Origin of the sequence: Leminorella grimontii (assembly GCF_039789245.1) — a bacterium.
In the GTDB taxonomy this organism is placed as follows: Bacteria; Pseudomonadota; Gammaproteobacteria; order Enterobacterales; family Enterobacteriaceae; genus Leminorella; species Leminorella grimontii.
In genome coordinates, this window is the sequence record NZ_CP146357.1 from 167,234 (window position 1) to 396,958 (window position 229,725).

General features: G+C 54.7%; 217 protein-coding genes, 1 tRNA gene and 1 pseudogene (2 of these 219 only partly in view). 123 read left to right on the plus strand and 96 right to left on the minus strand.

The window, feature by feature from the left end; translation table 11 throughout:
- Positions 1-2,641, plus strand: partial view of an autotransporter outer membrane beta-barrel domain-containing protein gene (locus V8L73_RS00850; protein ID WP_347253903.1) — the 3' portion only. The gene continues 1,148 nt to the left of window position 1, outside the view; 2,641 of the gene's 3,789 nt are visible here — the last part of the coding sequence; its start codon lies off the left edge, out of view; it ends in the stop codon at positions 2,639-2,641.
- Between the two features lie 106 nt (positions 2,642-2,747).
- Positions 2,748-3,017, plus strand: coding sequence for a helix-hairpin-helix domain-containing protein (locus V8L73_RS00855; protein WP_347253904.1), 270 nt, complete (start codon positions 2,748-2,750; stop codon positions 3,015-3,017).
- A gap of 13 nt (positions 3,018-3,030) precedes the next feature.
- Here V8L73_RS00855 and dinD read toward each other — a convergent pair.
- From dinD to V8L73_RS00875, 4 genes and pseudogenes are all read right to left on the minus strand, one after another.
- Positions 3,031-3,201 (minus strand): annotated as a pseudogene (gene dinD / locus V8L73_RS00860) (DNA damage-inducible protein D); the annotation flags it as partial.
- Positions 3,202-3,343: 142 nt separating this feature from the next.
- On the minus strand, positions 3,344-3,760 hold the full coding sequence (locus V8L73_RS00865; RefSeq protein WP_347253905.1) for a hypothetical protein: 417 nt from the start codon (positions 3,758-3,760) through the stop codon (positions 3,344-3,346).
- Between the two features lie 235 nt (positions 3,761-3,995).
- On the minus strand, positions 3,996-5,123 hold the full coding sequence (locus tag V8L73_RS00870) for an MFS transporter (RefSeq protein ID WP_347254841.1): 1,128 nt from the start codon (positions 5,121-5,123) through the stop codon (positions 3,996-3,998).
- Positions 5,124-5,301: 178 nt separating this feature from the next.
- Positions 5,302-6,438: an alpha/beta hydrolase gene (locus V8L73_RS00875; RefSeq protein WP_347253906.1), complete on the minus strand. Its 1,137-nt coding sequence runs from the start codon at positions 6,436-6,438 to the stop codon at positions 5,302-5,304.
- A gap of 171 nt (positions 6,439-6,609) precedes the next feature.
- Between V8L73_RS00875 and V8L73_RS00880 the strand changes: the two genes are divergently transcribed.
- From V8L73_RS00880 to V8L73_RS00895, 4 genes are all read left to right on the plus strand, one after another.
- Positions 6,610-7,494 carry a LysR family transcriptional regulator gene (locus V8L73_RS00880; protein WP_347253907.1) on the plus strand — a complete coding sequence of 295 codons (885 nt, stop codon included), beginning with the start codon at positions 6,610-6,612 and terminating at the stop codon, positions 7,492-7,494.
- A 9-nt stretch (positions 7,495-7,503) separates the two neighbouring features.
- Positions 7,504-8,064 (plus strand): nucleotidyltransferase family protein, encoded by a 561-nt coding sequence (locus V8L73_RS00885; RefSeq protein ID WP_347254842.1) that lies wholly within the window; start codon positions 7,504-7,506, stop codon positions 8,062-8,064.
- 234 nt (positions 8,065-8,298) lie between these two features.
- Positions 8,299-8,412 carry an ash family protein gene (locus V8L73_RS00890; RefSeq protein WP_347253908.1) on the plus strand — a complete coding sequence of 38 codons (114 nt, stop codon included), beginning with the start codon at positions 8,299-8,301 and terminating at the stop codon, positions 8,410-8,412.
- 24 nt (positions 8,413-8,436) lie between these two features.
- Positions 8,437-8,748 (plus strand): SymE family type I addiction module toxin, encoded by a 312-nt coding sequence (locus tag V8L73_RS00895; RefSeq protein WP_347253909.1) that lies wholly within the window; start codon positions 8,437-8,439, stop codon positions 8,746-8,748.
- Between the two features lie 176 nt (positions 8,749-8,924).
- On the opposite strand, the gene V8L73_RS00900 is transcribed toward V8L73_RS00895, so the two are convergent.
- Positions 8,925-9,317: a type II toxin-antitoxin system death-on-curing family toxin gene (locus V8L73_RS00900; protein ID WP_347253910.1), complete on the minus strand. Its 393-nt coding sequence runs from the start codon at positions 9,315-9,317 to the stop codon at positions 8,925-8,927.
- On the minus strand, positions 9,314-9,535 hold the full coding sequence (locus V8L73_RS00905; protein WP_347253911.1) for a type II toxin-antitoxin system Phd/YefM family antitoxin: 222 nt from the start codon (positions 9,533-9,535) through the stop codon (positions 9,314-9,316). Before V8L73_RS00905 ends, V8L73_RS00900 begins: the two co-directional genes overlap by 4 nt.
- A 231-nt stretch (positions 9,536-9,766) precedes the next feature.
- Here V8L73_RS00905 and V8L73_RS00910 point away from each other — a divergent pair, with 231 nt between their 5' ends.
- The 3 genes from V8L73_RS00910 to V8L73_RS00920 all read left to right on the plus strand — a co-directional run bounded on the left by V8L73_RS00910 (position 9,767) and on the right by V8L73_RS00920 (position 12,778).
- Positions 9,767-10,378, plus strand: a complete 612-nt coding sequence (locus tag V8L73_RS00910; protein ID WP_347253912.1) for a hypothetical protein — start codon at positions 9,767-9,769, stop codon at positions 10,376-10,378.
- A 6-nt stretch (positions 10,379-10,384) separates the two neighbouring features.
- A complete protein-coding gene (locus V8L73_RS00915; RefSeq protein ID WP_347253913.1) occupies positions 10,385-11,512 on the plus strand; it encodes an XRE family transcriptional regulator in 1,128 nt (375 codons plus the stop codon).
- Positions 11,513-11,581: 69 nt separating this feature from the next.
- Positions 11,582-12,778 (plus strand): hypothetical protein, encoded by a 1,197-nt coding sequence (locus V8L73_RS00920; protein WP_347253914.1) that lies wholly within the window; start codon positions 11,582-11,584, stop codon positions 12,776-12,778.
- A 43-nt stretch (positions 12,779-12,821) separates the two neighbouring features.
- On the opposite strand, the gene V8L73_RS00925 is transcribed toward V8L73_RS00920, so the two are convergent.
- Together V8L73_RS00925 and V8L73_RS00930 are read right to left on the minus strand one after the other, a co-directional pair.
- Complete coding sequence (locus V8L73_RS00925; protein ID WP_347253915.1) at positions 12,822-14,216, minus strand: hypothetical protein; 1,395 nt, start codon at positions 14,214-14,216, stop codon at positions 12,822-12,824.
- Between the two features lie 386 nt (positions 14,217-14,602).
- Positions 14,603-14,788 carry an AlpA family transcriptional regulator gene (locus V8L73_RS00930; protein WP_347253916.1) on the minus strand — a complete coding sequence of 62 codons (186 nt, stop codon included), beginning with the start codon at positions 14,786-14,788 and terminating at the stop codon, positions 14,603-14,605.
- Between the two features lie 240 nt (positions 14,789-15,028).
- Here V8L73_RS00930 and V8L73_RS00935 point away from each other — a divergent pair, with 240 nt between their 5' ends.
- Entirely contained in the window at positions 15,029-15,553 is a 525-nt protein-coding gene (locus V8L73_RS00935) for a hypothetical protein (RefSeq protein WP_347253917.1), read from the plus strand.
- A 42-nt stretch (positions 15,554-15,595) separates the two neighbouring features.
- On the opposite strand, the gene radC (V8L73_RS00940) is transcribed toward V8L73_RS00935, so the two are convergent.
- From radC (V8L73_RS00940) to V8L73_RS00950, 3 genes are all read right to left on the minus strand, one after another.
- A complete protein-coding gene (gene radC / locus V8L73_RS00940; protein WP_347253918.1) occupies positions 15,596-16,084 on the minus strand; it encodes a RadC family protein in 489 nt (162 codons plus the stop codon).
- A 12-nt stretch (positions 16,085-16,096) separates the two neighbouring features.
- The gene (locus V8L73_RS00945; protein ID WP_347253919.1) at positions 16,097-16,573 is read right to left on the minus strand and encodes a hypothetical protein; all 477 of its coding nucleotides are present in this window, start codon (positions 16,571-16,573) and stop codon (positions 16,097-16,099) included.
- 189 nt (positions 16,574-16,762) lie between these two features.
- Entirely contained in the window at positions 16,763-17,134 is a 372-nt protein-coding gene (locus V8L73_RS00950; RefSeq protein WP_347253920.1) for a helix-turn-helix transcriptional regulator, read from the minus strand.
- 375 nt (positions 17,135-17,509) lie between these two features.
- Between V8L73_RS00950 and V8L73_RS00955 the strand changes: the two genes are divergently transcribed.
- The 4 genes from V8L73_RS00955 to V8L73_RS00970 all read left to right on the plus strand — a co-directional run bounded on the left by V8L73_RS00955 (position 17,510) and on the right by V8L73_RS00970 (position 19,275).
- The gene (locus V8L73_RS00955) at positions 17,510-18,037 is read left to right on the plus strand and encodes a hypothetical protein (RefSeq protein ID WP_017375167.1); all 528 of its coding nucleotides are present in this window, start codon (positions 17,510-17,512) and stop codon (positions 18,035-18,037) included.
- 263 nt (positions 18,038-18,300) lie between these two features.
- Positions 18,301-18,510: a hypothetical protein gene (locus tag V8L73_RS00960; RefSeq protein ID WP_347253921.1), complete on the plus strand. Its 210-nt coding sequence runs from the start codon at positions 18,301-18,303 to the stop codon at positions 18,508-18,510.
- Between the two features lie 9 nt (positions 18,511-18,519).
- On the plus strand, positions 18,520-18,888 hold the full coding sequence (locus V8L73_RS00965) for a hypothetical protein (protein WP_347253922.1): 369 nt from the start codon (positions 18,520-18,522) through the stop codon (positions 18,886-18,888).
- Positions 18,889-18,897: 9 nt separating this feature from the next.
- Entirely contained in the window at positions 18,898-19,275 is a 378-nt protein-coding gene (locus tag V8L73_RS00970) for a hypothetical protein (RefSeq protein ID WP_347253923.1), read from the plus strand.
- 87 nt (positions 19,276-19,362) lie between these two features.
- Here the strand turns inward: V8L73_RS00970 and V8L73_RS00975 are convergent, their stop codons facing one another.
- From V8L73_RS00975 to V8L73_RS00985, 3 genes are all read right to left on the minus strand, one after another.
- Complete coding sequence (locus V8L73_RS00975; RefSeq protein WP_347253924.1) at positions 19,363-19,890, minus strand: hypothetical protein; 528 nt, start codon at positions 19,888-19,890, stop codon at positions 19,363-19,365.
- A 48-nt stretch (positions 19,891-19,938) separates the two neighbouring features.
- Positions 19,939-21,198, minus strand: a complete 1,260-nt coding sequence (locus tag V8L73_RS00980; protein ID WP_347253925.1) for a tyrosine-type recombinase/integrase — start codon at positions 21,196-21,198, stop codon at positions 19,939-19,941.
- Positions 21,199-21,394: 196 nt separating this feature from the next.
- Positions 21,395-22,258, minus strand: coding sequence for a YicC/YloC family endoribonuclease (locus tag V8L73_RS00985; RefSeq protein ID WP_027273668.1), 864 nt, complete (start codon positions 22,256-22,258; stop codon positions 21,395-21,397).
- Between the two features lie 219 nt (positions 22,259-22,477).
- Here V8L73_RS00985 and rph point away from each other — a divergent pair, with 219 nt between their 5' ends.
- Both rph and pyrE read left to right on the plus strand, forming a co-directional pair.
- On the plus strand, positions 22,478-23,197 hold the full coding sequence (gene rph / locus V8L73_RS00990) for a ribonuclease PH (RefSeq protein WP_261831806.1): 720 nt from the start codon (positions 22,478-22,480) through the stop codon (positions 23,195-23,197).
- 78 nt (positions 23,198-23,275) lie between these two features.
- Positions 23,276-23,917: an orotate phosphoribosyltransferase gene (gene pyrE, locus V8L73_RS00995; RefSeq protein WP_347253926.1), complete on the plus strand. Its 642-nt coding sequence runs from the start codon at positions 23,276-23,278 to the stop codon at positions 23,915-23,917.
- 91 nt (positions 23,918-24,008) lie between these two features.
- Here the strand turns inward: pyrE and V8L73_RS01000 are convergent, their stop codons facing one another.
- The 4 genes from V8L73_RS01000 to V8L73_RS01015 form a co-directional block, all read right to left on the minus strand.
- A complete protein-coding gene (locus V8L73_RS01000; RefSeq protein ID WP_027273665.1) occupies positions 24,009-24,212 on the minus strand; it encodes a glycogen synthase in 204 nt (67 codons plus the stop codon).
- Between the two features lie 195 nt (positions 24,213-24,407).
- Positions 24,408-25,418 (minus strand): class II fructose-bisphosphatase, encoded by a 1,011-nt coding sequence (glpX, locus tag V8L73_RS01005; RefSeq protein ID WP_347253927.1) that lies wholly within the window; start codon positions 25,416-25,418, stop codon positions 24,408-24,410.
- Between the two features lie 180 nt (positions 25,419-25,598).
- Positions 25,599-27,107 carry a glycerol kinase GlpK gene (glpK, locus tag V8L73_RS01010; protein ID WP_347253928.1) on the minus strand — a complete coding sequence of 503 codons (1,509 nt, stop codon included), beginning with the start codon at positions 27,105-27,107 and terminating at the stop codon, positions 25,599-25,601.
- Between the two features lie 79 nt (positions 27,108-27,186).
- Entirely contained in the window at positions 27,187-27,999 is an 813-nt protein-coding gene (locus V8L73_RS01015) for an MIP/aquaporin family protein (RefSeq protein WP_347253929.1), read from the minus strand.
- Positions 28,000-28,468: 469 nt separating this feature from the next.
- Here V8L73_RS01015 and zapB point away from each other — a divergent pair, with 469 nt between their 5' ends.
- Positions 28,469-28,711: a cell division protein ZapB gene (zapB, locus tag V8L73_RS01020; RefSeq protein ID WP_027273661.1), complete on the plus strand. Its 243-nt coding sequence runs from the start codon at positions 28,469-28,471 to the stop codon at positions 28,709-28,711.
- An 86-nt stretch (positions 28,712-28,797) separates the two neighbouring features.
- On the opposite strand, the gene rraA is transcribed toward zapB, so the two are convergent.
- The 7 genes from rraA to priA all read right to left on the minus strand — a co-directional run bounded on the left by rraA (position 28,798) and on the right by priA (position 36,883).
- Positions 28,798-29,283: a ribonuclease E activity regulator RraA gene (rraA, locus tag V8L73_RS01025; protein WP_027273660.1), complete on the minus strand. Its 486-nt coding sequence runs from the start codon at positions 29,281-29,283 to the stop codon at positions 28,798-28,800.
- A gap of 120 nt (positions 29,284-29,403) precedes the next feature.
- Entirely contained in the window at positions 29,404-30,321 is a 918-nt protein-coding gene (locus V8L73_RS01030; RefSeq protein WP_027273659.1) for a 1,4-dihydroxy-2-naphthoate polyprenyltransferase, read from the minus strand.
- Between the two features lie 228 nt (positions 30,322-30,549).
- Positions 30,550-31,881: an HslU--HslV peptidase ATPase subunit gene (gene hslU / locus V8L73_RS01035; RefSeq protein WP_027273658.1), complete on the minus strand. Its 1,332-nt coding sequence runs from the start codon at positions 31,879-31,881 to the stop codon at positions 30,550-30,552.
- A gap of 11 nt (positions 31,882-31,892) precedes the next feature.
- A complete protein-coding gene (gene hslV / locus V8L73_RS01040; protein ID WP_027273657.1) occupies positions 31,893-32,423 on the minus strand; it encodes an ATP-dependent protease subunit HslV in 531 nt (176 codons plus the stop codon).
- A 196-nt stretch (positions 32,424-32,619) separates the two neighbouring features.
- Entirely contained in the window at positions 32,620-33,393 is a 774-nt protein-coding gene (locus V8L73_RS01045; RefSeq protein ID WP_347253930.1) for an SPOR domain-containing protein, read from the minus strand.
- 121 nt (positions 33,394-33,514) lie between these two features.
- Complete coding sequence (gene cytR / locus V8L73_RS01050; protein ID WP_422655605.1) at positions 33,515-34,531, minus strand: DNA-binding transcriptional regulator CytR; 1,017 nt, start codon at positions 34,529-34,531, stop codon at positions 33,515-33,517.
- 156 nt (positions 34,532-34,687) lie between these two features.
- On the minus strand, positions 34,688-36,883 hold the full coding sequence (gene priA, locus V8L73_RS01055; protein WP_347254844.1) for a primosomal protein N': 2,196 nt from the start codon (positions 36,881-36,883) through the stop codon (positions 34,688-34,690).
- A 222-nt stretch (positions 36,884-37,105) separates the two neighbouring features.
- Between priA and rpmE the strand changes: the two genes are divergently transcribed.
- Entirely contained in the window at positions 37,106-37,321 is a 216-nt protein-coding gene (gene rpmE / locus V8L73_RS01060; protein WP_027273653.1) for a 50S ribosomal protein L31, read from the plus strand.
- Positions 37,322-37,475: 154 nt separating this feature from the next.
- Here rpmE and metJ read toward each other — a convergent pair whose 3' ends face one another.
- Positions 37,476-37,793 carry a met regulon transcriptional regulator MetJ gene (gene metJ, locus V8L73_RS01065; RefSeq protein WP_027273652.1) on the minus strand — a complete coding sequence of 106 codons (318 nt, stop codon included), beginning with the start codon at positions 37,791-37,793 and terminating at the stop codon, positions 37,476-37,478.
- Positions 37,794-38,014: 221 nt separating this feature from the next.
- On the opposite strand from metJ, the gene metB reads away from it, so the two are divergent.
- The 4 genes from metB (at position 38,015) to V8L73_RS01085 (ending at position 43,669) form a co-directional block, all read left to right on the plus strand.
- Positions 38,015-39,163 carry a cystathionine gamma-synthase gene (metB, locus tag V8L73_RS01070; RefSeq protein WP_261831798.1) on the plus strand — a complete coding sequence of 383 codons (1,149 nt, stop codon included), beginning with the start codon at positions 38,015-38,017 and terminating at the stop codon, positions 39,161-39,163.
- Positions 39,164-39,179: 16 nt separating this feature from the next.
- Positions 39,180-41,615 carry a bifunctional aspartate kinase/homoserine dehydrogenase II gene (locus V8L73_RS01075; protein WP_027273650.1) on the plus strand — a complete coding sequence of 812 codons (2,436 nt, stop codon included), beginning with the start codon at positions 39,180-39,182 and terminating at the stop codon, positions 41,613-41,615.
- 189 nt (positions 41,616-41,804) lie between these two features.
- Positions 41,805-42,692, plus strand: coding sequence for a methylenetetrahydrofolate reductase (gene metF / locus V8L73_RS01080; protein WP_027273649.1), 888 nt, complete (start codon positions 41,805-41,807; stop codon positions 42,690-42,692).
- A 170-nt stretch (positions 42,693-42,862) separates the two neighbouring features.
- Positions 42,863-43,669, plus strand: coding sequence for a DUF1444 family protein (locus tag V8L73_RS01085; protein ID WP_161624108.1), 807 nt, complete (start codon positions 42,863-42,865; stop codon positions 43,667-43,669).
- A 101-nt stretch (positions 43,670-43,770) separates the two neighbouring features.
- Here the strand turns inward: V8L73_RS01085 and V8L73_RS01090 are convergent, their stop codons facing one another.
- Positions 43,771-44,286, minus strand: coding sequence for a metal-dependent hydrolase (locus V8L73_RS01090; RefSeq protein WP_027273647.1), 516 nt, complete (start codon positions 44,284-44,286; stop codon positions 43,771-43,773).
- 99 nt (positions 44,287-44,385) lie between these two features.
- On the opposite strand from V8L73_RS01090, the gene V8L73_RS01095 reads away from it, so the two are divergent.
- On the plus strand, positions 44,386-45,420 hold the full coding sequence (locus V8L73_RS01095; RefSeq protein WP_347253931.1) for a hypothetical protein: 1,035 nt from the start codon (positions 44,386-44,388) through the stop codon (positions 45,418-45,420).
- A gap of 43 nt (positions 45,421-45,463) precedes the next feature.
- Here V8L73_RS01095 and ppc read toward each other — a convergent pair whose 3' ends face one another.
- Both ppc and argE read right to left on the minus strand, forming a co-directional pair.
- On the minus strand, positions 45,464-48,100 hold the full coding sequence (gene ppc / locus V8L73_RS01100) for a phosphoenolpyruvate carboxylase (RefSeq protein WP_347253932.1): 2,637 nt from the start codon (positions 48,098-48,100) through the stop codon (positions 45,464-45,466).
- 234 nt (positions 48,101-48,334) lie between these two features.
- Entirely contained in the window at positions 48,335-49,489 is a 1,155-nt protein-coding gene (argE, locus tag V8L73_RS01105) for an acetylornithine deacetylase (RefSeq protein ID WP_347253933.1), read from the minus strand.
- 187 nt (positions 49,490-49,676) lie between these two features.
- Here argE and argC point away from each other — a divergent pair, with 187 nt between their 5' ends.
- The 3 genes from argC to argH all read left to right on the plus strand — a co-directional run bounded on the left by argC (position 49,677) and on the right by argH (position 53,094).
- Entirely contained in the window at positions 49,677-50,681 is a 1,005-nt protein-coding gene (argC, locus tag V8L73_RS01110; RefSeq protein ID WP_027273643.1) for an N-acetyl-gamma-glutamyl-phosphate reductase, read from the plus strand.
- A 10-nt stretch (positions 50,682-50,691) separates the two neighbouring features.
- Positions 50,692-51,465: an acetylglutamate kinase gene (argB, locus tag V8L73_RS01115; RefSeq protein WP_261831794.1), complete on the plus strand. Its 774-nt coding sequence runs from the start codon at positions 50,692-50,694 to the stop codon at positions 51,463-51,465.
- Between the two features lie 252 nt (positions 51,466-51,717).
- Complete coding sequence (argH, locus tag V8L73_RS01120) at positions 51,718-53,094, plus strand: argininosuccinate lyase (RefSeq protein WP_347253934.1); 1,377 nt, start codon at positions 51,718-51,720, stop codon at positions 53,092-53,094.
- Between the two features lie 65 nt (positions 53,095-53,159).
- Here the strand turns inward: argH and V8L73_RS01125 are convergent, their stop codons facing one another.
- The 3 genes from V8L73_RS01125 to V8L73_RS01135 form a co-directional block, all read right to left on the minus strand.
- Positions 53,160-53,741: an Ail/Lom family outer membrane beta-barrel protein gene (locus tag V8L73_RS01125; protein WP_347253935.1), complete on the minus strand. Its 582-nt coding sequence runs from the start codon at positions 53,739-53,741 to the stop codon at positions 53,160-53,162.
- A 175-nt stretch (positions 53,742-53,916) separates the two neighbouring features.
- Entirely contained in the window at positions 53,917-54,327 is a 411-nt protein-coding gene (locus V8L73_RS01130; RefSeq protein ID WP_347253936.1) for a hypothetical protein, read from the minus strand.
- Positions 54,328-54,406: 79 nt separating this feature from the next.
- Positions 54,407-54,925 carry a hypothetical protein gene (locus V8L73_RS01135; protein ID WP_347253937.1) on the minus strand — a complete coding sequence of 173 codons (519 nt, stop codon included), beginning with the start codon at positions 54,923-54,925 and terminating at the stop codon, positions 54,407-54,409.
- Positions 54,926-55,125: 200 nt separating this feature from the next.
- On the opposite strand from V8L73_RS01135, the gene V8L73_RS01140 reads away from it, so the two are divergent.
- The 3 genes from V8L73_RS01140 (at position 55,126) to V8L73_RS01150 (ending at position 56,960) form a co-directional block, all read left to right on the plus strand.
- Positions 55,126-55,488, plus strand: coding sequence for a copper-binding protein (locus V8L73_RS01140; protein WP_036023386.1), 363 nt, complete (start codon positions 55,126-55,128; stop codon positions 55,486-55,488).
- Between the two features lie 115 nt (positions 55,489-55,603).
- Entirely contained in the window at positions 55,604-56,437 is an 834-nt protein-coding gene (locus V8L73_RS01145; protein ID WP_347253938.1) for an MBL fold metallo-hydrolase, read from the plus strand.
- Between the two features lie 31 nt (positions 56,438-56,468).
- Positions 56,469-56,960, plus strand: coding sequence for a GNAT family N-acetyltransferase (locus V8L73_RS01150; protein ID WP_422655606.1), 492 nt, complete (start codon positions 56,469-56,471; stop codon positions 56,958-56,960).
- Positions 56,961-56,982: 22 nt separating this feature from the next.
- Here V8L73_RS01150 and V8L73_RS01155 read toward each other — a convergent pair whose 3' ends face one another.
- Positions 56,983-57,324, minus strand: coding sequence for a GlpM family protein (locus V8L73_RS01155; RefSeq protein WP_027273634.1), 342 nt, complete (start codon positions 57,322-57,324; stop codon positions 56,983-56,985).
- A gap of 116 nt (positions 57,325-57,440) precedes the next feature.
- Between V8L73_RS01155 and V8L73_RS01160 the strand changes: the two genes are divergently transcribed.
- On the plus strand, positions 57,441-57,572 hold the full coding sequence (locus V8L73_RS01160) for a hypothetical protein (RefSeq protein ID WP_255309099.1): 132 nt from the start codon (positions 57,441-57,443) through the stop codon (positions 57,570-57,572).
- 70 nt (positions 57,573-57,642) lie between these two features.
- On the opposite strand, the gene V8L73_RS01165 is transcribed toward V8L73_RS01160, so the two are convergent.
- Positions 57,643-58,962 (minus strand): hypothetical protein, encoded by a 1,320-nt coding sequence (locus V8L73_RS01165; RefSeq protein WP_347253940.1) that lies wholly within the window; start codon positions 58,960-58,962, stop codon positions 57,643-57,645.
- Between the two features lie 46 nt (positions 58,963-59,008).
- Positions 59,009-59,257, minus strand: a complete 249-nt coding sequence (locus tag V8L73_RS01170) for a DUF2766 family protein (RefSeq protein ID WP_027273632.1) — start codon at positions 59,255-59,257, stop codon at positions 59,009-59,011.
- Between the two features lie 864 nt (positions 59,258-60,121).
- On the opposite strand from V8L73_RS01170, the gene dcuB reads away from it, so the two are divergent.
- From dcuB to V8L73_RS01195, 5 genes are all read left to right on the plus strand, one after another.
- Positions 60,122-61,462: an anaerobic C4-dicarboxylate transporter DcuB gene (gene dcuB, locus V8L73_RS01175; protein ID WP_027273631.1), complete on the plus strand. Its 1,341-nt coding sequence runs from the start codon at positions 60,122-60,124 to the stop codon at positions 61,460-61,462.
- 313 nt (positions 61,463-61,775) lie between these two features.
- Positions 61,776-63,395, plus strand: coding sequence for a fumarate hydratase (locus V8L73_RS01180; RefSeq protein WP_347253941.1), 1,620 nt, complete (start codon positions 61,776-61,778; stop codon positions 63,393-63,395).
- A 300-nt stretch (positions 63,396-63,695) separates the two neighbouring features.
- Positions 63,696-64,409, plus strand: a complete 714-nt coding sequence (locus V8L73_RS01185) for a gluconate 2-dehydrogenase subunit 3 family protein (protein ID WP_347253942.1) — start codon at positions 63,696-63,698, stop codon at positions 64,407-64,409.
- Positions 64,410-64,415: 6 nt separating this feature from the next.
- Entirely contained in the window at positions 64,416-66,191 is a 1,776-nt protein-coding gene (locus tag V8L73_RS01190) for a GMC family oxidoreductase (protein ID WP_027273628.1), read from the plus strand.
- A gap of 13 nt (positions 66,192-66,204) precedes the next feature.
- Entirely contained in the window at positions 66,205-67,521 is a 1,317-nt protein-coding gene (locus V8L73_RS01195) for a cytochrome c (RefSeq protein ID WP_347254845.1), read from the plus strand.
- 76 nt (positions 67,522-67,597) lie between these two features.
- On the opposite strand, the gene slmA is transcribed toward V8L73_RS01195, so the two are convergent.
- The 3 genes from slmA to coaBC all read right to left on the minus strand — a co-directional run bounded on the left by slmA (position 67,598) and on the right by coaBC (position 69,940).
- A complete protein-coding gene (gene slmA, locus V8L73_RS01200; RefSeq protein WP_027273627.1) occupies positions 67,598-68,191 on the minus strand; it encodes a nucleoid occlusion factor SlmA in 594 nt (197 codons plus the stop codon).
- 95 nt (positions 68,192-68,286) lie between these two features.
- Positions 68,287-68,745: a dUTP diphosphatase gene (gene dut, locus V8L73_RS01205; protein ID WP_027273626.1), complete on the minus strand. Its 459-nt coding sequence runs from the start codon at positions 68,743-68,745 to the stop codon at positions 68,287-68,289.
- Entirely contained in the window at positions 68,729-69,940 is a 1,212-nt protein-coding gene (gene coaBC / locus V8L73_RS01210; protein WP_027273625.1) for a bifunctional phosphopantothenoylcysteine decarboxylase/phosphopantothenate--cysteine ligase CoaBC, read from the minus strand. The genes dut and coaBC overlap by 17 nt, the downstream gene beginning before the upstream one ends.
- 403 nt (positions 69,941-70,343) lie before the next feature.
- Between coaBC and radC (V8L73_RS01215) the strand changes: the two genes are divergently transcribed.
- The 4 genes from radC (V8L73_RS01215) to mutM all read left to right on the plus strand — a co-directional run bounded on the left by radC (V8L73_RS01215) (position 70,344) and on the right by mutM (position 72,680).
- Positions 70,344-71,027 (plus strand): RadC family protein, encoded by a 684-nt coding sequence (gene radC / locus V8L73_RS01215; protein WP_261831785.1) that lies wholly within the window; start codon positions 70,344-70,346, stop codon positions 71,025-71,027.
- Between the two features lie 236 nt (positions 71,028-71,263).
- Positions 71,264-71,500 carry a 50S ribosomal protein L28 gene (gene rpmB, locus V8L73_RS01220; protein ID WP_027273623.1) on the plus strand — a complete coding sequence of 79 codons (237 nt, stop codon included), beginning with the start codon at positions 71,264-71,266 and terminating at the stop codon, positions 71,498-71,500.
- 11 nt (positions 71,501-71,511) lie between these two features.
- Positions 71,512-71,679 carry a 50S ribosomal protein L33 gene (gene rpmG / locus V8L73_RS01225; RefSeq protein ID WP_027273622.1) on the plus strand — a complete coding sequence of 56 codons (168 nt, stop codon included), beginning with the start codon at positions 71,512-71,514 and terminating at the stop codon, positions 71,677-71,679.
- A 191-nt stretch (positions 71,680-71,870) separates the two neighbouring features.
- Complete coding sequence (gene mutM / locus V8L73_RS01230; protein WP_347253943.1) at positions 71,871-72,680, plus strand: bifunctional DNA-formamidopyrimidine glycosylase/DNA-(apurinic or apyrimidinic site) lyase; 810 nt, start codon at positions 71,871-71,873, stop codon at positions 72,678-72,680.
- A 4-nt stretch (positions 72,681-72,684) separates the two neighbouring features.
- Here the strand turns inward: mutM and coaD are convergent, their stop codons facing one another.
- The 8 genes from coaD to gpmM all read right to left on the minus strand — a co-directional run bounded on the left by coaD (position 72,685) and on the right by gpmM (position 81,809).
- On the minus strand, positions 72,685-73,182 hold the full coding sequence (gene coaD / locus V8L73_RS01235) for a pantetheine-phosphate adenylyltransferase (protein WP_261831783.1): 498 nt from the start codon (positions 73,180-73,182) through the stop codon (positions 72,685-72,687).
- Positions 73,183-73,267: 85 nt separating this feature from the next.
- Entirely contained in the window at positions 73,268-74,545 is a 1,278-nt protein-coding gene (gene waaA, locus V8L73_RS01240) for a lipid IV(A) 3-deoxy-D-manno-octulosonic acid transferase (RefSeq protein ID WP_422655607.1), read from the minus strand.
- A 116-nt stretch (positions 74,546-74,661) separates the two neighbouring features.
- Positions 74,662-75,651: a lipopolysaccharide heptosyltransferase RfaC gene (gene rfaC / locus V8L73_RS01245; RefSeq protein ID WP_347253944.1), complete on the minus strand. Its 990-nt coding sequence runs from the start codon at positions 75,649-75,651 to the stop codon at positions 74,662-74,664.
- Complete coding sequence (rfaF, locus tag V8L73_RS01250) at positions 75,652-76,710, minus strand: ADP-heptose--LPS heptosyltransferase RfaF (RefSeq protein WP_261831781.1); 1,059 nt, start codon at positions 76,708-76,710, stop codon at positions 75,652-75,654. It abuts the gene before it with no gap.
- 118 nt (positions 76,711-76,828) lie between these two features.
- Complete coding sequence (gene rfaD, locus V8L73_RS01255; protein WP_027273616.1) at positions 76,829-77,761, minus strand: ADP-glyceromanno-heptose 6-epimerase; 933 nt, start codon at positions 77,759-77,761, stop codon at positions 76,829-76,831.
- Positions 77,762-77,970: 209 nt separating this feature from the next.
- Positions 77,971-78,882, minus strand: a complete 912-nt coding sequence (locus V8L73_RS01260) for a divergent polysaccharide deacetylase family protein (RefSeq protein ID WP_347254847.1) — start codon at positions 78,880-78,882, stop codon at positions 77,971-77,973.
- Between the two features lie 44 nt (positions 78,883-78,926).
- Positions 78,927-80,255 (minus strand): murein hydrolase activator EnvC, encoded by a 1,329-nt coding sequence (gene envC, locus V8L73_RS01265; protein ID WP_036023368.1) that lies wholly within the window; start codon positions 80,253-80,255, stop codon positions 78,927-78,929.
- 9 nt (positions 80,256-80,264) lie between these two features.
- Positions 80,265-81,809: a 2,3-bisphosphoglycerate-independent phosphoglycerate mutase gene (gene gpmM, locus V8L73_RS01270; RefSeq protein ID WP_027273614.1), complete on the minus strand. Its 1,545-nt coding sequence runs from the start codon at positions 81,807-81,809 to the stop codon at positions 80,265-80,267.
- Between the two features lie 314 nt (positions 81,810-82,123).
- Between gpmM and V8L73_RS01275 the strand changes: the two genes are divergently transcribed.
- From V8L73_RS01275 to cysE, 4 genes are all read left to right on the plus strand, one after another.
- Positions 82,124-82,555 (plus strand): rhodanese-like domain-containing protein, encoded by a 432-nt coding sequence (locus tag V8L73_RS01275; protein ID WP_027273613.1) that lies wholly within the window; start codon positions 82,124-82,126, stop codon positions 82,553-82,555.
- 113 nt (positions 82,556-82,668) lie between these two features.
- Positions 82,669-83,136, plus strand: coding sequence for a protein-export chaperone SecB (gene secB, locus V8L73_RS01280; RefSeq protein WP_261831779.1), 468 nt, complete (start codon positions 82,669-82,671; stop codon positions 83,134-83,136).
- 25 nt (positions 83,137-83,161) lie between these two features.
- Complete coding sequence (gene gpsA / locus V8L73_RS01285; RefSeq protein WP_347254848.1) at positions 83,162-84,160, plus strand: NAD(P)H-dependent glycerol-3-phosphate dehydrogenase; 999 nt, start codon at positions 83,162-83,164, stop codon at positions 84,158-84,160.
- A gap of 82 nt (positions 84,161-84,242) precedes the next feature.
- Positions 84,243-85,061 (plus strand): serine O-acetyltransferase, encoded by an 819-nt coding sequence (cysE, locus tag V8L73_RS01290; RefSeq protein WP_347253945.1) that lies wholly within the window; start codon positions 84,243-84,245, stop codon positions 85,059-85,061.
- 57 nt (positions 85,062-85,118) lie between these two features.
- On the opposite strand, the gene trmL is transcribed toward cysE, so the two are convergent.
- The 3 genes from trmL to cpxR all read right to left on the minus strand — a co-directional run bounded on the left by trmL (position 85,119) and on the right by cpxR (position 87,734).
- The gene (gene trmL, locus V8L73_RS01295) at positions 85,119-85,592 is read right to left on the minus strand and encodes a tRNA (uridine(34)/cytosine(34)/5-carboxymethylaminomethyluridine(34)-2'-O)-methyltransferase TrmL (RefSeq protein WP_261831778.1); all 474 of its coding nucleotides are present in this window, start codon (positions 85,590-85,592) and stop codon (positions 85,119-85,121) included.
- Between the two features lie 67 nt (positions 85,593-85,659).
- The gene (gene cpxA, locus V8L73_RS01300; protein WP_036023481.1) at positions 85,660-87,036 is read right to left on the minus strand and encodes an envelope stress sensor histidine kinase CpxA; all 1,377 of its coding nucleotides are present in this window, start codon (positions 87,034-87,036) and stop codon (positions 85,660-85,662) included.
- On the minus strand, positions 87,036-87,734 hold the full coding sequence (gene cpxR / locus V8L73_RS01305) for an envelope stress response regulator transcription factor CpxR (protein WP_027273607.1): 699 nt from the start codon (positions 87,732-87,734) through the stop codon (positions 87,036-87,038). Before cpxR ends, cpxA begins: the two co-directional genes overlap by 1 nt.
- Positions 87,735-87,880: 146 nt before the next feature.
- On the opposite strand from cpxR, the gene cpxP reads away from it, so the two are divergent.
- The 3 genes from cpxP (at position 87,881) to pfkA (ending at position 90,739) form a co-directional block, all read left to right on the plus strand.
- Positions 87,881-88,408: a cell-envelope stress modulator CpxP gene (gene cpxP / locus V8L73_RS01310; protein ID WP_347253946.1), complete on the plus strand. Its 528-nt coding sequence runs from the start codon at positions 87,881-87,883 to the stop codon at positions 88,406-88,408.
- A gap of 158 nt (positions 88,409-88,566) precedes the next feature.
- Complete coding sequence (fieF, locus tag V8L73_RS01315) at positions 88,567-89,469, plus strand: CDF family cation-efflux transporter FieF (RefSeq protein WP_027273605.1); 903 nt, start codon at positions 88,567-88,569, stop codon at positions 89,467-89,469.
- Between the two features lie 307 nt (positions 89,470-89,776).
- Entirely contained in the window at positions 89,777-90,739 is a 963-nt protein-coding gene (gene pfkA, locus V8L73_RS01320) for a 6-phosphofructokinase (RefSeq protein WP_261831777.1), read from the plus strand.
- A gap of 69 nt (positions 90,740-90,808) precedes the next feature.
- Here pfkA and tpiA read toward each other — a convergent pair whose 3' ends face one another.
- The 3 genes from tpiA to fpr form a co-directional block, all read right to left on the minus strand.
- Entirely contained in the window at positions 90,809-91,579 is a 771-nt protein-coding gene (gene tpiA, locus V8L73_RS01325; protein WP_027273603.1) for a triose-phosphate isomerase, read from the minus strand.
- A 159-nt stretch (positions 91,580-91,738) separates the two neighbouring features.
- Positions 91,739-92,389 carry a DUF1454 family protein gene (locus tag V8L73_RS01330; protein ID WP_347253947.1) on the minus strand — a complete coding sequence of 217 codons (651 nt, stop codon included), beginning with the start codon at positions 92,387-92,389 and terminating at the stop codon, positions 91,739-91,741.
- A gap of 31 nt (positions 92,390-92,420) precedes the next feature.
- On the minus strand, positions 92,421-93,167 hold the full coding sequence (gene fpr / locus V8L73_RS01335) for a ferredoxin--NADP(+) reductase (protein WP_347253948.1): 747 nt from the start codon (positions 93,165-93,167) through the stop codon (positions 92,421-92,423).
- Positions 93,168-93,400: 233 nt separating this feature from the next.
- On the opposite strand from fpr, the gene V8L73_RS01340 reads away from it, so the two are divergent.
- Positions 93,401-93,477 (plus strand) — tRNA-Pro (locus tag V8L73_RS01340).
- A gap of 84 nt (positions 93,478-93,561) precedes the next feature.
- Here V8L73_RS01340 and bcsG read toward each other — a convergent pair.
- Positions 93,562-95,232 carry a cellulose biosynthesis protein BcsG gene (gene bcsG / locus V8L73_RS01345; RefSeq protein ID WP_051155583.1) on the minus strand — a complete coding sequence of 557 codons (1,671 nt, stop codon included), beginning with the start codon at positions 95,230-95,232 and terminating at the stop codon, positions 93,562-93,564.
- A gap of 487 nt (positions 95,233-95,719) precedes the next feature.
- Between bcsG and bcsR the strand changes: the two genes are divergently transcribed.
- The 9 genes from bcsR to V8L73_RS01390 all read left to right on the plus strand — a co-directional run bounded on the left by bcsR (position 95,720) and on the right by V8L73_RS01390 (position 111,751).
- Entirely contained in the window at positions 95,720-95,947 is a 228-nt protein-coding gene (gene bcsR / locus V8L73_RS01350; RefSeq protein WP_261831773.1) for a cellulose biosynthesis protein BcsR, read from the plus strand.
- Positions 95,944-96,684, plus strand: a complete 741-nt coding sequence (bcsQ, locus tag V8L73_RS01355) for a cellulose biosynthesis protein BcsQ (RefSeq protein WP_347253949.1) — start codon at positions 95,944-95,946, stop codon at positions 96,682-96,684. Before bcsR ends, bcsQ begins: the two co-directional genes overlap by 4 nt.
- A gap of 11 nt (positions 96,685-96,695) precedes the next feature.
- Positions 96,696-99,308 (plus strand): UDP-forming cellulose synthase catalytic subunit, encoded by a 2,613-nt coding sequence (bcsA, locus tag V8L73_RS01360; protein ID WP_422655632.1) that lies wholly within the window; start codon positions 96,696-96,698, stop codon positions 99,306-99,308.
- A complete protein-coding gene (bcsB, locus tag V8L73_RS01365) occupies positions 99,305-101,650 on the plus strand; it encodes a cellulose biosynthesis cyclic di-GMP-binding regulatory protein BcsB (RefSeq protein WP_347253951.1) in 2,346 nt (781 codons plus the stop codon). Before bcsA ends, bcsB begins: the two co-directional genes overlap by 4 nt.
- Positions 101,651-101,654: 4 nt before the next feature.
- Positions 101,655-102,764: a cellulose synthase complex periplasmic endoglucanase BcsZ gene (gene bcsZ, locus V8L73_RS01370; protein ID WP_347253952.1), complete on the plus strand. Its 1,110-nt coding sequence runs from the start codon at positions 101,655-101,657 to the stop codon at positions 102,762-102,764.
- On the plus strand, positions 102,746-106,297 hold the full coding sequence (gene bcsC / locus V8L73_RS01375; protein ID WP_347253954.1) for a cellulose synthase complex outer membrane protein BcsC: 3,552 nt from the start codon (positions 102,746-102,748) through the stop codon (positions 106,295-106,297). The genes bcsZ and bcsC overlap by 19 nt, the downstream gene beginning before the upstream one ends.
- Positions 106,298-106,345: 48 nt before the next feature.
- Positions 106,346-108,355 carry an EAL domain-containing protein gene (locus V8L73_RS01380; RefSeq protein ID WP_027273595.1) on the plus strand — a complete coding sequence of 670 codons (2,010 nt, stop codon included), beginning with the start codon at positions 106,346-106,348 and terminating at the stop codon, positions 108,353-108,355.
- Positions 108,356-108,568: 213 nt separating this feature from the next.
- Positions 108,569-109,846 (plus strand): dicarboxylate/amino acid:cation symporter, encoded by a 1,278-nt coding sequence (locus V8L73_RS01385; protein ID WP_027273594.1) that lies wholly within the window; start codon positions 108,569-108,571, stop codon positions 109,844-109,846.
- Between the two features lie 456 nt (positions 109,847-110,302).
- Complete coding sequence (locus V8L73_RS01390; protein ID WP_347253955.1) at positions 110,303-111,751, plus strand: pitrilysin family protein; 1,449 nt, start codon at positions 110,303-110,305, stop codon at positions 111,749-111,751.
- A gap of 1 nt (position 111,752) precedes the next feature.
- Here V8L73_RS01390 and V8L73_RS01395 read toward each other — a convergent pair whose 3' ends face one another.
- The 3 genes from V8L73_RS01395 to yhjD all read right to left on the minus strand — a co-directional run bounded on the left by V8L73_RS01395 (position 111,753) and on the right by yhjD (position 114,542).
- Positions 111,753-112,475 carry a hypothetical protein gene (locus V8L73_RS01395; protein WP_347253956.1) on the minus strand — a complete coding sequence of 241 codons (723 nt, stop codon included), beginning with the start codon at positions 112,473-112,475 and terminating at the stop codon, positions 111,753-111,755.
- Between the two features lie 122 nt (positions 112,476-112,597).
- A complete protein-coding gene (locus V8L73_RS01400; protein WP_347253957.1) occupies positions 112,598-113,533 on the minus strand; it encodes a sugar kinase in 936 nt (311 codons plus the stop codon).
- A 103-nt stretch (positions 113,534-113,636) separates the two neighbouring features.
- Positions 113,637-114,542 carry an inner membrane protein YhjD gene (gene yhjD / locus V8L73_RS01405; RefSeq protein ID WP_051155579.1) on the minus strand — a complete coding sequence of 302 codons (906 nt, stop codon included), beginning with the start codon at positions 114,540-114,542 and terminating at the stop codon, positions 113,637-113,639.
- A 330-nt stretch (positions 114,543-114,872) separates the two neighbouring features.
- Here yhjD and V8L73_RS01410 point away from each other — a divergent pair, with 330 nt between their 5' ends.
- Positions 114,873-115,484, plus strand: coding sequence for a cysteine peptidase family C39 domain-containing protein (locus V8L73_RS01410; RefSeq protein ID WP_347253958.1), 612 nt, complete (start codon positions 114,873-114,875; stop codon positions 115,482-115,484).
- Positions 115,485-115,545: 61 nt separating this feature from the next.
- Here the strand turns inward: V8L73_RS01410 and gorA are convergent, their stop codons facing one another.
- From gorA to V8L73_RS01425, 3 genes are all read right to left on the minus strand, one after another.
- Positions 115,546-116,898 carry a glutathione-disulfide reductase gene (gorA, locus tag V8L73_RS01415; RefSeq protein WP_027273590.1) on the minus strand — a complete coding sequence of 451 codons (1,353 nt, stop codon included), beginning with the start codon at positions 116,896-116,898 and terminating at the stop codon, positions 115,546-115,548.
- 89 nt (positions 116,899-116,987) lie between these two features.
- Positions 116,988-117,749, minus strand: a complete 762-nt coding sequence (locus tag V8L73_RS01420) for a hypothetical protein (protein ID WP_347253959.1) — start codon at positions 117,747-117,749, stop codon at positions 116,988-116,990.
- A 24-nt stretch (positions 117,750-117,773) separates the two neighbouring features.
- Positions 117,774-118,616, minus strand: a complete 843-nt coding sequence (locus V8L73_RS01425; protein ID WP_347253960.1) for a 23S rRNA (adenine(2030)-N(6))-methyltransferase RlmJ — start codon at positions 118,614-118,616, stop codon at positions 117,774-117,776.
- A gap of 191 nt (positions 118,617-118,807) precedes the next feature.
- Here V8L73_RS01425 and V8L73_RS01430 point away from each other — a divergent pair, with 191 nt between their 5' ends.
- Positions 118,808-119,143: a hypothetical protein gene (locus V8L73_RS01430; RefSeq protein ID WP_347253961.1), complete on the plus strand. Its 336-nt coding sequence runs from the start codon at positions 118,808-118,810 to the stop codon at positions 119,141-119,143.
- Here V8L73_RS01430 and V8L73_RS01435 read toward each other — a convergent pair whose 3' ends face one another.
- Complete coding sequence (locus V8L73_RS01435) at positions 119,144-120,061, minus strand: LysR family transcriptional regulator (RefSeq protein ID WP_027273587.1); 918 nt, start codon at positions 120,059-120,061, stop codon at positions 119,144-119,146.
- Positions 120,062-120,193: 132 nt separating this feature from the next.
- On the opposite strand from V8L73_RS01435, the gene V8L73_RS01440 reads away from it, so the two are divergent.
- The 9 genes from V8L73_RS01440 to rsmJ all read left to right on the plus strand — a co-directional run bounded on the left by V8L73_RS01440 (position 120,194) and on the right by rsmJ (position 128,985).
- On the plus strand, positions 120,194-121,543 hold the full coding sequence (locus tag V8L73_RS01440; RefSeq protein ID WP_027273586.1) for an MFS transporter: 1,350 nt from the start codon (positions 120,194-120,196) through the stop codon (positions 121,541-121,543).
- Positions 121,544-121,607: 64 nt separating this feature from the next.
- Complete coding sequence (gtdA, locus tag V8L73_RS01445; protein WP_347253962.1) at positions 121,608-122,651, plus strand: gentisate 1,2-dioxygenase; 1,044 nt, start codon at positions 121,608-121,610, stop codon at positions 122,649-122,651.
- Between the two features lie 47 nt (positions 122,652-122,698).
- Positions 122,699-123,400 carry a fumarylacetoacetate hydrolase family protein gene (locus tag V8L73_RS01450; protein WP_027273584.1) on the plus strand — a complete coding sequence of 234 codons (702 nt, stop codon included), beginning with the start codon at positions 122,699-122,701 and terminating at the stop codon, positions 123,398-123,400.
- Positions 123,401-123,433: 33 nt separating this feature from the next.
- On the plus strand, positions 123,434-124,078 hold the full coding sequence (gene maiA / locus V8L73_RS01455) for a maleylacetoacetate isomerase (RefSeq protein ID WP_347253963.1): 645 nt from the start codon (positions 123,434-123,436) through the stop codon (positions 124,076-124,078).
- Between the two features lie 72 nt (positions 124,079-124,150).
- Positions 124,151-125,344, plus strand: coding sequence for a 3-hydroxybenzoate 6-monooxygenase (locus V8L73_RS01460; protein ID WP_347253964.1), 1,194 nt, complete (start codon positions 124,151-124,153; stop codon positions 125,342-125,344).
- Positions 125,345-125,501: 157 nt separating this feature from the next.
- Positions 125,502-125,750 carry a type II toxin-antitoxin system CcdA family antitoxin gene (locus V8L73_RS01465; protein ID WP_347253965.1) on the plus strand — a complete coding sequence of 83 codons (249 nt, stop codon included), beginning with the start codon at positions 125,502-125,504 and terminating at the stop codon, positions 125,748-125,750.
- The gene (locus tag V8L73_RS01470) at positions 125,750-126,067 is read left to right on the plus strand and encodes a CcdB family protein (RefSeq protein WP_347253966.1); all 318 of its coding nucleotides are present in this window, start codon (positions 125,750-125,752) and stop codon (positions 126,065-126,067) included. The genes V8L73_RS01465 and V8L73_RS01470 overlap by 1 nt, the downstream gene beginning before the upstream one ends.
- A gap of 126 nt (positions 126,068-126,193) precedes the next feature.
- Complete coding sequence (gene prlC / locus V8L73_RS01475) at positions 126,194-128,236, plus strand: oligopeptidase A (RefSeq protein ID WP_261831758.1); 2,043 nt, start codon at positions 126,194-126,196, stop codon at positions 128,234-128,236.
- A 2-nt stretch (positions 128,237-128,238) separates the two neighbouring features.
- The gene (gene rsmJ, locus V8L73_RS01480; protein WP_347253967.1) at positions 128,239-128,985 is read left to right on the plus strand and encodes a 16S rRNA (guanine(1516)-N(2))-methyltransferase RsmJ; all 747 of its coding nucleotides are present in this window, start codon (positions 128,239-128,241) and stop codon (positions 128,983-128,985) included.
- Positions 128,986-129,055: 70 nt separating this feature from the next.
- Here the strand turns inward: rsmJ and gdhA are convergent, their stop codons facing one another.
- From gdhA to pitA, 3 genes are all read right to left on the minus strand, one after another.
- Positions 129,056-130,399 carry an NADP-specific glutamate dehydrogenase gene (gene gdhA / locus V8L73_RS01485; RefSeq protein ID WP_027273578.1) on the minus strand — a complete coding sequence of 448 codons (1,344 nt, stop codon included), beginning with the start codon at positions 130,397-130,399 and terminating at the stop codon, positions 129,056-129,058.
- Between the two features lie 492 nt (positions 130,400-130,891).
- On the minus strand, positions 130,892-131,323 hold the full coding sequence (gene uspA, locus V8L73_RS01490) for a universal stress protein UspA (RefSeq protein WP_027273577.1): 432 nt from the start codon (positions 131,321-131,323) through the stop codon (positions 130,892-130,894).
- 277 nt (positions 131,324-131,600) lie between these two features.
- On the minus strand, positions 131,601-133,097 hold the full coding sequence (pitA, locus tag V8L73_RS01495) for an inorganic phosphate transporter PitA (RefSeq protein ID WP_347253968.1): 1,497 nt from the start codon (positions 133,095-133,097) through the stop codon (positions 131,601-131,603).
- Positions 133,098-133,299: 202 nt separating this feature from the next.
- Between pitA and V8L73_RS01500 the strand changes: the two genes are divergently transcribed.
- Positions 133,300-134,577, plus strand: a complete 1,278-nt coding sequence (locus V8L73_RS01500; protein ID WP_347253969.1) for an NAD(P)/FAD-dependent oxidoreductase — start codon at positions 133,300-133,302, stop codon at positions 134,575-134,577.
- Between the two features lie 14 nt (positions 134,578-134,591).
- Here the strand turns inward: V8L73_RS01500 and V8L73_RS01505 are convergent, their stop codons facing one another.
- Positions 134,592-134,858, minus strand: a complete 267-nt coding sequence (locus V8L73_RS01505; protein WP_347253970.1) for a DksA/TraR family C4-type zinc finger protein — start codon at positions 134,856-134,858, stop codon at positions 134,592-134,594.
- 415 nt (positions 134,859-135,273) lie between these two features.
- On the opposite strand from V8L73_RS01505, the gene V8L73_RS01510 reads away from it, so the two are divergent.
- The 11 genes from V8L73_RS01510 to hemB all read left to right on the plus strand — a co-directional run bounded on the left by V8L73_RS01510 (position 135,274) and on the right by hemB (position 146,399).
- Positions 135,274-137,019 carry a sensor histidine kinase gene (locus V8L73_RS01510; protein WP_051155576.1) on the plus strand — a complete coding sequence of 582 codons (1,746 nt, stop codon included), beginning with the start codon at positions 135,274-135,276 and terminating at the stop codon, positions 137,017-137,019.
- Positions 137,020-137,125: 106 nt separating this feature from the next.
- On the plus strand, positions 137,126-137,659 hold the full coding sequence (locus tag V8L73_RS01515) for a DedA family protein (protein ID WP_261831753.1): 534 nt from the start codon (positions 137,126-137,128) through the stop codon (positions 137,657-137,659).
- Between the two features lie 120 nt (positions 137,660-137,779).
- Positions 137,780-139,288 carry a DNA recombination protein RmuC gene (gene rmuC, locus V8L73_RS01520; protein WP_027273572.1) on the plus strand — a complete coding sequence of 503 codons (1,509 nt, stop codon included), beginning with the start codon at positions 137,780-137,782 and terminating at the stop codon, positions 139,286-139,288.
- A gap of 120 nt (positions 139,289-139,408) precedes the next feature.
- The gene (gene ubiE / locus V8L73_RS01525; RefSeq protein ID WP_027273571.1) at positions 139,409-140,164 is read left to right on the plus strand and encodes a bifunctional demethylmenaquinone methyltransferase/2-methoxy-6-polyprenyl-1,4-benzoquinol methylase UbiE; all 756 of its coding nucleotides are present in this window, start codon (positions 139,409-139,411) and stop codon (positions 140,162-140,164) included.
- A 305-nt stretch (positions 140,165-140,469) separates the two neighbouring features.
- On the plus strand, positions 140,470-141,075 hold the full coding sequence (gene ubiJ / locus V8L73_RS01530; protein WP_027273570.1) for a ubiquinone biosynthesis protein UbiJ: 606 nt from the start codon (positions 140,470-140,472) through the stop codon (positions 141,073-141,075).
- Complete coding sequence (gene ubiB, locus V8L73_RS01535; protein ID WP_027273569.1) at positions 141,075-142,706, plus strand: ubiquinone biosynthesis regulatory protein kinase UbiB; 1,632 nt, start codon at positions 141,075-141,077, stop codon at positions 142,704-142,706. The genes ubiJ and ubiB overlap by 1 nt, the downstream gene beginning before the upstream one ends.
- Positions 142,707-142,794: 88 nt before the next feature.
- The gene (gene tatA / locus V8L73_RS01540) at positions 142,795-143,064 is read left to right on the plus strand and encodes a Sec-independent protein translocase subunit TatA (protein WP_027273568.1); all 270 of its coding nucleotides are present in this window, start codon (positions 142,795-142,797) and stop codon (positions 143,062-143,064) included.
- Positions 143,065-143,067: 3 nt separating this feature from the next.
- Positions 143,068-143,619 (plus strand): Sec-independent protein translocase protein TatB, encoded by a 552-nt coding sequence (gene tatB / locus V8L73_RS01545; protein ID WP_027273567.1) that lies wholly within the window; start codon positions 143,068-143,070, stop codon positions 143,617-143,619.
- Positions 143,620-143,622: 3 nt separating this feature from the next.
- Positions 143,623-144,420, plus strand: a complete 798-nt coding sequence (tatC, locus tag V8L73_RS01550; RefSeq protein WP_027273566.1) for a Sec-independent protein translocase subunit TatC — start codon at positions 143,623-143,625, stop codon at positions 144,418-144,420.
- An 82-nt stretch (positions 144,421-144,502) separates the two neighbouring features.
- Positions 144,503-145,294, plus strand: a complete 792-nt coding sequence (gene tatD / locus V8L73_RS01555; RefSeq protein WP_347253971.1) for a 3'-5' ssDNA/RNA exonuclease TatD — start codon at positions 144,503-144,505, stop codon at positions 145,292-145,294.
- 82 nt (positions 145,295-145,376) lie between these two features.
- Positions 145,377-146,399, plus strand: a complete 1,023-nt coding sequence (gene hemB / locus V8L73_RS01560; protein WP_027273564.1) for a porphobilinogen synthase — start codon at positions 145,377-145,379, stop codon at positions 146,397-146,399.
- A gap of 84 nt (positions 146,400-146,483) precedes the next feature.
- Here the strand turns inward: hemB and rfaH are convergent, their stop codons facing one another.
- Positions 146,484-146,975, minus strand: coding sequence for a transcription/translation regulatory transformer protein RfaH (rfaH, locus tag V8L73_RS01565; protein ID WP_027273563.1), 492 nt, complete (start codon positions 146,973-146,975; stop codon positions 146,484-146,486).
- Positions 146,976-147,425: 450 nt separating this feature from the next.
- Here rfaH and pepE point away from each other — a divergent pair, with 450 nt between their 5' ends.
- The 4 genes from pepE to V8L73_RS01585 all read left to right on the plus strand — a co-directional run bounded on the left by pepE (position 147,426) and on the right by V8L73_RS01585 (position 151,589).
- A complete protein-coding gene (gene pepE, locus V8L73_RS01570) occupies positions 147,426-148,151 on the plus strand; it encodes a dipeptidase PepE (RefSeq protein ID WP_027273562.1) in 726 nt (241 codons plus the stop codon).
- Positions 148,152-148,399: 248 nt separating this feature from the next.
- Positions 148,400-149,887, plus strand: a complete 1,488-nt coding sequence (gene ubiD / locus V8L73_RS01575) for a 4-hydroxy-3-polyprenylbenzoate decarboxylase (protein ID WP_347253972.1) — start codon at positions 148,400-148,402, stop codon at positions 149,885-149,887.
- A gap of 62 nt (positions 149,888-149,949) precedes the next feature.
- Positions 149,950-150,651, plus strand: a complete 702-nt coding sequence (fre, locus tag V8L73_RS01580) for an NAD(P)H-flavin reductase (RefSeq protein ID WP_261831747.1) — start codon at positions 149,950-149,952, stop codon at positions 150,649-150,651.
- A gap of 149 nt (positions 150,652-150,800) precedes the next feature.
- Entirely contained in the window at positions 150,801-151,589 is a 789-nt protein-coding gene (locus V8L73_RS01585) for a tyrosine-protein phosphatase (RefSeq protein ID WP_347253973.1), read from the plus strand.
- A 53-nt stretch (positions 151,590-151,642) separates the two neighbouring features.
- Here V8L73_RS01585 and asd read toward each other — a convergent pair whose 3' ends face one another.
- From asd to V8L73_RS01600, 3 genes are all read right to left on the minus strand, one after another.
- On the minus strand, positions 151,643-152,746 hold the full coding sequence (gene asd, locus V8L73_RS01590; protein WP_347253974.1) for an aspartate-semialdehyde dehydrogenase: 1,104 nt from the start codon (positions 152,744-152,746) through the stop codon (positions 151,643-151,645).
- Between the two features lie 208 nt (positions 152,747-152,954).
- Positions 152,955-153,581, minus strand: a complete 627-nt coding sequence (gene rhtB, locus V8L73_RS01595; protein WP_027273557.1) for a homoserine/homoserine lactone efflux protein — start codon at positions 153,579-153,581, stop codon at positions 152,955-152,957.
- A gap of 148 nt (positions 153,582-153,729) precedes the next feature.
- Positions 153,730-154,593, minus strand: coding sequence for a glycerophosphodiester phosphodiesterase family protein (locus tag V8L73_RS01600; RefSeq protein ID WP_347253975.1), 864 nt, complete (start codon positions 154,591-154,593; stop codon positions 153,730-153,732).
- A 249-nt stretch (positions 154,594-154,842) separates the two neighbouring features.
- Between V8L73_RS01600 and pldB the strand changes: the two genes are divergently transcribed.
- Both pldB and yigL read left to right on the plus strand, forming a co-directional pair.
- The gene (gene pldB, locus V8L73_RS01605) at positions 154,843-155,844 is read left to right on the plus strand and encodes a lysophospholipase L2 (RefSeq protein ID WP_347253976.1); all 1,002 of its coding nucleotides are present in this window, start codon (positions 154,843-154,845) and stop codon (positions 155,842-155,844) included.
- Positions 155,845-155,890: 46 nt separating this feature from the next.
- A complete protein-coding gene (yigL, locus tag V8L73_RS01610) occupies positions 155,891-156,688 on the plus strand; it encodes a sugar/pyridoxal phosphate phosphatase YigL (protein ID WP_027273555.1) in 798 nt (265 codons plus the stop codon).
- A 53-nt stretch (positions 156,689-156,741) separates the two neighbouring features.
- Here yigL and glpQ read toward each other — a convergent pair whose 3' ends face one another.
- Together glpQ and glpT are read right to left on the minus strand one after the other, a co-directional pair.
- Positions 156,742-157,830, minus strand: a complete 1,089-nt coding sequence (gene glpQ, locus V8L73_RS01615; RefSeq protein ID WP_347253977.1) for a glycerophosphodiester phosphodiesterase — start codon at positions 157,828-157,830, stop codon at positions 156,742-156,744.
- A 257-nt stretch (positions 157,831-158,087) separates the two neighbouring features.
- Positions 158,088-159,446 (minus strand): glycerol-3-phosphate transporter, encoded by a 1,359-nt coding sequence (glpT, locus tag V8L73_RS01620; protein ID WP_027273553.1) that lies wholly within the window; start codon positions 159,444-159,446, stop codon positions 158,088-158,090.
- 378 nt (positions 159,447-159,824) lie between these two features.
- Here glpT and glpA point away from each other — a divergent pair, with 378 nt between their 5' ends.
- Genes glpA through glpC form a run of 3 tightly spaced genes read left to right on the plus strand, consistent with a single transcriptional unit; the run spans position 159,825 to position 163,916 of the window.
- Positions 159,825-161,465: an anaerobic glycerol-3-phosphate dehydrogenase subunit A gene (gene glpA, locus V8L73_RS01625; protein ID WP_261831742.1), complete on the plus strand. Its 1,641-nt coding sequence runs from the start codon at positions 159,825-159,827 to the stop codon at positions 161,463-161,465.
- Complete coding sequence (gene glpB / locus V8L73_RS01630; protein WP_027273551.1) at positions 161,455-162,717, plus strand: glycerol-3-phosphate dehydrogenase subunit GlpB; 1,263 nt, start codon at positions 161,455-161,457, stop codon at positions 162,715-162,717. Before glpA ends, glpB begins: the two co-directional genes overlap by 11 nt.
- Positions 162,714-163,916 (plus strand): anaerobic glycerol-3-phosphate dehydrogenase subunit GlpC, encoded by a 1,203-nt coding sequence (glpC, locus tag V8L73_RS01635; RefSeq protein ID WP_027273550.1) that lies wholly within the window; start codon positions 162,714-162,716, stop codon positions 163,914-163,916. The genes glpB and glpC overlap by 4 nt, the downstream gene beginning before the upstream one ends.
- 130 nt (positions 163,917-164,046) lie before the next feature.
- On the opposite strand, the gene V8L73_RS01640 is transcribed toward glpC, so the two are convergent.
- From V8L73_RS01640 to V8L73_RS01650, 3 genes are all read right to left on the minus strand, one after another.
- Complete coding sequence (locus V8L73_RS01640) at positions 164,047-164,625, minus strand: DcrB-related protein (protein WP_261831740.1); 579 nt, start codon at positions 164,623-164,625, stop codon at positions 164,047-164,049.
- A gap of 129 nt (positions 164,626-164,754) precedes the next feature.
- Entirely contained in the window at positions 164,755-165,426 is a 672-nt protein-coding gene (locus tag V8L73_RS01645) for a 7-cyano-7-deazaguanine/7-aminomethyl-7-deazaguanine transporter (RefSeq protein WP_027273548.1), read from the minus strand.
- A gap of 156 nt (positions 165,427-165,582) precedes the next feature.
- Positions 165,583-166,476 carry a pirin family protein gene (locus V8L73_RS01650; RefSeq protein ID WP_347253978.1) on the minus strand — a complete coding sequence of 298 codons (894 nt, stop codon included), beginning with the start codon at positions 166,474-166,476 and terminating at the stop codon, positions 165,583-165,585.
- Positions 166,477-166,615: 139 nt separating this feature from the next.
- Between V8L73_RS01650 and tusA the strand changes: the two genes are divergently transcribed.
- Positions 166,616-166,864, plus strand: a complete 249-nt coding sequence (tusA, locus tag V8L73_RS01655; protein WP_027273546.1) for a sulfurtransferase TusA — start codon at positions 166,616-166,618, stop codon at positions 166,862-166,864.
- Positions 166,865-166,881: 17 nt separating this feature from the next.
- Here tusA and V8L73_RS01660 read toward each other — a convergent pair whose 3' ends face one another.
- Entirely contained in the window at positions 166,882-167,508 is a 627-nt protein-coding gene (locus V8L73_RS01660) for a lysoplasmalogenase (RefSeq protein WP_027273545.1), read from the minus strand.
- 162 nt (positions 167,509-167,670) lie between these two features.
- Between V8L73_RS01660 and V8L73_RS01665 the strand changes: the two genes are divergently transcribed.
- Entirely contained in the window at positions 167,671-167,991 is a 321-nt protein-coding gene (locus V8L73_RS01665) for a DUF1820 family protein (RefSeq protein ID WP_027273544.1), read from the plus strand.
- Positions 167,992-168,005: 14 nt separating this feature from the next.
- Here V8L73_RS01665 and V8L73_RS01670 read toward each other — a convergent pair whose 3' ends face one another.
- Together V8L73_RS01670 and rsmD are read right to left on the minus strand one after the other, a co-directional pair.
- Positions 168,006-168,275, minus strand: a complete 270-nt coding sequence (locus V8L73_RS01670; RefSeq protein ID WP_347254849.1) for a DUF1145 family protein — start codon at positions 168,273-168,275, stop codon at positions 168,006-168,008.
- Between the two features lie 28 nt (positions 168,276-168,303).
- A complete protein-coding gene (gene rsmD / locus V8L73_RS01675; protein ID WP_261831739.1) occupies positions 168,304-168,891 on the minus strand; it encodes a 16S rRNA (guanine(966)-N(2))-methyltransferase in 588 nt (195 codons plus the stop codon).
- Between the two features lie 254 nt (positions 168,892-169,145).
- Between rsmD and ftsY the strand changes: the two genes are divergently transcribed.
- The 7 genes from ftsY to V8L73_RS01710 all read left to right on the plus strand — a co-directional run bounded on the left by ftsY (position 169,146) and on the right by V8L73_RS01710 (position 175,613).
- Complete coding sequence (ftsY, locus tag V8L73_RS01680; RefSeq protein ID WP_347253979.1) at positions 169,146-170,591, plus strand: signal recognition particle-docking protein FtsY; 1,446 nt, start codon at positions 169,146-169,148, stop codon at positions 170,589-170,591.
- Between the two features lie 6 nt (positions 170,592-170,597).
- Positions 170,598-171,263, plus strand: coding sequence for a cell division ATP-binding protein FtsE (ftsE, locus tag V8L73_RS01685; protein WP_027273540.1), 666 nt, complete (start codon positions 170,598-170,600; stop codon positions 171,261-171,263).
- Positions 171,256-172,236, plus strand: a complete 981-nt coding sequence (gene ftsX, locus V8L73_RS01690; protein ID WP_027273539.1) for a permease-like cell division protein FtsX — start codon at positions 171,256-171,258, stop codon at positions 172,234-172,236. The genes ftsE and ftsX overlap by 8 nt, the downstream gene beginning before the upstream one ends.
- A 228-nt stretch (positions 172,237-172,464) precedes the next feature.
- Entirely contained in the window at positions 172,465-173,322 is an 858-nt protein-coding gene (gene rpoH, locus V8L73_RS01695; RefSeq protein WP_261831737.1) for an RNA polymerase sigma factor RpoH, read from the plus strand.
- A 131-nt stretch (positions 173,323-173,453) separates the two neighbouring features.
- Positions 173,454-173,777: a thiosulfate sulfurtransferase GlpE gene (glpE, locus tag V8L73_RS01700; RefSeq protein ID WP_347253980.1), complete on the plus strand. Its 324-nt coding sequence runs from the start codon at positions 173,454-173,456 to the stop codon at positions 173,775-173,777.
- A 142-nt stretch (positions 173,778-173,919) separates the two neighbouring features.
- The gene (gene glpG / locus V8L73_RS01705; RefSeq protein WP_027273536.1) at positions 173,920-174,759 is read left to right on the plus strand and encodes a rhomboid family intramembrane serine protease GlpG; all 840 of its coding nucleotides are present in this window, start codon (positions 173,920-173,922) and stop codon (positions 174,757-174,759) included.
- A gap of 92 nt (positions 174,760-174,851) precedes the next feature.
- Positions 174,852-175,613, plus strand: coding sequence for a DeoR/GlpR family transcriptional regulator (locus V8L73_RS01710; RefSeq protein ID WP_027273535.1), 762 nt, complete (start codon positions 174,852-174,854; stop codon positions 175,611-175,613).
- Between the two features lie 82 nt (positions 175,614-175,695).
- On the opposite strand, the gene V8L73_RS01715 is transcribed toward V8L73_RS01710, so the two are convergent.
- Entirely contained in the window at positions 175,696-176,262 is a 567-nt protein-coding gene (locus tag V8L73_RS01715; RefSeq protein ID WP_051155575.1) for a glycine zipper 2TM domain-containing protein, read from the minus strand.
- Positions 176,263-176,479: 217 nt separating this feature from the next.
- Between V8L73_RS01715 and glpD the strand changes: the two genes are divergently transcribed.
- Entirely contained in the window at positions 176,480-177,985 is a 1,506-nt protein-coding gene (gene glpD, locus V8L73_RS01720) for a glycerol-3-phosphate dehydrogenase (RefSeq protein ID WP_347253981.1), read from the plus strand.
- Between the two features lie 245 nt (positions 177,986-178,230).
- On the plus strand, positions 178,231-178,761 hold the full coding sequence (locus V8L73_RS01725; protein ID WP_027273533.1) for a MarR family winged helix-turn-helix transcriptional regulator: 531 nt from the start codon (positions 178,231-178,233) through the stop codon (positions 178,759-178,761).
- Between the two features lie 64 nt (positions 178,762-178,825).
- Here V8L73_RS01725 and V8L73_RS01730 read toward each other — a convergent pair whose 3' ends face one another.
- Positions 178,826-179,749, minus strand: coding sequence for a DMT family transporter (locus tag V8L73_RS01730; RefSeq protein WP_347253982.1), 924 nt, complete (start codon positions 179,747-179,749; stop codon positions 178,826-178,828).
- A 257-nt stretch (positions 179,750-180,006) separates the two neighbouring features.
- Between V8L73_RS01730 and dcuC the strand changes: the two genes are divergently transcribed.
- From dcuC to V8L73_RS01745, 3 genes are all read left to right on the plus strand, one after another.
- Positions 180,007-181,347: a C4-dicarboxylate transporter DcuC gene (dcuC, locus tag V8L73_RS01735; protein WP_347253983.1), complete on the plus strand. Its 1,341-nt coding sequence runs from the start codon at positions 180,007-180,009 to the stop codon at positions 181,345-181,347.
- A gap of 28 nt (positions 181,348-181,375) precedes the next feature.
- Positions 181,376-182,650: an amidohydrolase gene (locus V8L73_RS01740; protein WP_347253984.1), complete on the plus strand. Its 1,275-nt coding sequence runs from the start codon at positions 181,376-181,378 to the stop codon at positions 182,648-182,650.
- A gap of 81 nt (positions 182,651-182,731) precedes the next feature.
- Positions 182,732-183,784, plus strand: a complete 1,053-nt coding sequence (locus V8L73_RS01745) for an asparaginase (RefSeq protein WP_347253985.1) — start codon at positions 182,732-182,734, stop codon at positions 183,782-183,784.
- 319 nt (positions 183,785-184,103) lie between these two features.
- Here V8L73_RS01745 and nfuA read toward each other — a convergent pair whose 3' ends face one another.
- Positions 184,104-184,682 carry a Fe-S biogenesis protein NfuA gene (gene nfuA / locus V8L73_RS01750; protein ID WP_027273528.1) on the minus strand — a complete coding sequence of 193 codons (579 nt, stop codon included), beginning with the start codon at positions 184,680-184,682 and terminating at the stop codon, positions 184,104-184,106.
- 42 nt (positions 184,683-184,724) lie between these two features.
- Positions 184,725-185,423 (minus strand): DNA utilization protein GntX, encoded by a 699-nt coding sequence (gene gntX, locus V8L73_RS01755; protein WP_347253986.1) that lies wholly within the window; start codon positions 185,421-185,423, stop codon positions 184,725-184,727.
- 48 nt (positions 185,424-185,471) lie between these two features.
- On the opposite strand from gntX, the gene bioH reads away from it, so the two are divergent.
- Positions 185,472-186,254: a pimeloyl-ACP methyl ester esterase BioH gene (gene bioH / locus V8L73_RS01760; RefSeq protein ID WP_347253987.1), complete on the plus strand. Its 783-nt coding sequence runs from the start codon at positions 185,472-185,474 to the stop codon at positions 186,252-186,254.
- Here bioH and V8L73_RS01765 read toward each other — a convergent pair.
- The 4 genes from V8L73_RS01765 to V8L73_RS01780 form a co-directional block, all read right to left on the minus strand.
- The gene (locus V8L73_RS01765) at positions 186,251-186,499 is read right to left on the minus strand and encodes a FeoC-like transcriptional regulator (RefSeq protein WP_027273525.1); all 249 of its coding nucleotides are present in this window, start codon (positions 186,497-186,499) and stop codon (positions 186,251-186,253) included. The genes bioH and V8L73_RS01765 overlap by 4 nt on opposite strands.
- Positions 186,499-188,814 carry a Fe(2+) transporter permease subunit FeoB gene (gene feoB, locus V8L73_RS01770; protein ID WP_347253988.1) on the minus strand — a complete coding sequence of 772 codons (2,316 nt, stop codon included), beginning with the start codon at positions 188,812-188,814 and terminating at the stop codon, positions 186,499-186,501. Before feoB ends, V8L73_RS01765 begins: the two co-directional genes overlap by 1 nt.
- 61 nt (positions 188,815-188,875) lie before the next feature.
- Complete coding sequence (feoA, locus tag V8L73_RS01775; RefSeq protein WP_027273523.1) at positions 188,876-189,103, minus strand: ferrous iron transporter A; 228 nt, start codon at positions 189,101-189,103, stop codon at positions 188,876-188,878.
- A gap of 590 nt (positions 189,104-189,693) precedes the next feature.
- A complete protein-coding gene (locus V8L73_RS01780; protein ID WP_347253989.1) occupies positions 189,694-192,015 on the minus strand; it encodes a Tex family protein in 2,322 nt (773 codons plus the stop codon).
- A 193-nt stretch (positions 192,016-192,208) separates the two neighbouring features.
- Here V8L73_RS01780 and greB point away from each other — a divergent pair, with 193 nt between their 5' ends.
- The 3 genes from greB (at position 192,209) to envZ (ending at position 194,883) form a co-directional block, all read left to right on the plus strand.
- Positions 192,209-192,706, plus strand: coding sequence for a transcription elongation factor GreB (gene greB / locus V8L73_RS01785; RefSeq protein WP_027273521.1), 498 nt, complete (start codon positions 192,209-192,211; stop codon positions 192,704-192,706).
- A 129-nt stretch (positions 192,707-192,835) separates the two neighbouring features.
- Entirely contained in the window at positions 192,836-193,555 is a 720-nt protein-coding gene (gene ompR, locus V8L73_RS01790; protein ID WP_027273520.1) for a two-component system response regulator OmpR, read from the plus strand.
- Positions 193,552-194,883: a two-component system sensor histidine kinase EnvZ gene (gene envZ / locus V8L73_RS01795; protein ID WP_027273519.1), complete on the plus strand. Its 1,332-nt coding sequence runs from the start codon at positions 193,552-193,554 to the stop codon at positions 194,881-194,883. Before ompR ends, envZ begins: the two co-directional genes overlap by 4 nt.
- A 78-nt stretch (positions 194,884-194,961) precedes the next feature.
- On the opposite strand, the gene pckA is transcribed toward envZ, so the two are convergent.
- The 4 genes from pckA to V8L73_RS01815 all read right to left on the minus strand — a co-directional run bounded on the left by pckA (position 194,962) and on the right by V8L73_RS01815 (position 200,552).
- Positions 194,962-196,587 (minus strand): phosphoenolpyruvate carboxykinase (ATP), encoded by a 1,626-nt coding sequence (pckA, locus tag V8L73_RS01800; RefSeq protein ID WP_422655608.1) that lies wholly within the window; start codon positions 196,585-196,587, stop codon positions 194,962-194,964.
- Positions 196,588-196,860: 273 nt separating this feature from the next.
- Positions 196,861-197,745, minus strand: a complete 885-nt coding sequence (hslO, locus tag V8L73_RS01805) for an Hsp33 family molecular chaperone HslO (protein WP_347253990.1) — start codon at positions 197,743-197,745, stop codon at positions 196,861-196,863.
- Positions 197,746-197,848: 103 nt separating this feature from the next.
- Positions 197,849-198,259, minus strand: coding sequence for a ribosome-associated heat shock protein Hsp15 (gene hslR / locus V8L73_RS01810; protein ID WP_347253991.1), 411 nt, complete (start codon positions 198,257-198,259; stop codon positions 197,849-197,851).
- A 118-nt stretch (positions 198,260-198,377) separates the two neighbouring features.
- Positions 198,378-200,552, minus strand: a complete 2,175-nt coding sequence (locus V8L73_RS01815; RefSeq protein WP_051155574.1) for an IgaA/UmoB family intracellular growth attenuator — start codon at positions 200,550-200,552, stop codon at positions 198,378-198,380.
- A 323-nt stretch (positions 200,553-200,875) separates the two neighbouring features.
- Here V8L73_RS01815 and nudE point away from each other — a divergent pair, with 323 nt between their 5' ends.
- Positions 200,876-201,439: an ADP compounds hydrolase NudE gene (gene nudE, locus V8L73_RS01820; protein WP_027273515.1), complete on the plus strand. Its 564-nt coding sequence runs from the start codon at positions 200,876-200,878 to the stop codon at positions 201,437-201,439.
- A 75-nt stretch (positions 201,440-201,514) separates the two neighbouring features.
- Here nudE and V8L73_RS01825 read toward each other — a convergent pair whose 3' ends face one another.
- Positions 201,515-204,127 (minus strand): PBP1A family penicillin-binding protein, encoded by a 2,613-nt coding sequence (locus V8L73_RS01825; RefSeq protein WP_347253992.1) that lies wholly within the window; start codon positions 204,125-204,127, stop codon positions 201,515-201,517.
- Between the two features lie 136 nt (positions 204,128-204,263).
- On the opposite strand from V8L73_RS01825, the gene pilM reads away from it, so the two are divergent.
- The 12 genes from pilM to trpS all read left to right on the plus strand — a co-directional run bounded on the left by pilM (position 204,264) and on the right by trpS (position 214,189).
- On the plus strand, positions 204,264-205,133 hold the full coding sequence (gene pilM / locus V8L73_RS01830; RefSeq protein WP_347253993.1) for a pilus assembly protein PilM: 870 nt from the start codon (positions 204,264-204,266) through the stop codon (positions 205,131-205,133).
- Positions 205,133-205,681 (plus strand): PilN domain-containing protein, encoded by a 549-nt coding sequence (locus V8L73_RS01835; RefSeq protein WP_261831723.1) that lies wholly within the window; start codon positions 205,133-205,135, stop codon positions 205,679-205,681. The genes pilM and V8L73_RS01835 overlap by 1 nt, the downstream gene beginning before the upstream one ends.
- Entirely contained in the window at positions 205,678-206,235 is a 558-nt protein-coding gene (locus V8L73_RS01840) for a hypothetical protein (RefSeq protein ID WP_347253994.1), read from the plus strand. Before V8L73_RS01835 ends, V8L73_RS01840 begins: the two co-directional genes overlap by 4 nt.
- Positions 206,232-206,600, plus strand: a complete 369-nt coding sequence (locus V8L73_RS01845; RefSeq protein WP_347253995.1) for a hypothetical protein — start codon at positions 206,232-206,234, stop codon at positions 206,598-206,600. The genes V8L73_RS01840 and V8L73_RS01845 overlap by 4 nt, the downstream gene beginning before the upstream one ends.
- Positions 206,600-207,889 carry a secretin N-terminal domain-containing protein gene (locus tag V8L73_RS01850; RefSeq protein WP_347253996.1) on the plus strand — a complete coding sequence of 430 codons (1,290 nt, stop codon included), beginning with the start codon at positions 206,600-206,602 and terminating at the stop codon, positions 207,887-207,889. The genes V8L73_RS01845 and V8L73_RS01850 overlap by 1 nt, the downstream gene beginning before the upstream one ends.
- A gap of 292 nt (positions 207,890-208,181) precedes the next feature.
- A complete protein-coding gene (gene aroK / locus V8L73_RS01855) occupies positions 208,182-208,700 on the plus strand; it encodes a shikimate kinase AroK (protein WP_027273510.1) in 519 nt (172 codons plus the stop codon).
- Positions 208,701-208,755: 55 nt separating this feature from the next.
- The gene (gene aroB / locus V8L73_RS01860) at positions 208,756-209,847 is read left to right on the plus strand and encodes a 3-dehydroquinate synthase (RefSeq protein ID WP_027273509.1); all 1,092 of its coding nucleotides are present in this window, start codon (positions 208,756-208,758) and stop codon (positions 209,845-209,847) included.
- Between the two features lie 72 nt (positions 209,848-209,919).
- Positions 209,920-210,891 (plus strand): SPOR domain-containing protein, encoded by a 972-nt coding sequence (locus tag V8L73_RS01865; protein ID WP_036023327.1) that lies wholly within the window; start codon positions 209,920-209,922, stop codon positions 210,889-210,891.
- Between the two features lie 75 nt (positions 210,892-210,966).
- Positions 210,967-211,785, plus strand: coding sequence for an adenine-specific DNA-methyltransferase (dam, locus tag V8L73_RS01870; RefSeq protein ID WP_027273507.1), 819 nt, complete (start codon positions 210,967-210,969; stop codon positions 211,783-211,785).
- Between the two features lie 26 nt (positions 211,786-211,811).
- Positions 211,812-212,486 carry a ribulose-phosphate 3-epimerase gene (gene rpe, locus V8L73_RS01875; RefSeq protein WP_027273506.1) on the plus strand — a complete coding sequence of 225 codons (675 nt, stop codon included), beginning with the start codon at positions 211,812-211,814 and terminating at the stop codon, positions 212,484-212,486.
- Entirely contained in the window at positions 212,483-213,175 is a 693-nt protein-coding gene (locus tag V8L73_RS01880) for a phosphoglycolate phosphatase (protein WP_027273505.1), read from the plus strand. The genes rpe and V8L73_RS01880 overlap by 4 nt, the downstream gene beginning before the upstream one ends.
- Before the next feature lie 9 nt (positions 213,176-213,184).
- Positions 213,185-214,189 carry a tryptophan--tRNA ligase gene (trpS, locus tag V8L73_RS01885; protein ID WP_027273504.1) on the plus strand — a complete coding sequence of 335 codons (1,005 nt, stop codon included), beginning with the start codon at positions 213,185-213,187 and terminating at the stop codon, positions 214,187-214,189.
- Between the two features lie 77 nt (positions 214,190-214,266).
- Here trpS and V8L73_RS01890 read toward each other — a convergent pair whose 3' ends face one another.
- Positions 214,267-214,875: a dual specificity protein phosphatase family protein gene (locus tag V8L73_RS01890; RefSeq protein ID WP_347253997.1), complete on the minus strand. Its 609-nt coding sequence runs from the start codon at positions 214,873-214,875 to the stop codon at positions 214,267-214,269.
- 146 nt (positions 214,876-215,021) lie between these two features.
- Here V8L73_RS01890 and codB point away from each other — a divergent pair, with 146 nt between their 5' ends.
- From codB to V8L73_RS01905, 3 genes are all read left to right on the plus strand, one after another.
- On the plus strand, positions 215,022-216,272 hold the full coding sequence (codB, locus tag V8L73_RS01895; protein WP_347253998.1) for a cytosine permease: 1,251 nt from the start codon (positions 215,022-215,024) through the stop codon (positions 216,270-216,272).
- A complete protein-coding gene (locus V8L73_RS01900; RefSeq protein WP_027273501.1) occupies positions 216,262-217,542 on the plus strand; it encodes a cytosine deaminase in 1,281 nt (426 codons plus the stop codon). Before codB ends, V8L73_RS01900 begins: the two co-directional genes overlap by 11 nt.
- 153 nt (positions 217,543-217,695) lie before the next feature.
- The gene (locus tag V8L73_RS01905; protein ID WP_261831716.1) at positions 217,696-218,268 is read left to right on the plus strand and encodes a peptidylprolyl isomerase; all 573 of its coding nucleotides are present in this window, start codon (positions 217,696-217,698) and stop codon (positions 218,266-218,268) included.
- Between the two features lie 316 nt (positions 218,269-218,584).
- Here the strand turns inward: V8L73_RS01905 and V8L73_RS01910 are convergent, their stop codons facing one another.
- Complete coding sequence (locus V8L73_RS01910; protein WP_261831715.1) at positions 218,585-221,320, minus strand: FAD-binding and (Fe-S)-binding domain-containing protein; 2,736 nt, start codon at positions 221,318-221,320, stop codon at positions 218,585-218,587.
- 476 nt (positions 221,321-221,796) lie between these two features.
- Here V8L73_RS01910 and V8L73_RS01915 point away from each other — a divergent pair, with 476 nt between their 5' ends.
- Entirely contained in the window at positions 221,797-223,317 is a 1,521-nt protein-coding gene (locus V8L73_RS01915; protein ID WP_373876160.1) for a helicase HerA-like C-terminal domain-containing protein, read from the plus strand.
- 69 nt (positions 223,318-223,386) lie between these two features.
- On the opposite strand, the gene V8L73_RS01920 is transcribed toward V8L73_RS01915, so the two are convergent.
- From V8L73_RS01920 to manD, 5 genes are all read right to left on the minus strand, one after another.
- A complete protein-coding gene (locus V8L73_RS01920; RefSeq protein ID WP_027273497.1) occupies positions 223,387-224,076 on the minus strand; it encodes a GntR family transcriptional regulator in 690 nt (229 codons plus the stop codon).
- A gap of 440 nt (positions 224,077-224,516) precedes the next feature.
- Entirely contained in the window at positions 224,517-225,998 is a 1,482-nt protein-coding gene (locus V8L73_RS01925) for a fructuronate reductase (protein WP_347253999.1), read from the minus strand.
- Positions 225,999-226,018: 20 nt separating this feature from the next.
- Positions 226,019-227,401 (minus strand): MFS transporter, encoded by a 1,383-nt coding sequence (locus V8L73_RS01930; protein WP_261831713.1) that lies wholly within the window; start codon positions 227,399-227,401, stop codon positions 226,019-226,021.
- A 172-nt stretch (positions 227,402-227,573) separates the two neighbouring features.
- Positions 227,574-228,587: a Zn-dependent oxidoreductase gene (locus V8L73_RS01935; protein ID WP_261831712.1), complete on the minus strand. Its 1,014-nt coding sequence runs from the start codon at positions 228,585-228,587 to the stop codon at positions 227,574-227,576.
- Positions 228,588-228,604: 17 nt separating this feature from the next.
- Positions 228,605-229,725 carry the 3' portion of a D-mannonate dehydratase ManD gene (manD, locus tag V8L73_RS01940; protein WP_027273493.1) on the minus strand. 94 nt of this gene lie beyond the right edge of the window, so 1,121 of the gene's 1,215 nt are visible here — the last part of the coding sequence; the start codon falls outside the window, past its right edge; it ends in the stop codon at positions 228,605-228,607.

Consider the following 229,725-nt stretch of genomic DNA (forward strand, 5'->3'; position numbering starts at 1 on the left):
TGGCTCTGTCACCGGCGGAGTTGGCGGCTTTGCGGGCGGCGAGACGACAAGCCCTGACGGCGCGGATGGTGGCGCAGGAATATTTGGCAACAACCTGACAATCAATAATCTGGCCAGCGGTACGATTACCGGCGGAGCGGGATATTACAGCGGCAGTAGAGATAATACCAATAGTAGCGACGGCGGCAACGGCGCCGCCGGAATATCCGGTGATAGCCTGACGATTAACAACAGTGGTTCTATCGTTGGCGGTAAGGGCGATGTTGGTTCAAACGGAGGTGCTTATGGCAACGGCGGCGCGGGCATATCCGGCAGTAATCTGACGATCGTCAACAATAGCGCTATCACCGGGGGAACTCGCGGCGGGAACAGCGGTGAAAAAGCCACCGCCATCAGCCTTACCGGCGGCAGCAGCTCGCTGACGCTGAATACCGGCTCAAACATCACCGGCGATATTACGCTGGCCGACGGCACGAGCGAAAGCGCGACGACGCTGCGCATCGTCGGAAACGATGAAGGAAATAGAGCCATCAACGGCGGCCTGTCGGTTGGTCAATGGGCTGGCGTGACCCTTACCGAGCAGCCGATTGAATTTTCAGGAAGCGCGACGTTTGCCGAAGGGGCGTCGTTAACGCTCGGCGGCGGCGTTAGCCTTAAGGCGGAGTCCGTTTCCGTCGGGGCTGACGCTTCTCTTAATGCAAATATCCTTCACTGGGATCAGCATGACATTCTGCTGGTTGAAACGACGAACGGCATTACGGGAACGTTCTCTTATAATAACGCCCTCGTGGCGGGCATGAGCCAGCCCGACTTTGCCTACATCAACACTGGCTCCCAGACCATTAAATATTCCCTGTACTGGAACGGCCAGGATTCCGACGCCCACGGGACGTTCACGCTGGATGAGGGAAGCAGCTTCAACCTCGGCGTTGCGCTGGCGGATAACGCTGTCCATACTAACCCATCCTGGGACGGCAAAAGCCTGACCAAGGCCGGGAAGGGCACCCTGATACTGTCAGCGGAAAATACCTATACGGGCTCAACCCACATCAATGAAGGCATGCTGAAGACCACGACGTCGAACGCATTCGCCCATACCTCCGGCGTGACGATCGGCGAAGCAGGGACGCTGAACCTCAACGGAAACGGCCAGACCGTCAACGCGTTGGATAACCGCGGCACCCTGCTGATTGATGACTACGGCGTTCCACCTTCTTCCCCGCTTAGCGTTACGCTTGTTGGCGACGTGACCAACGGCGGCAGCATTATTCTCAACAACAGCGCGACCAGCGCCGGAAATACGCTGACTATCAACGGTGACTACGTCGGTGACGGCGGCAGCCTTTCACTGGGTACCGTTCTCGGCGGCGACAGCAGCCTGACGGACAGGCTGGTGGTCACCGGTAATGCCTCCGGCACGACCTATGTGGAGGTCAGCAACGAGAACGGCTCAGGCGCTCTGCTGCATGAAGGGATTAAAATCGTTGAGACCGGCGGATCTACGGAGGATGCCTTCGTGCAGCGCGGCCGCATCGTGGCGGGCAGCTATGAATACCGCGTACAGCAGGGAACGGCTCTTGGTGAAGATATGAATAGTTGGTATTTGACCAGCATGACCGACAGGGTAGGCTCTAGCGATCCCTCTCATTCTGTCCATACCTATCGTCCTGAAGGCGGAAGCTATGCCAGCAACCTGGCGGCGGCCAATACGCTGTTTAATACTCGACTGCACGACCGTCAGGGCGGCTCCTGGTATACCGACCCCGTCACCGGGGAGCGCCATATGACCAGCATGTGGCTGCGAACGTCAGGCGGGCACAGCCAGGGGCGGATGTCAGACGGCCAGAATAAGTCTTCGGCCAACCGCGTTGTGGTGCAGCTTGGCGGCGATCTGGCCAAGGGGAGCGTGAACGGTACGGACCGCTATCATCTGGGGGCGATGGCGGGCTATGGCCGGCAGGACAGCAACACCCATAACCGCCTGTCGGGCTACCGTTCTCAGGGCGATATGAGCGGCTACAGCGCCGGCCTGTACGGAACCTGGTATCAGAATGCGACGGAGAAAACCGGCCTGTACGTTGACTCCTGGATGCTCTATAACTGGTTTGACAATACGGTTAAGGGCGATGAAATTGCCAGTGAAAGCTACAAAAGCAAGGGGCTGACGGCGTCTATAGAGTCGGGCTACGCCTTCCATATTGGTTCATTCGCGACGGAGGGCGACATGGCGAATAACGTCTATATTCGCCCGCAGGCGCAGGTTACCTGGATGGGCGTGAGGGCTGACGACCATACGGAGAGAAACGGCACGCGGGTTCAGGGGCAGGGCAACGATAACGTTCAGACCCGTCTGGGCATGCGCCTTTACGTCAATGGCAAAAGCGCGTTGGATAAAAACACCGCACGTGAGTTTGAGCCCTTCATTGAGGCGAACTGGATATATAATTCAAAGCAGTACGGCGTTAGGATGAAAGATACCAGTACCCACATTCAGGGAAGCCGAAACGTCGGCGAAGTGAAAGTGGGCGTCGAAGGGCGCTTGACTCAGGGCCTTAGCGTGTGGGGCAACGTGGCCCAACAGGCGGGCAACAAGGGCTTTCGCGATACGGGCGGCATGCTGGGGATCAAATACCAGTTCTAGCCATCGTTTCGTGTAACGGGCTTTTCAGAAAGTTTCGGCGGCGGTTGCGGCTTTATGCGGCAACCCCGCCGAAGCTATTGATGAAAGCGTATAAGGAGTAAATGCGATGTCTCACGATCTCACGGCGCTGCCGTCCATCGGCAAGAGAATGGCGAAAATGCTTGAGGAGATCGGCATTGAAACGCCGAGCGATCTTATCGGCCAAAACCCTCTCGACCTGTATGAACGCTCCTGTCAGCGGGCAGGCATGCGAGTCGACCCCTGCGTGCTGTATACCTATCGCTGCGCGGTTTATGCCGCCGAGACGGGGGAGCGAGAAGGGGAGTTGACGAAGTGGTGGAATTGGAAGGATAGGGCGCATGGGAATGAGAAGTGAGGTTGGCGGGGCTTGAGGTCAAGGGGACCATTTTGGTGGCTTCAACGAAATGGTCCGAATAGGCTAATCCACGGATTTCGCAAGCCTGTATCGCCTTTGATAGGACTCTTAAGAAGTTTCTCCAATCTTTATAGTCTAACAGCGGCGCCAGATCTCTGGCCGACCAATATTCAAAGCCGTCTGTCTTAGTTGTTTATGTATAAGCGTTCAGGAATGCACGATAAATAATATTTACGGTTTGTATCACCACATTCTTTTAGTTCTGCGAGATGCCTTCAGATAAATTCCCTCGTCGCCCTTGTGGTGTTAATTCAGGAGCAGGCCTTTCATAAATCATTAGTTATCCGTTTCCTCAAGGCGGTGAAATCCGACTTCGCTTCGTTGATTGACAGCGCAGGATTAACCCTTCGATACTCGCGGATGAAGGCGATTTGGTCGTTTTCGAAGACGGCCTGTGAAAGCGCTTTTGTTGTTATTTTGGGGTGTGGAAGTTGAAGATAAATGACGTCGGGTTTCCATGCTCCCCAATCGAGCCCGCGGTTAAAATCCCCCCATTTCTCGGCATCTTGATCGCATTGAAATCCGGAAATAGGATTTACTGAAAGAAATCGGCATGTCGAACATTTTCGTGGAACGGTCACCTTCGATTGAATAAAGGCATCTTCATAAACCACCGGGTTGCTTGGCCCGTTGATGCCGCAAGGCCCATGGTCCAGATGTAGATAATCCCCCACCGTTTCCATATGGCGAGTACATCCACCTTCGAATAGATTGGAGCAACTTACGCATTTTGCAGGGACTGCGCCACGCATACCCAAATGCTCAAATGGAGCAGGAGGCTCAATCGGTCCATTGATATCACATTCAGGGAAGTATTTTTTGTACATTATCGATAGTAGACAGGTTGGGGAAATGGAGCCTGGTTAGGTATTACATCATAGTGAAAATAGGTGATGAATTATAGTTTGTAAGGTTGAGTTAACATGCTTTGCCGTTTTGACGGCTGGTGACAAAAGCCATCCCAACCGCGGCAAGCAGCAGTATGCCGCTTAAGCCAAACGCGCTTTGCCACCCCAGGCGGTCGAATGCCCAACCTCCAGCGGTTGAACCCAGCGCGATCGACAGCTGAATGACGGCGACCATCAGGCCGCCACCCGCCTCGGCATCATTGGGCAGGGTCCGCGCTATCCACGTCCACCAGCCGGTTGGCGCAGCCGTCGCCAGCATCCCCCATAAGCTTAACAGTACGGCAACGGGCCAGACGTGGTGCCCGACCAGAAGCAGCGTTGCGGCAATCGCCGCCATCAGCAACGGGAGGGTGATTAAGGTCTGATAAAACTGGGCGTTGAGGAGAGTCGAAACGCTCAGGGTGCCGATAAAACCCGCGACGCCGATAGCGAGCAGAATCAGGGACAGGCCTGAGGCGCTGATGTGGGTTACCGTTTCCAGAAACGGCCGCACGTAGGTAAATAAGGCAAACTGGCCCATAAAGAAAAGTCCGCAGGCCAGCAGGCCGATGGCGACGATGGGACGGCTGAACAGACGAAGCACGGCACCGCGCGGCCGACTCGCTTTGGCGCTTTCCATCGCCGGCAGGCTGACGCACTGCCAGATGAATGCGGCTATCGCCAGCGGCACGAGGCAGAAAAAAGCGCCGCGCCAGCCGACGGTAGCTCCCAGATAGCTACCAAGCGGCGCCGCTACGACGGTCGCCAGCGCGTTACCGCCGTTGAAAATCGCCAGCGCGCGGGGAACCTGGTGCGCGGGGACCAGCCTGATGGCGGTGGCCGCCGACATCGACCAGAATCCACCGATAACGATGCCAATCAGGGCTCTTCCCGTCATATAAACTGCATAGCTGTGGGCCAGGGCAACAATCATTCCCGACACCGCCATCAGAACCGTCAGCCCCAGCAGAAGGTGTTTACGATTCAGACTTCCGGCAAGGTTAGAGATAGTCAGGCTGGTCAGCACTGCCAGGGCGCCGGAAATCGCAATGCCTTGGCCTGCCAGCCCCTCGGTGATGTTTAGCTCTCCGGCGATCGGCGTCAGCAGGCTGACCGGCAGAAATTCGGAAGCGATGAGGACAAAAACGCACAGCGTCATGGCAAAGACGCCGCCCCAGTGGGCGTGCGGTGTATCATGACTAAGTGTAGACATTATCTCTATTTTCCCGGCCAGGTTCAGACGCGGCTGCTATTTATGGAATAGCGACAAAAACGTGGGTAAGAAAGAAGTGCGGGCAATGAAAAGCCGCCCGCGAAGATCGGGCGGCTTCCGGCCGTTATCTCAGGTTGGTTTTGAAAAACTGTTCAAATCTGGCAAACGGGATTTTACCGGCCGCATTGTCATAGAGATCGACATGGTTCGCGCCGGGGACAATCACCAGCTCTTTCTCTTTGCTGCCGATAGCCTTAAAGGCGTCTTCGGCAAAATAGCGTGAGTGGGCATTTTCACCGGTTACGATCAGCGTCGGGATGGCGACTTCATTGGCATAGCTCAGCAGCGGCATATTCATAAACGACAGCGGCATGGTCGCGTTCCACGCGTCGGTTGAGTTGACGGAGCGGGCGTGGAAACCGCGCGGCATGCGGTAATAATCAAAGAACTCTTTCAATACCGGGTTCGGGTTGGCAGGCAGGGTTTCCGGCAGGATACGATCGCCCGCGCTGGCGTTGCCTTTCTTATCGACATAAATGTCATGTCCGCCCGGTGCGAAGGTACCGCTTTCCGCATCTTTCCAGCGCTGCGCATTCAGATATTGCAGTACGGCGCGGCGATCGGCGGTGGTATAACGGTCTTTACCGTCGCCAACGCCATGGCCCATCGCGCGGCTCATATCGTACATGACGCTGGTGGCCACTGCTTTGACGCGAGTATCCATCGCGGCGTTGTTCAGCGCCATGCCGCCCCAGCCGCAGATGCCGATCAGGCCGATTCGGTTGCGATCCACTTCGTTTTGCAATCCTAAGAAATCCACCGCCGCGCTGAAATCCTCAGTGTTGATATCTGGAGAGGCAACGTTACGCGGATGGCCACCGCTTTCCCCCGTGTACGAAGGATCTAAGGCGAGGGTGACAAAGCCCCGCTCTGCCAGGGTCTGGGCATACAGCCCGCTGGACTGCTCTTTTACCGCGCCGAAGGGGCCGCTTACTGCAATCGCCGCCAGCTTGCGCTCGCCGCGATCTTTAGGGATGTAGAGATCGCCGATCAGGGTGATCCCGTAGCGGTTCTGGAAGGTCACCTTGCGGTGATCGACTTTCGCGCTTTTCGCAAAGGTTTTGTCCCAGGTTTCGATCTGCGAAACGGGCGCGTTCGGATTGGTTGTATCGGCATAGCTCATGGTTGTAACTCCACTTAATGATGCGCATAGCAGCATGGCTGGCATGACGGCCGTCAGTTTTCTGGTGAACGTTTTCATCAATATTTCCCTTAAAACAGGTTCCTGATACAGGTTTCATACGGACAACGCTGCTGTGCTTTGTTGTATGCGCTGATTATAGTTAGCAGTCAGAGTGCTGATTAGAGGAGTAAAAGTGCTAAGATTAATATCATATTGTTATAAATCTCGAAGCGGCAGCGGGGGGAAATGGTGGCGAAACGAGAAAACTATAACGACCTGTACCTGTTTATGCTGGTGGTGCGGGAAGGGAGCTTTACCGCCGCCGCGCAGCGGCTTGGGCTGGCGCAATCCGGCGTCAGCCGCGCCGTACGCGAACTTGAAGAAAGGCTCGGTGTGCAGCTTCTGGTGCGCACGACCCGTAAACTTTCGCTCACCCAGGCCGGCGAGCAGCTCTATCGAACGGTAGAAGCGGGCTTTGATGCATTAGATTCGGGGCTTTCCACTCTGGCGTATTATCGCAACACGCCTTCCGGCACCGTCCGCATTAACGCCAGCCAGCACGCGATTGATAAAGTCCTTCTGCCGAAGCTGGCGGTGTTCAAGCAACGCTATCCTGATATCCGGCTGGAACTTATTAGCGAAAGTCGGTTTGTCGATATTATTGCAGAGCGGTTTGATGCCGGGGTGCGTCTTGGGCCGGAGGTCGGCGGCGGCATGGTCGCAGTGCGCATTTCGCCCGATATGGAGATGGCGGTTGTCGGCACGCCCGAGCATTTTCGCCGCTACGGTTTCCCGCAAACGCCAGCGGATCTGGTCGTCCATCCCTGTATCGCTTACCAGTTTGGCGACGGTAGCCTTTACGCCTGGGAGCTTAATGAGCAGGGTAAAAAAATTATCCACCGGCCTCAGGGGCAGTGGGCTTTTGCCGACAGCTATATGGAAGCGAAAGCCGCCCGCCTGGGACTGGGCCTGGCCTATGTCCCGCAGGAGCTGGTCGCCGACGACCTGGAGCGGGGCGCGCTTATCAGAGTCCTGCAGCGTTACAGCCAGCGGCTGGAAGGCGCTTTTCTCTATTATCCTCATCGCAACGTGTCGCCCGCGCTGCGGGCAGTGATAGATACGTTGAGGATTTGAGGGAAAATGATGAAGTATCAGGAAGCATTGCAGAAATTATTGTTAGATGACCCGATAAGGATGAAGGCGCTTTACGCCGTTCGGGCATTGAAACTCAGTGATGGATGGATCGGCGCTGGTTTTGTGCGCGATGCGGTATGGAATCGCTTACACGGATATGGGCAAAGAGCCGTCTCTGGAGATGTGGACGTTGTCTGGTTCGATTCAGAACGCCGTAATCCCGCTCACGATAGCGACTTGGAAGAGCGGCTTAGCCAACGGCCTTCTACGTTCAACTGGTCGGTGAAGAATCAAGCCAGAATGCATCAGCGTAACGGCGATAGCCCTTATCTCTCAACAGAAAATGCGCTGCGGTATTGGCCTGAGACGGCTACGGCTGTCGCAGTCAGAGTAGGTGATTCGAACCTTATTGAAATTATTGCGCCCTATGGGCTCGACGATCTGTTTGAGCTACGCCTACGGCCAACCCCACCATTTGAACGTGAAAAGTTGACGGTTTTTAAGCAGCGCGTTGCCGCAAAACGGTGGATGGAACGTTATCCCATGTTGCAGTTTATTGTTTCTACATAATCAGAATCAGCCAGTTTGGAGCTATCATTTTTCACGGGCTGGCCTGCCATCACCACATTATTCTATTTCTGTGAGACACCTTCAGATAAATCCCCTTGCCGCCTGAGGCGGTTCAAAGTATCTTTTCTCGGCGCCTGCAAAATCAGGCGCCGGGTTTAGCATCCTGACTAATCTTATCGGCGACATACGACGCGTCAGCGTCTTTTTTTATGTCGTGTGTTCGGCTACATCTCTATGGTGGGCTGGGCGGGGGCACCGAAAGGTGCGCCGGTATCCGATAAGGCCGGTAATGCTAACTCTGTCCAGTCCACCACCCGTGAAGTTAGCATTTCCAGTGGTGGTCATTAAATTACTTATCGGAGGCTGCCCACCATGGCTACAACCCCAACCCAAACTCGCTCGTCATCCACATCTCCCGCGAAAACCCAGCGCCGCTACACCGTCGGCTATGAGCCCAATCATGGCGACACCAGCACGCCCGCCCTGCACCTGAGCGGGAAGTGGCTTAGAGAGGCCGGGTTCGAGACCGGCGTTGGCGTCACCGTAAAGATTGCCGGAGACTGCATTGTGCTGATTCCTGACAATGATGAGGTGCATGAACTACGTAAGCAGATTAAGCAGGTAAAGCAGGCCTTTAAGGGGTTGAAGGAGGGGATACCGGGCTTATTGGGGAGCGAAAAGTAGGATGTTTATCGTGCCGATCGCGCTATAAGCGCATCGGCACGTTCTTATTGAATTAAAGCAAAGCGCTATTTGAATCTGAATATTGAGTGATAGCTTATTTATATTGATTTTATTGGGTTTTTATCAATCTATCTTTGGGGTAAGTACACGCTTAAGTACACGGAATGCGAGGGTGCTTAACGAGTTGGGCTGAAATTGTCTACTAGCTCCCGTAAATGTTGCGCTAGCTGGCTAACAGTTTTCTCGCCCGTAGCAGCTTCTACCGTTAAGTTCTCCAGCGTATTGTCGTTATCTCGGATCTTGATACCGTTGCGGTAGAGAAAGGTCATCGTAACAAAAAACGCTGTACGTTTATTACCGTCATTAAAGATATGACCACGAGCTATAGCTACCCAGTAAGTGGCGGCCAGCTCAAATACATCCGTAACACCTTCATAATGTGAACGGTTTTGTACCCGATAGATAAGTGCTTCGGCTCTGCCGGGGTCAGACATACCAGCGACACCGGGAAGCCGTTGTAATATACGGTCATGGAAAGCGATAACTTCCTGCGCACTAACCCAGATCATCGATTTGTCAGCGCCTCTACGGTATGACCATGACGTTGCATAATCACATCAAACTCTGCATCCAACTTAGCATTCTGATATGACTCAAATTCGGCTTTGCTGATAACTACCGCTGAGCTGCCGTCTCTGCGAGTGATTTCAACCGGTTCGCCGTGCGTTGCAGCATCCAGCACTTCTGCAATATTGGCGCGAGCTTGGGTTGAGGTATATGTACGCATGATGTGTCTCCTAAGGTGTACATTTAAATTGTACTTTTAATATTGTTTTTATTCAAATTTAATAATTTTTGATTATTAATCAGTATATTAAATTTTTTATTTACATTTCATTGTTAAGGTTACTTTCTTGATTCAGCTTGACAAATAATAAAAAATGCAGGATTATTGGCAGATATTTCACCGAACCCCTTTAAGGGCTACATAACTCTACGCATGAGGACAGCTGTTATAATGAAGCAACCTTGGGAATTAAACCCTGCTCTAACATTAGAGCGACTTAAACAACTGGCGTCTCTGATTCGAAATGTCAGGGATGATGTAATTGATTTACATAATGAAGATCTTGGCGATTCTGCTCGTTCCACGGGATTGAGGGCTTATGAGTGTTGCCGGACGAGGATAATTCGTGCTGCCACTCAACACGAAGAATGGCCTTGGCTGGGCATAGTAAAAGACGATGGTAAGTTCACTTTTTCTATTGATTCAGTACCTGTTCGTTTATATCGTGGAGGGCCTAATCGTCCGGAGGAGCGTAGGCTGATACCTTGTGTGGAAGCACTGAGTCAGATGAGCTTATTACCTGTAGAAGTAGGTAATGCTGCTTCTGTACTTTGGTTTTTTGCAGTTGAAGTTGATGATTTCCGTTATGTAGAGCGTGTAACATTTACTGGCTTTTTAGAAGGAGTGCAGGTTTCATGCTGGGAAATTCCTCTGGATGAGAGAGTTCCTGCTTTCAGCTCAATTGATGCTGAATTACCTGAGCCAGTCAAAACTCAGAAAGCACCAGTCTCTGTTAAAAGGAAAGACAAAAAGGCGGAGAATGATGATTCGAATAATGGTTAGTAAGTTATGGCTATAGCATTTTATGGCGAGCGGCTTCGGCTCGCTCGTTTGTTAAAAGGGTATACTCTACAAGAGCTCGGCGATGCAGTTTCTGTGACCCGACAAAGCATACATCAATACGAAAGTGATGTTAGAGCACCTGCAAATGATGTTCGGAATGCCTTGGCTGAATTTCTACAGGTGTCTCCTGAGTTTTTTGGTTTACCTCTCTCTGGTGATGTTAAACCTGAGCAATGCCATTTTCGTAAGAGACTGACAACTCCTGCGGGAGTGAAAGAACGGGTTCAAGCATACAGTACCATTCTTGAACAGCTCGTCGCTGAGCTGCATGAGCACTTAGATATGCCCGAAAATGGTTTTAATTTGATAGATAACAGTAAAATTGTAGAACTAACACCTCCATTGATTGAGAAGATTGCTGAGGGTGCTCGTGTTCGTTGGGGATTAACACCTGATGCCCCCATAGATAATATGGTTAATGTTGTCGAAAATCAGGGAGCCATCGTTACCTGTTTTGATGGTGTTTCTGAAAAAGTAGATGCTTTATCAGTTAATAGAAAATTTCCAATAATAATTCGTAATACAGCGAAAGAAAGTGCATGTCGAATGCGTTTTGACTTGGCTCATGAATGTGGCCACTTAATCATGCACGATGGTATTGAAACCGGATGTAAACAGACAGAGAGAGAAGCGGATGCTTTTGCGAGTGCTTTTCTGTTTCCTCGTAAATCATTTGCAAGAGAGTTTCCTGTTTGCCTGGGTGCTGGTGGTACAATTGACTGGAAGAAGGTTTATAACTTAAAAGTTCGCTGGAAAGTAAGCGCTAGAGCAATTATTTATAGGGCGCATTTTTTAGGCTTCATTAATGCTCAGCAATATAGAAGTGCTAATGTTTGGTTTAGTCAAACGAGACAAACTAAAAAAGAGAAACTTGACGACCAAATTCCTTTAGAAGAACCTCATGTGCTTGAGGAGAGCTTAATAATTTTGAAAGAACAACTGGGTATATCTTTTGAAATGTTAGCCGAGAAATTTAAAGTGAAACCTGAGTTATTATCAGATATATCAGGTATCAAATATGCTCCAGATATTAATGATGGCTATGATGATATTGTTGTTCCTTTTAAGTTTTAACATGATTTATAGTTGGTTTATGTATTAATTAAACTTTAAATATAATGGGGCAGTAAAAGGAAAATTGTAATGGTAATTCGTGGCTATGGTAAATGTAATACTTGTAATACAGGTTACATGTTGAGAGCTGGGGTTGGAGTAGAGAAGTATCAATTACACCATTTTGACTGCCGTAGTTGCGAACTGCCTATTGTTATTGCCGTTCGGGCAAAGCCTCCAGAAGCTCATTTTGAAGCTGAGGATAATATATCATTATGCGGAATTATTGAGGATGATTATATAGTTATAAATTTACATCCAAATTTTGCTTTTACTTTGAAGAGTTTGCATGATGAGAAGGCGTTTCCGTCTATAGAATATAATGAGAGAATTATCCCACATTTGAGATTGATACCAAATTCAAAGCTTCAAGATACAGCAACTCAATTTGATATACCAAATACAAAAGAATTGTGGGGATTAGTAAAGAACATTTTAACATTGGAGTCAAAAAAAGAGCAGAGGAAAATTTTACAAAAAACAATTAAAAATTACGAAAAACAAAGAAATAAATATGTTAATAACACTATAATATTAACGCCTCATGATGCTCTTTTTAATTTTCTAGACAGCCTTTTTTACCCAAGAATTAATCAACTTTTAGAACCAGCGTTAAAGCTAGTGACTGATATTAAAAAATCATTCCCAGATGAATTCTCCCGATTTGTGGTTTTTTTTAAGAATGATATAAAAAATGAACAATATATACGTTATGTTTCTATTTTTTCTGATTTCTTTAAAATTCACAGTCAACTTGGGCAATTAATGGTTCATGCACGTATAAACGAAAGTGATGTTGATGATAAAATAGTTGGTTCTAAATCTTTTGATGATGTAAAACTATATTATGGTCAAGCATATGAGACAATTACCAGTTCCTTTGTGACGTTAGCTGCATTGAACAATATAAAGAATTCACGAAAGTTTGATGAGTTTAAATCAATGTCTCTTAATAAATATATTAAGGATGTTGAGAAAGCTAAGAGAGCTAAACCCTTCGAAAATACCCCGGAGTTTTTTGTATTCTCTGATGATTTAGATAGTTCGCTTCGAAATGGTTCACATCATGCTGCTATCTGGAAAGATGGTGAGAAAGTATTCTATCGTAGCGGTGGTGCAGGGCAGGAAAGGAATATCACATACGCGAATTATTTGCATATGTGTAATAAGCTAACTATTTCACTTGCGGCGCTTTGGCTATTGGATCGATACATTGAAAATGAGTAATGGTAGGGTAGCATATACTTCCCTACCATTAGTTTATTTTTCGTTATTTTACCTCCAACCTAATAAACTCATGGTCAGGTTGAATAATCTCATCAATCGCAGCAAATCCATCATGGTCTAACATGCAAATTTTCTTGGGATTTAACCGTATAACCTCTCGTATGTAAGCTTGTTCAACGCCCGTAACCATGTGTGTTAGTAACCCTTTATTTTGTGCGAATTTACTGTAAGTTATGCTTCCACTGTTGTTTTTTCGCTTTCGCTCATACTTTTCTTGCTTCAAATTCAGCACCAATCCAATATCATTGGGGTATAGATGATACTGGCGTGGTGATGCACACTTTTGACGGTGCTGTCGTTTAATGTGGCGAACCAGCCTACCTAACGCCATACGTAGAGGTTTTGCTTTCTGTTTCCACCAAGCAAGCAACTCCTTGGCTTTCGCTTCATCGTTTCCGAGCCAATGATAGACATCTTCCCCTATACCGTTTTGTATACCAATGGTTACCTTTCCAATCCTATAGATTGTCGCAAGAACAAGCTTTTTGCACTGTTTACGTTCAAGCCCTGATTTTTCCATGATGGTTTGATACAGAACACTATCAACTCGATAGGTTATGTCATAGCGCTTAAAGAGCGTATTTAGACAAGCCAGACAGCATCCTGCGATATCGTAGTTCAACAACCCATTGCGAAAGCTAGCTTTCAAGTCGCCAGGTAAGTTTTGATACGCCTTATCGTAATATCTGCCGCCAAATGTCAGCTTATAGGTATGATCGTAGGTAACATAATCACCCTCAACTTTGGCGTTATACAGATGGTTAAGACTGCGGATCCCCATCTTGTAGTAAGATATCGGAAGCTGTTCTTTCAGTTGTTCGATAAAGCTCAGATGCATCCTGCCCCTTGGGACACCTTTTAACCACTGCTTTTCCCGCTTTTTTAGCTCATATTGGCTTTTAGGGATGAGATCAAAGTTATGCTGTGGAGCTTTTCCTATTTTCCTTAGTTGTTTCCATACGTCGAAGGTTTCACCAGTATCCACATCTACCAGCAAAAGGTGCCCTATATCGCTGCTTGGCCGTTTGAGATCAAATTGCCAGCGATCAGATTTACGTTTATTACCGTCTTTAGCTGCTTTTCCTGCATGAAACTCCAGTTCAGGTATCAGCTTAGGAAATATTTCTAAAGGAAGTACGTGCATTCTTCTTCCTTTAACTAATATATGCCAATGTCTGTCTAACGCATTAAAATCGGTACGAATAGTGCGTTTTGTAACTATTGTCCAACCATCTTCATCGCTTTCCAGCCAAATATGAACAAGGAAGCGTCTTAAACATTGCCTGCGATTAACCCTCATTTGACCATCATCTACAACCATGTTGCAGATTTCCTGAATCCGATCATAGACCCATTTCGGGATTTTCCTGTTATTCATACGTATTTCCTGCGTTATTTCACAGAGCAGCCTCGTCCCCGCATGGTCTGGGTTTGCGCTTGGAGGCGCACCCACCAGCGGCACCGGCTGCTCTTTAAAACGATTTCATCTTCATTGAGTTATCCCCTAATTCATTAAATTAATAAGTGTTTTAATGGGATGGGAGGATAGAATGGTTAAATGGGCGGAGGCCTTGCTCCCCCCATTATGTGTAGTAAATCCTCTATATTGCTGAGCAATGACCTTGTCTGATACAGGAAACCCTTTAGCAGAGCGCTTGTCAGCGGTGCTAGCACGGTTTTTACTACCTCACCACATTCAATGGGTTAGTGTGTTTTTTCCATTTTTAATAATGGAAAATGTCATAGACGCTAGATACAGGCCTACTATTTACGACTGCTAATCCACGTATTGATCTCCGACTCAAGCCAGCCAACGGCACGGCCTCCCTCTCCCGTTAACTTTCTTGACAACGGGAATCTCCCCTTAGCAATGAGACGGTAGAGTGTTGCTTTTGAGATTCCAGTAAGATGGAGGACTTCTTTGTTACGTAAAATACGATCGTTGTTCATACCTTTGCTCCTTTGAGCTGCTTCTAGAGCAACGGCATTTAAAACAATTGATTTTTAGTCATTTTCTGCATTGAATGACTGTCATTCAGAAATATTGGATAGCAATGACAGTCATTGAATGTCTTACTCTGTGATGACGGTCATAGGAAGCTAGCTATGACCGTCATACACTAGAATCCTTAATCAGGTGATGACCGTCATAGGTAACCTAATCATAAAATGACTGTTATAGGAGTAAGCATGAAGAAAGATAAAGATGGTTCAGAACAGCACACCGTGAAAAAAAATAGTCGTGACTCCCTTGTAGAAAAATTTGGGCCCGTAGCAAACTTAAATTTGCATCTTGACAGCAGGGAGAGGTTAGTCGAGATAGCTCAGTGGCTTGACCGTTTTCACTATGAAGAACTAAAACAAACTAAAGGACATGTATTCCACAAAACAATTAGTAACCTGATAAATATGGTTTATATCGATAATATTTATGAACCCAAAACTAAAGCGGCTAAAACGCTTAAAAAACTTTATGAGAGATATTTTGAGTTAAATAAAGATCCCAGCATAACTTTAATAAAATTAAAAAACACCTTATCCAAAGAATATGCAAAACCTAAAGATATTAGAAAAGGGAAAACCGCTGTTAATGGAAAAGGCTGGTCGAATGATGATCTTGAGCAACTTCAAGATTATCGTTGGATCATCCAAACCATGGAAAATCTAGATGGTATTTCGCGGGAGGAAACTCAAAGTGGGGTCAAGAAGAAATGAGTAAGAAAAATATCACCGACGTATATTAACAAAAAATCAACGTCACAACAGACCCCGCTCAGCCATCGATATAGAGCTACCACCTGCAACAATAAAGTGGTCCAGCACCCTGACCCCCACCAACTCAAGGGCATATTTCAGCTTTAACGTAATATGCTTGTCAGCCTTGCTTGGCTCAGGATCGCCGCTTGGGTGATTATGCACAAAAATGATTGCAGCGGCATTCAACGATAACGCTTGCTTGACGACTTCTCTGGGGTAGATAGCAGTTTCGTTAATCGTCCCTCGAAACAGCTCCTCAAACGCTAACACTTGGTTCTGGTTATTAAGAAACATGCCGCAAAATACCTCATACTCATAGGATGCCAGCTTTAATTTAAAATATTCACGGGTTTGATTGGGTGAGGTTAACTTGGTACGCCGTTTGAATTGTCTGGCTAGCACCGTATTGGCTATATCTAAAATATCTTGTTCAGTAACGGGCTGGTTAATTATGTAATAGCCCTTTTCTTTCGTTGATTGAAATAACATGGCTAGCCTCATCTAAAACGGTCGTTCAATAAAATAGATGGAAGTGGAGAATAGCGTGTGGCGTGTTTTTTGAGGAATTAGTGAGAAGGAGTTGTGTTGCGCTTTTATATTACCGCTACTATCGAAGAAGTAGAAATATTTATTGTCCGCACCAATAATAATTGACCAGTGCTCTTGCGTTCCAATTAATACTACTCGTTGGTAGCAATTATCCGGGCAGTTAATAAAAGCGGAGATATCATTAATAATCTTTTTAGTGCGAAGGTGTGTTTGCTTCTGATAGGGCTTGGTGATAATAACAGGATGGTGTTTGTAGTAATATCCCTGCTGAAGGACTGACTGGATAAGATAATCCATCTCATCATCATCCATTCCGCCCATTAACAGGTCGTAAATATCATAGTGATATTTATACTCCCGTAACAATGCATTAATTAGCGGTTTCCTTTTCACCCGACCATCGTATAAATAAGTCAGTACGTTAACCAAACTATATATACCACATAAACAGTCTAAGTGGCCTTGTTGGGACGCACGTAACCCTCTATTAATTCCCAATAGATAATCCCTTTGTTTGATTTTGAATATACTTTTGATTGATGGAAATAAATAAAATACATTATTGCCACTTTTGGCATTATATCAAAACCAATACTCAAATACAAATAATTCTTATTATCAATTGGTTAGCTTATTGAGAAGCACAATAAAAGCTTTTTGCTGTTCAGGGGTAAGTTTTTCCCATAAGAGATCTAACTGTGCCTTTAACTCTTCGTCTTTTAGACTCTGGTGTACCCCTTCAGACTCCAGCTCGCTATCTTCACCTTGGCTAAGAAAAAACCAGCTAATCGGCGTTTCCAGATAGGCGGCAATGTCAATCAGGTGAGTCACGTTAATCTTATTGGCTCCCCGTTCATAACGTGAGAGCTGCTGCTGAGAAACCCCAATTTTATAAGATAGTTGATCTGCCGTTAGCTTCTTTTCCTTTCGTCGCTGCTGAATGCGCTTCCCGATAAGCTTATCAGCCTCTGTTACCGCGAGTTTTGACATGGTGCCACCTACCTTAGCATTGTGCTTTACCTGGTAAGTGAAATTTTCGGCTACGTTTACACTTGTATAAACATCATTATTAGTGTAACAATAATAAAAATACTCGCTTACGGACATTTCATTCAAAAGGATGGCTTTAAAAGGAGGGAGCGCCTTTGGCTAAGTGTAAATATTGCGGTTCAACGGCAAATGCTGGTCAACCCTGTAGGAAAAGCCCAACGGCTTGTCATGTCGTTGATAACGGGAAACGAAAGTGCATCTACTGTGGTGCCGTAGCGTCAATAGGCCAACCCTGTAAGAAAAGCCCGACAAAATACCATGTCAACGGTAGTTAATACTCTGCTTTTCTGTACGATTAAACGGATTTAATACAATATGGCGACCACGATAAAAGCCGTTGTTGAAAGCTTTGAATACCTGTTCAGTTCCCTCTACCGGCAGGAGTTTGTTAAAACACTGCGCCTGAATGAGTGTAACGAACGGGAACTCTTACCACTGGTAAGGTGCTACCTCTTAGGCTGGTTTGGTGACAACCTGACACCAGAGGTACAGGCACAACTCCCCGGCGCACTCACGGGCAACGGTTACATTGATTTTGTCATTGATGATGTTGCCGTAGAGTTTGCCGTCAGGCGGCCTGATGCCCCTAAAGCGACGCTCTCCGCGTATGTAAACTCGACTGAAATGAAAAAGCTGATGAAGTATGACGGTAAGGCCTTACTGGTGCTGTTTGACTTCTCGGCTACGCCATTTACAGAACAACAGATTGAAGCTTTTCGGGACTGGCCTTCATTGGGGCAGGGAAACCATAAAAAATCCGCTTTCAACGTTGCTTACTTTTACGTAGAGAAACGACGACCGCTGACGCCGGGGAAAATTATCAAGAACATTCGGATAAATTAATTATTTTTATAACAAAGGAAGGACACTATGAGTCTGTTAACCGGTGTAATCATTGGTACTCTTGCTGTGTGTACATGGCAGGTAATTCAGCTTACTCGCCGGGTTGAGAAGCTAGAGGATGCGCAAAACAAGCCCTCAACATCACCGGAAAACAAAACACAGCCACCTCCATCATCAAATGATAATTCATCGGGGTAAGTAAGTTAAATTTCAGACATCGTAATTCACTGAATAAAGTCATTGCCAATAGTGGGGGTAAATATATGTCTGAAAACAACAGTCGAGTAACCAAAGAACTTGGAAATAAAACTGCCAAAATAGATCCGTTATATTGCATGGCGATTAACTTTATTTTAAATCAAGGGTTAAAGTCAGTTAGTGCCAAAGGGATACAACGCTATTTCAATATAGATTATGCCCATGCGATGCGTCTGTATAGGCAAGTTAAACTCAATAACACCCCCATTAAATAAGGAGTTAATATGTCAATTTTCAATAAACTAAAAGAGCATCAAAAAAACAGCGAAGAACAAGCTAACATTGGTTTCCAGACCCTACTTCAGGGAAAGTGGGGATTAGCAAAAACATTCTGGATTTATTGGTTTTTGCTCTCGATTTTTATCGGAGCTCTCTATTTTTTTGTAGAAAAATCATTCCATATTATCCTATTAGATATAGCTTCTATTTATATTGGCATTACCGCTTTTAAAGGTGTAAGAAATACGTTAACAGCAAAAAATAAAGGTTGGTGGGTAACAGCACTCATTATTATTGGATTATTGACCTTTTTAGATATGCTAGGGTTATTGTGGAATTTATTCCAGGATCAGATCATAGCTTACATAGGGTAGAGAAGCACCATGAATAAAATAACCACTTACGCACTATTAGCCTTAACAACGCTAAGCCTCCCCGTACATGGTGCGGTTAAAAAGGGTGATGCTTTGGTGTATAGGAAATCTGATGGCGAAATCGCTATATCTCAAGTACAAGGTCATCCCGATCAGGCTAAATTTGAGATCGTTACCAACGTCGATATGCATGCCTGTAACATTGAAGGCATCGCAGATGCCGTATCTGATAGTAAGGCATTTACCCAGCTCCAATGGCAAGATGCTAATCAGTGCAAAATAACACTTGAGTGGGGCAATAAAAAGGTACAGGTGACGGCTGCGGATGGGTGTAATAGTTATTGTGGGTTGAATGCTGCTAACTCTATATCCGGCGAGTACAGATAACGCCATAGCATTACCATCAACGGCCAAATATAATATTCATTTTTTAGCTGGATAGGCTATGTAGACAGCATAGCCCTTTAGCTTTATTTATTCTTTCGGAATCATTCTTAAAACATCATCACGAGATTCGCTTAAAAGACTCCCAAAAAACATACTTTGCGATGCTGCATATTTTAAAGCTGGCCCTGTGGAATTGTTTTGTTTTAACAGTCGCCGCCTTGCGATATAAGTAGGCTTTATTCTTCTATCAATATCATCCCACCACTCACGCCCATATTTTTTAGTTATTTTTTCTCTTATTTTTTTTAAATAGTCGCTTCTATCGGTTCCGTTGTAAGATGCTAGCAAGCTAGACCAAATCATTCTTTTGTGGATGGGCAATGGATTGTATTCTCTTTCGATTAACTCCTCTCGTACATCTGGATGAATAAGTAGGCTACCGTCAGATATTTTACGTTTTATCCATAGTCGTTCAGCAGATTCGTAGATATGCTTTTTATCTTCTTTTTGTAGCTCCGATGAAGGTATATACCAATGCCAGTCTTCAAGATTATCAATAAGAGATAATTGTTTTATTATGTCTTGGTATTTTTCAGTATTACCCTCACTATGCATATTTACGATCCTTATTGTTACTGAATTTACGGTTTACATGATAGCTTGTTACTTTAATTTCTTCATCGGCACCACATTATAATCCTCACCCTGTTCCAAGGCTACTAACAACGCAGTCCATTGTTCCAGAGCTGTCTTACGCTCTTTGAAGTACTCATAACGGTTATAGATACCTTCAACGCCTTTGATTCGGTGATTCAAACAGCGCTCAGCGACGACAGGATCAACGCCTAAGGCGGCCAAATGCGAGCGACCAGTGCGGCGGAAGTCATGGATGGTGAAATTTGGTATATCAGGGAGGTTACTGCGTACTTTTGCCAGCGCTACGGGTAGGGTGCTTTCCTGAATGTGAGGGATCATTTTGTGCTGCATTTTACGTGCAGGCAAGACCCACTGGCTGTTGAGAGACATTTGGCGCAGTTCTAAAAGCCATTCAACGGTTACTGCTGGTAAAGGGATATCAATAGCATCGCCATTCTTTACCCGCTCAGCAGGTAAATGCCAAATGGCATTCTCTAAATCAAACTCATCCCACCGGGCACCGCACAACTCCATCTTTCTACAGCAGAGAGCAAGTAATAGCTTCATTGTTAGTTCATTTTGACGGGAAAATCCTTTGGTAATCTGCATTGCCTGAAAGAACTTAGCCAGTTCTTCTTGGGTTAGCCATCGTTCACGAGGCTTTTCTTTACCACCAGCATCTGAAGTATCAAAAGCAGTTGTTGGATTAGTCTCTAGAATATGCCGTTTAATGCCGTAGTCAAAGATGCGCCGTGTCCAGCGAAGAACATCATTGGCAACTGTACGAGCACCACGAGCGTTGATTTTCTGGATCATTGCATCAATGTCTCGGGGACGGACGTCTTCAGCTTTAAGATGCCCAATATTAGGGGCAATATCTTTCTCAATACGGCGGCGTAGGATATCCGGATGCTTCCAACGACCTAGTATCTGGCGCTCAAAGTATTCTTGTGCTAGCTCTGATACCTTTAATGCATTCTTTTCTTCTTCTATTTTCTTTATGGCTTGGGCTTTGCGTTCTTGCTTTTCACCAGCTACATCGTGACCTAATGCCACCTGTGCTGAAAGTGATTTAGCTGTTTCACGCGCTTTGGCAAGTGAAAGCTCAGCATAAGTGCCAATCACCATTGCTCGCTGCTTACCCACAAACCGATAGCGAAAGCGCCAAAATGGGATGGCATAGTTTTTAGGAAAACATAGGTACAGTCCATTTCCATCAGAGCGGCCTTCAAAACGCTCTCCTGACTTTATCCAAGCCTTGATCTGTATATCGGTTAATTTAGGCATGTCTCACTCCAATATTACCTTTGTGTGTACATAATCTTCATGTACATATACACCATTATGTACACAAATATGTACACGGTAAATACGCGCTTCAGTGGTATTATATGAGACTTTGTGGAATTAAAAAAGCCAGTATTTACACTGGCTTATAGATTTTTGTGGGGCATTGTGAGACTTGGTGAGTTTAAGTGAAACCCTACTCGATGTTTTGAATCTGCTCCCGCATTTGCTCAATCAACACCTTCAGCTCAATCGCCGACGCCGTGATATCCGCATTGATAGACTTCGACGCCAGCGTATTCGACTCGCGGTTGAATTCCTGCATCATAAAGTCCAGCCGGCGGCCGACGGCCTCTTTCTTTTTCAGAATGGCGTAGGTTTCTTTGACGTGAGCTTCCAGCCTGTCCAGCTCTTCGGCGACGTCGACGCGCTGGGCGAGCATAATCAGCTCCTGCTCCAGTCGGTTGCTGTCCAGTTGGACCGCCGCTTCTTCCAACTTGCTCATCAGGCGCTCGCGCTGCCAGACCAGCACTTCCGGCATGCGCTCGCGCACCTTACCGACTTCGACCATCACGCCTTCAAGCCGCTGCTCAATCAGCGCCTTCAGCGCGCTGCCTTCGCGTTCGCGGCTGTCGATAAAGTCGGTCAGGGCGGTCTCTAACGATGCCATCAGTTCGGTGGCGATGGCGTCCAGATCCTGACTTTTCGCCGACATGACTCCCGGCCAGCGCAGAATGTCCAGCGGGTTGATTTCCCCTTCGTCGCTCTGCATCTTGACCCAGTTGGCGGCCTGCACTAGCTGCTGGGCGAGCTCTTTGTTGAGCATCAGCTCGGTCTGGTAGGCCGGGTCGAGGTCAAAGCGCAGGTTGCATTCGATTTTTCCGCGGGTCAGGCGCGCTCTCAGGCGCTCGCGGATCATCGGCTCGAGGCTTCGGAACTGCTCCGGCAGGCGGATATAGGTTTCCAGATAGCGTTGGTTGACGGAGCGAAGCTCCCAGGAGGCTGAGCCCCATTCGCCTTGGGTTTCGTGGCGGGCGTAGGCGGTCATGCTGCGGATCATAGTCGAGTACCCGATTGAAGAAAATAAGCTCGAGTATATCACCATTTACGGCGGGCGTTGCGATTTGCCGCGCGCGCTTTACCCATTCGCCCGTAGGCATGAGGCCTGAAAATCAGTATAATGCGCGGTCAATAACATCAGCGAACGCCAAAGCCCTTGCCAAAGGCGCACGTAAACGGCCAGCTGAACCCGTCTGACCTAACCTCCGGAGAGAATTTCATGCGTCCAGAAGGCCGAAGTGCACAGCAGGTGCGCCCAATAACCCTGACTCGTCACTATACGAAGCATGCGGAAGGCTCCGTGCTGGTAGAGTTTGGCGACACCAAAGTGCTGTGTACCGCCACCGTGGAAGAGGGCGTGCCGCGCTTTCTGAAAGGCCAGGGGCAGGGATGGGTGACGGCGGAGTACGGCATGCTGCCGCGCTCGACCCACACCCGCAACCCGCGCGAAGCGGCCAAGGGCAAGCAGGGTGGCCGCACGCTGGAGATCCAGCGCCTGATCGCCCGCTCCCTGCGCGCTGCGATAGATTTGAAGCTCCTCGGTGAATACACCGTGACGCTGGACTGCGACGTGCTTCAGGCCGACGGCGGCACGCGCACTGCTTCCATCACCGGCGCCTGCGTGGCGCTGGCCGACGCCCTCAACGCCATGGTGGCCAATAAGCGTCTGGCCAAGAATCCGATGAAGGGCCTGGTGGCTGCGGTCTCCGTTGGTATCGTTAACGGCGAAGCGGTGTGCGACCTCGAGTACGTTGAGGATTCCGCAGCAGAAACCGACATGAACGTCGTAATGACCGAAGACGGCCGTATGATCGAAGTGCAGGGCACGGCTGAAGGCGAGCCCTTCAGCCACGAAGAGCTGTTGACCCTGCTGGAGCTCGCCCGAGGCGGCATAGACACCATCATGGCAGCGCAGAAGGCAGCGCTCGAACGGCAGTGATTTTGAAAAAGGCGACGTAGTCGCCTTTTTTATGACTAATGAATGTAAGACAGAATGAAGCGTGAGGATGCATCGGCTATGAAACACTATCAGCGCCAGTTTATTGAGTTTGCGCTAAACAAGCAGGTTTTAAGGTTCGGCGAGTTTCACCTGAAGTCCGGGCGGGTCAGCCCTTACTTTTTTAACGCCGGGCTGTTTAACACCGGTCGCGACTTGGCGCTGCTGGGCCGCTTTTACGCCTCGGCGCTGGTGGATTCCGGCATCGAGTTCGACGTGCTGTTTGGCCCCGCCTATAAGGGCATCCCTATCGCCACCACTACGGCTGTCGCGCTGTCCGAGCATCACGATATCGATACTCCCTACTGCTTTAACCGCAAAGAGGCGAAAGACCACGGCGAGGGCGGCAATCTGGTGGGTAGCCCGCTGGTTGGCCGCGTGATGCTGGTTGACGACGTGATCACCGCCGGAACGGCTATCCGTGAGTCCATGACGACGATCCGCGCGCAGAATGCAACGCTGAGCGGCGTTCTGATCTGTTTGGACCGCCAGGAGCGCGGAACCGGGGAGCTGTCGGCGATTCAGGAAGTGCAGCGCGACTACCAGTGTGAAGTGATCACCATTATCACCCTGGACGATCTGGTCGAATACTTGGGCGAAAAACCGGAAATGGCGAAGGAACTGGCGGCGATCAACGCCTATCGTGCGGAGTATGGCGTTTAGCTCAGGCGTTATAAAGAGACGTTAAAAAAGCCGATGCTCGAAGCATCGGCTAATCAACGCCAGCGAGCCGTCAGGCTCTCCGCTGGCGCCGTTAGGAATCCATCCCCGTGACTCTTGCCCGCTCGGCCTGCTTTAGGTAGCTGTTGTAGCGCTTTTGGAACCACGCCTTTTGTTCCTCGTTCATATTGCCAATCACTGCCTGAACGTTTACCGGTCTCCCCTGTGCATACATTTGGGCCAGACAGCGTGCCAGAAAGTCGAAATTTTTTACCGACTGTAAGTTTTGTGTCTCCATAGCATACCCCCTTGTCACTTCGTGATTGATGACGGTCATATGCTTTTTCTAACTTTAGTATTCGCCTAAAATCGGCTAATTTATGAACAATACGTGCCTAAGATGCCTTATTTTTCGCCATTTTTTTAACTATGTCTGAAAAAACAAACGCCCTCGTTTAGAGAGGGCGCTCTTCTATGCTATTTCAGCGCGTTGCTACAGCAGAATATCGCACAGCGCCGGGTCTTTCCTGTCCAGATAGTGGATAGACTGGATGCGGCGGATGGTGCGGGACTTGCCGCGCACCATCAGGGTTTCCGTCGTCGCCATGTTGCCGGTACGCTGGATGCCGCCCAGCAGATCGCCCTTGGTGATGCCGGTAGCGGAGAAGATGATGTTGTCGTTGCGGGCCATGTCGCCGAGCTTCAGCACGTCGCCGGGAGTTAGCCCCATCTTGCGGCAGCGCGCCAGCTCTTCTTCGCCGATGCGGCGGTTTTCTTCCGTGTCGCCCTTCACCTGATGGCGAGCCAGCAGGCGGGCCTGCATGTCGCCGTCCAGCGCGCGGATCACCGCGGCGGAAATCACGCCCTCCGGCGCGCCGCCGATGCCGTACATCACGTCAACTTCGCTGTCCGGCATGCAGGTAAGAATTGAGGCCGCTACGTCGCCGTCAGGAATGGCGAATACCCGCACGCCCAGCTGCTGCATTTCGGCAATGATTGCGTCATGGCGCGGCTTGGCCAGCGTGATGACCGTAAGCTTTTCCAGCGGCTTGTTGAGCTTGATGGCGATGCGCTTAAGGTTTTCCGTCAGCGGCAGGTCCAAGTCGATGGTGTCCTTGGCGCCGGGGCCGACGACCAGCTTTTCCATATACATGTCCGGCGCGTGCAAAAATGCGCCCTTTTCGGCGACGGCCAGCACCGCCAGCGCGTTGGCCTGACCCATGGCGGTCATGCGGGTGCCTTCGATGGGGTCAACCGCGATGTCTACCGCATCGCCCTGACCGGTACCTACTTTTTCACCAATATAAAGCATCGGCGCTTCGTCAATTTCGCCCTCGCCGATGACGATTTCACCGTCGATGTTGACCTGATTCAGGACGATGCGCATCGCTTCAACGGCGGCGCCGTCGGCCTTGTTTTTGTCACCGCGCCCAAGATAGCGGTAGCCGGCCAGTGCGGCGGCTTCCGTTACGCGGGAAAATTCGATTGCCAGTTCACGTTTCATGTCAGGGGTCCGTTACGTTTTGGTTTTAAAAAGGGGGGAAGAAAAATTGGGCGAATTTTATCACAGTCCCGCAGGGATATTGGAGAATTCTCCATAACCGGCGGGAGAATTTTCCATAAAAAAGCGGGCCCGCGAAGGGGCCCGAAAACAGAGATGAAATAGTCTCTAGATTTTAAGTAATTACTCGTGCTCTTCCCAATCGCGGGCGCGAGCGACGGCCTTCTGCCAGCCCTTGTAGCGATAGTTGCGCTCGGTGGTTTCGATACCCGGCTTAAAGGTGCGCTCGATTTCCGCCTTGCTTTTCACTTCGTCCAGGTCGTTCCAGAAGCCGACGGCTAATCCGGCCAGGTAGGCGGCGCCTAGCGCGGTCACTTCGCGAACGGCGGGGCGCTCAACCGAGGTGCCGAGAATGTCGGACTGGAACTGCATCAGGAAGTTGTTGGACACCGCGCCGCCGTCGACCCTCAGGGCCTGAAGGCGAGCGCCGGAGTCGGCCTGCATGGCGTCCAGCACGTCGCGGGTTTGATAGGCTATTGATTCCAGCGTGGCGCGGATGATGTGGTTAGAGTTTACGCCGCGCGTAAGGCCCAGGATGGCGCCGCGGGCGTACGGGTCCCAGTACGGCGCGCCCAGGCCGGTAAAGGCGGGAACGACGTAAACGCCGTTGCTGTCTTTGACCTTGGTGGCGAAGTACTCGGAGTCCATCGCGTCGCTGAACAGCTTAAGCTCGTCGCGCAGCCACTGGATGGAGGCGCCGCCGATGAACACTGCGCCTTCCAGCGCATAGTTCACTTCGCCGCGCGGGCCGCAGGCGATGGTGGTCAGCAGGCCGTGATCGGACTTCACGACGTCCTTGCCGGTGTTCATCAGCAGGAAGCAGCCGGTGCCGTAGGTGTTTTTCGCCATGCCCGGCTGGACGCACAGGTGGCCGAACAGCGCGGCCTGCTGGTCGCCCGCCATCCCGGAGATAGGAATACGCGTTCCGCCCTTGCCGCCGATGTTGGTTTTGCCGTAAACCTCAGACGACGGACGAACGTCCGGCAGCATGGCGCGCGGGATGTCCAGCACTTCCAGCATCTTGTCGTCCCAGTCCAGCGTTTTGATGTTAAACAGCATGGTGCGGGAAGCGTTGGTGTAGTCGGTGACGTGGGCGCGGCCCTGCGTCATGTTCCACACAAGCCAGGTGTCTACGGTGCCAAACAGCAGTTCGCCGCGCTTGGCGCGCTCGCGGGCGCCTTCGACGTTGTCCAGGATCCACTTCACCTTGGTGCCGGAGAAGTAGGGGTCAACGACCAGGCCGGTGTTTTCGCGGATGTAGTCGGTCATGCCGTCTTTTTTGAGCTGCTCGCAGATGCTGGCGGTGCGGCGGCACTGCCAGACGATAGCGTTGTAAATCGGCTTGCCGGTTTCTTTGTCCCAAACGATGGTGGTTTCACGCTGGTTGGTGATGCCGATGGCGGCCACCATGTCGGAGCTGATGCCGGTTTGAGCCAGAACCTCAACCAGAACGGAACTCTGCGTCGCCCAAATCTCCATCGGGTCGTGCTCGACCCAGCCCGCGTGCGGATAGTGCTGGGTAAACTCCTTTTGAGCCACGCCGATCACGTTGGCGTCGTGATCTAGAATGACCGCGCGTGAACTGGTAGTGCCCTGATCGAGCGCGACAATGTATTTTGGTTCAGTCGTCATTTGGAATACTCCGTTTATTGACGTTAAAGCGGCTAAACGTTGGCCGAAATGCGTTCGGCCGAACGGAAGCGTGTTTTATCTATTCATCAATCTTGCAGGCGTCGCACGGCAGGTTGCGGCCGATAAATATGCGATAGCCCATAGCGCCAGCGCAGGCGCCGAGGATGGGTCCGACGATAGGTATGATGAAGTAGGGGATATCGCGCCCTCCGGTCAAGGCCATATTGCCCCAGCCGGCGACGTAGGCAAACAGTTTTGGTCCGAAGTCGCGAGCGGGGTTCATGGCAAACCCGGTGAGCGGCCCCATAGAGGCGCCGATGACCGCGACCAGAATGCCGATAAGCAGTGGGGCCAGCGAGCCGCGCGGTACGCCGTTGCCGTCGTCGGTCAGCGCCAGAATCAGGCACATCAGTACGGCGGTGATGACGAACTCAACGCCGAAGGCCTGGAAGACGTTAATGGCCGGGTGAGGATAAGTGGAGAAGGTTCCCGCCAGAGATAGGCTCTCCACGCTGCCGCGAACGATGTGCTGGGCCTGCTCGACTTCGTGGAACAGGCTGAAGTAGAGGGCATAGACCAGAGCAGCGCCGCAGAACGCGCCTGCGGTCTGAGCGATAATATAGGGAACGACCTTTTTCTTGTCGAAGCAGGCGAACAGCCACAGCGCAATAGTTACGGCCGGATTAAGGTGCGCGCCGGAAACGCCGGCGGTTAAGTAGACGCCAAGGGCCACGGCCAGGCCCCAAATGATGCTGATTTCCCATTGACCAAAGCTTGCTCCGGCGACTTTCAGCCCGGCGACGCAGCCGATACCGAAGAACAGAAAAAGCCCTGTTCCAAGAAATTCAGCGATGCATTGCCCTTTTAGCGTTGGGCCTGTGGTTTGACTCATAAGCATTACCCCGTGTTGGGAAAAGTAGGTAAGAAGTAGTGTTAGCCACCTAATATTTCCTGACTTGTTACTGCCATTGTTACCGTCAGGTTATAAATTAATAGCGGTGGGGAACTGATTTTATCGTTATCGCGCCATATCGAAAAATAACGAAAGTGTAATTCTGTGTATTCGGTCAAATAATTGATCTTTTTTGTTCGAAAAGTGATGGGTGCAATCCACTTTATGAATGCAAATGGATGAAGACGAGCGTCTTTTCTATTTTTTGGCGCGTGAAGCGCATTTTGTTAAGTTAAAATTTCTGAACATTCGCGCTTTCTGAGGGTCTATGGCTGGACAGCGTACGGTCAGGTTAATACAATCGGGTGAGTGAACCACTAACGGAATATGCTCGTCTATATTACCGCTAGCGACCGTTAATGATTTTCGATTTTCCGCTTTGCGGTTATGTCTATATGAGGACGAAATAATGTCATTTGAAGTGTTTGAAAAACTGGAAGCTAAAGTCCAGCAGGCGATTGATACCATCACCCTTTTGCAGATGGAAATTGAAGATCTGAAAGCGAAAAACAATACGCTGGTTCGCGATCTTGATGCGGCTGCCGGCGGCCGTGAAGCGTTGGTAAACGAAAACGCGCAGCTCAAGCAAGAACAACAGGCCTGGCAGGAGCGTCTTCGTCTCCTGTTAGGGAAAATGGATGAAGTAAACTGATTAAGGTTTGCCTTTCTTCCAAATGAAAACGCCGCGTTGTATAACGCGGCGTTTTTCTTTATTCGGTGATGCGGCAGACGCTTTCGCTATTCAATATCCAGCGGCTCTTCACAAAGAATGATGCCGGTATTGTCCGCATAGAGGTGATCGCCGGAGAAGAAGGTGACGCCACCGAAGTTGACGCGAATATCGCTTTCCCCAATGCCCTGGGAGTCCGCGCCGACGGGGATGGAAGCTAACGCCTGAATGCCGATGTCCAGCTCTTCAAGCTCGTCTACCTGACGCACTGCGCCATAGACCACCAGACCTTCCCACTCGTTTTGCACCGCCAGCCGCGCCAGTTCCGCGTCGATGAGCGCTCTGCGTACGGAACCTCCGCCGTCAATCAGCAGAATGCGACCCAGACCGTTTTCTTCCAGCAGCTCGTAAATCAGGCCGTTGTCTTCGAAGCACTTGATGGTGGTTATCTGCCCGCCGAAAGAGGGGCGCCCGCCGAAGTTGGAAAACAGCGGTTCCACAACGTTGACTTCTTCGTGGTAAATGTCACAAAGCTCGGAAGTATCATATTTCATAAATATCGTCGCCTGTTGGTGTCGTTGGTTTACCGTCGGAAATGCCAGTATAGCCCACAGCTTAAGCGGATAGCAAAGCCATCCGCCTGACTTTGGGGACATAGTGCAAAATTGGCGCGTTTAGCTGAGCACGACGCCGATGGCAAAAAGGATGTTGGTCAGCAGCGCGCCCTTAACCATTTGCTCAAGCATCGGGCGCATGGCGATTGCCGTTTGTTCGTGGAGCACGTATACCGCGTGGCGAAACAGCAGCGGGGCCGCCAGAATGAACAGCCAGCCGCTCCAGCTGCGCAGGTCAAACAGGGCGAACAGCACCAGACAAAGCAGGGCGCCTGCCAGCAACAGGAAGTGATAGCGCCGCGCCCATACGGGGCCTAAGCGCACGGCCAGCGTATTTTTGCCGTTCATGCGGTCGTTATCGATATCACGCAGGTTGTTGATGTTCAACACCGCGACCGCCAGCAGGCCGCAGGCCGTTGCGGGCAGCATGACAACCGTGTCGAACGTGCCGGCCTGAAGGTAGTAGGTGCCGGCTACGCTCAGCCAGCCAAAGAAAATCAGTACGGAAATGTCGCCAAGTCCCATATAGCCGTAAGGCTTGCGTCCGACGGTATAGGTGATGGACGCGACGATGGCCAAAAGCCCGAGCACCAAAAAGCCGATAATGTCTTCCGGCTTTTGGCAGGCAATGGCGATAAGGCCAATGCCGGAAAGCACCGTCAGGCCGATGACAAGCCACAGCGCCCGCTTCATTTGAGGCAGGGTGATAAGCCCCTTTTGCATGCCGCGGTTGGGGCCGATGCGCGCTTCGGTATCGCTGCCCTTCACGGCATCGCCGTAGTCGTTCGCCAGGTTAGATAGAATCTGCAGCAGCGCAGCGGTTAAAAGCGCCATAAGCGCAATGCCCAGGCTAAAGTGGTTCATCCAGGCGGCGAGTGCGGATCCCGTAACGATCGAGGCTAAGGCCAGCGGAAGCGTACGAGGCCGCAGGCTCTCAATCCAGGCGGTAGCTTGACTTGTTGAGTGAGTTTGGCTCATGGTTTTTAAATATAAACTTCAGTGCGTAATGAACAGCTAACCGCTAATTATACGCGTATTATAGGAAAATTAACGAGAGCTTGCTTTGATTCCGGGGCATATCCGCCAAATAATTCGTCCATAGAGGCGCAAATGGACTTAGGAGCAACGTATTTTAGTGATAAAACCGGGAAAGCGGGTAAGTTTACGGGAAGCGGGGGCTTCCCGTAAATAGCAGGGAGAGATTGGTTATAGAATAAAGCGGCTCAGGTCCTCATCGGCCACCAGTTCGTCCAGGTGATCGCCGACGTACTGCGCGTCGATAGTGATGACCGCGCCGCCGCTCTCGCTGGCGTCGTAGGAAATTTCTTCCATCAGGCGTTCCATAACCGTATGCAAGCGACGCGCGCCGATGTTTTCCGTACTTTCGTTAACCTGCCAGGCGGCTTCGGCGATGCGGCGAATGCCGTCAGGCTGGAAGTTCACCGTTACGCCCTCCGTCGCCATCAGCGCTTTGTACTGTTCGGTCAGCGACGCGCTGGGCTCGGTCAGGATGCGCTCAAAGTCTTCCGTCGTCAGCGCCTGCAGCTCAACGCGGATGGGCAGACGTCCTTGCAGTTCAGGGATCAGATCGGATGGGCTTGCCGTCTGGAACGCGCCGGAGGCGATAAACAGAATGTGGTCGGTTTTTACCATACCGTGCTTGGTCGAGACCGTACAGCCTTCCACCAGTGGCAGCAGGTCGCGCTGAACGCCTTCGCGGGAAACGTCCGGCCCGGAGACTTCGCCGCGCTTACAGATTTTATCGATCTCGTCGATAAACACGATACCGTGCTGTTCAACGGCGTCGATAGCCTGCTGTTTTAGCTCTTCGGGGTTAACCAGCTTACCGGCCTCTTCTTCGATAAGCGCCTTGAAGGCGTCCTTGATCTTCATCTTGCGCGGCTTCTGCTTCTGGCCGCCGAGGTTTTGGAACATGGACTGGAGCTGGTTGGTCATCTCTTCCATGCCCGGAGGCGCCATGATTTCAACGCCCATCGGCACTGCGGTCAGCTCGATTTCAATCTCTTTATCGTCCAGCTGGCCTTCGCGCAGCTTTTTGCGAAACGCTTGACGGGCGGTAGAGCTTTCCTGATTGCTTTCCGTCTGGCCCCAGTTGTCGCGGGCTGGCGGGATAAGCACGTCTAAAATACGCTCTTCCGCCAGCTCTTCGGCGCGGTAGCGCATCTTTTCCACCGACTGCTGGCGCACCATCTTAACGGCCGCATCGGCAAGATCGCGGATAATAGAGTCAACCTCTTTGCCGACGTAGCCCACTTCGGTGAACTTGGTCGCTTCAACCTTAATAAAAGGCGCGTTGGCGAGTTTCGCCAGACGGCGGGCGATTTCGGTTTTACCGACGCCGGTAGGCCCGATCATCAGAATGTTTTTGGGCGTCACTTCGTGGCGCAGCTCGTCGTTAAGCTGCATGCGGCGCCAGCGGTTACGCAGCGCGATGGCCACGGCGCGCTTGGCTTTGCCCTGGCCGATAATGTAGCCGTCGAGTTCGCTGACTATCTCGCGAGGAGTCATTTCAGACATGATACCGATCCTTATTCTTTAGAGCTGAGTTCTTCAATCGTTTGGAAACGGTTGGTATAGATACAGATGTCGCCGGCAATGGACAGCGATTTTTCGACGATGTCGCGCGCGCTCAGGTCAGTATTTTCCAACAGCGCTCTGGCGGCGGATTGCGCGTAGGGGCCGCCGGAACCGATGGCGATCAGGTCGTTTTCTGGCTGCACGACGTCTCCGTTGCCGGTAATGATGAGCGACGCGGTTTCATCCGCAACGGCCAGCAGCGCTTCAAGGCGACGCAGCATGCGGTCGGTCCGCCAGTCTTTCGCTAGCTCCACCGCCGCTTTGGTCAGGTGGCCCTGATGCATTTCCAGCTTGCGTTCGAAGCGTTCAAACAGCGTAAAGGCGTCCGCAGTGCCGCCGGCAAAACCGGCGATAACGCGCTCGTTGTACAGGCGACGGACTTTACGGGCATTCCCTTTCATTACGGTGTTGCCCAGTGTGACCTGACCATCACCACCTATTACCACATGACCGTTACGGCGGACGCTTACAATTGTTGTCACGTGTTTATCCTCGCTAGCTGATAGGAAAAGAGGCCTGCGTTAAATGGAGCAGGGTATTGGAAATGTAGATGGGGAAGCGAAGCGGGGATTTCAACCCTAGCGCGCGAACAATCTTTTACCCTAAGCGGGCGTAGCCACGCTGGCCCGTCGGATGTTCCTACCGGGCCATGATTAGCAATTAATTGAAATAAAAGGGCTAGTTTCCTGCTGCAACGGGAATGCAGCTGCCCATTCCGGCGCTTTTCAGCCGTTGTAAAGTTTTGTCTGCGCCGTCCCGATTAGAGTATGGACCAAGTATGACGCGATTCCACCCGCCGCTGGCGCTAATGCGGCTCTCAAAGCCCGCAAACGCGAGCTTCACCTTTACCGAATCCGCCTGCTCTGCGGTACGGAAAGAGCCACACTGGATAGTCCAGCGCTGATTTTTAGCCTGCGCGGTAGTTTGGACGGTCGGCGCCGGAGGCGTCGTTGATTTGGGCGCGTTGGACTCCGTCGCGTTTAATGCAGGCCTGCTGCCGCCGTCTCTGGACGTCGCCGGATTAGTGGCTGCCTCGGTGCGGGGTTGAGACGCAGGCGGCTTTTGCATATCGGACTGGATCTGCTCCAGCGCCTTACGCTGTTCCGCCGTGAGCTGCGGCTGCTGTGAAAGCGGCGGCTGAGCGGCTCCCGAGTTTGGCGAGTTGGTTACCTGGCGATTTTCCAGTTCTTCAATGTAGGTCCAGCGGTTGGTCGGCCTTGGCGGCAGCCCGTTGCCTTGCGTTGCGGCCGGGCCGCTCGTCTGCGGTTCCGGTACGGATTTATTTTGCGTAATGTAGTAAAGGCCGCCGGCGAAGACGACCAAAACGGCAACGGCGAGCACAATCATCAGCTTAGAAGCCGCTCCCGATGCGCTTTTTTTCTTTTTGCTTTTACTGTTTTTTTTGCCCCGCGAGCTTGAACGGCCGCGGCTGACGTAATCTCGTTGTGCCACTATGACTCTTGTCTATTGTCGAAAATGAATAAAACGGTGCCTTATAGTACGTAATATGCAAGACCTTGGCTAGATTGTGTTTAGTTACCTAACGTTACCACCTCGTTTTTACCGGGCGCGGCTATAGCGATGCCGTGCTTTCGCGAACGATAAGCTCGCTGTCGAGCAGCACAGAGTTTCTTTTCGACGGGCTTCCTCTCAGCTGTTCCAGCAGCATTAGTACCGCCTGCTGGCCTATTTGGTAGCGCGGCTGGGCAACCGTGGTTAGCGGCGGGTCGGCGTATCTTGCCAGGGCGATGTCGTCAAAGCCGATGATAGAGAGATCCTGCGGGATCTTTAACCCCTGCTTTTTAGCCTGATGGATTGCGCCGATGGCGACGATATCGCTGTGGCAAAAAATAGCGCTGGGCGGCTGGGGGAGCGCCATGAGCCGAGACAGCGCGCTGGCGCCGCTTTCAAACGAGAGAGGACCTTCCAGAATGTAGCTTCTCTCTATTGCAATGCCGCCGCGCTGGAGCGCCTGAACGTAGCCCTGTTGCCGATAGTGGCTCAAATGCAGGTGCGCCGGGCCGCAGATGCAGGCGATGCGGCTATGGCCGATGTGTTGTAAGTAGCTTACTGCGTTGAAGGCTGCGGTCAGGTTGTCTATGTGAATCGTCGGCAGCTTTAGCTCGGGCAGATATTCGTTGGCCATGACCATCGGTGGGAACTGCGAGCTCTCTTCAGCGCTCAGAGCGAACGGGAAGTTGGCGCCCAGAAGGATTGCGCCGTTGGCCTGTCGCATGATGGTGGACAGCGTTTCCCTATCGACCGGCTGGCGTCGGTTGTCCAGAAACAGCACGGTATAGCCGAATTCCGCCGCCGTTTCCTGGATCCCCTGCATTACGTCGGTTGAAAAGGGATCGGTAATGTCCTGCGCCATCACCAGTAGAACGCGGTTGCCCTTTTGGCGGGCGCTTTTAGTTTGCGAGGCGGGAACGTATCCCATCAGGGCGATGGCCTGTTCAACCTTATCGCGCGTCTGTGCTGAGACTTTGTCCGGCATCATCAGCGTTCTCGAAACGGTCGCCGTCGAGACACCGGCGTGCGCCGCCACGTCTTTCATCGTGACGCCCGCAAGCGTTTTTAACTGTTCCAAGATAGGGTACTCCCAGAGAGATTCAGCGCTATGGCTTTTATCACCTACCGTTTACTCGAATTATTTAGAGTAATTATCAATAGTTGTAAGCGATTTTTCTTCTAAAGAGTATGCACTTGCTAAGTTTTTTAGAGCAGGCTCCCAATAATATGTGGACTAACTCTCTATGGGATCGACATCCAGCGTCCATTTTACTTTGGGCGCCTGCGGCATGGACGAAATCTGGCGGCGCAGCTCGCTCAGGATCTGCTGTAGCCGCTGTCTGGATGGGTGTTGTAACAGCAACTGCCAGCGGAAGCGTCCGCCTCTTTTAGCCGCCAGCGCCGGTACCGGCCCCAGTACCCAAAGGGCGCCGTCCTCCGCCTGTACGGCGGACAGGCGTTCGCGCAGCTGCTGTAAGAACTGACTGGCCTGGCGATTATCGTGATCGTCGGCGCGGAACATGGCGTGATGGGTGAACGGCGGTAAAAACACCGTTTTTCTTTCCGTCAGCGTCTGCTGGGCAAATGCGTCATAGCCCTGATGGAGAAGCGTTTGCAGCAGCGGATGGTCAGGGTGGTGGGTTTGCAACAGCACTTCCCCCTGTTTTCCGGCGCGGCCCGCGCGGCCGGACACCTGCGTGTAAAGCTGAGCGAAGCGCTCCGCGGAACGGAAGTCGGCGCAAAACAGCGCCCCGTCGACGTCAATCAGGCCGACCATAGTGACGTCGGGAAAGTGGTGGCCTTTAGCCAACATTTGCGTGCCGATCAGAATGCGGGCTCCGCCCCGGTGAATATCGGAAAGATGCTGCTCTAGCGCCCCTTTTCTGCTGGTGGTGTCGCGATCGACGCGGGTGATGGGAACGTCGGGAAACAGCTGCGCCAGCTCGCTGTCGAGCTGCTCGGTACCCACTCCTACCGGTACCAGATGGGTGGAGCCGCACTGGGGGCACTGGTAGGGGATTGGACGCTGGCTGTCGCAGTGGTGGCAGCGCAGCTGACGCTGGTTTTGATGCAGCGTGTAATACTGCTCGCAGCGTGGACATTCGGCGATCCAGCCGCATTCATGGCAGAGCAGCGCCGGCGCGTAGCCCCGACGGTTGAGAAACAGCATGACCTGGTTGTTGGCCTTCAGGTGCTCCCGCATGCGCTTTAGCAGCGGAGCTGAAAGCCCGGCGGTCAGCGTCTGGCCCTTTAGGTCAATCAGGTGCTGTGTTGCCGGGCGGGCGCTGCCTGCGCGTAGGGTTAAGCGCAGGTGGCGATATTTTCCCGATTTGGCATTGTGCAGGCTCTCTACCGCGGGCGTGGCCGAACCAAGAACGATGGGAATATGTTCCTGGTGCGCGTGCAGCACCGCCAGATCCCGGGCGTGATAGCGCCAACCTTCCTGCTGCTTGTAGGAGCTGTCGTGCTCTTCATCGATAATGATGATGCCCAATCGTTCAAACGGCGTGAAAAGCGCCGAGCGGGTGCCGATGACGATAGCCGTTTCTCCTCGCCGCGCCCGCAGCCAGACTGCCAGCCTTTCGCTATCGTTAAGGCCGGAGTGAACGACGTCGACGGGGGCGTTGAAACGCGCGCGAAAGCGGGCGATGGTCTGGGGAGTTAGTCCGATTTCCGGCACCAGCACCAGCGCCTGGCGTCCCTGAGCGAGCACGTTTTCCAGCACGCTGAGGTAGACTTCCGTTTTCCCAGAACCGGTGATGCCTTCCAATAGCCAGACGTTAAAACCTCGGTCGTCGCTGCGAATAGCGCCGACGGCGGTGGCCTGCTCGGTATTGAGCTTAAGCCGTTCTCCCGTGACGGCGTGTGACGCCAACCAGTGCGTCGATGCCGGCGCCGTAGGCTGGAGTTCAGCCAGCCCCTTGTCTTTTAACGCTTTAAATGCGCCTTCGTTCAGGTCCAGCTCGGCGATTTGATGGCGATAGATGGGGCTTTTTCGCAAGGCCGCCAGCGCCTGCTGTTGCTTGGGCGCGCGCTTGAGTTCGGACAGGTCGACGGCCTGGCCGGCCTCCGTTGCCAGCCATCGCCAGATAGGCGGCTCTTCGGCCGGTTTTCCCTGCCGCAGCAGCACCGGCAGCGCGTGAAAAAGCACTTCGCCCAGCGGAAACTGATAGTAGGACGCCGCCCAGTTCAGAGTTTTCCAAAGCGTAGGCGTAAACAGGGATTCGTTATCAATAAGGTGATGAATCGTCTTTAGCTGCGAGAGAGGGTAGTCGCTGCCTGCGGAGTTTGCGACAATGATGCCGATAGCTTTCCTTGGCCCAAAGGGCGCGCTGACCCTGGCGCCGACGATCGCCTTTTCCCCTTCGGGAAGAAGATAGTCGAACGATCTGTCCAAAGGTACGGGGAAAACGACCTTAACAACGCGCATGCCGAGGCTGTCCTGACGATTAAAAAACGGTGAAGCGCCACAGCATAACATAAGCTGCCGCAACTGCCGAATGCCTTGCCGCTTGCGTGGTTCATCTCTAGCCTGTATAATCTGCGGCCTTTGATTCTCAATGAGGGTCAAACCACTCACCCATTATTTATCTCGTATGGTGTACGGCAAATCGGTGACCGTATAGCGATACGACTTTAGAGAGGTTTCATCATGAAACAAGGTATCCATCCAGAATACAAAGAGATTACGGCAACCTGTTCTTGCGGTAATGTCATCAAAACTCACTCAACCGTAGGTCACGACCTGAACCTGGACGTATGTGGCGAATGCCATCCGTTCTACACCGGCAAGCAGCGTGACGTTGCGACCGGCGGCCGTGTCGATCGCTTCAACAAGCGTTTCAATATGGTTGGCGGCTCTAAGTAATATTTACTTGAGCACGAAAAAAGGCGCCGCGATTCGGCGCCTTTTTCATTTTTACTGATTCTGTCTATTCGTTCTCACTTAAGCTTAAAACGGCGCCGAGCAACGTCCCGCAGCCGCTGCGTTATTTATTTTTCTGCGGCCGCGACGCTTAAGATTAATAATCCCACGTATCGGGATCGAGACCTTTCTCTCTCATCTGCACTTTCGCCACTTCCGGAATTTCATCGCTGCGCTCTTTGCGAAGATCGTTATCGTCCGGTAAAGGCTGGCCGGTAAACGCGTGCAGGAACGCTTCACAAAGCAGTTCGCTGTTAGTCGCATGCCGCAGATTGTTGATCTGGCGGCGAGTTCGTTCATCGGTCAGGATTTTCAAGACTTTCAGCGGGATGGATACCGTGATCTTCTTGACCTGTTCGCTTTTTTTACCATGTTCAGCATAGGGGCTGACATATTCGCCGTTCCACTCAGCCATGGGGCACCTTAATCATTGACCTTCTGATAGTTTGAAAGTGAGTTCACAGGGAACACACTTTACCGAGTTAATATCTATACCATGACAATTTTAGCGGATATTTTTGCTATCCTCAATCTACACGGCAAGAAGTTTAGACGTCTGGAAGTATTGACGTCTATTGTTTTCGATATTATCTTATCCGCTATTGTTTATGATTCCTTTCATAAGGGGTAGTTCAGGTGACGCGCAAACAGGCAACCATAGCGGTACGCGGCGGGCTCAACTCAGATGAACAGTACGGCTGCGTTGTTCCTCCGATCCATCTTTCCAGCACTTATAACTTCATCGATTTTAATCAACCTCGCGCTCATGACTACTCTCGCCGCGGCAATCCGACCAGAGACGTTGCTCAGGCCGCGCTGGCCGAGCTGGAGGGGGGGAGTCGGGCAGTTTTGACCGGCAGCGGCATGTCGGCGATTCACCTTATTTGCACCGCGCTGCTTAAGCCAGGCGACCTGCTTGTGGCTCCTCACGACTGCTACGGCGGCAGCTACCGGCTATTTGACAGCCAAACGCGCCGCGGCGCCTATCGGGTACTGTTTGTCGATCAGGGTAATGATGAGGCGCTGGCGCAGGCATTGGCGCAAAAGCCCAAGCTGGTGCTGGTGGAAACGCCAAGCAATCCGCTTTTGCGGGTGGTCGATATTGCGAAAATCTGCCATGCCGCCCATCAGGCCGGAGCGCTGGTCGCCGTGGACAACACGTTCTTAAGCCCGGTGTTACAGCAGCCGCTGGCGCTGGGGGCGGACATCGTGCTGCACTCCTGCACTAAATACCTTAACGGCCACTCCGACGTGGTGGCGGGCGTTGCGATCGTGAAAGACGAAGCGCTGGGAGAAGATCTGGCGTGGTGGGCGAATAATATCGGCGTGACGGCGGCGGCGTTTGACAGCTACCTGCTGCTCAGAGGCCTGCGGACGCTGGCTCCGCGTATGAAGCAACAGCAGCAGAACGCGCTGGACGTCGTGGCCTATCTGCAAACCCAGCCGCGGGTGAAAAAGCTGTATCATCCCTCTTTGCCCGGCAATGCGGGGCACGACGTCGCCCGTCGACAGCAGTCCGGTTTCGGCGCCATGCTGAGCTTTGAATTTGACGGCGACGAAGCGGCGATGCGGCGCTTTATCAGCGCGCTGAAGCTGTTTACACTGGCGGAATCGCTGGGCGGCGTTGAGAGCCTTATTTCCCACGCGGCGACGATGACGCACGCGGGCATGTCTGAACAGGCGAGAGCGGCGGCGGGAATATCAGATCGGCTGCTGCGAATTTCGGTAGGAATTGAAGACGGCGATGACCTGATTGCCGATTTGGAACAGGCGTTTAAAGCCTAAGTCAAAGGGGTAAGTAATGAGTATTTCGGGAACCGCCGGCCTTTCGGCCAGCCGCCAACTGCACAAGTTTGGCGGCAGCAGCCTGGCTGACTGTAAGTGCTATCAGCGCGTTGCGGGCATTATGGCGGAGTACAGCCGCGAAGGGGACATGATGGTGGTATCCGCGGCGGGGAACACCACTAACCAGTTGATTAAGTGGTTACAGCTTAGTCAGCATGACAAGATTTCCGCTCATCAGGTACAGCAGGATCTTCGCCGCTATCAGAGCGGACTGATAAGCGGGCTGCTGCCGGAAGCTGAAGCCGCGGAGCTGACGACGCGGCTGATTGCCGACCTCGAGCGGCTGGCCGCGCTGCTTGACGGCGAGATGACCGACGCGGCGTATGCCGAAGTGGTCGGGCACGGCGAGATTTGGTCCGCGCGCCTGATGTCTGCGGTGCTGAACCAGAAAAAGATGGCATCCGCCTGGCTCGACGCCCGCGACTTTCTGCGCGCAGAGCGTTCCGCACAGCCGCAGGTGGATGAAGGCCGTTCCTATCCTTTATTACAACAGCTTTTAACTCAGCATCCCGGCAAGCGGCTGGTGGTGACCGGCTTTATTTCCCGCAGTGAGGCGGGGGAAACCGTACTGCTGGGCCGCAACGGCAGCGACTACTCGGCAACCCAAATCGGCGCGCTGGCCGGCGTAGATAAAGTCACCATCTGGAGCGACGTTGCCGGGGTCTACAGCGCCGATCCCCGTAAGGTCAAAGACGCTTGCCTGCTGCCTCTACTGAGGCTGGATGAAGCCAGCGAGCTGGCTCGCCTTGCCGCGCCGGTGCTTCACGCCCGCACGCTGCAGCCGGTTTCCGGCAGCGATATCGATCTCCAACTGCGGTGCAGCTATCAGCCGGAGCAGGGTTCAACCCGCATTGAGCGCGTGCTTGCTTCGGGCACCGGCGCAAAAATTGTCACCAGCCACGACGACGTTTGCCTGATTGAGCTACAGGTTGAACCGCAGCACGACTTTGTTCAGATCCATAAAGAGGTGGAACGCATTCTTAACCGCGTTCAAGTTAAGCCGTTGGCGACCGGCGTGCACGCCGACCGCAGCCTCCTTCAGCTGTGCTATACGTCTGAAGTGGTCAACAGCGTACTGAGCATTCTGGGCGACGCGCGGCTGCCGGGGCGGCTTCAGCTTCGCGAAGGGCTGTCGCTGGTGGCGTTGGTCGGCGCGGGCGTGTGTAAGAACCCGCTGCACAGCCACCGTTTTTATCAGCAGTTAAAAGATCAGCCGGTCGAGTTTATTTGGCACGCCGAAGACGACATCAGCCTTGTGGCGGTTCTCAGGGTTGGGCCGACGGAGCACCTGATTCAGGGGCTGCACGCCAGCCTGTTTCGCGCCGAGAAGCGTATAGGGCTAGTGCTATTTGGCAAAGGCAACATCGGTTCGCGCTGGCTCGAGCTGTTCGCCCGCGAGCAGAAGAATATCTCCGCCCGCACCGGGTTTGAATTCTTGCTGGCGGGCGTGGTGGACAGCAGCCGCTGCCTGCTTGACTACCAGGGGCTGGATGCCAGCCGCGCTTTGGCCTTCTTTAACGATGAGGCGCAGACGCTGGACGATGCGACGCTGCTTGGCTGGATGCGCGATCATCCGTTTGACGATCTGGTGGTGCTGGACATTACCGCGAGCCAGGAATTAGCCTCTCGCTATCTCGATTTCGCAAGCTATGGTTTCCACGTCGTCAGCGCCAACAAGCTGGCCGGCGCGTCTTCGGGCGACGAGTATCGCCAGATCCGCGACGCCTTCGCCAAGACCGGTCGCCACTGGCTTTACAACGCTACCGTAGGCGCAGGCCTGCCGATTAACTATACCGTGCGCGATCTGCGCGACAGCGGCGATACCATCCTCTCTTTAAGCGGGATTTTTTCAGGCACCCTTTCCTGGCTGTTCTTGCAGTTTGACGGCACGATCCCGTTCTCCGAGCTGGTTGAACAGGCGTGGCAGCAGGGGCTGACGGAACCCGATCCCCGCGTTGACCTGTCCGGGCAGGACGTCATGCGCAAGCTGGTGATCCTGGCTCGCGAAGCGGGCTACGACATCGAGCCGGATCAGGTGCGCGTTGAGTCGCTGGTGGCTCAGGACGCTCAGGAAGGCTCCGTAGACCACTTCTTCGAGCAGGCAGAGACGCTGAACGCGCAAATGCTGGAGCGTCTGGAAGCGGCGCGCGAGATGGGGCTGGTGCTTCGCTACGTGGCCCGATATGAAGCGAACGGCAAGGCGCGGGTCGGCGTGGAGGCGGTGCGGGAGGATCATCCGCTGGCGTCGCTTTTGCCGTGCGATAACCTGTTCGCTATCGAGAGCCGCTGGTATCGCGACAATCCGCTGATTATTCGCGGTCCCGGCGCCGGGCGAGACGTGACGGCCGGGGCAATCCAGTCTGACCTCAACCGGCTGGCGAAGCTGCTGTAGCGTTGTTTCGACGCTCTTATAAAACGCCCGGCGGCATCGGCCTCCGGGCGTTTTTCCATTTATTGCCTATTATCTTTATTTTTACTGTTGACAGCCTCAGCAACTTCAGTCATCTTATTTGGATGTTTAGACGTCTAAACGTTCAGAAGTATAATTATAGCAAACACGACAAAAACAGGGTGGATGGATATGAGCTTTTTTCATGCTAATCAGCGGGAAGCGTTAAACCAGAGTCTGGCGGAAGTGAACGGCCAGATTAACGTCTCTTTCGAGTTTTTTCCGCCGAGCACGCCGGAAATGGAGCAAACGCTGTGGCAGTCTATTGACCGCCTGAAAACGCTGAAGCCCAAGTTCGTCTCCGTCACCTACGGCGCCAACTCCGGCGAACGCGACCGCACCCACGGCATAATTAAAGGCATCAAAGAAAAGACCGGGCTTACCGCCGCGCCCCACCTGACCTGCATCGACGCCACGCGCGAGCAGCTTTTGGACATCGCTAAAGACTATTGGAACAGCGGCATCCGCCACATCGTCGCGCTGCGCGGCGATCTGCCGCCGGGCGGCGGCCAGCCGGAAATGTACGCCGCCGATCTGGTTGAGCTGCTAAGGGGCGTCGGAGATTTCGACATTTCGGTCGCCGCCTACCCGGAAGTTCACCCCGAGGCAAAAAGCGCTCAGGCGGACTTGATCAACCTTAAGCGTAAAGTCGACGCTGGCGCTAACCGCGCCATTACGCAGTTTTTCTTTGACGTGGAGAGCTACCTGCGCTTTCGCGATCGCTGCGTGGCGACCGGCATCGACGTTGAAATCGTGCCGGGCATTCTCCCGGTGTCCAACTTTAAGCAGCTCCAGCGTTTCGCCAAAATGACCAACGTGCGTGTGCCGCAGTGGATGAGTCAGGTGTTCGACGGGCTGGACGACGATTTGGAAACCCGCAAGCTGGTGGGCGCTTCCATCGCCATGGACATGGTGAAAATCCTCTGTCGCGAAGGGGTGAAGGATTTCCACTTCTATACCCTGAACCGGGCCGAACTGAGCTATGCGATTTGCCATACGCTGGGGGTAAGACCGGTGTGAATTATCTCATCTGAAACTATTTTGTTATACTTGGACGGCGCTTTTCTTAAATGAGAGCGCCGTGTGCTTTTAGGGAAATTTTGTCGATAAAAGTACCAACATATAACTTAATGAAAGGAATCAAATAAATGAAAAAATGGTTCAGCCGTTTGTTTGGGAAAACTGCGGCTATGTCTTATGTTGATTTCACCGATCATTTCGCCAAAGCGTTGCGTCAGGCTCAGCCAGATTTGGAAGTAACGATTGTTACGGAAGGAGAGATTCGTATCGAAAACGACCAAGGGCTGTTTTTCGTTATGCATCTTGATAATGCTTTTTCCCACTACCAATCTCATCCTGAAACCCTTTCCGGTATTGTTGAAATGTTTATTAAGTCCATCGCTCAGGCCGTGCAGCCAGATGGAATGGCGTTACAGGCCGAGGGGCGTATTATTCCGGTCATTAAAAACAAAGGATGGCTGGAGGACGTCCGGCGACAGCTAAGCCAGCTGGAGTCAGATCCCACCGCGTTGGAAGCCTCGTTAGACTACGCCTACGAAGTATATAATGATGAGCTGCTGGTGGTTTATGCAGAAGATCGTGACGAGAATATGCGTTATCTCATGCGCAGCGAAATCGAAGCGTTGGGGCTTTCGCCCGATGAGGTGAGGGAATTGGCGATGACTAACCTGCGAAGCTGTGTGTCAGAAGTGAGCGTCGAGCATACGTCAACGTTCTCCGTTATCTCGGCAGGAGAAACGTATGAAGCCAGCATGTTGCTGATGGACGAGCTGTGGGATAACGAACAGTTTGCCCCAGGCGAAGGTGAACTGCTGGTCGCTATTCCCTGCCGCAGCATGCTCATGTTCACGCGCAATGAGCCGGAAAAGGCCAAAGCGCTGCGATTGATGGCGGACGTTGTGTACAAGGGGGAAGACTATTCTCTGACCAATCGGATATTCGTTCGCCGCGACGGCAAGTTTATACCGTTTGATTAAGGCATCTGCGATGTTGTTGGGGCTTTGCCGCGATCCATCGGGACTTAACCGCCGCTGTCGTCAGCGGCGGTTAAGAGTTTGGCCTTTGGTCTGATTACTTTTTATGTTTCCTCAAACCGAAGCGCAGCGGAACGCTTCCTCCACCGCCATACGGCAGCCGTTACCAGCAGCAGCTCCAGCACAAACGACCAGTTCAGGATGAAATTCAACCACCACGGATGATATCTGCCCTCAATATGAAACAGGGAGAACGGCCGGTCGATAAACGGCATCAGCCACCAAACGTCGCCGACGATGCTGTCCAACAGCAGGTGAACGAATCCATTGAGGCAAAACGCCACGGCCAGCACCGCCGTTGACTTCTTCGGCGTCAGCCGGAACCAGACGAACGCTATCGCCAGCAGCCCGGCCCAAACGATCGGGTAGTGGGTAAAGTAGGTGTGGTGATGATGCTGACGCTGGTCGAACAGGTAGAAATAGAGCAGATCGATATCCGGCGCAAGCGCGCCAACCATGCACCATCCTAAAAAGCGATTTACACTATCTTTGGCAACGCCAAGCTTTTCTACCAGCGTTGTGCCGATTAAGTAACCGGCGGGAAGATGACCAATAAACATAGTATCCTTACCGTTTGGAGTTTTTACCGTTTCTTGGCTTACCCTAGCCGGGTTCGGTGAAGTCTGGATGAAAACGCGCAATAAATAGGGAAGCATAGAATGGCGCACCGTTGGTGGAAGGACGTTTTGGATAGTGCCCAGAGCTGGCAAGGCTTGGAATTGACGATAGGCGTCAGCGAACGTTCTGATAAAACCATGGAAATGGTCAGCGGTCATCGGGGCCGCATGTCGCTGTGGATCGGCGGCGAGCCGCTGTTTTGGGCTACCGTGCTGGAAGATCACTCGGGCGTATGGCTGGTGATAAATGAGGATCATCGGGTGCAGTCGACGCTGCTGCCGCATGTGGCTTCCGCTGACGTCGAAGCGGCGAAGCGTGTCGATCCTGCGCAGAGGATGGCATGGTGGAGCCGCTATTTCGCCGAGCGTTTGGCCGACGTTGAGTCTCCTTTGCTATCGGCAGGTCGGTGGCGGTTGCTTCCTATGTACTATTGCCCTCCTTCTTCTCCCTATAAGTTTAATCCGCCTCAGCCCGTTGAAGAATGGCATTTTAAATCGCCCACTCTGGATTCATCGCACGACTTTTGCTGGACGCTCTATGGTGAAGATTTTTCCGATTTACTCAATCTGGAATGCGTATCCTTCGTCGACTGGTGGTGGGGCGGCTATTTGCTACGGGGCCGCTACGCCGTTAGGCCGGACGATGGTCGACTTAAGTGGTGGCGTAAAAAGTGCCGGGAAGGCAGCCTGCCGCCGGTGCTGGTGTGGTATATCGCAGGGATTGCGTCATACGTTATTCTGGACGGCCACTGCCGCTTACAGGCGGCGATCGAAGAGGGCGTTCCCCCTGATTTTCTGATGATTACCGAGATGTCGGAGAGTGTGATTCCGCCCGATCCGGAACATCAGGCGCGGATCGTCAAGGCAATTGAGCGGCAGCTTGAGAAACCGGAAAAAAACGTAGACAGCATTAATAAGGCGCTGATAGGCCTGTATAACGACCGCTACAGCCATGGGACTACCCGCAGCCGCGCGATTTTAGGCAGCGGCGAATCGTGGGAGCGGGAAGTGCGGGAGTATTTAGCTCGGCACGGGCTGGATGATTTTCTTGAACGGATTTTAAATCGGGTAGAGTAAGCAGGCCGCTCTTGCGAGCGGCCTTTCTATACAAGGCCTCGAACTACCCCGTATTGCGCATCCCTGCCGCAATCCCGGCGATCGTCACCATCAGCGCCTGCTCAACGCGCGGATCGGCGGTTTCCTGCTGGCGGGAACGGTGCAGCAGTTCAACCTGCAGTACGTTCAGCGGGTCGGTGTAGATGTTGCGCAGCGAAATCGACTCGGCGATCCACGGCAGCTTTTCCATCAGCTTCGTGTCGTGAGCCAGCGTGAGCACCACGTCAATGTCTTCTTCCAACTGGGTCCGAAGCCGCTGTCCCAGGCGCCACAGGTTTTTGTCCACCAGCCTCAGGTCGTAGTACTCCGCCAGCCACAGGTCGGCCTTGGCGTAGACCATCTCCAGCATGTTGATGCGGGTGTTGAAGAACGGCCAGTCGCGGCACATGGCTTCCAGTTCCTGCTGCCTGCCGTTTTCAATGGCGTGGCGCAGTGCGGCTCCGGCCCCAAGCCAAGCGGGGAGCATCAGGCGGTTTTGCGTCCAGGCGAAGATCCAGGGGATGGCGCGCAGGCTCTCAACGCCGCCTTTCGGGTTTCGCTTGGCGGGGCGAGAGCCGAGCGGGAGCCTGCTTAATTCCTGCTCCGGCGTTGCCGAGCGGAAGTAGGGGACGAAGTCCGGCTCTTCGCGAACGACGTTGCGATATTCTTTGCAGGAGTAGGCTGACAGTTCGTCCATGATGGTGCGCCACTGCGGCTTCGGATCCGGCGGCGGCAGCAGGTTGGCCTCCAGGATCGCGCTGGCGTAGTTGGTCAGGCTGGCGACCGTCACTTCCGGCAGGCCGAACTTGAAGCGGATCATTTCTCCCTGTTCGGTAACGCGCAGGCCCCCCTTAAGCGAGCCAGGCGGCTGAGACAGCAGCGCGTCGTGGGCCGGCGCGCCGCCCCGACCGATGGTGCCGCCGCGACCGTGGAACAGCGTCAGCTCGACGCCAAAGGCTTCGCAGGTTTTTATCAGCGCTTCCTGCGCGTAGTATTGCGCCCAAGAGGCGGCCAGCACGCCGGCGTCCTTCGAGGAGTCGGAGTAGCCGATCATGATCATCTGCTTACCGCCGATAAAATTGCGGTACCAGTCGATGTTTAACAGCTGGGTCATCACGTCGTTGGCGTTGTTCAGGTCGTCCAGCGTTTCAAACAGCGGGCAGACCGGCAGCGCGAAGTCGCAACCTGCCTCTTTTAGCAGCAGGTGGACCGCCAGCACGTCCGACGGCGTGCGAGCCATGGAAATCACGTAGGCTGCGATGGAGCCCCTGGGCGCTTTAGCGATGACTTTGCAGGTATCGAGAATTTCCTGCGTTTCGGCGCTGGGCTGCCAGTCGCGCGGCAGCAGTGGGCGCTTGGACTGCAGCTCTTTGACCAGAAACGCCTGCTTTTCCTGCTCTGACCAACTGTCGTAGTCGCCGAGCTCAAGATAGTTCGTCAGCTCGGCTAAGGCGTCGCTGTGGCGGGTACTTTCCTGACGGATATCGATACGCACCAGCGGCAGGCCGAAACAGCCGATGCGGCGCAGGGTGTCCAACAGCTGGCCGTTGGCGATAATGCTCATACCGCAGGCCTTTAGGGACTGATAGCAGGCAAACAGCGGCTCCCAGAGCTGCTCGTTGTAGACCAGCAGATCGTCTGGGCGGGCGGCCCGCTCGCCGTTGACGCGGGCGGTCAGGTAGGCGTGAGTGGAAATCAGCTGCGCGCGAAGCTTTTTCATAATCTCGCGGTAAGGCTCTAACACGTCATCGCCGCCCGCCATCGCCCTCAGCTCCGGCGTACAGTCGGACATCGACAGCTCGGACACCAGCACCTGGACGTCGTTTAGGAACAGCTCTGCGGCCTTCCAGCGGCCGTACAGCATCACGTGTTCGGTAATTTTGGCGGTGACGTTGGGGTTGCCGTCACGGTCTCCTCCCATCCAGGAGGTGAAGCGCACCGGCACGGATTCGACCGGCAGGTGCTGGCCAAAGGCTTCAACCAGCTGGTCGTTGAACGCGCGCATAAAGGCGGGAACGCCTTCCCACAGGCTGTTTTCCACCACGGCAAAGCCCCACTTGGCTTCGTCAATCGGCGTCGGTCTGAGCTTTCGGATCTCATCGGTATGCCACGACTGGGCTACCAGCTGGCGCAGGCGGCGCATGATTTTGTCTCGCTCGTAGTCGGCGAGATCGTTGTGGTCGAGCTGGCTTAAGCAGTTATTGACCTCAACCAGCTTGTGGATCATGGTGCGGCGAGCGATTTCCGTTGGGTGGGCGGTCAGCACCAGCTCAATGGAAATCTGTTCGATGGCCTTTTTAATTCCCGCATCGTCGATGTGCTTTTCCCTCAGGCGGCGGAACAGTTCGGCAAACGCTTCTGGGTTGTTCGCCGCTTCGCCGTGGGATGAAATAGTGTGGTACTGCTCTGCCGTGTTGGCGAAGTTAAGAAACTGGTTAAACGCTTTGGCGACAGGCAAAAGCTGTTCGTTAGACAGGTTTTGCAGCGTAGACAGCAGGGCCTGACGATTTGCTTCATTGCCTGCTCTGGAGGACTTTGACAGCTTACGGATGCTCTCCACTCGGGAGAGGATCTCTTCTCCCAGCGCGTCTTTTATCGTGTCGCCAAGCAGTGTGCCGAGCATGCTGACGTTGCTTCGCATTGCGGAATATTGTTCGTTCATGTGTCTCCAGCCCGGTTAGTGTCGTTTGGTTTTATGGATAGTTATGAAGATTGCTGCGTTGTCGATCTATTTTGATCGCTAAAGTTAGAGTTGTATCACACAAAATACGTATTTCCACCCCTTTGTTGAATCCTTTAAGCATTTCTTATCAATAGGCGAAGTTAACAAAAAAATCTACTTATCAGGATGAAAAGGCGGAAATAGGCTACCCGCCCGAAGGGGCGGGAGCCGCGCTTATGCCGTACGGCAAAAGTGGTGAATAAGCTGCGTGAGCAGCGCACGCGTGGGCTGAATAAAGGAGGTTGCTAAAAACTCGTCCGGCTGGTGCGCCTGTTCGATAGAACCAGGGCCAAGCACCAGCGTTGGGCATACCTGCTGAAGGTAGGGCGCTTCGGTGCAGTAGTTGACGGTTTGGGCCCGGTCGCCGACCAGTTTTTCTACTACCTCAACCAGCGGCGCGTGGACGGGGCACTCGTAGCCGGGAACGGAGGCGTGCAAAGGCTCAACGCTGACGCGCCCCGGAAAGCGCTGGCTAACGGGCTCCAGCGTCTGGCTTATCAGCTCATCGACGGATGCCAGCGTCATACCGGGCAGCGGCCGCACGTCAAGGTGCAGCTCGCAGCAGGCGCAGATGCGGTTTGGCGCATCGCCGCCGTGAATATGGCCGAAGTTCATGGTGGGATAGGGGATGGCGAACGCTGGGTGGCTATAGCGCTCTTTCAGGCTGTCTCTGAGCTGCATCAGGCGGCCGATGGCGTCATGCATGATTTCGATGGCGTTGACGCCGCGATCCGGATCGCTGGAGTGGCCTGACTGCCCGACAATGCGTACGGCGTCGGCCATGTGGCCCTTGTGAGCGCGCACCGGTTTGAGCGACGTGGGCTCGCCGATGATGGCGCAGTCGGGCTTAATGTTAGCGGAGGAGGCGAAGTAGCGCGCGCCGGCCATCGAGGTTTCTTCGTCGGCGGTGGCCAGCACATAGAGCGGGCGCGTCAGCTTGCCCCTGTCGATATCCCTAAGCGCGTCAAGAATAAAGGCGAAGAAGCCCTTCATATCGGTGGAGCCCAGGCCGTAAAGCCTATTGTCGTGCTCCACGAGCTTAAAGGGATCGCGGCTCCAGCGGCCGTCGTCAAACGGCACGGTATCGGTATGGCCGGTCAGCAGCAGCCCGCCGGGCCCTTCGCCGAGCGAAGCCAGCAGGTTGTACTTATTGCGCGTCTCCGGCACCGGCTGTACGTCAACGCGAAATCCCAGAGACTCGAACCAACCGGCTAAAAGGCCTATCAGCGTTTCGTTGCTTTGGTCGAGCGAAGCATCGGTAGCGCTGATGCTGGGGGTCGCTATCAGCTGGCGATAGATCTCCATAAATGAGGGAAGCTGGTTATTCACTGCAGACCGCCTTTTAAGTTATTTTTGGAGTATAAATCCAATATAAATTCATTTTTATTGCATAAAAATACATTAAGCCCTTGTCTAAGGGAACAGAATTTCGTACCTTAAACGTCATTGTATTCACATTACCGTAAGCGCACGGCGATTGCCAAATGCGCCGGGCGTACAGACAGGTCTATCTTCTATGCTTAAAACCATTATTGTAGGTGCCAGCGGCTATACCGGCGCGGAGCTGGCGAGCTATTTGCGGCGCCACCCGAACGTTCAGCTTGAGAGCCTGTGGGTATCGGCGCAGAGCGCCGACGCAGGGAAAAAGATCTCCGATTTACATGCCCAGCTTAAGGGGCTGGTGGATCTTCCCCTCAACCCGTTGGACGACGTCGCCAAGGCTGCCAAGGGCATTGACGTGGTCTTTTTGGCGACGGCGCACGAGGTCAGCCACGATTTGGCGCCGCAGTTTTTGGCGGCCGGCTGTGCGGTGTTCGACCTGTCGGGGGCGTTTCGCGTCAATCGCCCTGATTTCTATACGCAGTATTACGGCTTTACCCATCAGCATCAAGGCCTGCTGGCGGAAGCGGTTTACGGCTTGGCCGAATGGCAGGCGGAAAAAATCAAGCAGGCTCGCCTGGTGGCGGTGGCCGGCTGCTATCCTACCGCGTCACAGCTGGCGCTTAAGCCGCTGGTGGAGGCAAACCTGTTGGACGAGCAGCAGTGGCCGGTGATTAACGCCGTCAGCGGCGTCAGCGGCGCCGGGCGCAAGGCGAGCATGACCACCAGCTTTTGCGAGGTGACGCTACAGCCTTACGGCGTGTTTACCCATCGCCATCAGCCGGAAATTGCCGCCCATCTGGGAATTCCGGTTATCTTTACCCCCCACTTGGGCAGCTTCCCGCGGGGCATTCTGGCGACCATTACCTGTCGGCTTAGGCCGGGCGTGGGCGAGGATGAGGTCAGAAGCGCGTTTTATAGCGCCTATCACAATAAGCCGCTGGTGCGGGTCTATGAAAAGGGCTTCCCGGCGCTAAAATCGGTTATCTGCCAGCCGTTTTGTGATATCGGCCTTGCGGTGGACGGCCAGCATCTGATCGTCGTAGCGGCGGAAGACAACTTATTAAAAGGCGCAGCGGCCCAGGCCGTGCAGTGCATGAACCTGCGCTTTGGTTTTGACGAAACGCAGTCCTTGATTTAGGGAGAAGGCAATGAATCCGTTAATTATCAAACTCGGCGGCGCCCTGTTGGACAGCGATGAAGCGATGGCGCGCCTGTTCTCTGCACTGGCGGCCTATCGGCAAAAGCATCAGCGCGAGCTGGTGATTGTGCACGGCGGCGGCTGCGTGGTGGATGAGCTGATGAAAAAGCTGGCGCTGCCGGTGGTTCGCCGCAACGGTCTTCGGGTGACGCCCGCCGATCAGATAGGCACCATTACCGGCGCGCTGGCAGGCACCGCGAACAAAACCCTGCAGGCGGCGGCCAGAAAGCACGGCATTGAGGCGGTCGGCCTGTGTCTGGCTGACGGCAACATGGTGGAAGTACGCAGGCTGTCTGAAGATCTGGGCCACGTGGGCGAAGCGACGGTGGGGAGCAAAGGGCTTATCCAAACCCTGTTGGCCGGCGGCTTTCTGCCCATCGTAAGTTCCATCGGCATTACGCCCGAAGGCGAGCTAATGAACGTCAACGCCGATCAGGCGGCCACCGCGCTGGCGGCGACGCTGGGGGCGGATCTGGTGCTGCTTTCCGACGTGAGCGGCATTCTGGACGGTAAAGGCCAGCGGATCGCCGAAATGACGGCGGAAAAGGCTGAAAAGCTGATTGAACAGGGGATTATCACCGACGGTATGGTGGTGAAGGTCAACGCGGCGCTGGACGCGGCCCGAGCGCTGGGCCGCCCGGTAGACATCGCCAGCTGGCGCCATGCGGAGCAGCTGCCCGCGCTGTTTAACGGCGTGCCGGTGGGCACCCGAATTTTGGCGTGAATAAGAGCCAGCCCCATTGGGCTATTTTATTTGTCATTTTGAACCTGGGCAGTGCTCGCAATCCTCACGTACTACGTGTACGCTCCGGTTGCTGCGCGCTGTCCGTGTTCAAAATTCCTGCAACAATATACGCCTAATGGGGCAGGCTCTAAGAAAGCGATTAACGTTTTACCGCGAAGGCGTTATGCTTTGGCGAATACAAAAGCCCGGGGCGATAGTGACTATCGCCCCGATTTTTAGGAGTAGAAAGCGATGGCATTGTGGGGCGGCAGGTTTAGTCAGGCGGCGGACGACCGTTTTAAGCAGTTTAACGACTCTTTACCTTTCGATTATCGTCTGGCCGAGCAGGACATCATCGGCTCCGTGGCGTGGTCAAAGGCGCTGGTGACGGTGAACGTACTGAGCGCACAGGAACAGGCGGCGCTCGAAGCGGCGCTAAATGAGCTTTTAGCCGAGGTGCGCAGCGCACCGCAGGCGATTTTGGAAAGCGATGCGGAAGATATCCACAGCTGGGTTGAGCAGAAGCTTATCGGCAAAGTGGGCGACCTGGGCAAGAAGCTTCACACCGGCCGCAGCCGCAACGATCAGGTGGCGACCGACCTGAAGCTTTGGTGTAAGGATCAGGTCAACGTGCTCTTGACTGCGGTGAGAGAGCTGCAGCAGGCGCTGGTAGCCACCGCCGAGCAGAATCAGGACGCCGTGATGCCCGGCTATACCCACCTTCAGCGCGCTCAGCCGGTCACCTTCGCTCACTGGAGCTTGGCCTACGTGGAGATGCTGGCGCGCGACGAAAGCCGCCTTCAGGACGCGCTTGAACGCATGAACACCAGCCCGCTGGGCTGTGGCGCGCTGGCGGGAACCGCTTATGCTATCGACCGCGACCAGCTGGCCGGCTGGCTGGGCTTTGGCGCAGCTACCCGCAACAGCCTGGACAGCGTCTCCGACCGCGATCACGTGCTGGAGCTGCTTTCTATCGCCTCTATCAGCATGATCCACCTGTCGCGCTTTGCCGAAGACATGATTTTCTTTAACAGCGGCGAATCCGGCTTTATCGAGCTGTCCGACCGCGTAACCTCCGGCTCTTCGCTGATGCCTCAGAAGAAGAACCCGGACGCGCTGGAGCTGATTCGCGGCAAGTGTGGCCGCGTACAAGGCGCGCTGACCGGCATGATGATGACCTTAAAAGGGCTGCCGCTGGCCTATAACAAGGACATGCAGGAAGACAAAGAGGGCATTTTCGACGCGTTGGACACCTGGCTCGACTGCCTGCACATGGCCGCGCTGGTGCTGGACGGCATTCAGGTGCGCCGCCCGCGTTGCCAAGAGGCCGCCCAACAGGGCTACGCCAACGCGACCGAGCTGGCGGACTATCTGGTCGCTAAGGGCATTCCGTTTCGCGAAGCGCACCACATCGTCGGCGCGGCGGTGCTCGGCGCAATTAAGCAGGGCAAGGCGCTGGAAGCGTTACCCCTTGATGCGCTGAAAGCGTTTAGCCCGGTGATTGAGGAGGACGTTTACCCGGCGCTGTCGCTGGAGTCCTGCCTTGAGAAGCGCTGCGCCAAGGGCGGCGTTGCGCCGTCGCAGGTGGCGCTCGCCATTGCGCAAGCTAAAGGGCGTTTGGGGATGTGACCTTTTGATAGGTTAAGAAAAAGCCCGCGCTTCGTTTGAACCGCGGGCTTTTTTACGAGCAAAAATTAGAAGCGGTAGCCTACGCCAACGTTAAATCCGTTGATCGAGTAGCTTTTGCTGTCAACGTCCAACTGGGAGCCTTCATAACCCGCGTCAATCGTCAGGTTCGGCATCGGATTGATTTGCACGCCAGCGCCGTACATGAAGGAGGTTTTGGTTTCGCTGCCGCTGACCTTGCCAACGTAGTCAGGCGTGCCGCTGTAGTAAACGTTGTTGTACCAGGTGCTGGAATAGCTGACGTCGTTAACGTTAAAACCTACCAGTCCATAAATACTGAACATGTCGTTAATACGGTAGGCTGGACCCACGCCCAGAGAGTAGTAGTCAATGTCGCCTTTGTTTTTTACCGCGTCATAGTCTAACCGATACTCGTTTGAGACATCGCCGCTCATATAGGTAAACGATGCGATAAGGCTTAACGGAGAATCCCACTCATAGCGATACTTGACGTTAATACCGTCAATATCGTCGAAGTCCTGAACGTCGCTTTGCGCATAGCCCAGCGTGACGGTATGTTCACCCGCGCTGGCCGTGCCGAATGCGTTAAGAGAGAAAAGTACTACAGCGGCTAAAATCGCCTTCTTCATTGCCATCATCCTTAATAAAAAAATAGTAATAAAAGTCGATAATCGACGATGGTTATTATATTTTTATTGTTGTGTAAATTAAATAACTAATTGATGAAAAATGAAAAAATTCTATTTAGTGGAGGGGTTACGCAAGAAGCCCCGCCAACGGCGAGGCGATAATTGAACGTCTATATCAGCCGTAGAATAAATAGAAAAGCATTAAGGAAATCATTCCGCCGGTGAGCTTTTTATATATAAATAAAATAAACGTATTTATAGCAAATAAAGACAGCGTATTTTTTATCGTGCCGTTTCTAAATAAGTACGTCGCCGGCAGAGCCAGCAGCAGCGAGTTAAATAGCGTCACGATCGTAATATAGTGGGGAAGCGATAGCTTTTCGATCATGGAGGGGACTGATACTATCGTCGACGTTATTCCATAGGTAACGGCAGAACAGGCAAGCGAGGATATTGCGCCATAGAGGAAAGCAACCGCATGCCATTTTTTTAAATAGAGCCTATGCAGTAAAAAGAATATTAGCCCGGTTGAAACCGCGCCAACGGCCAAAGAGGCAATAGTGAAGGTTAGTCGTGTTGTATCCATACTGATTCTCTTTCAATTATTCCATTAATAGTGCCCTGCTCCGGGCGATTTCTATAGCAGGCGACCAAACGCCGCCCTTTTACTCACTTTGATTACACAGCGTCAGCTGCCCCGGCGACAGCTCCGGCGCGACGCCGTCTTTTAGCACGACCCAGTTGAAGTAGTTGGGCTCTTTCGCCAGGTCGTTAAGCTTACGACTGTCGTAAAGCGACTTAAGGTGCTGATATACCCTGAGATGTGCGTCGTCAATCTTTCCCTCTTTGGCCTGCTTGAAAAAGTCGGCGTTGATGAGCTCGCGTGGGATCATTTGCTCAACGGTGACGATGATACGATCGCCGTCTTTTCTTTCAGAGCGGATTTTGTAGGTGATTTCCCCGTACAGGTACTGGCTGAGAGCGTAGTACTCGTTGTCCGGAGGCAGCGGGTTATGTTCCAGCATCGCCAGCTTATCTATTCCGCCAGGGCACTTGGCGGATATGCTGGGAGACAGCAGATGGCTATCGCGCGTGTTGAGATAGCCCATCACTTTTTCTCCTGCGGTTTGCTCGCAGGCGCAGAGTAATATTGCACTAACGAACAAGAGTAGACATTTTTTCATTGTGGGTCTTGAGCGGGTTTAAATACTGGCGGTGATAATAGCCGCTTTAGCGCGCCTTGTAGAGAACGTATATCAAAGAAACGCTGCTTTTTTGGACATAAATGCATCAATTTCGCTTTATGAAATTTTTTCAAACAATTCTCATTACCGTTTATGTATGATGTGGATATTCCTCTTTCATCAATATCAGGACGTTAATAATGAAAAAGCCGTTTACCGTTTTATCTGCGCTGCTGGCGTTTACGCTGTCAATGGCCGGGCAGGCCTATGCGCATGAGGAGCATGCGAATCACGGCGAGAGTAAAGCCGTCAGCAGTGGGCCGAAAGCAGGGGAAGAGCGTCACTATACGAAAGGGATAGTCAAGCAGGTGGATGCCGACAGGGGCCTTATCATTATTCATCATCCGCCGATTGAGAGCCTGGGTTGGGAAGAGATGACGATGCCGTTCCCGATTGTCGATAAGGCGCTTTTACAGGGGATTAATGAGGGTGATAGCGTGGCTTTGGAGCTTACAATGCCAAACGACGTGGCGACGATAGATAAAATCAGCGTGGTGAAGTAGCGTCGGCTCGATTGAAAATATCGGTCTGCTTGACACTCCAAAAGCGGCTTGCGGTCTTGAGACTGAGTTCTTATAGTGCGTAGGTGCATTTTTGCGCTTCTGAACGAGGGATCCCATGAAGCTTACCGTTTTGCTCGACAATAATACCCTTATCGATCGCTATCTGGTGGGAGAACCGGGGGTGTGTTATCACATCGAGGTTGATGGTCATCGCGTTCTGCTGGACACCGGTTACTCCGACGTCTTTATCACGAATGCGCAAACGCTGGGCGTCGATCTCCAGGGCGTTGAGGCTATCGTACTTTCCCACGGTCACAACGATCACACCTGGGGGCTTGGGCACCTGATGCAGTATTTCGATCGCAGCGACAGGCCGGTTGAACTGCGCATTAAGCTTATTGCCCACCCGGATGCGTTTATCGCCAAATATCACGGCGACAAGGTGATTGGCGTAAACTTTCCGCCGGACTGCTATGAAAACTATCTCGATAAAGTCGTCACTAAAGCGCCCTACCGCGTTACCGAGAACCTGATCTTTTTGGGCGAAATCCCTCGCGCAAATGATTTTGAGGCGCAAAGGCCGGTCGGGCAGGTTAAGGACGAAAGCGGCGGCCTGGTTGGCGACAGGGTTTTGGATGACAGCGCGCTGGTCTATACCGGCAAAGAGGGCATCGTGGTGATCACCGGCTGCTCCCATTCCGGCATCTGTAACATCGTAGACTACGCCATCGCCGTTACCGGAGACGATCGCCTACAGGCGGTTATCGGCGGATTCCACCTGCAGAAGGCGGCAGACGGGCTGATGGCTCGTACGGTGGAGGGCCTAAGGCGACATGCTCCCGATACGCTTTATCCGTGCCACTGTACCGACCTGAACGCGAAGGTAGCGCTGGCCGGCGCGCTGAACGTTAAGGAAGTTGGCGTCGGCAGCGTGCTGAATTTTAGTTAAGACAGGTTAAAACAGGAACAGGGTATCCACTGTGGAAGATTTAGTGATAAGAGCCGCGCGCGCCGAAGACGCAGGCCGGTGCTATGACATTGAGATCGGTGCGTATGAGGGCGATGAAGCGGCAACGCTTGAAAAAATCACCAAGCGGATTGCGGTTTATCCGGAAGGATTTATCGTTCTGGAGTCGCCTGAGGGCGTGGTCGGCTTTATTAACAGCGGCTGCGCCTACGACGTTGTGATGTCTGACGAAGAGTTTAAAGAGCTGGTGGGGCACGATCCGCAGGCGCCCAACGTCGTTATTATGTCGGTCGTGGTTCACCCTGATTCTCAGGGAAAGGGGTACTCATCCCTCCTAATGAAGGCGTTTATTGAGCGCATGGCTGATATGGGGAAAAAGACCATTCACCTGATGTGCAAGGAGCGTCACGTCTCGCTGTATGCTAAATTCGGCTTTAGCTACGTCAGGCCCTCTGAGTCCGATCACGGCGGCATGGCGTGGCATGAAATGGTGATGACGCTCTAGGCCGAACGCCGATAAACCCTAACTAGTGGCCGTGAAACTGCCCCCAGAGGGTGACCAAAATCCAGGCGGCGATCCCCCAGGCCAGGCAGGCCATCAGCAGCGAAGGCACCAGTCGGAAGTGGCCGACCAGCGCATACAGCGCGACCAGATAGGTCAGCATTGGGATGGTGGCAAAGCCGCTAAAGAGGATGGTTTCGCGCAGATCGGCGACCGGGCGGCTTGAACCGACGCTGTAGTGGGCTATAAGCGCAAAGGTGGGAAACAGCGGCGCAAGCCCGGCGATATAGTAGTACTTGGACTTCGACAGCAGCGAAATCAGAATAACGACGCCCGCGCCGATAAGGGATTTGAGAAACAGAGCCATAGAATGCGTTGCTTTCAGAGTAACGAGAAGGATGGGATATACTATAGGTCGTTATAGGCCATTACCTCAATGGCAATATGCCTATCCATTTGTTAATTAAAGGGGAGACCGACTACGTGAGCGATGACGTTTTTGACTTTGATATCGACGCCGAATTAGAAGAGGCGGAAAAGAAGGTGGCCGAGAAGGCCAGCGAGCTGCCAGAGCAAACCTTTGACGAAAGCGACTGCGAAGGTTGCAAAATTTAACTTCGTCTAAAGGTTGTACAATGCGGGGTGAGTAGAGGATGCTTTACTCACCCCGCATCGTTTCAGGTTTCTACCACGCCAGCGGCAAATCTTCGCTTTTCCAGAACAGCCATCGGCGATGTTCGTAGTGGCCGCCGTTGCCAATCTGATAGGGCTGCTGTCGGCCAGCATCTAACTCAATGACGGAAATAAATCCTGCGCAGGTTGAAGCAAACAGCGTTTTTCCGTCCGCAGAGATGTCTACTGCGTTTATGGTTGAGCCGATAAAGTGCTGCCAGCGGCTCTGACCGTCGGCGGTGACTGCGCGAAGGTAGCCGTAGGCGTCGCCGAGAATAAATTCGTCCCCTCGGGCCGTGCCCGCATAAACGCGCGCGCCGGGCTCAATAACGGTCAGACCGTCAATATCTTCGTAGTAGTCAGAGTCGGTGCCGGGCAGCAGCTCCGTCGGCATTGCGATGGTTGCGCCGTTGTAAAAGTGGCAGGCGTTCATCGCCAAGTGGCTCCCGTCGGCGCTAAACAGCGCATAGTGAGGATATTCTCCGTGCGGTCCGACCTGAGCGATGCAGTCAAGAGCGTCGTTAAATACTGCGTGGCGACCGTCCTGAGCGCCTACGGCAATAAGCTTTCCATCGGGAGAAATGGCGCCGTGCTCCATTGATAGCCCCAGCGGCAGCTCTTCGTCAGCAAAGTCTTCATTCTGAGCGAGGTCGTCGCGCAGCTGTTCAAGCTGTGCGCAGGTAGGGAACAGGCGCCGTACGCCGCTTTGGCTCAGCACAAAGATGCCGTCGCTGGAAACCAGAAGCACCCGCTTTCCGTCAGGGAAGGGGATAAGCTGGGTTGGGCGCGGGATACCGGATAGCGGCGTGACTGATATTCCTTCAGGGAGATCTTCAACTCCCTGCGGCCAAGAGAAGGTTGCAACCTGTGGGCCTTGCCAGCCGTCGGTGACGATAATGCCCCGTGCGTTGGCTATAGCATAGAAACGTCTTTGCGGGCAGCGGCCAAAAAATTCTATATCTTCCAGTTCGGTAACCTCATCGCCCCGGATACGCACCACGCGGCCAGGCTCATAGGTCGCTCCGATGCGCGCCAGCAGGCTGCCGTCAGGCAGTGCGCAAAGCGCCGAAATGTTTTGCCCGTTGTCATCGAGAAGCGGGTGGATCATTTCATATGAAATCGGCCACAGCGCTTTGACGTCCTGACGAACGTCGCCTTGGTTAGCCTTGCGCAGGGCGTCAAGCAGCGTCGGCAGCGCTTCGTCAAGCTGCGGAGAATTGGGCTGTTCGCCCACGTTATCCCAGCCTTCGCTTATGCCTTTGGCGACGTAGGCGTTAATTTTTTGGGCGAACTCAATTGCCTGAGTTTGCCATTGTTGCTGTTTGTCCGTCATCTTTATACTCCATAAAGGCTGTAGCGTCCGTGCGTGACGACATCGACTAGTGGGTTGATTTTTGTTCGGCGAACTTCAGTTCAATCAGAGCAATAGCCTTTTGGACCGCGCGCATCGTGATGGGATCTTCCGTCGCGCCGCCGGCAAAGTTGATGTTTTTTAGCTGGGCCGACATCTTATTGCGCACCTCGACCGGGGCGATGACGTCAAGCACATCAAGAATTTGCTTTATAACCAGCTGGCAGGCGACGATATCGGATATCAGCTCTTGATCGGCAGAAAGGGGCTTTGTCATAAGGGGCTCCATAAAATAAGTACGTGTATATACTACCTGCGTGAGTAGTAAAAGATAAGCTGCAATCGGTTTATACATCTCTCCCAGAAAATCCCTGTGTGGATCGTGCGTCGCGCTTCGTTCCTCTTGGTCGATGCGGCTGTGCTCCGCCTTGCTTTTTACCTTTTGGGATTGAGTTATGACGGGAAGAAATGACTTCTATTGAGTATTCTTCACTAACGCTTTAGAGCGAGGGGGATATACGCTTAATGAGGAACCTTTTCTAAAGCTCATAAGATAAAACGATAGTAACCCCATTTTTTAAGAGGAAATAGTGAGCCTCTTTTCTAATTAAAAGGGATATTTTTCTATTATAGAAATCCCTGCATTCTGCTTTTTATTGTGTTTTTTATTATGAATAAAAGTGATACGCGTCTCTTTTTATCGCATGTATTATCTTCTCTAATCATCCAGATTTAAATTTTCATTCGTTATTGTTATTTTTAAGTTAATAAAGTAACCGTGTTGTCTGAATATTATCGGCTCGCATTCACACGCAATTAACTTTTGAAACCAATGTGGCTCAGCCGTTTATTCTGTCATAACTTATTGATATTAAATGAATTTAATTGATAATAATCATTAATGGGTAAAAATTTTACCTGCATCAAAAAATAAAAATTTTAAAGGCTATATAGTCAAAAGAGCTTAAGGGGTCATGAAATTATTTTTATTAATACTTCCTAAGTTTACAAAGGTGATGTAGTCGTTTTATCTCTAGGCAATGTGACGGGGGATGCTGATAAATAAAAAACGAACGACAACGTAGTGCCATTTTTTTGATTTTTAATTTTTTGACGTTAATGGGTTTGCTCGGGGGTATACATGGAATTTGCTATACAGCTAATTATTATATTGATTTGTTTGTTCTACGGAGCCAGAAAAGGCGGTATTGCGCTTGGCCTTTTAGGCGGTATCGGTCTGGTTATTTTAGTCTTTGTATTTCATCTTCAGCCGGGTAAGCCGCCGGTTGACGTAATGTTGGTTATTATTGCCGTCGTGGCCGCATCGGCGACGTTGCAGGCTTCAGGCGGTTTGGACGTTATGCTGCAGATTGCTGAAAAGCTTCTGCGTCGTAACCCCAAGTATGTTTCTATTGTTGCGCCGTTCGTTACCTGTACGCTGACCATTCTGTGCGGTACCGGCCACGTGGTGTATACGATCCTGCCGATTATTTATGACGTCGCCATTAAGAACAATATCCGCCCCGAGCGCCCGATGGCGGCAAGCTCTATCGGCGCACAGATGGGTATTATTGCAAGCCCGGTTTCCGTTGCGGTGGTTTCGCTGGTCGCGATGCTCGGCAACTTTACGTTTAACGGCAAGCATCTGGAGTTTTTAGATCTTCTGTCAATTACCATTCCGTCTACGCTGCTGGGCATTCTGGCTATCGGCATTTTCAGCTGGTTCCGCGGTAAGGATCTGGATAAGGACGAAGAGTTCCAGAAGTTCATTTCTACGCCGGAGAACCGCCACTATGTGTACGGCGATACCGCAACGCTGTTGGATAAGAAGTTGCCGACCAGCAACTGGGTCGCCATGTGGATCTTCCTGGCTTCTATTGCCGTGGTCGCTATTTTGGGCGCGTTCTCCGAGCTGCGTCCTTCCTTCGGGGACAAGCCGCTGTCGATGGTGCTGGTCATTCAGATGTTCATGCTGTTGTCCGGCGCGCTGATTATTATCATTACCAAAACAAACCCAGCTTCGATTTCTAAAAACGAAGTGTTCCGTTCGGGGATGATAGCTATCGTTGCGGTGTACGGCATCGCGTGGATGGCGGAAACCATGTTTGGCGCGCACATGTCTGAGATTAAAGGCGTGCTGGGCGAAATGGTGAAAGAATATCCGTGGGCTTACGCTATCGTTCTGCTGCTGGTATCCAAGTTTGTAAACTCTCAGGCTGCGGCGCTGGCGGCGATCGTTCCCGTTGCGCTGGCGATAGGCGTCGATCCTGCTTACATCGTGGCTTCCGCGCCGGCCTGCTATGGTTACTACATTCTGCCGACCTACCCGAGCGACCTGGCCGCTATCCAGTTCGACCGTTCAGGCACCACTCACATCGGTCGTTTTGTCATTAACCACAGCTTCATTCTGCCTGGGTTAATTGGCGTGGGCGTATCGTGCGTATTTGGCTGGGTATTCGCCGGCCTGTACGGCTTCCTGTAATTGCGCAATTGCGTGCCGCTTATTTGTGAGCGGCACGCGTTTTAATACGTAATTTTGAAGAAGCGCGTTGGTCGTTGTAATGCTTTTCTTTAGGCGTTTTTTAGATTTTTTAAGTTCATTAAATTCATAATGAAATTAAATAAATGTTAGTAAAGTTAATGGGTTATGAGATTGTTGGCTTTACTGGCTAAATCTGTCCATCGGCTATTGTCTAAAGCATTCCCTTACTTTATGGTGTCCGTGGTACTCGGGCATCTATCCTAATTAAAATGACCGTATTCTATTTCTAAATAACGAATAAAAGGCTGGAGCAATGTCAAACGTTGAATTTAAATATCAAGAGCCTTTCCCGATGGGAGAGGACAAAACGGAATACTATTTACTGACCAAAGATCACGTTTCCGTTAGCGAATTCGAAGGGCATGAGATCCTTAAAGTCGCACCGGAAGCGCTGACGCTGGTCGCTCAGCACGCCATTCATGACGCCTCTTTCCTGCTTCGCCCGGCTCACCAGGCGCAGGTTGCCAAGATTCTGGCGGACTCGGAAGCCAGCGAAAACGATAAGTACGTTGCGCTGACGTTTTTACGCAACGCGGAAATTGCGGCCAAGGGCATTCTGCCGTTCTGTCAGGACACCGGCACCGCTATCATCATGGGCAAAAAAGGCCAAAACGTCTGGACCGGCTGCGATGATGAAGAAGCGCTGTCCCGCGGCGTATTCAATACTTTCGTCAACGACAACCTGCGCTACTCTCAAAACGCGCCGCTGAACATGTATGACGAAATCAACACCTGCTGTAACCTGCCGGCGCAAATCGATCTTTACAGCACCGAAGGTTCAGAATACAAGTTCCTGTGCATCATTAAGGGCGGCGGCTCGGCCAACAAAACCATGCTATATCAGGAAACCAAAGCGCTGCTGACGCCTGAAAAGCTGGAAAAATACCTGGTTGAGAAAATGAAGAGCCTCGGTACGGCGGCCTGCCCTCCTTACCATATTGCTTTCGTTATCGGCGGCACGTCGGCTGAGACTAACCTGAAAGTGGTTAAGATGGCCTCCGCCAAGTATTACGACGAACTGCCGACTACCGGCAACGAAGGCGGCCGCGCTTTCCGCGACGTGGAAATGGAAGAGAAGTTGCTTAAGGCGGCGCAGGGACTGGGCATCGGCGCTCAGTTTGGCGGCAAGTACTTCGCACACGACATCCGCGTTATTCGCCTGCCGCGTCACGGCGCTTCCTGTCCGATCGGCATGGGCGTTTCCTGCTCCGCTGACCGCAACATCAAGGCAAAAATCAACAAAGACGGCATCTGGATCGAGAAGCTGGAAGATAATCCGAGCAAGTACATTCCAGAAGAGTACCGTAACGCTGGCGAAGGCGAAGCGGTTCACATCAATCTCAATCGTCCAATGAAGGAAGTGCTGGCTGACCTGTCGAAGTATCCGGTCTCTACCCGCGTATCCTTAACCGGCACCATCATCGTTGCTCGCGACATCGCTCACGCGCGCCTGCAGGCAATGTTGGACAAAGGCGAGGACCTGCCGCAGTACGTTAAAGATCACCCGATTTACTACGCGGGGCCGGCGAAGAAGCCGGAGGGATATGCGTCTGGCTCATTAGGCCCAACGACCGCAGGCCGAATGGATTCCTATGTTGATGCCTTCCAGTCCCACGGCGCAAGCCTGATCATGCTGTCGAAGGGCAACCGTAGCCAGCAGGTAACCGACGCCTGTAAGAAGCACGGCGGTTTCTATCTGGGCAGCATCGGCGGCCCGGCTGCCGTACTGGCGCAAAACAGCATTAAGAAGCTTGAGTGCGTAGCCTATCCGGAGCTGGATATGGAAGCCATTTGGAAGATTGAAGTTGAAAACTTCCCGGCCTTCATTCTGGTTGACGACAAGGGCAATGACTTCTTCCAGAAGTTTAAATAATCCCTGAACGCGTTTGAAAACGAGGCCCCGGCAGAATCGCTCTGTCGGGGCCTTTTAAATTGCATTATGCCTATTGTGAAAGCGTTTTTCTTTTCTCTGATCCCCCTTTTTTCGGCACCTTTTTTTCCACGCTAAGCGTTGCTCTTAAAAACAGCCTACAATTAATAAGGTTATTTTTACCTTTTTAGCACAATATGTTCCTTTGAAATGTAAATTTATCGTTAATATTTATGGGAGTTTTTGTTGTGCCTTAACCGGATAATAAAAAACAGAAATAACAAAAAAGCAGCGAGGAAGCCTATGTCAGAGACCAAACACTCCAACGCCAGGCGTGATTTTCTACGCAAAGGGCTTGGAATCATCCCGGTTGTTGCCGTTGCCGGCGGCGGATTAGTGAGCAATATCGCCCAGGCAGAATCCCCCACGCCTCTCAATAAATACCGACCTACGTTTTTTTCCGAAGCCGAATGGGCCTTTGTTATGGCGGCCTGCGATCTACTTATCCCTGAAGATCGGTACGGCGCAGGCGCTATTACCGCCTGCGTGCCGGAGTTCATCGATAAGCAGATGGATACGCCTTACGGTCGCGGTGAGCTTTGGTATATGAAGGGGCCGTTTCACCCGGATGCTGCGCCTGAGTTCGGCTATCAGCTGAAACTTGCGCCCAGAGACGTATATCGTTTGGGCATCGCCGGCTGCGATAAGTGGTGCCAGCAGCAGTATAAAAAGACGTTCGCCGAGCTGGATAAAGAGGCGCAGACGGCCGTCCTGAAACAGCTGGAAAGCGGAAAGATTGAGCTGGCCGACGTCCCGTCAAAAACCTTTTTTTCATTCCTGTTGGCAAATACCAAAGAGGGCTATTTTGCCGATCCTCAGTACGGCGGCAATCGCCATTTGGCCGGATGGAAAATGATTGGTTTCCCCGGCGCCCGGGCCGACTTTATGGACTGGGTAGAACATTCGGACAGGCCTTATCCGTTAGGGCCGGTATCTATTTCCGGCGAACGGGGGTAATGGAAAATGACAATTAAAAAAGAACCTGTGGACGTTGTGCTGGTGGGCTTCGGCTGGACCGGCGCTATTATGGGGCAGGAGTTGACCGAAGCGGGCCTGAACGTTTTGGCGCTCGAGCGCGGTGGAATGCACGACACGCCCACCGAAGGGAAATATCCAAACGTCGCCGACGAGCTGGCCTATTCGGTGCGCGGCAAGCTGTTTCAGGACCTCTCCAAGGAGACGGTCACTATTCGCCACTCGACCGGCGAGCAGGCGGTTCCCTATCGCCAGCACGGCTCGTTTCTGCTGGGAACGGGGGTAGGTGGAGCAGGCTTCCACTGGAACGGCCTCCACTGGCGCGCGTTTCCGGAAGAGCTGAGAATTCGCAGCCACTATGAGGAACGCTACGGTAAGAGCTTCATTCCCGAGGGTATGACCATTCAGGACTTCGGCGTCACCTACGACGAGCTGGAGCCCTATTTCACCAAGTTCGAATACGTTTGCGGCGTCTCCGGGCGCGCGGGCAACATTAACGGGCAGAAGCAGGAGGGCGGTAACCAGCTTGAGGCGCCGCGCAGCAAAGAGTACCCGCTGCCGCCGTTAAAAGACGTCTATAGCGCCACGCTGTTTGCCAAGGCTGCGCAGGAGCTGGGCTATAAGCCGTTCCCTATTCCGGCATCCAACGCCTCTGAGCCCTATACCAACCCCTATGGCGTGCGCCTTGGCCCCTGTAACTTCTGCGGCTATTGCGAGCACTACGCCTGCTATCTTTACTCCAAGGCCTCTCCGCAGACGACCATCCTGCCCGTTTTGTTAAGAAAGCCTAACTTTGAGCTTCGCACCCATTCTCAGGTCATTCGCGTAAATCTGGATTCGACCGGTAAAAAGGCGACCGGCGTGACCTATATCGACGCTCAGGGACGAGAGATTGAGCAACCGGCCAATATCGTTATTCTGAGCGCCTTCCAGATGCACAACGTGCGCCTGCTGCTGCTTTCCAAGATAGGGAAACCCTATAATCCGATTACCAATGAAGGCGTCGTCGGGCGCAACTACGCCTATCAGATGCTGACGTCCGTAAGCGTGATGATGCCTAAGGGAACGACGCTCAACCCGTTTATCGGCACCGGCGCCGGCGGGCAGGCTATCGATGATTTTAACGGCGACAATTTCGATCACGGCCCGCTCGGCTTTATCGGCGGCGCTAACATTAACCACCACCGCTCCGGCGGTCGCCCGATCAAGCAGGCGACGGTACCGGCCGGAACGCCGGCCTGGGGCAGCGAATGGAAGGGAGCGATACAGGACAGCTATCAGCGCGCGATGAGCATCGGTTCTTCGGGGTCAGTGATGTCCTATCGCGATAGCTACCTCGATCTAGACCCTAATTATACTGACAGTAACGGCCAGCCCTTATTGAGAATGACCTTTAACTGGCACGATAACGAGATCAAGATGGCGCAGTTCACCACTAACAAAGCCGGTGAGATTGCCAAAGCCATGAATCCGGAATCGTACAAGGTCAATGTGAAGAAGCTTGGCGCCCAGTACGATACGCGGCCCTATCAGACGACCCACAACACCGGCGGCGCGATTATGGGCAGCGATCCCAGCAGCAGCGTGGTTAACCGCTACCTGCAAAGCTGGGACGTGCCGAACGTGTTCGTGATGGGCGCCTGCGTGTTCCCACAGAACTTCGGCTATAACCCAACCGGGTTGGTCGGTGCGCTGGCGTACTGGTCTGCGAATGCGATTCGCGAACAGTATCTTAAAAATCCTGGCCCGCTGGTTCAGGCGTAAGGAGGAGACGATGATGAACAGACTTCTTTTCGCCGCTGGGCTGGCTCTGGGGCTGAGCGCGCCGCTTTTCGCGGCTGAGTCGGTTGACTATAAGGACGCAACGCTAATCAAACAGGGTGAATATTTGGCCCGCGCCGGCGACTGCGTCGCTTGCCACACGGCGTCGGGCGGCAAGCCGTTCGCCGGTGGGCTGCCGATGGAATCACCCGTTGGAACGATATATTCCACTAACATTACGCCGGATAAGCAAACCGGGATCGGCGAGTACAGCTTCGAGGACTTCGACAACGCCGTGCGTCACGGTATCGGCAAGGAGCATACTCTCTACCCGGCGATGCCATACCCTTCCTATGCTCGAGTCACCGATGCGGACATGCGCGCGCTGTATGCCTATTTTATGCACGGCGTGCAGCCGGTAAATCAGGTAAATAAGCCTACGGATATCACCTGGCCGCTCTCTATGCGCTGGCCGCTGACGGCCTGGCGCTGGATGTTTGCGCCGGAAGTGAAGGCGTTTGAACCCGCGTCCGGGCAGGATCCTGTCATCGCCCGCGGCGCCTATCTCGTTGAGGGATTAGGGCACTGTGGCGCATGCCATAGCCCTCGCGGCATCGGCATGCAGGAAAAAGCGCTGACTGCGCAAGAGGGGGCGCTTTATCTATCCGGCGGCGATGCGATGGAAGGCTGGGTAGGGAAAAACCTGCGGGGCGACCTGCGCGACGGGCTGGGAAGCTGGAGCGAGGCGCAGCTGGTGCAGTTTTTGAGTACCGGCCGCACCGAGCATACGGCGGTTTTCGGCGCCATGAGCGACGTGGTGACGCAGAGCATGCAGTACATGACGCAGGAGGATCTGACGTCGATTGCCCGCTATCTTAAATCGCTGCCGCCGGTTGATGCGGGTCAAAAGCCGTTTAAGTATGACGATACGGCCTATAAGGCGCTGTTTAACGGTGACGACAGCGCCGTAGGCGCCAGCGTATACGTTGACAGCTGCGCCGCCTGTCACCGTACTGACGGCAAAGGCTATGCGGAGGTTTTCCCCGCGTTGGCGGGTAATTCCGCGTTAGCCACTAAAGACGCAACGTCCCTGATTCATATCATTTTGAAAGGGGGAACTCTGCCGTCTACGTTTAAAGCGCCTACGCCTTATGCTATGCCTGACTTTGCTACTCGACTTACGGATAAGCAGGTGGCCGACGTGGTCAACTTTATTCGCAACAGCTGGGGCAATAAGGCTGAACCCGTTACGGAAAAGGACGTAGCCAACGTGCGTGAAGAGGTGAACGCGCCGCTCTATGGCGCAGCATCGGTATCGCCAGCTGCTAAATAACCTGTTTCCAAGTTCGGAAATAAAGAGGGGCGGTGTTAACACCGCCCCTCTCCATATATGCGTCGCGCCGTATAGGCTACTGAAGCTGAAGCGCCAGCATCGGCCAGCGTAGCTCAAACTCTTCCGTCGGGCGGTAGCGAAACTCCGAGCGTACAAAGCGGGACATCATACCTTCACAAAAGGCGAGCAGCTGGCTGGCTATCAGGCTTTCGTCATAGGCAAAAGACTCTCCTTCGCGCAGCTTTCTTTCCCGCAGCACCTGCCGCAGCTGGGTTTCTATCCGCTCAAACAGCTGGTTTATCCTTCCCTGAAGCCTGTCCTGTTCGAACATCAGGGCGTGGCCGGTCATAATCCGCGTCAACCCCGGATTCTTTTCCGCAAAGCCCAGAATGAGAAGCATAATGAGGCGAATGCGGTGAAAGGTGTCTTTTTCATCCTGCAGTATCAGATTGATGCGGCTGTTGAGGCTGTCCTCAATAAACTCGATCAGGCTGTCAAACATCCGCATTTTGCTGGGAAAGTGGCGATAAAGCGCCGCTTCGGACACGCCAACGTTCGCTGCCAGCTTGGCGGTCGTAATGCGCTGGCTGCCGTCGCTTGACTCCAGCATCTGGGCTAACGCCTGCAGAATGTCTTCTTTACGATTTTTCTTTGTAACTTTTTCTACCATGTCCAGTGACGTCCAAATTAGGGCGGGATACAGCCCACGCCCAACCGACCGGCGGTAAGCCGGCCTGATAACCGTTATTTTTTATGGTGAAAACGCTACTGGCGTCCGGAGTGGCCGAAACCGCCTTCGCCGCGCTCACTGCTTTCAAAGTCTTCAACGATGTTGAATTCAGCCTGTACGACGGGAACAAAAACCATTTGTGAAATACGTTCACCCGGTTCAATAACGAAAGGCGTCTGGCCGCGGTTCCAGACTGAAACCATGAGCTGCCCCTGATAGTCGGAGTCGATAAGGCCGACCAGGTTGCCCAGCACGACGCCGTGCTTATGGCCAAGCCCGGAACGCGGCAGGATCACCGCAGCGAGAGACGGGTCGGCAACGTGAATGGCCAGGCCCGTCGGCAGCAGCTTCGTTTCTCCCGGATTTAACGTAACGGCTTCGTCCAGACAGGCGCGAAGATCCAGCCCGGCGGAGCCCGGCGTTGCGTAGGCGGGAAGCGGAAAGGTTGTCCCGATGCGGGGATCGAGAATTTTTACATCAATTTTTTTCTTCATAGCGTTTGACGATTTCGTCCATCAGTTTTTGACCAAGCAAAGATTTATCGCTTAAAGGTAAGCTCATCTCGCCGTTTGACCAGTACAGATGCAGAGCATTGCTGTCGCTGTTAAATCCTTGTCCCGGCCGTGACACGTCGTTTGCGCAGATGAGGTCAAGATTTTTGCGGGCCAGCTTTGAGCGCGCATATTCTTCCACATTCTGCGTTTCGGCGGCAAATCCCACGACGAACGGGCGCGCAGCCGGCATAGCGGCGACTTCAGCCACGATATCGGGGTTTTTTATCATTTTCAGGGTGAGCTCGTCGCCCTGTTTTTTAATTTTCTCATCGGCAATGTGGAGCGCACGATAGTCGGCAACGGCAGCACAGGCAATAAAAATATTTTGCCCTGCGGCGCGAGACATGACGGCTTCACGCATTTCCAGCGCGCTGGTGACGTTAACGATTGTAACGTTGGCGGGCGGCGCGAGATCTACAGGGCCGCTAACCAGCGTGACGTTAGCGCCGCGCGCGGCCGCCGCGCGGGCGATGGAATAGCCCATTTTTCCGGAGCTGTGGTTGGTGATGAATCGAACGGGGTCCAGCGCCTCGCGGGTTGGGCCTGCGGTAAGCAGAACGTTGAGGTGAGCCAAGTCCTGCGGCGTATGCAGTATTTCTTCACAGCGCGCGATGATGTCCTGAGGATCCAGCATTCTTCCCGGCCCGACGTCACCGCAGGCCTGAGAGCCGCTGTCTGGCCCTAGAAGGTGGACTCCCCGAGCTCCTAGCGTTTTGAGATTATCCTGCGTCGCCTGCGCGCGATACATTTGCTGGTTCATCGCAGGCGCAGCGGCGACGGGAGCCGCGCTGGCAAGGCACAGGGTGGTCACCAGATCGTTGGCCATTCCGGCGGCCAGGCGAGCCAACAGGTCGGCCGTCGCAGGGGCCAGTAGAATAAGATCCGCCCATTTGCCTAGCTCGATATGACCCATAGCGGCTTCGGCCGCCGGGTCCAGCAAATCGTCAGAAACGGGATGGCCGGAAACGGCCTGCAGCGTTAGCGGCGTGATAAAGGCCTTTGCCGCTGGCGTCATCACAACCCGCACGTCGGCGCCCTTGTCGCGCAGGCGACGTACGATTTCCGGGCACTTATAGGCGGCGATGCCGCCGCCTATGCCTAATACTATTTTTTTTCCGTTTAGCGCTGCCATCATCGCCGCCTCATTCTGTTTTCACTGATTTGTTTTCGCTGATTTGTTTTAACGGACTTGTTTTAAGGGAAAACCCTGAAATTGGAAAGCATGCCGCGGAGTTTATCACAACCTTCGATCGGGCGAAGAGAACAAGCATTCCTTGCTCATTCTTATTGCGAAAAGAATGAATCAGAATACTGATTATATATACAGTAACGCCGATATACTAGCACAAATAGAGTTTCAGGATTTGTATTTATACCGTTTATTGAATGCAGGAAAAACATAACGCGAAGTATCTCGCACGATAGTATGTAATGTACTGGTAAATAAAATATTTTATTGGAAGTATGTTCCGACATTGTTCACAGTGAGTAGATTCATTTCCCCCAGGTTGCCAATGTATTTGACCAAGGAGGTGGAGATGAAAGAAAAAGATGCACCGTTTTGGGAAGGTGGCTGTGCGCCCAGAGAAAAGCTGCTGGCGTATGGCGCAGAGGCGCTCTCTGATAGGGAACTGCTGGCGGTATTTTTTAAGACTGGCCGAGGAGGGCTTCACGTTATGGACTTCTCGGCCCGAATATTAAGGGAGTTTGGGTCTATCCACGGGCTGCTGTCGGCTGATTATAACCAGTTTTGTCAGGGGTACGGACTGGGGCTGGCGCGTTTTGCACAGCTGCATGCGACGGTTGAGCTGTCCCGCCGGTATCTCGGGCACCAGCTAAAGGTCATGTGCCCGATAAGCAGCCCGTCGCTGACCTTCGGCTACCTGCAAAACCTGCTGTCGCATCGGGAGCGGGAAGTGTTCGTCGTCATTTTTTTGGATAATCAGCACCAGGTGCTTTACCATAAGGAGATGTTCAGCGGTACGCTCAACAGCGTTGAGGTCCATCCCAGAGAGATTGTCCGCGAGGCGTTAAAATCGAACGCGGCTGCGGTGATTCTGGCTCATAATCATCCGTCCGGTAGGGCTGAGCCCAGCCAGGCCGACAGAAGAGTCACTCAGCGGATACAAGATGCCTGTGCGATCGTAGACATACGGGTGCTCGATCACGTAGTGGTGGGGCAAGGAGCGCACGTTTCTTTTGCCGAACGGGGCTGGATTTAGCGCTTTTTTACGATCCTTGAGGATCTTTTCCCTTCAGTACTTGAGCCGTATTCGCTAAGAGCGTATACTACGCCACCTTTGAGAATTATGGATGTGGTATGCGAGCCTATCTCAGCAGGTTCTGACCGTAGACGTCTCGCCTCAGCAGAGCATGCTGAGATTGGCTCTAAAGCCTGACGAGGCCGCCAACATCCTAAAGAAGCTCGAGCTGATATTGATTTTTGGAGAATTTTGACATGTCACGAGTCTGCCAAGTTACCGGCAAGCGCCCTATGTACGGCAACAACCGCTCTCACGCGTTGAACGCCACAAAGCGTCGCTTCCTGCCGAACCTGCACTCACACCGTTTCTGGGTTGAGAGCGAAAAGCGTTTTGTAACTTTACGTGTATCTGCTAAAGGTATGCGCGTTATTGATAAGAAGGGTATCGATGCGGTGTTAGCCGATCTTCGTGCCCGCGGTGAGAAGTTTTAAGGAACTGAACCATGGCTAAAGGTATTCGCGAGAAGATCAAGCTGGTTTCTTCAGCTGGTACAGGTCACTACTATACCACCACGAAGAACAAGCGCACTAAGCCGGAAAAACTGGAACTGAAAAAGTACGATCCGGTTGTCCGTCAGCACGTTATCTATAAAGAAGCCAAAATTAAGTAAGCTTCGTTATACGGCGTGATGCTAAAAACCCGACCTTGGTCGGGTTTTTTTGTTTCCGTCGTTCGGTATTTTTAGCTGCTGTTTCCGGCGAGTGGGTAGGGAAGACGCTGGCATAGCGGTTGAATGACGCGCTCGGTTCACATATTGTTTAACGCCGTGCATCACTATTTAATTTCAAGGAGACTCGGCGAATGCCAGAACTGCCGGAGATAGAAACCAGCCGCCGCGGCATTGAGCCCCACCTGGTTGGATATTGCATTGTCAAAGCCGTCGTGCGCCAGCCCAAGCTGCGCTGGCCGGTATCCGCACAGATTTTGTCATTGAAGGACAGGCAAGTACTGAGCGTACAGCGCAGGGCGAAATATCTGCTGATTGAGCTCGATGGCGGTTGGATTATTGGCCATCTCGGCATGTCGGGCAGCGTGAGGGTACTGCCGGAACCCATTGCTCCGGGCAAGCACGATCACGTCGACTTCGTGCTCTCTAATGGTAAAGTCCTGCGCTATACGGACCCTCGCCGATTCGGCGCCTGGCTTTGGGCTGACGATTTGTCCGACTGCGGCGTGCTGAAGCATCTGGGCCCGGAGCCTTTGAGCGACGAATTTGATGGGGAATATCTGTTTAAGAAATCCCGCGCTAAAAAGACGCAGGTCAAGCCTTGGCTGATGGATAACAAGCTGGTTGTCGGCGTGGGTAATATCTACGCCAGCGAATCTCTGTTTGAGTCCCGAATATTGCCAACTCGCCCGGCGGGATCGCTGACGGAAGCGGAGTGTGCCATTTTAGTCGCCGAGATAAAACGCGTTCTAAGCCGATCTATAGAGCAGGGCGGGACGACGCTGAAAGACTTCCTGCAGGCGGACGGAAAGCCCGGCTATTTTGCGCAAGAGCTTCAGGTATACGGCAGAGTGGGAGAACCCTGCCGGGTTTGCGGCACTGCGATAGAAAGCGAAAAGCTTGGGCAGCGCTCCACGTTCTTTTGTCGGCGCTGCCAGAAGTAGCCCGCTAGCCAAGCTTCTTTATCAAGGCTTCGGAAACGACCGGCGGTAGAAAAGAGGTGATATCGCCCCCGTGGCGCGCCACCTCTTTGACCAGCGACGACGAGACAAAAGACCACTTCTCTGAAGGCATCAGAAAAATACTTTCCAAGTCGGCCATCAGGTGTCGGTTCATGCTGGCGAGTTGAAGCTCGTACTCAAAGTCGGAGATGGCCCTCAGCCCTCGGATCAGCACGTTCGCCCCCTGCTTTTGCGCAAAGTGCGCCATCAGTTCGCTAAATCCGACGACTTCTACGCGGGGAAGGTGTGCCGTGGCGGCCTTGGCGAGTTCGACTCGCTCTTCCAGCGTAAACAGCGGGCTTTTGCTCGGGCTGCGCGCGATAGCAATAACCAGATGGTCAAACATGCGAACGCTGCGGGTGATGATATCCAGATGACCGTTGGTCATCGGATCGAACGTTCCCGGATAGATGGCTTTGGTATATTCAGCGCGTTGAGTCGTCATGGCATCTCCTCGGGCAGCCGGCGGCCCCCTGCGTAGCAAACTTACTGTGAGTATACCGCACGCGCCGTTAAACGGACGTGCGGACTCAGTGGATCCGCGTTGGTAAATAGGGCTCCAGCAGCGCCAAAAGCTTTTCCAGCGCGCCCTGATTTTGCATCAACACGTTGGTGGCGTTTTGTCCGCAGCGTTGACGGTACTCTTCATTGCTCAACAGGCCTTCAACCGATTCGGCCAGAGAGTCCGCATCGGTAGCGACGATCAGGCCTTCTGCCTGCTGAAGCTTGCTGCAAATGTCTTTGAAGTTAAACGTGTGCGGGCCCATGACTACCGGTACGCCGTGGGCTGCGGGCTCCAGCGGATTATGCCCACCTCGCTCAACCAGGCTGCCGCCGACAAACGCCACGTCGGCGATGCCGTACAGCAACATCAGTTCGCCCATCGTATCGCCGATAACGACCTGTTCGTCCCCGGTCGGCACTTTGCCGCTGCTGCGGGTAATAAACTTCAGCCCGGCCACGGCGGTCAGCTGTTCGGCGGTAGAGAAACGTTCCGGATGACGGGGCACCAGAATTAATAGCAGATCGGGATGGCGCTCAAGCAGCGCCTTATGGGCGTTAAGAACGATTTGTTCTTCACCGTCATGCGTACTGGCGGCGATCCACACCGGACGGTGAGGAGCCCACTGTCGGCGTAGGCTAAGCGCGCGGGAGGAGAGCTCGGGCGTTACGGAAATATCGAATTTCAGGCTACCGGTTACCGCCAGCTGCGAGCGCTTCAGGCCAAGCTGAATAAATCGCTCGCCGTCTTCCTGATTCTGTGCGGCGATAAGCGTAATTTTGCGCATCATGTCCCGAATGGTCTTACCCAGCTTCTGGTAACCGTTGGCGGAACGCTCGGAGAGCCGCGCGTTGGCGATGACCAGCGGTATCTGACGGCGATTAAGCTGATGGATAAGATTGGGCCACAGCTCCGTTTCCATAATGATGACAAGCTTGGGGCGAACCTGATTTAAAAAGCGGTTTACCGATCCGGGCAGATCGTAGGGCAGATAGACGTGGTGGACGTCGTCGCCAAAAGCCGACAGCACGCGCTCTGACCCGGTGGGCGTCATGGTGGTGACGGTGATCGGCAGCCGAGGGTAGCGATAGCGCAGGGCGCGAACCAGCGGGATCGCCGTCAGGGTTTCTCCTACGGAAACGGAGTGCAGCATAATGCCGTCCGGTTCAACTTTACCGCGACAAAACCCGTATCTTTCTGCCCATCGCTTTCTGTATTGCGGCGCTTTACGCCCGCGCAGGAAGAGGCGCAGCCAGATGAAAGGCTGTAGAAGATAAAGCAGAAATGAGTAAATAAACCTCAGCATAGCGTATCCACACTCGACGGCGCATTGATCGGCCGATCGTTAAAATAAATAGCCGCTTCGAGAGCGGGTATTATTGAGTGACGGGCATAATATCATACCTGGGTCACACTTTTTTATTATTCCAGCGGCCGGTCGCCGCCGGGCTGGATTATCTGTAACAGGCGCTCTTTCACCGTTTGTGCGCTTAGCGCATTGAGATCCTGCCCCGGCGCCAGTATTTCACTTTGATTGCTGCCGTAGCCGCCGATAAGCCCCGGATCGGTCGGGCCGTATAGCGTCAGGTTCGGCCTTCCCAGCGCGGCCGTCATGTGGCTTAGGCCGGTATCGACGGAGACGACGGCCTTTGCGCCCGCCAAAACGCGGGCGATTTCTTCAAGCGTCAGTTTGGGCAGCACCTCGACGTTAGGATTGCCTTCCGCCAGCCTTAGCGCCCTTTCGTGTTCGCGGGGCGCGCCCCACGGCAGCTTTATTTTAAGGTCGCAATCCGCCATGGCGGCGATAAGCTCCCGCCAGTGACGCTCGGGCCAGTGCTTGTCGTCACGCGTTGTCGCGTGCAGAAAGACCAGATAGCGGTTAGCGTCCTGCGGAGGAACGCTTAGAAAACGTTCGGCAATGGCAAAGTCACCTTCTTCAGTGGGAGCGGGGTAACCGAGGCTCAGGGCGAACAGCTGTCGAGTTCGTTCTACAGCGTGCTGGTTTTTGGCAACGTAATGCTTTACGTCGAAAAAACAGCTGGCGAGAGGTTCTCTGGCGCTGCGGCGATCCTGCCCGTGCTTAACGCCCCTGGCCTTGCGCGTGACCAGGAAGGCGCTTTTTATCAGTCCCTGAGCGTCAATAACGGCGTCGTACTGCCGTTCCTGAAGGCGAGCCTTAAACGCCTGCCTTTCTTTACGCGTCTGGGCGTGGAACCACGACTTGCGCCAGCGGCGGATTGCCACCGGAATGACGCGATCGACGGCGCTGTGCCAGCTAGGGATTTGAGCGAAGCCTTCTTCCACTACCCAGTCGAAGCGAATGTCCGCAATAGCCCGCTGCGCATCCGTCAGCGCCGCAAGCGTATGCAGCACGTCGCCCATCGAGGAGGTCTTTACAATAAGCACCCGCATCTATTGAGCTTCCTTATTGTCCGGCTTGTTCAGCAACGCCGTAAGTTCAGTGAGTACCTGCTGTGGCTGAATGTCTATCAGGCTTTGGTGATATCCCTGAGCGGCGTCGCCTTTGCGCACCTTGTGGTAGCCGGTTATCAGTCTAATCACTTTCGCGTCATGAGACAGCGGCGGAGTGAAGTCCGGGCTGCTGGGGCCGTAGAGCGCGACCAGCGGCCGGTTTAACGCGGCCGCGACGTGCATCAGGCCTGAGTCGTTGGTGACGACGGCGCGGCAGCCGGCAATCAAAGCCACGGCTTGCTCGAGCTGCGTTTCACCCGCCAGGTTGTAACAGCGCTCCCGCTGCGATTCGGCCAGCGCGCGGCGGATCTCTTCTCCCGCCTCTTTGTCTTTTGCCGAGCCGAACAGAGCGATTTGATAGCCCATCTCAATCAGAGAGCCTGCCAGCGCCGCATAGTGATAGTGGGGCCAGCGTTTGGCCGGGCCGAATTCGGCGCCCGGGCAAAATCCGATAACCGGGCGGTCTGCGTTCAGGTGGAACGCCTCCTGCGCCAGCTTGGCTTCACCTGGCTCAACGCGCAGCTGAGGCCAGAGGATCGGCTGTGGGATGTCTTCCGCTCTCTGAATGCGCCGTCCGTCATAGGCCAATGCGACGTAGCGCTGCACCATCAGGGGAAACGCGGCCTTATCCAGCGTGCGGATGTCGTTGAGCAGGCCATAGCGCATTTCTCCGCGCCAGCCCGTGCGTTTAGGAATTTTTGCGAAAAAGGGGATTAACGCCGACTTGAGGGAGTTCGGCAGGACGATTGCCTGCTCGTAGCCGCTGTCGCGAAGCCGCTTGCCCAACTGATAACGCTCGCCCACGGCCAGCGCGCCGTGCCCCAGCGGCATGGGGATCGCCTGACTGACTTCCGGCATGCGCGCCAACAGCGGTCGACACCAGGCTGGCGCCATAACGTCGATGTCAATCTCTGGGTTTTCCGCCTTCAGCGTTCGGTACAGGCTTTGAGACATCATCATGTCTCCAACCCAAGAGGGGCCAATGATCAGCGTTTTCATGCGTTCTTCCCACAGGTCTGACAATGCGTAATTTATTATTATGGCGTTAAAATAAAAGCCCGAAAACGTTTAATTTCGGGCTTTGAATTTCGAGCGCGCCTATGGGCGCGCGCGGGGCTTAGGCGTCTCTGTTAAGCCAGGCCATGTATTCGGCAACGCCTTCGGCTACGGTTTTAAACGGCAGGTCATAGCCCGTTGCCTTCAGCTTGGTCAAGTCCGCCTGAGTATAAGACTGATAGCGGCCCTTTAGGTGCTCAGGGAAGGGGATGTACTCGACTTGCCCTTTCTTGTGGTACGCCAGTACGGCATCGGCGACCGCCTGGAAGGACTCGGCGCGGCCGGTTCCGCAGTTGAATATGCCCGATGCGCCGTTTTTCCAGAACCACAGATTCATCTGAGCGACGTCGCCGACGTAGATGAAGTCGCGACGGAAGCCTTCGCTGCCGGAAAACAGCTTCGGATTTTCGCCTTTATTAATCTGATTATTCAGATGAAAGGCCACGCTGGCCATGCTGCCCTTGTGGTTTTCCCGCGGGCCGTACACGTTGAAATAGCGGAAGCCGCAGATTTGCGACTCGGCGTGCGGCAGGATTTGGCGCACGTATTGATCGAACAGGAATTTGGAGTAGCCGTAAACGTTCAGCGGCTGTTCGTACTGCCGGTCTTCAATAAAGTTGTCGCTGCGTCCGCCGTAGGTGGCGGCAGAAGAGGCGTACAGAAAGGGGATCTGGCGATCGAGACAGTAGTGAAGCAGATCTTTGGAGTACTGATAGTTGTTGTCCATCATGTACTTGCCGTCCCACTCCGTCGTGGAAGAGCAAGCCCCTTCGTGGAAAATGGCGTCGATGTCGCCCAAGTCGTCATCGGCGATGATGTGGGCAAGAAACTCTTCTTTATCCATGTAGTCGGCGATGTCTAAATCCACCAGATTGGCGAACTTGGTGCCGTCTTTCAGGTTATCGACAACCAGAATATCCTGGTAGCCGGTCTGGTTTAGTGCCTTGATGATGTTGCTGCCGATAAATCCGGCGCCGCCCGTTACGATAATCATGGTTCCACCGTCCGTCCCCGTAGGGTTCGTTGTCTAATGCCGCGCTGCGGGGGCATTTTCAGGTATGTCAGAAAGCGTTTATCGTCTGAACGCTTTCCGCGCGATTCATCTATTTTGATAAATAAAGTGGGGATGGGTTCCCTTTTATTGAGGGGGTAGATAGTAGCGTAGCCGCCGGTTTTGTTCAATTCAGCGTGCGTAAGCTCGACCTACCGCTTCTCGGCGTTTTCCGTCTGCGGCGCTTCAGGCCCTGAGATTCTTTGGCAATAGCCCATATAGGCATCGAGAGAAAGCGTGGCCGGCGTAGCGCCGATCGCCGTTTTTACGGTTTTATAGGCTAAAGAGGATAGATGGCTATGGGCGGCGGAACACTGCTGAAAGCCGCTTAAATCCGGCATTTTCTTCTGTGATTCTTCTGGCTCCGAATGTGGTTTTGCTGAAGGCAGAAGGGCGCTGACGGGAACCAGCTTAACGTCGGCCGGAAGTTCAGGGATCATCAACTGCAGCGTTCGCACGGTGGAAGGATGAGGGTGGCCGATAGCGATGGCGGAACCGTTTTTCTGCGCCATCCTCACCGCCAATAAAAACTGTTTACGCACGGCGGCTTCGCTCTGGTCGTCATCGAGAAATACTTTTCTTTTAACAACCTGTACCGATGTTCCTTCCGCCGCCTGCGTCGCTTTACTGCTGCCTATCGTCATGCTGTCCAGAAAGTAGAGCTGATAGTGGCTCAGGGTTTTCATTACGCGCCGCATCGCTTCAAGGTCGGACGTCATGGCGCTACCCATGTGGTTGTTCATCCCTTTGGCGTGGGGAACGTTGCGTATGGCCTGAGCGATAATGCGGCGGATCTCTTCTATTCCCATCGTAGGCTTGAGCGTGTCGCGTTCGAGGGGCTGCTTACTGATAGGCGCCATCGGCATGTGGATAAGGATCTCGTTGCCGTTTTGATAGGCTTTCTGAGCCATCTCTTTTGACAGCGGCGCGTTGGGTAAAATTGCGACCGAAATCGCCGGCGTCAGGCTCAAAACCTGCTCTTCGTTGTGTTTTCGATAGCCGAAGTCGTCGATAACGATAGCCAACCGGGCGGGAGCGGCAAATGCGCTGAGGCAGTAAAACATCAGCGCGCTTGGCAATAAGGTACGGATAATGCGTTTAAACATGCTTAATTTCCCAGCCAGGGGCGCGGATTGACCGCTTTACCCTGCCGACGGATTTCAAAGTAGAGCGAAGGCTCTCCCTGGCCGCCGCTGGTGCCCACTAGCGCAATGGGCTGCCCGGCCTTCACCTGGCTGCCGACGCTGACCAGCGCGCTTTGGTTGTAGCCGTACAGGCTCATGTCGCTTTTGCCGTGTTCAACCACCACGACCAGCCCATAGCCCTGAAGCCAGTCGGCTAGCAGGACGCGGCCATCGGCAATTGCGCGAACTTCACTGCCCTCTGGGGCGTTGATGACCATTCCCTTCCAGCGCAGCTCGCCCTGAAGGGCCTCGCCAAAGCTGTGGCTTACGCGGCCTTTAACCGGCCAAAGCGCCTGGCCGGCCGGTCGTCCGAGCCCGCCGGTACGCGCCATCAGCGCGCGTTCCTCTTCGGTTGGCTTATACACCGAGCCGGATTTTTGCGCCTGCTGCTGCCTGGCGCGCAGTTTTTCCGCTTCCCGCTGCTCGCGCTCTGCTCGGGCCTTGGCTTCTCGCTCCGCTTTGGCGATTTGATCGCGCAGTCGGGCTTCGTTTTTCTTTAGTTCCGCCAGCTTTTGCTGGTCAGCCTGAATGGAAGCGTCCAACTCGCTAAGGGTTTTTTGGCGGGCCTGGCGGGCTAATTCCAGCTGCTCTTGCTGGCTTTTTTGTTCGCCAAGCAGGTTTTTCTGTTCGGTCTGCTTTTGCTGTAGGCGACTTTTTTCTTCCGCCAGATCGGTTTGCGTTTCTTTTAGCTGACCGATCGTTTTCTGGCGAGATTCATTTAGATAGCCATAGTAGGCCAGAATGCGCTCACTGCGCTGGCTCTCCTCGCTTTCAAGAATGAGCTGAAGCTCAGAGCTTTTCCCCAGGCGAAAAGCCGCGTCGAGCTGTTTGGCCAACTGTTCCTGCTGTGCGTTTTGCTGTTTTTGCAGGCGCTTGATGTTAACGTTGAGCGCGCCTATCTCGCCGCTCAGCGTTTTTAACGCGCTCTGCGTTTTACGCAGCGCCAGGCTTGACTGAGCGATGGTCTTTTCCTGCTCCTGCAGTTGGCTCTGTAGTCCTTCCCGCTGCTTTTGCTGGCGCTTAACGTTTTGTTCTTTTTCGGCGATATCTTGCAGTACGCTGTCTAACTGCTGTTTGTTGTTTTCAGCGTAAAGAGGTAAAGAGAAGAGCTGTGCGCCCGCATAGATTGCGCCGGCGCACAGGAGAGATAAACCGCGTCGGCCGGTCGATGTGTGCAGTGCAGGTAACTTTTTCGCTGGCTGCACAATCGACCTCCTGGCGGTAGATAAATAAGTAAAAGCCTTTCCCTTCATGGGAAGGGATTATTTCACGATGAACAGGGGCTTGCCAGTCATCTCTTTTGGTATTTCCATTCCCATCAGGCTAAGCATGGTGGGCGCCAGATCGGAAAGCTTGCCGCCGTTTACCGTTTCGGCCGCTTTTCCTACGTAAATCAACGGTACCGGCAGGTTGGTGTGGGCGGTATGCGCTTGGCCCGTCTGCGGATCGCGCATCTGCTCGGCGTTACCGTGGTCGGCGGTGATGAGCAACTGGCCGTCGGCGCGCTTGACGGCGTCAACCACCTGTCCAATACAGTCATCAAGCGCTTCAATCGCTTTGACCGCGGCGTCGTAAATGCCGGTGTGTCCTACCATGTCGCCGTTAGGATAGTTACAGATGATGGCGTCGTATTTTCCGCTTTCGATGGCGGCGACCAGCTTCTCAGTGAGTTCGGCAGAGCTCATTTCCGGCTGAAGATCGTAAGTAGCGACTTTCGGCGAATTGATCAAAATGCGATCTTCTCCGTTAAACGGCTGCTCCACTCCACCATTATAGAAGAAAGTGACGTGGGCATATTTTTCAGTCTCGGAAATGCGAAGCTGAGTCTTGTCATGCTTCATCAGCCATTCGCCGAAGGTGTTGTTCAGCGACTCCGGCGGGTAGGCGCAGCTGGCCTTGATGTCGGCGGCGTACTCCGTCAGCATCACGAATTCGCCAAAGTTAATCACGCGGTTGCGCCTGAAGCCGTCAAAATCCTGATTAATGAAGGTGCGGGTGATTTGACGGGCGCGGTCGGCGCGGAAGTTCATGAATACCATGACGTCGCCGTCCTGCATGGCGGCGGAGGGTTCGCCGGCTTTTTGTACGACGGTAGGCTTAACGAACTCGTCGTTTTCATCGCGCGCATAGGCAGCCTGCAGGGCGCTGACGGCGTCCTCGGCGTTAAATTCGCCCTTAGCGTCGACCATCAGATCGTAAGCCAGCTGAACGCGATCCCAGCGGTTGTCGCGGTCCATGGCGTAGTAGCGCCCGACTACCGAAGCAATGCGGCCGTTACCCAGCTCGGCAAATTTTTCAGTGAATCGTTTCAGTGTTGATTCCGCACTACGGGGTGGGGTGTCGCGTCCGTCTAAAAAGGCGTGCAGGTAAACGGCTTTAGCTCCGCGCTTTGCCGCTAGCTCGATCATCGCAATAATGTGATCTTCATGGCTGTGAACGCCGCCAGGCGACATCAGGCCCATAATGTGAAGCGCTTTCCCGGTCGTAACCGCTTTATCTACCGCTGAGGTTAATACGGGGTTGGTAAAGAAGTCGCCGTCTTTGATTTCTTTATCCAGACGAGTGAGATCCTGATAAACGATGCGCCCCGCGCCCAAATTGACGTGGCCGACTTCCGAATTGCCCATTTGACCATCGGGCAGGCCTACGTCCAGGCCGGAAGCGGCGATAAGCGTATGCGGATAGTTTTGCCACAGGGCGTCCATTACGGGCCTTTTGGCGTTAACAATGGCGTTATCCTGCTTCTCTTCCCGATAGCCGTAGCCGTCAAGGATGACGAGAACCATCGGTTTCTTTGTGCTCGACATGCAATTAACCTCGTAATAAATGATAAAACGCGAATTTCTCAGTCTCATACCATATTAGGAAATTGGTAGTAACGATAAGTGCTATAGCCAGACGCCCAATTTTACTACACTCGCGGTAAATAAGCGTAAAAATCGAAATCGCAGGAATATTTTTACGATTTTTCAATATATATGACTGACAACTCTTGATAGAATTTCTAGAGATATGTCGTATTTTCTGCACCACGTTGGGGATTTGGGCTGTATTTGACGCCGGGCGCAGGTATACTCCATAACCTTAGAGATTAATCCTAAACAGCGAGTTGTTATCCTCCATGGAACAAGTTATGCAATTTGTCAGCAACCACCCACTCCTGAGCTTTGGATGGCTGGGTTTGCTGATCGCCGTTATTTTTACAACGTTTAAGAGCGCGACCTCAAAAGTTAAAGAAATCGGCAATACCGACCTGACGCGCCTTATCAACAGCGAAGAAGCGGTCGTCGTTGATACCCGCACGATCGATGATTTCCGTAAGGGCCACATCGTCGGCGCTATCAACCTGACGCCTACCGATATCAAAAACGGAACGCTTGCCGTTCTGGATAAGCACAGGGATCGCCCGGTAATCGTACTGTGCGCCAACGGCACGGCCTCTAAGGCGCCGGCGGAAGCGCTGGTTAAAGAGGGCTTCTCTCGGGTTTATACGCTGAAAAACGGCCTGTCTGGCTGGACCGGCGAAAATCTTCCCTTAGTCCGTGGTAAATAGATTCGTGGTAAATAACGCACCCGGCGTGCGCTTTTAGCATTCTGCCTGGCCGCTTTTTGACGCAAAAATTAAGGCGGCTCGGCAAAGGACATCTAACTTAAAGGTAATTTCTTATGTCAGAGCAAAGCAATCCAGATATGAGCTTCCAGATCCAGCGCATTTACACGAAGGACATTTCCTTTGAATCGCCGGGCGCGCCGTTGGTTTTCCAAAAAGAGTGGGAGCCTGAAGTCAAGCTGGATTTGGACACGGCCTCAAGCCAGCTGGCTGAAGACGTTTATGAAGTTGTGCTGCGCGTGACGGTGACGTCAATGCTGGGCGAAGATACCGCATTCCTGTGTGAAGTTCAGCAGGCGGGTATTTTCCACGTTACCGGCCTTGATGGCTCCCAGATGGCGCACTGCCTGGGCGCGTACTGCCCGAATATCCTGTTCCCTTATGCGCGTGAGTGCGTGACCAGCCTGGTTACTCGCGGTACTTTCCCGCAGTTGAACCTGGCGCCGGTTAACTTTGACGCGCTGTTTATGAACTATCTGCAGCAGCAGGCTGAAGCAGAACAGGCTGAAGCCCCACAACAATAAGGACGCTCGCGTGAATCAGGTCGATATGACGGTCATCGGGGCCGGATCTTACGGTACGGCGCTGGCCATTACGCTGGCGCGTAACGGGCACTCGGTCGTTCTGTGGGGGCATGACCCTGAACATATCGACCGGCTCCAGCGGGACAGAAAGAATCAGGCTTTCCTGCCGGACGTGTCGTTTCCCGACAGCCTGCGGCTGGAAAGCTCTCTTGAAAAGGCCGTTGGCGCCAGCCGCGACATTCTCGTCGTCGTGCCGAGCCACGTTTTTGGCGACGTATTACGTCAGGTTAAACCGTTCCTGCGGCCCGACGCCCGCATCGTGTGGGCGACAAAAGGGCTGGAGGCTGACACCGGCCGGCTGTTGCAGGACGTTGCCCGAGAGGCGCTGGGAAACGATATTCCTCTGGCGGTGATTTCAGGCCCAACCTTTGCCAAAGAGCTGGCTGCGGGGCTGCCTACGGCGATTGCCGTTTCTTCCTCCGATCCCCACTTTACTGAAGATCTTCAAAAGCTGCTGCACTGCGGGAAGAGCTTTCGCGTGTACAGCAACCCTGACTTTATCGGCGTTCAGCTCGGCGGCGCGGTGAAGAACGTCATTGCGATAGGCGCAGGAATGTCTGACGGCATCGGCTTTGGCGCAAACGCCCGCACGGCGTTGATTACCCGCGGGCTGGCCGAAATGAGCCGCCTGGGCGCGGCGCTGGGCGCTGAACCCTCTACCTTTATGGGCATGGCGGGCCTGGGCGATCTGGTCTTGACCTGTACCGACAATCAGTCACGCAACCGTCGCTTCGGTATCATGCTGGGGGAAGGGAAGTCGGTTTCTGAAGCTCAAGCGCTGATTGGTCAGGTGGTTGAAGGGTATCGCAATACCAAAGAGGTCTGGATTCTGGCCCAGCGCTACGGCGTTGAAATGCCGATAACCGAGCAGATTTATCAGGTGCTTTACGCTGGTAAAAACGCTCGCGAAGCGGCGCTTTCCCTGCTCGGCAGGACAAGCCGGGACGAACAGAGCGCGCTCTAACGCGCACCTGTCCCTGCGTTCGCTTATCTTTTTCATTTTATCTTCATCTGTTGTGTACGGCGGTGTTATCAGGAGCTGAAAGATGTCATCAGAGTCAATGCAGGTTTGGCTGGAAATCAAACAGGAAGCGAGAAAACTGGTAGAGTGTGAACCCATTCTTGCCAGCTTCTTCCATTCGACGCTGCTGAACCACGAGTTCCTGGGCAATGCTCTTAGCTACATTCTTGCCAACAAGCTGGCCAGTGCGACCATGCCGGCCATTTCCGTCCGGGAAATCATTGAGGACGCCGTCAAGTCTGACGACAACATTACGGAATGCGCCGCTCGCGACATTCTGGCCGTGCGACAGCGCGACCCGGCCGTTGACAAGTATTCAACGCCGCTGCTTTACCTTAAAGGGTTTCATGCGCTGCAGGCCTACCGCGTAGGGCACTGGCTGTGGAATCAGAACCGTAAGGCGTTGGCAATCTATCTGCAAAATCAGGTTTCCGTCGTCTTTGGCGTTGATATTCACCCGGCGGCTCACATTGGCCACGGCATCATGCTTGACCATGCTACCGGCATCGTTATTGGCGAGACGGCGGTTGTTGAAAACGATGTATCCATTCTTCAGTCGGTGACGCTGGGCGGTACCGGTAAAGAAGGCGGCGATCGCCATCCGAAGATCCGCGAGGGGGTTATGATTGGCGCCGGCGCGAAAATTTTGGGCAATATTGAAGTTGGGCGCGGAGCAAAGATCGGCGCGGGCTCTGTCGTATTGCAGGCCGTACCGCCTTATACAACGGTAGCGGGCGTCCCGGCAAAAATCGTGGGCCGTTCAGGCTGCGATAAGCCCTCAATGGAAATGGACCAAAGCTTTAACGGCGACAGAGGCGAGCTGGATCTCTCCCTCGACGATTGAGCCGCTGTTTCTCTATCGCCACGCATTTCTGATTAAGGCCGATTGTATCGGCCTTAATTATTCTCGCAGCAGCGCGCCCTGATACCCCAGCTGGCGCCAGGCCTCATACACCACAACCGATACCGCATTTGACAGGTTCATGCTGCGGCTGTCAGCCTGCATGGGAATGCGTATCTTCTGTTCTTTGGGCAACGCATCCAGAATGTAAGCAGGTAGCCCTCTGGTTTCGGGGCCGAACAGCAAATAGTCGCCGGCCTGATAGGCAACGGCGCTGTGGGCAGGGGTTCCCTTGGTTGTTAGCGCAAAGAGGCGAGCCGGGCGCTCGCTGTCGATAAACGACTGATAGTTCCTGTGGCGCTTGACGGCGGCAAACTCATGGTAATCAAGCCCTGCGCGGCGCAGGCGCTTGTCGTCCCAGGTAAAGCCCAAGGGCTCTATCAGGTGAAGCTTAAAGCCGGTGTTGGCGCACAGGCGGATAATATTGCCCGTATTTGGCGGAATTTCAGGCTCAAATAAAACGATGTTTAACATACGCCTCCAAGTCGAAGAGAGGCGCAGAATAGCAGAAAACGGCCGCGAGCTGAACGGCCGCCGTATCTTAACGTACGTAGACCGGCAGCCAAATCGTCAGGCGCAGACCGCCCAGCGGGCTTTTGTCAGCCTTAGCCCAGCCACCGTGCTGGTTGATGGCGGATTCTACTATAGCAAGCCCCAGACCGGAGCCGCCGGAGTTGCGGTCTCGCGCTTCGTCGGTGCGGTAGAAGGGGCGGAAAATCTGCTCGCGATCTTCTTCAGCTACGCCAGGGCCGTCATCGTCTACGTTGATTTCGATGCCTTTATCGTCGCTGTGAAATGAGACGACGATGTGGTTATGGCAGTAGCGAAACGCGTTTCGAATGACGTTTTCCAGCGCGCTGTCAAGGGCTGCGCGATTGCCGAAGATAGGCCAAGGACCTGGAGGAACGGCGATTTCAAGCTTTTTCCCGGTGTTTTCAGCCTCAAACTTGGCGTTGTCCAGCACGTCGGCCCAGAGTTCGTCAGCCATCATGCGCTCTCTGGATATTTCGCTTTTGTACTGATTGCGCGACAGGGCAAGCAGGTGGTTAATCATGTGGTCCAGCCGCTGGGCTTCGGTCTCGATTCTGAGCAGCTCTTTTGACTCGCCGTGGCGTCGGCGCATGAGCGCAGTAGCCAACTGAAGGCGGGTTAGCGGCGTGCGCAGTTCGTGGGAAATATCGGAAATCAGCCTCTGCTGGGCTTTAACCATGCGGTCCAGGCCTGAAACCATCTGGTTAAAGCTGGCCCCGGCGGCGCGGAACTCCAGCGGGCCGAACTCAAGCTCGGGGGATTCTTTAAGGTTGCCTCTCGCTACTTCATCTGCCGCTCGCTTAAGCTTACGCGCGGGCTTGGCCAGGCTCCACGCCAGCCAGAGAAGCAGCGGAATGCTGATGACCATCGTTACCGCCAGCAGCATCAGCGGGCGGTCAAACAGCAGGTTGATAAAGTCGGACTGGGCGCTGTTTGCCGGGCGCACCAGATACAGCTGATAGTGCTCTTCCCTATCCCGTACTGAAAAAGGGCCAACCATTTCCGTCAGGCCGTACTTTTTCTTCATAGGGTAGTCGGAGTTATCGGCTTGGCCGATAAAGTTACGCACCATCTGCATTTCATTACGTTTCAGAACGCCGACGATGCGGCCCTCAGTCGTGACCAGCAGCATTCGCTGGCCGGGAGGCGACCATTTTTCAATGGCCTGCAACAGCCTGCGCCACCACATCAAATCGCTGTTTGGCGTACTGGCCAGCTCCGCTTCCACGTGCTGCTCCAGCATGGTCCCCTGGCGACGTTCGCTGTCGAGAACGGGCGCCAGCTGGCGAGAGTCAAGCTTGGGCACCATCAGAACGACCATCATCACCAGCGTCAGCGTCAGCCAGAAAATGGCAAAGATGCGGGTTGTCAGGCTGTTAAAGGTCATCATGTTGCGGTCACCATTAAATATCCGCGGCCGCGTAGCGTTTTAAACCAGGGAAGTCCGTCGTGGCGATCGGGCAGCTTACGGCGAAGGTTGGATATATGCATATCAATGGCGCGATCAAACGGCGTCAGGCGTTTCCCCAGCACTTCCTGGCTCAAATATTCACGGGAGACAACCTGCCCCAGGCGTTGGGCCAACAGGTACAGCAGCGTAAATTCGGTGCCGGTCAGCTCCAGCGTCTGCCCGTCAAAGCTGGCTTCCTGACGCCCTGGATTGAGGCGCAGTCGGTCAACCTGCAGCGTATTGCTGCCGGTCTCGGGTTCCTGCTGCTGCTCCGTCCAGTTTGAACGGCGAAGAATGGCGCGAATTCGGGCGATAAGTTCGCGATCGTTAAACGGCTTGGGCAAATAGTCGTCTGCGCCGAGCTCCAGGCCGAGCACGCGATCCAGCTCGCTGCCACGAGCGGTCAGCATAATGACCGGCGTCTGATAGTTTTGGCGCAGTTCTTTAAGGGTATCGATACCGTTTTTCTTCGGCATCATGATGTCTAACAATAGAAGATCGATGGAGTTATCCAGCATGTTTATTGCCTGTTCGCCATCATAAGCAACAACAACTTCGAATCCTTCCAGTTCGAGTAGTTCTTCTAGTAGTGAAGTGATTTCACGATCGTCATCAACAAGCAATATTTTACTCATAGCGTTTCCTCCGAAAGCAAAATTACTTGAATAGGTAGCGTTATTCCATGACTTTACACACATTTACATGCGCTGACGCTAGTTTTCATCCGCGAAAGTACACTGTTTTACATCGGTTCGATACGATGATGTTTGTGGAGACGATGATGCATAAAGTGAACGTATTAATTATGGCATCAATGCTGGCTCTGAGTACATCCAGCGCGTTAGCCGCAGATACAGAAAGCGCAGAACCAACGGAGTGTTCGCAACCGGGCGTTACCGCCATACAGGCTTCGGTCGTCGGGAGCGATGTGTTAAGAGACCGCGTCATGCAACAGCGTGGGATGTTTGAAGGATTAGAGCTTTCAGCAAAGCAGCGTCAGCAGATGCGAGACCTGATAAGGCAGAACTATCACGACGTGATGCCGAAAATGTATCTGGACAACGTTGAAGCGATGCACTCGCTGATTATCTCAGACAGCTTTGATGAGGCAGCCGCTTTCAGACAGGCCGAATTGATTGCACAGGCTCAGGTTGAAAAGCAGGTTGCGTTAGCGAAGGTAAGCCACCAGTTTTATAGCCTGTTGACGCCGGAACAGAAGGTCGTGTTTAACCAAAAGCACGCCGAGAAAGTTGCCAGGCTTCAGCAGAAGTTAGACCAATTGCGGAAGTATGAAGATTCCCAACCCTAGTAGTGTATGTAGTCGTATGTAGTTCCTATGATGTATGTTTTTCCTTGCCTTAGACACCATCCATGTCTTCCCCGCGTAACAGCGGGGTTTTTTTTGTCTGAAAAATGCTAACTGACTATACTAGCGGTTTAAATCGGCCTTAAATGAGGAAGTTTGGCGTGAGCGAGCAGTATGGGCACTGGGTTAAAAGGGCAGCGGCTTTAGCGACGGCGACGGCGTCTTTGCTGCTGTTGATAAAGGTGATTGCCTGGTGGATCAGCGGCTCTGTCAGCCTGTTGGCCGGTCTGGTGGATTCGCTGGTGGATATTGCCGCGTCGCTGACCAACCTGTTTGTGATTCGCTATGCGCTGCAGCCGGCCGACGAACAGCATACCTTTGGTCACGGTAAGGCTGAATCCTTGGCCGCTCTGGCGCAAAGCATGTTCATTAGCGGTTCGGCCATTTTTCTGTTTCTGACCGGTTTCCAACACCTTTTAAACCCGCAGCCTCTCAAGGCAGCCGGCGTGGGCATTCTGGTAACGGTAGCTTCGCTCTTCTGTACGATGTGTCTGGTGCTGTTTCAGCGTTGGGTGGTCAAGAAAACACAGAGCCTGGCGATTAAGGCGGACATGCTGCACTACAAGTCCGATATTTTTATGAATGCGGCGATCCTTGCGGCCCTGGGGCTAAGCGCCTATGGTTTTATCATGGCCGACGCCATCTTCGCGCTGGCTATCGGTGGATATATTTTGTACAGCGCGCTGCGAATGGCTTATGATGCGGTTCAGACGCTGCTCGATCGCGCTTTGCCCGACGGCGAGCGCGAAGAGATTATGAAGATCGTGCTCTCCTGGCCGGGAATTATTGGCGCTCACGATCTAAGGACCCGCCAGTCCGGGCCGACGCGTTTTATTCAGCTACACGTCGAAATGGACGACGATCTTCCCTTATTGGAAGCGCACCATATTGCAGACAGGGTTGAGCAAGACCTGCGCCGACGCTTTCCCGATTCGGAAGTGATCATCCACCAAGATCCTCATTCCGTAGTGCCTCCTGACCAAAGTGGAAGATTCCAGATCTGAGGCGGAGCAGAGTCGATGAGAAACTATTTTCGCGTAGCGAAAAAATAGTTGTTTTATTGCTGTAAATCGTTACGCTTTTTAGCTTAAACTGAATCAATTCAGCCAATCCGCTTTGCTATACTGATACACAGTACGCGTCGGTTGGCTGACCGTACGTTTAACGTACTCTGGTCAAAGCGGGTTACCCTACGCTTTCCCGCCGACGGCCTGTTATCGTAGGGCCGGTTCTGCCAGCTTTACCGTTATGTCTGACGTGGCTTGTCGTAAAACGATATCTCAAAATAACATCTTCAGTTCAGAGGTAGTCATGATCAAAAGAATTGGCGTTTTAACGAGCGGGGGCGATGCTCCGGGGATGAATGCGGCTATTCGAGGCGTCGTTCGCTCGGCATTATCCCAAGGACTGGAAGTCTTCGGCATTTATGATGGCTATCAGGGGCTGTGTGAAGACCGCATGGAGCGGCTGGATCGCTATAGCGTCTCCGACGTTATTAACCGCGGCGGCACGTTTTTAGGTTCGGTGCGCTATCCGGAGTTTAAAGACCCTGCGGTGCGGGAAAAGGGCATAAACAACCTGAAAAACCGTGGAATAGATGCGCTTGTCGTTATCGGTGGAGATGGTTCTTATATGGGCGCCAAGCTGTTGACCGAACGCGGCATTGCCTGCATCGGCCTGCCGGGAACGATTGATAACGACGTTGCCGGTACTGACTACACCATCGGCTTCTTTACCGCCCTGCAAACCGTGGTTGAGGCCATTGACCGTCTGCGCGATACCTCTTCATCTCACCAACGCATTTCCATCGTAGAAGTCATGGGGCGACACTGCGGCGATCTGACGATGGCGGCGGCTATCGCCGGCGGCTGTGAGTTTATCGTCCTGCCTGAGATCGAGTTTAAGCCAGATGATTTGGTGGAAGAGATCATGGCGGGCATCAGCAAGGGCAAGAAGCACGCAATTGTGGCCATTACCGAGCACGTATGCGACATCGATGAGCTGGCGAAATACATTCAGGAAAAAACCCATCGCGATACGCGGGCGACGGTGCTGGGCCACATCCAGCGCGGCGGTTCTCCGGTTGCCTATGACCGAATTTTGGCCTCACGCATGGGGGCTTATGCTATTGACCTGCTGCTTCAGGGATATGGCGGTCGCTGCGTCGGCATTCAGAACGAAAAGATGGTGCATCACGACATCATCGACGCGATTGAGAATATGAAGCGTCCGTTTAAGAGCGACTGGTTGAAGACGGCAAAAGAGCTGTACTAACTTAGGCCGCGTGCCCAATAAAAACGCCCGACGCTAGCTGCGCCGGGCGTTTTTATTTATCTCTCTATCTTACTTCGCTTTTTTCGCTTCAGCAGCGGCTTTTACGATAGTTGCGAACGCGTCGGCCTTCAGCGATGCACCGCCAACCAGCGCGCCGTCGATGTCCGGCTGGGAGAACAGCTCGGCCGCGTTAGCCGCATTGACGGAACCGCCGTACTGAATGATAAGGCCGGCGGCGACCTGCGCGTCGTGCTTAGCGACGTGATCGCGGATAAACTTGTGCACCGCCTGCGCTTGGGCCGGGGTGGCGGACTTGCCGGTACCGATAGCCCATACGGGTTCATAGGCGATAACGGTGCCTTCCATCGCTTTAGCGCCCAGCGTCTTTAATACGGCGTCAATCTGCCTGGCGCATACGGCTTCCGTTTGGCCAGCTTCGTTTTCTGCTTCGGTTTCACCGATGCACAGAACGGGGATCAGGCCGGCCTCTTTCAGAATGGCGAATTTTTCAGCGATAACTTCATCGCTCTCTTTATGATAAGTGCGGCGCTCGGAGTGGCCGATGATGATATATTTGGCGCCAATGTCTTTAAGCATGTTGGCAGAGGTTTCGCCGGTAAACGCGCCGGACAGGTTAACGTCAACGTTTTGCGCACCCAAGGCGATGCGGCTACCGGCAAGCTCGTGCTTCGCCTGGTCCAGATAAATAAACGGCGGTGCAATAGCGACGCCACAGCCGTCTACGCTACTCAGTTCCTGACGAAGACCCGCTATCAACTCATTGACCATATGTCTGCTGCCGTTGAGTTTCCAGTTTCCCATAACTAGTGGATGACGCATATTTTTTCTCCAATCGTGTTTTATGGTGATAGCTTTGATAGTCGCGGCGCAGTTTCAGTACGAACGCAGCCGCGCTGGCGTGTTTCATAGTATAGAGTGACTCAATACAGAAGGCTTGGTTTTTTGTCCCACTCTGTGAGCCATTTGGGTTTTACCGCGCTACTTGTCAGATAGCGACAGCTTAATCGGTTCAAGTGCGAATGTTATACCCTTTTCACCGCGATCCGCTATTACAAAACGGAGTGTGCCTTCCGTTTGTTGATAAAACGGCTCTCCTTTACCCCTTTTCAGCAGCTCAATGGCCTTTTGGCGGCAGGATTGCCGGGTTTGGGTGGGCTCAAACAGCAGTATGAAGGCGGCCATGTAGTTCGTCATCAGCTCGGCGGCGGCCTTTTCTCGCTTGGCCGCGCTTTCGGCCGTCTCCGGCACGGAGAGCGCCGTTGCTGCAGGCAGATAGGTTAACTGCAGGCTTTTTATTTGGCGCTGGCTCTTTTCCAGCGCCACGGAAGAGTAGAGCGTCGTGTTGATGCGGCTTGCGGCGCGAACGATCGGCGATTTATCTTCCTGCTGTTTAATGATTTTGTATTCCGCCAGCGTGAGGCCGGGGTTTGCAGCGTTAAACTTGTCTCTGAACTGTTGAATCGTCAGGTTGAACGCGGGGGCTTCTTCTCTCAGGTAAGGCGCAACGGCAGGCTCGGACTGGCCTACGCCGAGTGCGGGCGCGGGTTTCTCTTCGCCGTGAGCGAATGCTATCGCTGCGAACGTCATCGTGAAGGCCAGAAGGCACATTGTTCCTGTTTTTTTCAACATGTCATGTTCCTGAGAATGCGTGCGCCGACGGCTACCAGTACTGTTCGCTGGTGATATGCCCCGGCTTACGGCGCAGGTGCTTTGCCATTCCGCGCTGCTGTTTAAGCAGCTGTTGAGTGTCCTTGGTCATTTCCGGATTACCGCACAGCATAACGTGGCCGCTTTCAGGGCTAATCTTCAGGCCGACGCTCTCCTCCAGCTCGCCGCTCTCGATAAGCGCGGGAATTCGCCCGTGCAGCGAGCCTTCCGCGCGTTCGCGGCTGACGACGGTCTGAATACGCAGCTTTCCCTGATAGCGTTTTTCCAGTTCGCGCATGAGCGGCAGGTAGCTGAGATCCCGCTGATAACGAACGGCGTGCACCAGTACGATATTGTTAAAGCGCTCCAGGTCCTGGCCCAGCTGCAGGATGGAGAGGAACGGGCCAATGGCGGTACCGGTAGACAGCATCCACAGCGTATCGGCACAGGGAACCTCTTCCAATACGAAGAAGCCGGCGGCGTCCGTCGTAACCAGTACGTCGTCGCCTTCTTTCAGGGCGCGTAGCTTGGGGCTTAGCCTGCCCTCGGGGACGGTAACCAGATAAAACTCAAGCTCGGGGTTGGTCGGGGAGTTCACGTAGGAGTAAGCGCGCTGCACGCGTTCGCCTTCAACATCCAAAGCCAGCTTGGCAAACTGCCCCGCGGTAAAGCTGTGAACGGGGGCATTAATTTTTAGGCTAAATAAACTTTCTGTCCAGTTATCGATCTTAACCACTTTGCCCGTAACCCAATCCGCCATGAATATTTCCTCACCGGTGTTGCTGCCTTCGCAGAAAAAAGGGAAGGCGTGACTTTACGATATTTCTGGGATGTATCCGCCGCTGCGAGTAACGGTAGAACGCCGCTTAGGATATCACTTATTTTCATTGACCTTGAGCGATTTCAGGAGTTACTTCTTAACCAAACGGCTATTTTCATATGGATAAGGCATTGACGAAAGGTGAAAGCAGCAGTAACATGCGGCCAGCTTAACGGCGAGTAGCGCAGCCTGGTAGCGCAACACGTTCGGGACGTGTGGGTCGGAGGTTCAAATCCTCTCTCGCCGACCAAATTAAAAATCCCCGGTGTACTCTGTACGCCGGGGATTTTGTTTTTTGAATGATTTCGCGTTTGTGTATAGAGGCTTTCGCTCATCACTGTGGATAAGGGGTCCAGCTGGCGCCCTTGAGGCGGATGTAGAACTTATCCTGATACTTCATCACGACGGTGTTGGAGGTTTCCGATACCGCCGGCGTCTGCGGCAGGTTCGCCGTCAGGGCCTGCCAGTCAATCTGCTCGGCGTTGAACAGCTTGCCGTCCAGCGTTCTGTTTACCAGTTCGGAAATGGCCAGATAGCTGCTCGGTTGCGTTATATGAAGCGGCTGAACCGTCGTCGCCTTATCGCCTATCAGGCGGACGCCTGCCGGAACGTGAGTGATGCTTGGGCTTGGAATATCGCGCAGGCCTGAAACTTGCATTTTATCTCCAACCAGCGCCGCTCCATGCTCAGGAACGATAACGACCATGATTTTCCTGCCGGACTTGTCCAGCTCATCAAGAAACTCATCGAGGTCGTCAAACAGATCCTGCAGACGCTTTTTGTACTCTACTGGCTTGTTAGTGGCGCTACTGCGGTTGCCGTCGTGCAGCTCAATCGTGTTATAGAACGTGGCCGTTCGTTCGGAGGCATCTTTCTGGCGCGCGTCCAGCCACGACTTCAGCATGCCGAGATCCCGGTACAGCGGTTCACCGTCGAAGGAAACCAGCTCAGGCTTGACGTTCCCCGGCGGCAGCGGCTGTGCCTGAATTCCCGCATAGTCGCGCAGTTCCTGCAGGTAGTTGCCGAACTTGCCTGAGTGGTCCATAACCAGCGCATTTTTAAACCCTAGCTGTTCGAGGTTATTGAACAGATAGCACTGTCTGTCCGCCGCACTGTAAAGGGCGGTATGGGTTGTCTGTCCGCAGCTGGCGCGAGCAAGGCGAATGGCTGCGGGGCCGCTGTAAGAGGTGGCCGAGTTGAAGTCGTCAAAGACGATGTTCATCTTTTTCCACAGCGGATGTTCCGTCAGGCCAGCGGCCTGCATGTCCGACCATGAAAGGGAGCAGACGTTGACGATCAGCAGGTCAAACGGCACCGCGTCAGCCGGTAATGCGCTTGGAAATGAGGTACGCAGTCCCTTTTGCTGTTGGATAAAGCCGTCATAGTAGGCCGACAGGTTTTGTTCGGTCGGCGGTCCGGCGGCATCCGGCGCGCTCCCCTTGCCGTCTGCTGCTGGCGGCTGTGCGCCCTCCGTCGCAGTAACGTTCTGAGCTGTCGTTGCCGACGGTAGAAGGGAAACGGCCGGGCCGTCCAGCGTGATGACGTTGAGCCAGACGAGCGCCGCAACGATGAACGGCGTAAAGCGGATCCATTGAGAGGTAAACAGGTAGCCAACCCACAGGGCAAATGCGGCGCCTACCCAGCTCCAGTTGATGAAGCGCTGTAGGAACTCCAGCACATAGCTCAGGCTCATGCTGGTTGCCTGGCCGCGCAGGCTGATGATGCTGTCGAGGCTGGGCAGCCAGGTATCGTAATAAAACAGCGCCAGGCCTACCGGGATGGCGATAAGATTGCGCAGCGTTCGGATTTTTCCTGCGGGAAGAGGGAAAAGTACGGCGGCGACGAAGACCAGATTGGCCAGCGGATGAAAGTTGAGATAGCCGCCCCAGAGCAGGGCGAATTTGATCAGGAAGTAGTAGTTCCATCCGCGAAGGCCCTGCCAGTTTTTCCACACGCTGCCCTCTGTCGCTGCGGGCAATGGGGAAATGTTTTCATTTTTCGTCATATTAATTCTAGTTATCCACAGTAACCGTTTTTATTTTCGCCATACTTTGCCGTTCAGCCTCCCGCGTTTATCGTTTATTCCTTAGGAGTTTTCCTTTTCGGGGCTGGCATTTCACCATTAGAGCGCTTGAAAGTATATGTCGATTAATTTCGCTGTATTTAAATAATAGCCTGCGCGCCGTTGGCGGTTAGGTAAACCACAAAATAAATGTCAGATTATGAAAAGTGTACAGAAATAATGCCTATATCATTTCTGACGATATGTACTTTAATCCCTTATTCCATTTTTTGTTCATAAGACATCTGTTATTATGCTAGCACAGCTTGACATTTAGATACCTTTATTTAATTGGGGTTTTACCTGAGCCATTCGTTATTGCACGAAGCGAAAACGTATTTGTCTTAGGGGGTTACGTTTTACCCGTTAAAAGCAAAATTCTTGTTATCGTCTACACTGAATAAAGTGGCTTAACCGATCGAGTTATAAAATGAGTGACGAAATAACTGACGCTGGCGAGGGGCAACAGCAGGGACGGAATCAGACGCAGGGACTCAATGCTTCGAATGGCGATCGTAGCGATATTGTGGCCGTAGCTAAAGCCTATCACCTTTCTTCCGTTGACTATCAGGACTTCTCGGGAAGTCACGCTCTGGCTGCGGCGCGCTCTCGCTGGCCTCTGCTGGCCGAACTGCACGATAAGAAGGTTGAAGCATGACCAGAATCGCCGTGATTGACGGCGTTCGAGGGGGATGCGGGGCGACGTCCGTTTGCGCTTCTCTTGCATGGGCGCTTGCTCAGCGAGGGAAGTCCGTTTTAGCGCTGGATTTTAGTGTGTCCAATCTGTTGCGACTTTATTTTAATCATTCCTGGGAAGATAAAGACGGTTGGGCATTGATGCTTATTCGCACCATGTCGGTAACGCCTATAAACTACGCTTTAAAAATAGACTATTTGCCTTTCGGTTTATTAAACGAAGGACAAGAAGCAGAATTAAAAAAGAGACTAACTGTTCAAAATAGCGGTGACGATAATAATAAACAAAAAGCGTTGTATTTTCTGAATGAATCACACTATGACTGGGTGGTTATTGACGCTTCTTCAACCCCTTCATGGTTGAAACAATGGGCTAATTCGCTGGCGGATTTTTCTATTTCTTTGCTTAATCCGGATCCGGCCTGTTACCTGTTGGCGAAGCAAAATGCGCCACGGCGAAACGGTTTTTTTCTTATAAATCGGTTTTCTCCCTCGTTTGAGCTCCAACAGGACATTTGTCGCCTTTGGCGAAGCGAATTGGCGAATTTGATTCCCATCGCGCTTCACGCCGATGAGGCGTTGCCCGAAGCGCTGGCGGTAAAAAAACCGTTAGGGGAGTACCAGCCGGGCAGCATGGTTGCACACGACGCCGATGAGCTAAGCGAATGGTGCCTGACGTTTGGCGGCTGGGAGCGTTAGCGATGCGTCCTTTGAAAGCCGTAGCCAGCATCATAATTCCTTCCGGGCCTTTGAAAGCGATAGCGGCGCGTTACAGCGCTTATCGCCAGTGTGGAAGCTGGCCGCTGACCGCGCTGCTGTACTGCGTTGGCTATGTTGCTGTGTGGAGCGTCCTTTGTCTTGAGTCGCCAGCCTGGCGACAGGTGAGGGAGAGCCGTGAAGCCTGGTTTCCCCAGGTGTCAGCGAAGAGGCCGCGCGCTGCCGACGTTATTCGCTACGTGGTGCAGGGGGCTTGGCTGGTCACCGTGCGGCAGGAAAAGTCTCCTTCGCTTTTAACGCTGCGCCGCTGGAGTCGGAGCCTGCGAACGTGGTGCCATGGCCGATATCATCAGGCGACCCAGTGGCTTCATCACCTGCCGGATCTGGCGCAAAAAGGAAAGTGGGAATCCCGTTCTGAAGAACGGCTGAGGTCTTTGCATCCGACGCTGCGCAAGGTTGTTTTTATCTTTTTCAGCCTGTTGGCCGCCGTTTTAGCCATTATTTGCGTTTCCCAACCGTTCGATTTGTTCGCGCAGTTCATTTTCGTTCTGCTGCTGTGGGGGATTGCGATGGTGATGCGCCGCATCCCGGGCCGCTTTGCCTCTCTGATGCTAATCGTACTTTCCCTTACGGTTTCCTCCCGCTATATCTGGTGGCGATATACTTCGACGCTAAACTGGGATGACCCGGTCAGCCTGATGTGCGGCCTGCTTTTGCTGATGGCGGAAACCTACGCCTGGGTTGTGCTGGTGCTTGGGTTTTTCCAAACCATTTGGCCGCTTCACCGCAAGCCCGTACCGCTGCCGCAGGACGTTTCCCTGTGGCCGAGCGTAGACATCATGGTGCCCACCTACAACGAGGGCCTGAACGTGGTGAAACCGACCATCTACGCTGCGCTTGGCGTTGACTGGCCGGAAGACCGAAGAACCATTTACATTCTGGACGACGGCAACCGGCCGGAGTTCCGGGCGTTCGCCGAAGAAGTCGGCGTTGAGTATATTGCACGGCCGACCCACGAGCACGCCAAGGCCGGCAACATCAACCATGCGCTGAAGCAGGCCAAGGGCGAGTTTGTTGCTATTTTCGACTGCGACCACGTGCCGACGCGCACGTTTCTGCAGTTGACCATGGGCTGGTTTTTTAAAGACAAAAAGCTGGCGATGCTGCAGACGCCGCACCACTTTTTCTCTCCCGACCCCTTTGAACGCAATCTGGGTTCGTTTCGCCATACGCCTAACGAGGGGTCACTGTTTTATGGCCTGGTGCAAGACGGCAACGACATGTGGGACGCGACGTTTTTCTGCGGCTCCTGCGCCGTCATCAAGCGAACCGCGCTGGACGAAGTCGGCGGCATTGCGGTAGAAACGGTAACGGAAGATGCGCATACCTCTTTGCGCCTGCACCGGGCGGGCTATACGTCCGCCTATATTCGAATCCCTCTGGCGGCCGGGCTTGCCACCGAAACGCTGTCCGCCCACATCAGCCAGCGCATTCGTTGGGCGCGCGGCATGGTGCAGATTTTCCGCTTGGACAACCCGCTTTTGGGCCGGGGGCTGAAGCTAAGCCAGCGGCTTTGCTACGTTAACGCCATGCTGCACTTCCTGGCGGGGATCCCCCGGCTTATCTTTTTGACCGCGCCTCTGGCCTTCCTGTTTTTCCACGCCTACATCATTTTTGCCCCGGCTCTGGCGATAGCCCTTTACGTGCTGCCGCACATGATCCACGCCAGCCTGACCAACTCGCGGCTTCAGGGAAAGTTTCGCCACTCTTTCTGGAGTGAAATTTATGAAACGGTGCTGGCCTGGTATATCGCCCGACCAACGACGGTCGCGCTGTTTAACCCCCATAAGGGTAAATTTAACGTCACGGCAAAGGGCGGGCTGGTAGAAAACAGCTACGTAGACTGGGTCATCTCTCGCCCCTATTTTATTTTGGTCATTCTGAACGTCGTCGGGCTGATTGCCGCAGCCTGGCGCATCTACAGCGGCCCTCAAAATGAAATATCTACTGTACTGGTTAGCGCGGCGTGGGTTACCTATAACCTCATCGTTTTGGGCGGCGCCGTGGCCGTTTCGGTAGAAACGAAACAGGTTCGCCACTCCCACCGCATTCAAATCTCAATGCCCGCGGCCATCGCCAGAGAGGACGGGCGGCTGTTTCCCTGTACGCTGCGCGACTATTCCGATGCGGGCGTGGGGCTTGAAATGCTACAGCCGGATTTGGCCAGCAAAGGAGACCGGCTGACGCTTATTCTCAAGCGCGGTTCGCAGGAGTTTGCTTTCCCCTGCGAAGTGATGAGGGCATTTAATAACGTGGTGGGGGTTCAGCTCCAACTGGTCACTACTCAGCAGCACATTGACTTTATGCAGTGCACTTTCGCTCGGGCGGATACCTGGGCCCTATGGCAAAACAGCGTTCCGGAAGATAAGCCTATGAGCAGCATGCGGGACGTCATGCTGCTGGGGCTGCGTGGCTATAAGAAGATGCTGGAATACTCACCGCCTTTTCTCTATTCAATTTTGGGACGGATGGCGTCGGTTATCATTTGGTTAACCTCGTTTTTGCCCCATCGTGTTCGGCAGCCAAAAGAAGCGGCATCGATATGAAAACAGAAAAATCAACAGTAAAGCACAGTGGGTTAAAAGGGCGTCGGCGGCTATTGGGCCTGATGATGTTAAGCCTGGCGGGCGCCGTTTATGCCGACCCGGTGGGCGTGTCGACGCCTTCGCTTGAGCCATCTGGCGAAGCGATGACGGCACAGGTCGCGCCTGAGAACGCACAACCAGCCGCCCCGGTTCGCAGCGATACGCTGTCGTTTAAGGCGCTGGCTCCGGAAGGCAGTCTGGTGCTTCGCGGCGTACAGAACGCGTCGCAGATGACTTTTACGGTGCGCAGCGACGAGGTGGTTTCTCAGGCCATTTTGAATCTGGACTACACCGTGTCTCCGGCGCTTTTGCCGCTGCTGTCTCACATCAAAGTTTATCTTAACGATGAGCTGATGGGCGTGGTTGCGGTTAATCAGGAATCGCCCGGCAAGCGGGGAACGATAACGCTGCCGCTCGACGCTCGCTTTATCAGCGACTTTAACCGCCTTCGCCTGGAGCTGGTGGGGCACTATAAGGACGTCTGTGAAGATCCGACCCACAGCAGCATTTGGATCGACGTCAGCAAGGCCAGCTCGGTTGCGTTGACCTACCAGAAGTTGGACGTTAAAAACGATCTTTCTCGTTTCCCCGAGCCGTTTTACGACAGCCGCGACTTCCGGCCGTTAACGTTGCCGGTTGTGTTTGGCGCCGAGCCTGACGTCGAGCAGCAGCGGGCGGCGGCCATTCTAACGTCGTGGTTTGGCACCAAGGCGCAGTGGCGGGGGCAGAATTTCCCGGTGCTGTTTAACCAGCTGCCGGACAGCAACGCCGTGGTGTTCGCCACCAACGACAGGCGTCCCGACTTCCTGCGGGACTACCCGGCCGTTTCCGCGCCGACGGTAGAGATGATTTCCCATCCGGACAATCCCTACGTCAAGCTGCTGCTGGTGCTCGGGCGCGACGATAACGATCTGCTGCTCGCGGCTAAAGGCATCGCGCAGGGCGATCCGCTGTTTCGCGGCCAGAGCGTAACGATTGACGACGTTAAGCAGCTGGCGCCGCGCAAGCCTTACGACGCGCCGAACTGGGTTAATACCGACAGGCCGGTAAGGCTTGGTGAATTGACGTCGTATCCAGAACAGCTCAGCGTTTCCGGCGGGCGTTTATCCCCTATAGATTTGGACATGAAGCTGCCGCCCGATCTGTTTTTACTGCGCAGTCAGGGCGTAACGCTGGATCTGAAGTACCGCTATACGCCGCCGGCCTACGTCGACGACTCCCGGCTGAACGTCAGCCTGAACGGCCGCTTTTTGCAGGCTTTCCCGCTCAAACCTTATGAAAGCAAGAGCCTGCAGGTGATGCATATTCCGGTTATTCAGGGGCTTTTGAACGCGGGCGAAGAGGTGTTTATTCCTGCCTTCCAGCTTGGCGGAAACAACCGTCTGCGCTTTGACTTCGACTTTGTGTCCAACATCGGCGCCAGTACGGTCGACGTCTGTCGTACGATGACGCCGGTTAAGCATGAGGCCATTGTCGATGAGGATTCCACGGTTGATTTTTCCGGCTATCGCCACTATTTGGCTATGCCAGAGCTGAAAACGTTCGCCCAGTCCGGCTTCCCCTTTAGCCGGATGGCGGACCTTTCTGACACGCTGATTGTGATACCGGAAAAGCCAAGTGCGGCTCAGCTTTCGCTGATGCTGAACGTTCTGGGGCAAATCGGTTCTGAAGTCGGCTACCCCGCGCTGGGCGTTACGCTGACCGCCAGCCCTGACGACAAGCAGTATGCCGATAAGGACGTTTTGCTGATAGGCGCGCTGCCTTCCGCTTTCGAGCCGGAGAAAGAGGTAGAGGTTTTGATAGAGGGGGCAAAAAGCCAGCTTAATCGCCCAGAGAGAAACCGCCTGGACGTACGTTCGGTTGACATAGCCCAGAAGCCGACCGAACCGACGCCTCAGATTAATGCGGCGGTAAGCTCGGAAGGCGCCATTGGCGCCATCACCGGCTTTCAGTCGCCCTATAACGAGCAGCGCAGCGTGGTGGCGCTAATGGCCAGCGGAGACCGAGGGTTCCAGCTGCTGGACGGCGCCTGGCGGGACAGCGGCAAGCGCGCGGCGATGGCAGGCTCGGTTTCCATCGTACGCGACTCTGGCGTTAGCAGCCTTCGCGTCGGCGATACCTACTACGTCGGCTACCTGCCGTGGTGGGATAAGCTCTGGTATCGCCTGTCGAATCACCCGGTGTTGATGGCAGTTATGGCCGCGCTGAGCGTGGTGCTGATTGCGATTATGCTGTGGCGCGGCCTGCGTATTCTCAGTCGCCGTCGCCTGTCCGGCGGCGAACGGCCCGGCAATGAAAAGTAATGCGATGAAACGGGCTATTGTGCTGCTGTGCAGCTGGCTGCTTGTCGCACAGGCATGGGCCGCCGAGTGCGGCTGGCCGCAGTGGCAGAGCTTTAAGCGAGACTACGTCAGTCAGGACGGCCGGGTTATCGACCCCGCTGACGGAAAAAATATCACTACTTCGGAAGGGCAGAGCTACGCGATGTTCTTTGCGCTGGTGGCGGGAGATCGCGACGCCTTCGGTCGGCTTTTCGCCTGGACGGAAAACAATCTGTCCGCAGGCGACCTGTCAGCCCGCCTGCCCGCTTGGCTGTGGGGTAAGCGGGAGGACGGAAGCTGGGGCGTGCTGGATGATAATTCGGCCTCCGACGCCGATCTCTGGATTGCCTACTCTCTGTTGGAGGCCGGCAGGCTGTGGCATTCGCGCGGCTATCAGGTCGCAGGCCTGCGCTTTTTGCAGCGCATCGTCAAAGATGAAGTGGTGAACGTCCCCGGCCTTGGGACAATGCTGATGCCTGGGCGAGTTGGGTTTATCGAAGCGGAAAAACGTTGGCGGCTGAACCCAAGCTATTTGCCTCCTCAACTGCTGACGAGGCTTGGGCGTGAAAGCCGAACGCTTGCCGACGTTGAGGCGACGACGCAGAAAATGCTGCTGGAAGCCGCTCCTGCGGGCGTTGCGGCGGATTGGGTAGTATGGAGCCCCGAAAAGGGCTGGCTCAGCGATGAAAAGACGGGCGCGACGGGAGACTATGACGCTATCCGCGTTTACCTGTGGCTTGGCACGTTGGCGGACGATGCGCCGCACAAGCGGGCGCTGATGTCCCACTACCAAACGATGGCCAAGCTGACGCAGGAAGCGGGCCTCCCGCCGGAAACGGTGGATACCCAAACGGGAAAAGGCAGCGGTACGGGGCCGGTCGGCTTTTCTGCGGCGCTGCTGCCCTTCCTGGCGGGCACTCCCGCCCTGTCGGTTCAGCGTGAGAGAGTGCTTGCCCACCTCCCCGGAAGCGATGCCTACTATAGCAGCGTGTTGACGCTGTTTGGATTGGGATGGGAGCAGCAACGTTACCGCTTTACATCGCAGGGAGAGCTGCTGACGTCTTGGGAGAGAGGCTCATGCAAAGCGACCGACTGACTATGACGAACAGAATGAAACGCCACCATTTCCCTTTATCCCTGCGGGACGTTTTTGCCCACCGCATTTCTTTTTCTTTGGCTCTGCTGCCCTTTGCGCTATCTCCTCTGGCCGCGCTGGCGGCGGATGCCGTTTCTCCCGAAGCCTGGCTTCAGGAGCAAATTCGACTGGGCGAAGCGGCGCACAGGGACGACCTGGTGAAAGAGTCGCTTTACCGGCTGGAGAAAATCAGCCCCAACAGCCCTGAGACGCTGTCCGCCCAGATCCATTATGCGCTGCGGCAGGGCGACCTGGCCAAGGCGACCCAACTGCTGGGCCAGCTGGAAAAACGGGCTCCCGGTACGGACGCCTACTTGACCGCCAGGTTGGAGATTGAGCTGGCGAAGCCGGAAGGAAAGAATAAGCTCCAACAGGCGCGCCTGCTAGCGACGGGTGGGCAGCTGGAGCAGGCGAAGGCGGCGTTTGACGAGCTGTTTGATGGAAAGATGCCGACGTTGGATTTGGCCGTCGAGTACTGGTCGCTGGTCAGTCGAATTCCGGGAGAGCGCGCTCGCGCTCTGGATAAACTGCTGGCTTTGCAGAAGCGATTCCCCGCCTCTGGCGAACTGGGGGCCGCGGCCGCCAATGCGCTTTTTGCCGAGGGTAAGACGCAGCAGGCCTATCAGGTACTTGAAAGCATGGCGCATAGCCCGGCCGGAGCTGGCCAAGCGGCCGATATTTGGTATGACAGGATAAAAGGCGCTGCGGCCAGCGAGCAAAGCGTCGCCCAGCTTCAGCGGTTTATCTCGGTATTTGATGGTCAGCCTGTGGCAAACGAAGCGCGTTCAGAGCTGCAGCGCCAGCAGGCGTTGCTGAACGATCCTGCCTATCGCGCTAAGGTTCGCGGCCTTGAGATGGTGGAAAAGGGCGCGGGGCAGGGTTCCATCGCTTCGCTTCGACAGGCGCTTGGCGCTTCGCCTGACGACCCCGAACTATTGACCGCGCTTGGCCAAGCTTATGCCCGCAGCGGCAATCGTCAGCAGGCGCTGGCGGCATTTGCCAAAGCAAAAGAGAACGATAAAAACGCTGAGTTCGCCGGTAAGCTCGACAGCTTGATTCAGACTAACCGCTACTGGCTGCTTATCGACAGTGCGGGGAAAGCGCTAAAAGACAATCGGCTGGATGAGGCCGAGACCCTCTACCGTCAGGCTGGCGCGGTAGACTCGACGGACGCGCAAAGCCTGATTGGCTTGGGCGATGTCGCCTTGGCCCGTAACGACGCGCATACGGCGGAATCGCTCTATCAGAGAGCCCTGCGCCGCGAGCCGGGAAGCGGCTCTGCCGTGCGGTCGCTCGTTTCCCTGTATGAAAAAGAGTCGCCGGAAAAGGCGCTAGCCTATTTACAAAGCCTGCCCGCGTCGGTGAAAAACGGCATGAAAAGCAGCCTGAATTCGCTGACGGCGGACAGCCTGAAGCAGCAGGCGGAAGCGCTGGCGGCGAATGGTCGCCTGGCGCAGGCGGAAGAAAAGTACCTGCAGGCGAAAAAGCTAACGCCGGACGACCCCTGGCTCACCTATCGGTTGGCGAACGTCATGCAGCGCATGCAGAAAGGGCGCGAGGCCGATCTCACGTTTAGCTCTGGCATGGATGCGCACCGGCAAAACGCCGAGTGGACCCACGCCTATGCCCTTTACCTGTCGGGCAGCGATCGCGACGCGCTGGCCGTTGAAGCGCTACAGAAGCTGCCAGCAAGCCAGTGGGACGACGGCATTCGCGAACTGTCTCAACGGCTTAAGGCGCAGCAAGTTATCGCTGAAGCCGAGCAGATCCGCGCCGAACAGGGCGAAGACGCCGCGGTCGCGTTTTTACAGCAGCAGCCTGAGAACACTCGCATTAACCTGACCTTGGCGGAATGGGCGATGGCTCGTAACGACGCCGGGCAGGCGCAGGAGCAGTATCGCTATATTTTGGCGAGAGAGCCGGACAACAAAGATGCCTTGCTGGGAAATATTGAAGCCCAGATTGCCGGCGGCCAGCTTGACGAGGCCAAAACGTCGCTGAACGCGCTGCCGCTTGACGCGCAGGAAAACGACCTCGGCTCCGCCCGTCGTCTTGCCAGAGCCTGGTCTTTGGTGGGGGAACGGGAGAAGTCGGAAAGCCTGTATTCTCAACTGATGGCTTCAGCCAGACAGCCTACGGCGCAGCCAGATATGGAACGCGCCCGCTTTTTGAGAGACGCGGCGTCGGCCTCGGCGACAAGCGGAGACCCCAAAGAGGCGCTGGCGTCCTATAAATACGCGATGGCTGCCTACGGCATCAGCCCGACGGCCGATATCGATGATGAAACCTTTACCCGCTACATGCGCCGCGACGATAGCGACGACTGGCTAAGGCGCGGCATAAAGTCTGACGCCGAATCGTTGTACAAGCAGCAGTCTACGACGGTTACGCTCGATCACGACTACTGGGGCTCCAGCGGCACCGGGGGCATTTCCGATCTCAAGGCGCATACCACCATGCTGCACGTGGCTTTCCCGGTTGGACGCGGCACCGGTTTCTTGCGCACCGACGCGGTATCAATGGATGCCGGCAGCTTCAGTACGGACAGCGATGGAAAATACTACGAGAAGTTTGGCACCTGTTATGAAGTCGGGTGCGATAGGGACAAGAGTCAGAAGTCCAGCGGCGCCAGCGTGGCGGCAGGCTGGCAGGATGACCGATGGCAGATGGATATCGGCACCACGCCGATGGGCTTTGAAGTCGTTGACTGGGTGGGCGGCGTCAGCTACGGCAGCGACTGGCGCAATCTGGGGTGGACGCTGACGGCGTCTCGACGCCCGGTATCCAGTTCCCTGCTGTCGTTCGGCGGGGCGGTCGATCCGAATACCGGTACGACCTGGGGCGGCGTGCGTAAAAACGGCGCCCAGCTCGATCTAAGCTACGATCGCGGCGGACCGAGCGGCATGTGGGGCAACGTTGCCTTTCATCAGTTGACCGGTAAAAACGTCGCGGATAACGAGAGAATGCAGGCGATGGCGGGCTATTATTATAAGGTCGTCAACGAAACCCACCGTCAGGTACGGGTTGGCGTGAACACCATGTGGTGGCACTATCAGAAAGATCTCAGCGACTATACGCTGGGGCAAGGGGGCTATTATAGCCCGCAGCAGTATCTGTCGCTCTCTCTGCCGGTGCTGTATCGGGAGCGAACGGAGAACTGGTCGTGGGAGATTGGCGGTTCGGTGTCTCTTTCGCACGCCAAAACCGACGGCAGCCCGCGCTATCCGCTACAGGGGCTGACGCCGGTCGATCTCCCCGACAGGGACGCGAAGTCGAGCGGCAGCAGCAGTACGGGAACCGGCTATACGCTACGCGCCCTGATTGAGCGTAAGTTAACGCCTCATTGGCACATCGGCGCTGGCATCGATATTCAGCAGGCGAAAGACTATACTCCAAGCCACGGACTGGTATTTTTACGCTACTATTTTGAGCCCTGGTCCGGCGATATGGATTTACCGCCTCAGCCGTTGACGCCGTATGCTGACTTTAAATAGTCAAAGATAAACTCATTCTGCGGCAGTACCTAATCCGGAGATGACGCTTTGCTGGTCAAACGATCATTGACAATTAAACAGATGTCGCTGGTGACTTTGGTTGCCATGGTGACCATTTGCCTGTTTATTGCGATACAGATGTTTGACTTTATACAACAGCGTCGCAGCGATTCTCTAAGCCAGCTTAACAATATTGGCCGCGCGATTTCTTATCCCGTCGAGCATGCGCTGTGGAATCGCCGCTTCAAGGACACTCAGCGGATCCTCGACAGCCTGATAGAGCAGGGGACGCTGAACCGAGCCACCGTATTAATGAATACGGAGCTGATTTCTATGAACAGCGAGAAGCCGCAGCAAAATCAGGTGACGCCGCTGTTCGCCCTTTTGCTGTCTTTACCCGTGACGTCGCAAATCCCGCTATATTCACCCGAACGCAACGCTATCGATCCGCTACCGATTGGCTATCTGATTCTGGAGGCGGATTCCTATAGCCTGTATCAGACGACGCTAAAACGTTTCACTACCGTACTCGTAACCTATCTGCTGCTGGCGCTGATGCTGTCCGTCGCTATCAGCTGGTGCCTGAACCGCCTGCTGGTTTATCCTCTGCGCGCGATTGCAAACGATCTGAAGAGCATGTCGGATGACGGCTTTCAGTACCACCAGCTAACGCTTCCTCTAAGCCATCAGGACGACGAGCTGGGAATGCTTGTCCGCAACTACAATCGCAATCAGGAAGCGTTGGCTCAGGCGTATCAGCAGCTAAGCCGCCTCAGCACTCGAGATCCGGTTACCGAACTGCCAAACTACACGCTGTTTCAGGAGCTGCTCAAACAGCAGATAGCGAGCAGTAAACACGACAAAACGCCGTTTAGCCTGCTGTTTGTCAGCCTGGACTCCCTAAAGGACGTCTTCCAGGCCTGGGGGCAGCAGGAAGGGAACCACCATCTGCTTGAGGTTACAAAGAGGATCCAGTCTTTGCTTAGCCCTCATGCGGTGTTGGCTCGCCTGCACGGTGAGGAGCTGGTGATTATGAGCCTGCTGTCGCAAACGCCGCTGCAGGCCATGCAGTTTGCAACACGGCTGATTGAAACAATCGGTGAACCCATTGCGGCAAACGACCTGCGCCACTCTCCTCGGCTAAGCATCGGCATCGCACAGTATCCCGGTGATGGAGAAGACGTCGACGGCCTGATGGCTCACGCACAGTCGGCCATGCTGCTGGCCCAGCGGCGAGGGAAAAATCAGGTGCTGTTCTTCGAGCCGGACATGACCAACGAAATCCAGCAGCGAATGCAGTTGGAAAGCGAGATAGTGAAGGGAATTGCTCAAGATCAGTTCCAGCTTTATCTCCAACCCCAGATAGACATCGAGACGGGCCGTCCCGTCGGAGCGGAAGCGCTGATTCGCTGGCACTATGCGCCAGGCAAGGTCCGCTATCCGATAGAGTTTATTCCGCATGCGGAAGAAAGCGGTCTGATTCTGCCTCTGGGGCAATGGGTTTTAGAAGAGGCGTGCCGCATTTTGGCGCAGTGGAAGGTTCGTAAGGTGCCCTTAACGCTGTCGGTTAACCTGTCGGCAATGCAGCTGCAGCATGGGCTGATAGAGCAGCTTTCTTCTTTACTTCGTCGCTATGATTTTGAGCCAGAGCGTTTAGTGCTAGAGCTTACCGAGACCGGATTTATTCATGACGTAGAGGCCATTTTGCCGACGCTTAAGCACATTCGGGAGCTGGGGATCGCCATCGCGTTGGACGATTTCGGCAGCGGATACAGCAACCTGAACTATCTTCAGCGTCTTCCGGTAGACCTACTGAAAGTGGACAAGAGCTTTATTGACGGCCTGCCGTATGAGGATTCGCTGGTGAGGATAGTCTATTCCATCGCCCAGACGCTGCGCCTGAAGCTGGTCGCTGAAGGCGTGGAAAGTCAGTCTCAGGCCGATTGGCTGCTGGCGAACGGCATCCGCTATGCGCAGGGATACCTGTTCTCACGCGCTATTCCCTATGAGCAGTTTAACAGCGCCTACCTATCGGCCTTCCCTACTACCGATAAATGATTATTTAGTCTTGTTCTCCAAGTGGTTTTTTATTCTGCCAAAATAGATGAATTTTGGGCTTTGAATGCGTAAAAACCATTGCCGTGATGCGATCCAGTTCATAATTCTTAATCTTGCCCGTTGCCTTCCTTAGATTTTAATATTCATAGTGTTAAATAGATGTTATTTTCCTGCGCCTAGACCGTGTTGCTAAATAATAATTAAGGAAACATCATGAAAATATCCATTTTCAAATCGCTCTATATTCAGGTGTTAATCGCAATAACGGTTGGTGTACTGTTGGGGCATTTTTATCCTGAGATTGGTGCGTCGATGAAGCCGTTGGGTGATGGCTTTATCAAACTCATCAAAATGATTATCGCACCTATCATCTTCTGTACCGTAGTGACCGGTATAGCGGGAATGGAAAGCATGAAGGCCGTCGGTCGTACCGGGGGCATCGCGCTGCTTTATTTTGAACTGGTAAGTACGCTGGCGCTGATTATCGGCCTGCTGGTGGTTAACATCATCAAACCGGGCGCCGGTATGAACGTCGACGCTTCGCAGTTGGATGCAAGCGCCGTTGCGGCCTATGCGGACGCGGCCAAATCGCAGGGAATCGTTCCTTTCCTGCTGGACGTGATCCCAGGTAGCGCCGTAGGCGCGTTCGCCAGCGGCAACATCCTGCAGGTGCTGCTGTTCGCCGTGCTGTTTGGCTTTGCTCTGCACCGTCTGGGAGAAAAGGGTCAGCTGGTGTTCAACGTCATCGACAGCTTCTCTCGCGTTATTTTCGGCATCATCAACATGATCATGCGCCTGGCGCCTCTCGGTGCGTTCGGGGCCATGGCCTTTACTATCGGTAAATACGGCGTAGGTTCGCTGATTCAGCTGGGGCAGCTTATCCTGTGCTTCTACCTGACCTGCGTTATCTTCATCGTGTTTGTTATTGGCGCTATTGCTAAAGGCTTCGGCTTTAACATCTTCAAGTTTATCCGCTATATCAAAGAAGAGCTGCTTATCGTTCTCGGCACCTCCTCTTCAGAATCGGTTCTGCCGAGAATGCTGGAGAAAATGGAGCGTTTAGGCTGTCAGAAGTCCGTTGTTGGGCTGGTTATTCCAACAGGCTATTCGTTTAACCTCGACGGTACGTCGATTTACCTGACGATGGCGGCGGTCTTCATTGCTCAGGCGACCAATACGGAGATGAGCGTGCTGAACCAGATTACGCTGCTCGTGGTGCTGCTGCTTTCCTCTAAAGGCGCGGCGGGCGTAACGGGAAGCGGATTCATCGTACTGGCTGCGACGATTTCCGCCGTTGGCCACCTGCCGCTGGCGGGGCTGGCGCTGATTCTGGGCATCGACCGCTTTATGTCCGAAGCGCGCGCGTTAACCAACCTTATCGGCAACGGCGTAGCCACCGTTGTGGTTGCCAAGTGGTGCCGTCAGATTGATAACGACAAGCTTAGCCGTGAGCTTAACAATCAGGGCCGGGCGAAAGAGCAGGTCGCTTAATCTTTCTTTAACGGTTCTGGAATTAAAGAAAACCGCTCGCGCAATCGAGCGGTTTTTCTTTTGTTCGCGAGGAACTACAGTTTTTTCTAAACAGGGGGAGATCCAGCTCTCTTTTTCTAAAAAAATACGTCTCTAACGGTTCGAGTTCTACGAACTTATCTTTGGAAAGAAGGCGCCAGTGTGAGAATAAGATGCGAGAGCATCGCCTCTGTAGTAGTATAAACCCCTGCTCAGACGGTTTTCCTCGGTTTCCGGTCGCGTATTGTCCCATTTTCCCCTTATGGCTTGTCGCAGTTCCGATTCTTTGCATAATGTTATTATTTGCAAGTTAGCCGTCAGTTTTATAGTCAAGTTAGCGGTAACATCAGGCAGTATCTCGACGATCTGCTTTATAAATTACAATAACAGGGATGCCGCCGTTAGTCGGTATGTAGGCAGTAAATGAGGTTTTACGCTATGCACAGTCAGTATTTGTTTTCTGCTCTCGGCGGGCTAATGTTTCTGGCGGTGGGGGCCAGCGTACAGGCTGAACCGCTGCGGGCCGATCCGGCTTGGCAGGTAGGAAAACTGGATAACGGATTCAAGTGGCAGATCCTCTCTACGCCCCATCGCCCTACCGATAACGTAGAGATTCGACTGGAGATTAACGCCGGTTCGCTGCAGGAAGGCATTCCGCAGGTGGGCTTTTCCTATCTTTTGCCTCGTCTGGCGGTGGCCGGCACGCCGCATTTTTCCCATGAAAGCCTCGACGCGCTGCTGCCGCAGATCGCCCCTGCTGCGGGCGCTAAGCCGCTGGTCGACGTTTCCTACGACTATACCCGCTATAGCCTGAGCTTTCCCCCTAGCCGTCCGGAGTTGTTAAAAGAGGCGTTTAGCTGGCTGTCTGACGCGGTCAGCAAGCCGGAAGCAACTGACGAACAGATTCAATCCGTACGCGCCGACTGGCTTTCTCCAAGGCTTGCGCTGCCGCAGGGCATGAGCGAGCCGTGGTGGCGCTACCGTATTAAAAATTCTCCGCTGGTGGATCACGATCCCGGCCAGCCCGTTGCCGAAGGCGCAACGATACAGCAGCTGGGCGAGTTCTACGCTAAGTGGTACACCCCGGACGCCATGACGCTGTACGTCGTCGGCAACGTCGACAGGCGGCAGCTGATGGAGCAGATCGGCCGCGCCTTTGGCGGCCTGGCCGGTAAGCGTGAGGCTCCCGCCACTATCGCCGCGCTGAGCGCGCTGCCTGCCGAACCGATTAATTTTTTATCCACCGAAGTAGAAAAAGACCGCCTGACCCTGGTGTGGGATGAGCCGTGGCACCCGATAGTGGCCTCCGCCCCGCTGGAGCGGCAGTGGCTGGACAATATGGCGCAAGAGCTGATTACCCTGCGCTTAAACCAGAGGTTGGCTAAAAGCGGGCTGAAGGGCGTTTCTCTGGACTTTAGCTGTCAGGTTATGTATCAACGCAATGCGTGTAAAATCACTATCGATTCACCTCTTGCCGGTCTGAAGCCCAGCCTTAAGTATGTCGGAACCGAAATCGCCAAACTGAGCGCAGAGGGGGCGACGGAAGCGGAATATAGCGCGCTGGTGGCGGAGAAAAAGGAGCGGCTTTCTCAGGTGATGGTGACCTACGCCAAGACGGATACCGCCGCGATTATGGACCAGCGCCTGCTGATAGAGAAAAGCGGCTCTATCGGCGTTGCTCCCGAACTTTACATGCGGCTTCGTCAGACGTTCTTAGACAGTATGACGCTACAGGTGCTTAATGCGCACATTCACCAGCGCCTGACCGTAAAGCCGACGTTGGTGCTACGCCAGCCGACCGGAGAGACGGAAGAGAACGTCAAGGCGCTGGCGGAAATGCTTGAGGGAATTATCTCCCCTGCGCCTAAGGGCGACGCTAAAGGCTAGGCTAAGTGGGGAACAGGTCGATATGGTTAGCCGCCAGCTGATATAGCCGCTCGTCAATGAGCGGTTCTTGCTCGTCATAACGTGCGCAGCCAGCGGCGAATTCGACGTCCCGTTGGATAATCCCGTTTGTCTCGATGTAATCTTTACCCGCATGCTGTTCTTGCAGCAAAAGCTGGCGGCGATGGGCTTGTTCTAGCGCCTGCGCCAGCTCGCCAAGCCCGATAAACCGCAACTGCTCGGCAACGCGCTCCAGATGGAAGTAAAGCGCGGAGTCCAGCCCCTCCCAACCCGCATAGTTCTGCCATTCGTGGATCGTCATAAAGCAGCGCAGCTCCGGCGCGAGGTCGTCCAGGTTTTCCAGCGATAGCCAGTAGCTGCGCGACAGCCCTCTTTCCTGTTCGATGGCGTTCGCGATGAGATCGACCGCGTTGCTCTTATCTTTTGCATTTTTTCGCAGAATGCGTTCCGTCAGCGTGAACCGGGCGTGGTCAATGGCCTGTAGCGCACGGGCCATGTCGTAGCCGGAGGCGCGTAAATAGCCGCGGGCTTCCTCTAAAGACAGCGCTGATTTTTCCGCCAGCTGCTGAGCCAATTCTTGCTGAAAAAGAGCAACGGCTTCTTCTATGCGGCCGTCGCACTTTTCAATCAGCGCCTGTGCATAGCGAATGCCGACGGGGACGCGCGCTCTGAGCGCGTTGATTTCCTCAAGCCGCTTCTTTTCCATAAAGGCCTCCGGTTGGACACAGTCTGGTTGAAATCATACTGAAAAGCGCAGCCCGGAGGGAGGCCGAATAAAGAAAAAGCGGCTTCAAATTTGAAAGCCGCTTTTACTCGTTAGGGGAAGCGTTAGATCTTTGGCATCGCTTCCTGCGGGATAATGGCTCCGCGATACTGAATCACCGTGCTGGCCGTCAGGTGGCCACGCTTGGCCGCATCCACCGCGCTGCCGCCCAGCAGGCGGACGGACAGGTAGCCCGCGCTGAAGGAGTCGCCGGCGGCGGTGGTGTCTACTACCTTTTCCTTCGGCAGCTTCACGGCCGGGACTTCCTCAACGCTACCGTCGCCAAGCGCGATAATGCAGGCGTCGGAGCCTCGCTTGATAACGATCTCGCCTACGCCTAGCGCGCGGGTGCGCTCAATGACGTTCTGATAGGGAGCGGCTCCCCACAGCAGATCTTCGTCGTCCAGCGTCAGGAAGGCAATATCGGTGCAGGCCAGCACGTCGCGATAGGCGCTCTGAGCCTCTTCTTTGTTCTTCCACAAGCGAGGGCGATAGTTGTTATCGAAAATAACCTTGCCGCCGTTTTTGCGGCATTCGGCCAAAAGCGAAACCAGCTTTTGGCGGCTTTGGGCGTCAAGAATAGCGATGCTGATGCCGCTCAGGTAGAGATAGTCGAAGCGGGCGAGCTGACGGCAGATTTCGTCAGACTCTAAAGAGGCCAGCCAATAGCGCGCGGCGGCTTCGTTGCGCCAGTAGTAGAACGTTCTCTCGCCGGCGTCGTCCGTTTCGATGTAATAAAGCCCCGGCAGCCTGTCGGCCATGCGCTGTACCAGACTGGTATGCACGCTCTCTTTCTGCCAGGTCGCGATCATTTGATTGCTGAAGGCGTCTGTGCCTAGCGCGGTCACGTAGTGCACGGACAGCGCGTCCGCGGGGACTTGGCGAGCAACGTAGACCGACGTGTTGAGCGTATCTCCGCCAAACCCGCGGCTCACGTCCTGCCCTTTTTCAGAGAGTTCAATCATGCATTCGCCGATAACGGCGATTCGTTTGGTCGTCATGGTGAGGCTTCCCAGTTTAACGGTTTAGTCTGGGAGTAGTTTTATGACTAACGGCAACTTAGTCAAGAAAAATAAAACGGCGTTTCAAAAAATGAACGGCGACCTATGGCGCCTTGCGCTGGTTCTCTTGCGCCGTCGCTATCCACGCTGCGCAAAACAGCGTCAGACGGGCGAAGAAATAGAAGAAGGCCATCAGGCCGATGATCGAGCCGAACGCCGCGCCGGACGGAGACTTGGCCAGCTGGGGCAGCGTGATAGTCATGATGAATTTGATGACCTCAAAGCCGATGGCGGCGAGCAGCGTGCCTTTTAACACCGCCTTTGTGTTGGGCCTCGGCTTGGGCAGGATCCAGAAAATCCACAGGAACATGAAGTAGTTAGCCATGATGGAAATGATCAGGGCGATTGACGTCAGGGTGGGGCGCAGCCAGGTGATGGCGTCCAGCCCTAGGGCGCTGACGATGGTCTGCTGGGCTGAGCCGGCGATAGAGGTGAGCGCGATAGTGACGATAAGCGCCACCAAAAGCCCCGTCAGACAGGCAAAGTCTTTCAGGTAGCGAAAGTGGATTTGCTCTTTTTCTTCCGGATTGCGTTCCCAGACGTCGCGAGTCTGCGCGCGAATAGCCTCACGCAGGTTTCCCATCCAGCTCACGCCGGAGTAGAGGGCTATCAGCAGGCCCGTCAGCCCTACGGTTGTGCGCTGGCGGATTGCCGTATTGACGGTGTTTTCCAGCGTGGCCGCCAGGTTAGGGTCGGAAACGCTGGTGACGATTTTATTGATAAGATTAGACAAAAGCTCCGGGTTCGACGCGAGGACAAAGCCCGCAGCGGCGAAGGACACCATCAAAATAGGGATCAGCGACAGAAAAGAAAAATAGGTAATCGCCGCGCCGAACTGGCTGCCCAGGCGGTCGTTAAAGCGGTCAATGGCCCGCAGAAAGTGAGCGACGGTGGGGACAGATTTGATTCTTTCCACCAGGCTTGTTGCCGTTTTAACCGTTTTATTCATTTTGCTTAAACGCTTTTTGAGCTTAGGTGATAATAGACAGGCTATTGACGATATTAGCAAAGTTTGGCCATAACGACAAAAAGCGTGTCGGCGCACGGGACGGATTTTTCAAACGTAACGGGCAGGGTGCGCTATGATGGCGGTGGACGTTAAGGTTCATGGACGGATATCCGAATGTTTATCAACCCCAATTTTTATCTTGCGCTGCCGATTTCAGCGGCGCTGTTTTTTGTCGGTCGAGCCTTCGGTTTACGCTGACCGGCAGGGATCGCGCTTTTCCTGCTTGCCCTCGTCAGCCTGCTTATTCCTCTGCCTTATCTAAGCGAGCGCGTGGGTGAAGATCCGAGGTACGCCAACTTTCGCGCCCTGCCTTTTGCGGAGCTGACCGTTTGCCTGGCCGCGCTTTTTGCTGGCTGGCTGTCCTTTCAGCTGCCGTTACGCCGCCTGTCGTTGCCCCTGTGCCTAATTGTCTCGATGGGCTATGTCAGCCTGCCGTTTATCAAGCCTATCGTTCGCCCGGCGGGAGAGATAGCGGAAAAGTGGCGCGACGGCATCGCGCTGCAAAGCACCTCGGCCACCTGCGGTCCGGCGTCGCTGACCACGCTGTTAAGCCGATTGGGGGCGACGGTCTCACAGCGTGAAGTCGCACGGGGAAGCTATAATTCAGGGTCGGGCACGGAGAACTGGTATCTGGCGCGCTACGCGCAAAGCCGCGGTTTTAGCTATCGCTTTTTAAATCAGCCGAAGCTTGACCTGGCGCCCGTCCCGTCGATTATCGGCGTAAAGCTGGGGCAGGCGGGGCATTTCATTACACTGCTGGAAAAAGAGGGTGAGGTTTTTACCATCGGCGACTCCCTAAGCGGCGTTCACCGCCTGAGCAAGGCGCAGTTTGACGAACGCTATCGGTTTACCGGGTTTGTGCTGCATATTGGGCGGGAGTAAGCTCTGGGGGCATAAAAAAACGGCGGAGATCGATCCGCCGTTTTTCACGCACGCTAAGCGATTAACGCATCGTCACAAACTCTTCCGCCGCCGTCGGGTGGATGGCGACCGTGTTGTCGAAGTCTTTCTTGGTCGCGCCCATTTTGACAGCTACCGCAAAGCCCTGCAGGATTTCGTCCATGCCGAAGCCGATGCCGTGGATGCCGACGATCTTCTCTTCCGCACCCGCACAAACCAGCTTCATGCGGCACGGCTGGCGGTGAGAGGTGACGGCGGTGTACATGGCAGTGAAGGAGGATTTATACACCTTCACCTGGTCGTCGCCGTACTGCTTGCGCGCCTCTTCTTCCGTCAGCCCGACGGTGCCGATAGGCGGGTGGCTGAAGACTACGGTCGGAATGTTGCTGTAGTCCAGATGCTCGTCCGGCTTATTGTTAAACAGGCGTTCGGACAGGCGACGGCCCGCAGCCACCGCGACCGGCGTCAGCTCAACGGCGCCGGTGTTATCGCCTACGGCGTAAATGCCGGGGACGTTGGTGTTCTGGTACTTGTCGACCGTAATATAGCCGCGCTCGTTGACCTCAACGCCGGCCGCGGCCAGGTTGACGTTGTCCGTTGCCGGAACGCGCCCGATGGCCCAAATCAGGCAGTCGGTCTGGTGCTCAACGCCGTTTTCCAGCTTAAGCGTCAGGCTGCCGTCGGCGTTTTTAACCACCTCTTTCGGGACTGAGTTGGTGTGCAGCTGCGGGCCTTCCGCCGCCATCACTTCCAGCAGCGTATCGACGATCATCGGATCGAAGGTTCTCAGCGGCGCGTGTTTACGCACGAACAGGTGGGCGTCTGCGCCCAGCCCGTTAAGCACGCCGGCGATCTCCACGGCGATATAGCCTGCGCCTACTACGGCGACGCGCTTGGGCATGGCGTCCAGCGCGAAGAAGCCGTCGGAAGTAATGCCGTATTCTGCTCCCGGTACGGACGGAATGGACGGACGCCCGCCGGTGGCGATAAGAATGTGGTCGGCGGTGATTTTCTCGCCGTTCACCTCAACGGTGTGGGCGTCGACAAAGCGCGCAAAGCCCTGAATGACGTCAACGCGGTTGTTGCCAAGCACGCGATCGTAGGACTGATGAATGCGGTCGATGTAGGCGCTGCGGCTCTTGATGAGCGTCTGCCAGTCAAAGCGGTTTACGGTGGTGTCAAATCCGTAGTCCGGGCCATAGAGGTGAATGGCTTCGGCGATCTGCGCCGCGTGCCACATGACCTTTTTCGGTACGCAGCCTACGTTAACACAGGTGCCGCCGAGGTATTTGGCTTCAATCAGCGCGCACTTTTTACCGTAAGAGGCCGCGCGGTTAATCGAGGCGATGCCGCCGCTTCCGCCGCCGATGGCGAGATAGTCATAGTGTTTAGTCATAGTGTTGTCTGCTTCTCTACGCTTAAAGAATAGTCAAAGGTTCTCATAACCCGCCGGAGATTAAAAGGGTGCCAGCGGGGGGTACTCCATCACGTTTCGTCATCAATCTGCTGGCAGGGGTTGCTGTCGGTCTCCAGCCAGCCGTTGACGATGGGAATAGCCAGCTCGTGCGAGAATTTTTCCAGCGTTGCGTCAAGCCAGCGCTCGGCCTGGGGCATCAGCGGATCGTTTTCGCCTGCAGCCGGAATGCTCGGCAGCTCCTCAAGCTCTTGCGAATTGACGACTTTGCCGTCGCGGTATTTCTGATAGAGCCAGCGCCCGCCGTTTTGTAAGGTATAGCGAGTGCCGTCAATCAGTGCGTCGTTGCGATAGCGTATCGGTATCGCTCTGCCCATGATGTTATCCGCCCGCCAGCCGATGGTGTCGCCAGGGCGCGCCGGGTCCGGGTAGTGCCAAAAATAAACGCCGCTGCCGGGCATGGCGCGTAGATAGGTCTGTGCGCCGCTGCTGTCGATATACTCTATCTGTACGTTAAACGGACGGCTTTCGCTAAAGCGGGCGATGCGTATTTCTCCGCTTTTGGCCTTAACGGTAAGAATGCACTGCTTAACGTCGGGCCACAGGGACAGCAAAACGCCGTTGCCGCCGGGGATCTCGGGGCGATCTTCCAACATGCCGGTCACGCTATCGAGGGCCGGCGGATAGGTATATCCGCGCACTTCCCGTCCGTCCTTGCCGTAAAACGTCCACGCCGCGATCGGCGCGGGGGGATAAAAGCGCCAAATCAGCCAGCAGGCGACGACGATGGCCAGAAGGAGGTAAGCAACGTTGAGCAGCGTGAATTTTTTCATCGCATCCTCCAGGCTATGGCGCGCTTATTCCGGCGTTATCCAGTTCAGGCTCGTGTGGCCAATGCCTTCCGGCACCAGCACCCGGTGCAGCCAGGGCAGGGCGACGGACATCTGTTTTTCAAGCTTCCACGGCGGATTAATGACGATCATGCCGGAGGCCGTCATGCCCCGGCGGTCGCTGTCCGGTTGGACCGCCAGCTCGATTTGCAATATGTTGCGAATACCGGTGTCTTTCAGCGCCTGTATCATCCTTTTGACCTGCTGGCGCAGCACCACCGGATACCATAGGGCGTAAACGCCGGTAGCGAAGCGCTTATAGCCTTCCTGAATGCCGTCGACCACCGCCTGGTAGTCCGTTTTCATCTCATAGGGCGGATCGATAAGAACAAACCCGCGCCGGGAGGGCGGCGGAAGCTGCGCTTTCAGCTGTTGGTAGCCGTTGCCGCGTACCGTCGTCGCGCGAGAGTCTTTGGCGAATTCCTGGCGCAGCAGCGGGAAATCGGTGGGGTGCAGCTCCGTCAGATGCAGTTTGTCCTGTTCGCGCAGCAGGTGGCGCGCAATCAGCGGCGAGCCTGGGTAATATTTCAGATTTCCGCTTTTGTTGTAGGCCCCGATCGCAGACAGGTAAGGCTCAAGCTCGCTCGGCACGTCGTCACGCTGCCAGACGCGGGCGATACCGGCCAGATACTCACCGGTTTTTTCCGCATGCTCGCTGCCCAGATAGTAGCGCCCTGCGCCCGAGTGGGTGTCGAGATAAAGAAAGGGTTTCTCTTTCTCTTTCAGCGACTCAATGATAAGGCTCTGGACGGTATGCTTCACGACGTCGGCGTGGTTGCCGGCGTGAAAACTGTGGCGATAGCTGAGCATGGCGTTTTGGGCTTTCCTGTTATTAAATTATTATTTAAACCAGCCTAATACGGCATACGGTCTTTGCGCCTATTGTAGCCGTCAACATGTCATTAACCTACTTAATTTGGCAACGCCGACATTTTTTACTGGGAGCGCCGCCGTTGCCGAGTAAACTGGCTCAGCGAATCGAAAACGACGGGAAGCTTAAAATGACGAAGACCTATAGTATCTTAGGCCTGAATTATGAATTACCCAACGTCGCCTATTTTTACGATAGCCTCTCGCTATTAGACTTCGATAAAGAGCCAGGTGACGATGTGTGGGGCCTGGACGAAGATTTACTGCAGGTCCTATTTTCCGACGCAGAGGAAACTACGGTTGACGTCGGCTGGTATCCCTCATTTGACGAAGCGGGCGAATTTGTCGTCATGGTGATAAAAAACCGCGACTGGGATTCGCCGCTGCTCAGAGTCAGCGCCGGGTGGGATAGGGCTAAGTTAAGCGACAAGATAGCGGAAGCGTTGGATATCTGGCGGCCCCGATAATTACCCCTCATCCTTCACCTTCAACAAGTGCGCCAAAAAGTGTCGCAGCGCGTCCGACGGCAGGTCGTTTTGCCGCCAGAATACGCCGACGCTTCCCTTCTGCTCAATGCGCGGCAGCGGCAGGATAGCCAGCTGTTCCTGACTGGCGTAACGCTCGGCGAGCCGCAGCGACAGGATGGAAACCATATCGCTGCTCTGTACCAGATTGAGCGTGACGCTCATAGAGGACGACTCCAGATAGCTTGCCGGCAGGGTGATGCCCTGATCGACCAATGCGTTGTCGATGCTGACGCGGATTGGCGTACCGGTGGGCCAGACTATCCAGCGATATTCCAGCAGATCCTGCCAGTTTATCCGCGCTTTTTGCGCCAAGGGGTGGTTACACGCCCCGACAAAGCACACCGGCTCGGTGTACAGCACGCGGTAATGAAGCGGAAGCTGCAGCGCCTTGCTGCCGACGCGACCCACCACCACGTCGACCTTACCCGCGATGAGGCTTTCCAGCAGCGGCGTCATAACGTTTTCCACGATTTGAATATGAACGCCAGGGTGCTCCTTAACCAGCGATAAAACGCCGGCCGACACGCAGTCGGTCGCTACCGGAGAGCAGCCGATAAGCAGGCTGCCCTGAGCGCCCTGTTTAAACAGTTCGATGTCTTCTCGGGAACGTTCCAGATCGTTGAGCAGCCTGCTTGCGTGTTCCAGAAGCAGCCTGCCGCCGGGGGAAGGGCGCATGCCTTTGCTGTGGCGTTCAAACAGCGTCAGCCCCATTTCCTCTTCCAGCGCGGTCAGCCATTTCGACAGGGCCGGCTGGGTGATATTCATAAGCTCCGCCGCCTTGGTCAGGTTGCCCTGCTCTCCAATGCACACCAGCACCCGCAGGTGCTGCACTCTCAGTCTCTGCGTCCAGTCGCTCACAGGTATAACTCCAGGTTATGGCTCGGCCCGAAATACCATTATCTTTTCACATTATCGGGAAACATAATATTTACAAATAAACAACATTGGTCACAAAACCGAGAAAAACCCTAGCCACTGTGAGGCATTACCATGACATCTACACGTAGCATAACCGTACAGGAAGAGATCGACGCAGCGCGCGTCTCCGCGTTTCAGTGGCGGGTGATCGTTTGCTGTTTTGTGATTGTCACGCTGGACGGCTTCGACACGGCGGCCATCGGCTTTATCGCTCCCGCCATTCGCCAACACTGGGCGCTGGACGCCGCGCACCTGGCGCCGCTGTTCGGTTCCGGCCTGTTGGGCCTGACGCTGGGCGCGCTGGTCTTTGGACCGCTTTCCGACAGGTTTGGCCGTAAAAGCATCATGCTGTTCAGCGTGGCGTTTTTCGGCCTGATGAGCCTGATTTCGGCTTTTTCAACCGATATGCAGATGCTCATTACTTTACGCTTTTTAACCGGGCTGGGCCTCGGCGGCGCGATGCCAAACGCTATTACCCTGACGTCGGAATTTGTCCCTACCCGACACAGGTCGGCGCTGGTCACGTTGATGTTTTGCGGCTTTACGCTTGGATCGGCGCTGGGCGGCGTGGTCAGCGCCCAGTGGGTGGCAAGCATCGGCTGGGAAGGCATTTTGATCCTCGGCGGCATACTGCCTCTGGCCTTTATGTTCGTACTGTGGTTCGCCCTGCCGGAGTCGCCCCGCTATCGGGTGCTCAAACAGCAGCATCCGGAAAAGATAGCGCCGACGCTTTCGCGCATTACCGGTAAAAACTACGACGGCGCGCATTTTCATCTCAACGAAGAGCCCGCCAAGAGGGGCTCCGTGGCGGCGCTGTTCTCCAAAGAGCTGCTGTCGGTCACGCTGCTGCTGTGGTGCGCGTTCTTTATGAGCATGCTGATTATCTATTCGCTGTCGAGTTGGCTGCCGACGCTTTTAAACAACAGCGGCATCGATTTGCGCCGGGCGGCTTGGATAACCACGGCGTTTCAGGTCGGCGGCACCGCGGGGGCAATCCTTATCGGCATGATGATGGACCGCTGGAACCCCTACTGGACGCTGGCGGGCTGTTATGGCTTAGGCGCGGTGTTCATCGTGCTTATCAGCCAGTCGGAGGGCTCTTTACTGGCGCTGGCGCTGACGGTGCTCGGCGCGGGTGTCGGCACCAGCGGCGCACAGGTGGGAATTAACGCGTTAACCGCCGCGCTATATCCAACGCAGTGCCGCGCGACGGGCGTGAGCTGGTCAAACGCGGCGGGCCGCTGCGGCGCAATATTCGGCTCGCTCAGCGGCGGCGCCATGCTGTCGTGGAACGTATCGTTCAGCGTCATGTTTATGGTGATTGCGCTGCCGGCACTGGTCGCCGCGGCAATGCTGATTATCCTTCGCTTCCTGCGCCGACCGATGGAAGCGGAACCTTCAACCGTAACCGTTCTTGAATAAACATCGTTGTCCATAGCTCGTTAAACAATAGCTCGTTAAATAAATGATAATAAAGGAGATGAGTATGTCCCAATCAGAGAACCTTACCGCCGTTGCGCCCGAGCGAGCGCGCTTTTACCAAGAAATTTCGGGCCTGAACCTGTCGCCGCTGTGGGAATCCCTGCACCAGCTGGTGACCACCGGGCCGCAGATTGCCGCCGTGCCCGCGCTGTGGCGCTACCGCGACCTGCGACCGTTCCTGATGCGTAGCGGAGAGCTTATCGGCGCGCGCGAAGCGATTCGACGCGTGCTGGTGCTGGAAAACCCGGCGCTGAAAGGTCGGGCGTCTATCAGCAACGCGCTTTATGCGGGCCTTCAGCTGATTATGCCGGGGGAAGTCGCTCCCAGCCATCGTCATACCCAATCGGCGCTGCGCTTTATCGTCGAAGGGCAGGGGGCGTTTACCGCCGTCGACGGCGAGCGCACTATGATGCATCCGGGCGACTTTATCCTCACGCCGCAGTGGCGCTGGCACGACCACGGCAACCCCGGCTCGGAGCCGGTCGTGTGGCTAGACGGCCTGGACTTGCCGATCGTCAACTATCTGGGCTGCGCCTTTGCGGAAGACTATCCGCAGGAGCAACAGCCCGTCACGCGGCCGATGGACGACTATCAGCCTCGCTATGCGGCCAACATGCTGCCGGTCCGCTACCAGTCCGGCAACTCTTCGCCGATCTTCAACTATCGCTATGAGCGCAGTCGCGATGCGCTGGAGCAGCTGCGCCGCAACGGCGAGCCGGACGAGTACGAAGGCTTCAAGCTGCGCTACGTCAACCCGGCCAACGGCGGTTCGCCGATGCCGACCATGGCAACCTTTATGCAGCTTTTGCCCGTAGGTATGAAGAGCAAGAAGCAGCGTTCGACCGACAGCACCATCTATCACGTGGTTGAAGGCCAGGGCAAAGTCACCATCGGCGACAAGACCTTCACCTTTGAACCGAAGGACGTGTTCGTCGCGCCGTCGTGGCAGCCGGTGAGCTTTGACGTATCTGAGGACGTCGTGCTGTTTAGCTTCTCTGACAGGCCGGTTCAGCAGGCGCTGGGGCTGTTCCGCGAGTTCAGAGAATAGGTTGGCCGACCTTTTTATTTCCACCCTAACAAAGAAGGAATTTCGTGATGACTCAATATGCTTTTTCTCCCGCTCCTCGGGTCGCGGTGCCGATTGTCGGCAGCGACGAGTACTTTCCGGTGCATCGCGTTTACTGCGTTGGCCGCAATTATGCGGCGCACGCCAGAGAAATGGGCTTCGATCCGGACAGAGAACCGCCGTTCTTTTTCTGTAAGCCCGACGACGCGGTCGTGCCGGTAAAGGCCGGAGAAACGCTGGCGCTGCCCTATCCCGCAAAGACCGAAAACTTCCACTATGAAATCGAGCTGGTGGCGGCGATAGGTAAGGGCGGCAGCAACATTCCGGTCGATAAAGCTCTGGAGCACGTATACGGCTATGCTACCGGCCTGGATATGACCCGTCGCGATTGCCAAATGGAGATGCGCAAGATGGGGCGTCCGTGGGAAATCGGCAAGTCGTTTGACCTGTCGGCGCCCATCGCGCCGCTGCATCGCGCCGCCGAGTGCAAAGGCGTCGAGACGGCGGCTATCTGGCTGCAGGTCAACGGAGAGGACCGCCAGCGCAGCGGCGTGAATTTCCTTATCTGGTCCGTTGCGGAGACCATCAGCTATCTGTCGGACTTCTTCGAACTGCAACCGGGCGACCTGATCTATACCGGAACGCCGGAAGGCGTCGGGCCGGTCGTCAAGGGCGACACCATTACCTGCGGCGTGGACGGCCTGACGGGGCTCACCGTTTCCATAGTTTAAGTTCCTGTTTTAGCCTGGCATAAGAAGGTCATCATGAAATTGTTCAGCTTTTTTAACAGCTCAGCCTCTTATCGCGTGCGCATCGCGCTGGCGCTAAAGGGCATCGATTATCAGATGGAAGGCGTCAACATTCGTGCCGGAGAGCAAAACGGGGCCGACTATCTTCACCGCAACCCCATTGGCCTGGTGCCGACGCTGGTAGGCGATAACGGCGAGGCGATAGGACAGTCGCTGGCCATTATCGACTATCTGGACCGACTCTACCCCGACGTGCCGCTGCTGCCTGCCTCCGGCGAAGCGCGTACGAAGGCGTTGGAAATTGCGTTTGTCATTGCCTGCGATATTCATCCGGTCAATAACATGCGCGTGCTGCGCTATCTGACGGACGAACTGGGGATAAGCGAGGCGCAGAAAAAGGCATGGTACGCCCACTGGATAGCGGTTGGGCTAACGGCGGTCGAATCGCTGCTGCAAAAGGCCGGCTCAGGCAACTTTTGCATTGGCGACAGCCCGACGTTGGCAGACTGCTGCCTGATCCCCCAGTGGGCCAACGCCCTGCGGATGGGCTGCGATTTGTCGGCCTATCCGCGCTGCCGACGCGTTTATGAGCACTGTACGTCGCTGCCCGCGTTCGCGAGCGCAGCGCCCGAGCGGCAAAGCGACGCGGTTGCGGCGTAAGCGGAAAAATAGCCTCTGTTACCCGCGTTAATGAATAACGCTAACAAATAACAAAAATGAAGGGGAGCCATCGTGAACAAAACAGAAACAGCTATCGTTGTCGGCGGCGGCATTGGCGGCGCGGCCGCCGCGCTGGCGCTGGCCAAAGTGGGCATTAAGGTGCTGCTGCTGGAACAGGCGCATGAAATCGGCGAAATCGGCGCCGGCATTCAGCTAGGACCGAACGCGTTCTCCGCGCTTGACAGCCTCGGCGTTGGCGAAGTCGTTCGCCAGCGGGCGGTGTTTACCGACCATATCTCAATGATGGACGCGGTGGACGGCAAAGAGGTGGTCCGGGTGGAAACCGGCCCTGAGTTTCAGGCGCGCTTCGGCGGCCCCTATGCCGTTATCCACCGCGTTGATATCCACGATGCCGTATGGCAGGCGGCGCTGAAAAACCCGCTGGTCAGCTATAAGACCGCGACCAGAGTCGTCGACCTGCATACGGATGAGAACGGCGTTGAAGTTATCGACGAGCAGGGCAACCGCTACCGGGCCGACGTTCTGGTCGGCTGCGACGGCGGCAAGTCCATCGTTCGGGCTAAGACGCTGAACGACTCGCCGAGGGTGACGGGGCACGTGGTCTACCGCGCGGTGGTGGATAAGGACGACATGCCGGAAGATCTGCGCATCAACGCGCCGGTGCTGTGGGGCGGGCCTCGCTGCCACCTAGTGCACTACCCTCTGCGCGGCGGCGCTCAGTACAATCTGGTGGTGACGTTCCACAGCCGTAAGTCGGAAGAGTGGGGCGTAACCGACGGCAGCAAAGAGGAAGTGTTGTCCTACTTTGAAGGCATCCACCCGCGCCCCAGACAAATGTTGGACAAGCCGACTTCGTGGCGCCGCTGGGCGACCGCCGATCGCGAGCCCGCTGCGTCTTGGGGAACCGGGCGCGTCACGCTGCTCGGCGACGCCGCGCATCCCGTCGCGCAATACATGGCGCAGGGCGCGTGCATGGCGCTGGAAGACGCAGTGACGCTGGGCGAAGCCATCAAGGCCTGCGACGGCGACGCAGTGAAGGCGTTTGAACTCTATCAGTCGGTGCGCATTCCGCGTACGGCGCGCATCGTGTGGTCCACCCGCGAGATGGGACGGATCTATCACGCCGACGGCGTCGAGCGTCAGGTGCGAAACCTGCTGTGGAAAGGGAAGGGCCAGCAGGACTTCTACCGGGGGATGGAGTGGCTGTACGGCTGGAAGGAGGAAAACTGCCTGGAGCCGCGTTAACCCACCGTTTTGATTGATTGTTTTTCCGGGCGGCGCGGTTTGCGTCGCCCGGCGCCGTTGTGGCTGCGGCTAAACAAATGAAGTACGGTAGAAAGATAGGGTGGCGTACCCCTGATATTTGCGCAATAATTATGCGCATAAAAACTGTGGAGAAACTATGATGAAAGCCACTGGTGAAGGCCGTAAACGCGGAACTAATGTTTATCTTAATGCAGATTTGGTTGAACTGGCGAAAGAGCTAAATGTGAACCTGTCAGCGACACTCAATGAGGCGTTGGATGTTGCTGTTCGCCAACGTCTGCGTGAACGCTGGTTGGAGGAAAATCGCGAAGGGATTAAAGCGATGAACCATTTTGTGGAGCGCAATGGTTTGTTTACGGATGACGAAAGTTTTCAGGTACTGTGATGGCTCAATTTACCGTTTATAAAAATTCAGGAAAGAATAAAAGCATATACCCTTTCTTTATAGACGTTCAGTCGGATCTGCTGAGCCACCTCAGTACGAGAATCGTTATGCCTATAGCGTTAAAGACGTCGGAAAACTCCCAGATTAACCAGGTAACTCCGGCGTTCTTGATTAAAGGACGAGAATATGTCGTTATCAGCCAAATGGTGACAACCGTTAGTGCCAATATGCTAAAAGAGGAAGCTATCGTTGTTCAGGCTGAATATCTAAGGAATAAAATAGTCTCTGCCGTGGATTTACTGTTTACGGGTATCTGAGAGGCGCTGCGTTTTCTTTGAGTTATGATGGTATTGGCGATTTCAGCTATCGCTGTCGCTCCCCGTTGATTTCTACCATAATGATCCCCATGTTGTTTCCATCTGCAAAATTCAAGGATCGCCGCTATGACTAATCCGCTGTTAACCTCCTGGGCCCTGCCCCCGTTTTCCTCTATTCGCCCTGAAGACGTCGTCCCTGCCGTGAAAAGCTCGCTGGACGACTGCCGGGCGGCGGTTGAGCGCGTTGTTGCGCAGCCGGGGCCGTTCACCTGGGAGAACCTGTGTCAGCCGTTGGCGGAAATGGACGATCGCTTGGGGAAAATCTGGTCTCCGGTAAGCCATCTGAATTCGGTAAAAAACAGCGCCGAACTGCGCGAAGCCTACGAGCAGTGCCTGCCGATGCTGGCGGAGTACGGCACTTGGGTTGGGCAGCACAAAGGGCTGTACGACGCCTATCGCAACCTCAAGCAGGGCGCGGCGTTCTCTCAACTGAGCAAGGCGCAGAAGAAGGCGGTGGACAACGCGCTGCGCGACTTTGAGCTGTCCGGCATCGGCCTTGAGCCCGAGAAGCAAAAGCGCTACGGCGAAATCGTCGCCCGGCTGTCGGAACTGGGTTCGACCTACAGCAACAACGTGCTGGACGCCACCATGGGCTGGAGCAAGCTGATTACTTCCGCCGACGAACTGGCGGGCCTGCCCGAAAGCGCGCTGGACGCGGCCAAAGAGCGAGCGGCGGCCAAGGAGCAGGAAGGCTGGCTGCTGACGCTGGATATGCCGAGCTATCTGCCGGTGATGACCTACGCCGACAACCGTGAACTGCGCTATGAAATGTATCAGGCGTTTACCACCCGCGCCTCCGACCAGGGGCCGAACGCCGGCAAGTGGGACAACGGCGAGATCATGGCTGAAATTATGGCGCTGCGCCACGAATTGGCCCAGCTGCTCGGCTTTAACACCTATGCCGATAAGTCGCTGGCGACTAAAATGGCGGAGAATCCGCAGCAGGTGCTCGACTTCCTAAACGACCTGGCCAAGCGTGCCCATAATCAGGGCGAAAAGGAGCTGGCGGATCTGCGCGCCTTCGCCAAAGAGCACTTCGGCAAAACCGAGCTGGAACCGTGGGACGTCAGCTACTACAGCGAAAAGCAAAAGCAGCACCTGTATTCCATCAGCGACGAGCAGCTGCGCCCCTACTTCCCCGAGCAGCGCGTGGTTGAAGGGCTGTTCGAAGTGGTTAAGCGGGTGTTCGGCATTACCGCCAAAGAGCGCACCGGCGTTGACGTCTGGCATCCGGAAGTGCGTTTCTTCGATCTGTTTGACGCCAAGGGCGAGCTTAAGGGCAGCTTCTATCTGGACCTATACGCCCGCGAGCACAAGCGCGGCGGCGCCTGGATGGACGACTGCATCGGCAGCCTGCGCTATGCGGACGGCCATCTGCAAAAGCCGGTGGCCTATCTGACCTGCAACTTTAACCGCCCGGTCGGCGACAAGCCGGCGCTGTTCACCCACGATGAAGTGACCACGCTGTTCCATGAGTTTGGCCACGGCATTCACCACATGCTGACCCGCATCGACACTGCCGGCGTCTCCGGCATTAACGGCGTGCCGTGGGACGCGGTCGAGCTGCCGAGCCAGTTTATGGAAAACTGGTGCTGGCAGCCCGAGGCGCTGGCCTTTATCTCCGGTCACTATCAGACCGGCGAGCCGCTGCCGCAGGCGATGCTGGATAAGATGCTGGCGGCGAAGAACTACCAGGCGGCGCTGTTTATTCTTCGCCAGCTGGAGTTCGGCCTGTTCGACTTCCGCTTGCACTACGAGTATCAGCCTCAGACCGGCGCGAAGATTATGGAAACGCTGGCCGAGGTGAAAAAGCGGGTGGCGGTGATGCCTTCACCCGCCTGGGGCCGCTTCCCGCACGCCTTTAGCCATATCTTCGCCGGCGGCTACGCCGCGGGGTATTACAGCTATCTGTGGGCGGAAGTGCTGTCGGCGGACGCCTTCTCTCGCTTTGAAGAAGAAGGCATTTTTAACGCAGAAACGGGCAACGCCTTCCTGGACAACATCCTGTCACAGGGAGGATCCGATGAGCCGATGACGCTGTTTAAAAACTTCCGCGGCCGCGCGCCGACGCTGGACGCCATGCTGCGCCACTACGGCATCAAAGGATAACCGTGTCCGTTTTTTTAACTCACGAAGCAGGCGCCGATCCCGGCGCCTTGTCGCTTTTGGCGCAGCGCTGGGGGCTTTCGAGCGATGAAGGTTCGCCGTTAGCGCTGGTGCTGACGCCCGAACGCCTTGAGCTGCGAAAGCGCGACGAACCAAAGCTTGGCGCGATTTACGTCGACTTCGTTACCGGTACGATGGCTCACCGTCGTCGGTTCGGCGGCGGGCGCGGTGAAGCGGTAGCCAAAGCCGTCGGCATTAAGGGCGACTATCTTCCTGACGTGGTCGACGCCACGGCGGGGCTGGGGCGCGATGCGTTCGTACTGGCCTCCGTAGGCTGCCGGGTGCGCATGTTGGAGCGTCACCCGGTGGTAGCCGCCCTGCTGGACGACGGGCTCAGGCGAGCCTATGAAAACGAAGAGATTGGCCCTTGGCTTAAAGAACGGCTCACGCTGCTGCACGCCTCGAGCCTGACCGACCTTGAGCATCTCTCGCCCGCGCCGGACGTGGTGTATCTTGATCCGATGTTTCCCCATCGCCAAAAAAGCGCGCTGGTGAAAAAGGAGATGCGGGTGTTTCAGTCGCTGGTCGGGGAGGATGCCGATGCGGACGGCCTGCTGGAACCCGCCTGTCGACTTGCTAAACGAAGGGTAGTGGTCAAGCGGCCCGACTACGCGCCGCCGCTGGCGGACAAAGCGCCTTCGGCGTCAGTCAGGACGAAAAGCCATCGGTTTGATTTATACGTTACGCTGTAGGCTGTGAGTATCGGGAAAGATGTTAGAAAGGAGCGGCGGCCATTGGCCGCCGTTCTCGTTTTTATGGTGATTACAGCACGCCCTGACCCATCATGGCGTCGGCGACCTTCACGAAGCCGGCGATGTTGGCGCCGCTGACGTAGTTGGTCTGTGCCGCGTCGCCGCCGTAGTTGACGCAGGCTTCATGGATGTCGTGCATGATGTGCTGCAGGCGCAGGTCGACCTTCTCGGCTCTCCAGCTGATGCGGCCCGCGTTTTGAGACATCTCCAGGCCTGAAGTGGCAACGCCGCCGGCGTTGGCCGCCTTACCCGGTGCAAACAGCACGTTAGCTGCTATCAGAGCGTCGGTCGCATCGATGGTGGTCGGCATGTTGGCGCCTTCGGCAACCGCCTGTACGCCGTTTTGAATCAGAAGCTTGGCGTCCGCCAGCTCCAGTTCGTTTTGCGTGGCGCACGGCAGAGCGACGTCGACCGGTACGGACCACGGACGCTGGCCTTCCAGATAGGTCAGGCCGCGCTCGTTGGCGTAGTCTTTGATGCGGCCATAGCGGCTGTTCTTGATGTCCATCAGGTGAGCCAGCTTGTCGGTGGTAAAGCCTTCTTCGTCAACGATGGAGCCGCCGGAGTCAGAGGCGGTGATCACCTTGGCGCCCAGCTCCATTGCCTTTTCAATGGTGTACTGCGATACGTTGCCCGAGCCGGACACGGAAACGCGTTTGCCTGCAAGGCCTGAGCCGTGGCGCTTAAGCATTGCTTCGGTAAAGTAAACCAGGCCGTAGCCGGTGGCTTCCGGGCGGATCAGGCTGCCGCCGAAGGAGAGGCCCTTGCCGGTAAAGACGCAGCCGGTATTGTTGGACAATTTTTTCATCATGCCGGCCATATAGCCGACTTCGCGCCCGCCAACGCCGATGTCGCCGGCCGGTACGTCGGTGTCCGGCCCCAGGTGGCGATAAAGCTCCGTCATCAGCGCCTGACAGAAGCGCATGATTTCACCGTTGCTCTTGCCCTTGGGATCGAAGTCGGAACCGCCTTTGCCGCCGCCCATGGGCAGCGTGGTCAGCGCGTTCTTAAAGGTTTGTTCGAATCCCAGAAACTTTAGGATGGAAAGATTGACGGACGGGTGAAAGCGCATGCCGCCCTTGAACGGCCCGATGGCCGAGCTGAACTGAACGCGCCAGGCGCGGTTCACCTGAACGACGCCCCGGTCGTCAAGCCATGAAACGCGGAACTGAATGACGCGCTCCGGCTCAACTAAGCGCTCTAATAGCCCCTGTTCGGTATAGCGTGGGTTTTGCTGCAAAAAGGGCCACAGAGATGAAAACACTTCGCGTACGGCCTGCAGGAATTCTGGCTGATTAGCATCGCGTTTTTGGAGCATGAGGAGAAAATCGTCCACGGTTTTGTATTGACTCATTGATATCATTCCTATCTTATTTTTTTATTTCATCCACGAAAAAACGCTATTCAGAACGATGAATATTGCGGGCTTCATGAGAATGTGATGTATGTGCGTTTCGACTATAACACTAACCAACCGTGAGATAGCAAGGTTTTTTAGCAGGATTTTTTTATTATTTAAAGCGCTAAAGGAGATTATTAGAACCTATTATCTTGGCCTTTCGGCAATTAAGGAAACTGATTCCTTTTCTTTTTGTGGACTCTAATATTCTGATTTACTGTGAAAATTTTGATGTTAAATTGAGGTTATAATTAATTTAACAGAGATATCGAGCGATGGCTGACGAAAGTAGCAGTATATATCTCTGCCGATCCCGCCATTTATTTATATATTAATTTAGCCGAAACGGTCGAATTTTTTATAAGAAAACAATAAGGCAAAAATTGTTTTTATGGATGAAAAACGCCCGCGGTGCGGGCGTTTTATATAACGACTCAAGTCTAATTATTATTCTTCGTCCCTTAGCGGAACGATCAGCATATCGATATGCACGGTATTAATCAGCTGGCGCGCTGAGGACATTAGCTTGCTCCAGAAGTCCTGATGGTGGCCGCACAGCACCAGATCGACATCATACTTCTTAATCGCGTCAACCAGCACTTGGCCAAGATCTCCGCTTCCGCTCAGCGTTTCGGTGATAGGGTAGCCCGCGTTCTTCGCAAGCTCGGTCAGCGCGTCGTGAGTTTCTTCAGACACACGCTTTTGCATATCGCCCATGTTCACATCAATCAGCCCGGTGTACAGATCGGAGTAATTGACATCCACGTGGATCAGAGAAACCTTTGCATCGTAGGGACGGGCCATTGATACCGCTTTCTCTACCAGAACGTTGCTTTCCGGGGAGAGGTCAACTGCAATCAGAATATGTTTATATGCCATAAGAGAACTCCTTCTGTAGGATCCGCTAACTTCTTTAAATAAATAATAGCATCAGTACGTGCGATGAAAGTGGTAGGTCGATCACAGGGTGAATGCCTTTTTACTGAACAATCACGGTATTGCACAATCCCATCGTCGCCATGAATATAAAATAACGGGCGTTTGTTGGCTACCGCTATGTGGCCGATTGTTTAATTATTGTGACACTTCACGATTCAAGTCGAAAAACAAAGGCCCGCCGAAGCGAGCCTTTGATAGCGAGGATTAGCGCAGACGATTAGATAATCTGAAGCGCAATCCAGTACAGGATGGAAGACAGGCCGATGGTGGCCGGCAGCGTCAGTACCCAGGCCATGAAGATATTCTTCACGGTTTTGCCCTGAACGCCGCCGCCGTCAACCAGCATGGTGCCGGCGACTGCGGAAGAAAGCACCTGCGTGGTGGAAACCGGCATGCCGGTGTAGCTGGCAACGCCGATAGACACCGCCGCCGTGACCTGAGCCGATACGCCCTGTGCGTAGGTCATGCCTTTCTTACCGATTTTTTCGCCGATAGTTACCGCAACGCGGCGCCAGCCCACCATGGTGCCCAGCGCAAGCGCCAGAGCGACGGAGACGATGATCCAGATAGGCGCGTACTCAACGGTAATCAGCAGGTCTGTACGCAGATCTTTGATGTAACGCTTATCCTGTGCGCTGGTTTCCGGCAGCTTGGTGACCTTGGCCGCCGTGTCGGCTACGCACAGCAGTGAACGGCGCAGCTGGCTGCGCTGCTCGGCGGGAAGCTGATCGTAGCCGGTAATGCCTTCCAGCATTTGCTTGGAGTGGCCGATGGCGATAAGCGAGCGGCTGCTGTCGCAGTGGTATTCCGTCGTTGACGGAATGGCGGGCAGCGCGGTCGCTGCGGCGTTATCTTGGCCTACGATGTGTGGGATAGCTTCACGGTGCTTCTCATAGTACTGCTCTAAGTGAGTCAGCGCGTCGCGCGTGCGGGCGAGGTCATAGCCGCTGGCGCTCATATCTACCACGAAGCCGGCCGGCGCTACGCCAATCAGCACCAGCATTAGCAGTCCGATACCCTTTTGGCCGTCGTTAGCGCCGTGCGAAAAGCTTACGCCGATAGCGGACACGATCAGCATGATACGAGTCCAGAACGGCGGTTTACGCTTGCCGTCTTTTTTCTCACGCTGCGCCGGGGTTAAGTGAATGCGCTGACGCTTCTTGTTGCCGCTCCAAAAGCGACGCAGCAGGAAGATCATGGCGCCCGCGATAATCAGGCCCACCAGCGGAGACAAAATCAAAGAGGCGAAGATTTGCAGCATCTTTGGGATGTTCAGCGCGTCGACGATAGACGTGCTGGTGACGATCGCGTTGGTGATGCCGATGCCGATAATGGAGCCGATCAGGGTATGGGAACTGGAGGCAGGAATACCGAAGTACCAGGTGCCTAAGTTCCAAATGATCGCCGCCAGGAGGATTGAGAACATCATGGCCAAGCCATGAGTCGAGTTAATGTTGAGCAAAAGATCGGTCGGCAGAAGGTGGACGATGGCGTAGGCTACGCTCAGTCCGCCCAATACGACGCCGAGGAAGTTGAATATCCCGGCCATAACGACGGCAAGCTGCTCGCGCATCGCACGGGTGTAAATAACGGTCGCTACCGCGTTGGCTGTATCGTGAAAGCCGTTGATGGCTTCATAAAACAGAACGAAAAGTAACGCGAGACCCAGCATAAGGGCAGTGTGGAATTCTAGACCTGCAAAAATGTTTAGCATAAATCTAACTGTCAGTAGTGGGAGGACGGGCGCATTATCAGCAGAATTGCGTTGGTGGAAAAGGGAAAATTCACTTTTTTTTCTTTTCTGCTAGCGGATTTACAGGCTTTTACAAAGATAACGTATTGTTATCTTTGCTATTAATGAGCAACAAAAAATAAATTAGTTATGTTGAGAAACTATTTCATGACTGGTGCCAACCATGGTGGATCGCTACAATTCGGCGACAAAACGCGATAGCGTTGGGGTACGGGTAAAAAAACGGGAGTTGAAGGTGGCAGAGCGAGTGGATGTAGTCATTATTGGCGCCGGAGCCGCGGGGCTTTTTTGCGCCGCGCAGGCGGGCCAGTCCGGCCTGAAGGTGACCGTCGTGGACAACGGCAAAAAGCCGGGCCGTAAGATCCTGATGTCCGGCGGCGGCCGCTGCAACTTCACGAATATGTATGCCGATCACACTGCCTATCTGTCGCACAATCCGCATTTTTGCAAGTCGGCGCTGGCGCGTTATACCCAGTGGGACTTTCTTGATTTGGTGAACCGCTACGGCATCGCCTGGCACGAAAAAGCGCTGGGGCAGCTGTTTTGCGACACGTCGGCGCAGGAGATTGTCGATATGCTGCAAAGCGAATGCGAAAAAGGCGGCGTTGCTTTTCGCATGCGCAGCGAAATTCTGGACGTAGAACGGACCGAGAACGGCTTTCTGCTGCGCTTGGCCAGCGGCGAAATTGAAGCCGGCGCGGTGGTGGTCGCAACCGGTGGGCTGTCGATGCCGGGGCTTGGCGCATCGCCTTTCGGCTATCGTCTGGCGGAAAAGTTCGGCCTCCCCGTTTTGCCGACGCGCGCGGGGCTGGTGCCCTTTACGCTGCACAAGCCGCTGTTGGCCCAGTTGGAGACGCTGGCGGGCGTTTCTGTACCGGTACAGGTGACTGCGCAAGATGGCACAAGCTTTAAGGAGAGCCTGCTGTTTACCCATAGGGGGCTGTCCGGCCCGGCTATTCTGCAGATTTCCAGCTACTGGCAGGCGGGTGAAGCGGTATCGATTAACCTGCTGCCGGATCTTGACGTCGAGGATTTCTTTCAGCGATCGCGTGAAGAGCACCCCAACCAGAGTGTGAAGAATACGCTGGCCCGCTGCCTGCCCAAGCGGCTGGTAGAGTGCCTACAGGCACAGGATGTTGTTCCCGACGTGGCGCTTAACCAGCTTTCCAACGCGAGACAGCAGGCGCTTGTCGAAGCGTTGACCGACTGGCGCATTCAGCCAAACGGCACCGAAGGCTACCGCACGGCGGAAGTGACGCTGGGCGGAGTCGATACCAAGGCGCTGTCGTCTAAAACGATGGAGGCGATTAACGTACCCGGCCTCTATTTCATTGGCGAAGTGATGGACGTGACCGGCTGGCTGGGCGGGTACAACTTCCAGTGGGCATGGAGTTCGGCATGGGCGTGCGCGCAGGCGCTGGCGCAGCGAGGCCATTTCTGAAAGCCCGCCGGCCGCTACCTTAACTGGCTGTCTTTACTGCCGCGTCGGTTGTAGCCGGCGCTGTGCTGGTGCTTGTCATCCTGCTCCTGCTGGCAGGCGATGCAGTACCGTACGCCGGGAAGAGCATCCCGGCGCGCCTGAGGAATTTCTTCCCCGCACGATAAACAGTAAATGGCGCTTTCGCCGTCGTGGAGCTGCGCCCGCGCTTTAGCCACGGCGTCGGATATCGTGCTGTCGATTTGGTCCTGCACGGCGCCGTCGGCGGCCCATCCGCTTGCCATTGGGTTTTCCTCCGCAATAGGCTCTAAAAAGTGAGACTGCTTCTTTTACTATGGCGGCGTTTTATTTCCACGCAAGTTTCATGGTTAATCTTTGCGCTTTTTTGTTTTTATTTAATTGATTTTTATATGAAAATAAAAATAATCATAATTTCTTCGTTTTTGTAGAAAAAAGAGCTTTACAGGTGATATTGATAATGATTATTATTTCCATGTTTTCAAGGGGCGGTCAACATGCTCACCCCGGGAAAGCACGACATTGCTCACATTGCTTCCAGTGTTTATTTTTAGCCAGCCCACGCGCTGGCTTTTTTTTTATTTATATAAATCAGCCTAATATAGCCACCTTTTGCCTCTAATGACGCAGTGCTACAATAGCGCTGCTTCCCTCCCGTCCCCGGCCCAGAGATGACCTCTTATGGATATCAGTCAGATAGATCTCATTTTTTCTTTGCTGCAGCAGATGTGCGTGTATCTGGTGATTGCCTACCTGTTGAGTAAAACGCCGCTGTTTATCCCTCTGATGCAGGTCACTATCAGGCTGCCGCACAAGCTGCTTTGCTACTTCACCTTTTCCATGTTCTGCATCATGGGGACTTACTTTGGCCTACAGATCGACGATTCCATCGCTAATACGCGCGCAATGGGCGCGGTGCTGGGCGGCGTTCTCGGCGGCCCTTCCGTCGGCTTTTTCGTCGGCCTGACGGGGGGATTGCACCGCTACTCCATGGGCGGCATGACGGCGACCGCCTGCATGCTCTCCACCATCGTCGAAGGGCTGGTCGGCGGGCTGCTTCACCGCTACCTGATTCGCCATAACCGCATGGATCTGCTGTTTCAGCCGCTTATCGTCGCCGCTATCACGCTGTTTGCGGAAGGGCTACAGATGTTGATTATTTTGCTGGTCGCCAGGCCGTTTTCTCAGGCGGTTCATCTGGTCAACGATATCGCTCTGCCGATGATGATTACCAATACTATCGGCGCCGCGATGTTTATGCGGATTTTACTCGACAGGCGAGCGATATTTGAAAAGTATACGACGGCCTTTTCCGCGAAGGCGCTGCAAATCGCCGCCCGTTCTGAGGGGGTGCTGCGTGCCGGGTTCGATCGGCAAAACAGCATGCGGGTGGCCCAAATACTGTATGAAGAGCTGGAAGTCGGCGCCGTCGCCATTACCGACAGGGAGAAGCTGCTGGCCTTTATCGGCATCGGCGCTGACCACCACCTGCCGGGCACGCCTATTACGTCTCACTACACCCATAAAGCGATAGAGGACAATCAGGTGGTGTACGCCGACGGCAACGAGGTCCCCTACGCCTGCTCAATCACGCCAAACTGTAAGCTTGGCTCTACGTTAGTCATTCCGCTGCGGGGAGCAGAGAAAACGGTTATCGGCACGATTAAACTTTATGAGCCGAAAAGTAAGCTCTTCTCTTCTATTAACCGCACTCTGGGAGAAGGCATCGCCCACCTGCTGTCGGCGCAGATCCTGGCCGGAACGCTGGACAACCAAAAGCAGCTGCTTTCTCAGTCAGAAATAAAGCTGCTGCACGCACAGGTGAACCCGCACTTTCTGTTCAACGCGCTTAATACTCTGTCGGCCGTTATCCGTAAGGATCCGGATCGGGCTCGCGGCCTGGTACTTTCGCTATCCACCTTCTTTCGTAAAAACCTCAAGCGCAGCAACGACGAGGTAAGTCTGGGCGACGAGCTGGAGCATATCAACGCTTATTTGGAAATTGAAAAGGCGCGCTTTGCCGATCGCCTGACGGTGGATATTGATATCCCGACCGAGCTTGAGCCTCTTTTATTACCCGCCTTTTCGCTACAGCCGATCGTTGAAAACGCCATTAAGCACGGCACGTCGCAAATGCTGACGGAAGGGCATATCAACATCAGAGGGTACTGCGACGGTTCGCAGGGGCGCCCTGCGCTGGTGCTGGTGGTGGAAGACAACGCAGGCCTGTATCAGCCGCGTTTAAACGGCGATGGGCTGGGCATGAATCTGGTCGATAGGCGCATTAAGGCCCGCTACGGCTATGACTACGGCATTACCGTTGAAAGTGAACCCGAACGGTTTACGCGAGTGGTAATACGGCTTCCCGCGTTAGGCGAGGATGAGGTAATAGACAGCCTCGCAGGCACATGCGCACGGGCAGGGTGAAGGCGAGGGGCGTTTTGAGCGTCTTACGTATAAAAGCGAAAAGAGGGTTGATTTTTCAAAGGCCTTTCCGGCTAAATGTGTGCAGAATTCAGCCGGAGCTTTTTGCGTGACGCTTGACCACGTTATTCAGGTAACCATGAACTTTGTGCGCGACCACCAAATTTGGGGGCCGCCCATCGTCTTTGCGCTGGCGTTCGGCGAATCCATCGCGTTTCTCTCCTTGCTTGTCCCGGCGACCGTCATTTTGATCGGTATCGGCGCCATTATTGGCGAAAGCGGCATTGGCTTCTGGCCTCTGTGGCTGGCAGCCAGTGCCGGTGCGTTCTTTGGCGACTGGGTCTCTTACTGGTTCGGCTGGCGCTATAAGGACAGCGTTGCCCACATTTGGCCACTGTCTCGCGATCCTAATCTGCTGCTTCGCGGCCAGCGTATTTTCGAACGTTGGGGCGCGCTGGGCGTGTTTGTTGGACGATTCTTCGGCCCGCTGAGGGCAACGGTGCCGTTAGCTGCCGGGGTCTGTAATATGCCGCTAAGGTCGTTTCAGGTCGTCAACCTGCTGTCCGCCATGCTGTGGGGATTCGCCATGCTGGCGCCGGGCGCCTTTGGCCTACAGTGGGCGATGCACTATCTGCGCTTTTGACGTACCCACTCTGCGGGTTACCTTCCGGAGTTGCTTAAATCATTCTGGACATTCATACAGTATTTCCTTACTTTTAATCCCTACTTTAAACAGTCAGTGGAATTATCAACCGGAGGCTCGGTGGACAGCAGCTTAACAATCGTGATTGGCGCAGCGCTGGCGGGGTTTATCGCCGCCGGCCTGGTGTCGATGCTGATTAACCAGCGGGCGCGCCTGCGGCTGGAGGGGCAGCTAGAGCTACAGGCGGCTCAGCTTGAACAGGCTCAAAGCGAAAGGGACGGGCTGAAGCGGGAAAAAGAGTCGGCGCAAAAAGCGCTGCAGGCGGGGCAAGAAGAGCTGCGCGAGGTGTATGCGCGCCTGGCCGCCGCGCAGGAAAAGGCGCAGCAGCAGGCGCTGTGGCATGAGGAATGTGAACGCCTTAATCAGGAGCTGCGCGGGCTACAGGGCATCAACAGCGCGCTTGAGGTTGAACTGCGGGAGATGTCGACCCGCCTTGAAGAGACTAGATTCGCCGCTGAGGAAAAGCAGCGCCTGTTGATTAACAGCGAGCAGCGGCTAACGGTGCAGTTTGAAAATCTGGCCAACCGCATTTTTGAGCAAAGCGGCAGGAAGGTAGACGAACAGAATAGGCAAAGTTTAGACAGGCTCTTACTGCCTTTAAGCGAACAGTTGGACGGTTTTCGCCGTCAGGTGCAGGAAAATTACGGGCAGGAAGCGCGCGAACGTCATACGCTGACCCACGAGATCCGCAATCTCCAGCAGCTTAACGCACAGATGGCGAAAGAAGCGCTGAACCTGACCAATGCGTTGAAAGGCGATAATAAAACGCAGGGCAATTGGGGCGAAGTGGTTCTGGGGCGCGTGCTTGAGGCTTCAGGGCTTAGAGAAGGCTATGAGTACCAAACTCAGGTCAGTATGCAAAGCGAAGGCGGGAACCGGCAGCAGCCGGACGTCATCGTCCATTTGCCGCAGGATAAAGACGTAGTTATCGATGCGAAAATGTCGCTGGTCAGCTATGAACGCTACTTTAACAGCGACGATGAGCAAGAGCGAACGCAGGCGCTGCACGAGCACATCGCGTCGATTCGTTCCCATATCCGTCAGCTTGGACGAAAGGACTATCATCAGCTGCCGGGGCTGCGTTCTCTGGATTATGTGCTAATGTTTATTCCCGTTGAGCCCGCATTTTTGCTGGCGATAGACCGACAGCCGGAGTTGATTGGCGAGGCGCTGCAAAATAATATCATGCTGGTCAGCCCGACGACGCTGCTGGTGGCTCTGAGAACAATCAGCAACCTTTGGCGCTATGAGCACCAGAGCCAAAACGCCCAACTGATTGCCGAGCGGGCGGCGAAGCTGTATGACAAAATGCGGCTGTTCGTCGACGATATGACCGCATTAGGCGCCAGCCTGGACAAAGCTCAGGGCAGCTACCGTCAGGCGGTGAATCGCCTGTCTCAAGGGCGAGGAAACGTGCTGGGGCAGATAGAGAGCTTCCGCGCTTTGGGCGTGGAGGTTAAACGGCCGATAGGCTCGGAGATATTCACGCCGGCCCGCGCTGACGATTTATCGGACATATCGGAGAGTCAGGAGGCATCGGAACATTCATCTAATATTGCTCGGATTTAACAAAAAAGAGTTATTGGTGGGTATGTTTCAGAGTGTTTCTGGTAGACTAAATCGATTCACAGAGATTTATAGTACTTATTAAATTTTCTCTAGGCATTAAACTTTCTTCAGGCATTAAACATGATGAACGATCCACAGGAAACCACGCACTTTGGCTTCCAAACCGTGAACAAAGACGAAAAGGCCGATATGGTGGCCCACGTCTTTCACTCCGTAGCGTCTAAGTACGATCTGATGAACGACCTGATGTCGTTCGGCATCCACCGAATCTGGAAGCGCTTCACCATTGACTGCAGCGCCGTGCGCGAAGGCCAGCGGGTGCTCGATCTGGCCGGCGGTACCGGCGATCTGACGGCGAAGTTTTCCCGTATGGTCGGTGAGAAGGGCAGCGTTGTGCTGGCGGATATCAACGATTCGATGCTGAAAATGGGCCGTGAAAAGCTGCGCAATATGGGCATCATCGGCAACGTCAACTACGTTCAGGCTAACGCCGAGGCGCTGCCTTTCCCTGACGACTATTTTGACTGCATCACTATTTCTTTTGGCCTTCGCAACGTGACCGAGAAGGATAAGGCGCTGCGCTCCATGTTCCGCGTGCTGAAGCCGGGCGGTCGCCTGCTGGTGCTGGAGTTTTCCAAGCCCACCGCCAAGGTGCTTAACTCAGCCTATGATGCCTACTCATTCCACGTTCTGCCGAAAATCGGCGAGTGGATCACCAGAGACGCTGACAGCTATCGCTATCTGGCAGAATCCATCCGCATGCATCCCGATCAGGAAACGCTGAAGGGAATGATGCTGGAAGCTGGTTTTGACAGCGTGGAATACTTTAACCTGACCGGCGGCATCGTCGCGCTGCACCGCGGTTATAAGTACTAAACGTCGTTTATTCATCATGTTTTGAAACGCTGCGCGATGCTCGGAAACTGAAACGAGCTTCGCACAGCGGTCTCCGCTGGCCCTTATGTGCGAGGGGTAAGCGCTGTTTGTTTCATTATTGTTAATTTTTTTATGGCCGTCGAGTACGCGTTCTTACTGAGTTAATGCATTAATAACACTGTGTTTTTTCTGTTTTTTCTACATTTCTTCTACTCTCTTTAAGGTCATCCCCCGCTGTACTCTGACGCCATTCATGATTACTATGACTGGATTGTATTTATCCTCGTCATGCTTCAAGGATCGCTATGCTGCTTGTTCCTCTGGTTTCCGGCCTGATAGAAACGTCGCTTAACGGCCTGCTTTTTCGCGATCGCAATATTCAGTTGGCCAGCCATCGACTGGCGGGAAAAACGCTGACGCTCTGCCTGCAGGAACTCTCAACGACCCTGACGCTGGTGTTCAGCGTGAACCATATCGACGTTGTCAGCCAGTGGCAGCCGCCAGCGGACTGTACGCTGACGACGCGACTGGCGACGCTGTTTTCCCTGCGCGACAGGCAGCGGCTTTCCGCGCTGATGCGTGACGGCGAAGTTAGCGTTGATGGGGACATTCAGATTATTCAGCAGTTTGTGACTCTGATAGATTTGGCAGAATGGGATCCGGCCGAGTGGCTGTCTCCTTATATCGGCGACGTTGCCGCCGAAACGCTGAGCCAGGGCGTGCAAAACGGCGTAAAAAGCGTTAGCCGCTGGGCCTCTCGCCAGCAGGGCTACTTAGCTCAGGCCGTAACGCAGGAGTGGCGTTTGGCTCCCGGTCGGCTTGAGGTTTTGCACTTTAGCGACCAAACGGAAAGGTTAAGCCAGGACGTAGACGCGCTGGTTTCTCGCATTGAGCGGCTGGAGCGAGCCTGATGACCCCTTCTGAACTGTTTCGGCTGTATGCCATTATTCGCGTATTTTTAAACCACGGGCTGGACGAACTGATCCCCAAGATGCGGCTGACCTGGCCGCTCCGCGTAGGATGCCGGGCGCTGTTTTGGCTGCGCAACCAGCATCCGGAAAAGCCGCTGGGCGAGCGGCTGCGTCTGGGACTTCAGACGCTGGGGCCGGTTTGGATCAAGTTTGGCCAAATGCTGTCCACCCGCCGCGATCTGTTTCCTCCGTCCATTGCCGATCAGCTGGCCCTGCTGCAAGATCAGGTGACGTCGTTTGACGGAGCGCTGGCGCGTCGGCAGATAGAGGACGCCATGGGCGGCCCGCTTGAGCGCTGGTTTGATGACTTTGACTCAACGCCGCTGGCGTCGGCCTCTATTGCGCAGGTGCACACCGCAACGCTTAAAAGCAGCGGGCAGGAAGTGGTGCTGAAGGTCATCCGCCCGGACATCAAGCCGGTCATTGAGGCGGACATTCGCCTGATGTACCGCATTGCGGGCTGGGTGCCCAAGCTGCTCCCTGACGGTCGTCGCCTGCGGCCCAGAGAGGTAGTGCGTGAATATGAAAAGACGCTGCTCGACGAGCTCAACCTGCTGAGAGAGGCGGCCAACGCCATCCAGCTTCGCCGCAATTTCGACGGCAGCCCTATGCTCTATGTGCCCGAAGTGTACAGCGACCTTTGTTATGAAAACGTGCTGGTCATGGAGAGGATCTACGGCATTCCCGTTTCTGACATCGACGCGCTGATAGCCAACGGCACCAACATGAAGCTTTTAGCGGAACGGGGCGTGCAGGTGTTCTTTACCCAGGTGTTTCGCGACAGCTTCTTCCACGCGGACATGCACCCCGGCAATATTTTTATCAGCTACGAGAAGCCTGAAGACCCTCAGTATATCGGCATTGACTGCGGCATCGTCGGCTCTTTGAGCAAGGCGGACAAGCGCTATCTGGCGGAAAACTTCATCGCCTTTTTCAACCGCGACTACCGCAAGGTGGCGGAGCTTCACGTTGATTCCGGCTGGGTGCCAGCGGATACCTGCGTTGAGGAGTTTGAGTTCGCCATCCGCACCGTGTGCGAACCCATTTTTGAGAAACCGCTTTCTGAAATTTCGTTTGGCCACGTGCTGCTGAACCTGTTCAACACGGCGCGTCGTTTTAATATGGAAGTTCAGCCTCAGTTGGTTTTACTGCAAAAGACGCTGCTCTATATCGAAGGGCTGGGGCGCCAGCTCTATCCGCAGCTTGACCTGTGGACGACGGCCAAGCCGTTCCTTGAGTCGTGGATGCGAGAGCAGGTCGGCATTCCCGGCGTGTTAAAAACGCTAAAAGAGAAGGCGCCGTACTGGGTAGAAAAATTACCGGAATTGCCTGAGCTGTTTTACGACAGTTTGCGGCAGCACAAAGAATTACAAAATAGTATTGATAAACTCAGTGCCCGATTGAGTGAAAATGAGAGTAAACGGCGACGCTCCGGCTACCTTTTTGGGGTAGGTGCCACGCTGCTGGTTAGTGCTACAATGCTGTTTATTGGTCAGATTTCATTTTGGCCGCTCTGCCTGACCGGTGTAGGTCTTGCGGTTTGGCTAATAGGCTGGGTGAAGGCCGCCTGAGGAAATTTATTACTATAGTTTAAGGAAACCGCCGTATATACTTGGCGGCAATCGTAACGTTAACCCACGATCTATAGAGGCATATCACATGGGTGGAATTAGTATTTGGCAACTGCTTATTATTGTTGCAATTGTCGTGCTGCTGTTCGGAACGAAGAAGCTGCGCACGCTGGGTTCAGACCTCGGCGCATCGGTCAAAGGCTTCAAAAAGGCGATGAGCGACGAAGAGTCCACGCCGAACAAAGAAGAAGCTCAAAAGGAAAAAGATGCTGACTTCGTCGTGAAGTCTATCGAAGAACAGCAGGAAAACACGGTTAAAACCGAAGAACAAAAGAGCCAGAATAAAGAGCAGGTGTAATCCGTGTTCGATATAGGATTTGGTGAAATTGTACTGGTGCTGATCATCGGCCTTATCGTGCTCGGCCCCGAACGGTTGCCCGTTGCGGTGAAAACGGTTGCCGGTTGGATCCGAGCCATGCGCTCTCTGGCGTCATCGGTACAAAACGAGCTGACTCAGGAACTGAAGCTGCAAGAGCTGAAAGATAGCCTGAAGAAAGCGGAGCAGGCCGGTCTGCAAAACCTCTCTCCGGAGCTTAAAGCGTCGATGGAGGAGCTTAGAGAGATGGCGAGCGGTATGAAACGTACCGTTCAAACCGATCTTAATAAGGCTGCCGAATCATTCAAAGAGACACCATCTCCTGACACTACCGCGACTGCGGCCGGCGACGCTGAAGCGCCGGCTCGCGTCGTTAGCGATCCGGCGATGAATCGTCAGAACGTCCCGCCCGTGGATTCAATGACGAAGCCTGAGGCTGTTGTAGTTGAAGCCGCGCCTGCCGCTGACGCAGAGTCTAAGCCGCAGGAGGCTCAGCCCGAAGCCCCATCCCCAAGTAAAACCGATGGCGAAAAATAATTCATGGCCGTAGAAGATACCCAACCGCTTATCACTCATTTGATAGAGCTGCGCAGTAGGTTGCTGCGTTCAATGGTCTGTATCATCGTCGTGTTTCTGGCGCTGGTCTATTTCTCTAACGATATCTACCACATGATTTCCGCGCCGCTGATGAAGCAGCTGCCGGAAAAAGCCAGCATGATCGCCACCGACGTGGCATCGCCATTTTTAACGCCTATCAAGCTGACGCTTATCGTGTCGGTTTTTGTTTCAGCGCCCTATATTTTGTATCAGATCTGGTCGTTTATCGCGCCGGCGCTGTATAAGCACGAACGTCGCCTGATGATGCCGCTGCTGTTTTCCAGCACCGCGCTGTTTTACCTCGGTATGGCGTTTGCCTACTTCGTCGTGTTCCCGCTGGCGTTCGGCTTTTTTGTCAAAACCGCGCCGGAAGGCATTCTGATATCGACCGACATCAACAATTACCTGAACTTCGTCATGGCGCTGTTTTTTGCCTTTGGCGTGTCGTTTGAGGTGCCGGTCGCGATTATCCTGCTGTGCTGGAGCGGCGTAACGACGCCTGCCGAACTGAAGAAAAAGCGTCCCTACATCGTTGTTGGCGCTTTTGTTGTCGGCATGCTGTTAACGCCGCCGGACGTCTTCTCTCAGACGCTTCTTGCGATCCCTATGTGCATCCTGTTTGAGATTGGCGTGTTCTTTGCCCGTTTCTACGTGGGTAAAGGGCGTCGGGAAGGGGAAGAAGGTGATGAGGACAGCGAGGCGGACGACGCCGACGAAAGCGGCGACAAGCCTTCAGCCTGACGCTGTTACGGGACACACCCTATGCTGTCTGCAAATAAGCCGCCTTTTGGGCGGCTTACGTTTTTTACGGGAGCCAAATACCGTGTTTGATATTGGAATTAACCTGACTAACCGACAGTTTGCCGCCGATCGGCACGAGGTGGTTGAACGCGCGAAGCAGGCCGGCGTGAAGGGAATGCTGATAACCGGAACGTCTTTAAAAGAAAGCCGCGCCGCGCAGGCGCTGGCGGCGGAATATCCCGACTACTGCTGGAGCACGGCGGGCGTCCATCCTCACGACGCTTCGGGCTGGTCGGACGAATGCGCAGAACAGATATATCGGCTGTTGCAAAATCCGCAGGCGGTCGCCGTCGGTGAATGCGGGCTGGACTTTAACCGTAATTTTTCTACCCCTGAACAGCAGGAGCGAGCTTTTTCCGAGCAGCTTTCGATGGCGGCCGAGCTGTCGATGCCGCTGTTTCTGCACTGTAGGGACGCCTATCCGCGCTTTATTGAGCTGCTTAAGCCGTGGCTTTCGAAAGTACCGGCGGCGGTCGTACACTGCTTTACCGACGACGGACGCGCGCTGGAGGACTATCTGTCCCTGGGGCTTTATGTCGGCATTACCGGCTGGGTGTGCGACGAGCGGCGCGGTCTTGAGCTTCGCGAGCTGGTGTCGCTTATTCCTGCGGACAAACTGCTGCTGGAAACCGACGCGCCTTACCTGTTGCCCAGAGACTTAAAGCCCAAGCCGACTTCCAGACGCAATGAGCCTGCCTATTTGGCCCATATCCTGCGGGAGGTCGCAAAGCTTCGGGGCGAAGATGCGAACGAGCTGGGAGAAATAACCCGCCAAAATGCGCTGCGCCTGCTGGGTGTTAGTCAAAGCGATTGAAGCGTATGATATATACACTGCGGCGGCGAGCTTTCCCGATCCTCTTTCTCACCGTCGATAGAACAAAATAAGGAGAACGAGTGTGAGCTATGTTATTCCCGGGGCGTATCCCCACCGTCGCCTGCGCCGCGTGCGCGCCCACGACTTCAGCCGCCGCTTGGTGTGCGAAAACCAGCTGACGGTTAACGACCTGATTTATCCGGTATTCATTATGGAAGGCGAGAACCGTCGTCAAGACGTGCCTTCCATGCCGGGCGTCAGCCGCATGACGGTCGATATCCTGATAAAGGAAGCGGAAGAGCTGGCGAAGCTGGGCGTTCCGGTTATCTCCCTGTTCCCGGTGATTGAGTCCGATCTTAAAAGCCTGTACGCAGAGCAGGCCTACAACCCGCAGGGGCTGGTGCCTCGGGCGGTAAGAGCGCTGAAGCAGGCGGTTCCTGAGCTTGGCGTCCTGACCGACGTTGCGCTTGACCCTTATACCACTCATGGGCAGGACGGCATTATCGACAGCGACGGCTACGTGATTAACGAAGTGACGAAAGAGATTCTGGTCCGCCAGGCCCTGTGCCATGCGGAGGCCGGCGCTGACATCGTCGCGCCCAGCGATATGATGGACGGCCGCATCGGCGCGGTTCGCCAGCAGCTGGAGGCCCAGAGCTTTATAAACACGCAAATTATGGCCTATTCCGCCAAGTATGCTTCCTGCTACTACGGGCCGTTCCGCGATGCGGTCGGATCAAGCGGCAACCTGAAGGGCGGCAACAAGAAAACCTACCAAATGGATCCGGCCAACGGCAACGAAGCGCTGCAAGAAGTGGCTCAGGACCTGCAGGAAGGGGCTGATATGGTGATGGTGAAGCCGGGGATGCCGTATCTTGACGTGATTCGTCAGGTGAAGGACACCTTTGCAGTGCCGACGTTCGCCTATCAGGTCTCCGGCGAGTACGCCATGCACATGGCGGCTTTCCAAAACGGTTGGCTGCAGGAGCAACCGGCCGTGCTGGAATCCCTGCTGTGCTTCAAGCGCGCCGGCGCCGACGGCGTGCTGACCTACTTTGCCAAACGCGTCGCCCAGTGGCTGCGCGACGAAGCGACGCGTCGCTAACGACGTTGGGGAAGCGGCGCGCGCCGCTTCCTGTTGGGCAGTGTCCCGCCATTGTCGCCACCGCGGACAATGGCGGGACATAGCCTAGTCTCGTTTTTCAAACTGCGTATTGTCGACGCGATGCGACACCTGCTGGTTAATCAGGTTAAGCAGCAGAATAGAGCGCGTCTCTCCATCGGGCTCTGCGTAGATAGCCTCCAGCCCTTCAAAAATTCCTTCGGTAATGACGACCTTATCCCCGCTTTTAGGCAGGGAAGGCGAGCTTATCAGCGGCTTTGGCTGCATCATCAGGCTTTTTATCAGGCTAAACGGTACCGTCACCGGGTAGCGCCCAAAGCGAATAAAGTGGCTGACTCCGCGCGTTGAGCTGATGGTGGTCGTGTGGATCCTTTCCGGATCGAGTTCGATGAACAGATAGTTGGGAAACAGCGGCTCGCTGACTACAGTCTTTTTACCCCTAACTATTTTCTCTATCTCATACATAGGGCTAAAACAGGGAACCTCCTGACGCTCGAGGTTCTCCTGGGCCCGCATCAGTTGCCCGCGTTTACAGTAAAGCAGATACCATGATTCCATATACGTTTGTCGGACTTTGAGTTACGGGACACGGGCCTAAGCATAGCAAAAGCACGAATGAATAAACATATACCCGTCATACTTCAAGCCGCAGGCGCGTTGGCTGCGCTCGCTCACCCTAGTCACTTACTTATGTAAGCTCCTAGGGATTCCCTCGCTTGCTGCCTTCCTGCAACTTGAATTATTTAGGGTATAACAGGGTATGCGTTGGTCGATTAATTAGGCGATTAGGATTATTCTGGTAAGGACAGTCCGCACGGTTTCGTTACCGCCGCTCTGCCGATTGGTGATGAATTAACCGTCGGAGGGGGCATAAGCGGTAAGCGATCACAGTAAAGATGCGTGTTTTTTCGTATCCTTATGCGGCAAAATCCAGGCTGGCTTCCGTCCTTTTTTCCACTGAAGCGGAAGTTGGCCGGTACGTTAACAAACTAAACAGAGGTAGATTGTATGGAACTCATATTGTTGAGTAATGGCAAGACGTCCGGTGACGCAGAGCTCTTAGGCTATGCAAAAAAGCAAATTTTGGCCGTTCTAGAAAGCCGGAAGGTCGCCAAGGCAATATTGATTCCTTATGCCCTGATTCGTAGTGATTATGACTCACGCGCTCGTGACTTGGAAAAAAGCCTCGGCATATCCGTCACCAGCGTTCACCACTTTGATAACCAGGCCGAAGCTATCGATCAGGCCGAGTGCATTATCATCAGCGGTGGCAATACCTGGATGTTGAATCAGATGATGCATGAGAAAGGGCTGATTGTGCCTATTCAGCGCGCGGTGCGCGAGCGCAACATTCCTTATATCGGTTGGAGCGCCGGCTGCAACGTGGCCTGTCCTTCCATCAGAACCACCAACGATATGCCCGTTCGCAGCAGCGTAGTACTGCCTTCGCTGGGCCTGTTCCCCGTCCAGATTAACCCGCACTACATTGACGCTCACGTAAGCGGCCATATGGGCGAAACGCGCGACGAGCGCATCGCAGAATTCTGCGCGGTAAACCCGACGGAGTCCGTCGTGGCGATCCGTGAAGGCAGCCTGCTGCAAATTTCCGGCAACGACCTGACCTATTTCAGCGCCAAAGGGCAAGGATTCAAAATTTTCCGCCACGGTCAGGAAACCACAGAGCATATGGACACGAAGGCGCTGAGCAAGCTTGTCCCCTTTACCTGCTGTTAATTGGCGGTAATTAGAAGTAAAGTAAGGGAAACCTTCTATACCCCGTCATACTTCAAGTTGCCTGTGCGTTGGCTGCGCTTGCTCACCCCAGTCACTTACTTATGTAAGCTCCTGGGGATTCTCTCGCTTGCCGCCTTCATGCAACTCGAATTATTTAGGGTATACTTTTCAAACTTCCGGCTGCGCGTTTTGCAGCCGGAAGTATTCAGAATAGTCTATTAACGCCTTTGGCCTGCGGTAGAGAGCGAATGAAATATCGAGACCTGCGGGAGTTTTTGGCGCTGCTTGAGCAGCGGGGAGAACTCAAGCGCATTAAACAGCCGATTGATCCCTATCTGGAAATGACCGAGATCGCCGACCGTACGCTGCGGGCCGAAGGTCCTGCCCTGCTGTTTGAAAATCCGAAAGGGTACGATGTGCCGGTGCTGTGCAACCTGTTTGGTACGCCCAAGCGTGTCGCATTAGGGATGGGACAAGAGGAAGTGAGCGCGTTGCGCGACGTAGGCGAACTGCTGGCGTTCCTCAAGGAGCCCGAGCCTCCCAAGGGCTTTCGCGACCTGATGGACAAGCTGCCGCAGTTTAAGCAAGTGCTGAACATGCCGACGAAACAGCTGTCCTCGGCTCCCTGTCAGGAGCAGATCTGGCAGGGGGACGACGTCGACCTCACCAAATTACCCATCATGCACTGTTGGCCAGAGGATGCAGCCCCGCTGATTTCATGGGGGCTCACGGTGACGCGCGGCCCACACAAAGCGCGCCAGAATCTGGGTATCTACCGTCAACAGGTGCTGGGCAAGAACAAGGTTATTATGCGCTGGCTGTCCCACCGAGGCGGCGCATTAGACTATCAGGAGTGGCGTCAGAAGCACCCCGGAGAGCGTTTTCCCATCGCGGTCGCGCTGGGCGCCGACCCGGCGACGCTGCTGGCCGCGGTGACGCCGGTGCCGGACACGCTGTCCGAATACGCTTTTGCCGGGCTGCTGCGCGGCTATAAGACCGACGTGGTTAAATGTATCTCCTGCGATTTGGAAGTCCCGGCCAGTGCCGAGATCGTGCTGGAAGGGTACATTGAGCCAGGAGAACTCGCCCCCGAAGGGCCCTACGGCGATCACACCGGCTACTATAACGAAGTGGACAACTTCCCCGTTTTCACCGTTACCCACATTACCCGCCGCGCCGACGCGATTTACCATTCCACCTATACCGGACGGCCGCCGGACGAGCCCGCCGTCATGGGATTGGCGCTCAACGAAGTGTTTGTGCCCATCCTGAGAAAGCAGTTTCCGGAAATCGTCGATTTCTACTTGCCGCCGGAGGGCTGTTCTTATCGAATGGCCATCGTCACGATGAAAAAGCAGTACGCCGGCCACGCCAAGCGCGTAATGATGGGCGTCTGGTCTTTCCTGCGGCAGTTTATGTACACCAAGTTCGTCATCGTTTGCGATGACGACATTAACGCCCGCGACTGGAAGGACGTCATCTGGGCGATAACGACGCGTATGGATCCGGCGCGCGACACGGTGCTGATGGAAAACACGCCGATAGACTATCTGGACTTCGCTTCACCGGTATCCGGCCTGGGTTCTAAAATGGGGATGGATGCCACCAACAAGTGGCCGGGTGAGACGCAAAGAGAGTGGGGACGCCCGATTACCAAGGATCCAGAGGTTTGCGCGCGCATCGATGCGCTTTGGGACGAGCTGGGCATATTTGAATCGAGCAACGCCTCCCGCTAATATGACTGACGCACCGCTTAACGGCACTTTTGATTTTAATGACCCCGCTTTAGAGGGAATACATGGCAACGTTGAACTGTAAAATCGCCTCCGTGGAATCTATTACCGATACGGTGTTTCGCGTCAGGTTAATTCCGCAAGAGCCGGTTTCATTTCTGGCAGGTCAATACCTGCTGGTCGTTATGGATGAACGAGACCGTCGCCCGTTTTCAATGGCCTCGACGCCGATGGAAGACGGCGTTATCGAACTGCACGTCGGCGCGTCCGAGTTTAATCTGTACGCCATGGCCGTGATGGACCGCCTGCTGACGGAAAAGAGCATCAGCGTGGATATTCCCCACGGAGACGCGTGGTTTCGTCAGGATTCCGATCGCCCCATGCTGCTTATCGCCGGCGGCACCGGTTTTTCTTACGTGAACTCCATCCTGATGACCGCGCTGTCGCAGACGCCGACGAGAAAGATTTCGCTGTACTGGGGCGGGCGCGAAGCCGAGCACCTGTACGACATGGGGCGTTTGGAGGCGCTGACGGTGCAGTATCCCAATCTGGACGTAGTTTCCGTTGTCGAACAGCCGAACGAAGGGTGGCGCGGCCGCACTGGAACGGTGCTGGCGGCGGTATTGGCTGACTTTGGCTCGCTGGCGGACTATGACATTTACATCGCCGGCCGTTTTGAAATGGTAAAAATAGCCAGAGAGCGCTTCTGTCTTGAGCGCGGCGCTGATGAAAAGCGCATGTTTGGCGATGCGTTCTCATTCATCTGATACTCACTTCTTCACGCCGCTGTGCTAACGCAAAGCGGCGGCCTTACGGGCTCGTCGCCTTTATCGAGAGGACGTTTCGCGTCCCCCGCCATCGTAATCTTTACGGTATTTTTTATCATGAACCAAGCTAGCTGAAACAAGAGGGAATTATGGCCACTATTGATTTATTACACGCATCGCTACTGCCGCTACAGGGAGGCATCAACTTTCGCGATCAGGGAGGCAACATAGCCGCCGATGGTCGCAGGGTTAAGCCGGGCAAGCTGCTGCGCGCAGGCGCACTGGACAGGCTGACGGAACGCGACTGTGATTATCTGAGCCAAATTCCCTTAACCAGCATTATCGACTATCGGGACGCCGACGAAGTGGCGCTTCGACCGGACGTAGTTTGGCAGGGCGTAAGCTATGACAACGTTCCGGCTAACCCGCTGACGGACGACGTCAACGCCAACTTTTCCAAGCTTACGGATGAAGCGCTGGCGGCGTTCGACGCCGCCGACTTTATGAACCGGCTGTATAATCAGCTGCCGTTTGACAACCGGGCCTATCGCCACCTGGTGCAGGTCATGTTGGCGCCGGGCGACGGCGCGCTGGTGCAGCACTGCGCGGTAGGGAAAGACCGTACCGGCATCGGCTCGGCGCTGGTGCTGTTAACGCTGGGGGCGTCGAAGGATACCGTTATAGAAGACTATATGCTGACGGAAACCACGCTTGAACCCTTCCGCCAGGAGATGATGAGCCATCTGGCTAAGCAGCTGACGCAGCAGCACGGCATCGACAGCCTGAACTACGTGATGTCGGCCAAGGAGTCGTTTATCGGCACTGCGCTGAAGGCGATTGAGCAGCGCTACGGCAGCACCGACAGCTGGTTGGAGCAGGAGTTTGGCCTGACGCCGCAGGTGCGGGTGAAAATTCAGGATAAGTATCTGGAGTCCTGAGTAAAGAAACTTCTCCCCTCCGCAAAGGCGGAAGGGAGAGGGGTACGGTAGGATTACAGCAAAATGCGCAGCATGCGACGCAGCGGCTCTGCGGCGCCCCACAGCAGCTGATCGCCGACGGTGAAGGCCGACAGGTATTCCGGCCCCATGTTCAGCTTGCGCAGGCGGCCTACCGGCGTTGCCAGCGTGCCGGTGACGGCGGCGGGGGTTAGCTCGCGCATGGTGATTTCGCGATCGTTCGGCACCACCTTCACCCACTCGTTGTGCGACGCCAGCATGCTTTCGATTTCGCTCAGAGAGACGTCTTTCTTCAGTTTCAGGGTAAACGCCTGACTGTGGCAGCGCAGAGCGCCGATGCGTACGCACAGGCCGTCGACCGGGATAGTGCTGGCGGTGTTGAGGATCTTGTTGGTCTCAGCCTGACCTTTCCACTCTTCGCGGCTTTGGCCGTTTTCCAACTGCTTGTCGATCCATGGGATCAGGCTGCCGGCCAGCGGCACGCCGAAGTTGTCTACCGGCAGCGCGCCGTTGCGCATTTGCGCGGTAACGCGGCGCTCAATGTCCAAAATGGCGGAGGCCGGATCTTCCAGCTCTTTTGCCGCCACGGCGTGCAGCATGCCCATTTGGGTCAGCAGTTCGCGCATGTGGCGCGCGCCGCCGCCGGAGGCCGCCTGATAGGTGGCGACGGAGGCCCACTCAACCAGATTGTTGGCGAACAGGCCGCCTAAGGCCATCAGCATCAGGCTGACGGTGCAGTTGCCGCCGACGAAGGTTTTTACGCCCTGATTCAGGCCCTGATCGATGACGTGCTGGTTGACCGGATCGAGGATAATAATCGCATCGTCTTTCATGCGCAGCGTAGAGGCCGCGTCGATCCAGTAGCCGTTCCAGCCCGTAGCGCGAAGCTTAGGATAGATTTCGCTGGTGTAGTCGCCGCCCTGACAGGTGACGATGATGTCCAGCGCGCGAAGCGCGTCGATATCGTTAGCGTCCTGCAGCGTGCCGCCCTGACCGGTGAATGAGGGCGCAGCCTGGCCCGTTTGTGAAGTAGAGAAAAAGACCGGGCGAATAGCGTCAAAATCGCGTTCTTCGATCATTCGTTGCATCAGAACGGAGCCAACCATACCGCGCCAGCCAACAAAACCGACGTTTTTCATATTTAGTATCCTAACCTTGCTGTAATCAATTGGCGGGGTGGGCGCGGAGCGGCCGCGCTGCCCTTGAATGTTGTGTTTCTGAGTTATCTTGCACAGACCTCTTCCACATTACAAAATGTATCCAGCCGTGCAAGTAAATTTATTCGATATAAACAAAATATTTAGCAATAAAACTTATAATTCGGCGTTTTCTTTCGTCGCCGAGCGCTTAATGCGTCGCCCTGCGCGCCATCAACAGCAGGCCGCCGACCAGAATAAACAGTGAACCGAACAGGCGGTTAAGAAGCCGCATCTGGTGCGGCTGACGGACCCACTTGGCTACGCGGCTGGCGAGCAGCGCATAGCCAACCATGACGACAATATCCACCGCGACGCTGGTGACGCCGAGAATCAGATACTGGGCGGCCTGCGGCTGATTGGGCACGATAAACTGCGGGAACAGCGCCGCCAGAAACACGATGCTTTTAGGGTTGGTCAGGTTAACCAGCACGGCGCGCTTAAAGCGGCCGCTTTTGGGCAGCGACTGGGACACCGCGTTAAGGTCCATCGCTCCCGCCGCTCGCCACTGCTGGATGCCGAGCCAGATAAGATAGGCCGCGCCCAGCCACTTCAACGCGACGAACGCCATCGCCGACTGCGACAGCAGCGTCCCCAGCCCGACGCCAACCAGTACGATGTGTGCCGCAAGGCCGACCTGAAGGCCCGCTATCGCGGGGATAGCGCCGCGAAAGCCGTAGGTGATGCCGGTGCTCATGGTGTTTATTGCGCCAGAGCCGGGAGAAAGGCTAAGAATAATCGTTGTGACTAAATAGGTTAGCCACCATTCAAAAGTCATGGTAAAGGTTCTGCGTTAATGGGAGGGGATACGATTTTTTATCACGCTTTCAGACGCCAGCGCCAGATTTTTTAATCCGCGTCGGTGAGGTAAACAAACGGCGGGCAGACCCTGCCGTTTGTTTTCGGAAAAAGTCAGCGTCGGAGGGCTATTTTTTTACGATCGTACGGAATTTTTCCGGCGAATTCACCATCACGCCGTCCGCACCCAGCTCTACTGCCGTTTGATAATCCTGCGGGCTATTGACGCCAAACAGAATGACGTGGGCTTCACCCTGGGAGCGGAAGCAGGCCATGGCTTCTTTATCCCAGGTCAGCGTGGCCTGAGAACGGCCTTCGCCCAGGGTGAACGTCTCCACAACTTCAACCTTCCTGTTCAGCTCCAGGCCGTACCAGCGGGGCTTATCGCTGTTTTCTACGCGACATGAATGGTTAAGGGAAACGTTGGCCAATATCGTTCTGGTCGCATCGCGGCTTTCAAAGCGAGGAACGCTGGCCGGAAGGGCGTTAAGATAGCCCTCTTCCGTGGAATAAACCCGCACCCGCGAGGACGAGCCGGTTTTTTTCAACACGGCGGTCAGCGCATCGGCAAAGCGTGCGGGATCGGCATCGGGGGATTTTATATCCAAATAAAAGAACGTGGACGGGTAGCGGGTTAATACGGCCTCAAGGGTGGGAATAGTAATGTTCTTTCCCCTGTAAGGGTGGCTGTCCTTGCCAAATGACCAACCGGCGTCCGCAGCGGCAAGCTGTGACAGCGTATAGTCGGAAATTGGCCCCTGTTTATCCGTTAGCGCTTCCAGTTTGGAAGGGCGATAAAGGACCGGGACGTTGTCCTTGGTTAATTGAAGGGTTATCCATATGGCGTCAGCGCCGTTGCTGAGCGACTTCTCTATTGCTACAAGGGTGTTTTCCGGCGCGTCGTCCGTTCCTGCTCGGTGCGCGACGATTTGAGGCTGGGCGAACGCGCCGAATGAACTTCCCAGTAGAACCAGTATCGCTATTGTTTTCATTTGAACGCTCCTTTTCTATCCATTGAGTATTAATCAAAAAATATCGGGGGACTGTTAGTAAAAAACCGGCCTACCATACTAGTCGTTGTCTTTTTTTAGAACGTATTTTTTGTATTGGTAGTACGATGTTGGTATGTAGTCATGCCGATGAAGGTTATAAAATTATTGGATTAAATGACGACTGAGTCTTTTTAATGTGCGCATCGCTTCGCGATGAACAGCGTTAACGCCAGCGGGGGCCCTTAATTTATGACAACGGATTTCTTTGCGTTAGAGCTGGAGCTATTAAGTCGTGAAAAACGCTTTGCTGCGTTTTCCTCCGGCCCGCTGCTGGATTTCTGGCAGCTGCGGCGGGAAGCTGACTTTGAAGGCGTTGGCGGCATTGAAATTTCCTACGTTCGATTTACGTCTCCTGAACACCGGCGCGCAGTGGTTATCTCCCCCGGCAGAACGGAGGGCTATATTAAATATCAGGAGTTGGCCTACGACCTGTTTCACTGCGGCTATGACGTCTGGATTATCGATCACCGCGGGCAGGGTTTTTCCGGCCGCCTGCTGGAAGACGGCCAGCGTGGGCACGTAGAGGAGTTTGATGACTACGTCGAGGACTTCGAAACCTTTTGGCAAACCGCCTTTACGCCGCATCGCTATGCGCACGCGTTTCTTATCGCCCACTCCATGGGGGGCGCGATTTCCGCGCTGTTTCTCGCTCGCCATCCGGGCGCCGTCTCCGCCGCCGCGCTCTGTGCGCCGATGCTGGGTATTCGCCTGCCGATGCCCAAGTGGCTGGCAAAGCGCATTACGGACGTGGCGGAACGCTGGCAGAGCGTCAGAGAGCATTATGCGGTCGGCACCGGCCGCTGGCTCCCGCTGCCCTATGCGGTTAATATTTTGACTCACAGCAAGGTGCGCTACCGCCTTTATTCTCGCCACTATTCGGACTACCCGGAGCTTCGCATCGGCGGCCCGACCTATCGCTGGGTCAAAGAGTCAATAGAAGCCGGCGAACAGGCGATTGCCCTGGCGCCTCAAATTACCACGCCTCTTATGCTGCTACAGGCCGGAGAAGAGCGCATCGTTGATAACGACGCACAGGACGCTTTTTGTCAGGCGATGGCGCAGGCTGGGCACCCTTGCGAAAGCGGCGGACCGATAGTTATCAAGGGCGCTTTTCACGAAATCCTCTTTGAACGCGACGTGCTGCGTACGGAGGCGTTGCTGGATATTTTGCGCTTTTTCGCGCAGTATTGATGTTTAGTTATGATGAATTCTTTTTTCGTTAAGGGTTGATATTAATATGTATCCTATCGTTGCATCCGATCTGGACGGCACGCTGTTGCAGAACGACCACACGCTTTCACCCTACGCTAAAGATACGCTGCGCCTGTTATCCCAAAGCGGAATTCACTTTGTATTTGCCACCGGCCGCCATCACGTTGACGTAGGGCAGATCCGCGACGGTTTAGGCATTGACTCCTATATGATTACCTCCAACGGCGCTCGGGTGCACAACCCTCAAGGGGAGCTTATCTTCAGCCATAATCTCGATCCCAATATCGCCTACGAGCTCTACCATATCGTGGAGAGTAATCCACATATTGAAACCCACGTATACCGCAACGACGACTGGTTGACCAACCGCGACAGCGAGGACCTGAAGAACTTTCACAAAGAGTCGGACTTCAGCTATCGGCTGTTTGAACCCGATACGTTAGCGACGGACGGCGTCTGTAAGGTATTTTTCACCAGCTTTGAACACGACAGGCTGCTCAAGCTGGAGGAGGACATCAATCGGCGCTACGGCGATAAGGTTAACGCCAGCTTCTCTTTAGACTATTGTCTGGAAGTGATGGGCGGCCACGTGTCAAAAGGGTGGGCGCTGCAAGAGGTCTCGGGGTTGATGGGCTACGGTTTGAAGGACTGTATCACTTTCGGCGACGGCATGAACGACGCGGAGATGCTGTCGATGGCCGGCAAAGGCTGCATTATGCAAAACGGCTCGCCGCGCCTGAAGAAAACCCTGCCCCAGCTTGAGGTGATCGGCAGCAACGTCGACGATGCGGTGATGCACTACTTGAGAAATATGTATCTATAGTCAAAAGAAAGCGGGCGCAAAGGCGCCCGCTGCGTTCATGATTCTTTTTGCGGCTATTTATGCTGTCCCTGCTTTTGCAGGAACTTCACCGCCATATCGGGGAAGTCGGAGAACAGCCCGTCAACGCCCGCCTGGTTGTACATGACGTCCAGCAGCTGGTTCATGTCCTTCACATAGGGCGGCAGCGCGTCAGCGCGCAGCGTGTAGGGATGCACTTCCATTCCTGCCTTATGGGCGTCTTTCGTCATCGATGAAAGCACGACCTTGCCCGGCTTGGATGCCTTCACGTCAAGCAGCATCGGATATTGAGGGCCAATGCCATCGGCGTACTTGGCGATTTCCGTCATGGCGCCGGGCTTGAACATCCAGTCGTAGCTATAGTTTACAAGCTTGCCCTGAGCATCGGGTTCGAACGTCTCTTCCCAGTCGGTGTAGGCGATTAGTTGGACCAGCTTCAGATCCATTCCCGCTTTGGGCATCAGCTCGGTCTTGATGCGCTTAAGCTCATTGAAGTCGAAGCACTGAAGGTAGACGTTGTCGCTTTTCTTGGTGTAGCCGTATTTTTTCAGGACTTCCAGCGTCTTGGCCGTGATGTCTTTACCTTCGCTGCGGTGGAACCAGGGCGCTTTGATTTCGGGATAAATGCCGATGTTTTTGCCAGTAGAGTGGTTCAGGCCCTGCACGAACTCGATTTCATCTTCAAAGGTGTGGATGCGGAAATCGGATTTTCCCATCGGGAAGCGGCCAGGATAGCTCTGTACCTTTTTTCCGTCCTTAATGTCGAAACCTTCGGTGAATTTCAGCGACCTGATTTCATCCAGCGTAAAGTCGATAGCGTAATAGCGGCCGTCCTTACGGGCGCGATCGGGAAACCTGTCGGCCACGTCGGTGACGCGGTCAAGATAGTGGTCGTGCAAAACGATAAGCCTGTCGTCTTTGGTCATGACCAGATCCTGCTCGAGGAAGTCAGCCCCCTGCTGGTAAGCCATGGCCTTTGAGGCCAGCGTATGTTCGGGAAGATAACCGCTGGCGCCGCGGTGAGCGATAACGACCTTGTCGGCCTTTTGCGCCGCCTGAACGGCCGGGAGTAGGGCCATGCCTAAAACCATGCCAGCCAAAAGCGTTTTAAAACCTGTCTTCATCCTTTTCTCTCCGTGTGAGTATTTTAGAAGCACAGCAGGGGCGTTGAAAACCGCTGGCCGTGCAGCGTACGTTTTAAGCCGAATTGCTTTTTGTTTCTGTTACACATGACTGATGAAAATGGTATCCGCGTTAGATGACGTCAGGATGACGTTCGCGAATTGGGTTTGAAGCGCGTTTTATGTTTTTATTGTTATTGAGAGTGAAGATATGCGCTGCGGCCAACGTTGGCCGCAGCGTTTATTGCAACGTAAACGGATTAATTACCGGCCTGTTTTGCCAACATTTCCGCTTTGTGTTTGTTTTCGCTCAGCATGGTCATTACCAGCAGAACGACTGCCAGAGCGCTGCCGCCGATCATGACCATAAAGCCGCCGTCCCAACCGAAGAAGTCAACGGTGTAGCCGACGATGGCGCTTGCCGCAACCGAACCGCCCAGGTAGCCGAACAGGCCGGTGAAGCCCGCTGCGGTACCGGCCGCTTTCTTCGGCGCCAGCTCAAGCGCGTGCAGGCCGATAAGCATAACGGGACCGTAGATCAAAAAGCCGATAACGGTCATGCACAGCATGTCGATGCCGGGGTTGCCCGCCGGGTTCATCCAGTAAACGACGGTCGCGATGGTAACCAGAATCATAAAGAATACGCCGGTTGCGCCGCGGTTGCCCTTGAACACTTTGTCGGACATCCAGCCGCACAGCAGCGTGCCGGGGATACCCGCGTATTCATAGAAGAAGTAGGCCCAGGAAGACTTGTCCAGCGCGAAGTGCTTCACTTCCTTCAGATAGGTCGGTGACCAGTCCAGAATGCCGTAGCGCAGCAGGTAAACGAACACGTTAGCGATGGCGATGTACCACAGCAGCTTGTTCGGGAAGACGTACTTCATGAAGATTTCTTTCGCGCTCAGCTCTTCTTCGTCTTTTTCCGTGTAGTCCGGCGGATAGTCGTTTTTGTACTCTTCAATCGGCGGCAGGCCGCAGGATTGAGGCGTATCGCGCATCAGCGCAAAGGCGATCAGAGCAACGATGATGGCGGCGATAGCCGGCATGTAGAATGCGGCCTTCCAGTCGTTAAACCAGGCCATACCCAGCAAGAACAGCAGAGGTGGAATACCGCCGCCGACGTTGTGGGCGCAGTTCCAGACGGAAACGATGCCGCCGCGCTCCTTCTGCGACCACCAGTGAACCATGGTACGGCCGCACGGCGGCCAGCCCATGCCCTGGAACCATCCGCAGATGAACAGCAGCACGAACATCATCATGATGCTGGAGGTTGCCCAAGGCATAAAGCCCATCAGCAGCATGACGACGGAAGCCAAAATCAGACCCGCCGGCAGGAAAACGCGCGGATTCGAACGGTCAGAGACGGAACCCATGATGAACTTGGAGAAACCGTAAGCGATGGAGATGCCTGAAAGCGCAAAGCCCAGATCGCCGCGGCTAAAGCCCTGTTCTACCAGGTAAGGCATTGCTAACGCAAAGTTTTTTCTTACCAGATAGTAGGCGGCATAGCCGAAGAAGATCCCCATGAAGATTTGCCACCTCAGACGGCGATAAGTCGGATCGATCTTATCCTGTGGCAGACGCGCGGTGTGCTGCGCGGGTTTAAAAATACTTAGCATAGTGCCTCCACTGGCAGTCATTTATCTCTGTATTTTCGTATGAATGTAATAATGAGAGCGAACATCGATCGGATGCTCATATTATTTTCTTTATCGCTCAGTACGTTGTCATCCTTTCTTACGGTACGGCGCTTTTTATCTGCGAATTCCTATAATTTTTTCACTTTCGCCGAGCGAAATGTACCATCTTTTTAACCAAATGTATGGAATGTTAATGCTGATGTTGTGAGAATGGTCACATTAGTGTTCTTTTTTGCTCGAATGAACTCTAAATATGCTCGAATTTGTTCCTTATCAAACAAAATTGGCGCAGGATATGTATTAATAACACCATAGACGTATTCTGAACGTTAAGAATGACTGCGGGAGCAATTGACAATGAGCGTTTTTCCTTCAATCGAGACGGATGTCATCATCATTGGCGGCGGCGCGACGGGGGCCGGCGTTGCCCGCGACTGCGCTCGCCGCGGGCTGCGCACTGTTCTGTTGGAGCGTTATGACATTGCTACCGGCGCAACCGGGCGCAACCACGGCCTGCTGCACAGCGGGGCGCGCTATGCCGTGACGGACGCTGAATCGGCCCGCGAGTGTATAGAAGAAAACAAAATCCTAAAGCGCATTGCCCGCCACTGCGTAGAGCAGACCGACGGCCTGTTCTTAACGCTGCCGGAAGACGACATCGCGTTTCAATCTACCTTTATTGACGCCTGTCGCGCTGCCGGCATTGACGCGCAGGCGATGGACCCGAAGGAAGCCCTTCGCTTCGAGCCGTCCGCTAACCCCGACATGCTTGGCGCCGTCAGGGTGCCCGACGGCACCGTCGACCCGTTCCGCCTGACGGCGGCGAACGTATTGGACGCGCGCGAACACGGTGGGCAAGTGTTCACTTACCACGAGGTTATCGGCCTGATCCGCGAGGGCGACCGCGTCGTGGGCGTGAAGGCTTACGATCACTATCGCAAAGAGATGCGTGAAATACGCGGCGAGATTGTTGTTAACGCGGGCGGCATCTGGGGGCAGCGCATTGCGGAATATGCCGAGCTGCGCGTTCGCATGTTCCCAGCCAAAGGGGCGCTGCTGATTATGGGGCACCGCATCAACAACCGCGTTATTAACCGCTGCCGCAAGCCTGCCGATGCGGACATTCTGGTGCCGGGGGACACGATTTCCCTGATTGGCACTACCTCTACCCGAATTCCTTATGAAGACATCGACAATATGGTGGTTACGCCGCAAGAGGTTGATGTGCTTATTCGTGAAGGCAGCCGTCTGGCGCCGAAGTTAGCGCATACTCGCATTCTTCGCGCCTATGCCGGAGTGCGCCCGCTGGTCGCCAGCGACGACGATCCGTCCGGGCGCAACGTCAGCCGCGGCATCGTGCTTTTGGATCACGCCGTGCGCGACGGGCTGGAGGGCTTTATCACCATTACCGGCGGCAAGCTGATGACCTACCGCCTGATGGCGGAGTGGGCAACGGATAAAGTGTGCGAAAAGCTTGGGCACCGCGGTGAATGTACCACTGCGCAGGAAGCGCTTCCCGGCTCCCGACAGTCGGCCGAAGAGACGCTGGGGAAAGTAATTTCTCTGCCATCCACTATTCGAGGCTCTGCCGTCTATCGCCATGGGGATCGAGCGACTCAGCTGATAAGCAATGGTCGTCTGGACAACAGCCTGGTGTGCGAGTGCGAGGCGGTAACCGCCGGTGAGGTTCGCTACGCCGTTGAGTCTCTAAACGTGAATAACCTTATCGACCTGCGTCGGCGCACGCGCGTCGGCATGGGGACCTGTCAGGGTGAGCTGTGCGCCTGCCGTGCGGCCGGTTTGTTGAATCGGTTCAAGGTGACGACGCCTCAGCAGTCGCTCACGCAGCTTTCAACCTTTTTGAACGAGCGCTGGAAGGGCGTTCGTCCGATCGCCTGGGGAGACGCCCTGCGCGAAAGCGAATTTACCAGTTGGGTCTACCAGGGGCTATGTGGTCTGGATCCCTCATCCAGCGTGGAGAAGAGTAATGAAATTTGATGTAGCCATCATCGGCGGCGGTCTGGCCGGGTTGTCCTGCGGGATTCGACTGGCGGAGCAGGGCAAACGCTGCGCGATTATCAGCGCAGGACAAAGCGCGCTGCATTTTTCCTCCGGTTCGCTGGACTTTTTGAGCCAACGCACCGACGGTTCAACGATTGAAAAACCGCTGGACGCATTGGCCGAGCTGGGGGCCGATCACCCTTACGTCCGACTTGGAGGAGAGGCCGTCTCCCGCATGGCAAAGCAGGCTGAAGCGATGCTGGCGGACTGCGGGCTGCATTTTTTTGGCTCAATTGAGCAAAACCACCGTCGGGTTACTCCTCTGGGTACGCTTAGGGCGACCTGGCTGAGCCCGAAAGAGGTTCCCGTTGCGCCGATTGGCGGCGAGCTTCCGTGGCGGCGCGTCGCCGTGGTCGGCATCGAAGGCTTTTTGGACTTCCAGCCTCAGCTGGCCGCCGCCTCTCTGGCCGAGCGGGGCGTTGAGGCGACGATCGAGTATTTGCACTTACCCGCGCTCGACGGCCTGAGGAAGAACCCCAGCGAGTTTCGTGCGACGAATATCTCCCGCGTGCTGGACCTGCCTGAAAATCTCGCTCTGCTGGCGCAGGAGGTAGCGCGGCTGGCCGAAGACGTCGACGCCGTCATTCTCCCGGCCTGCGTAGGGCTGGAAGATTCGAACGCAATTGAAACGCTTCGCGAGCACGCCGGTAAGCCGGTGATGTTAGTACCCACTCTCCCGCCTTCGCTGCTCGGTATTCGACTGCATCAGGCGCTGCGTCGCCGCTTTTTGCAGCTGGGCGGCCAGTTTATGCCGGGTGATACCGTGCTGAAGGCCGAACTGGAAGGCCAGCGCGTTGCGCGTATCTATACCCGCAACCATACGGACATTCCCATCGAGGCGCAGCAGGTGGTGCTGGCCAGCGGCAGCTTCTTTAGCAACGGCCTGATCGCTGAATTCGAGCGCATTTTTGAGCCGGTGTTCGGGTTGGACGTTTTGGACGTACCGGAACGCCCGCAGTGGACGCATCAGAACATGTTTGTTCCTCAGCCCTATTTACGCTTTGGCGTAAAGGCTGATGAAACGCTGCGCGGAACCGTAAACGGCCAGTCGCTCGACAATCTGTACGTTATCGGCGCGGTGCTGGGAGGGTACGATCCGCTGCAGCAGGGCTGTGGCGCGGGCGTCTCTCTGGTAACGGCGCTGTATGCCGCGGAACGGATCCTTACCCAGGCGGAGGTGGCGCAATGAGCCTGACGACCGACAACAGCTTTGAGAGCTGCATCAAGTGCACCGTCTGTACGACGTACTGCCCCGTAGCGAAAGTGAATCCTAACTATCCGGGGCCCAAGCAGGCCGGGCCGGACGGCGAGCGCCTGCGGCTTAAAGACCCTACGCTGTATGACGAAGCGCTGAAATACTGCACCAACTGCAAGCGCTGCGAGGTCGCCTGTCCTTCTAACGTGAAGATCGGCGATATCATCCAGCGGGCGCGGATCAACTATGCGCCGCCCAAGTTTAAGCTGCGCGACGCGATTTTGAGCCACACTGACCTGATGGGAACGCTGTCTACGCCGTTTGCGCCGCTGGTGAACGCGACAGTAGGCCTTAAGCCGGTAAAAGGCATTCTGGACAGCGCGCTAAAAATCGATCACCGTCGCGATTTGCCTAAGTACTCGTTTGGCACGTTCCGCCAGTGGTTTCGCAAGCAGGCGGCAAAGCAGCAGGCGTTTTCCGACCAGGTGGCCTTTTTCCACGGCTGCTTCGTCAACTATAACCATCCGCAGTTGGGCAAAGACCTGGTGCGGGTGCTTAACGCGATGGGGATGGGCGTTCAACTGCTGAAAAAGGAGAAGTGCTGCGGCGTCCCCTTAATCGCTAACGGTTTCATCGATAAGGCGAAAAAGCAGGCCAACGTGAACGCTGAATCGCTGGTGGATGCGGTAATAGGCAAGGGAATTCCGGTCGTTGCGACCTCCTCGACCTGTACGTTTACGCTTCGCGATGAGTACCCCCATCTGCTGGGCGTCGATACGACGCCGGTGCGCGATAAAATCGAGCTGGCGACCCGCTTTATCTACCGGCTGCTGTCCGAAGGACGCGAGCTGAAGCTTAAGCATACGCCGATGAAAATCGCCTACCACACGCCCTGCCATATGGAAAAGATGGGCTGGACCGCCTATACGCTGGCGCTTTTGGAGCGCATTCCCGGCGTTGAGCTTATCGTTCTCGATTCCCAATGCTGCGGCATTGCGGGAACCTACGGCTTTAAGAAGGAAAACTATGAAACGTCGCAGGGCATCGGTGCGTCTTTATTCAGGCAGATTGAAGAAAGCGGTGTGGACTTCGTCGTCAGCGACTGTGAAACCTGTAAATGGCAAATAGAGATGTCGACGTCCAAACGCTGTGAGCACCCGATTACGCTGCTGGCGCAGGCGCTAGCGGACTAGCGAGAGAGTCATGGGAAGGCCCGAAAGGGCGTTTTTCCGGTCGACGTTAACTCTGGCGGACGACCGGATTTTACGATGGAAGTATTTATCCTCTGTTTCAGGCGGCCTTCGAGCCGCCTTTTTTTATATCCTACGGCTGGATTTTTAGCGAAGCGATGAAGGCATCGACCGCCTTCTCGGCATCGGCCTGCTGTTCGGCAGGGTAGGTCAGCTGTATGGTCAGCAGCTGTTGGCCTATTTGGCCAAGGATGGTGGAGGAGTAGTTTTTCTTACCGTCGATGCGTACCAGAGTATCAAGACGCTGCAGCGTTTGCCCGCCGGCCTCAACCGGCGCTTTTTTCAGCAGGGTAAGTTCACCGTCGCGCATTTTTTGCTGCGCTTCCATACGGGTAATCAGGTTTTCCAGCGAGTCGCCGGGCATTGAGCTGCTGATGACGATTAGCATTTTTTGCGCGGCGTTATCGGCAAATACCGCCATGTTAGTGGTCTGAGAGGGGCTTTTCCCGCTCTGATCCTGAAGGCCTTTGGGAACGTTAAAGCTGACCTTTCCTCCCAGCACCTGAGTTTGCCCGTCAGCGGATGCGCCGGGCTGCGCCGCAGCAGAAGAACCGTTGTCCGCTGGCGTCGTAGACGCGTCCTTGTTGCCGTCACAGGCGGCGAGGCTTACGGCAAACAGACACAGACCCATTGTTTTCATTAACTTCTGCATGGCACTTCCTTCATCTTTTATATGAGCGTCAAAGCGTAACCGCGGCATTGCTATTAAGCCGCGGCGTCGAGCGATTAGACTATAAAAATATCATCAAGGTTCGGCATGCGCCAAAATTATCTGAATTATCTACGCCGCATCGCGCATAAGCTTGGGCGTCGACTGAATGCGCACCAGCCGCTTTAGCAGCACGTTTAGCAGGATGCCGTACATCGGCAGGAAGAACAGCGCGCAGATAAGCAGCTTGAACGCATAGTCGACCAGCGCGATTTCTACCCAGTTATCCGCCATAAACGCGTTGCTGCTCTTGTAGAAGGCGATAGAGAAGAACGCGATGGTGTCGCTTAGGTTGCCGAACACGGCGGAAACGCTGGGAGCGACCCACCAGGCCTTAAGCTGGCGGAGCCGGTTGAATACGTAAATGTCGAGGATCTGCCCCAGCACGTAGGCCATAAAGCTGGCGATAGCGATGCGGGCGACGACGATGTTGAGATGATAAATAGCCTGATACCCTTGCCACGCCCCTTCATAGAACCAGGTCGACAGCAGGTAAGAAATAAGCAGCGCCGGCATCATTACCACCAGAATGATGCGTCGGGCCAGCGGCGCGCCGAACACTCGAACGGTAAGGTCCGTCGTTAAAAAGATAAACGGGAAGGTAAATGCGCCCCAGGTCGTATGGAAGCCAAAAATGGTGATAGGCAGCTGAACCAGATAGTTGCTCGAGGCAATAATCAGAATATGGAAGAACGAAAGCCATAGCAGCGCTTTGAGCCGCTGTTGTGCGGAAAATTCAAACATGTTGTGACCTTTTTAGTTAAACGGCTTACGCCTGCTGGGGTGAGGGAACCCAGCGTTGTATAAAATATGTTCGCCAAAGATACGGCAGCCGCAGATGATACCGCGTCAGAGAGGGAATGCAACCGGAGATTGCTCTGCGGCATTTATTTACGGCATTTACGGTATTGTTGGCGCAGGCGTCGGCGGCTGTCCGGCGTTTGGCACCGTACCGAAGCGGGCGCTGCCAGCGTTCCACTCTTCAACGGCGTTTCGAAGCTCTTCCTTACTGCGTCCGACGAAGTTCCACCACATCAGCACCTCTTCACCCAAGGGTTCGCCGCCAAGCAGCAGGACCCGGCTGTTTTCCGCCAGCGTTAGCGGCAGTTCGGTATGGTCTGGGTCGATATAGGCCAGCTCGTTTTGGGCGAAGGTTTCTTTCCCGATTTGAGCTTCCCCTTCCAGAATAAACAGGCCGTATTCGAAATCTCGGCGCAGAGGCAGCGTCAGCGTCGCCTTCTGGCGGTTGGCGACGTCTACGCCAACCAGCTCCGAGAAGCCGAGCGTCGGCGCGCGGCGGCCGAAAAACTCTCCCGTTAGCAGCGTGAAGCCCACGCCGCCGTCTTGCCATTTCGGCAGGTTAGGGTAGTGATCGAAGCGCGGCGGCATGTCTTTCACCGCCTCAGGCAGCGCGATCCAGAGCTGTGCGGCGTGCAGCTTCAAACAGCCGGGTACGGAATCTTCCGAATGGGATATACCGCGCCCCGCCGTCATCAGGTTAACTTGCCCGGGGCGAATCACCTGCTCATAGCCCAGGCTGTCGCGATGCAGAATTTCCCCCTCCAGCATCCAGGTAAAGGTTTGTAGTCCGGTATGGGGGTGGGGCGCGACGTGCATGCTTTGCGCATCGCTTTGAAATACGGCGGGGCCGGCGTGATCGAGAAAGCACCAGGCGCCGATAAGGCGTCGTTCCTTAACCGGCAGCCCGCGCGCAACGGGGATGCCGCCAACGTCTTTCGTTCGGGAAGCGATGCGCTGAAGGTCGGGCGTTTGGGGAGTTGGTGTATGGGGCATAGTTTGTCCTCACTGTTCTTCGAACAACCGTCTGGTATATCCGTTAGGCTTGCGCTCACTGCGCATCGTATTAAACTAGGCGAACGTTTTTTTAGACCGCTCTTTTAGAACAAGGGCAGAAAACAGCAGCAGGTTTTTTATGACAGACGCGTTTGCCAATCCCGACTGTACCCTTGATGCGTTAGGGCTGCGTTGCCCTGAGCCGGTTATGATGGTGCGTAAAACCGTGCGCCACATGGCGAGCGGGCAGACGCTGCTTATCGTTGCGGACGACCCGGCGACGGTTCGCGATATCCCCGGCTTTTGCCGCTTTATGGACCATGAGCTTCTGGCTTCTGAAGTTGAAGCGACGCCCTATCGCTATCTTATTCGTAAGGGCGAGGCCTGATCTCTTCTATGCCAGCGTCAGATATGCAGCGATCTGACGATCGTAAAGTGGCCTAAAAAGTAGCACACCGCAATGGCCGCATTGGCGGCTTTAAACGGCACGTAGTATTTGTTCGTCAGCCATAAAAGGGCCGAGAGCAGAAGCAAAACGCTGCCGATAAGCTGGCTAAACGCCATATCGTCCGGCTTGGCCAAGTAGCCCCCCGCCGTTACCCAAACCATAATTAGCGTAATCGCCAGATAGGTAGCGACGGGCCAGCGCATCTCGGCTAATCGATTCCAAAGCAGCGCCAGCGCAGCCAGGCCGATGGCCAGCAGGACAACGATCGGCGGCCAGTAAAAGCTTAAGCTGAGCGACGAAGCGAAGCAGAGCGTGTAGGCCAGATGGGAGATAAACAGCGCGCCGACGGTGTAGAGCGTCCGCTCCTGAGAAAATGCCTGTATGACGTCCGCCGTCAGGCTGGCCAGTATCCCTACCAGAATAAGGTAGTTAAAGTTTGTCAGCTCGGGTGACTGCCATGCCCACAGCAGCATCAACAGCATCGTGACGGGTTTAAACGCCCAGCGCTGCCAGCGGGGGCCGCGATAGGCGGCGTCGACATAAATCCAACCGGAAAAAATAACGGCTAAAAGAGGCCAGCTCATAGTGTGAAATCCCTCTATTTAGAATGTTTCAAGTGTAGGCAGAACCCGTTGATTAAACAATCTTTAATCCCCATCTCCCTTAGTGCAGTCGCATTCCCTTGGTAGTTATGTTAATTTCTGGAAAGTCTGAATCCTTAAGCATTTGTGAGATAAAGCAACGTCATGAGTGAAGAAAGGCCGCTGTACCGCATTCAGTTTATAAATAACGGCAAAAACTATCAGCTATACGTGCGAGAGCTTACGCAAAGCTCACTGTTTGGCTTTATTGAAATCGGCGATTTCGTTTTTGACAGTGAAAACGCTTTACTGGTCGATCCCAGCGAAGAGCGGCTCAAGACGGAGTTTGCGGGCGTTACGCGCAGCTTTATTCCCATGCACTCCGTGATCCGTATCGATGCGGTGGTCAAACAGGGCAGCGCGCGCATTTCCGATTTAGGCGATAACGTTACGCCGTTTCCCTATTTCCCCGGTAGGAAAGGCTAAGGCATCTTCTGTCGTTAGCGGCGTTTTTGTTGATTTTGCTGCCAGGCCAGAAGTTCAAAAACGCCGAACAGCAGGATCCTGATTGACTGAACTCCGCTCATTTTTTCCCCGTCTTTGGGCAGCGTCGACTTGAGCAGCGCCAGCTGTAGCCCGTGCATAAACAGCGTAAAGCCCATGGCGACGTACAGGAAGTATTTCAGCGGGCTGGGGAACGGCTGAAACAGGTTGAGGAGTAAGAACCCCCAGACGCCAATCATCATCAGGCGGCCTACGTTGATCACCAGCTGTTTCATCTTCATGTTCTCCCTGCTTTTAGGTTGATAGTGGGCCGCGTTGATAGAGGCGATAAGCGACCTGGCCTGCAATCTTTTCCCGATGCAGGCGCCATTCGGGCGGCGTTTCTATGGCGGCGCTCTCTGACTCGGTTTCTACGTAAATCCAGGCCTCTTCGGCCAGCCAGCCGCGCTGTTCCAGTAAGGCCATCGTTTTGGGGAGCAGCCCCTGGCGAAAGGGCGGGTCAAGAAAGACGACGTCAAACGGCGTCGCGTCGCCTTCCAGCCAACTGAGAGCGTTGGTATGAATCACCTGACCGCAGTCTGTATCCAGCAGAGCCAGATTTTTTTGCAGCCCCTGAGCGATAGCGCGTTCGGCTTCCAGCATGATGACCTTCCCCGCATAGCGGGAAAGGGCCTCGAATCCAAGCGAGCCGCTGCCGGCGAAACAGTCCAGACAGCGGGCCTCCTGAATCACCGGCGCCAACCAGTTAAACAGCGTCTCTTTCACCCTGTCGGTCGTCGGCCGAAGGCCGGGGCTATCGGGAACGGGAAGCTTTCTTCCCCGCCATTTTCCGGCGATGATGCGAATTTGACCGGCCTTATTGGGTGAACTCTTTTTGCTCATATTTTGCTTATCGCGCGGTAACTTGCCTGAAAACGGTTAATGAAATTGAACCGCTATTATAGCGAGAGCGAGAGAATTTAAAAATGCGCGCTGGTTTGCCTGCACGAGCTCATTTTTTGCGTCCATTTTTCCCGCTTAACGGCATGATTTTGCCCCGTTGGATGTTAAAATAAAGCCGTTTATCGCGCCGGAGAATGATAGACTTGAGAAAAGGCGTAAAAAGTCACAGTTAGCGTGGAGGTTGTGGTTACAGCATGGCGAAAGATAAAAAGCGCGGTTTCTTTTCCTGGTTAGGGCTTGGCCGTCAGGACGAAGAGCGGGAAGAAGAAACGGAAAAGAATGAAGAAGCGTTGTCCGAGCGGGAAGACGAGACTTCTGTAGAAAGCGATGACGCTGAACGCGCGGTAACCGACACGCCTGCCGAAGCTGAGCCGGCCGCTGATTTTACTGATGAAGCTTCACAGGAAGTCGCTCTCGACGGCGCGAAGCCGCATGACGAAGCGGATGAGGTACTCTCGGCTGAAGCCGATGCCGAGCCGGTTTTTCCGGAAGAACCGGAAGAAATAGAAGGCGACGTCGAAAGTGAAGCTGAGCGGATTGAAGAGGCCGAGCTGGCTGCCGACGTTGAAATCGTTGGGCGGGAAGAGCAGGCAGAAGCGCTAAATGAGCCTTTTGACGAACAAGAACTCGACGCGGCCGAAGAGCTGGCGCTTGACGATCTGCAGCAGGAAGAAGGGGCTGAAGAACCAGCTCTGATGCAAGAGCAGGAAAGGCCGACAAAGGAAGGCTTTTTCGCCAGGCTTAAGCGAAGCCTGCTGAAAACCAAGCAGAATCTGGGCTCCGGCTTTATGGGGCTGTTTCGCGGCAAGCGTATTGACGACGAGCTGTTTGAAGAGCTGGAAGAGCAGCTGCTGATTGCCGACGTCGGCGTCAACACCACCAGCAAGATCATCGCATCGCTGACCGAACACGCCAGCCGCCGCGACTTAAAGGATGCCGAAGCGCTGTACGACCGCCTGAAAGAAGAGATGTCCCAAATTCTTCAGACCGTCGATAAGCCTCTGGACGTTAGCGGCCATAAGCCGTTTGTTATCCTGATGGTCGGCGTTAACGGCGTTGGAAAAACGACCACTATCGGCAAGCTGGCGCGCCAGTTCCAGGCGCAGGGCAAGTCGGTGATGCTGGCGGCGGGTGACACCTTCCGCGCGGCGGCGGTCGAGCAGCTGCAGGTCTGGGGGCAGCGCAATAATATCCCGGTCATCGCTCAGCATACCGGCGCCGACTCCGCGTCGGTTATTTTCGATGCAATAGAGGCGGCCAAAGCGCGCAACGTCGACGTACTGATCGCCGATACGGCGGGACGCTTACAGAATAAGTCTCACCTGATGGAAGAGCTGAAAAAGATCGTGCGGGTGATGAAGAAGTTAGACGAAGAAGCGCCCCACGAAATTATGCTGACCATCGATGCCAGCACCGGTCAAAATGCCATTAGCCAGACTAAACTGTTTAGTGAAGCCGTCGGCCTGACGGGCATTACGCTCACTAAGCTGGACGGTACGGCGAAGGGCGGCGTTATCTTCTCCGTTGCCGATCAGTTCGGCGTGCCGATCCGCTATATTGGCGTTGGCGAGGGCATCGATGACTTACGGCCTTTCCAGGCCAACGATTTTATTGAGGCGCTTTTCGCTCGAGAGGACTAAGCAACAATGATTCGTTTTGAGCAGGTCAGTAAAGCCTATTTGGGAGGACAGCAGGCGCTGCAGAGCGTCAGCTTCCACCTTCAGCAGGCCGAAATGGCGTTTTTGACCGGCCATTCCGGCGCGGGCAAGAGTACGCTTTTAAAGCTGATTTGCGGCATTGAAAGACCAAGCGCCGGGCATATCTGGTTTTCCGGCCACGACGTGAGCCGCCTAAAGCCGGCGGAAGTGCCCTTCCTGCGTCGCCAAATCGGCATGGTTTTTCAGGACCACAACCTGCTGGCCGATCGAACGGTGTACGACAACGTGTCTTTGCCGCTGATTATCTGCGGCGCTGCGCCGGAAGAGATCCGTCGCCGCACGTCGGCCGCGCTGGATAAGGTAGGACTGCTGGACAAGGCGAAGTGTCTCCCTATACAGCTTTCCGGCGGCGAACAGCAGCGGGTCGGTATTGCGCGCGCGGTGGTCAACAAGCCTGCGGTGCTGCTGGCGGATGAGCCTACCGGCAACCTGGACTATGAGCTGTCGGTCGGAATTTTGCGGCTGTTTGAAGAATTTAACCGGGTTGGCGTAACGGTGCTGATGGCGACGCACGACAGGGGGCTTATCGCCAGCCGTTCCTATCGAACGCTGACGCTTTCCCACGGGAGAATGGGAGGCGGCTCCGATGCGTAGTAATAAACCACAGGTGAAAAAGAGCTCTGCTCCCAAGCCAAAAGTCGTCAAGCGCGAGCGAGGCGGGTGGCGCGAGCAGTGGCGCTACGCCTGGCGCAATACCGTTATCGACATGCTGCGCCAGCCGGTGGCGACGCTGATGACGGTGGCGGTTATCGCTATTTCGCTCACGCTGCCGAGCCTCTGCTATCTGGTGTGGAAAAACGTCGGAACCGCTGCGGCCAAGTGGTATCCCACTCCACAGGTTACCGTTTATTTGGAAAAGAGCGTCGGTGACGAAGCGGCCAACGCGTTGGTTGAGCAGATCAAAGCGATGGAGAGCGTAAAAAGCGTCGACTATATGTCGCGCGATAGCGCCCTGAAGGAGTTTCGCGAGTGGTCTGGGTTCGCCTCCGCGCTGGATATGCTTAGCGAAAATCCTCTGCCGGCCCTCATTGTCATAACGCCCAAAGTCGATTCCCTGAACGCGGCGGCGCTCGGCGGCCTGCGGGATACGGTTGCTAAAATGCCCGGCGTCAATGAAGTGAAAACCGACGACAGCTGGTTTTCTCGCCTGTCTGCCCTGACGAAGCTGGTTGGCTCCGTTTCCGTCACGATCGGCGTGCTGATGATAGTGGCGGTGTTTCTCGTTATCGGCAACAGCGTGCGGCTTAATATATTCAGCCGCCGGGATACGATTAGCGTCATGAAGCTTATTGGCGCGACGGACGGATTCATCCTGCGCCCGTTCCTCAACGGCGGCATGCTGCTGGGGCTGTTTGGCGCGGTGCTGTCTTTAATCATGTCGCAGGCGCTGGTGTGGATGCTGGACTCTTCCGTCACGCAGGCGGCCAGCGTGTTTGGCGCACTGTTTTCTATCGACGGTTTAAGCTGGGACGAAAGCCTACTTTTGCTGCTGGTTTCATCAATGATCGGCTGGGGAGCCGCTTGGCTTGCGACGGTGAGACATTTACGCCAGTTTACACCGGGGTAGGTTATTTCTGGTATACTAAAAAATGTGCCTGAAGCCACGGGGTCGTTTAGCTCCAGGGCTTGAAATGAAGGCGCACATTTGCTGATATAACGGTCCGGTTTCTCTAAAGGCGAATGAACTTTTAGGCGAAATTTTGGTCTACATATCGGATGTAGCGGTGAGTAAGGCGGTCCCGCTGCGATGAGATGAAAATCCGTCATGCATGAATTCTTATTTAAGAGGGTTTGAATGACTAAAGAAATGCAAACTTTGGCCCTGGTTCCACAAGGTAGCCTGGAGGCCTATATTCGGGCAGCCAACAGCTATCCGATGCTTACGGCAGATGAGGAACGCGAGCTGGCTGAACGGCTGCATTATCACGGCGATTTGGCGGCAGCGAAGAAGCTTATCCTGTCCCATCTGCGCTTCGTTGTTCACGTCGCTCGTAACTATTCAGGCTACGGCCTGCCTCAGGCCGACCTGATTCAGGAAGGCAACATCGGCCTGATGAAGGCGGTGCGCCGCTTTAATCCGGAAGTGGGCGTAAGGCTGGTTTCCTTCGCCGTGCACTGGATCAAGGCTGAGATCCACGAATACGTTTTACGCAACTGGCGCATTGTTAAAATCGCGACCACCAAGGCGCAGCGCAAGCTGTTCTTTAACCTGCGTAAGTCCAAACAGCGCCTCGGCTGGTTTAACCAGGAAGAGGTTGAGCTGGTGGCCCGCGAGCTGGGCGTTTCAAGCAAAGACGTGCTTGAGATGGAATCTCGCATGGCCGCTCAGGACATGGCCTTTGACGCCTCTCCCGACGACGATAGCGAAAGCAACATCGTCGCGCCGGCAATGTATCTGGAGGATAAGTCCTCTGACTTCGCCGAAAGCATTGAAGACGAAAACTGGGACAGCGACGCGGCCGATAAGCTGACGCAGGCGCTGAACGGCTTAGACGAGCGCAGTCAGCACATTATCCGCGCCCGCTGGCTGAACAGCGACGACTCAAAGGCCACGCTGCAGGAGCTGGCCGACCGCTACGGCGTCTCCGCCGAACGCGTGCGCCAGTTGGAAAAGAACGCGATGAAGAAGCTTCGCGTCGCCATTGAGGCGTAACCTAAACTCTGCTGAAACAGCGCCGTTTATCGGCGCTTTTTTTATTCTCTTTTTGAAAGGGCTATCGAACCATAGCAACCGAGTAAAAAGCCGCTATAATAGTTGAGTCTTTTACTATGGTATGGCGAGTTATGGAACCTTTTTCTATTATCAGCGTCTCAGACGCCCTTGAACGCCTACAGCAGGGTGATGCTCTGCTGGTGGATATTCGTGACGCTCAAAGCTTTAGCGCCGGCCACGCCCCCGGCGCTTTTCACCTGACGGACGCCAGCCTGAACGGCTTTATGCAAAGCGCCGACTTCGACAGGCCGGTCATGGTCATGTGCTATCACGGCATCAGCAGCCAGGGCGCGGCGCAATACTTGGCGCATCAAGGGTTTGAACGGGTGTATAGCGTTGAGGGCGGATTTGAGTCATGGGCGCGCAGCTTTCCTGAAAACGTAGTTTCATCCTGACGGCGCGTTTACTTTCCTACACATTCTTATCCTGATAATCCCTCATCGCGGCGGCGCTATTGTGATAAATTAACCTTTTTAGAGGTGAGGGCTCTCGCTCGGCGAGGCCCTGACGACCTGCAACCGTGTAGAGTGAGTCTGGATGATTCTACTGACCGTTTTTTCTAACGCCCGTGCGGCGCAGGCCTTTGCCGACTATATGGCGACGCAGAACGTCGAAATGGAAGTTCGCCAGCAGCCGCAGCGCGCTGAGCTGTGGTTGCTCAACGATAGCGACGAATCAAAGGCGCGCCGGGCGCTTGAACACTTTATTCACTATCCCGACGATCCGCGCTATATGGCTGCCAGCTGGGAGTCAGGAACGACCAACGCCGATATTCACTATCAGCGTACGCCGATGCTTCCTTCCCTACGTCAGCAGGCCGGGCCGCTGACGGTTTCGGTGATCGCTATTTGTGCGGTAGTTTATCTTCTGATGCAGCTGTTCGGCGACGATACGCTGATGGCGTTTTTGGCCTATCCCGTGGATAGCAGCCAGTATCTTGAGGTATGGCGCTGGGTGACCCATGCGTTTTTACACTTTTCTCTGCTGCACATTCTTTTTAACCTCGTCTGGTGGTGGTATCTCGGCGGCCCGCTGGAAAAGCGCCTGGGGACGGGGAAGCTGTTGGAAATCACGCTGCTGTCGGCTGTGCTGTCCGGCTATGGGCAGGCGGTGTTTAGCGGCAACCTGTTCGGCGGCCTGTCGGGCGTGGTCTATGCGCTGATGGGATACTGTTGGCTGTCGGGGGAGCGGGCTCCGGAAAGGGGCGTCTCTATGCAGCGCTCCCTGATGGCGTTCGCGGTAGTCTGGTTACTGGCGGGATATTTTGATATGTTCGGATTTTCCATTGCCAATGCGGCCCACGTCGGCGGCCTGGCCGTGGGTCTGGCGCTGGCCTGGTGGGATACGCGGCCGTCTAAAAGGCGCCAGGGGCGCTAGGCGCGTTAATGGGCATGTGTATAATGGGCGCAGTACGGTTAGCCACAATAATAACAAGGGCGCATCAGGATTAGCGTATTTAGGATCTCAAAGTGAAACAAACACAGCGACATGAGTCCATTATTGATTTAGTTCGTAAGCACGGTTACGTCAGTACCGAAGAGCTGGTGGAGCACTTCGGCGTGAGTCCGCAGACCATTCGTCGCGACTTGAACGAGCTGGCAGAGCAGCATAAGATTCAGCGCCATCACGGCGGCGCGGCGCTGCCTTCAAGCTCAGCCGTTAACGCAGCCTATCACGATCGTAAGGTGATGTGGTTTGAAGAAAAGGCCCGCATCGCCGAGCGCGTCGCCAGCCACATTCCCGACGGCGCGACGCTGTTTATCGATATCGGCACTACGCCGGAAGCGGTGGCCCATGCCCTGCTGAATCACAAAAACCTGCGCGTAGTGACCAATAACCTGAACGTTGCCACCCTGCTGACGGGGAAGCCCGATTTTCGCCTGATTTTAGCCGGCGGTGAAGTGCGATCGCGCGACGGCGGCATTATTGGCGAAGCGACGCTGGACTTTATTTCCCAGTTCCGACTGGACTACGGCATTCTTGGGATAAGCGGCATTGACGCCGACGGCAGCCTGTTGGAGTTTGATTATCATGAAGTGCGCACCAAGCGCGCCATTATTGAAAATTCCCGCTGTGTGATGCTGGTGACCGACCACTCCAAGTTTGGCCGGAACGCCATGGTTAACCTGGGCAATATGGGCCTGATTGACTATCTGTTTACCGACCAGGAGCCGCCCGATAGCGTGATGAACATCGTGCGGCAGTATGACGTAAAGCTCGAGCTTTGCTGATTTGCTCGCATATATAAAGAAGCAGGCGAGTTCTTCGCCTGCTTTCGAAATTCCCTTTTGTAGGTCAACCCGGTAAAGCCCGCTATGATGAAGCGGCGCTTGCCTGCTTAGGCGCTGGAAGCAGCAGTTGTCCTTTGTCGTCCAGCGGGATTTGGCTGCCGGGCTGCTGGTCCATTCGAACTTTTCCCTGCTGGTCGCCTATTTTATAGGTCACGTCGTAGCCTATCGTTTTTTCAACCTTGTCGTGCTCGGTCTTACAGCGTTTTTCCGTCGTGGTGTAGGTATCGCCATCCTGCAATGCCCCCTGAACCTGATGGCCGGTATAGCCTCCGGCAGCCGCGCCCGCAATGGTGGCAAGCTGCTTTCCGTGGCCGCCGCCGAACTGGTGGCCTATGACGCCGCCAGCGACAGCGCCCAGCAGAGAGCCAGCAATTTTATGCTCGTCACGCACCGGCTTTTTATGGGTGACCGTGACGTCGTGGCACGTTTGCTTTGGCGTGGTGACGGTTTCTTTTACCGGCGTAACGGAAAGCACCTGTGCGTAAGTGGGGCGCGTTTGAAATAGCCCCGGGCCGTTTGACGCAACGGCGGCGATCCCCAGCGCAAGGACAACGCCCGCGCCAAGGCCAATTAGCATGGATTTGTTCACTTACCCCTCCAAACTCGCTCAGTAAGTCGTTTATTAATTGTATAACATGTCCCTAACAAATTCCGGTAACCATGAATTTATTGTGGATATCGTGTTAGTTAGATCACGTTTAAATGTTTTTATTTGGTTAATTTTCTGGCCGTTTGAACATTATTTCGCTAATATGATTTTCGAATACGAACATTTTGCGCTCTTTCGAGCATAATGGGTGGTTGAAATGGACATAAAAGATCTCATCGTTATCGGCGGCGGAATCAATGGTGCTGGCATTGCGGCTGACGCTGCCGGTCGTGGGCTTTCCGTTTTGCTACTGGAAGCTCAGGATCTGGCCTGCGCTACGTCTTCAGCAAGTTCGAAGCTTATTCACGGCGGGCTTCGTTATTTAGAACATTACGAGTTTCGCTTAGTCAGCGAAGCGCTGGCTGAACGCGAAGTTTTACTGCGGCTTGCGCCCCATATCGCTACGCCGCTGCGCTTTCGTTTACCGCATCAGCCTCACCTGCGCCCTGCGTGGATGATTCGCGCCGGCCTGTTTTTGTACGATCACCTGGGTAAGCGCACCAGCCTGCCCGCCAGCCACGGCCTGAAGTTTGGCCCGCAGTCGGTACTAAAGCCAAGTTTGACGCGCGGCTTTGAATACTCTGACTGCTGGGTCGATGACGCCCGTCTGGTGGTATTAAACGCGCTGGAAGTGGTTGAGCGCGGAGGAGAGGTTCGCACCCGCACGCGAGTAACCCGCGCCTGGCGCGAAGAAGGAATTTGGGTCGTTGAAGCGCATGATGAAGCGACGGGCGAAACGCTGACATGGAAAGCCAAAGGGCTGGTGAACGCCACCGGGCCGTGGGTTAAACAGTTTTATGACCAAGGGCTACAGCTCAAGTCGCCGCGCGGCATTCGCCTGATTAAGGGCAGCCACATCGTGGTGCCGAAAGTGCACGATGAGCCGCAGGCCTATATCCTGCAAAACGAAGACAACCGAATTGTGTTCGTCATCCCGTGGCTGGGGGAATTCTCCATTATTGGCACGACCGACGTCGAATATCACGGCGATCCGCGCAGCGTACACATAGATGATAATGAAGTGGGCTATCTGCTGAAGGTTTATAACGACCACTTCAAAAAGCAGCTTACCCGCGATGACATCGCCTGGACCTATTCCGGCGTTCGCCCGCTGTGTGACGATGAATCCGATTCCCCGCAGGCGGTGACCCGCGACTATACGCTGGAAGTCGCAGACGAAGGCGGCAAAGCGCCGCTGCTGTCGGTATTCGGCGGTAAGCTGACGACCTACCGCAAGCTGGCTGAACACGCGCTGGAAAAATTGGCCCACTACTATCCGGGCGTCGGCGGAGCCTGGACAAAGAACGGCGTACTGCCGGGCGGCGATATGGGAACCGATCGCGATAGCTATGCGAAGACGCTTTTGCGCAACCATTCGTGGCTGACCGAAGAGCTGGCTAGACGCTATGCCCATACCTATGGCTCATTGACCGAAGTGCTGCTTGATAATCGCCACAGCCTTGAGGACATGGGCGAAGCGTTCGGGCACGGCCTGTATGAAGCGGAGCTGGTATATCTGGTTAAGCATGAGTGGGTCAAAGAGCTCGACGACGCCGTTTGGCGCCGCACCAAGCTCGGCATGTGGCTGAGTGAAGAGGAGAAGCGTCGCGTGGCCGAGTGGCTGGCGGCGACGGCTAACCGCGGTTCGGCGTTTGCTGAATAGTTGTCTGGTCGACGGTGAAACGTGAAAAGGGGCGAAAGCCCCTTTTTTATGGCGCTTTTCTGCCAGTAGAGCCTCTCCACTCGACATAAACCGCATTGCTTATTGTAAAACGAGATGAAATGTAAGCGAAAACGCGGAGGCTAGAGAGCGTGGATCGTTAATCAGTTCATGATAGACTGGGATGCAGCCTAAGGCGCTAGGCGAATTTTAACTTAAAAACAGGCTTACAAGCCGGGTTTGCGGTGATGACAGAAATAAAACAAGACTCAAATAAAGACTTTGTTGATAAGCTCATTCAGGAGTGGCTGGACGCCGTTCCTTCGCTGGATTTAAGCGGCCTGCCGGTAATTGCGCGGATTGTGCGCATGAGCCACTATATTTCTCAGTTTGTCGACGCAAACTTCGCGCGCTATAACCTCAACGTCGGTGAGTTTGAAGTGCTGGCCGCGCTGGCCCGAAACCCCGACCGCCAGCTGTCGCCAAAAGAGCTGCAAAAGAAAATTCTTATTTCATCGGGCGGGCTGTCTAACCGCATCAATCGCCTTGAGGAAAAGAAATACATCGTCCGGATCCCCGATCCATCAGACCGGCGAGGCGTGATCGTCAAGATCACCCCCGAGGGCAGGAAGCTGACCCTTGAGGCGGTGGTGACCCACGTGGCTATCGAGAAGGCGCTTATTCAGGGGCTTGATGTCGAAGACAGAGAGCAGCTGGCCGAGCTGTTAAAGAAGCTCATCAAGTCGCAAAAAAGCGAACTTAACGAAAAGAGCGAATAGCTCCGTACCCTCATCATGAAAAAGGCTCACAAACGCGAGCCTTTCATTTTATTAAACCCCTACACTACGCCTTCTGCTGGCTTTCCGAGCGTAAAACCAACCACAGCCCGACCAGTATTAGGCATAGCCCGACCGTCGCCAGCAGGTTAACCGCCTCGTGCGCGACGGCGATAGCCAGAATAAACGCAACGATAGGCTCAATAAGGCCCAGCGCGACGCCGGTTGGGGCGCTGATGTGCCTTAAGGCCTGCGTATAGAGCAGATAGGCAACCCCCGTGGTCAACAGCCCCAGATAGAGTATAACGGCTACGCTCATCGGGCTTATCGTCGGCGTACCCGCCAGCGCCCAGGCAATCGGCGTTGCAATAAAAATGGCGGTGGTGAACGTATGCTTTGTGATAGTGAGCGGTGACGAAGTGCTTACTAGCCTTTTGCTGACCAGCGTATAAAGCGCATAACAGAATCCGGCGCTCAGGCAAATAAGCAGCCCCGTAACGTTTATCTGCCAGGAGTCGCTTTGTGAAAGCACCATCCAGGTTCCGCCCGCCGTGGCGCAAAGCGTACCGAGCCACCAAATTCCAGGCAGGGGCTTTTTCATCCCGATGGCCTGCATGAGCCCGGCCCAAATCGGCGCGCTGCCGATGGTGGTCGCCGTACCTATGGCGATACCCGTTGCCTTTATGCCGGCAAAAAACGCCAGGTTATAAAGCCCCATACACACCCCGGCAATAGCGATAAGCAGCCAGTATTCTTTTCTACCGAGCGTATGGGGCAAATGAATGGCATGGCCGTCTTGGGCTTTTCCGCCGACGGACGCACGATAGAAAAAAAGCAGGTGAAAGAACAAACAGGCTACCATCAGCCTGAATGCCCCTATCCAGTAGGGGGAGGTCGCTCCACGCACGAAGCTTTGCGCCGTCCCCGCCGTTCCCCATAAGAAGGCCGCAGACAGGGCCAACGCGATACCAATAATAGATATTTTTTTCATAATTAATGGTTTTCAATTAGTCGTTTATATCAAAATGAAAGTATCTTCATGCTAAGATACTTCATATAAAGATTCAAGGCGGGTTTTTATCTGAAGAAGATGTCAAGCCAAAACTGATACTGAGGTCAAGATTTTTAACTTTGTCTATTGCGTGAGCAACGCTGATTGCTGATACTTCGATTTATCTTCATTTGAAGATATTTAACAAGAAGAATTAACGTGAGGCGGCTATGACTGTAATCATAATCAGTGTAATAGTGCTTGTATTAGCAGGCTATGCAATAGCGAAGAATTACGAAGCGAAGCTTGTCTTGTTTGTTGCCGGTATCGCGCTGATGGTCGGTGCGGCGACTCTGGGGATGCCCGTTTTAGACGTGAAGCAAAGTACGGGAAACGTTTGGCTCGATCCGTTAAAACAGATTCAGTTAGGGTTTATTAAACAGTTTGGCGGAGCCGGCATCATCATCATGGTTCTCTTCGGCTTCTCTTCCTATATGTCGCGCATCGGCGCAAACGACGCGGCGGTTCACCTGGTGTCGAAACCGATTTCGAAAATCCGATCGCCGTACATACTGGTGCCTATCGTATTCTGGCTCGGTAACCTGCTGTCTCTGGTTATCCCGAGCGCGTCTTCTCTGGCGGTTATTTTAATGGCGACGCTGTATCCGATACTGCGGGCGGCAAAGATGTCGTCAATGACGGCCGCCGGAATCATCGCCACGACGGCGACCATTATGCCGACGCCGCTGGGCGGCGATAACGTGGTGGCGGCAAGGCTGCTGGGCTTTGAGCACGTCGTTGACTATGTCACCGTGCACCATGCGGTTATTTCGCTGCCGGTTTTGGTCCTGATGGGAATTGCGCACTATTTCTGGCAGAAATATATGGACAGACGCCAGGGCGAGGCGGCATTCACCGACGTGGATGAGAGCAAGCTTGAAAGCGCGAAGGCGCTTCCACCCGCTTACTATGCGCTGTTCCCGCTGGTTCCCCTTATTCTTATCATCGTGCTGGGGCTGTTTTTCCGCCAGATTAAGGTTGGCCTGGTAGAGATAACGCTCTTTTCCTTTGCGCTGGCGTTCGTGACCGAGCTTATCCGCAAGCGCGATGTTAAAGAGCAGATGACGCAGGCGGGCCTGTTCTTCAAAGGCATGGGAGAAGGATTCTCACAGGTGGTGGTGCTTATCGTTGCGGCCGGAACGCTGGTTGCCGGCCTGAATGCGATTGGCATTATCGACATGATTTCCGGCGTAGTGAAAAACGTCGATAACGCCGGCGTTGGCCTGATGTTTATATTCTCCGGCCTTACTGCACTGATTACGTTTATCAGCGGCAGCGGCAACGCGGTGTTCTATTCCTTTATCGAAATCATTCCGTCGATTGCCAATCAGGCCCACGTCGATCCGATAATGGTTGCGCTGCCGATGCAGTTCACATCTAATCTGGTTCGCGCCATATCTCCGGTTTCCGCCGTCGTCATCATCGTTGCCTCGGTCGTTAAGGCAAGCCCTATCGACGTCGTGAAAAGAACCGCAGTGCCTTTGGCCGTAGGAACGATAGCTACGTTAATCGCCGCTTTCATTCGCTACGCGCTCTAGTTGGATTACGCAAAATAGGAAAGTAAAGATGACAACGATAGACAACGATACGTTAGTTAAATGGCGGCGTGAGTTTCATCGCTATCCTGAAACGGGCTGGGCTGAATTTGTCACCACCGCCAGGCTTATCGAAAAACTTGAAGCTATGGGGCATACCGTTTTAACCGGTGAAAGTATTATTAATCCCGCCTTCGTTCGCGGGCGTAGCCCGGCCATTGTAGAAAAGGCGAAGCGGGCGGCAAAAGAGCGCGGGATTGATGATGCGCTGCTGGCGCGCATCGGCGACTATACCGGATGCGCCGTGGTGTTTGACACCGGGCGTCCTGGCCCGACCGTTGCGTTTCGCTTTGATATTGACTGCGTTAACGTGCAGGAAACCGATCGAAACGAACACGCGCCGAATCGGGAGGGCTTTGGCTCAACCAACCCCGGCTATATGCACGCCTGCGGCCATGACGGCCACACGGCGATAGGGCTGGGCGTAGCCCGCTGGCTTGTTGAGAACAGGGACATGCCGTTAAAGGGCGTTATCAAACTTATTTTTCAACCGGCGGAGGAGGGCGTCAGGGGCGCGAGGCCTATCGCCGAGAGCGGTATTCTTGACGACGTCGACTACTTTGCCTGCGGCCATCTCGGCTGTGATATTCCCAGCGGCGTGGTTGTCGCTGCGCCGGAGCGCTATCTCTCCACGCTGAAGATGGATATGCGCTTTAAGGGCAAGGCCGCCCACGCCGGCATGGAGCCGCACGCGGGGAAAAACGCGCTGTTGGCGGCCTGTAACGCAACGGTGCAGATTATGAGCCTGCCGACCCACGGCGAAGGCATGACCCGCGTCAACGTCGGCGTGCTGAAAGCAGGCGAAGGGCGCAACGTCATACCGTCGTTTGCCGAAATGCAGGTCGAAGTGCGCGGAGAAAATGAAAAGATTAATAACTACATGACCGAAGAGGCCCTAAGGCGTGCAAAGGGTGTTGCACAAAGCTTTGACGTCGAGTTGGAAACGGAAGTTATGGGGGAAGCGGTGGATTTCATCCCCGATGACGAGATGACCGCGTACGTGACCGACGTTGCGCAAACCGTTCCCGGCGTGAAGGAAGTCCAGCGCACGATGAACTTCAACGGCAGCGAGGACGCAACGCTGTTGATTAAGCGCGTGCAGGCCCACGGCGGCAAGGCGGCCTATTTTGTCGTCGGTTCAGATATTCCAGCCGGGCACCATCAGGCCGAGTTTGATATTGATGAAAAACAGCTGTTTACCGGATTCTCCATTTTTACCGGCCTGCTTAAGCGCCTGTCGGCGTGAGAAATGGCAATAGTCGCGGCAAAGCGCCTGCGCTGGCCGCATAGAAAATGGTTTTTCTAACCTATTACGAGGGGTGTGATTATGAAAAAAGCGCTATTGAGCGCGCTGCTGTCCGGCGCGCTGGTTTGTGCCGCTGCGCCCGCGCTGGCGGCGGCCGATGTGGCCAAGCCGAACGTTACCATTTTAGCCACCGGCGGCACGATTGCCGGAAGCTCTGCATCTAACACCGATACCACCGACTATAAGGCGGGGTCGCTGGGCATTGACGTATTGATAAAAGCGGTGCCGGAAATGAGCGACGTCGCAACGGTGAAAGGCGAACAGATTTCCAACACCATCAGCGGAAATATCAGCAGCGAAATATTGTTAACGTTAAGCAAGCGGATAAACGGGCTCCTTGGTAGCGAAGGGCAGCAGGGCGTGGTGGTTACTCACGGTACGGATACCCTTGAGGAAACGGCCTTTTTCCTTGATTTAACGGTAAAAAGCGATAAGCCGGTAGTGCTGGTCGGCGCCATGCGCCCTGCCACGGCCATTAGCGCCGACGGCCCGATGAACCTGCTGGAGGCCGTGACGTTAGCCGCGGATAAAAAGGCGCAGAAGCGCGGCGTGATGGTGGTGCTTAACGATCGCATAGGCTCGGCGTTTTATACCACCAAGACGAACTCAACCACGATAGATACCTTTAAGGCCTATGAGCCGGGCTATCTGGGCGTCTTTGTCAGCGGCAAGCCGAAGTTCTATTACACCCCGGCAAAACCCGTCGACAGCGCCTTCTTTGACGTCAGCAAGCTCGACAGCCTGCCTGCCGTTGAGATCCTATACTCCTATCAGGATCAGCTGCCGGCCATGCTTGACGCCGCCTTAAAGAACGGCGCTAAGGGCATTGTCGTTGCGGGCAGCGGCAACGGCAACGTTTCCAGCAAAATGGAGGAGGCGATTAAACAGCTGAGCGAAAAAGGCATTCCCGTCGTGATGGCGACGAGAGCCGGATCGGGCTACGTAAGCTCAAAGTCGTTCGCTATCGGTTCAGGCTTTTTGAATCCGCAAAAATCGCGCATTTTACTCCAGCTTGCGCTGGCGAGCGGCGCGGATTTGAAGCAGATTGCGGGATATTTTGATAGTCAGCGCTGATTGGGAATGAATAAATAACAAAGGGAGCCTAGGCTCCTTTTGAGAGTATTGACAAAAGGTCTTAAATAAAACTGCGGAGTCAAACGGTGGGAGAGGCCTCCGTTGGGGTCGACTTGGCGTAAGCCAACGAAGCGCCCGTAGGAGGGCTAGGCCCGCCGCACTCCCAAAGCTAATACAAGCGTCTTTCCGGCCGAACACGATGGTTATATAGGTAGATTGCATTTTCGGCCGGAATATCCTCTGAAGCTAATTAGGATAGTTTGCCAACAGGCTGAAAAAGGGAGCCAAGGCTCCCTTTGTTCATTTCACACTGATCGTGTTAGCGGTAATAGGAGTGCTCGCCGCTTTGGTGTTCGGTCAGGTCCTTCACGCCCTTAAGCTCGGGGAAGCGCGTGAGCAGCTCTTTCTCGATGCCTTCTTTCAGGGTGTAATCAACCATGGAGCAACCGTTACAGCCGCCGCCGAACTGCAGAATGGCGTAGCCGTCGTCGGTGATTTCCATCAGCGACACGCGACCGCCGTGGCCCGCCAGCTGAGGGTTGATTTGAGACTGTAGAATGTACTCTACGCGCTCAATCAGCGGCGCGTCGTCGTCTACTTTACGCATTTTAGCGTTGGGCGCTTTCAGCGTAAGCTGGGAGCCCAGCTGGTCGGTCACGAAGTCGATCAGCGCGTCTTCCAAGAACGGTGCGCTGATTTCGTCTACGTAAGCAGAGAAGCCGCTAAACTTAAGCTCGGTGTCGTTCGCCTCTACGGCGTCCGGCGGGCAGTAGGAAACGCCGCACTCGGCGGTTGGCGTACCGGGATTAATTACAAACACGCGGATCTGCGTGCCTTCTTCCTGACTGGAAAGCAGCTTTTGGAAATGCGATTGGGCGGATTCGGTAATAGTAATCATGACATGCTCAGTAGTTGACCTTTCTTGTCGGATATAATACGCCTATTTGCTTTCACTCTTCAAGGTGCGGCACAAACACCAAACCTGCACCGATGCTGCCCCATGGTGTAACAAAAGCTGTCCAATTTCTTCGACCGTGCTGCCCGTCGTGACGACGTCGTCAAAGACGACGACGTGAAGCCCCCTGACGTCGGCCCGGCAGGCGAATGCGCCGAGCAGGTTATCTTTTCGCCGCTGAGCTTCCAGCGACTGCTGGGGCTGGGTGGCCCTGAGCCGAACCAGCGCCGAGGCGTACGTTCGGCATCCCGCCCACTTTGAGAGCAGGCGGACGACGCGCTCCGACTGGTTAAAGCCCCGCCGCCAGTGGCGCCGCCGATGTAGAGGTACGGGAAGCAGCAGGTCGGGGCGCATTAGCCCACGCCGCCTGCGGGCTTCCAGCCAGGCTAACAGCATCAGACGGGCGAGCGTTGGCGCATATTTGTCTTCGCGCTGAAACTTGAGGCGGGCGATTAGCCACTTTAGCGGGTAAACGTAGTCGCTGACGGCAATCAGCTGCGACCAGGCGGGAGGACGCGCCCGACATTCCGGGCAGGGCGCCTTTTCACTGCGCGCCGGTAGCCCGCAGCGCGGGCAGCAGGATGGAAGCTTGGGTATCAACGTCAGGCAAACGGAACAAACGCCGTGTCGGGCGATGCGTAACGGTTGCAGGCAAAGCCAACACAGGCTATCAATAGTCAGCATTATTTCTCCTTGGCCCAAAGGGGCGAACGACGGTCAGGATATTAACTTATGGCAACGCTGTTTAAGCGGACGATCGGAGAAGGGCGGCGCGATCTTGTGCTGCTGCACGGATGGGGGCTGAATGCCGAGGTTTGGCATTGCATTACGGGGCGGCTTGCGCCGCATTTTCGCTTACACCTTATCGACTTGCCCGGCTACGGCCGCAGCCGGGAGTTCGGCGTTTTAACGCTTGGGGAGATGGCGAAAGTCGTTACGGACAACGTTCCTTCCGGCGCCGTATGGTTAGGCTGGTCGATGGGCGGGCTGGTGGCGAGTCAAGCGGCGCTGGATTACCCGGAGAGGATAGAGGCATTGATTACGGTTGCGTCCTCCCCCTGCTTTGTTGAAAAGCCGCAGGAAGGCTGGCCCGGTATTAGAAGCGCGGTTTTACGCGGGTTTGAACGCCAGCTCAGCGCGGACTTCGAGCTTACCGTCCACCGCTTTTTAGAACTTCAGGCGCTCGGCGCACCCGACGCCCAGGCCGACGTGCGCCTTCTGAAGCAGGCCGTTTCCGGCAGCCCGATGCCGGACGTCGCAGTGCTGAATGGCGGTTTGACCCTGCTGGCTGAAAACGATCTGCGCGCGGCCCTCAAAACGCTGCCGATGCCAGGCTTGCGGATCTACGGCTCGCAGGACGGCCTGGTGCCAAGGCGCGTCATCCCTCTGGTTGACGCGCTCTGGCCCGGTTCCGCGTCGCGGACGATAGCCCACGCCGCCCATGCGCCGTTTATGTCGCATCCGGAGGCGTTTTGTCGCGAAGTCAGGGAGTTTGTTGAAGGTGCGGCAGGTTAGGCAGAGATGTGCTTCTTGATTCTGTAAGCCTCGGTCACGCAAGCCTTCCCCTCCGGGCAGTTCTTACAGGCGCCGATGGCGCAGTGCTCGTCCACTTCAACGCGTTCAATTTGCCCCATGCTTTCGAGCTGCTTTAGCATCGCCTGCATCAGAGCCGGCGGTTGGTTAAACTGCCGGCTGAGCTGGTTGAGTTCGGCGATGCCGAGCAGGGCGACGGCATCCCGAATGGCGATAAGGCTTGCCATTAGTGGCAGTGCCCCGTTTTGTTGTCGCAGCAGGACTGAGGCGTTTTGGTCGGAACGCGCATCATCGCCCGATCCCGCATGCGGTAGAGCGCGTATATCACCAGGGCGTTAAACGCGACGATAAGCGCAATGGCGACCGTACTCTGAGTAGGGTGCGCGCTGAAGTTGGCCAACTGGTAGAAGCCGGTCGCCAAGCTGTAGGCGACGTCCAGACCCCAGAGGATGGAGAACAGCATCCAGCTTTTGCTGCTTTCCCTCGCGATAGCACCCATCACGGAGACGCAGGGAATATAGAGCAGAACAAAAATCAGGTAGCTGTAGGCGGCGGAAACGCTGCCGAATTTGCTGCTCATTACGCCCATTGACGTGCCGGCCATTTCACCGTCGCCCTTGCTGGCCTCGATGGGGTTGCTCAGCGCGCTCAGGGAGAAGGTGTCTTTCAGGCTGTCCCAGGTTTCGGTGACGGCGCCTTCCAGCTCGGTGAGCAGGTTGAAGTTTTCATAGTCAAACGGCTCGCTGGTGATTTGCTCGGCGGTATACAGCGTGTTGAGCGTGCCGACTACCACCTCTTTGGCCATCGCGCCGGTAATCAGACCGACCGTCGCCTGCCAGTTGTCTTCGGTGACGCCCATCGGCTTAAGCAGCGGCGTTATTACGCGGCTGGTGGCGGCCAGGGCCGAATCGTTAATGTTATTTACCGGCTTGCCGGAGAAGGAGAAGCTGTTGAGGCCGCCTATCAGCACGCTGGCGATGACGATCACCGTCCCTGCGCGCAGCACGAATCCTTTCAGGCGCTGCCAGGTTTGCAGCAGCAGGCTTTTGACGTGGGGAACGTGATAGACCGGCAGCTCCATAATGAACGGCGTCGCTTCGCCGCGCATGATGGTGTACTTGAGCATTAGCCCGGTCAGGATGGCGACCACGATGCCCAGAATATAGAGCGAGAACACTACCAGCGCGCCGTCTTTACCAAAGAACGCGGCGGAGAAAACGGCGAAGATGGCCAGCCGCGCGCCGCAGGACATAAACGGCGCCATCAGGATGGTCATGATCCGCTCGCGCGGCGCGTCCAGCGTGCGGGTGCCCATTACCGAAGGCACGTTGCAGCCGAAGCCGACGATAAGCGGAACGAACGACTTGCCGGGCAGCCCCAGCGCGTACATCAGCTTGTCCATGACGAACGCCGCACGGGCCATGTAGCCGGAGTCCTCCAGAAAGGCCAGGAACAGGTACATCAGGCCAATCTGAGGAACCAGCGGCAGCACGGTGTTGATGCCGCCGCCGATGCCCTGAGCGAGAAATATCGTCAGCCAATCGGGGAAGCTTAGCGTATGGCCGACCCACTGAATGCCGGAAATAAAGATGGCCGAAGAGCCGACGTCGAACAGCGGCTGCAGCGCGCCGCCGATGTTAATCGCCAGCACGAACATCAGGTACATCACAAACAGAAAGATGGGCAGCCCCAGCCAGCGGTTGATGACGATTTTATCCAACTGCTGCGTCAGCCTGCTCGGCGTGGCCTGGCTGAGGTTGTGGACGTCGTGGCAAACGGAAGCGATGACCTGATAGCGCGTATCGGCAATGATGAGCCCGGGGTCTTCCTGATAGTGGCGCTGTAGAATTTCCCGCGCTTCCGGCAGTAAGGATTCGGCCTGCCCTGCCAGCGTGCGGCTATAAATATCGCCTTCAAGCATCTGTAGCGCCAGCCAGCGTTTTTCCTGTGCGGAAAGCGTTTCCGGCATTTTTTCCGCCAGGCGTACCGCTTGGGCTTCGATCTCTTCCGGGTAGGTTGTCAGCGATGCGTGAAGGTTAGGCCTGCGGTTATCAATCGCCGCCTTCAGCTCTTTTAAGCCGCGTCCGCGCGTGGAAACCAGAGGGATAACCGGGCAGCCGAGCTTATTGGACAGCGCATCGATATCGATGTCGATGCGCTGGTGGCGGGCGATGTCGAGCATGTTCAGTGCGACGATGCAGGGAATGCCCAGCTCCAGAATCTGCAGCGTTAAATAGAGGCTGCGTTCCAGATTGGATGCGTCGACCACGTTCAGGATCAGGTCCGCTTCGCCGCTTAAAATATAGTGGCAGGCGATTTGCTCATCGAGAGAAGCCTGAGCGGAAATCGTCGTCAATGAATAGGTACCGGGCAGATCGACCAGCGTGGCCTGATGCGCTTCGGTTTTGAAATGGCCTTCCTTACGCTCAACGGTGACCCCGGCCCAGTTTCCTACGCGCTGGCGCGAGCCGGTCAGCTGATTGAACAGCGTGGTTTTACCTGAGTTTGGGTTACCGATTAACCCGATAGTAAGTTGTTTCATGTGTTAACCAACGGCGAAAAGTCAATGAATTAGCGAAGCTGCGGGCGGGAGCGTCAGCGCTTCAGTCGGCCGGGCTGAGCCTGATTAAATCCAAATCCTTTCTGCGAAGCATTAGGCAAACGCGCGGCGTTTCTATTTGAATGGGGTCGCCCAGCGGAGCAATTCGGATCACTTTAAACACGGAGCCGGGGAGCATGCCCAGAGAGAGCAGCTTTTGGCGATACGCAGGATTGATGCTCGGCGTAAAGCCAACGATTTTGTAGGAGTGCTGAGGCTGTAGCGGTGTCATAGCGTATTTTTAACCTAAACTCACGATTGACGACAATACTCGACTTCACAGAATAAAGTGTGGCAATAAGCGGTAATTTCCCGCCGCTTTTATTAGTCAACGGGCAATTTATACGCGGTTTGTACTCACCGCGTTAATGTTAGTAATAATGATTATCGTACACAATGCCACACTGGCCGCTAAGCGTAAATAATTATTACGCCGTTTGTCTATCGCCGTCACGGAAGTAAATTAAATTGTTATTTTTATGTGAAAATTACGAGTAACTCGCACTGCGGCCTGGCTCTGACGGTTGATTAACGCTGGGTGAGGGGCGTCGGTGCCGCCGTAAAGTGAGGCTTTCGTAACTCGACGAAATAACGGCGTTTTATTCTTGGCAATGTGAGCCGGCGAAAAAGAGAAAACAATAAAAAGAATATTTATCGTCCTTTACTATTCGTTTTTATAAAAAGCGGCGAAGGCGGAATGTTAAATAAAATGTGTTGTTATTCGGCCGGTGATTAAAAGGAAAATGTAACCGTCATCAAACAATTTTAATGTCGCTCCCTTGCCCGCTATGCATAGCGGGCAAGGGCGTCGAACTTAAAAAGCTAACGCTTCATTTTGCCAAACGCCGCGGCGAGCGCGTCGCCCATAGCGCTGTTGTTGGAACCGGGCGCAGGCTTGCCGCGTTGGCCTGAAGACGGACGCTGTGATTTTTCTCTCTCCGGCGAGGACGACCGGCGGCTATTGCCTTCTCCTGGCTGTTCGTCCAGCCGCATCGACAGCGCGATGCGCTTGCGGGCCAGATCGACTTCCATCACCTTGACCTTGACGATATCGCCGGTTTTCACCACCTTGTGCGGATCTTCAACAAACTTGTCCGCCAGAGACGATATGTGAACCAGGCCGTCCTGATGGACGCCGATGTCGACAAACGCGCCAAAGTTGGTGACGTTGGTGACGGTGCCTTCCAGAATCATGCCGATCTTCAGGTCGTCCAGCGTCTCTACGCCGTCGGCGAAGCTGGCGGTTTTAAATTCAGGGCGCGGATCGCGGCCCGGCTTTTCCAGCTCTTTGAGGATGTCGTTAACGGTCGGCAGACCGACGCGCTCGTCGATAAAGTCGCGGGCGTTGATGCCGCGCAGCGACTCTGGGTTGCCCATCAGGTCGTGCAGCGTTTTACGGGTAGCGGCCAGAATTCGCTCGACGACCGGGTAGCTTTCCGGGTGAACGGTGGAGGCGTCCAGCGGGTTGTCGCCGTGGTTGATGCGCAAAAAGCCAGCGCACTGTTCGAAGGCCTTCGGCCCCAGGCGGCTGACCTTTAGCAGCTGTTCGCGATTGCTGAACTTGCCGTTGGCGTCTCGCCAGTCGACGATGTTCTGCGCGATAGCGCGGCTTAAGCCCGCCACGCGGGTTAACAGCGGTACCGAGGCGGTATTGAGATCGACGCCGACGGCGTTAACGCAGTCCTCGACGACCGCATCCAGCTTGCGCGCCAGCAGCGTTTGGCTTACGTCGTGCTGGTATTGGCCTACGCCGATGGATTTGGGGTCGATCTTCACCAGTTCGGCAAGCGGATCCTGCAGGCGACGGGCGATAGACACCGCGCCGCGCAGGGATACGTCCAGATTCGGGAATTCGGCGGCGGCCAGCTCAGAGGCGGAATACACCGACGCGCCCGCTTCGCTGACGATCACCTTTTGTCCTTTGACGTCGGGGAACTGGCGCTGTACGTCCAGATAGAAGCGTTCGGTTTCTCTGGAGGCGGTGCCGTTGCCGATAGCGACCAGCTCAACGCCGTGCTTAATGCAAAGCGCGGCCACTACGGCGGCGGCTTTGGCTGCCTGCCCGGTGTGGGGGTAGATGGTGTCGGTGGCGACCAGCTTGCCGGTCGTGTCGACGACGGCCACCTTAACGCCGGTGCGAAGGCCCGGGTCCAACCCCATGGTAGCGCGAAGCCCTGCGGGCGCCGCCATCAGCAGATCGTGGACGTTGCGGGCAAAAACGTTAATCGCTTCTTCCTCCGCTTTTTCGCGCAGCGCGCCCATCAGCTCGGTTTCCATGTGCATCAGCACTTTTATGCGCCACGTCCAGTTGACGACCGCCTTGCGCCAGCCATCGGCCGGCGCGCCGTTAAGGCGAAGGTTCAGGTGATCGGCAATGATCTGCTCACAGCGGCTTTCACGCGGCGGCTCGTCGTGATGCGGGTCGGCGTTGAGCGTCAGGTTTAGAATGCCCTCATTGCGGCCGCGGAACATCGCCAGCGCACGGTGGGACGGCGTCGTGGAGATGGGTTCCTGATGGGCGAAGTAGTCGCGGAACTTGGCGCCTTCTTCCTCTTTTCCCTCAATAACGCGAGATGTCAGGTAGGCGTTTCGCGACAGGTAGTCGCGCACTTTCGCCAGCAGAGCGGCGTCTTCCGAAAACCGTTCCATCAGGATATAGCGCGCGCCGTCGAGCGCCGCTTTGGTGTCGGCCACGCCTTTTTCTTCACTAACGTAAGCAGCGGCGGTCTGTTCCGGATCCTGCTGCGGGTCTTGCCACAGTCCGTCGGCCAGCGGCTCAAGGCCGGCTTCGATGGCGATTTGCCCACGGGTTCTCCGCTTGGGCTTGTAGGGCAGGTAGAGGTCTTCCAGCTCGGTTTTATTGAGTGTCTCGTTAATCGCTTTGCTCAGTTCTGGCGTTAGCTTACCCTGTTCTTCAATAGAGTTAAGTATCGTTTGGCGGCGGGACTCAAGCTCGCGCAGATAGGTAAGCCGGGTTTCCAACTGGCGAAGCTGGGTGTCATCCAGCCCCCCGGTGACCTCTTTACGATAGCGGGCGATAAAGGGAACGGTGTTGCCTTCGTCCAAAAGATTAACGGTGGATAAAACCTGTTCGGGCCTGACCTGAAGCTCAGCGGCAATCGTGTGACTTAATCGATTATTCATAAAGCTTGTACGCTGTTGTGTGAAAAATGAGTCCGTTATACGGATTACCTGATAAAAATTCCAGCTAAACCGGATGAAATCAGCCTAAATAGCGATAAGATAGACAGAATTTTATGCCTGACTCAGCGAGACGTCAGGTTAACTTCCAAGAGTTACGCTACAATTTGAGAGCAATTGTAGCGTAGGGAATCTGATGGCAAAAAGTAATTACATTACGCGTCAGGGCTGGATGGCGCTCGACAGCGAGCTTAAGTATTTATGGCGTGAGGAACGTCCCAGAGTGACGCAGGCGGTATCTGAAGCCGCGGCTCTCGGCGATCGTTCTGAAAATGCGGAATATATTTACGGTAAAAAGCGGCTGCGGGAAATCGACCGCCGGGTACGTTTTCTCACCAAGCGCCTTGAGGTGTTGAAGATAGTCGACCCCAGCCCGCAGCAGGAAGGTCGGGTGTTTTTCGGCGCGTGGGTTAAGGTCGAAAACGAAGACGGAGAGGTTAACGTTTATCGCCTGGTCGGGCCCGACGAGTTTGAACCGTTTAAAAAATGGATCTCGATTGATTCGCCCGTAGCCAGGGCGCTGCTTGGAAAGCGGATTGATGATGAAGTCAGCGTACAAACGCCCAACGGCTGGGCGACTTACTGGATTTTGGACATTCGTTATCGCCCGTTTGATGAAAGCGAAGAGGCGTAGTGCCTGACAGTAATTGACGATTATTATTATTTGTAACATTTTTCAAGTGTGCGTTATGTAGATTGAGATGTCTCAGCTAACGTATTAATTACGTTTAGCTGTTAAGCAAAAAACTATTGGAGTGAAATCATGCAAGAGAATCATAAGATTCTGGTCGTTGATGACGACATGCGTTTACGCGGTTTATTGGAACGTTATCTTACCGAGCAGGGCTTTCAGGTGCGCGGTGTGGCCAACGCTGAGCAAATGGATCGCCTGTTGACCCGTGAGTCATTCCACCTAATGGTCCTTGACCTGATGCTGCCGGGAGAGGACGGGCTCTCAATCTGCCGCCGCCTGCGCAGCCAAAGCAATCCGATCCCCATCATTATGGTGACGGCCAAAGGCGAAGAGGTCGATCGCATCGTCGGTTTGGAAATCGGCGCCGACGACTATATTCCCAAGCCGTTCAACCCACGCGAACTGCTGGCGCGCATCCGTGCGGTGCTCCGCCGCCAGGCCAACGAGCTGCCCGGCGCACCCTCTCAGGAAGAAGCGGTGATCGTGTTCGGCAAGTTCAAGCTGAACCTGGGAACGCGGGAAATGTTTAAAGACGACGAGCCGATGCCGTTGACTAGCGGAGAGTTTGCCGTGCTTAAGGCGCTGGTGAGCCATCCCCGTGAGCCGCTGTCTCGCGATAAGCTGATGAACCTGGCTCGCGGACGCGAATACAGTGCAATGGAGCGCTCCATCGACGTACAGATCTCCCGCCTGCGCCGCATGGTGGAAGAAGACGCCGCACATCCGCGCTATATTCAAACCGTATGGGGGTTAGGCTACGTCTTCGTGCCGGACGGTAGCGCTGCATGAAGTTTTGGCGGTTCCCACCCCGAAGTGCAGTCGCACGGACGCTGCTTTTAATCATCACTCTGCTGTTTATCAGCCTGGTGACGACGTACTTCGTGGTGCTGAATTTCGCCATTTTGCCGAGCATTCAGCAGTTTAATAAAGTGCTTGCCTATGAGGTCCGTATGCTGATGACGGACCGCCTGAGGCTGGAGGACGGATCGTATCTGGAAGTCCCTCCTCAGTTTCAGAAGGAAATGTACCGTGAGCTGGGCATCTCGCTGCATACCGATGAGTCAGCTGAAGAAAGCGGCCTGCGTTGGGCGCAGCGCTATGAGTTTCTTAGTCGTCAAATGGAACAGCAGCTCGGTAGCCCGACGGAAGTGCGCATCCAGCTGGGCAACCATTCGCCGGTGGTGTGGCTAAAAACCGATCTCTCGCCCGAGGTTTGGGTGAGGGTGCCGTTGACCGAAATCCGTCAGGGGGAGTTCGCCCCGCTTTTCCGCTATACGCTGGCTATCATCCTGATGGTGATAGGCGGCGCATGGCTGTTTATTCGCATTCAAAACCGGCCGCTGGCGGACCTTGAACACGCGGCCCAGCAGGTAGGGACCGGCGTTATTCCACCGCCGCTGCGGGAGTACGGCGCGTCGGAAGTCCGTTCGGTGACGCGCGCCTTTAACCGTATGACCTCGGGCGTTGAGCAGTTGGATAAAGACCGCGCGCTGCTGATGGCCGGCGTAAGCCACGACCTGCGTACGCCGTTAACCCGCATCCGCCTGGCGGCGGAGATGATGGATGAAAAAGAGAGCTATCTGGCGGAATCGATAAGTAAAGATATCGAAGAATGCAACGCTATTATCGAACAGTTTATCGACTACCTGCGCACCGGGCAGGAACAGCAGACCGAGCCTTGTGACATTAACACCATTCTCGCGGAGGTCGTATCGGCCAGCGGCATGGAGCAGCCGGTGGAGACCGAACTGTTTAGCGGCGAACTGATTGCCGACGTCCACCCGCTTTCAATCAAGCGTGCGGTAGTAAACCTGATAGTCAACGCGTCTCGCTACGGTAACGGTTGGATCAAGCTCAGCAGCGGGCGGGCGTCTGGCCGCGTCTGGTTTCGCGTTGAGGACGATGGCCCGGGGATCCCGGCAGATCAGCTGGAGATGCTGTTTCGCCCCTTCGTGCGCGGCGATCGCGCCCGCAGCATCAGCGGAACCGGGCTTGGGCTTTCTATTTTGAAACGGATCATCGACAGCCATGACGGTGAGATCGTGATGGGAACTAGCAGGCGGGGCGGGCTGAGCGTGAAGGTGTTCCTGTATGAGTGGAAAGAGAAGGAAGAGTAGCCGTCTTTGGAGTTATCTCTCGCATAAATACAAGGAAGGCGCCCAATTGGGCGCCTTTTGCTTGGTTTGATTGCCGGGCTATTTCTTCAACTTCGGCCCCGCCGCGACCAGCGCTGCGCCAGCCGGGGTATCGGTGTATTTATCGAAGTTCTCGATAAACAGGCCCGCCAGCTTCTCTGCCTTTTCCTGCCACTGCTGCTCGGAAGGGTAGGTAGCGCGCGGGTCGAGGATAGCCGGGTTGACGCCCGCAAGCGCCGTGGGCACCGCCAGATCGAAGATCGGCAGGGTGATGGTTTCGGCGTTCTCGATTTCACCGCTCAGAATGGCATCGATGATGCCGCGCGTATCCTTGATGGAGATGCGCTTGCCGGTGCCGTTCCAGCCGGTGTTGACCAGGTAGGCGGTGGCGCCGCTGGCCTGCATTCTTTTCACCAGCACTTCCGCATACTGGGTCGGGTGCAGAGAAAGGAATGCTGCGCCGAAGCAGGCGGAGAAGGTCGGCGTCGGTTCGGTGATGCCGCGCTCGGTACCCGCCAGCTTGGCGGTAAAGCCGGACAGGAAGTGATACTGGGTTTGGTCCGGCGTCAGCTTCGATACCGGAGGCAGTACGCCGAAGGCGTCAGCGGTCAGGAAGATCACCTTCTTGGCGTGTCCCGCTTTGGACACCGGCTTCACGATGTTGTGGATATGGTAAATCGGGTAGGAGACGCGGGTGTTCTCGGTTTTTGACGCATCGTCAAAGTCGACGCTGCCGTCGGCGCGTACGGTGACGTTTTCAAGCAGAGCGTCGCGTTTGATGGCGTTATAAATATCCGGCTCGGCCTCTTGGGAGAGCTTGATGGTCTTTGCGTAGCAGCCGCCTTCGAAGTTGAATACGCCGTCATCGTCCCAGCCGTGCTCGTCATCGCCGATAAGCTGACGCTTCGGATCGGTTGACAGCGTGGTTTTGCCGGTACCGGACAGGCCGAAGAAAATCGCCACGTCGCCCTTGTCGCCCACGTTGGCGGAGCAGTGCATGGAGGCGATGCCCTTGAGCGGCAGCAGGTAGTTCATCATCGAGAACATGCCTTTTTTCATCTCGCCGCCGTACCAGGTGCCGCCGATAAGCTGAACGCCCTCGGTCAGATTAAACGCCACGAAGTTTTCAGAGTTCAGCCCCTGGGCTTTCCAATCCGGGTTGGTGCACTTGGCGCCGTTCATGACGATAAAGTCGGGCTTGAAGACGGCGAGCTCCTCGTCGCTTGGACGGATGAACATGTTTTTGACGAAGTGAGCCTGCCAGGCCACTTCGGTAATAAAGCGAACGCTCAGGCGGGAGTCCCTGTTGGCGCCGCAGAAGGCGTCAACGATAAACAGACGCTTGCCGGAAAGCTGGTCGGCGACGCGTTTTTTCAGCGAGGCCCAGACTTCTTGTGAAATCGGCTTGTTGTCGTTTTTACCTTTGCCCTGATCGGCCCACCACACGGTGTTGCGGGTCGTGTCGTCGCGGACGATATATTTATCTTTGGGTGAACGACCGGTAAAGATACCGGTGTCGACGGCGACAGCGCCAAGCGTCGTGACGGTACCTTTTTCGTACCCTTGCAGGTCCGAGCGGGTTTCTTCCTGATACAGATAATCATAGCTCGGATTGTACACAATCTCAGTGACGTTCTGGATCCCGTAGGCAGTCAGATCTTCCGGTGTGATACGGTTTGTGCTCATAATTATTCCTTATAAAGATAAATACTGCTAATTATTGTAAAGGCTTCCCTAACGCTGACTGAGACAACTATCAAGGATCGGCATATTGTTCTAAATTTTGATAAAAGATGCGATCCAGGTCGCTGTGATCTGAGACGTGAAGCGATTAAGGCGGGGAAGCAAATAGCGATAAAGATTAAAAAGCCGGGGAAATCGGGATATTCCTCCCGGCGGTTAATCAGTCGTTTTATCTTGTGAATTAAGGAAAAAGATAACGGTGGTTATTTTCTACCCTTAGTGGCGATTCTCGCTCTCCACCAACGTACCGCCGTTCAGGCGCAGCGCGTCGATATCCATTTTCTCAAACAGATAGTGTTTGCCGCAGTAGTCGCAGTGCATGTCGATGTGCCCCATCTCTTCCAGCATTGCGTCGGTTTCTTCTTCCGGCAGCGTTATCAGCGCCTGAGCGCAGCGCTCTCTGGAGCAGGTGCAGCGGAAGATAACCGGTTGGCCTTCAAACAGCGTCACCTCTTCTTCGTGATACAGGCGGTGCAGCACATCTTCAATCGGCAGGCTGAACAGCTCGTCGGCAGTGATGGTTTCCGTCAGCGTCGCCAGATGGTCGAACTCTCCGTCATTGCTCTTGTGCGCAGGCAGAACCTGAAGCAGCATGCCGGCGGCGGCAGGGCGCTCCTGATGAGCGCCGGTTTTGATAAACAGCCGAGTAGGCAGCTGTTCGGACTGGCGGAAATAGGCCTCCAGGCAGCTGGAAACGGTTTCTCCTTCAAGGCCGACCACGCCCTGATAGCGTTCGCCCTCTTTCGGCATGATAGTGATGACCAGATAGCCGTTGCCCAGCATTTCTCTGAGCGTGGCCTTATCGTCGATATCGCCCTGAAGGCGCGCTACGCCGCGCATTTGCTGTAGATTATTGCCGTTAATGACTGCCAGCTTCAGCGGGCCATCGCCCTGAAGCTGAACGGTAATGTCGCCGTCAAATTTCAAAATGGCCGTCAGCAGGCTGGTGGCGACCAGCAATTCGCCCAGCAGGCGCTGCACCGCGACCGGATAGTCGTGGTTTTCAAGAATATGGCAGTAGGTGTCGCTTAGCGTGACGAGCTCGCCCCTAACGTCGTGCTTTTCGAACAAATAGCGGTGTAGTAAATCTGCGTTCGGCATGGTTTCTCTCTTGACTCTCGTCTTCATTTATCAATTATACGGCGGCCGTGTAGCCCCTTTGTCCCTGCAATATTTGCTTTTTAAACGCCCTGCGGCGTCGCGCTTACTGCTCTTCTTCGCCGTACTTAAATTTTATCAGCGTACGCCGCTCCTTTTTATCGGGACGGCGGTCCGGATGGGGCATCGTCAGGGCATTAAGCTTACGCGCCTGAGATATGGCCTCGCGCTTGGTGATGCTTTCAGCCGTTTCCTGATAAAGCGTCTGGGCCTCGTTAGCGCCCCGGCGCTGGGCGCTGAGGGCGTTAACGATAACGGTTTTTTCGTCGTTGCCTTGGCGTAGACGAACTTCGGCGCCGACTTCGACCAGCTTGCTTGGCTTGGTCCTCTGCCCGTTGTAGTGAACTTTGCCGCCGTCAATCATGTCTCTTGCCGCCGCGCGAGTTTTATAAAAACGCGCCGCCCACAGCCATTTATCGAGCCGGATCCCTCGTTCTTCTTCTGATTGAACCGCCATACAGGGTCTCCTGCTGAAGGCCTCACCGATGTCGTTACCGATGGGGATTGTGGATATAAGCCTAATATATGGGCCGTGGACGGAAATTCAAGCCGCGCGCCATGGGGGCGGAAGCGGTTTAACTATGCTGCACTTTCTGCCTGAAGCTTTTTGCGAAGCAGCGGTCATAGTAGCTTTGGATTTGCGGGATGCGTTGTGCGTTTTTACGCAGCCGGATGAACAACAGCGCGGCGTTATACAGCAGGCTGATACCCATGATGATAAACAGCAGGCTGGCTCCCAAATAGCGCCAGAATGAGATTAGGCTGGATTCGCTGTGTAACGTGATTTGCGTCGTTTGGTTTTCTATCTTACTAATGCCGATAACAATACCGTTAGCGTTAAAGGGAACGTGCATCAACCGGCTGGAAAGGCGTTTAAGCTCGAACCACTGCTTGATTGCCGTATTGTTATAAAGCGTATCGAGCGGAATGTCAGGATTCATCAGGCTGGCGATTTCGTCCTTGTCGAGCATCTGCTCTTTGCCGCTGTCGTTAAGCAGGTAAAAACCGCCGGAGGGCTTGTTGTAAAGCGACTGAGCCGCTTGGTGCGTTTGGCTATAAAAGAAGGTCGAAACCAGCGTGTTGACCTGAGAACGCAGAGAGTCCGCCACTACGGGCCTGACGAAGAGATCCTGCTCCTGTTCCGGATTCTGCTGCGATTTTTTTACCAGCTCTTCCCATTCTTTTTCGTGAGCGAGGGAGAGCAGCGACTTTTTAAACCGCTGGCAGTCGCCCGGATCTTTACACAGCCTGTCCGTTTTCAACACGATGTCAGGAAAGTTGGGCACCAGCGTCATGCCCGCTCGTTCAGCGTTTCTTGCCAGGTCCGGATTGTTTTTAATCGCCCGATCGTTTAACGGATTAAGCTGATAGTCAATGGTATACAGCAGCTCTATTGCACGGTCTATCACGTTTGAGGACGGCAGCTCGGGCAGGTTGCTAGCGCCCCAGTACATTTGAGTGCAGTCAAACGGCATAAATGGATAGGCGACGTCGCTTTGATAGACCGTAGGGAGGCTGCACATCCCGTTGCCTTTAATCGTTAAGTGATCGCCAATCTTTATATTGGCGGCCTTGAGCTCTTCCGGCGAACTGACGCTTACGTTCGTGGGATGTTTAAACCAGGCTTTGGTCAACTCTAAAGGCAGCTTAAGCGGGATGGCTGAAAGCAGCAGCAGGATAACCATCAGGGAGGCGGCGGCCAATGCCAGATTTTTTCCCCAGTGGTGGAGTGGAAAGTTGATAGATTCATTATGCAGCGAAAGAAACTTCCCCTGCCTGACGACGTACCGGTTAAGGTAAATATCGATGTTGGTTTTACGATCGAGGTCGTAGCCAACGTAGGGCTGCCAGTGCGGCGGATAAACCAGGTCGATAGTGCCAACGGAGATATTCGTTAACTGCCCGTTGTCCGATTCGCCAAAAAGCCCCCAGCGTTTTGGAACGCCCCGCAGGCAGTGGATATTGTACTGAGGCGCCTTCGGCGAGCGGCGAAACATGTGCCACAGGCCGGCACAAAGCGTTAATACGGCGATAATAACCAACCACGGCAATAGCTCAATCGGGCTTACCAAACTACAGAAAAATATCCCATAGGAAGCGGCGATGACCAGCGAGGCGAACAGCTTCTGTTTTGGTTTAAGCGCCGATTCGGCTTCGGTTTCTTTTCTCAGCCGGATAAGCTCAACGTTTTCACTGCCGTCGCTCTTTTTGTGTAACGCGTGGTTTGGATAACGATCCCTCTCTGCGTCAGAGGCGCGTTTAGACTGAATAAAGTCGGCTAGCGTAAGGCCGTTGAGCGATAAGATAAGCGGCGTTGTCTGCGTTTTTATCAGCTCGAGCCGGTTGACGCTTTTGATATATGCGCTCCACTCCGGCTCAAGATAGACCTCTATTCCATGAACGTAGTGCCGATAGCCGTCCGGAAGCTCTTGATCGGGCAGCGACGTCACGGGGGATTCGAACTCGTACACGTTGTCGCTGTAGGGCGTCAGCGCCGTTTTAATGACGTCCCGAAGGGCGCCGTCCTGCGTTTTGTTTTCCAGATGCTCCAGATATTCACTGATTGTGGCGATTTCTTCTGCGGAAAGCTTACGCGTGCTGTTATGAACAAACGGCAGGGTATTGTCTGACGGGCGATGACGAGCCACGCGTTGACGCATAGCCCATTGATAAAGGACTACGATGATTATGATAATGAATACGACAAGCAGCAATAACGTTAATATGCTGATATCGCTATCGTTCAACATGAAAAATTCTCATTCGTCATCTTATGATTTCGGCAGTACGCTATATCGCTCTGTGTTGAATACCCTTTTAGCCTAACCCAACGGTCGGCGATCGTCAGGGCGTCTTTTGCGATAAAGTGCGTATAAAGGAACAATGACATTCTCGTTCAGGCGAAAATAATTCGCATATAGTAAATCGCTATAGTTCAGAATACAAAGGCAGTAAAGTTTTCTGTGATGGGTTTTGTCAGTTCGGCGAAATAATGGATGAAGATTATTCGTTAGAAATGACATAAAATAGCAACATATTTATTACACGGATATGCGGTTTTGAGGCCGACAAGATGAACAAAGCTCAGCAAAAGCCTAAAATTCTGAACGTTGAAACCGTTGCCCGTTCGAGGTTGTTTCACGTTCAGTCCGTTGAGCTGGCGTTCAGCAATGGTGAAAACAGGATTTACGAACGCCTTTTGCCCAAAGGAAGTAAGGCGGTGATGATTGTTCCCGTCAGCGGTAATGACATCCTGCTTATCCGCGAGTACGCGGTAGCGATTGAAGACTATGAGCTCGGATTCCCTAAAGGGCTGGTCGAGCCGCAGGAGGATATTCTCGCCGCTGCCAACCGGGAGCTTATGGAAGAGATAGGCTTTGGCGCTAAAAAGCTCACGATGCTGACCGAGCTTACGATGGCGCCGACCTATTTCGCCAGCACGATGTGCATCGTTCTGGCAGAAGATCTGTACAGCCAGAAGCTTGAAGGGGACGAGCCGGAACCCCTGACGCTGGTTCCCTGGCCGAAGGCGAACATGATGTCGCTGCTGCAAATGAAAGACTTTAATGAATCGCGCAACGTAGCGGCGCTGTTTCTTGCCAGAGAATTCCTTCAGCAGCGCGACGGGCAGCTATAGCCATATCTATATTGAAATAAGAAAGGGCCGCTTCAGCAATGAAGCGGCCCTTTTCATCGGATATTCTACCAAATATCAGAACAGTTCGTGCGAGTTGCCGCCGCTGTCGGTTACGGTGGTGCCGACTTCTGAGTAGGCGCGCGACGTAGGCTCCGTGCCCTTCATAAAGAACTCGGAGCGCGTTTTTCCGCTGCTAGGCAGCTGGCCTGTAGACATATCAATCGTCACGCTGACAATGCCCTTGGGCGGCGTGGTTTTCTTGATCGGCAACCCTTCAAGCGCGGCCTTCATAAAGTCAATCCAGGCCGGCTGGGCGCTTTGCGCCCCCGCTTCGCCGCGGCCGAGGCTGCGGCGGTGATCGTCAAAGCCGATCCATACGGAAGTGACGGTCGAAGGCCCGAAACCGGAGAACCAGGCGTCCTTCGAGCCGTTGGTGGTGCCGGTCTTGCCGCCGATGTCCGAACGCTTCAGATCTCTTGCCGCTCTCCAGCCCGTGCCGTTCCAGCCGCCGCCCGGCTCGCCGGCGATATTGCTCTTAAGCGCATCCTGCATCAGGAAGGCAAGATCTGAGCTGATAACGTGCGGCGCATAGGGATCGGCTTCGGTGGCCTGCGGTTGATTCGAAGACGTCGCCTTCAGGTCAGTGACCGGAGAAATGTCGTTGACGGCGCTTTCCGTCACCTGGTCGACTTCCTCATCGTTCTCTTCTTCACCGTTGGCGTTAGGCGCGTTCGCATTGGCCGCTTCTGCCGCTGCCATCTCTTCTTTTTGCTTGCTCAGATCGATGGTGTTGCTGACCAGCGCCTGAGATTTTTCCGTTGTGCCGTAAATGACCGGAATATCGCAGTCGAATCCGCAGGCGACCTTAGGCTTGGCTTCAAAGATGACTTTCCCATCGTCTGATTCAATCTTGGCGATAAAGTAAGGGTCGATCAGGTAGCCGCCGTTAGCGAAAACGGCATAGCCGCGGGCGAGCTGTAGCGGGGTAAAGGACGCCGCGCCCAGCGCCAGAGATTCCGTACGGGAGATGTTCTGTGCCGGGAAGCCGAAGCGCTGCAGATAGTCAGCCGCATAGTCGACGCCGATAGCGCGCATCACGCGGACGATCATGACGTTTTTCGACAGGCCAAGGCCTACGCGCAGGCGAAGCGGACCGTCGTAACGCGGCGGCGAGTTCTTCGGCGACCAAATCTTACCGCCGCCGACCGGCATGCTGATAGGCAGGTCGGTCAAAATCGTAGACAGCGTCATTCCGCGGTCCAGCGCTGCAGCGTAAACAAACGGCTTAATGTTAGAGCCGACCTGACGTACGGACTGGGTGACGCGGTTGAATTTGCTTTGGTTAAAGTCAAAGCCGCCCACGACCGCTTTCACCGCGCCAGTGTTGGGATCTAACGATACCAGCGCAGAGTTCACGCTCGGTACCTGCGCCAGCAGCCAGCTGTCTTTACCCTTACGTATCCAGATTTGCTGACCGACCGCGACGGCGTCGGTCACTTTACGCGGACTTGCACCCATCGCGCGATCGTTAATAAAAGGGCGCGCCCAGCGCATGCCGGAGAAGGGCAGCGCTTGAGTTTCACCGTTGGCCAGCATAACGATAGCCTGCTGCGCTTCGGTTTGAGTGACGACGGCAGGGATGAGAGGCCCGTAGTTAGGCAGCTTTTTCAGCGCCGCTACGATTTGGTCTTTCTCCCACGCGGGATCGTTTGCTTTCCAAAGCACTTCGGCGGGGCCGCGGTAACCGTGGCGCATATCGTACTGAATGATGTTATTGCGTACAGCGTCGGTGGCGGTGGTTTGCAGGGTTTTCGTTACCGTGGTGTAAACCTTGTAGCCGTCGGTATAGGCGTTTTCACCGTACTTATCGAACATTTCCTGACGCACCATCTCGGCCAGATAGGGCGCGGAGAAGGCAATTTCAGGTTCGTGATAGTTGGCCACCAGCGGCGCGCTTTTCGCGTCGCTGTATTCCTGCTGGGTGATGTATTTTTCTTCCAGCATCCGATACAGCACCGTGTTGCGACGCATCAGGGCTTTTTCTGGGTTATTTATCGGATTATAGCTGGAAGGCGCCTTCGGCAGACCGGCCAGCATCGCCATTTCGCTTAGCGTGAGCTGGTTAACGTCTTTACCGAAGTAGACCTGAGCCGCCGCGCCAACGCCGTAGGCGCGCGACCCCAGATAAATTTTGTTCAGGTACAGCTCAAGAATTTCGTCCTTTGACAGCGAACGCTCGATGCGAATGGCCAAAAACGCCTCTTTCGCCTTGCGAATCACGGTCTTTTCCGGGCTTAAGAAGAAGTTTCTCGCCAGCTGTTGGGTAATGGTGCTGGCGCCCTGCTGAGCGGAACCCGCGCCGAGAGCCACCACCACTGCACGGGCGATGCCGATGGGATCCAGCCCGTGGTGCTCATAGAAGCGGCTGTCTTCCGTTGCGATAAACGCATGAAGAAGCTGTGGCGGCATCTGCTTAAGCGTTAATGGGATACGGCGTTTTTCACCGAATTGAGCAATCAAATCTCCGTCTGCGCTAAACACCTGCATTGGCGTTTGCAGGCGAACCTCTTTCAACGTTGAGACGTCCGGCAGCTCCGGCTCAAGGTATTTATAGAGGCCAAAAATCGCGCCAATTCCCAAAAAAAAGCAACAGATTGCAATGATGAAAAGATACTTTACGAACTTCACCTGATAATTCCCATAACGATGGTATTGGACGGTTTATAAACAAACACCGGATAGTATAAAGCCAATGAGACGCTGTGGATATGTTCTTTTATCAAGATGAAGAGAAGGTGAAGTTCTAAAGGAGTATTTAGTCGAAATGACCATCTGGCAGGCAGGAATAGATATTCATTCAGAGGGATTTTACGCCGTGATTTTACAGCGCCAGCGATACGGCTGGCAGATGAGGAACTGGCACCTGTGGCGCGCGCCGCCTTTGCCGGAAGGCTATGCCTATCCTTCTCAGAGCGACGGCATTTCTCAGGCGCTGCTTCAGGCGCTGAAGGCTTGGCGAAGCCGGCTACCGAAGCGCGTTTCTTTTCGAATCGCGCTGCCCGCCGAGGCCATCCTACAGCAGACTCTGCCTTTGCCCGACGGCGTAGAGTCGCCTTCCGCCAGGCAGTGGTTAATTGAAGACTCCGTAGACAGGCTGTTTCCCCTGTCGCTAAGGGAACTGGCCGTTGATTATCGAGTGATTTCATCCCTCGATGGCAAGGCTAACGCTCAGGCCGTCGTCAGCGCAACGCGGCGAAAAGACATGACTTCGCTTTTATCCGGCCTGGCGGAGGCCGGGATTGCGCCGGACATCGTCGATGCCGCGCCCTGCGTTTTACGTTCGATGGCCTTGGCCGCCGGCGTCGATCGGGGCGCGCTTTTGCTTCACCGAATGGCGCGGCGATTCATGTGGGTATCCCCTTTGAATGACGCCTTTTGCTATCAGCTGCTGCCGGAAATGGGTGATGAATCCCCGCTTTTCTCCGCCTCACAGGCGCGTGAAGCCTATCGGCTGGCGGGCGGTGACGCGCAGCGGGTGCTTCTTAGCGGAGAAATTGACGAACCTGAAGCACAGGGCGGCGCGGCGCTATGGTCGCCGTTGGCGGCTATAGACCAAATGCATCCTCCGCTGCCGCCGGAAGAACACCGCTTTGTTTTAGCCTGCGGCCTCGCTCTGCGCGAGGAGGACCGTTAATGCTGCAGGTGAATTTTCTTCCGTGGCGGGAGCGGCAAAGAAAGCGGGCGTCAAAGCGCTTTGCTGCGCTGGTCGCGGTATATGCGGCAGGCGCCGTCGTCGCGATAGCCTCCGCCTACGGTTTTCAACAGTACCGTTACCGAGCAGACATTGAGGCGCTGCGGGCGATTGAAGAAGCCGACGCTATGATTCAGGCGCGGATAGCGCAGGCTGCGGTATTGCAAGCGCGCTTCGCTTCTCTTAGCGCGACGGTTGAGCAGATTGAACGCTACAGGCAGTCAACCGGTGACGTTTCCCGTCGGTTTCTGACGATTGAAACGACGCTGCCCGAGGCGCTGTGGCTGAAGCGGGTTACGTACCAGGACGACGCATTTACGATCTTAGGGCAGGGATGGGCGGAAGGCGACGTTGTTGAATATTTGCAAAACCTTGGGGCGTCTCTCACCGGCTGGCGGCTTCGCTTAACCGAAATGGTCGGCGCGGCGGGGGCCAGTGGCGGGCAGGTGACGTTTATTTTAGATGGCCAACGTAAAGAGGCTCTACCGTGAGCAGAGAAGAGGACATTAGCTGGAATAGCCTCGCCTTTGCGTCTTTATGGGTTCGGCAGGGCGTGGCTTTGGCGGTTGCTCTTTTTGTGGGTATCGCAGGGGTATACCTGTTCGTTTTCCCTTTACAGGATGAGAGAGAAAAGCAGGGACAGGACTTGCAGGAGGCCAAGGCTCGCTACGCTCAGCGCCTGCTGCAATTAGGGACGACGCCCTCGCTGAGCCTGCTTGATGAACAGGTAGAGGAGAAAGCCGCCTATCTGAGAACGTATAGCGCGTTACCTATGGGCGTTCAAAGCCTGATGGCGGCGGCGCGCCGTTCTCAATGTCGAGTTGTTGATGCTAAGCACTTGGCCGATGCGGAAAGCGGAGCGTTCTGGGCACAGCGCTGGCAGCTTCGATTAAAGGGCGACTACTTTCAGCTGCTTCGCTTTATTCAACATATGGATAAGGACGCCGTTGCCGCGGTAGCTGAGAGGCTGGTGATGGAGGAAGACGGCGGTCTGACTGTTTCATTGACCGTGACGCAGTATCGACTAAAGGAGGACGCCCGGTGACGACAGGCGTTTTGCGGCGCCGCGCCGCGCTTTTTTCTCTTCTGCTGGTTCTGTTCTCGGCCAACGCCGAACGGCGCGATCCCTTTCAGGCGGAAGAGGCGCAGCGGTGTCAGGTTCAGGTGCATAAAGAGGCCGAGGCGCTGTCGTCCTGGCGGCTGCGCGGCGTTATTCGCAGCCGGGGCGTCGAGCGCGGCTGGGCGCAAACGCCTGAAGGGAAATGGCGAGCGCTGAGCGACGGTTTCTCGCTGGCCTATTGGCGACTGTTGAATATCGAGGGCGGAACGGCGCGTTTTTCCGCCGTGCCTTCACTGAAAAGTCGCTGTCGGCCCGGCGACGTTATTGAACTTACGTTAGGGAAATACTGATGTTGAGATGGAACGTGGTTAAGGCCCTGTTGGCCGCCCTTTTTTTACTGACCGGCGGCGCTTTGTTTGCGCAAAGCGAGATCCCTTTTGAGGACCAACAGCCCGTCTCTCTGGCGTTTCAGGACGCGCCGGTTAGCGTCGTTTTGCAGGCGCTGGCGGACGCCCGGCGGTTGAATCTGGTGGTGGCCGACGGCGTCGAGGGTAAGCTTAGCCTGCGGCTGGAGGAGGTCCCGTGGGAACAGGCGCTTGCGATTGTGCTTAGAGCGGGCAAGTTGGAGGCTGAACGAGAAGGCGGCGTTATCAGCGTGTTTCCCTTTCGAGAACCAACGCCCGAAGAGGTTGCTCCGCCGCCTCCCGTTCTGGTTACGTTTAGCTACCGCGTTCGCCACGCTGACGCCGTTGAGCTGGCAAAGGTGCTAAATAGCCAGCGGGGCGTTGCGCTTTCCGATAGCGGCAGCGCCGTGGCCGACGGCAGAAGCAACAGCCTGCTGGTGCGAACCGAGGAGGGGGCCGTTGACGCCGTTAAGGCGCTGCTGGCCGAGGTCGACGTTCCGCAGCCGCAGGTTTTGCTGACGGCTCACATCGTGACGATTAACAGCGAACGGCTGGAAGAGCTGGGCGTTAGGTGGGGGTGGGGCGACGTAGAGGCGGCCGGTGCAGGCGTCGCGAGCCGGTTTAGCGTTAATTTGCCGCTGTCTACTCCGGCCGGGCAGTTCGGATTTCAGATGGCCAGAATCGACGGCAGGCTTCTCGGGTTAGAGCTGTCCGCGCTGGAGGCTGAAAATAGCGTAGAAATTATCGCCAGCCCCCGCTTAATCACCCTTAGTCAACAAACGGCGAGCATCAAACAGGGAACCGAAATTCCCTACGAAGTCTCCAGCGGTTCAAGCGGAGCGACGTCGATTGAGTTTAAACAGGCGGTTCTGGGGCTAAAGGTGACGCCGCGCATATTCTCCGACGAACGGCTGGAGCTCGATCTGCAAATAAGTCAAAACATGCCGGGGAAGGGGTTGAAAAAGGGAGACGGCAGCGAAGTGCTGACGATAGACACCCAAGAGATACAAACCCGCGTCTTTGTCGCCAACGGCGAGACGATAGCGCTGGGCGGCATTTTTCAACACAGCCGCGTGGCAAGCAAAGAACAGGTTCCCGTTTTGGGCGACATTCCCCTGCTGGGTTCGCTGTTTCAGCGAGACGCCAACAAGCGCGTTCGACGAGAGCTGGTTATTTTTATTACGCCGACGATCGTAGGAACGGGAGCGGAAAGCGAGAAAAGAAAAGAGGGATAGAATAGATTAAAATGAACGCCGATTTGACGCTGGCCGTTATTTGGCATACAAGGAGCTATCTGAAACCCTAATGCTAAAGTGAAAAACGTAATTACGGTGATTTTCTTAGAGTTCTGCCGGCGGTTAGACGGGCGGGGCTAAACCGCCTATTGCCAACTATCTACAGTGTTGAGATAATTTCAAGTCTGATCTCACACATATTGCTCATGAGGTTTCAGGTGAACTCCCGCTGCGTCGGCATGCCGTAGGGTGGGGCGTCCATTAACGAATTATCTTAGTAATACCAAAAAACATGGCAGAGAAACGCAATATCTTTCTGATTGGTCCAATGGGGGCAGGTAAAAGCACCATAGGCCGTCAGTTGGCTCAACAGCTTAATATGGAGTTTGTGGACTCCGATCACGAGATTGAACGCCGTACTGGAGCTGATATAGCCTGGGTATTCGATGTGGAAGGCGAAGAAGGGTTTCGCGATCGTGAAGAAAAAGTGATTAATGAACTGACCGAGAAGCAGGGGATTGTTCTTGCGACCGGCGGCGGTTCCATTAAATCCAAAGAGACCCGTAATCGTTTGTCCGCCCGCGGTATCGTTGTCTATCTTGAAACCACAATCGAAAAACAGCTGGCCCGCACTCAGCGCGATAAAAAGCGCCCTCTGCTGCAGGTTGATACGCCAAGAGACGTATTGGAAACGCTGGCAAAAGAGCGCAATCCTCTTTATGAGGAAATTGCCGACGTCACGATCCATACCGACGATCAAAGCGCGAAGGTTGTTGCCAATCAAATCATTCAACTAATCGAAAATCGCTGATTCTTTTGTCCGATTGGCGTATATCTTAGTCTAACTCTATATAAAAAGGCGGACGATGGAGAAGGTAACGGTCACTTTAGGCGAACGCAGCTATCCGATTATAATTGAAGCGGGGCTGTTCCACTGCATCGACGCTTTTTCTCCCCTTAAAGAGGGAGAAAAAGTGCTGATTGTGACCAACGAGACCGTTGCGCCGCTGTATCTGGCGGTAGTGAAAGAAAGTCTTGGAAAGCGCGGCGTGGTGGTGGATGACCTTATCCTACCGGATGGAGAGCAGTATAAGACGCTGTCCATCATGGACCGCGTTTTTACCCGACTGCTTGAAAATAATCACGGTCGCGATACGACGCTGATTGCCTTAGGCGGCGGCGTTATCGGCGATTTGACCGGCTTTGCGGCAGCCAGCTATCAGCGGGGCGTGCGTTTTATTCAGGCACCCACGACGCTGCTGTCTCAGGTGGATTCCTCCGTTGGCGGAAAAACCGCCGTTAATCATCCGCTCGGTAAAAATATGATCGGCGCGTTTTATCAGCCCGCTTCCGTTATTATAGACCTGAACTGTTTAAAAACGCTGCCTGCGCGCGAGTTGTCGTCGGGGCTGGCCGAAGTTATCAAGTATGGGATTATACTGGACGCCGATTTGTTTGAATGGCTCGAGGCCCACATTGACGAACTGATGGCGTTGGACGAAAAGGCGATGGGATACTGTATTCGCCGGTGCTGTGAAATTAAGGCGCAGGTTGTCGCCGAAGATGAACGAGAAAGCGGCGCGCGGGCGCTGTTGAACCTCGGGCATACTTTTGGCCATGCCATTGAGGCTGAAATGGGGTATGGTAACTGGCTGCACGGGGAAGCCGTTGCCGCCGGTACGGTCATGGCGGCATATGCGGCGTCGAACCTGGGCATATTCCCGCGTGAAGATATTGTTCGCATTAAGCGCCTGCTGGCGCGCGCCAACCTGCCGACGAAAGGTCCAAAAGAGATGACTGCTGAAGCCTATATTCCCCATATGCTGCGAGATAAAAAGACGCTGGCGGGGAAACTTCGGCTTGTGTTGCCAACGGCTATCGGGCAATCCGAGGTCGTAGGTGGGATAGCGCACGATGTTGTATTATCGGCTATCCTCGATTGCCAACGGGATAACTGATTGGCTGTTTTTTAAAATACTTCTTTGAGTCGGTCTGTTGCAGGCTCTGGATGTAGGGGAGGGGTTAGAAAAGTGCGAAACGAAGACGATGCACCGGAAGATTTTGAATCTGACGGTATGAGGCCTGACGCTGAAGACCGTGCGCCTCGCCGTGAGCGCAGTAAGCCCAGCAGATCCGGTAGAGGTTTTACCGTATCTCGGCAGCACGTTAAGCTCGGTATTGGTATTGTCGTTCTGTTGCTGCTCATCTACCTCATTAGCTCGGCGTTAAAGTCTCCGGCACCGCAAAGCGGCGGGCCGCGCGAGGTTGATCTAGGCTCCGGCACGTCGGCTCAGCAGGCGCAGCCTCCTGCCGATAGCGGCGCGAATAGCGCTGCGGGTTCGCAGTCTTCTTCACAGCCGGTAATGCCGCCGCCGATCGCAGGCACGCCAACGCAGTCGCCCCCGGTTCCCGAAACGCCCAACCAGCAGCGGGTGGAAATTCCAGGTGAGATTACCGACGCGCTTTCCGCTCAGCAAGAGCAGCTAAATCGACTGAAAGAGACGGAAATGGCCGGCAGCGGTTCCACGGGCCAAACGTCAGGCGCCGAGGCTCAGCCGACCCATACGTCCTCCCCGCCGGTAAAAGCGCAAGATCCGGTACAGAGCGGCCAGACAAAGTCAAAACCGGCCGAGCCGCAGCCGACTAAAACCGCGCCTAAAGCAACCGAGAGCCCCACTAAGGCTCCCGCTGCGAAAGGTTCTTCAACGCCGGGAAGCGCTTCTGCGCTGGCGTCTATACCAGCAAACCGAGTTACGCTTCAGGTTAGCAGCGCTTCGCGCTCCGATACTCTGGTGGCCTTTGCCAAGAAAAACGGCATGACGGATTACTGGGTATACCAGACGCAGCGTAACGGTAAGCCCTGGTTTATTCTGATTACCGGCAACTATGCGTCGGCTTCTGAGGCCAGGTCTGCGCTGTCAACAATGTCTAAAGACGTACAGGCGAATAAGCCGTGGGTAAGATCGATGCAACAGGTGCATCAGGATCTAAAACAAAAATAATTATATGTGCAAATGTGCTGCTTGAAACAGAGTGCAAAACGCCGTTGTGAATTGTATAAGTAGCTGACTCGCAGCATGAAGAAAAAACGTTCTTTTTTAAAATGGGCCGGCGGTAAATATCCGCTGGTCAATGAAATTCGGGAATATTTACCTAAGGGTGAATGTTTAGTTGAGCCGTTCGTCGGCGCTGGTTCAGTATTTTTAAATACGGATTATGAAAAATACGTTCTGGCAGACATCAACAGTGACTTAATCAACCTCTACAATATCGTAAAAGAGCGCGTAGAGCAGGTAGTGGAGGACTCTCGCAAACTGTTTGACGGGAGCAATAACGAGGAACAGACGTACTATAAGCTGCGGACTGAATTTAATGAAAGCCGAGACCGCTACCGTCGCGCGCTTCTATTTCTCTATTTAAACCGCCACTGTTATAACGGGCTATGCCGCTATAACCTCAGCGGAGAGTTTAACGTGCCTTTTGGCCGCTATAAGAAACCCTATTTTCCGGAAGCCGAGCTGTACTGCTTTGCTGAAAAGGCAAAGCGGGCGACGTTTTTTTGTGAAAACTACGAACAAACGATGAAAAAGGCCCTGCCGGGTTCGGTCGTGTACTGCGATCCACCGTATGCGCCGCTGTCGGCGACGGCGAACTTTACCGCTTACCACACTAACAGCTTCAACGTTTACGATCAGCAGGCGCTGGCGGTTTTGGCGCAGGACGTTGCCGAGAGAGTGGGCGTGCCGGTACTGATCTCAAACCATGACACGGAGCTGACTCGCGAATGGTATCGCGCAGCGGAGCTCACCGTAGTCAGAGGGCGGCGTACCATAAGTCGAAACGTGACGGGGCGAACCAAGGTTAACGAACTGCTGGCGCTTTACCGTCAGCGTTAATACATTTCTCAACGGGTGGATAGCTAATGAACAACTTTCTGATTGCTCCTTCAATACTTTCCGCTGACTTTGCCCGCCTGGGCGAGGATACGGCCAAGGTATTGGCCGCCGGCGCTGACGTTGTCCATTTTGACGTCATGGATAATCACTATGTGCCGAACCTGACGTTTGGCCCCATGGTATGTAAAGCGCTGCGTGATTACGGCATTACGGCGCCGATTGACGTACATCTGATGGTTAAGCCGGTCGATCGCATCGTGCCCGACTTCGCCAAGGCGGGAGCAAGCTATATCTCTTTCCATCCTGAAGCCTCAGAGCACGTCGATCGGACGCTACAGCTGATTAAAGAGCACGGCTGTAAGGCAGGGCTGGTGTTTAACCCGGCGACGTCGCTGAGCTACTTGGACTACGTTATGGACAAGCTGGACGTTATCCTGCTGATGTCAGTTAACCCAGGCTTTGGCGGCCAGTCCTTTATCCCTTCCACGCTTGAAAAGCTGCGTCAGGTTCGCCAGCGCATTGACGAAAGCGGGCTGGACATCCGTCTGGAAGTCGACGGCGGCGTGAAGGTCGACAACATCGGTGAAATTGCGGCCGCCGGGGCCGATATGTTCGTTGCCGGCTCCGCCATTTTCAGCCAGCCAGACTATAGGTCAGTGATTGACAGCATGCGCGCCGAGCTGTCCAGGGTGAAAGGATGAGTATTTTTACCGGCATTAAGGGGCTAGGGTTCGATCTTGACGGCACCTTGGTCAACAGCCTGCCGGGTCTGGCTGAGGCCGTTGACGCAACGCTGAAGACGCTGGGCTTCAAGCCTGCCGGGGAAGAACGGGTCGCTCACTGGATTGGCAACGGCGCGGGCGTGCTGATTATGCGCGCGCTGGACTGGGCCGGGGGCGAAAGCGCCAGAGGGCATCAGGACAACGCCCGCATTCTGTTTGATAGGTTTTACGGCGAATCCGTCGAGCAGGGCACCCGCCTGTATCCGCACGTGGCCTCGACCCTGTCTCTTCTTGCCAAAGACGGTTTGAAAATGGCGCTGGTCACCAACAAGCCGACCCGCTTTGTTCGGCCGCTGCTCAATTCTCTGGGCATTTTGGACTACTTTAGCGTGATTATCGGCGGCGACGACGTGGTGGAGAAGAAGCCTCATCCCGCGCCGCTGTATCTGGTTTTAGGGCAGCTGGGGCTGAGGGCGGATGAGCTGGTATTCGTCGGCGATTCCCGCAACGATATTCAGGCCGGAAGGGCGGCTGGCTGCCCGACGATTGGCCTTTCCTACGGCTATAACTACGGTGAACCTATCGCGCTGAGTCAGCCCGACCGCGTGTTGGATTCGTTTGCCGATCTTTTGCCCACCATCGGGCAGTTGACTACTAAAGTGAATTAGGACGACATCATGAGCAAACCCATTGTATTTAGTGGCGCACAGCCCTCCGGCGAACTGACTATCGGTAACTACATGGGTGCACTGCGTCAATGGGTTCAAATGCAGGATGAATACGAATGTATTTACTGCATCGTTGACCTGCATGCGATTACCGTGCGGCAGGATCCGGAAAAGCTTCGTAAAGCGACGCTGGATACGCTGGCGCTGTATTTGGCCTGCGGCATTGACCCTGACAAGAGCACCATCTTTATTCAGTCTCACGTCCCCGAACACGTGCAGCTGAGCTGGGTGCTGAACTGCTATACCTATTTTGGCGAACTGAGCCGCATGACGCAGTTTAAGGACAAGTCGACCCGCTACGCAGAAAACATCAACGCGGGCCTGTTTAGCTACCCGGTGCTGATGGCGGCCGATATCCTGCTTTATCAGACTAATCAGGTGCCCGTAGGGGAAGACCAGAAGCAGCATCTGGAGTTAAGTCGCGACGTTGCCCAGCGCTTTAATGCGTTGTACGGCGATATTTTTAAAGTCCCTGAACCGTTTATTCCTAAATCCGGCGCGCGCGTTATGTCTCTATTAGAGCCGACTAAAAAGATGTCGAAGTCGGACGATAACCGCAATAACGTTATCGGCCTGCTGGAAGATCCCAAGTCGGTGATGAAGAAGCTTAAGCGTGCGGTAACCGATTCGGACGAGCCGCCCGTCGTTCGCTATGACGTAGAGAACAAGGCCGGCGTGTCCAACCTGCTGGACATTCTCGCTGGCGTAACCGGCAAATCTATTGCCGAGCTGGAAGCCCAGTTTGAGGGCAAGATGTACGGCCACCTGAAGACGGAGACCGCAGAGGCGGTTGCCGGCATGCTGACCGAGCTTCAAGAGCGCTATCACCGTTTCCGTAATGATGAAGCCTATCTCCAGCGCGTGATGAAAGAAGGCGCCGAGAAGGCCAGCGCCCGCGCCAGAGAAACGATGGTTAAGGTTAATCAGGCCGTCGGGTTCGTGCCGATGCCATAAGCCGCATTGCGCGTTAGGCTGTAAAAAATCAAACGCCCCGCAGCATATAAATCTGCGGGGCGTTTTTTTAAGGTAGCTTACTGCGCCGCCTTGACGGTCGCTTTTTCACCAACGACCTGACGGCGAACGTCGTCGACGTCAACCTTTCTAAGGTACTGAATAATATTGTAATAAGCCCAGCGATGGTAGCCGAACTCCGGCCGCTGAAGCTCCTCAATCGCAGCCTCTTTGCTCCAGTTTTGGAACACCAGGCGATACATGGCGACGGTAAGCCCCGTTCTGTCGCTGCCGTGCCAGCAGTGCACAAGTACGGGCTTCGGCGCGAGATAAACGGCCCTTAAAGCCTCGATGACCTGCTCCTGCGTAAACCGGCCGGCTTCCATGGGAACGTGATACAGTGCGAGCGACGTCCCTTTGGCTTCGTCGTCGTCAGTATGGAAGTTTCTCAAGTTCAGCACCGATTTGACGCCGCGCCTTTCCAGTTCCTTCATCTGCGCTTCACCAGGCTGCCCTGAACGATAAAGACTGTCGTCAATCTGGTAGAAGTTTTCTAACGTCGTCGCATTAATTTTTTTAGCTGAAGGCGGGTCGTTTTCGCTATTGGTCACATCACCGGCTACAGAAAGAAAAGAACATGAGAAAAAGAGCGTTAAAAAAATAATAGTCATCCGCTGAAAGCGTTTCATTTTATATCCGTTAGTATCAAAAAAATTACTTTATATTTCATCATTATGACATATCCAGTAGAAAAAACATTGACGAAAACGTTTGCTTTATCCTGAGAAGTGTATATCATGCGGCGGATTTTTTGGCCCGGATTTAAGGAGATATTGTGTCGCAAGATAACAATTACGGTCAGGGGCCCGTCCCCCTGGCGGCGCGAAAAGGCGTGATCCCGTTGACGTTTGTGATGTTGGGATTAACGTTTTTTTCAGCCAGTATGTGGACCGGTGGTACTCTCGGAACTGGTCTTTCCTATAACGATTTCTTTCTAGCAGTTCTCTTCGGTAATCTCCTCCTCGGTATTTATACAGCATTCCTCGGATATATCGGCGCAAAAACCGGACTTTCCACCCACCTCCTGGCTCGTTACTCATTTGGCGTTAAAGGCTCATGGCTCCCCTCACTGCTGTTAGGCGGCACTCAGGTAGGCTGGTTTGGCGTCGGCGTGGCGATGTTCGCCATCCCGGTAAGCAAGGCGGCGGGGATTGACGCCAATATCCTGATTGCGGTGTCTGGCCTGTTGATGACGGTCACCATATTTTTCGGCATCTCGGCGCTGACCGTTCTGTCGGTCATCGCCGTTCCCGCCATCGCCGTTTTGGGCAGCTATTCCGTCTGGCTGGCGGTTAACGACGTTGGCGGATTGGATCACTTAAAAACCATCATGCCGCAAAATCCGCTCGACTTTTCTACGGCGCTGGCGCTGGTTGTAGGGTCTTTCGTCAGCGCGGGTACGCTAACCGCTGACTTCGTGCGCTTTGGCCGTAACGCAAAGGGCGCGGTGCTGGTGGCGCTGATTGCCTTCTTCCTCGGTAATTCGCTGATGTTTATCTTTGGCGCGGCGGGCGCTGCCGCCGTAGGGCAGGCGGATATCTCCGACGTGATGATAGCTCAGGGGCTGCTTATCCCGGCCATTATCGTGCTTGGCCTTAACATCTGGACGACTAACGATAACGCGCTGTACGCATCCGGCCTTGGCTTTGCCAACATTACCGGCCTTTCCAGCCGCACCCTCTCGGTCGCTAACGGTATTATCGGCACGCTGTGCGCCCTGTGGCTGTATAACAACTTCGTCGGCTGGCTGACCTTCCTGTCGGCGGCGATCCCTCCCATTGGCGGTGTTATCATCGCTGACTACCTGATGAACCGTCGCCGTTACGCCGACTTTAACAAGGCGAAGTTTATCCCGGTCAACTGGATGGCGATTCTTTCCGTTGCGCTGGGCATTGCGGCAGGTCACTATATTCCGGGCGTCGTACCGGTCAACGCCGTGCTCGGTGGCGTATTTAGCTATATGATTTTGAATCCGCTGTTTAATCGCGGCGTAGTGACATCTTCAGAGGTAAGTCATGCAGAATAATACCATCACAGTTCGTCAGGCCCGCCTGCAAGGGCAAGAAGGGCTGTGGCAGCTCACCGTAGAAAACGGGCGCTTTGAGCGCATTGAGCCTCAGGATGCGGCATCTCCAGCGGTGGGGAACGTGATTGACGCCGAGGGCGGGCTGGCCATTGCGCCGTTCGTTGAGCCGCACATCCACCTGGACACAACGCAGACCGCCGGCGAGCCGAGCTGGAATCAGTCCGGCACGCTGTTTGAGGGCATTGAGCGCTGGGCGGAACGCAAAGCGATGCTGACTCATGAAGACGTAAAGGCCAGAGCCATGCAGACCCTGAAGTGGCAGATGGCTAACGGCATCCAGCACGTGCGCACCCACGTAGACGTTTCCGACCCGACGTTGACGGCGCTGAAGGCTATGCTTGAGGTGAAGCAAGACGTTGCGCCCTGGGTAGACCTTCAGATCGTCGCCTTCCCGCAGGAGGGAATTCTTTCTTATCCTAACGGTGAAGCGCTGTTGGAAGAGGCCTTGCGCCTCGGAGCGGACGTGATTGGCGCCATCCCACACTTTGAGTTTACCCGCGAATACGGCGTTGAGTCGTTGCATAAAATCTTCGCGCTGGCGCAAAAGTACGATCGCCTGATCGACGTGCACTGCGATGAAATTGACGACGAACAGTCGCGCTTTGTAGAAACCGTTGCCGCGCTGGCGCATCGCGACGGCACGGGCGCTCGCGTTACCGCCAGCCACACGACGGCGATGCACTCTTATAACGGCGCGTATGCGTCCCGGCTTTTCCGCCTGCTGAAAATGTCCGGCATTAACTTTGTGGCTAACCCGCTGGTGAACATTCACCTGCAGGGGCGCTTCGATACCTATCCCAAGCGCCGCGGCGTTACCCGGGTTAAAGAGATGCTGGAAGCGGGCATTAACGTCTGCTTCGGCCACGACGACGTGTTCGATCCGTGGTATCCGCTGGGAACGGCCAACATGCTTCAAGTGCTGCACATGGGGCTACACGTCTGCCAACTGATGGGCTATGGTCAGATTAACGACGGCCTCAACCTGATCACTACCCACAGCGCTAAAACGCTAAACCTGCAGGATTACGGGATTGCGGTTGGAAACAGCGGGAATCTGGTGATCCTGCCGGCGGAAAGCGGCTTCGACGCCGTTCGCCGCCAGACGCCGGCCCGCTACTCTATCCGCCGCGGTCAGGTGATTGCCGAGACGGTGCCCAGTCAAACGACTTTGAACCTGACGCAGCCGGAAATCGTTACCTTTAAACGCTGAGTCCGTTTCTGTTGTGGTGGAAAAGCGCCTTCGGGCGCTTTTTCTCTATGTGTGCCGCCTGAAAAATGCGCAGAAAAGTAGTAGCCCCGCCGTAACAAAATTACTAGAATCGGAAAGACTTCCGTTTATCGTTAACTTATAAAAGGTTTCTCTATGTTAAAGCGTATTTGTGTCACTCTGGCGGCCGTGTTTTCACTGGTCGTTCTGGCGCCGGCGGTGCAGGCGGCGGATAGCAATCCTCACGTTGTGTTGACCACCACGCTGGGCACCATTGAGGTTGAGCTGGATAAGGAAAAAGCACCGATTTCTACCAAGAACTTCCTGGCCTATGTGAAGGACGGCTACTACAACGGCACAATCTTTCACCGCGTAATCCCTGGTTTCATGGCTCAGGGCGGCGGCTTTACGGCGGACATGGCCCAGAAGAAGCCTTCCGCGCCGATTAAAAACGAGGCTGAAAACGGCCTTAAGAACGTCAGAGGGACGCTGGCCATGGCGCGTACTAACGTGGTTGACAGCGCGACCAGCCAATTCTTCATCAACGTAGTCGACAACGACTATCTTGACCATTCATCCGATAACTTTGGCTACGCGGTATTTGGTAAAGTGGTGAAGGGAATGGACGTCGTGGATAAAATGATGACCATGCCGACCACCGCGAACGGCCAGCACCGCGACGTGCCTGTAACGCCTATCGTGATCACTTCTGCTGAGATTGTGAAGTGATTTAGCGGGATTTCTACCGTAAATAAAAAAGCGCCGTAAAGGCGCTTGAGATTGTTGACAAAGGCTTTGCATAAAACTTACGGAATCAAACGGCGGGAGAGGGTGCCGTGGGGGTCGACTTGGCGTAAGCCAACGAAGTGCCCGTAGGCAGCCTAGGCCCGCCGCACTCCCAAAGCTAATACAGACGCTCTTCCGGCCGAGCACAACGGTGATATAAGCAGGTTGTATTTTCGGCCGGAATGTCCTCTGAAGTTAATTAAGACGGTTTGTCAGCAGTCTCAAAGCGCCGTAAAGGCGCTTTTTTACTGTCTGACGGTTACGCCTCCAGCGGACGCGTAACCCTATCTACTACGTACAGAATCGAGCGATAGGGGATGCCCGAATGCTCCGTCAGGCCGATTTCACAGGTGCGGCTGTTGGAAACCCCTTCCGTACAGTTGGCCGGAACCTGCTCTTTGAGCAGGCGAAGCGCGCTGGCGTTCAGCTCCGGCGTCTTCATGCCCTTGTCGCCGGCAAATCCGCAGCAGTGGATGCCGTCAGGAATGACAACCTGAGTGCAGCAGCGTTCAAGCAGGCTCTTCATCGGCGCGGAGAGGCCCATCTTCACGCTGGAGCAGGTGACGTGCAGCATGATGGGATTGTGCTCCGGCGTGAACTTCAGCCGCTCTACCAGATAGTGGTGGGTAAAGCCGACCGGCTCAAACAGCGCCATCGGCTTGGTAAACCCTTCAACCGCCCGCAGCGCGCAGGGGCTGGTGTCCATCAGTACGGGGTATTTACCCTGCTCGCTGGCTTTCCAGATGGCCTCTTCCATATCCGCCAGTCGCTCTTTGGCGACCGTCGTGATGCCCTTACTGTTGTACGGCATGCCGCAGCACAGGCTGTCGAGGTTTTCCGGATAAATAATGCTGAAACCGGCTTTGGTCAGCAGCTTCTCGATGACTTCCGTCAGCGGGCGCTGGTCAGGATCGTTAGCGGAGGCGCCCATGGTCCTTGACGCGCAGCTAGGGACATAAACCACCTTGAGATCGCCGCTTGAAAGCACCGGCGCAACCGGGGAACGGGCTCCGCGCGGGAACGATGGCGTCAGAAGCGGAATGTGGCCGAGGCTTGCGACGTGCAGCGCTTTGGTTATTTTCCCCATTCGCTCCACGCCAATCGCTCTGCCGGCTCCGGCAACGGTATTTAGCGCCAGGCGAGCGCCGGCGGTGACGGTGGTAAAGTGATCGGCCGTCCAGCGGGCAATCCTTTCGTGGCGCATGTTGCGGCGGGTACGAATATCGCGAATAAGCTCGCCGGTATTGATGCCGACCGGGCAGCGCTTGGCGCACAGGCCGGTGGCTGCGCAGGTGGCGTCGCCCAGGTAGAGGAAGTCCTTTTCAAGCCGCTTAAGGCGCTTGTTGTCATCGCCGCTGCGCTTGAGGCGGTTGATTTCGCGCCACATGACGATGCGCTGGCGCGGCGTGAACGAAAGGCCGGTTGAAGGGCACACCGGCTCGCAGAAGCCGCATTCGATGCAGCTGTCGACGCGAGGCTCGGCGGCGGGCAGCAGCTTCAGATTTTGCAGGTGGGCGTTATGGTCGCGGTTGAGCAGGACGCCGGGGCTTAGCAGATGGTTTGGATCCAGCAGGTTCTTTAACTTCCACATCAGCTCATAGGCTTCTGCTCCCCACTCCAGCTCGACGAACGACGCCATGTTGCGACCGGTGCCGTGTTCCGCCTTCAGGGAGCCTTTGTACTCGACCGCCACCAGGTGGGCGATGTCTTCCATAAACGCCTGATAGCGGGCCACTTCGGCCGGCGTATCGAACGACTGCTGGAAGACGAAGTGCATGTTGCCATCCAGCGCGTGGCCGTAAATGACGACTTTGTAGTCATGCTTGACGAACAGCTTGCGCAGGTCGCGTACGCCGGAGGCCAGCTGTTCAATCTGGAAAGCGACGTCTTCAATGATGACCGTCGATCCGACCGGGCGAACGGCGCCGATGGCCGGGAATATGCCCTTACGGATGGCCCATAGGCGGCCGAACTCCTCCGGCTTGTCGGTAAAGGGCACTTGCTGTTCCAGCGTAAAGTCGGAAACGGTCGACATGATGAGCGCCATCTTTTCTTTCAGCGCGTCGGCGTCGGCGGCGCGAACTTCAACCAGCAGCGCCGTGGCGTCTTCGCTCAGGTGCGGCATGAAGTCAGGCAGGCCTTCTTCATTTTCAACCGAGGCCAGCGCGCCGCGGTCCATCAGTTCGACGGCGGAGACCGGCTGCTGTTTGAGAACGATAGTGGCCTTACAGGCGTCTTCAATGTCTTTGAATACAAACAGCGCCGAGGCCTTAAACTTATGCTCTTCCACCGTTTCATAGGTGATTTCGGCAATAAAGCCGAGGGTGCCTTCGGAGCCGATCATCAGGTGGGTCATGACGTCAAGCGGATCGTCAAAGTCGACCAGCGCGTTGAGGCTGTAGCCGGTAGTGTTTTTAATGCGGTACTTGTGGCGAATGAGCTCGGCGAGATGCGTATTGGCCTTGGTTTGGCTCGCCAGCTCGCGAAGCCCGTCAAGAATGTGGGCGTGCGTTTTTTTAAAGGCAGCGACGGATTCGCTGTCGGCGGTGTCAATAAGCGTGCCGTCCGCCAGAATGAGGCGCATGGACGCTAACGTTTGATAAGAGTTTTGCGACGTGCCGCAGCACATGCCGCTGGCGTTGTTGGCCGCAATACCGCCGATTTTACAGGCGTCGATGGATGCCGGATCCGGGCCTATTTTTCTGCCAAACGGCGCCAGATAGCGGTTAGCGTCAGCGCCGATAACGCCAGGCTTAAGCGAGATATAGCCCGCGTCGCCAAAGATCTTATACTGCCGCCAGTTGTCGCCGAGCATAATCAAAATCGAGTCGGTAATAGCCTGACCGGACAGGCTGGTGCCGGCGGCGCGAAACGTAACGGGAAGATTGTGCTTTTGCGCCAGCACCAGCGTTTTCTGAACGTCCTTTTCGCTATCGAGGCGAACAACGATCTGCGGGATCAGGCGATAGCAGCTGGCGTCTGTACCGAACGCCATCGTTCTGGAAGGATCTGTATAAACGTTTGATTTTGGAACAAAACGACAGAGCTCATTATAAAAAGATTGGTAAGACGCTTTCATTTAATGCTTCCTTGATTATCATTTCGGCAACAATAATGTTGCTTGTTTGTTGATTATAATGAGGAAAGTTAAAATTTATCGTGATCTCACTCTCCATTTAATCGCAATTGAAACGATTCATATGATAAATGATGTTTTCATAGCGTGGCGACGTGAGTCTAATTTTGAACCGCGGGCTTAGCTTAAAGGGTAGCGCTTAATGATTTGCCTTGCCTTACTTATACTCGCTATGCTTCAAGCCTCAGACGCGTTGTCCTGCAGTTTGAATCGGTTAGATATATACTGAAGGCAGTAAGAATCAGGGGGCGACGGGAGGTGTTTGACCCGAGCGCATAGGCTTTAAGGGCTCTCTGCCCCGTTTGGGCACAGGGATGGCCAATTAAATAGGATATATGCTGATGTTAGAACCGCTTGTTATTGCCAAGAGTCATGAGACGCCGCTGGCCATTCTGCCCGCGCTGGCGAACCGCCATGGGCTGATTACCGGCGCTACGGGAACCGGGAAAACCGTCACGCTACAAAAAATGGCGGAGCGCTTTTCGCAAGCTGGAGTGCCGGTGTTTATGGCGGACGTGAAGGGCGACCTGTCCGGTATCGGCGCTGAGGGCGTTTTGAACCCTAAACTGCAGTCTCGCCTTGAAGCGCTTGGCGTAACAGACTGGGATCCGGCCGCGTGTCCGGTCGTTTTTTGGGACGTCTTCGGCGAGAAAGGGCATCCGGTTCGAGCGACCGTGTCGGACATGGGGCCGATTCTACTTTCCCGACTGCTTAACCTTAACGACGTGCAGTCCGGCGTTCTGCAGCTAGTGTTCAAAATTGCCGATGATAGCGGCCTTTTGCTGTTGGATATGAAGGATCTGCGCTCGATGGTGCAGTTTGTCGGCGATAACGCCAAGCGCTTCCAGACGCAGTATGGCAACATTTCCAGCGCTTCCATCGGCGCTATCCAGCGCGGGCTGTTGACGCTGGGAGAGCAAGGCGGCGAGCGCTTCTTCGGCGAGCCGATGCTGGATATCTTCGATCTGATGAAAAACAACGCATCCGGGCAAGGGATAGTAAACATTCTGGCGGCCGACAGGCTTTATAACCTGCCGAAGCTCTATTCCGTTTTCCTGCTTTGGCTGCTGTCCGAGCTGTTTGAGCACCTGCCCGAAGTGGGCGATATGGACAAGCCGAAAATGGTGTTTTTCTTTGATGAAGCCCACCTGCTGTTTAAAGACGCACCGCCCGCTCTGTTAGAGAAGATTGAACAGGTCGTACGCCTTATCCGTTCAAAGGGCGTCGGGGTCTATTTTGTCACACAAAACCCGTTAGACATTCCCGACAGCGTGCTCGGCCAACTCGGCAATCGCGTGCAGCACGCTCTGCGCGCGTTTACGCCGCGGGACCAAAAAGCGGTGCGCGCCGCAGCGCAGACGATGCGCGCCAATCCGGCCTTTGACGCCGAGCAGGCGATTACCGAACTGGGCGTCGGTGAAGCGTTGGTCTCTTTCCTTGATGAGAAAGGGAGGCCCAACGTGGTCGAGCGCGGCTTTGTTATTGCTCCCCGTTCGCGCATGGGGGCGCTGAGCGACGACGAGCGCAACGCGCTGATTAATCATTCTCCGCTTTACGGGCGTTATGAAGAGGCTATAGATCGCGAGTCGGCTTATGAAAAGCTGGCAGCCGGATCCTCGGTATTAACGGATGAAGCTTCGAAGAGTGAAGCCAGGCCTTCGGCACAGGATGAAAAGTCCAACGACGGCGGCGGGCTGTTTGGCAGCCTGAACGAAATCCTGTTCGGCAGCACCGGGCCGCGTGGCGGTAAGAAGGACGGCCTTGTCCAGACGGCGGCGAAGTCTATGACCCGCCAGTTGAGCAGCCAAATCGTGCGCGGCATTCTCGGCAGTATTTTAGGCGGTAAGAAGCGTTAGTTGTTCTATATCGTCAGTGAAACGGCGGCCAAAAGGCCGCCGTTCTTATAATCAGATATCCGAGAAAGGCTACTCGCCGGTTTCGAACCAGTCGGTATTACGCTGCGAAATGGTGGTGATCGTGGTGATCATTTCACGCAGGTGCTGGTGAATGGCTTCTTCGGCGGCATCGGGATCGCGCTTTTCCAGCGCGTGATAAATGCGGTAGTGTTGCTCAATCAGGCCTTCCGGCGGTGAGACGTCCGCCAGGCTCATAAATCGTACCCGGTCCATCGTTGCCTTGATGGTTTCGATGGTTTCCCACGCCATTGGGCAGTCGACGATTTCGGTAAACGTGCGGTGGAATTCGTCGTCCAGCTCCAGAAACTCTTTGTCCCGCTTGTTGGCGGCGGCCAACTCCTGACGGTGGAGATTATGCTTTAGCTGCATCAGGCGCTCGGGCGTTATTGCCGTCGCCACGCGGCGGATAATGGCTGACTCCAGCGCTTCTCGAATAAACCGACCGTCGGATACGCGTTTAGCCGAGATTTTCATGACGAATGTCCCACGTTGGGGAAGTATCTGCACTAAACCGGTTTCAGACAGCTTGATGAACGCTTCTCTCACAGGCTGACGGGAAACGCTAAAGCGAGTGGAAATCTCTTTTTCAGACAACAGCGTTCCGGGCCTGATGGTACAGTCCACGATCTCCTGACGCAGCAGGCGATAAATCTGTTGATTGACGGGTTCACTCGTCGTGAAAGGGTAAACAATGCTCATTGACGTTCGCTATTCTCTGACTTTTATCCGCAGCTTTTTGCATTATGGCGATAATTCCCGCAAGTTTCACTAGAATTCTTAACTTATTGGCGAATTAATGCGATAAGAATAGGATATCTTAGGTCCGATTTTTACGCTTATTGCTGAATATATATGATGAAATGAAAAATAATTTTCTTTTTCAAAAGCGTAACCGTGTGGGAATTATCATATCTAATTCTTAATTTGTTAATTTTTAATTGAAAAAAATAATCTAATGTAAATTGGAGATCGGTTTTTTTACATTTTTGAGGGCAGAACAAATAGGCATTTTTATTTATTTTCGATTTAATGATGTGGAAAAATCGACGTTTTTTATTTTGCTAAAGATATTAAAAAAGCCGAAGAGCGCGGAGCCCCTCGGCTTTTTTGGATAATTGCGTTTAGCGTTTAAAAACGCTTCAGAAGGTCTTCACCAACCGCGCAACGCTCTCTTTAGCGCCTAAGTCCAGCAGCTGCTGATAGGCGCCGGTGATGGCGCTGACAAAGCGTTCATTGTTAGGCAATTCGCTACCGAATACGACTTCCAGTGACAGCAGCGCCTTAACCCGCGCTTCGCCTTCTGCGCTGCCGTTGACCAGCGTACGCAGCTGCTCAAGGAGCGGGTCGCTGACTTCAATCGGCTGCCCCTGCTCGTCAACGCCGCCGACGTAGCGGATCCATGCGGCAACGCCTAGCGCCAGGCAGTCAAAAGAGCTGCCGTTGGCCAGGTGATAACGGATGGAATCCAGCATGCGCTGGGGCAGCTTTTGCGTACCGTCCATCGCGATTTGCCAAGTGCGGTGCTTCAGCGCCGTATTGCGATAGCGGTTAAGCAGCGAGTCGGCGTAGGCGACCAGATCGACGCCTTGCGTTCTCAGCGTTGGAGCCTGCTCATTGAGCATCAGACGGCGAGCGGCGGCGGCGTAGTTGTCGTCCTGCATGCAGTCATTGATGTGCTGATAGCCCGCCAGATAGCCTAAATAGGCGAGAAAAGAGTGGCTGCCGTTAAGCATGCGCAGCTTCATTTCTTCATACGGCAGCACGTCGTTAACCAGCTCCGCACCCGCTTTTTCCCATTCAGGACGACCGTTGACGAAGTTGTCTTCAATGACCCACTGGCGGAAGGGCTCGCAGGCCACGCCGGCCGGATCCTGAACGCCGCCCAGCTTCTGGGTGACCTTTTCCAGCGTTTCTGGCGTAACGGCGGGCACAATGCGGTCGACCATCGTGGAGGGGAAGCTGACGTTGGCTTCGATCCACTTGGCCAGTTCCGCATCCTGCTTTTTCGCCAAACCCAAAATGACGTTGCGAGTCACGTGCCCGTTTTCCGGCATGTTGTCGCACGACATGATGGTAAACGCAGGCAGGTTGCGATCGCGACGCGTGCGCAGCGCTGCAACGATGGCGCCGGGGGCGGATTTCGGCCTGGTCGGATTAGCGATATCGTGCTGAATCATCGGATGGTCTTCAATCAGCGTACCGGTGGCGGGCTGATAGCAGTAGCCTTTTTCCGTGATGGTGATGGAGACGATAGCGACCTGCGGTTCGGCCATCGTTTCCAGCACGGTATCAATGCCGTCGATTTCCGCATGCAGCGCGCGGCGTACGACACCGACCACGCGACCAGACCAGCCTTCCGCCGCCATTTCGGCGACGGAATAGAGCAGATCCTGTTGATTAAGGTCGTTGATTTGCTGTTCGCCGCCAATCAGGTTGACTTCGCAGTAGCCCCAGTCGCTGCCGTGTTCCGTTGCCAGAATATCGGCATAGACCGCCTGGTGGGCGCGATGAAACGCGCCGAATCCCAGATGAACGATGCGAGGTTTTACCTTTTCCCTGTCGTAAGACGGCGTAATGACGTCTTTTGGCAGATTGGACAGCGCGTTATTCGATAGTTTCATAGTATTACAGGCTCTTGGGACTAAACGTAACTTTGGGCATTGGCCGTTACCGGCTTAGCGGGTACTTCTGCAGCGTCCTCTTCTGCGCTGAGGTCGCGATCCTTAACTTCAGGCATGCAAACGGCAGAGATAAGCCCGATGACGGAGTAGACGATAATCATCACGACGATTGGCCACCAGGAACCGGTCGCATTACAGAAGATGCCGGCCAGAACGGGACCAAATCCGACCGCAACCAGGCCGCCCGCCTCTTTGGAAATCGCCATGCGGGTAAAGCGGTTACGGGAACCGAACATTTCCGCCATGGTGATGTTTTCCAGCGCGAACAGGCCCAGAACCGCCACGTTGTGAATGATAATGATGCTGGCCATGATGACGTTTGGCGCATTATCTTTGTCGACAATCATGGATACCATCGGGTAGGCCAGAATAATGGCGCCGATGCACAGGATAATATAGGGAACGCGACGGCCAACTTTATCTGACAGCCAGCCCAACAGCGGAATAGTCAGGAAGCCGAGAATGGAGCTTATCATCAGGGCGTCGGTAGGAATCGCCTTTTCAAACATCAGCGTTTGTACCAGATAGCCTGCCAGGAACGTTTGGATAAGGCCCGAGTTACCCGCCTGGCCAAAGCGCAGGCCGGTGGCCAACCAGAAGGACTTGCTGGTGAACATGGCAAAAGAGGATTCTTCTTTCACTGCGGTTTTCGCTGCAACCGGGCCATCTTCAGAAACCTGCTCAAAGACCGGGCTTTCTTTCAGGTTCATACGAAGCCAGATGGCAAAGAACATAACGACGACGCTTGCCAGGAACGGTACGCGCCAGCCCCAGTCCAGCAGTTGCTGTCTGTCGAGCGCAAAGAACATCACGGCCCAGATAGCGGTGGCGCTCAGGGTGCCGCAGTTAGTACCCATGGCGACCAGTGAGGAAATAATGCCGCGCTTACCTTTTGGCGCATATTCTGCAAGCATGGTGCCCGCGCCGGAAATTTCAGCTCCGGCGCCCAAGCCCTGAATAATCCGCAGCAGAATCAGCAGCAGCGGCGCGAAGATGCCGATCTGCGCGTAGGTCGGCAGCACGCCGATAAGGGTCGTACAGATGCCCATCATGGTAATGGTGATGAACAGGACTTTTTTACGGCCGATGGTATCGCCCATGCGTCCGAAGAAGAATGCGCCGACGATGCGCGCAATGTAGCCCGCGCCATAGGTGCCCATGGCAAGAATAAGCGCCATCGCCGCTGACTGTTCGGGGAAGAAGATTTCGTGAAAGACCAGCGCTGCGCCGAGGGAGTACAGCTGAAAGTCCATAAATTCCAGCGCCGTGCCGAGCCAGCCGGAAACGGCTGCCTTGACCAGGTCTGCGGTGCTTCTTTCAGGGGTATTCTGTTTTAAGTCCATATAATTGCTCTCTACGAGTTGTCGTTATGGGTACAGCAATGCGTTAGGTACAGAGATAGTTAGTTCCGCTTTTTATTCATCAGTGCGCGGCTTTCGCCGATTCCCGATAACGCCAGAGAATGTTACCGGGAATTAGCGCCGTTGCCTCATCGCCGCGCCTGAAGCTAAGAAGCTAAAACGTCAATAAGACTTTGCAGCACTGCTTCTGGTCCTTTTCAAAGGTTTCCAGCGCATTGATGACCTGCGTGTAGTCGAACTGATGGGTGATGAGTTTTTCCGGGTGAATTTTTTTCTCCTTCATCCAGTCAATAACCATCGGGAAGCGGTTGCTGTTCAGGCGGGAGCTATAAATTGTCAGCTCCTTACTGGTGATCCCCTGTTGGTTAATGACGCACGGGTCGGAAGAGAATCCCATAATGCCGATGCGAGCGGCCGGAGACGCAAGGCCGATGGCTTCAGGCAAAATGGACGGATGGCAGGCGGCGTCAACGATAAGGGTTGGACGAACGCCCAGCTTCGCCAGTTCGTCAGCCAGGCTGACGTTGGTGTTGTTGATAGTGCGATCGGCGCCGTTTTCCTTTGCCATCGCAAGGCGCTCATCGATGCGGTCTGCAACGATGATTTCCTTAACGCCGTATACGCCGCGCAGCGCCTGAATGGTGGTTAATCCCATCGGGCCCGCGCCGTAAACCAGCGCCACGTCCTGCGGGCCGGGGTTCATTTGGCTGCAGATGTTGGCAGCAATAGTAAAGGGCTCAATCATCGTGGCTTCGCGATCCGCGATGCTTTCTGGAACCACGTGAGCGTTTTTCGCCGGCAGCGTGACGGATTCGCTGAAGCCGCCGTCGCGGTGTACGCCGATAACCTGTAGCGACGTACATACGTTCGGACGGCCGACGGAGCAAGGGTAACAGTGGCCGCAGCTCACGACGGGATCGCCCACAACGCGCTCGCCGATACGGGAGGCGTCAACGCCTTCTCCTACGGCGTCAATGCGGCCAAAAAATTCGTGACCGATAACGCGGGGGTATTTGGCGAACGGGTTATGTCCGCGATAAATATGTACGTCAGAGCCACAGATGCCGGCGCTCTCTACGCGGATGCGAACTTCACCCGGCAGTGGCTCTGGCAGTGGGCGGTCTTCGATAACTAACTGACCTGGCTCTTGAATAACTACGCTTTTCATTATGTGCTCTCCGTTAATTACCAGTTCCACAGCGTACCGTCTTCGAGACGGGCGACCGGTAAGTAAGCCGGCTCATAGGGGTATTTGGCCGCCAGTTTTTCGTCAAAGTCGATGCCCAGGCCCGGCTTGTCGCTCGGGTGCATATAGCCGTCTTCGAAGGTCCAGTTGTGTGGGAAGACTTCCAGCATCTGCTCGGAGTAGCCCATATATTCCTGAACGCCGAAGTTCGGTACCCACATGTCGAAGTGCAGGGCTGCGGCGTGGCAAATCGGAGACAGATCCGACGGGCCGTGGGAGCCGGTGCGCACCTGATACATGGCGGCAAAATCGGCGATGCGGCGCATATGGGTGATGCCGCCCGCATGGGTGATGGTGGTGCGGATATAATCGATAAGCTGCTCTTCGATAAGCTGCTTGCAGTCCCAAATGCTGTTGAAGACTTCGCCGACGGCGATAGGGGTCACGGTGTGCTGACGGATCAGGCGGAAACATTCCTGGTTTTCCGCTGGGGTCGGATCTTCCATCCAGAACAGGCGGTAGTCTTCGATGCTCTTACCGAAGCGAGCGGCTTCAATAGGCGTCAGGCGGTGGTGCATGTCGTGCAGCAGGTGCTCGTTAAAGCCAAACTTGTTGCGCACGGCTTCGAACAGCTTGGGCGTAAAGTCCAGATATTTCTCCGTCGACCACAGCTGCTCTTCCGGATAGGCGCCCTTGGTGGCCGGCTCGTAAGCCAGATTTTTGCCTTTGCTCAGGCCGTAAGTGGTTTTCATGCCCGGCACGCCGCACTGAACGCGGATCGCTTTAAAGCCCATTTCCTGATGCTTGGCGTAGTCTTCCAGCACTTCGTCGATAGTGCGGCCGGTGGTGTGGCAGTACACCATGACGCCGGTACGAGAAGCCCCGCCCAGCAGCTGGTAAACCGGCATGTTGGCCGCTTTACCCTTAATGTCCCAGAGCGCCATATCGATAGCGGAGATCGCCGACATGGTGACTGGGCCGCGACGCCAGTAAGCGCCTTTGTAGAAAAATTGGAAGATGTCTTCGATCTGATGGGCGTCGCGGCCGATAAGCTGCGGGCACAGGTGGTCTTTCAGATAGGAGGCCACGGGAAGTTCACGTCCGTTGAGCGTGGCGTCGC

Coding starts and splice junctions, on each gene's coding strand:
- V8L73_RS00855 (WP_347253904.1), top strand. CDS start 2,748: ATGTCTCACGATCTCACGGCGCTGCCGTCCATCGGCAAGAGAATGGCG.
- V8L73_RS00865 (WP_347253905.1), bottom strand. CDS start 3,760: ATGGAAACGGTGGGGGATTATCTACATCTGGACCATGGGCCTTGCGGC.
- V8L73_RS00870 (WP_347254841.1), bottom strand. CDS start 5,123: ATGACGCTGTGCGTTTTTGTCCTCATCGCTTCCGAATTTCTGCCGGTC.
- V8L73_RS00875 (WP_347253906.1), bottom strand. CDS start 6,438: ATGAAAACGTTCACCAGAAAACTGACGGCCGTCATGCCAGCCATGCTG.
- V8L73_RS00885 (WP_347254842.1), top strand. CDS start 7,504: ATGAAGTATCAGGAAGCATTGCAGAAATTATTGTTAGATGACCCGATA.
- V8L73_RS00890 (WP_347253908.1), top strand. CDS start 8,299: ATGGTGGGCTGGGCGGGGGCACCGAAAGGTGCGCCGGTATCCGATAAG.
- V8L73_RS00895 (WP_347253909.1), top strand. CDS start 8,437: ATGGCTACAACCCCAACCCAAACTCGCTCGTCATCCACATCTCCCGCG.
- V8L73_RS00900 (WP_347253910.1), bottom strand. CDS start 9,317: ATGATCTGGGTTAGTGCGCAGGAAGTTATCGCTTTCCATGACCGTATA.
- V8L73_RS00905 (WP_347253911.1), bottom strand. CDS start 9,535: ATGCGTACATATACCTCAACCCAAGCTCGCGCCAATATTGCAGAAGTG.
- V8L73_RS00910 (WP_347253912.1), top strand. CDS start 9,767: ATGAAGCAACCTTGGGAATTAAACCCTGCTCTAACATTAGAGCGACTT.
- V8L73_RS00915 (WP_347253913.1), top strand. CDS start 10,385: ATGGCTATAGCATTTTATGGCGAGCGGCTTCGGCTCGCTCGTTTGTTA.
- V8L73_RS00920 (WP_347253914.1), top strand. CDS start 11,582: ATGGTAATTCGTGGCTATGGTAAATGTAATACTTGTAATACAGGTTAC.
- V8L73_RS00925 (WP_347253915.1), bottom strand. CDS start 14,216: ATGAATAACAGGAAAATCCCGAAATGGGTCTATGATCGGATTCAGGAA.
- V8L73_RS00930 (WP_347253916.1), bottom strand. CDS start 14,788: ATGAACAACGATCGTATTTTACGTAACAAAGAAGTCCTCCATCTTACT.
- V8L73_RS00935 (WP_347253917.1), top strand. CDS start 15,029: ATGAAGAAAGATAAAGATGGTTCAGAACAGCACACCGTGAAAAAAAAT.
- radC (WP_347253918.1), bottom strand. CDS start 16,084: ATGTTATTTCAATCAACGAAAGAAAAGGGCTATTACATAATTAACCAG.
- V8L73_RS00950 (WP_347253920.1), bottom strand. CDS start 17,134: ATGTCAAAACTCGCGGTAACAGAGGCTGATAAGCTTATCGGGAAGCGC.
- V8L73_RS00955 (WP_017375167.1), top strand. CDS start 17,510: ATGGCGACCACGATAAAAGCCGTTGTTGAAAGCTTTGAATACCTGTTC.
- V8L73_RS00960 (WP_347253921.1), top strand. CDS start 18,301: ATGTCTGAAAACAACAGTCGAGTAACCAAAGAACTTGGAAATAAAACT.
- V8L73_RS00965 (WP_347253922.1), top strand. CDS start 18,520: ATGTCAATTTTCAATAAACTAAAAGAGCATCAAAAAAACAGCGAAGAA.
- V8L73_RS00970 (WP_347253923.1), top strand. CDS start 18,898: ATGAATAAAATAACCACTTACGCACTATTAGCCTTAACAACGCTAAGC.
- V8L73_RS00975 (WP_347253924.1), bottom strand. CDS start 19,890: ATGCATAGTGAGGGTAATACTGAAAAATACCAAGACATAATAAAACAA.
- V8L73_RS00980 (WP_347253925.1), bottom strand. CDS start 21,198: ATGCCTAAATTAACCGATATACAGATCAAGGCTTGGATAAAGTCAGGA.
- V8L73_RS00985 (WP_027273668.1), bottom strand. CDS start 22,258: ATGATCCGCAGCATGACCGCCTACGCCCGCCACGAAACCCAAGGCGAA.
- rph (WP_261831806.1), top strand. CDS start 22,478: ATGCGTCCAGAAGGCCGAAGTGCACAGCAGGTGCGCCCAATAACCCTG.
- pyrE (WP_347253926.1), top strand. CDS start 23,276: ATGAAACACTATCAGCGCCAGTTTATTGAGTTTGCGCTAAACAAGCAG.
- V8L73_RS01000 (WP_027273665.1), bottom strand. CDS start 24,212: ATGGAGACACAAAACTTACAGTCGGTAAAAAATTTCGACTTTCTGGCA.
- glpX (WP_347253927.1), bottom strand. CDS start 25,418: ATGAAACGTGAACTGGCAATCGAATTTTCCCGCGTAACGGAAGCCGCC.
- glpK (WP_347253928.1), bottom strand. CDS start 27,107: ATGACGACTGAACCAAAATACATTGTCGCGCTCGATCAGGGCACTACC.
- V8L73_RS01015 (WP_347253929.1), bottom strand. CDS start 27,999: ATGAGTCAAACCACAGGCCCAACGCTAAAAGGGCAATGCATCGCTGAA.
- zapB (WP_027273661.1), top strand. CDS start 28,469: ATGTCATTTGAAGTGTTTGAAAAACTGGAAGCTAAAGTCCAGCAGGCG.
- rraA (WP_027273660.1), bottom strand. CDS start 29,283: ATGAAATATGATACTTCCGAGCTTTGTGACATTTACCACGAAGAAGTC.
- V8L73_RS01030 (WP_027273659.1), bottom strand. CDS start 30,321: ATGAGCCAAACTCACTCAACAAGTCAAGCTACCGCCTGGATTGAGAGC.
- hslU (WP_027273658.1), bottom strand. CDS start 31,881: ATGTCTGAAATGACTCCTCGCGAGATAGTCAGCGAACTCGACGGCTAC.
- priA (WP_347254844.1), bottom strand. CDS start 36,883: ATGCGCGTTGTTAAGGTCGTTTTCCCCGTACCTTTGGACAGATCGTTC.
- rpmE (WP_027273653.1), top strand. CDS start 37,106: ATGAAACAAGGTATCCATCCAGAATACAAAGAGATTACGGCAACCTGT.
- metJ (WP_027273652.1), bottom strand. CDS start 37,793: ATGGCTGAGTGGAACGGCGAATATGTCAGCCCCTATGCTGAACATGGT.
- V8L73_RS01075 (WP_027273650.1), top strand. CDS start 39,180: ATGAGTATTTCGGGAACCGCCGGCCTTTCGGCCAGCCGCCAACTGCAC.
- metF (WP_027273649.1), top strand. CDS start 41,805: ATGAGCTTTTTTCATGCTAATCAGCGGGAAGCGTTAAACCAGAGTCTG.
- V8L73_RS01085 (WP_161624108.1), top strand. CDS start 42,863: ATGTCTTATGTTGATTTCACCGATCATTTCGCCAAAGCGTTGCGTCAG.
- V8L73_RS01090 (WP_027273647.1), bottom strand. CDS start 44,286: ATGTTTATTGGTCATCTTCCCGCCGGTTACTTAATCGGCACAACGCTG.
- V8L73_RS01095 (WP_347253931.1), top strand. CDS start 44,386: ATGGCGCACCGTTGGTGGAAGGACGTTTTGGATAGTGCCCAGAGCTGG.
- ppc (WP_347253932.1), bottom strand. CDS start 48,100: ATGAACGAACAATATTCCGCAATGCGAAGCAACGTCAGCATGCTCGGC.
- argC (WP_027273643.1), top strand. CDS start 49,677: ATGCTTAAAACCATTATTGTAGGTGCCAGCGGCTATACCGGCGCGGAG.
- argB (WP_261831794.1), top strand. CDS start 50,692: ATGAATCCGTTAATTATCAAACTCGGCGGCGCCCTGTTGGACAGCGAT.
- argH (WP_347253934.1), top strand. CDS start 51,718: ATGGCATTGTGGGGCGGCAGGTTTAGTCAGGCGGCGGACGACCGTTTT.
- V8L73_RS01125 (WP_347253935.1), bottom strand. CDS start 53,741: ATGAAGAAGGCGATTTTAGCCGCTGTAGTACTTTTCTCTCTTAACGCA.
- V8L73_RS01130 (WP_347253936.1), bottom strand. CDS start 54,327: ATGGATACAACACGACTAACCTTCACTATTGCCTCTTTGGCCGTTGGC.
- V8L73_RS01135 (WP_347253937.1), bottom strand. CDS start 54,925: ATGAAAAAATGTCTACTCTTGTTCGTTAGTGCAATATTACTCTGCGCC.
- V8L73_RS01140 (WP_036023386.1), top strand. CDS start 55,126: ATGAAAAAGCCGTTTACCGTTTTATCTGCGCTGCTGGCGTTTACGCTG.
- V8L73_RS01145 (WP_347253938.1), top strand. CDS start 55,604: ATGAAGCTTACCGTTTTGCTCGACAATAATACCCTTATCGATCGCTAT.
- V8L73_RS01155 (WP_027273634.1), bottom strand. CDS start 57,324: ATGGCTCTGTTTCTCAAATCCCTTATCGGCGCGGGCGTCGTTATTCTG.
- V8L73_RS01165 (WP_347253940.1), bottom strand. CDS start 58,962: ATGACGGACAAACAGCAACAATGGCAAACTCAGGCAATTGAGTTCGCC.
- V8L73_RS01170 (WP_027273632.1), bottom strand. CDS start 59,257: ATGACAAAGCCCCTTTCTGCCGATCAAGAGCTGATATCCGATATCGTC.
- dcuB (WP_027273631.1), top strand. CDS start 60,122: ATGGAATTTGCTATACAGCTAATTATTATATTGATTTGTTTGTTCTAC.
- V8L73_RS01180 (WP_347253941.1), top strand. CDS start 61,776: ATGTCAAACGTTGAATTTAAATATCAAGAGCCTTTCCCGATGGGAGAG.
- V8L73_RS01185 (WP_347253942.1), top strand. CDS start 63,696: ATGTCAGAGACCAAACACTCCAACGCCAGGCGTGATTTTCTACGCAAA.
- V8L73_RS01190 (WP_027273628.1), top strand. CDS start 64,416: ATGACAATTAAAAAAGAACCTGTGGACGTTGTGCTGGTGGGCTTCGGC.
- V8L73_RS01195 (WP_347254845.1), top strand. CDS start 66,205: ATGAACAGACTTCTTTTCGCCGCTGGGCTGGCTCTGGGGCTGAGCGCG.
- slmA (WP_027273627.1), bottom strand. CDS start 68,191: ATGGTAGAAAAAGTTACAAAGAAAAATCGTAAAGAAGACATTCTGCAG.
- dut (WP_027273626.1), bottom strand. CDS start 68,745: ATGAAGAAAAAAATTGATGTAAAAATTCTCGATCCCCGCATCGGGACA.
- coaBC (WP_027273625.1), bottom strand. CDS start 69,940: ATGATGGCAGCGCTAAACGGAAAAAAAATAGTATTAGGCATAGGCGGC.
- radC (WP_261831785.1), top strand. CDS start 70,344: ATGAAAGAAAAAGATGCACCGTTTTGGGAAGGTGGCTGTGCGCCCAGA.
- rpmB (WP_027273623.1), top strand. CDS start 71,264: ATGTCACGAGTCTGCCAAGTTACCGGCAAGCGCCCTATGTACGGCAAC.
- rpmG (WP_027273622.1), top strand. CDS start 71,512: ATGGCTAAAGGTATTCGCGAGAAGATCAAGCTGGTTTCTTCAGCTGGT.
- mutM (WP_347253943.1), top strand. CDS start 71,871: ATGCCAGAACTGCCGGAGATAGAAACCAGCCGCCGCGGCATTGAGCCC.
- coaD (WP_261831783.1), bottom strand. CDS start 73,182: ATGACGACTCAACGCGCTGAATATACCAAAGCCATCTATCCGGGAACG.
- waaA (WP_422655607.1), bottom strand. CDS start 74,545: ATGCTGAGGTTTATTTACTCATTTCTGCTTTATCTTCTACAGCCTTTC.
- rfaC (WP_347253944.1), bottom strand. CDS start 75,651: ATGCGGGTGCTTATTGTAAAGACCTCCTCGATGGGCGACGTGCTGCAT.
- rfaF (WP_261831781.1), bottom strand. CDS start 76,710: ATGAAAACGCTGATCATTGGCCCCTCTTGGGTTGGAGACATGATGATG.
- rfaD (WP_027273616.1), bottom strand. CDS start 77,761: ATGATTATCGTAACGGGCGGCGCCGGATTTATCGGCAGCAACATCATC.
- V8L73_RS01260 (WP_347254847.1), bottom strand. CDS start 78,882: ATGTTTTACTGCCTCAGCGCATTTGCCGCTCCCGCCCGGTTGGCTATC.
- envC (WP_036023368.1), bottom strand. CDS start 80,255: ATGAAGGGAAAGGCTTTTACTTATTTATCTACCGCCAGGAGGTCGATT.
- gpmM (WP_027273614.1), bottom strand. CDS start 81,809: ATGTCGAGCACAAAGAAACCGATGGTTCTCGTCATCCTTGACGGCTAC.
- V8L73_RS01275 (WP_027273613.1), top strand. CDS start 82,124: ATGGAACAAGTTATGCAATTTGTCAGCAACCACCCACTCCTGAGCTTT.
- secB (WP_261831779.1), top strand. CDS start 82,669: ATGTCAGAGCAAAGCAATCCAGATATGAGCTTCCAGATCCAGCGCATT.
- gpsA (WP_347254848.1), top strand. CDS start 83,162: ATGACGGTCATCGGGGCCGGATCTTACGGTACGGCGCTGGCCATTACG.
- cysE (WP_347253945.1), top strand. CDS start 84,243: ATGTCATCAGAGTCAATGCAGGTTTGGCTGGAAATCAAACAGGAAGCG.
- trmL (WP_261831778.1), bottom strand. CDS start 85,592: ATGTTAAACATCGTTTTATTTGAGCCTGAAATTCCGCCAAATACGGGC.
- cpxA (WP_036023481.1), bottom strand. CDS start 87,036: ATGACCTTTAACAGCCTGACAACCCGCATCTTTGCCATTTTCTGGCTG.
- cpxR (WP_027273607.1), bottom strand. CDS start 87,734: ATGAGTAAAATATTGCTTGTTGATGACGATCGTGAAATCACTTCACTA.
- cpxP (WP_347253946.1), top strand. CDS start 87,881: ATGCATAAAGTGAACGTATTAATTATGGCATCAATGCTGGCTCTGAGT.
- pfkA (WP_261831777.1), top strand. CDS start 89,777: ATGATCAAAAGAATTGGCGTTTTAACGAGCGGGGGCGATGCTCCGGGG.
- tpiA (WP_027273603.1), bottom strand. CDS start 91,579: ATGCGTCATCCACTAGTTATGGGAAACTGGAAACTCAACGGCAGCAGA.
- V8L73_RS01330 (WP_347253947.1), bottom strand. CDS start 92,389: ATGTTGAAAAAAACAGGAACAATGTGCCTTCTGGCCTTCACGATGACG.
- fpr (WP_347253948.1), bottom strand. CDS start 93,167: ATGGCGGATTGGGTTACGGGCAAAGTGGTTAAGATCGATAACTGGACA.
- bcsG (WP_051155583.1), bottom strand. CDS start 95,232: ATGACGAAAAATGAAAACATTTCCCCATTGCCCGCAGCGACAGAGGGC.
- bcsR (WP_261831773.1), top strand. CDS start 95,720: ATGAGTGACGAAATAACTGACGCTGGCGAGGGGCAACAGCAGGGACGG.
- bcsQ (WP_347253949.1), top strand. CDS start 95,944: ATGACCAGAATCGCCGTGATTGACGGCGTTCGAGGGGGATGCGGGGCG.
- bcsB (WP_347253951.1), top strand. CDS start 99,305: ATGAAAACAGAAAAATCAACAGTAAAGCACAGTGGGTTAAAAGGGCGT.
- bcsZ (WP_347253952.1), top strand. CDS start 101,655: ATGAAACGGGCTATTGTGCTGCTGTGCAGCTGGCTGCTTGTCGCACAG.
- bcsC (WP_347253954.1), top strand. CDS start 102,746: ATGCAAAGCGACCGACTGACTATGACGAACAGAATGAAACGCCACCAT.
- V8L73_RS01385 (WP_027273594.1), top strand. CDS start 108,569: ATGAAAATATCCATTTTCAAATCGCTCTATATTCAGGTGTTAATCGCA.
- V8L73_RS01390 (WP_347253955.1), top strand. CDS start 110,303: ATGCACAGTCAGTATTTGTTTTCTGCTCTCGGCGGGCTAATGTTTCTG.
- V8L73_RS01395 (WP_347253956.1), bottom strand. CDS start 112,475: ATGGAAAAGAAGCGGCTTGAGGAAATCAACGCGCTCAGAGCGCGCGTC.
- V8L73_RS01400 (WP_347253957.1), bottom strand. CDS start 113,533: ATGACGACCAAACGAATCGCCGTTATCGGCGAATGCATGATTGAACTC.
- yhjD (WP_051155579.1), bottom strand. CDS start 114,542: ATGAATAAAACGGTTAAAACGGCAACAAGCCTGGTGGAAAGAATCAAA.
- gorA (WP_027273590.1), bottom strand. CDS start 116,898: ATGACTAAACACTATGACTATCTCGCCATCGGCGGCGGAAGCGGCGGC.
- V8L73_RS01420 (WP_347253959.1), bottom strand. CDS start 117,749: ATGAAAAAATTCACGCTGCTCAACGTTGCTTACCTCCTTCTGGCCATC.
- V8L73_RS01425 (WP_347253960.1), bottom strand. CDS start 118,616: ATGCTCAGCTATCGCCACAGTTTTCACGCCGGCAACCACGCCGACGTC.
- V8L73_RS01430 (WP_347253961.1), top strand. CDS start 118,808: ATGACGAAGACCTATAGTATCTTAGGCCTGAATTATGAATTACCCAAC.
- V8L73_RS01440 (WP_027273586.1), top strand. CDS start 120,194: ATGACATCTACACGTAGCATAACCGTACAGGAAGAGATCGACGCAGCG.
- gtdA (WP_347253962.1), top strand. CDS start 121,608: ATGTCCCAATCAGAGAACCTTACCGCCGTTGCGCCCGAGCGAGCGCGC.
- V8L73_RS01450 (WP_027273584.1), top strand. CDS start 122,699: ATGACTCAATATGCTTTTTCTCCCGCTCCTCGGGTCGCGGTGCCGATT.
- maiA (WP_347253963.1), top strand. CDS start 123,434: ATGAAATTGTTCAGCTTTTTTAACAGCTCAGCCTCTTATCGCGTGCGC.
- V8L73_RS01465 (WP_347253965.1), top strand. CDS start 125,502: ATGATGAAAGCCACTGGTGAAGGCCGTAAACGCGGAACTAATGTTTAT.
- V8L73_RS01470 (WP_347253966.1), top strand. CDS start 125,750: ATGGCTCAATTTACCGTTTATAAAAATTCAGGAAAGAATAAAAGCATA.
- prlC (WP_261831758.1), top strand. CDS start 126,194: ATGACTAATCCGCTGTTAACCTCCTGGGCCCTGCCCCCGTTTTCCTCT.
- gdhA (WP_027273578.1), bottom strand. CDS start 130,399: ATGAGTCAATACAAAACCGTGGACGATTTTCTCCTCATGCTCCAAAAA.
- uspA (WP_027273577.1), bottom strand. CDS start 131,323: ATGGCATATAAACATATTCTGATTGCAGTTGACCTCTCCCCGGAAAGC.
- pitA (WP_347253968.1), bottom strand. CDS start 133,097: ATGCTAAACATTTTTGCAGGTCTAGAATTCCACACTGCCCTTATGCTG.
- V8L73_RS01500 (WP_347253969.1), top strand. CDS start 133,300: ATGGTGGATCGCTACAATTCGGCGACAAAACGCGATAGCGTTGGGGTA.
- V8L73_RS01505 (WP_347253970.1), bottom strand. CDS start 134,858: ATGGCAAGCGGATGGGCCGCCGACGGCGCCGTGCAGGACCAAATCGAC.
- V8L73_RS01510 (WP_051155576.1), top strand. CDS start 135,274: ATGGATATCAGTCAGATAGATCTCATTTTTTCTTTGCTGCAGCAGATG.
- ubiE (WP_027273571.1), top strand. CDS start 139,409: ATGATGAACGATCCACAGGAAACCACGCACTTTGGCTTCCAAACCGTG.
- ubiJ (WP_027273570.1), top strand. CDS start 140,470: ATGCTGCTTGTTCCTCTGGTTTCCGGCCTGATAGAAACGTCGCTTAAC.
- ubiB (WP_027273569.1), top strand. CDS start 141,075: ATGACCCCTTCTGAACTGTTTCGGCTGTATGCCATTATTCGCGTATTT.
- tatA (WP_027273568.1), top strand. CDS start 142,795: ATGGGTGGAATTAGTATTTGGCAACTGCTTATTATTGTTGCAATTGTC.
- tatC (WP_027273566.1), top strand. CDS start 143,623: ATGGCCGTAGAAGATACCCAACCGCTTATCACTCATTTGATAGAGCTG.
- rfaH (WP_027273563.1), bottom strand. CDS start 146,975: ATGGAATCATGGTATCTGCTTTACTGTAAACGCGGGCAACTGATGCGG.
- pepE (WP_027273562.1), top strand. CDS start 147,426: ATGGAACTCATATTGTTGAGTAATGGCAAGACGTCCGGTGACGCAGAG.
- ubiD (WP_347253972.1), top strand. CDS start 148,400: ATGAAATATCGAGACCTGCGGGAGTTTTTGGCGCTGCTTGAGCAGCGG.
- fre (WP_261831747.1), top strand. CDS start 149,950: ATGGCAACGTTGAACTGTAAAATCGCCTCCGTGGAATCTATTACCGAT.
- V8L73_RS01585 (WP_347253973.1), top strand. CDS start 150,801: ATGGCCACTATTGATTTATTACACGCATCGCTACTGCCGCTACAGGGA.
- asd (WP_347253974.1), bottom strand. CDS start 152,746: ATGAAAAACGTCGGTTTTGTTGGCTGGCGCGGTATGGTTGGCTCCGTT.
- rhtB (WP_027273557.1), bottom strand. CDS start 153,581: ATGACTTTTGAATGGTGGCTAACCTATTTAGTCACAACGATTATTCTT.
- V8L73_RS01600 (WP_347253975.1), bottom strand. CDS start 154,593: ATGAAAACAATAGCGATACTGGTTCTACTGGGAAGTTCATTCGGCGCG.
- pldB (WP_347253976.1), top strand. CDS start 154,843: ATGACAACGGATTTCTTTGCGTTAGAGCTGGAGCTATTAAGTCGTGAA.
- yigL (WP_027273555.1), top strand. CDS start 155,891: ATGTATCCTATCGTTGCATCCGATCTGGACGGCACGCTGTTGCAGAAC.
- glpQ (WP_347253977.1), bottom strand. CDS start 157,830: ATGAAGACAGGTTTTAAAACGCTTTTGGCTGGCATGGTTTTAGGCATG.
- glpT (WP_027273553.1), bottom strand. CDS start 159,446: ATGCTAAGTATTTTTAAACCCGCGCAGCACACCGCGCGTCTGCCACAG.
- glpA (WP_261831742.1), top strand. CDS start 159,825: ATGAGCGTTTTTCCTTCAATCGAGACGGATGTCATCATCATTGGCGGC.
- glpB (WP_027273551.1), top strand. CDS start 161,455: ATGAAATTTGATGTAGCCATCATCGGCGGCGGTCTGGCCGGGTTGTCC.
- glpC (WP_027273550.1), top strand. CDS start 162,714: ATGAGCCTGACGACCGACAACAGCTTTGAGAGCTGCATCAAGTGCACC.
- V8L73_RS01640 (WP_261831740.1), bottom strand. CDS start 164,625: ATGCAGAAGTTAATGAAAACAATGGGTCTGTGTCTGTTTGCCGTAAGC.
- V8L73_RS01645 (WP_027273548.1), bottom strand. CDS start 165,426: ATGTTTGAATTTTCCGCACAACAGCGGCTCAAAGCGCTGCTATGGCTT.
- V8L73_RS01650 (WP_347253978.1), bottom strand. CDS start 166,476: ATGCCCCATACACCAACTCCCCAAACGCCCGACCTTCAGCGCATCGCT.
- tusA (WP_027273546.1), top strand. CDS start 166,616: ATGACAGACGCGTTTGCCAATCCCGACTGTACCCTTGATGCGTTAGGG.
- V8L73_RS01660 (WP_027273545.1), bottom strand. CDS start 167,508: ATGAGCTGGCCTCTTTTAGCCGTTATTTTTTCCGGTTGGATTTATGTC.
- V8L73_RS01665 (WP_027273544.1), top strand. CDS start 167,671: ATGAGTGAAGAAAGGCCGCTGTACCGCATTCAGTTTATAAATAACGGC.
- rsmD (WP_261831739.1), bottom strand. CDS start 168,891: ATGAGCAAAAAGAGTTCACCCAATAAGGCCGGTCAAATTCGCATCATC.
- ftsY (WP_347253979.1), top strand. CDS start 169,146: ATGGCGAAAGATAAAAAGCGCGGTTTCTTTTCCTGGTTAGGGCTTGGC.
- ftsE (WP_027273540.1), top strand. CDS start 170,598: ATGATTCGTTTTGAGCAGGTCAGTAAAGCCTATTTGGGAGGACAGCAG.
- ftsX (WP_027273539.1), top strand. CDS start 171,256: ATGCGTAGTAATAAACCACAGGTGAAAAAGAGCTCTGCTCCCAAGCCA.
- rpoH (WP_261831737.1), top strand. CDS start 172,465: ATGACTAAAGAAATGCAAACTTTGGCCCTGGTTCCACAAGGTAGCCTG.
- glpE (WP_347253980.1), top strand. CDS start 173,454: ATGGAACCTTTTTCTATTATCAGCGTCTCAGACGCCCTTGAACGCCTA.
- glpG (WP_027273536.1), top strand. CDS start 173,920: ATGATTCTACTGACCGTTTTTTCTAACGCCCGTGCGGCGCAGGCCTTT.
- glpD (WP_347253981.1), top strand. CDS start 176,480: ATGGACATAAAAGATCTCATCGTTATCGGCGGCGGAATCAATGGTGCT.
- V8L73_RS01725 (WP_027273533.1), top strand. CDS start 178,231: ATGACAGAAATAAAACAAGACTCAAATAAAGACTTTGTTGATAAGCTC.
- V8L73_RS01730 (WP_347253982.1), bottom strand. CDS start 179,749: ATGAAAAAAATATCTATTATTGGTATCGCGTTGGCCCTGTCTGCGGCC.
- V8L73_RS01740 (WP_347253984.1), top strand. CDS start 181,376: ATGACAACGATAGACAACGATACGTTAGTTAAATGGCGGCGTGAGTTT.
- V8L73_RS01745 (WP_347253985.1), top strand. CDS start 182,732: ATGAAAAAAGCGCTATTGAGCGCGCTGCTGTCCGGCGCGCTGGTTTGT.
- nfuA (WP_027273528.1), bottom strand. CDS start 184,682: ATGATTACTATTACCGAATCCGCCCAATCGCATTTCCAAAAGCTGCTT.
- gntX (WP_347253986.1), bottom strand. CDS start 185,423: ATGCTGACTATTGATAGCCTGTGTTGGCTTTGCCTGCAACCGTTACGC.
- bioH (WP_347253987.1), top strand. CDS start 185,472: ATGGCAACGCTGTTTAAGCGGACGATCGGAGAAGGGCGGCGCGATCTT.
- V8L73_RS01765 (WP_027273525.1), bottom strand. CDS start 186,499: ATGGCAAGCCTTATCGCCATTCGGGATGCCGTCGCCCTGCTCGGCATC.
- feoB (WP_347253988.1), bottom strand. CDS start 188,814: ATGAAACAACTTACTATCGGGTTAATCGGTAACCCAAACTCAGGTAAA.
- feoA (WP_027273523.1), bottom strand. CDS start 189,103: ATGACACCGCTACAGCCTCAGCACTCCTACAAAATCGTTGGCTTTACG.
- V8L73_RS01780 (WP_347253989.1), bottom strand. CDS start 192,015: ATGAATAATCGATTAAGTCACACGATTGCCGCTGAGCTTCAGGTCAGG.
- greB (WP_027273521.1), top strand. CDS start 192,209: ATGGCAAAAAGTAATTACATTACGCGTCAGGGCTGGATGGCGCTCGAC.
- ompR (WP_027273520.1), top strand. CDS start 192,836: ATGCAAGAGAATCATAAGATTCTGGTCGTTGATGACGACATGCGTTTA.
- envZ (WP_027273519.1), top strand. CDS start 193,552: ATGAAGTTTTGGCGGTTCCCACCCCGAAGTGCAGTCGCACGGACGCTG.
- pckA (WP_422655608.1), bottom strand. CDS start 196,587: ATGAGCACAAACCGTATCACACCGGAAGATCTGACTGCCTACGGGATC.
- hslO (WP_347253990.1), bottom strand. CDS start 197,745: ATGCCGAACGCAGATTTACTACACCGCTATTTGTTCGAAAAGCACGAC.
- hslR (WP_347253991.1), bottom strand. CDS start 198,259: ATGGCGGTTCAATCAGAAGAAGAACGAGGGATCCGGCTCGATAAATGG.
- V8L73_RS01815 (WP_051155574.1), bottom strand. CDS start 200,552: ATGTTGAACGATAGCGATATCAGCATATTAACGTTATTGCTGCTTGTC.
- nudE (WP_027273515.1), top strand. CDS start 200,876: ATGAACAAAGCTCAGCAAAAGCCTAAAATTCTGAACGTTGAAACCGTT.
- pilM (WP_347253993.1), top strand. CDS start 204,264: ATGACCATCTGGCAGGCAGGAATAGATATTCATTCAGAGGGATTTTAC.
- V8L73_RS01835 (WP_261831723.1), top strand. CDS start 205,133: ATGCTGCAGGTGAATTTTCTTCCGTGGCGGGAGCGGCAAAGAAAGCGG.
- V8L73_RS01850 (WP_347253996.1), top strand. CDS start 206,600: ATGTTGAGATGGAACGTGGTTAAGGCCCTGTTGGCCGCCCTTTTTTTA.
- aroK (WP_027273510.1), top strand. CDS start 208,182: ATGGCAGAGAAACGCAATATCTTTCTGATTGGTCCAATGGGGGCAGGT.
- aroB (WP_027273509.1), top strand. CDS start 208,756: ATGGAGAAGGTAACGGTCACTTTAGGCGAACGCAGCTATCCGATTATA.
- dam (WP_027273507.1), top strand. CDS start 210,967: ATGAAGAAAAAACGTTCTTTTTTAAAATGGGCCGGCGGTAAATATCCG.
- rpe (WP_027273506.1), top strand. CDS start 211,812: ATGAACAACTTTCTGATTGCTCCTTCAATACTTTCCGCTGACTTTGCC.
- V8L73_RS01880 (WP_027273505.1), top strand. CDS start 212,483: ATGAGTATTTTTACCGGCATTAAGGGGCTAGGGTTCGATCTTGACGGC.
- trpS (WP_027273504.1), top strand. CDS start 213,185: ATGAGCAAACCCATTGTATTTAGTGGCGCACAGCCCTCCGGCGAACTG.
- V8L73_RS01890 (WP_347253997.1), bottom strand. CDS start 214,875: ATGAAACGCTTTCAGCGGATGACTATTATTTTTTTAACGCTCTTTTTC.
- V8L73_RS01900 (WP_027273501.1), top strand. CDS start 216,262: ATGCAGAATAATACCATCACAGTTCGTCAGGCCCGCCTGCAAGGGCAA.
- V8L73_RS01905 (WP_261831716.1), top strand. CDS start 217,696: ATGTTAAAGCGTATTTGTGTCACTCTGGCGGCCGTGTTTTCACTGGTC.
- V8L73_RS01910 (WP_261831715.1), bottom strand. CDS start 221,320: ATGGCGTTCGGTACAGACGCCAGCTGCTATCGCCTGATCCCGCAGATC.
- V8L73_RS01915 (WP_373876160.1), top strand. CDS start 221,797: ATGCTGATGTTAGAACCGCTTGTTATTGCCAAGAGTCATGAGACGCCG.
- V8L73_RS01920 (WP_027273497.1), bottom strand. CDS start 224,076: ATGAGCATTGTTTACCCTTTCACGACGAGTGAACCCGTCAATCAACAG.
- V8L73_RS01925 (WP_347253999.1), bottom strand. CDS start 225,998: ATGAAACTATCGAATAACGCGCTGTCCAATCTGCCAAAAGACGTCATT.
- V8L73_RS01930 (WP_261831713.1), bottom strand. CDS start 227,401: ATGGACTTAAAACAGAATACCCCTGAAAGAAGCACCGCAGACCTGGTC.
- V8L73_RS01935 (WP_261831712.1), bottom strand. CDS start 228,587: ATGAAAAGCGTAGTTATTCAAGAGCCAGGTCAGTTAGTTATCGAAGAC.